Genomic DNA, 230686 nt, shown 5'->3' with positions numbered 1-230686 from the left:
GCCCATGTGCTTTGGCAGATTGCCAGCGATGACAGGCGCGACTCATGCTGCGTCGATCCCAAGAGTTTTGCCGACACCGCACTCTCGGGCCTGATTGACAGGATCGAGGCGGCCGGGCTTGTCGTGAAACTTTTCGACATCACGAGCGATATCGGTATTCCCTGCTATACCGCGCTCGTTGCCCCATCAACGGCCAACGGTAAGGCGCCGCTCCGGTTCGTTGAGGTCACCGGAGGAAGCGGCGCTCATCCGTGGGCCGTGCGGGCGGCAATCCGGGCCGTGACGGAAGCGCTTCAGTCGAGACTAACCTATATCAGCGGCGCCCGCGACGATGTCTGGCCTGAACTGTTCACGACGCCTCTTCCGGCACAGACCCGCAGCGCCTTTCTTGCCGTCCCTGCGCCGGTATCTGCCGCCACCATCGCGAAACCGGTCGGAACTGTATCGAACCTCTTGCATGAACTGCTGGCCAGACTTCGCGCTTGCGGCATCGGTTCGGTCATCGCCCTGCCTCTCATGCCTGAGGACCGGTCATTTTCGGTGGTGAAGATTTTCATTCCCGATCTCGAGAATCCCGAGGGCAACAGGCTCCATCGTTTCGGCCAACGTGCCCTTGCAAGGGCGATGCGCTGGTGAAGGTCGTTTTCATCGGTCCAAGCTTGCCGGATGCGGCAAGCCACGCCTCAGGCGACATCGTTCTCCGGCCACCCGCCGTTCAGGGCGATGTGTTAAGAGCGGTGGAAGATGGCGCCAACGTCATAGGCTTGGTGGACGGTGGCTTTGAAAATACCGCGCCGGTTTGGCATAAGGAAATCCTCTTTGCGCTCTCGCTCGATGTCACGGTGCTGGGCGCCGCCAGCATGGGCGCCTTGCGTGCCGCCGAATGCCAAGCGTTTGGAATGATCGGCGTTGGACGGATTTTCAACGACTATGTCAGTGGAACCATCGTCGACGACGCCGATGTCGCGCTTTTACACGAGCCGATGGAGCTGGGTGGCAGAGCGTTGACCGTACCCATGGTCAATGTCAGAAGCACTTTGGACGAGATGGAAAGGCAGCAGCTCTTCGATAAAGCCTTTCGCCTGGCTCTCGAACAAACCGCTGCAAACCTCTTCTTCAAGAAGAGAAGCTGGGCTCTCATCGTTCGCGCATGTGCGGCAATACCGGCGTCCCAAAAGCAGTATTGGCTGGACATGCTGAAGACCCACACGGTCGATCAGAAACGGATCGATACCCTGGCGCTTCTCGAAGCTGTTGGCGGCGCAGCTGATCAGCGCGTGCCCAGAAATCGCCATTGGGAATTCAGGAAAACGACGCTTTGGTCAGAACAACTAGCCCGCTCAAAGGTTTAGACCACATTGCACCCATAAAGTGTTTCACGCGTTTTTCACGCACTTTAGTACCGAACTGTCCCTATGGTCATCGACGCAATCTGGAGAATTGATATGACGGTCATAGGGTCGGGAAAGCTTCAGCACGCAGCGGCGGCAGATATGGATAATCTTGACGAGCTGGTAGCTTTGGCTCGAATGATCACCTATGCAAGGGCGCTAGCGGAAGATTTGAAGATCGAACTGGGCGCTCAGTCTCTCGAGCTGGCATTGACGGCGGTTACACGGGAGCTGCGCAGGGCGACGGATGCAGATCTTCCCGGTCTGGAACCGCTGCTCGCGGACGTGAGTATCGAGCTGCACTGATCGGTGCTGCGGCTGGTGTCTCAGTCGTTGTTCGATGCAGCAAGATGTCGGCAAGCAGACGCGATCAGCCAAAAGGCTGCACCTGAAGAATTCCGGAAGGCGCTCAGCAGGCGCCAACGAGGCGGGCACTCCAATGCCCGCCGTAGTTCCTTTCAAGACAGGAAACGATTATCCCGCTGTAATGACCTCCGGCTTGTTCATCGCCTCGATCCGATAGGATTTACCTCCCAGACCTATATTTCCGGCTATTGTCAGAGCAACAGGCCGTCCCCATCAAAGGGAGCGTTGGGCGCATGCAAGTCGATCTGCTGCAAGGCCACGTCAGGGATCTGGTGGTGGGAATGCTCGACGTTGTTGACGCCAGCATCGAGACCTGAGGGATTGAAGGCCATGTGCGGGCCGCCATGATTGACATGGGTTGAGTTCGGGCCACGTGCATCGGAATCGTCGCTAGCAAAGTGCTGGAAGTCAAAGACGTCGTGGCTCATCTTGTCGGCGGCAAGACCCTTGTGATCTCCGTCGGCCTTGTCGGGCGACATCTTCGCGTTTTCATGGGAGGAGGCAGCCGTGGGGTCCGTGGAAGCGTGGGCTGCATCAGCGGTAAGGGCACTATCGAGAGATGCAAGCTGGGTTTGGGTCGCATTAAACGTCTGGTTATCGCTGACGGAAAATGTGCCTGCGGCCACGATCGTCGGAGAAATGTAGGTCGGCGTCACATCGCTTGCGATAAGATTGTCATGGAAAGAGCCTGATGCGGGCCTGTCAACCTTCAGCGCCGCGTTCGACAGATGATCGAAGGTGTTCCCGTAAATATCGATCCCTTCGCGGATATAGGGCAGTGTGGTGGCAGCGCTGATCGAAACCCCCCAGCCACCATCATGGATATGGTTGTCCGATATTGTGTAGTCCCTCGCATCCCCCTGATCGCCGAGACCGATAGCATAGGACCAGCTATAGCCGCCATAACCAGAGATATCATTGCCGTGGATATCTATATTCGTGCCGGCCTGCGCGCTGATCCCAAAGCCGCCACCGAGCAGCGTATTGTTCTCGACGACGGCATTTTGAACCGTGCCGAGCACAAGGACGCCCTTTGGACTGGCGGCATTTGTTTGATCGAGGGTGTTGCCGCTGATGAGGACATTGCTGCTGTTGTCCAGCTGAATGGCATCAGCCGTCTTTCCGTGGCTATTGGTGACGGTATTGTTGATGAGATTGACGCCGGTGACCTTTTCGATCCACATGCCGTCACTGTTGACGTCGCTGATCCTGCTGTTTTCGATCGTGATATTCTGGCCGGTCCTGAAGGTGATCGAGCCGGAACCGGACAGTCCAGTATGTTCGACGTCGACATTGTTGACCGTCCAGTTCGAAACATTGCTGGCCCAGATAGCTGCGCCTGCGGTATCGGCGATCTTGATGTTCTCGATAACGATGTTCGACGTATATTGGCTGGCAATGCCATTACCGGCACTGCTGTGGATAACAGGCGCTTCGCCTTCCCCGTAGCTGCCGATCGTGATCGGAGCGGTAGTGCTGCCGGAATATTTGAGATCGAATTGTTCGTTGAAGACGCTTCCGGCAGCAAGAAGCACGCTGTCGCCGGGCTGCAGTCTCAGGGACTCTACCTTGGACAATGTGGCAAAAGCCGAATTCTCGCCTGTTCCAGTGTTGCTATTGGATCCTGTTGCTGAATTCACGTAGTAAACCGCCATAGTGCCTTCGCCTTTCACGCAGCCCCTTGGGCCAGACTGCGATTGAATGGATTAGTTACGACGGGAAGAATGCCACACTAATGCGGCGTTTTCGTGTTCTGATTGCACTTCAATCAATAAAGGCGAAATTTTCTCTCTATAGTTGCACCAATTAAGGACGAGCGTCACTGGATGGAAATTATTGGTCTCGCATGACGGTTGCCTTTATTTCAGCCGAAATCCCGTCGCGTGTGGTGGTCGGGATGCGTCTGGGTATCGAATAAAATCATGTCGCAAACTTTGAGTTCACTCCGATACTTTCACGGCGAATGAACCGGCTCGGAATCACAACGCGCAGCTCTCGCATCTCATCCGACTTTTCCATCCTGGCAATCAGGAATTCTGTCGCGGTCTCTCCGAGAGCCTCCATCGGCTGCTCGATCGTCGAGAGCGGAGGCGCGCAATATTCACAGACAGGTGAGCCGTCGAACGATACGACCGACAAGTCTTCCGGCACGCGCCAGCCCATCTTCTGAACCTTGCTCATGAAGGAAATCGCCATATCGTCGCTCGCTGCCACGACCGCGGTAGGTTTTTCATCGAGCCTTGCAAAGTCCTCGGCAGCCTGTAGGCCGGTTTCGAAACCGAACTGGAAGGTGAGATCTCCGCCGGAACGCGTGATGTGACCTTCGGAGAGGCCGACCTCCTGCAAGGCCTCGACCAGACCGGCATAGCGCTCGAGCTCGTGGTAGTTTCCGCTCGGGCCTGCTATATAAAAGAAACGGCGATGGCCAAGCGCCAGGAGCTCTATTGCCGCTTCTTTTACAGCCATTCTGTCATTGGTGATGATGCTTGGAACGGACGTGCCGCTCACGTCGAGCAGAAGCGATACGATCGGCAATCCTGCTTCGGCCAGCGACCGGTTGTCGACGACCGGCAGCTGCGAGGACAGGATCAAAGCGCCCCTGACTGTCCCTCCGAATGCAAGGTCGAGAATATGCCGTTCTGAACTTTCGTCGCGGTCAAGGTTGGCAATCATCAAATTATAGCCGTTGCGGATGACGGTGCGGTTCACGGCTTCTAGCACCTGGGGGATGATCTGTGAGGCGCCGTAATGAGGCGAACCCGGCAAGATGATCATGATAACATTCGACCTCCCGACCCGTAGGTTGCGAGCAGCAGCATTCGGCGTATAGCCGAGCTGTTTTGCCGCAGCGGCAATCCTTGCCCTTGTCTTCTCGTTGACGCGCCCGGGATTGGCGAGCGCGCGACTGACTGTGGAAGTCGCCACTCCCGCTAGCCGTGCTACGTCCGCCATCAGAGTGGACGCTCCCTCGGTGGGCAGGCTGTCTTCGGTTTTCTTCATCAATCCATCCACCTAGCCCAAGGCAACCAAGTCCCAGGTCACTGCGTGATTCTCGTTATAACAAACGATTGCCAAAAATTCGAAGAAAAGACTTGCATAATTTATCAGCCTGCCTAATATCGCGTCATGGCAATCGATTGCCTAATTGCAACGCATTGAAATTATTTAATAAAGCTCGACGCCGGAAAGCGTTTCCGCGATTGGCTGATTGTGCTCAATTCAAGGAATGAAAAATGGCTGCGCATGATAACCTGCGTTTTGGTGTGGACTTGGTTACCTTCTTCCATCCGGGCTTCTGGGGCGTCGACAGCTATGACGCAATCGTCGAACATGCGAAGGATCAGCCGCGGCAGTTCTGGGACAAGATCCTCGACAGCGTACAAGCCTCGGGCGTGACCGGCGTCGAGCTCACCTTCTCCCCCTTCAACTGGCAGGACGCGATCAGGACCTACGGGTCTGTGGAGGCATTCAGCGCCGAGCTTTTTGCTCGCGGACTTCAACTGGCTTCCGGCTTCTTCGCGGAATTGGAGGCTTCCGGCGATTTTACCGCGGCTGCCGCACAGGCAGCCATCATCGCCAAGGCCGAACAATATGCCGATTTCATCAAGGCCTGCGGCGGCGACGTCATGGTCATTGGTGTGCCAATGCGCCAGACACCAGGTGAAGAGCCAGTGCATTTTCGCGATTTCGACCAAGCCAAGGTGATCGCCGATTTCCTGAATCGGCTAGGTGCCATCCTTTACAAGAAGGGCGTCAAGCTCGCCGTGCATACGGAAGCACATTCCATCTTTGCCGCTGCCCGCGACGTCGACCTTCTGATGCTGCTGACGGACCCGTCTTACGTACATATGTGCCCGGACACGGCCCATATCATTCTCGAGGGCTCCGATCCGATCCAGCTCGTCGATCGACACCATGAGCGCGTCATCATCGCCCACTGGAAGGATGCGATCGGCAAAATGCCGGCCGACACGCCTGTTGGCGCAGACATCCACGAGCGCCACCGTCCCTTCTTTTGTGGTTTCGGCCTTGGCCGCGTCGACTGGCCGGCCTGGATCCGCCTGCTTCGCGATCGCCAGTTCAGCGGCTGGGCAATCCTGGAACTCGACGCCGCCGCAGATCCTGTCGGCGATATCGCCAATGGCCTGACACTCGTACGGCAGGCGCTTCTGCCGATCTATCGCTAACCGATCCCTGCAACCAAACGGCTCCACAAAGAGGGCCTATTCAAGAGGTGGAACAATGAAGAGAATGACGATGCTGCTTGCCGGCACAATCCTGCTTGGTGCTGCCGGCCTTGCCAATGCTGACGACAAGCTGAAGGCCGAGGTCTTCACCTCCTGGACATCGGGTGGCGAAGGCCGCGCCGTCGATGCCATCAAGAAGGAATTCGAAAAGCGCGGCGGCGTGTGGGAGAGCTCCACGATTGCCGGCTTCGAAAATGCCAATGCCGCCTTCCAGAACCGGCTTGTCGCAGGCGACCCGCCGACTGCCAAGCAGGTGGTCGTTGGCAAGGATCCGGCGGAGTTGATCGAACAGGGCCTGTTCAACCCGATCGACGACATTGCCGCTGCCGGCAAATGGAAGGATGCGCTTCCGAAGGCGCTCTACGACTACATCAGCTATGACGGAAAGGTCTACCTGACCCCGACGGGCATCCACGGCGAGAGCTGGATGTTCTATTCCAAGGACGCCTTCAACAAGGCCGGCATCACGGAAGAGCCGAAGGATTGGGATGCGTTCTTTGCCGATATGGACAAGTTGAAAGCTGCAGGCGTGACGCCGATCGCCTGGGGTGGCCAGGCTTGGCAGGAGCTCAAGGTCTTCAACATGATCCTGCTTTCGCAGGTCGGCATGGACGGCTTCATGAAGATCTACGTCGACAAGGACCAGACGGTCCTTGCCTCGGATGGCGTCAAGAAGACCCTCGAGATCCTGGGTAGGATGCGGGGCTATGTCGACGAGGGCGCCTCCGGTCGCAACTGGAACGACGCAACCGCCATGGTGATCACCGGCAAGGCCGGCGTGCAGTTCATGGGCGATTGGGCCAAGGGCGAATTTACGGCGGCAGGCAAAGTTGCCGAAAAGGACTTCGGCTGCGCGATCTCCCCCGCCTCCCCCGGCCTGATCTATATCTCGGACGCCTTCGGCTATCTCAAGACCAACGATCCGAACCAGGACGCTGCGCAGAAGCTCTTGGCCGAAGTGGTGATGGATCCCGCTGTCCAGGTCCAATTCTCCCTGAATAAGGGCTCCATCCCCGCGCGCATCGATGTCGACAAGTCCAAGTTCGACGCCTGCACCCAGAAGGGCATGAGCTTCCTCTCCGAAGGCAAGATCGTTCCTGAGCACGCGATCACCATCACGCCAGAGCGGGCTGGCGCGCTCACCGACTTCGTCGGCGAGTTCTGGGCCAATCCTTCGGCCGACATCGATGCATCGGCAGCGCAACTCGCCACCGTCTTCGAATAATCGCGACGAGCCAATCCGCGCATGTGCTCCTGCCATGCGCGGATTCTCTGAGGCCAATTCGGAGGCGACCCGATGAAACGGAAGCATACCCGCTCGAAAGCGGCGCTCATTGCGCTTGCCCCCACATGGGCTGCCGTGATCGTCGTCTATCTCGGCACCATGGTCTGGTCGGTGACCCTGTCCTTCACGAATTCGCGGCTGTTCCCATCGTGGAATTTCGTTGGGTTCGAGCAATATTCCAAGCTGTTTCAGACCGCCAAATGGCTGGTCTCCTTCCAGAACCTGATCATCTTCGGCGTGCTTTACGTCTTCGGCTGCCTGTTTGTCGGCTTCCTGCTTGCCGCCGCTCTCGATCGCAGGGTACGCTTTGAAAGCGCCTTCCGGACGATCTTCCTCTATCCCTATGCCATGTCCTTCGTCGTCACCGGCCTGATCTGGCAATGGATGATGAACCCGACGCTCGGCGTTCAGGCAAGCGTGCGTGCGCTTGGCTGGCAGAGTTTCACCTTCGACTGGATCATCAACCGCGATCTTGCAATCTATGCGGTGGTGATCGCGGCCCTCTGGCAGGGTGCCGGCCTCGTCATGATCCTTGTACTGGCCGGTATGCGCGGCATCGATGGCGAGCAGTGGCGCGCCGCCCGCATCGACGGCATTCCTGTCTGGCGTACCTATGTGTCGATCATCCTGCCGCAACTGACGCCGGCCTTTGCCGCCGCCGGCACGCTGCTCTCCATGGGCGTGATCAAGACCTACGATATCGTTGTGGCGCTCACCAATGGCGGGCCGGGATCGGCGACCGAGGTGCCGGCGAAATTCATCATGGACAATCTTTTCCAACGCCAGAATCTCGGCCTTGCGACGGCCGCGGCGACGATCCTGCTTCTGACCGTGCTAATCATCGTCGCGCCCTTCCGCTATGCCCAACATATTCGCGCCCGGCGGCGGGCAGGTACGCTATGACCCATCCCCGTGGCCCCAGGCCGACGCAGATCACCGCAGCGCGCATCGGCCTTTATGCCTTTCTCATCTCCGCTGCGCTGTTCTTCGCCGTGCCGCTTTACGTGATGATCGTCACGTCGCTGAAGACCATGGACGAGATCCGGCTGGGGCAGATCTTCGCGCTGCCGATGCACCTGGATTTTACCGCCTGGCAAACGGCCTGGGCCGGCGCCTGTGCCGGCAGCGAATGCACCGGCGTGCGCATGGGCTTCCTGAATTCGGTGAAGATCACCGTGCCGGCTGTCGTGATCTCCGTACTGATCGGCGCCGTCAACGGTTATGCGCTGTCCTTCTGGCGGCCGAAGGCGGGGCGCCTGATGTTCGGCCTGCTGATGGCTGGCGCGCTCGTGCCCTACCAGATTTTTCTCTATCCGCTGGTGCGGGCCATGGCGGTGATGGGCTTCTACAACAGCCTTGGCGGCATCATTCTCGTGCATGTGCTGTTTGGCCTGCCGCTGGTGACGCTGCTCTTCCGCAACTACTTCGTCACGATCCCGGAAGAGCTCTTCAAGGCAGCGCGCGTCGACGGCGCCGGCTTCTGGCGGATCTTCGTCGAGATCATGCTGCCGATGGCGCTGCCGATGATCGTCGTCGCCTCGATGTTCCAGTTCACGGGTATCTGGAACGACTTCCTGCTCGGCGTCGTCTTTGCCGGACGCGACAACCTGCCGATGACCGTACAGCTCAACAACATCGTCAACACGACGATGGGCGAGCGTAACTACAACGTCAACATGGCGGCCACCATCCTCACCGCCATCATCCCGCTCGCCATCTATTTCCTGTCCGGACGCTGGTTCGTCCGCGGGATCGCGGCCGGCGCCGTCAAGGGGTAAGCCTGAATGAACTCTGCTGTTTCCATCAAAGACCTGAAGATCAGCTACGGCGATCACACGGTGATCGAGCAGATGTCACTCGATATCGCGCCGAAGGAATTTCTGGTCCTGCTCGGCCCGTCCGGCTGCGGCAAGTCGACCCTGCTGAACGCGATCGCCGGCCTTTCCGACATCACCGACGGAGAAATCTGGATCTCGGGGGAAAACGTTACCTGGGAGGAACCGAAGGACCGCGGCATCGGCATGGTGTTTCAGTCCTATGCGCTCTATCCCCGCATGTCGGTGCGCAAGAACCTCTCCTTCGGCCTCAGGGTCGCGGGCCTGCCGAAGCCTGAGATCGACAGCCGGGTCGAGCGGGCGGCATCGCTTCTCCATCTGGAAAAGCTGCTCGATCGCCGCCCGGCCGAGCTTTCGGGCGGCCAGCGCCAGCGTGTCGCGATCGGCCGCGCGTTGGTGCGCGAAGTCGATGTCTTCCTGTTCGACGAGCCGCTGTCGAACCTCGACGCCAAATTGCGTAACGAGTTGCGCGTCGAGATCAAGAAGCTGCACCAGCAGCTCGGCAATACGATGATCTACGTCACCCATGACCAGGTGGAGGCGCTGACCCTTGCCGATCGCATTGCCATCATGAAGGACGGCGTGATCCAGCAGCTGGGCACACCGGCGGAGATCTACCACCGGCCTGCCAACCTTTTCGTCGCAGGCTTCATCGGCGCTCCCTCGATGAATTTCATTCAAGGCAGCATCGAACCTGGCGGCGGTAAGGTGCTGTTCAAGGCTGGCGATCTCACCCTCGACATGTCTGGTTATGCTTTTGCCGCAAGGCCGCAGGCCTGCCCGGTAACGCTTGGCGTGCGTCCGGAACACCTGAGCATCCGACCGGATGTCGCAGACCCCGCGCTTCCGGCAACCGTCTCAGTCCTGGAGCCGATGGGTTCCGATACGGTTGTCTGGCTCACCTGGAAAGACGCGCCCCTGTCACTACGGGTGATGGGCGATCTCACGCTCCAGCCGGGCGATGTCATCGGCATCGGTCTCGATCTCTCCAAAGCATCTCTTTTCGGAGAGGACGGCAATCGCCTCTGAGCCCTGCTCTCCCGGCAGCAGAGAGATCGCGCTGCCGCCCCATTCCATTGATGAAGTCAGGTTTTGAACGACATGTCTGAGAAAGTGTATGATGCGCTGGTGATCGGCTCCGGCGCGGCCGGCTCCTTTGCCGCCATGGAACTGACGGCCAATGGTCTATCCGTCCTGCTTCTCGAAGCCGGGCCTGAGATCGGCAAGAAAGACTTCGATCCCACGCGTAAGAAACCGCCGGCAAGCGCCATCAACATCTGGGAGCGGGCGCGGGCAACCCTCAAGGGTCAGCCGGTTCAGGCGCGTGCCGCCTTCTTCACCGAGCGTTTCAGCCGCTTCTTCGTCAACGACCGGAAGAACCCCTATACCACGCCGCGCGGCGAACCCTTCCTGTGGATCCGCGGCCGGCAGTCGGGCGGACGCCTGCACAGTTTCGGCCGCGTGCTGCTGCGCTGGAGCGACGACGATTTCAGGATCGAGAGCCGAAGCGGCCGCGGCGTGGACTGGCCTGTTTCCTACGACGAACTCGCTCCCTTCTATGCCGAAGCCGAAAGCCATCTTGGCCTCTATGGCAATCAGGACCATGTCTCGACTTTGCCGGACGGCGTCTATTCCCGCCCCGCCAAGCTGACGCCGGCCGAAGAGCTCTTCAAGAAGACCGTCGAGAGCCAGGCGCCGGAACGGCATGTCGTGTCCTGGCGTTATATCGCACCGGACGCCGAGCGTATGCCGCGCCCGCTGCGCGAGGCGCTTGCAAGCGGCAATCTGACAATCCGTCACGATGCGATCGTGCGCCGCATTACTACGGATGCGAAGACGGGTCGGGCGACTGGCGCAGAATATATCGATCGCAATTCCGGCGCCGTTCACGCTGTGCGTGCCGAAAACGTCGTCCTCTGCGCCTCGCCGATCGAAAGCGTTCGACTGCTCTTGAATTCTGCCTCGGAGAAGCACCCGAACGGGCTTGGCAACAGCTCGGGCACGCTCGGCCGCTACTTCATGGATCAGTTGCCCTGCCTGGCCTTCGGCACCTTCCCGCCGGCCCGGGGTTGGTCGCATGACGATTCGGCACCGCAGGACCCATTCTACAATCCGTCAGGCGGGATCTTCGTGCCGCGTTTCGACAATATCGAGGGAAAGACGCCGCGCGGCGACTTCGCCTATCAGGGCAGCGTCGGCCGCGCGCCGGTCGGCGACAACGAGCCGTCGAGCCTTGCCTTCTTCGGCTTCGGCCTGATGCTGCCGCATGCCGACAATCGCATTACCCTTGATGCCAACCGCAGGGACGCCTGGGGCATTCCGGTGCCGCACATCCGCTGCGTCATGCATAAGCCGGAGCAGGCGCTGATCCGCAGACAGGAAAAGACCCTGATCGACATGGTGAAAGGTGCCGGCGGGGAGCTCGACTTCATCGGATCGCCGCTTGGCCTGACGGAAATGGGCCGTGGGGCCTTCCCGGATGCCGACCCCTTAAGCCGTTTCCTGTTCCGCAAATGGTTCCGAAAGACGATGTGCATGGGTGCCGCAATCCATGAAAGCGGCGGCGCACGCATGGGCACCTCGCCTGAAAATTCCGTCCTCAACGGCTGGAACCAGAGCTGGGACGTGCCCAATCTTCTCGTGACCGATGCCAGCGCCTTTCCCGGTGGCGGCACGGCGGGTACGACCTTGACCGTCATGGCCCTGACCCTGCGCGCCTGCCGGAAGCTCGCGGCGCAGTACCGCGGATCTGCTGACGTCTCCAAACACGATGAAGTGCTGGAATAACTGGAGCGGCACCAAAGACTAGGCCGGGCTGGCGGCCAGCGCAATCGAGTCGGCCACGTCGTTTACCCGATCGGACAATATGGCCGTCGCCACGCGAAGATGTGCGCTTGGAAGGATGGAGAATTTTGCGCCCGGATGAACCGCAATACCTCGCGCCGCCAGCGTGACCATCGCGAAGGGTTCGGATGCGACCGGCACCCAGGCACACAGGCCGCTGCCATGCTGCACGTCGATCCCACGCTCTCCCAGCGCATCGACCAGATCGGCCCGACGCTGGAAATAGATATCGCGAGAGCGTTGCAGCAAGGTTTGTGTGGCGGGATCCCGCAGAAGCCATGCGGTGGCCGCCTGAAGAATGCGGCTTGTCCAGCCGGCGCTGAAGCTGCGGTAGGACTGGATCTGTTCGACGATCGTCCGCGAGCTCGAGAGTACGGCAAGCCTCAGATCCGGACCATGCGTCTTTGAATAGGAGAGAATGTGAATTGTCCGGTCGGCAAACCGACCGCCGAGCGAATGACGCGGAGCCGTGGAAATATCGGCGACACCGTCATCCTCGACGATCAAGGTGTCGGTGCCGTCGAGAATGTCTCCAAGCCTTTGCAACCGCTCGCCGCTGACAGTCTGACCGGTCACAGAATGAAGCCGCGGCTGGAAAATGAAGGCGACGGGCCGCAGCTTCATTGCAGCTTCGAGAGATGCAGGCAGCGGCCCTTCGCGATCGCACTGGACCGGAAGGATCCGCACGCCGCGATCCTCCAGAATATCGAGAAGCCGCATGGCGGTCGGATCCTCGATCGCAACGGACGCACCGGGCATGACGAGTGCCTGGATGAGCGTGTAGACTGCGTTATAGCCCCCGTTCGTTGCCAAGAATGCCTCCGGCTCGTATGGCCAGGTCTTTCGGACACCCTCTTCGAGTTCCGGAAGGATGCGGCTTCGCTCGTAGCTGTTGAGATTTTCCGCCGACGCCCCGTAAGCCATGGCTTCCTCAAGCTTCGGCAAAAGCCTGATATCCGGCACGGCGGCGGTCAGGTCGAGGACGTCGGCTCCGTAACGACCGGAGCTGCCGAGCCGTTCGGGCTTTGCCACGAAACGGTCGCCGCTCACCCAGGTGCCGTTCCGTCCCCTGCCGGTAATGATCTTCTGGCGTCTCAGCTCGCTCCAGGCCTCGGAGATCGTCGCCGGACTGATCCCAAGCGCAAAGGCAAGATCGCGGATCGGCGGCAGCTTCGTTCCGACGGGAAGTGCCCCGGCCCGGATCAAGGCACTGGTTTCAATTGCGATTCCTCGAATTGTCCGATCGGTCAATTTTTGGGCAAACCAAGCCGCATCGACAACATCGCTCATTTAATGGCCACTTTTAATGTTCAATAACGTAATAACATTTGATCAGGAAAATTTGAACATTTAATTGTTCTGAAAACAAGGTCCTTGCGAGTGAATGCCGATGCCCCTTAGCCTCCGACTTGCCCTGCGTGACTGGGACTACATGACGCCCCTGGTTCTCGGCGATGTCTCCTCCCCCAAGCTCGACATCAAGGTCGATCGTGTCGGCACATTGCTCTCGCATCTCGGCAAGAGCGACGACTATGACGTCGCGGAAATGTCCTTCAGCCGCTATACGCAGCTGCGCATTGATGGCGACGAGAGCATCGTCGGCATCCCGAACTTCATCATGCGCGGCTTCCGTCACCGCTGCGTCATCACCCGCAAGGACGGCCCTATCACCGAATTCGGCGAGCTCGCCGGAAAGCGTATCGGCGTCACCGGGTGGCGCGACTCCGGAAACACCTGGACCAGAGCGGCGCTGCGCCGCGAGGGTGTCGGCGTTGAGGATGCCATGTGGTATGCGGGCCGCCTGACGCAAGCGCATCCGGTCGTCGATCGCCTCGACGGGTTCGGCCGGCCCGGCCGCATCGAAGCGGCTCCCGGCGAGCGGCCCATGGTCGACCTGCTCGAGGAAGGTTTCCTGGACGCGATCTTCACGCCTTTCATGCCCGATGGCTATTTCGGTGGAGGATCGCCGTTCCGGCAGGTCGTTTCCGATTTCAGAGGCGCCGAACGTCGATATTTCGCTGATGTGGGCTATGTTCCCGGCATGCATCTGATCGGCATCAAAGCGGGCATCGTCGCGCAGAACCCGTGGGTGATCGAAGAGCTCAGCAAGCTGATCGATGAATCGCAGCGGATGTGGCTGAGCAAGCGCCGCAAATACGCCGACACCTCGCCTTTCATGATGGACGAGCTTTTGAAGTCGGCGGCCGAGCTTCCGGTCGGCTGGGACGCCAGCGGCTTTGCGGTCAACCGCAAGATGATCGCTGATTTCGCCAGCGAGCTTCACGTCCAGGGCATCCTGCCGCAGCTGATGACGCCGGAAGAGCTCTTCTCCTTCGATGTCGACGGTAGCCGCGTCGGGTGAGCGCAACACGAAACGCATGAATTCGAACCAAACAGGGGAAATAACAATGTCGATCATGAAAATTGCATGCCTTGCTCTGACGAGCGTGGTGATCTCGGGAACGGCCTTCGCTGAAGACGCGGCCCTGCCCAAGCTTTCGGTCAACGACGCGCTTCATGCGCAGTTGCCCGAAGCGATCCGCACGTCCGGCAAGATGATCTCCGTCAACAATGGCTCGTTTCCTCCCTATGAAATCGTCACGGGTACCGAGATGAGCGGCGCCAGTGCCGATCTGACCGACGCGCTCGGTCAGGTTCTCGGCGTCAAGATCGAGCATGAGACTGTCGGTGGCCTGCCGGCGTTGCTCGCCGGCGTCAATTCCGGTCGTTACCAGTTTGCCTTTGGTCCGGTCGGCGACTTCAAGAGCCGCGAAGAGTCCAACGACTTTGTCGACTGGGTGCAGGAATTCGTGGTCTTCTCGGTGCAGAAGGGCAATCCGAAGGGCATCACCTCGCTCGATACCGCCTGCGGTAACCGCATCGCCGTCATGGCTGGCGGCTCGGCTGAGAAGGTCATCCAGGTGCAGGCCGAAAAGTGCAAGACCGATGGCAAGGGCGCGATCGAAGTGCAGTCCTTCACCGACCAGCCGAGCTCGATCCTTGCCGTCCGCTCCAAGCGTTCGGATGCCTTCTTCTCCTCCCAGGCGCCGCTCACCTATTTCGTGTCGCAGGCCAACGGCCAGTTGGAGCTGACCGGCGTCGGACAGAAGAACGGCTTCGAAAACCTCTATCAGGGCGCGGTTGTCGCAAAGGGCTCGCCACTCGGCCCGGTCTTGCGTGATGCGGTCAAGGTGCTGATGGACAATGGCACCTATGCCGCGATCATGAAGAAGTGGGGCCTCGAGAACAACATGATCAAGGAGCCAGGCATCAACCTCGGCGGGACGCTTCCGAAATGAGCACACAACGACAAACACTCGCATCGCCCTCCGGCGATGCGAGAAGCTGGGACGTGGCCCATGCCCACAAGCCCTTCCCCAAAGGCCGCGTCGCGGCCTGGCTGATTACGCTTGCGATCGCCGCCTACTGCGCCTGGTCGGTCGCGCATAACGAGAACTTCGGCTGGCCGGTCGTCGCCCAATATTTCTTCGATCCGACCGTCATCAGCGGCCTTTACGTCTCGCTTGGCCTGACAGTCGTCGCGATGATCATCGGCATCGCTCTCGGCCTGGTGCTGGCCGTCGCGAGAATGTCCAGCGACCGGCTGGCAAGTTCGCTTGCCTCGCTGTTCATCTGGTTTTTCCGCGGAACACCGCTCCTGGTGCAGCTGATCTTCTGGTACAATCTTTCGACGCTCTTTCCGACGCTTTCGATCGGCATTCCCTTCGGCCCGACTTTCATGAGTTGGGATACGAATTCGGTGATCAGTCCGATGACGGCTGCGATCGCAGGTCTCGCCCTCAATGAGTCCGCCTATATGGCCGAGATCATCCGCGGCGGATTGCTTTCGGTGGACAAGGGCCAGTACGAGACGGCGGAAGCCTTCGGCATGACGCGCATCCGCGCCCTTCGCCGCATCATCATCCCACAGGCTATGCGCTCGATTGTTCCGCCGACCGGCAACCAGCTGATCAGCATGATCAAGGCGACCTCGCTCGTCAGCGTCATCGCCATGGCCGATCTCCTCTATTCGGTACAGTCGATCTACAACCGCACTTTCGAGATCGTGCCGATGCTGCTCGTCGCCGTCCTCTGGTACCTGCTCATCACCTCGGTCCTGAATGTCGGCCAGGCCTATATCGAGCGCTATTACAGCCGCGGCGATCGCCGCACGGGCGCCGCCAAGCCGGCAAAGGAAACGGCCGTCATGACACAGGCAACGGAGGCAGGTGCATGAACGAGATCGCCACTATCGAGCCTCTCGTCAAGGCACGCAATGTCCACAAATCCTTCGCGGATCTGGAAGTGCTGAAGGGAATCGACCTGGACGTGGCACCCGGTGAGGTCGTCGTCGTCCTTGGCCCCTCCGGTTCCGGTAAGTCGACGTTCCTTCGCTGTATCAACCACCTCGAATCCATCAACCAGGGTTCGATCGAGGTAGACGGCGAACAGATCGGTTATCGCCTGCACAAGGATCGGCTGCTGCAGCTGTCAAACCACGCCATTGCCCTGCAGCGGCGAAAGATCGGCATGGTGTTCCAGCAGTTCAATCTCTACCCGCATATGACGGCACTGCAGAACATCATCGAGGCACCTGTCGGCATACACGGCGAAAGCCGAAAGGTCGCGACCGACAATGCACTGAGGCTGCTCGAGCGAGTGGGGCTTTCGGCCAAGGCCGACAGCTACCCGCGCCAGCTTTCCGGCGGCCAGCAGCAGCGCGTGGCGATTGCCCGCGCGCTGGCCATCAAGCCGAAGCTGATGCTCTTCGACGAGCCGACCTCGGCACTCGACCCCGAACTGGTCGGCGAGGTTCTCGCCACCATGCGGGATCTTGCAAACCAGGGTCTGACGATGATCGTCGTCACCCACGAGATCGGTTTCGCGCGGGAAGCGGCCGACCGCGTGGTCTTCATGGATGGCGGCAAGGTCGTGGAACAGGGCAAGCCGGAGAATGTAATCGGCAACCCGCAGCACCCCCGCACCAGAAGCTTCCTGTCGCGCTTCATCTAGCGCGGCAGCTCCCCATGCTCTTGCCCTGCGGGCTGGCTCTACCGTGAGCCGGCCGGCGATACCACGCCCATGAAACTGGAACTGCCATGTCCCTCGACAATGATTTTGCCCGCCTCTCCGATCTCGAACCGATGGAAGCGGAGCTGACGGCCATCCGCCGGCATCTCCACGCCCATCCCGAGCTCTCATTCGAGGAGGCCGAGACCGCGCGTTTCGTTGCCGAAAAGCTGGAAACCTGGGGTTATGAGGTGACCCGGAACGTCGGCGGCCATGGCGTGGTTGCGCGTATGACGGTCGGCGCCGGGAAGAAGAGCATCGCCATCCGCGCCGACATGGACGCCCTGCCGATCACCGAGGAAACCAGTCGCCCCTATGCCAGCACGGTTGCAGGCAAGATGCATGCCTGTGGACATGACGGCCACACGACGATCCTTCTCGGTGCGGCCGAATATCTGGCGCGCACGCGCCGCTTCAACGGCACCGTCAATCTGATTTTCCAGCCGGCCGAGGAGGCCGGTGCGCTGAGTGGCGCGCCTGCAATGATCGCCGACGGGCTGTTCGAACGCTTTCCCTTCGACGTTATCTTCGGCCTGCACAATCATCCCGGCGCGCCGGAGGGCACCTGGCTGATGCGGTCGGGACCGCTGATGGCGGCTGCCGACAGCGCCGAGATCATCATCAGGGGCAAGGGTGGCCATGCCTCGCGGCCGCATCTCACCGTCGATCCGGTGGTCGTTGCCTGCAACCTCGTCGTCAGCCTGCAGTCGGTCGTCTCCCGCAGCATCGATCCGACACAGACCGCTGTCGTCACGGTCGGGGCGATCCATGCCGGCGAGGCCGCGAACGTCATCCCCGAAAGCGCAAAACTGCTGCTCAGCATCCGCTCCTTCGACCCGAAGGTGCGCGACACGCTGGAGACCAGGATCCGCAGGCTCGCTGAAACAATTGCCGATGGTTATGGCGCAACGGCGGAGATCGAATACACGCGCGGGCACCCCGTGGTCGTCAATTCAGAGGCCGAAACCGAATTCGCCCGCAAGGTCGCAGAAGAGCTCGTCGGTGCGGAGAAGGTATCCGTTTGCAATCTGATCCCCGGCAGCGAAGACTTCTCGCACTTCCTCGAGCACAAGCCCGGCAGCTTCCTGCGGCTCGGCAACGGTGTGGACTCGGCGATCCTGCACAGCGCGAAATACGACTTTGCCGACAAATCCCTGACGGTCGGTGCCGCGATGTGGGCACGCTTGACCGAACGCTATCTCGACGAATGAGAGCTTTCGGCAGCACGAAGTAAACTCCCGCCTTGGTGCGTTCGTGGCGCAAACCTTGCGCCCCCCGCGCTACCAGGCCGGGAACGGATCTTCGAGAGCTGACCAGTCGCGTGGGTCCGCACTGGCGAGGCAGTCGTCCAACGCGGCTCGCACACCTGTCTCGTCCATGCCAACGCCGATGAACACCAGTTCCTGCCGGCGGTCGCCCCAGGCGCCGTCCCATCGGCTCTGCAGGTGCTGATGAAACTGGTGATGGCTCGGCCAGTCTTGTCGCGGAACGGCCGCCCACCAGAGCCCCATGGGCTCGCAGCGCCGTTGTACCCCGGCAGCCGACATCAGACCCACATGACGCGGGCGCGTGGCAAGCCAGAAATGGCCCTTGGCGCGCAGCACTCCTGGCCAGGGCTCGTCCAGGAATGCGCGAAACCGCTTGGGGTCGAAGGGACGCCTCGTGCGATAGACAAAGCTCGAGACCCCGTATTCCTCCGTCTCCGGAACATGCTCGCCTGGACTATACAGTTCCTTGTGCCACAAGGGATGCGCGGCCGCCTTTTCTTCGTCGAAAAGACCGGTATCGAGGACCGTTGCCAGAGAAACCCTGCCAAGATCCGCCTCCACCTGGCGCGCATCGGGATTGAGGGACGCAACGATCTTGCGGACCTCCGCGCGGACCTCTTCGGTCGCGTCCGAGATCTTGTTGATCACGACAACATCGGCAAACTCGATCTGGTCGACCAGCAGATCGATGAGGGTGCGCCGGTCTTCACCGTCGCGCTGCAGGCCACGATCGGCAAGTAGATCGGCGCTACTGTAGTCGGCTAATAGGTTTAAGGCGTCGACCACAGTGACCATCGTGTCCAGTCTGGCAAAATCGGAGAGCGAAACGCCCTTTTCATCGCGGAAGGAAAATGTTGCCGCGATCGGGCGCGGCTCGGCAATGCCGGTGCCCTCGATCAACAGGTAGTCATATCGTTCTTCCTCTGCCAGCCGTCGTACTTCCGTCAGCAGGTCGTTGCGCAGGGTGCAGCAGATGCAGCCATTGCTGAGCTCGACCAGAGTCTCCGTCGTGTGCGACAGGTTGCAGCCGCCATCTCGAATGAGACTTGCGTCGATATTCACTTCGCTCATATCGTTGACGATGACGGCGACCCGCAGACCCTCGCGATTGTTCAGGATGTGGCTGAGAAGCGTCGTCTTGCCGGCTCCCAGAAAGCCGGCGAGCACTCCCCGTGCCGATCGGCAGTCTTTCGCGACCTTACCTTTCCACCGACAGTCAGCCACTGGGGAACCCACGAATCCACTAGAAGTGAGTGCAAAGCCCACCGGCGCGCGTTGCGATACATGGCTTGCCCTTTCGAGAAGTTGCCAGGATCAAATCTATGGGGATCGTTGATATGCAGCTTTAAATTATAGTCGAAAAATGAGAGGGTATATCTTAACTATTTCGGTTTACGGGCGGCATCCTTTTAGGCAACCAGGTTTTTCCGCAGAGACGCGACTTGCTTTTCGCGAGTCAAAATGTGGTACAATTGTGGGATCTACTTCGAATCCAGGGATGGCTGCTGCGCGTGCCTTCCTAACGAACAGGCGATTACCGTGCGGTTCGTGCCTCAAAACTGTGGGTCTTGCCACACCAGGGTTTTGTCTAATCCGAAATAGCTAGCTTTTGGCGCAATCTTCGCCCGTTCGGAGTATTGATGCTGCGCCGTAACGATATAGGCTCTGCGCCGCCGTGACAGCATGCCGAATCGAAAGATATCGGCTGCAAGGGAGGGAGCCCTAGCGCGGTCAAAATCTGGAAAAAGCGAGACACTGACATGAGACAATCCATGGAGAGGATCATGGAGCGGCGATTGAGTGCCATCCTCGCTGCCGATGTCGTCGGTTACAGCCGGCTCATGGGCATGGACGAGACAGGCACGCTGCAGGCTTTGAACCGGCATCGCTGCGAACTGGTCGACATCCGCATTTCCGATTACAAGGGCCGCATCGTCAAACTCACCGGCGATGGCATCCTTGTGGAATTTCAGAGCGTCGTGAACGCCGTTGCCTGCGCCGCAGACATCCAGCGCAGCATGGCGCTGCGCAATGAAAACGTTTTGAAGGAAGAGCGCGTCGAATTCCGCATCGGCATCAATCTCGGCGATGTCGTCGTGGAAAATGACGATATTTTCGGAGACGGCGTCAACGTTGCCGCGCGTCTGGAAGGCATCGCTCCGGCCGGCGGCATTGCCGTCTCGTCGATCGTGCGCGATCAGGTCGGTTCCCGCCTTAATCTCGGCTTCGAGTTTTTGGGTGAACACGTGTTCAAAAATATCCGTCAGCCGGTGCAGGTCTACACGGTTTCCTTCGAGAAGCCGAGTTCCGCTCGCCTCGTCGCGCAGAACCGAAACACCTGTTTCATCGCCGTCTTGCCCTTTACCAACATGAGCGGCGATGCAGATCAGGATTATTTCTCCGACGGCATCACTGAAGATATCATTACCGATCTTTCCAAGATCTCCAGCCTGCATGTGGTGCCGCGCAACACCGTCTTCACCTATAAGGGCACATCTGTGAAGGTGAAGCAGGTCGCCCAGGAGCTCGGCGTGCGTTATATGCTGGAAGGCAGTGTGCGCATCGTCGGGTCGCGGGTACGCATTTCCGGCCAGCTGATCGATACGATGAACGGCGATCACCTGTGGGCCGAACGCTATGACCGAGACCTCACCGATATCTTTGCCATCCAGGACGAGATCACCCACGCGATCGTCAGCCAGTTGAAGGTGCGACTGCTGCCGGAGGAGCGCAAGGCGATCGCCGTCGAGCCGACGGCCAATGTCGAGGCCTACACCTATTATCTGAGAGGCCGGCAGCTCTCCCACACCTGGACCAAGTCCTACCTGCAGCTTGCCCAGCGCATGTTCTACAAGGCCGTCGAACTCGATCCGGATTATAGTCGCGCCTATGCAGGCATTGCCGATTGCGATGCGGCGATCCGTGACTGGGCGCCTGACGACGTGCCTCTGGAGCGTATCCTCGCCATGAGCGCCAAAGCCCTGGAACTCGATCCCGACCTTGCCGAGGCGCATGCCTCCCGTGGCCTGGCGCTGCATCAGAACGGCGATGACGACGAGGCAACAGCGTGCTTCGAACGCGCGCTGTCGCTCGATCCCAACCTCTATGAAGCAAATTTCCACTATGCCCGCATCTTCTTCATGCGCGGGAATTTCGCCGAGGCGGTGCACTACTTTACCCGTGCCGCCGAAATCCGCCCCGACGACTATGTTTCGCCGATCCATCTGATGTCCTCATACCATTCTCTCGGTCGGACGGCAGACCGGGAAAGCTGGGCGCGAAAAGGCATTGAAAGAGCCGAGCGGGCACTCAATCAGAACCCGGAAAATTCCGGTCCCGCCCATCGCGGCGCGCTTGCCCTTGCCCATCTCGGCGAAGCAGCGCGGGCCTGCGACTGGGCCGCACGGGCGAGCGCCATCGATCCCGATGATATCGTCGCCCAATATAATCTCGCCTGTGTCCACTCCGTGCTCGGCCATGTGGAACGTGCGATCAATATCCTGGAGGGCTTGCTGCCCCGCAGCTCGGTCTACCACATCAAATGGTTCATCCATGATTCAGACCTGGACAACCTGCGCCAGGATCCGCGCTTCATGAAACTTATCGCGGAAGCGATGAAGGGGCGGGAACGGATCGAGGCATAAGTCGCGGTAAAAGGACGCCAAAGGAGAGAGCCGAGCGGGCCCATGCGCTCGGCTGGCAGGCCGCCGCGTGGGATTCAGGCAAGCGGGCTTTTCGCGGCCAGCCCCTATACCAAGGTACAGTTGGGTGTCTGCGCCACTTTGATAATTCTCCGGGTTGAGAAGCGCAGAGCGAAACCTAGCTTCCTTTTACCGTCCACCTGAAACCCAAAGCCCGGAGCCGTTCGATGAAATCCAAGGTAGCTGATGTCCTGACACAGGTGCTGCATTCGGCCGGGGTCAAGCGGATATATGGGGTGGTCGGCGACAGCCTTAACGGGCTCACGGAAGCGTTGCGAAAGAGAGGCGACATCGAGTGGGTCCATACCCGCCATGAAGAGACAGCCGCCTTCGCGGCAGGGGCCGAAGCCCATCTCAGCGGCGATCTGGCCGTGTGCGCCGGAAGCTGCGGCCCGGGCAATCTCCACCTTATCAACGGCCTGTTCGACTGCCATCGCTCGCGGGTCCCGGTGCTGGCCATTGCCGCGCAGATACCTTCGGCCGAAATCGGCCGAGGCTATTTTCAGGAAACGCACCCTGACCAGCTTTTCCGGGAATGCAGCCACTATTGTGAGCTTGTCAGCCATCCAGAGCAATTGCCTGGTGTCATCGAAACGGCCATTCGCACCGCTATCGGAAAGCGCGGCGTTGCCGTCGTGGTCATTTCCGGCGACGTGGCATTGACCGATTTTGCAGCCAAGATTTCAACACCTGCTGCACTCACGCTGTCCCAGCCGAACATCGTGCCGACAAACGATCAGATCGATCGACTATCAGCGCTGCTCAACGAGAGTTCGAAAGTCACCCTTCTGTGCGGACGCGGCTGCGAAGGAGCGCATGACGAATTGATCGCCTTCGCGGATCGGCTGAAGGCGCCTGTTGTCCACGCGCTCGGTGGCAAGGAACATGTCGAGTGGGACAATCCGTTCGATGTCGGCATGACCGGTCTGATCGGCTTCTCTTCGGGTTACAAGGCCATGCTGGAATGCGACACGCTTCTTATGCTCGGCACCGATTTCCCATACCGGCAGTTCTACCCAACCGACGCAAAGATCGTGCAGGTGGATATTCGGCCGGAAAATCTTGGCCGCCGGGCTTCGCTCGATCTCGCAATCGTCGGCGACGTCAAATCGACACTGGCAGCAGCGCTGCCGAAGCTTAAGGAGCGAGCCGACAGGGATCACCTGGATGCGTGTCTTGCCGCCTACAGGAAGGCGCGTGAGGGTCTCGACGATCTCGCCACAGGCCGAGAGGGCGGCAAGATCCATCCGCAATATGTGGCACGCCTTCTGAGCGAGCACGCGTCCGACGATGCCGTTTTCACCTTCGATGTCGGAACCCCGACGATCTGGGCGGCACGCTACTTGAAAATGAACGGAAAGCGTCGCCTGATCGGGTCCCTGGTTCACGGATCGATGGCCAATGCACTTCCTCAGGCGATAGGGGCACAGGCGACATACAAGGGGCGCCAGATCATCAGCATGTCCGGCGATGGCGGCTTTGCCATGCTGATGGGCGACTTCCTGACGCTCGTTCAGCAGAACCTGCCGGTCAAGGTTGTCGTCTTCAACAATTCTGTTCTCGGTTTCGTGGCGATGGAAATGAAGGCTTCAGGCTTCCTTGAGACGGGAACCGAACTCAAGAATCCGGATTTTGCGGCGGTTGCTCGGGCAGCCGGCGTGCATGGCATTCGCGTGGAAGATCCCGGCGAACTCGACGGTGCCATCCGGGAAATTCTGACGCATCCCGGCCCGGCACTACTCGACGTCGTCACGAATACGCAGGAACTATCGATGCCGCCTAGGATCGAAGCAGCGCAAGTGAAGGGTTTCGGTCTTTGGGCCATTCGCGCGGTGATGAACGGCCGCGGAGACGAGCTCGTCGACCTGACGGTCTCGAATTTCCTGTCTCGCTGACGTCGGACGCTGTGTCTCAAACCGGTGGGCGCCACGACAACAGCCTGTGGGAAGAGCCCCATCGGCGGCTGTGACCAAGCCGATTTAGGCAGACGACCGGCTTAGCCGCGACAGCGCCGTGGCGCATGCCACTGCGCCCGCTTCATAAAAACATCATGCACATTTGTAATGGGAATGGCAGAACTGCCCCTCTCCTCCAGTCATCACACGGATTGTCTTCATGAAATTGTCTTCGACCGCCGCGCGCCTGTCGCCAGCAGCCTCGCCCCGCCTTCTCGTGCTCGCCGAAACCGCCCTTAAGGCAGGCGAAACGGCGCGCAAGGCACTCAGACGACGCACGGCGACGGAGATGGTCCACAAGGCTCCGCGCGACTACCAGACGGAAATCGACGTCGCGGTCGAACGGATCATCGTCGAGGAGATGATGAGCGCATTCCCGACCTATGCGATCAAGGGCGAGGAAGAAGTCGGCAATAGGCAGGGCGGCACGGATGCGCCAGTCATCTATATCGACCCGATCGATGGAACGACCAATTTCGCCTGGGGCATCCCGCATTTCGGCATGACGATCTCGGTCGCCGAGGCCGGCCGCGTCGTCACAGGCGTCGTCTATGATGCCATGCAGGACGAGCTCTTCAGCGCCGAGGCTGGCGGCGGTGCCTGGCTGAACGGCGAGCGGATCCATTGCGCCGAGGTGGCCGATATCCAGAACGTGCTGGTGGGCGCCGGCCTGCCGATCCCCGGCCAGGTCAAGGCGATCCCGGAAGAGCTTTATTTTGATGCCGTCAAACGTCTTATGGCCAATACCGCCGGTGTGCGTCGGCTCGGTTCGGCCGCGCTTTCGATCGCCTATGTCGCCTGCGGCCGGCTGGACGGCTTCTTTGAGGACGGCCTCGCGGTTCATGACTTCGGCGCATCGGCGCTGATGGTCGAGGAAGCGGGCGGCATCGTCACGCGCTTCTCCGGCGCCGATGTGAAGGGCAAAGGCGATATCCTCGCGGCAAGCAAGACACTTTATCCCTGGCTCCAGGAAGGCTTTCAGTCGAAAGCCTGAGGCATGTCAGGCCGTGAAGAGCGGCTGCACGGTTGCAGCCGCTTCGGCAGATCCTGACTGGTGGATCAGGGCATTGTCGCGGAAGGCGAAAAAGGCGGAGCAGCTCGGAGTGATGTGCATGCCGGCCCTGATCATGTCGCTCGGCGCAACCATCGCCTTCAGCCTGACACCACCGGCAAGGTCGATATCGACGATCTTGTGCGTGCCGAAATCGGTGACGCGGTGGACCGTCGCCTCTGCCGGCCGGTTGGAGGAACGAACCGTCAATGCTTCCGGACGCATCGCCAGTGTCACCTTCCCGTCTGCAACGGGGACGGGGAAGCTGAAAAGCGGATGCGTGCAGACCCCGTTGCGGACCTCGGTCTGAACGAAATTCATCGAGCCGATAAAGCCCGCGACAAAAGCCGTCTGCGGCGCGCGATAGATAACGCTCGGCGGAGCCACCTGCTCGGTGCGGCCGTCGCGCATGACGACGATGCGGTCGGCAAGTGCGAGGGCTTCGTCCTGGCCGTGGGTAACGAATAGCGTGGTGATGCCGAGCCGCTGCTGGATATCGCGCACTTCCTCGCGCAGCCGCTCGCGCAGATGTTGGTCGAGACTGGCAAAGGGTTCGTCGAGCAGCAGGATCTTCGGTTCGAGGACGAGCGAGCGGGCAAGCGCCACGCGCTGCTGCTGGCCGCCCGATAGCTGTGTCACGGCACGCGGTCCATAATTGGCAAGGCCAACAAGAACGAGGGCATCCTCGACACGCTGACGGATCTCTGCCGTCGGCAGGCGCCGCAACTTCAGACCGAAGGCGATATTGTTGAAGACATCCATATGGGTCCAGAGAGCATGGCTCTGGAACACCATGCCGGTCGGGCGCCGCTCCGGCGGCAGGGTGGTCACATCCTTGGCATCGATGCGAATGCTGCCGCCCGTCGGCCGTTCGAAGCCGCCGATCATCCGCAGCAACGTCGATTTGCCGGAACCCGATGGGCCGAGCAGGCAGACGAGTTCGCCATCGCCCACCTCGAGCGAGAAATCGCGGACGGCAAAGGTGTGGCCGAAGCTCTTCGAAACGCCTTCGATCGCCAGATGTGCCATTGTTAAATCCTTTCTATCGGCGCTAGGCGCCGAAGCCCCGCGCAAAGGCGCCAGTCCCGATAGCGCGCCGCGCAAACATCAATGCCGCAAAGGACGGCACCCACAGCATGACGGAAAGGACCGCGCCGTATTGCACGACAATCTGGCTATTGATGAAGCTGATCATCAGCACCGGCATGGTGCGGATCTCGGGCGCGCCGATCAGCCAGGCACCCTCGGTCTCATAGAAAGTGCCGACGAATGTCAGGAGCACGGCGGCTGAGATCGTCGGTGCAGCCTGCGGCAATGTGATCGACCAGAAGACGCGAAGCGGCGTCGCGCCGGCGTCACGCGCGGCCTCCTCCATGCGCCGGTCGACATTCTGGAAGGCGGCGACCGGGATCCAGATCATCAGCATCAGCGTACCAACGAGCTGGATCAGCACTACGCCCCAGAAGGTACTGATCAGCCCCAGCTGCAGGAAGATGCCGGCAATCGCCACCAGCAACCCGAACTTGGGAAAGGCATGCGAGGCGAGAAACGAGAGGAAGAGGACGTTGCGCCCGGGAAAGCGCATACGCGCAAAGGCATAGGCCGCAGGCAGGCAGATGATCGCCGACAACACCGTTACCGTCGCCGTCAGCCACAGGCTGAGGAAAAGCGCATCCCAGACATCCTTGCGGGCCAGCGTCTGCGACCAGAAACGCAGGCCGAATTGCTGGGGAATGACGGAAGGGTAGCGCCAGATCTCGGTGAAGGCCCAGGTGGCAACGACCAGCAGCGGCAACGCGATGAAGAGCGTCAGCAGCAGCGAGAAGGCAAGGCCAATCCAATCGAATTTCAAGGCGGTCGACTGGCGCATCATCGGCCCTCGCGGTTGCGGGCGATCGACCAGACATAGAAGACGCCGAAGAGGAGGCAGAAGCAGAAGCTGATGACGGCCTGCGTCAGCGCATTCAACGGGTCGTTCATATCGGCGAACGTGCGCTGCATGAAGGGCCCCATCATCTCCGGCGAGGCGGGGCCGAGCACGTAGGGCAAGGTGAAGGCCGAGAATATGCCGAGCACTGCGAAAGAAGCCGTCACCAGCAGCGAATTGCCCATGCGCGGCAAAATGATCGAGATGAAGACCCTTGGAGGCGTCGCTCCGACATCGCGGGCCGCTTCGATGGAGCTGTTGGAAACGGAAGAGAGGCCAGCCGTCAGCATCAGGACGGTCAAAGGCAGATTGTCCCAGACGAGGCCGATGACCGGTCCCCAGGGCGTCAGATAGGGGCTCGGCAGTTTCGGCAGGCCGACGGCATTGAGCAGGATGTCGACCGTGCCGTTCGGTCCGATCGTGCGGATGAGCGCATAGGAGAGAATAATCGAGGGCACGAACATCGGAAAGATCGCGAGACCTTGCACATAGCCGGCAAGGCGGCTTCCGGAAAAGCGGAGATAAAGCGCAATCGGAAGGCCGATCGCAAGCAGGAGCAGACCGCAGACAAGGGTCGTCCAGAGCGTCAGCCAGAGATTGTTCAGGCTGTACCCATCCGTGAAGAAGAAACGGTAGGAGGCGAGCGAAAATGCGGTCGTCCCGTCCGGTTGGCGCACGAAAATGGTTGTCGCGACCGCCGAGAAGATCGGAAAGATGATCAGCCAGCCGACCAGAAAGACCGGCATGCCGACGAGGAGGAGCCCGTAAAGGCTCCCCCTGCTGAGAGATTGAGCGCGGTCGACGACCGCAGGCTGTGTCGTTTCGACCACCATCAGGTGCGGCTGATGCCGGGAGCGACGTTGCGGTACCAGCCGTCGTTGATCGCCTTTTCCCAATCGCCGCCCGGGAAGGTCGGGATGGTCGCCGGGATGACATCGGCATATTTCTTGCGGAGGTCCTCGGAAATGTGATCCCAGGAAACACCCGGGAAGCCGCCGATTTCGGTGATGATGGCTTCCTGCATCTCGCTCGTCAACATGAAGGCGGCGAGCTTGAGGGCGGCGTCCTTGTTCGCGCCGTTGGTGAAGATCGTCATGGCCGAAAAACCGCCGCAGAGCGCGAGATCGGAGAGCTGCACGAGGCCGGTCGTCTCAGGCAGGACGCCCTGCGAGATCGCCTGCAGAACCTGGTCGGACCAGACCGGAGCCATGGTGACGACGCCCTGGGCGAGCAGCTGGATCGACTGTGTATTGCCCGCAGTATAGGCGCCCTTCTGATAGAGCGACGGCGCGAGATCGTTGAGGATCTTCCAGGTGGGCGCCAGCGACTGTTCGGCAAACTCGGCGGTGAAGTTGTCGATCTTGAACTTCTTGGGATCACGGCCATTGGCTTCGTGGATCGCGCGGCGAACGAAATTGAGGCCCGAACCGCCCTTGTCCGGACGGTTGTAGATGAACTGGCCGGGATTGGCCTTGATCCAGGCGGTCAGCTGTTCCCAGGTCTTCGGCGCATCCTTCGGGTCAAGCTTGGTCTTGTCATAGGCAAGCAGAACCTGCGAGCCCCGATAGGGCAGCGCGTAGGGCGTGTCGATCGCGAGCGGATTGACGTTCTCGAAGCCGGGCACATTCTCAGCCGAGAACTTCACCCAGAGACCCGCATCGATGCCGCCGGCCGGAAGGCGCGGATCGAAGGATTCGAAGAGGTCGGCCTGCGGATCGGTCTTGGTCTTCAACGCAGCGAGCGCGCGGTCGCCGATGGCCCGAAGGCCGTTGTTATCGCCGGCATCGGTAACCTTCAGCGCGACGTCCGGATGCGCCTTTTCGAAGGCTGGACGGATGATGTTGTTCCAGAGGTCGATAATATTGGCATCAGAGCCGCTGTAGAGGTCGATCGTGCCCGCGGCGGCTGAGGCAAAACGCGGAAGGGCGAAAAGACCCGCAGCCGCCGATGAGGTGATCAGAAATTCGCGCCTATTCATACCTGTCTCCCTTCGTTATCGAGGCTGCGCCTCAGATGAGCTCTGAGACTTGCTAGCTCCGGCGCGTAACATCGGAATGACAAAAGCGGATAAAATGCACACGTGTGCCAAGTCCGATAAATGAGCCCCGAGACTCGATTCGGCACAGCATCATCGGCTCGGAAAAAACTCGTCAGACAAGTTCGTTTTTTTACTGAGTGGAAACAGCCCGGCCAAAACGCCTGGCTACAGGAATTTATCAATTTGGCGATGCGCTACTTGATCGCGCAGTTAAGCCGATGCCAGGCCTGCAGCCGGCTTCCTTGGCTTCGCTCCAGCGGTTTGCGCATCAGACCAAAGAGATTGGAGGCGACTCGGTTAAGTCGCCTCTATCGTTTCTACTCAGCAGCCTGCCGCAGTGGGGTGAAACCGATCTGTCGTCGCTGCGGGCTTTCTTGCCTCAGCGTCCGCAGCATCTCCTCGTATTCCTGCTCCATTTCCGGGGTGACGGACGGGCGGACTTCGTGGAGAGCCTTGGAGAAATCCTCCTTGGTCACAGTGGAGGCGTCGAGCGATCGGCGCAGCGCAATGAGACCTGCGCGACGCGTCAAGTCCTCAAGGTCGGCTCCTGTAAAGCGTACGGTCTGTTCGGCGAGTTCATCCAAATCGATATTTTTTGCCAACGGCATCTTCTTCGTGTGGATACCGAGAATTTTTAGCCGTGCTTTCGCATCAGGGACCGGAACGTAGACCAGTTCGTCAAAACGGCCCGGTCTCAGAAGCGCAGGATCGAGAAGGTTTGGCCGGTTGGTTGCCGCCATGACAACGACACCCTGCATGTCTTCCAGGCCATCCATTTCTGCCAGAAGCGTGTTGACCACACGTTCCGTCACCGCCGGCTCACCCAAGCCTCCGCCGCGGACCGGAGCAAGCGAGTCGATCTCATCGATAAAGATAACCGTCGGGGCGACCTGCCTGGCGCGCTCGAAGAGCCGCGAAACCTGCTGTTCGGATTCGCCATACCATTTCGACAAAAGATCGGATGACTTCGTCGCCACGAAATTGGCTTCAGCCTCGCGCGCCACGGCTTTCGCCAGCAGTGTCTTGCCTGTTCCCGGAGGCCCGAAGAGCAAGAAACCCTTGGCCGGACGAATGCCCATGCGCTTGAAGGACTGCGGCGCACGCAGCGGCAGCTCCACACCCTCTTTCAGCTTCATCTGTGCTTCGTCCAGCCCGCCGACGTCATCCCAGCGCACGTTGGGTGCCTGGATCATGATTTCACGCAAAGCTGATGGCTGAATACGCTTCATCGCCGACATGAAGTCATCCTGTGAAACCGTCAGCTTCTCCAGAACGTCGCTTGGGATCCCTTCCCGAAGATTGATGTCGGGCAGCACGCGCCGCAACGCATCCATGGCGGCTTCCCGAACGAGCGCCCCCAGATCCGCGCCGACGAAACCGTAGGTCGTTCTGGCGATTTCGTCGAGATCTGTATCTTCCGCAAGCGGCATACCACGTGTGTGAATGGCCAGGACTTCGCGCCGTCCATTCTGGTCTGGAACACCGATAACGATCTCGCGATCGAAACGTCCTGGACGCCTCAGCGCTTCGTCGATCGCATCGCGCCTATTGGTCGCGCCGATGACGACAATATTCTGCCGGGGCTCCAGCCCGTCCATCAAGGTCAGGAGCTGGGCAACGATGCGCCGCTCGACCTCGCCGGTGACCTGTTCACGCTTCGGCGCGATGGAATCGATCTCATCGATGAAGATAATGGAGGGAGCGTTCTGCGAGGCTTCCTGGAAGACCTGCCTCAACCGTTCCTCCGACTCGCCGTAGCGGCTTCCCATGATTTCCGGTCCGGCGATATGGTAGAAGTTGGCCTCCGTCTCGTTCGCCACCGCCCGGGCAAGAAGGGTCTTGCCGGTTCCCGGAGGCCCGTAGAGCAAAACACCCTTCGGCGGATCGATGCCGAGGCGCTGAAAGAGCTCCGGATGGCGCAAGGGAAGCTCCACCATCTCGCGGACCTGTTCGACAGACGAGCCGAGACCACCAATATCGTCATAGGTGACATCCGCGCGGCGGGCTTCCTTCGGCTCCTCGAACTGCGGACGCAGCTCGACTGTGGTCTGCTCCGTCATCTGGACGATGCCGCGAGGCTGCGTCGAGACGACAACGAGCCTGATTTCCTGAAGACCGTAGGCCGGAAGACTGAACCGCGGGTCCCTTATCCGCTGCTGCACCGAAGTCGACACGACGTCCCCCGCAACCATCGGCATCTGAAGGAAAGTTCGCTGCAGAGCCTCACCGGATCCCTGCAACACCAAATTCTTCTGCGCTGGCGCCAGAACGACCTTTGTCGCCGGGCGCGCCTCGGCTTTGCGGATTTCGATATGGTCTCCGCTCGTCACTCCGGCATTTACACGTTGCAGGCCGTCGAGGCGCACAATGTTTAGCCCTTCGTCGTCGGGATAAGGGCGCATGGCGACCGCAGCCGTATGGCGCTTGCCGACGAGTTCGATAAGGTCACCCTCTCGAATACCAAGCTTGCCCATTGCTGCCGAAGACAGCCGCGCAATGCTTGTTCCCGCATCCTGCGGCCTCATATTTGCCACTTGCAGCGTAAGTATCTGGTCATCTGAGACGGACATGAAGCCTCCATAAAAGTCGAGAACTGAAACGCTTAAGCATTGCTACCGGAAGATTATTACGTCCGATCGCAAGTTGGAAAGTGGATCAAAGTATAGGGCATTGATGCCGGTTTTCGAGCCGGGGGCATGGACGAGGTTTATGTCCGAGGTCGCGCCGATCATAAACGACACAGCGTGGCGGCGACGCCAGTGGGTGGCCCTCGAACGAGGACCACTGGTTCGACGTCGTCAGCGTACCGATTTGAAAGCGGCTCTCACTTCCTCGGCGAAGAGCTGTGGTTGCTCCCAGGCGGCAAAATGTCCGCCTTTTTCGACCTCATGGTAGTAGGTGAGCGAGGGATAGGCCTGCTTGGCCCAACTTTCCGGCGCCTGGTAGATCTCCTTTGGAAAGACCGTGATGCCGACAGGGATCTTGATGTCCTTTGTCTTCTGGGCCTCGGCACTGAAGTTGTTATTGTTGTTTTCCCAATAGAACCGCGAAGACGATGCGCCGGTGTTCGTCAGCCAATAGAGCGTGATGTCATCAAGCATTTCGTCCTTGGAGAAAATGCGTTCAGGAACGCCGCCGCTGTCGCTCCACTGCGCAAACTTCTCGTAGATCCAGGACGCCAGGCCAGCCGGCGAGTCGGAAAGCGAGTAGCCGATCGTCTGCGGCCGGGTCACCATTATGGCGCCATAGGCAGCGTTTCGGCCGAAGAAGGTGCTCAAGGAATTATAGGCCTCTCGCTCCGGCGGCGACAGGCCCGCGGGTGACGGGTCTCCGCTGTTGATGGCTTTCATGAGGTTGCCTGGAACCGTCGCGGGCATATTGAGATGGATTGCCAGCAGACCCTTCGGCGCCTGGCGTGCCAACGCGTCGGAGATCACCGAACCATGATCGCCACCCTGAGAAACATAGTGGTCATAGCCGAGCCGTTTCATCAGGACATCCCAGGCCCGGGCGACCCGGTCCGGCCCCCAGCCCTGATCGGTCGGCTTTCCGGAAAATCCGTAGCCTGGTATCGAGGGGATGACGACGTCGAAGGCATCTTCCGGCCGGCCGCCATATGCAGTCGGGTCCGTGAGAGGACCGATGGTCTTGATGAACTCAAATATCGATCCTGGCCAACCATGGGTCAGGATGATCGGGAGAGCGTTGGGATTGCGCGAACGAACATGGATGAACTGGATGTCGACACCGTCGATCGTCGTGACGAATTCCGGCAATGCATTGAGTCGCGCCTCGGTCTTGCGCCAATCGTACTCAGTACCCCAATAACGAACCAGATCCTGAACGCGTGATAATTGAATACCCTGGGAGTCGTCGCCGACTGTCTCCTTGTCGGGCCATCGGGTGTCGGCGATGCGTCTGCGCAGGTCTTCGAGTTGCGACTGCGGAACGTGGATCTGGAACGGCCGGACGCTTTCGTCCGCGCTCGCCGCCATCGTGGCAACATTCGACGCAAGATCGGCAGCATGGACCGGCAGTGCATAGATCACCGGAACCAGCAACAGCGAGCCAAAAGCCACGGCGATCGCTCGATCGGAAACACTACGCCGAATTGAAACATTGTCGGCCTTGCTCATGAAACACTCTCCTTCAATTGCTGCGACATTCGCGGCGCCCGTTAACGAAGAATGGTTTCAAGGATCGACGTGTCCTGCATATTTCGAAAATCGGCTGAAATGTATCAGCGTGTATCGGCGGCGCGCTGATACACACAATCAGCAAATTGTCGGCAGTTCTCGGCAGGCGTATCCTTCGAACAATCCGCGATCGAGCTCACCATTGCGGCACCGAGAATGACTGCCGCAAACGTTGGAGATCCCATTGAAAGATCGAACGGTGCAGAAGAGATTGGAGCGCCATTGGCAGGCTTCGGACGCGAGCGATTTCGACGCCGAACACGAAATCTATCACGAAGACGCCTTGCTGGATTATCCACAATCAGGAGAGCGGATTAGCGGTCGGCACAACATTCAGCAAAGCCGGGTCGTCCAACCAAGCAAGAAGCGGTTCTCCGTCCGACGAATTGTCGGCAGCGGCGATCTTTGGATCACCGAATTTACACTCGCCTATGACGACGTACCGTCATACGCCGTCAGCATCATGGAATTTCGCGACGGGCTGGTGGCCCATGAAACGCAATATTTTGCAGATGGATTTGAGCCATCGCCGTCGAGGGTACATCTTACAGAGCGGATGACGAAATAGTCTTATCCCGATAGTGCCGAAGCGCTTGCACCATGAGCAGTTGGAGACCGCATGCCGTCCGCAAACGCCCATCACTTACCGTCGGCGAAGACCCAGTGCTCCTTGCGCTGCTTTAACAACGGCGTCGGTGGTGATGTCGAATTTCCTGTAGACGTCGTTGATCTTGCCGGACGCGCCGAAGCTGTGCATGCCGACGAACCGGCCGTCGAGCCCGAGATATCGGTCCCAGCTATCCTGGACTGCTGCTTCCACCGCAACGCGCGCAGTTCCGTCTCCCAGAACCTCACGCTTGTAGTCCGCCGCCTGCGCCTCAAACAGCAGGCGGCACGGCATGGAAACGACCGCGGTCGGAACGCCTTCCGCCTGAAGCCTCGCCCTTGCCTCTACGGCAAGGTGCAACTCCGATCCCGTTGACATGATCGTCAGCTCGCGCGCGCCACCTTCAGCCTCAAGCAGCACATATCCGCCCTTTGCCGACAGGTTGAGAGAGCCTGGCTGCTTTCTCAGAAGCGGCATGGGCTGGCGGGACAGAGCGATCAGCGCGGCCTGCCGCGGGGCATCGAGAATGGCCTGCCAGCATTCCGCCGTCTCGATCGGGTCGCCCGGACGGAACACGGCAAGGCCCGGAATGGCGCGCAGCGCCGTCAGATGTTCGACAGGCTGATGCGTCGGTCCATCTTCGCCCAGACCGATCGAATCGTGCGTCATCACGAAGATCGACCGCACCGCCATCATCGCTGCTAGCCGAATGGACGGACGCGCGTAATCGGAAAAGGTCAGGAAGGTGCCGCCATAAGGGATCAGCCCGCCATGAAGGGCAATGCCGTTGATTGCAGCCGCCATCCCATGTTCGCGCACGCCGTAATGGACATAGGATCCATTATACTGGCCCGGCGCAATCTCGATCATGGATTTGGCTTTTGTGTTGTTCGACGGTGTGAGGTCCGCCGATCCGCCGATAAGCTCGGGCAGGGCTTCGGCGAGGTGGTTGAGAACAACCCCGCTCGCTTGCCTGGTGGCGAGGTCCTTGTCGCTCGACAGAAGCTCCTGTTTTGCTGTCTCGATCGCTGCGGTCCAGTCCGAGGGTAGGTCTCCCTTCATCCGACGTTCGAAATCCTGGCGGATGTCCGCCTTCGCCGTCTGGACCCGGACCGCCCAGGCCATCCGGGCGTTGCGTCCCTTGGCGCCGATCTTCCTCCAGGCTTCCAGCAGGTCGGACGGGATCTCGAAGGGAGGCGCGGTCCAGCCCAAAATCTTGCGGGCGCCGGCAATCTCCTCTTCGCCGGGCGCGTCACTATGGGCCTTCTGCGTTCCGGCGCGCGTCGGAAAGCCGAAACCGATAATGGTCTTGCAGGCAATCAATGAGGGGCGATCAGTGACCCGCTGAGCTTCGACGATTGCGTTGCGTATCGCGTCGGTATCATGTCCATCGATCTCCTGCACATGCCAACTCGATGCACGGAACCGCGCCGGCTGATCGTCGGATTCCGCCAGACTTGTCGCCCCGTCGATCGATATCGAATTGTTGTCCCAGAATGCGATCAGCTTACCGAGCTTCAAGTGTCCCGCGAGCGATATGGCCTCCTGGCTGATGCCCTCCATCAGGCATCCGTCGCCGAGGAAGACGTAAGTATAATGGTTCGAAAGACTATCGCCGAATTTGGCGTTCATGATGCGCTCGGCGAGCGCAAAACCGACCGAATTGGCAATGCCCTGGCCGAGCGGACCGGTGGTCGTCTCGATACCCGTGGCATGACGATATTCGGGATGACCTGCCGTCCTGCTGTCGACTTGACGAAAGTTCTTGATCTGGTCAATCGTCATATCCCGGTAGCCGGTCAGGTAGAGCAGGCTATAGAGCAGCATTGAACCGTGCCCGTTGGAGATCAGGAAACGGTCCCGATCGAACCAGTAGGGGTCTTCGGCATCGAATTTCAGGAAGTCGGAAAAGAGCACGACGGCAATGTCGGCCATGCCCATCGGCATGCCGGGGTGCCCGCTCTTGGCCTTCTCGACGGCATCCATCGAGAGGAACCGGATGCAATTGGCCATGTCGCGAAGGTGTTGATCGCGGGGCGCCGGTACGGACTTCACGGATTCCGTCATGATCGTTTCCTCGGGTCTGGTGAAAGGACAGACCCGAAGATAGTGCCCGATGCGAGCTGGGCTACTGCGACATGTTGAAATCCGACCAAGAACATCATCATCCGGTCGTCATGTGGCCGCCGCGGCTTCTTTTCCGCATCCTCTCGATACAAGCGCTGCGCATCGCGATCAGCTTTGTTGCAGCCGCCAGGTCCGGATTTCAAACGGCATGATGTCGGCAGGTCCCGCACGTTCGATCGGCTCTTCGAGGATGTTCAGCGGTCCAGAAGCCTGCCAGCCCGAGGGCAAAGCGAGCGAAAGCCTGCCGCGCCGACCCGCCGGCTCGTAAAGCCGCAAGATAAGGCCGTCTCCTTCCTCTGCCGGCTTCAGCCCCGAAAAAGCAACCGGTATACCCTTCACGCCGAGCGGCGAGAGCGTGCCCGCCGAGAGCCCGCTAGCCTCGAGGGTGACGAGCGGCTGATTGAGATCGATCGCTTCCTGCAGAACGTCGCCTTCATGCCAGGCGCCTTCATGCGGCATCAGCGCATAGGTGAAGCTCTGTTCGCCCTCATCGGCGAGCGGATCGGGATAGATCGGCGAGCGCACGAGGCTCATGCCTATGACATTGCCGCGCGCGCTGTGCCCGTATTTGGCGTTGTTGAGCAGCGCGACACCGAAGCCCGGCTCGCTGAGATCGACGAAACGGTGCGCAGCAGCTTCGAACATCGCCTGTTCCCAGGAGGTATTCGTATGCGTCTGGCGCTCGACGATACCGAAGGCGCATTCGAAACTGGCGGTGCGGGAACGCACGGCGACAGGGTTCAGCGTCCTGAGCAGGGTACGCCGGTCATGCCAGTCGATCGTTGTTTCGATATCGAGCCTGCGGGCATTGGCGGTCAGCACGTAAAGCTGGGTGACCGTCGAGTTCCGGTATCGGTAAACGACACGGATGGCCGCACGATGTGACCCCTGTTCGGCAAGCGTAATGCTCTCAGGCTTGTCGAGACGGATAGCCTTTTCGGCATAGTCGGCATCGACATCCCAGGCATCCCAGTTGCGCGGCTTGTCGGCAGGGTAGACCCAGAGCTGATTTGCCGAACCCTCGATAGCCTCCCTACCGGTTGCCTTGTGAATAAGGCTCGAAACGGCGCCGTCCGCGCCGATGACGACGGACAGATGTTCGTTTTCGAGACTGCGCGCATCGGCTTTCAGCATGCCGGCCGGCTTCAATGCCTTGCGATCAAAGACCAAGACGGAAAGCGGAGCGACAATATCGGCAGATGACAAGACCGTTCCATCAGAAAGCGTGGCGGTCAGGGGCCGTGGCGCGAGCGACGGATTAACGGCAATCAGCGCATCCGCCACCCCGCCCGCCGGAAGCTGGGCCGATAGCGCCTTCAGTGCCTTGTCCTGTTCCGCCTTGGCATTGCCGATGGCGCCATCGAGCTCCCGTTCGGCATCGATATAGACTTCGCGGATGCTCGAGCCCGGCAGGATGTCATGGAATTCGTTCTTCAGGACGACGCGCCAGTCCGCTTCCAGGCTTTGCGGTTTGGCAGCACCCAGCAGATGCGCGAGCGAAGCGATCGTCTCGGCGGTAATCAGCGCCCGTTCGGCCTGCCGGTGCTTGCGCTTGACGCCGCTTTGCGACGTCAGCGTCGCGCGGTGCAGTTCGAGATAGATTTCCCCATCCCAGACGGGGAGCTCCTTTTCCGCCGCTGTCCGATGAGCCTTTTCGTAAAAGCCCTTCACCGTACCCCAGCGCGCCTTGGGGATCGCCGGGAAGTCACGCAGTTGCATTTCTCGTTCGACCATCTCGGGTGTCACGCCGCCGCCGCCATCGCCGTAGCCGACTGCCAAGAGCGACGTGTCGTGCTGCGTCTTGCCGCGGAAATTCTTCCAGGTCGGCACGAAGCAATCCGGTCGCACGAAACCATTGTAGCCCTGCATGGGATTGTCGAAAGTATGGGTCAGTACCTTGCTTCCATCCAACCCTCTCCACCAGAAAAGGTCAGACGGAATGTGATTGGTCTCGCTCCAGTTCACCTTGATCGTGAAGAAACTGTCGATCCCGCCGAGCCGCAGGATCTGCGGCAAGGCCCCCGAAAAGCCGAAGCAGTCCGGCAGCCAGCAGACCGTATGACGCAAGCCGAAATGCTTCTCGAAATAGCGCTGCCCGTAAAGCACCTGTCGGGCAAGACTTTCGCCCGTCGGCATATTGGTATCGGGTTCGACCCACATGCCGCCGACGGTTTCCCACTTGCCCTCGGCGACCTTCTTCTTGATCCGTTCGAGAAGCTCGGGATCATCCTCTTCCATCTGTGCATAATAATGGGCAGTCGATTGATTGAAGCGGAAGTCGTCCGATCGCTCCATCAGCGACAGCGCGGTATTGAAGGTGCGCCGCATCTTCCGGCGCGTCTCGCCATAGGGCCAGAGCCAGGCAAGATCGATATGGGCGTGGCCGGTCAAAAGCAGTTCGCCGTTCGGCGGAAAACGCTTTTGAAGCTCTTTCAGTCGTGCGATCAGCACATCATAGGCGGCACCTGCCGAAGCACTCTGCGCTTCAGTCAGTCCTGCCGGATCTGCCTGAAGCTCCGGCAGTTCCCAGATCTTTTGCTGCATGACCGCACCGGATATACGCGAAATATAGGCTGGCGTGTCCGAGGGCCAGTCGAGGCTGCGCAGCGCACGTTCGGCCGCCTCGATCAAGTGCGGCACCACTTCATGGCTTTCGAGCACGACGGCGGCCTCGCCGATCTGCCGCAAAAGGAGGTGCAGTTTGTGAACCGGTTCATCCAGCCAGATCAGCCTCGCCTTGTTGAGCCGCGGTGCCCTATTCGGCTCACCAAAGGGAAACCGCGCGACGCTGTCAGTGGCAATCGAGAATTCCCTGCCCTTGATCGGGAACTCCTGATGGTAGGGATCAAGCCCGAATGTCTCGGCCTGACCGCCCGGATAATGCAATGTAATCAGGCTCTCGCCACCGAGATCGAGCTGCAAGCGAACCTCATCGATCGGCCAGTCGCGCGGCACTGTGGCGGATGCCGCGAAATGAACCATCCCCTTGCGGTGCGGCCAATCCTGATGATGGGCGATCGGTTCGCCGTCGAAGGTCCAGCCGTCGATCACGACGCTTTGCCTGTCGCGCCAGTGAGCAAGCTCGGCTGTACGAACCTTCAAACGATCGAGGCGTTGGGCGATAGTGAGAGACATGGCGGGTCCTATTGGAAAATAAGCAACTGACGGACGGGGAGAAAATCTGGTCGCGCGAATAGGCCGCAGGCGCCGCGTCCCGTCTCCTCCAACCGAGACGCGTGGCCGCTCTTAGATTAAGTAACTTTGTTTTCACGTCAAGCACCCAAGAAATAAGTTGCGAGAGTTTTGGCTGTGATACACAAGCATTCAGGTGCTTAGGGAAGACGGTCATGCGGTATCTTCGATCCGGGCCGCGGCGACGTCAGGCAGAGGAAACGGCCGTTACGCGGAGTAAAACAATCGGTCTGCGATCGGGAGAAATCGCCGACAGAAATATCCGCGTCATCCTGGAGGCGATCCGCCGGCACGGTCCCTTGACCCGCATGGAACTCGGCCAGCATTCCGGTCTTACCGGGCCTGGAATCACCAACATTCTGCGCCGTCTCAGCGACGGAGGGTTGGTGACGTCGCATCGCCGCACTGGCGCAGGCAACAGCGCAACCGCTACCGAATTCGCCTTGCGGCCCGAAGGCGCGTTTTCGATCGGTCTCAGGGTTCGCCAAAACCGGGGCGAGGCCGTCCTGATCGATCTCAGTGGTCAGGTCCATGATCGCGAGTACTTTCCCCTCGCCCCGACAACGCGCGTGCCGTCAATCCTTTCGGTGACCAAGAACATCATCGGGCGGCATGCCGACCTGCCGATCATCGGCCTGGGAATCGGGTCAAATGACTGGAGCGCAGAGGAAAGCGATGAACTCGACGCAACGTCGACGCTTCTGCGCAGCCACGTCGAGAACGAGTGCACCGCAAGCCTGCTCGCTGAGCGCACCATCGGCGCGCCTGCCCCGGAAGGCGGACTGGCGATGATCATCATTGACCAGGATGTGCAGGCTGGCTTCCTTGTCCGCGGCATTCCGTATTCCGGCGTGCATGGACGCGCAGGCAGCATTGGCGACATGCTGACCGGCCCCGACAACGTCAGGCTGAACACCGTGGTCGGCTTCGGCGCCCTGCGTGCGCTGGTCGGCGATGAGGAATTCAAACGGCTCATCGCGGGCGAGGAGCCGTCTTCCCCTCAAATGACGCAGTGGATCCGTGATGCCGCAAGCCACCTGCTCGACCCGATCATCGCGATGGCCGGCTTCATTGCGCCAGGTGTCATCATGATCGGCGGCGACCTGCCGCGAAGCGTCATCGAAGCACTGATTCACCAGCTTTCCGTCGAACGCCGCGACACATCCAAACGACCATTCCTGACGCCCTGGATTTCGCCGATGAAGCCGGCAAGCTTCAGCGGCGGCGGCGTGGCGCTGGGGGCGGCATTGCTGCCCTTCCTCAACACCCTGCTGCCGCCGGTTTCCGCCTGACCCCGGCTTAGCGGATCAGGCAAGCGCCTCGTCTGTGTGGCTGGCATCCGAGGCAAGCGCCTTGTCGAGCACTTTCTGGATATTCGCCGCTCTGCGGAACGAAGGTTCCTGCGTTCTGCCTGCCCTGACGGCCTGCACGAAGCGCTGATAGTTCGTTTCGACCGGATCGAAGGGGATGTCGCGCCATGTTGCGGTGTGAACATCTTCGCCGAGGCAGGCGCGAAGCGTCGACTTCCCGGTGTCGTAGATCATCTCGATCGAACCGGTCTCGCCATAGACCCTGAGACGCAGCTGATCCAGCTGGCCGGCGGCCGTTCGCGTCGCCTGGATGGTGCCGATCGCGCCGTTTGTGAAATCGACATTCATCGTGAAGCTGTCATTCGCATCGAGATCATATTCGCCGATCTTGTCTCCCGGAGCCTTGTTGAAGGTTTTCAGCCGCGCGAAGACGTGGGCGACATCGAGCCCCGAACCATAGGACGCAAAATCGACGATATGGATGCCGATATCGCCGAGCGCGCCGTTCGAGCCGTGCTTCTTGCTGAGGCGCCACAGCCATTTGCTCTCGCTCTTCCAGTCGCCCCAATGACGCCCGACGAGCCAGCTCTGCAGATGCGATGCCTCGACATGTCGCACCTCGCCGATCTCGCCGGCAAGGACCATTTGCCGGCCCTTCTGCAGCGCAGGCGAATTGCGATAGGTGAAGTTGACCATGCCGACCTTGCCCGCTTTTTCGACGGCATCGGTCATTTCCATTGCCTTGACGGCATCCGTCGCCAGCGGCTTTTCGCAAAAGACATGCTTGCCCGCCGCAATCGCCTGAAGCGTCGTCGGGTGGTGAATGCGGTCGGGAGTGACATTGGCAACGGCATCGAACTCGCCCCAGGCCAGCGCCTCCTCCAGAGTGCCGAAATGGTTGGGAATGCCGTGCTCCGAGCAAAAGGCCGCCAGCCGTTCGGGAACGACATCGACCCCGCCCACCACGCTGACGCCTTCGATCGCCTTGAAATTTGCAGCATGCTGGTTGGCCATACCGCCAGTGCCGAGAATGAGTAAGCGCATCGGATCCTCCATAGATGTCAGGTTCGGCCACCTCACGTAGCCGAGGCAAAACCTCTCCACGCCATCGCGGATGCCCGGAGTGGTTGGATTTTTTGTGATCTGGACGTGCGGCGGCGGTCCGCTAACTTGTGTTGAATGTCGCCGGCATCTCAATCCTCCCAAGCTGCGGCTTGACATCAAATCAAAGTAACTTAATCTAATTAATGCAGCATGGAAATGAGGAGAGGTCAATCGACCACCAGGCTGTATCCGTTGAAAATGGGGAGGAGACCCATCATGAAGAGAGCGTTCGTCAGCGCATTAGCGCTGAGCACAATGTTATTTTCAGTGCCTGCCGCATTTGCCCAAGAGCTGGCGACAAAGGACAGGATCGGCGCTGCAGATGCGCCAAAAACCCTTGTGGTTCGGCTCACGAACGACAGTCCGAACAATTCCGACCCCAACATCGCAGAGGGTTACCAGAAGCTCTTTGTCGACTTCATAAAGAAACACCCGGACTGGAAATTGCAGATGCAGTTCATGTCCTCCGACATCGGCACGGAACAGGCCAAGATGCTGGAGCAGGCCAAGGCCGGCAATGCGCCGGATTGTGCCGCCGTCGACTCCTTCGTGCTCTCGCAGTTCATGGTCAATAAAGTGCTGGCGGATTTCACGCCCTATTTCTCCAAGGAAGAAGTCGACGATCTCTTCCCCTTCATCCGCAGCGGCATCACCGACAAGGATCAGACGATCCGCGCCTGGTGGTGGGATACGGACCTTCGCGTCCTCTACCGCAACAAGTCTGTTGTAGCCGACGCGCCGCAGACCTGGGACGATCTGAAGAAGGCCGCTATAGCCTCCACCAAGGAAGGCATGGAAGGCGTCCTCTTCAACGGCGGGCGCTGGGAAGGCACCACCTTCGACTGGCTGGCGAACTATTGGGCGCTCGGCGGCAAGCTCGTCGACGATTCCGGCAAGCCGGTCTTCGGCGAGGGCGAAAACAAGGAGAAATTCCTAAAAGCGCTGAACTACTTCAAGGATCTCGTCGATTCCGGCGCGGCGCCGAAGCGCGTTACCACCATCGCCAACTACGATGACATGAACGCGGCGGCAGCAGCGGCGACGACGGCGCTCTTCATAGGCGGCAACTGGCAATATGCGCAGCTGAAGGCGACCCTCGACGAAGAGGAATTCAAGAACTGGACCTTCTCGCCGATCCCCGGCCCGACCGCCGATCAGCGTTCCACAGGCACCGGCGGATGGACGATCGCGTCCTTCAGCAAGGACAAGGACAAGGTGGAAATGTGCGCCAATCTTGCCCGCGACGTCTATATGGGTCCGGCAAACGCGCTGCAACAGCAGCTGCCGACCCGCAAGTCGCTCTTCGACAAGTATGAGGTCTTCTCGACGGAAGCCAACAAGACCTTCGCCAATGCGCTGGTCGACGGCCAGGCGCGTCCCGGCGTGCCGATCTATCCGGAAATCTCGAACCAGATCCAGATCATGATGGGCGACGTGCTCTCGGGAACGAAGAAACCGGAAGAAGCCCTGGACGCCGCCTTCAGCGCGGCGATGGAGGCTTACAAGCGTCTCTGATCCCGGGCGTTTTCAACGCTTCCGACCGCGGCGGCGCCTGGTCCCAGGCGCCGTCGACAGTGCCAAACCCGGACAGAGAAGCCAATGAGCCCTATTGCCATCGAGGCTGACAGCCCGCCTCAAAGCAGAACGTTCATGCGTCGGTTCGCCGGTGCGCCCCTGCCCTGGATCATGCCCGTGATCGTCGTCATCGGCATATTCTACCTGTATCCTGTCATCGACGTTTTTCGGCTTTCCTTCACCAATGCGACGCTGATCGGCGAGAACCAGGACTATACGCTGGGGTCGATCGCCAATGCGCTCAGCTCGCCGCAACTGCCCGACATTCTCTGGGCGACGCTGATCTTCGTCGGCGGCAGCGTCATCGGCCAGCAGATTCTCGGTCTGGCGGTCGCTGTCACTGTCATCCGCGGCGAAAAGCGCGGCCTGTTCGGCACCACGATCCTGAGGACGACGGCGCTGGTCGCCTGGGTCGTTCCGGGTATAGCAGGTGGCATCATCTGGCAGATGCTGTTTTCCGAAGCGCCTTATGGCGCGCTGAACAGCATTTTGAGGCTCATGCACATGCCGACTGTTGCCTGGCTTTCGGACCCGGCGATGGCGCCGTGGTCGACGCTGATCTCGAACATCTGGCGCGGTACGGCCTTTTCCATGGTCGTCATGTATGCGGCGCTGAAATCGATCGATCCCTCGCTCTACGAAGCCGCCGAGGTCGACGGCGCCAGCGCCTCGCAGCAGTTCTTCTTCGTGACACTTCCGCAGCTGCGCGCCGCCATCCTCGTCAACATGATCCTGATCACCATCCAGACGGTCAACACCTTCGACGCGATCATCACGCTGACAGGCGGCGGACCGGGACGCGCGACCGAGGTGATCTCGCTCTACGTCTTCAACATCGTGTTCCGAAACTACGATCTCTCCGGCGGCAGCGTGCTCTCCGTGCTGATGCTGATCATCAGCCTGGGGCTCGCCTTCGTCTACGCATCGTTCCTGCCGAAGGAGGAAGAGCAATGAGCGGACGCACCGGAACACGGCTCGGCGATGCCATGAGCTATCTCTTCATGCTGGTGATGTTCATCTTCTTCGCCGGTCCCCTCACCTATCTCCTGTCGATGGCGCTGCGTGACAAGCGCGAGGTCTATCGCGGCGCGGCGCGTTATATTCCCGACAATCCCACCATCCAGAATTTCATCACCGTACTCAACAACAGCTACTTCCCGATCTATCTCTGGAACGGCCTGAAGCTCGCAGCACTCAGCGGGCTCGGCGTGCTGATCGTCGCCTTGCCCGCCGCTTACGCTTTCTCTCGCTTCCAGTTCCGCGGCAAGGGCCTCTCGATGATGGGGCTGCTGCTCTTCCAGATGATCTCGCCGCTCGTCATCATGGTGCCGCTCTACCGCTACATGAACCGCCTCGGCCTGCTCGACACGCATTTCGCCGTCGTCATGGTCTATATCGCACTCGGCGTTCCCCTGGCGACCTGGCTGTTGAAGAGCACCGTCGACGGCATTCCGCGCAGCCTCGACGAAGCCGCCATGATCGACGGCTGCAACCGCTTCTCGGTCTTCTGGCGCATCATCCTGCCCTTGTCGGCGCCGGGGATCGCCTCGGTCTTCATCATCACCGTCATTGCCGGCTGGTCGCAATTTCTGGTGCCTTTCCTGCTGCTGACCAAAAATGACCTGATGCCGATCGGCGTCGGAATCTTTAACTTCCGCGGCATGCAGACCGACTCGTCCATCCAGCTGCTTGCGGCCGCCTGCCTGATTTCCGTCGTGCCGGCGATCGTGGCGTTCCTGTCGCTCCAGCGGCTGATCCTCGGCGCCATGACCAGTGGCGCGGTGAAAGGGTAAGGTCGGTTTGCGTGTCCGTGGCAGATAGAGGATCCCGACCATGAACCAGATGACCGGCGCCAGATTGTCTCCTGATCTGACGGGGGCCAATGTCGAGGATGCAGGCGAGCATAACAGAGCCGTCGTGCTGCGTTGTGTCCATCGGCAGGCGCCGATTTCGCGTGCCGAAATCGCCAGACAGACCGGCTTCACCAAGCCGGCGATCGCCCGGATCGTCGATCGTCTGCTGGACGAAGGCCTGATCATCGAGGCGCGCCGACGGCACGGGCTGAGGGGGCAGCCGGCCATCGAGCTTGAGATCAACCCCGACGCGTTTTTCGCGATCGGCATCAATATCGATCGCGATCATCTGACGATCGTCGCCGTCGATGCCGTCGGCAACGTGCGTGCCCGCGTGCACCACGAAAAGCGCTACGTCCGTCCGGCCGAATTCATGCAGCTGACGGCCGATGCCATATCGCATTTTCAGCGAAGCCGGCTGATCGACGACGCGCATCTGGCCGGCATCGGGCTTGCGATGCCGGATTGGCTTGGCGAGATTCCTTTCCTCGGCATGCCTGACGACTATTCCGAATGGACGGAATTCGATGTGCGCGCAGCACTCGAAAACCTGACGCAGCATCCGGTCTTCATTGAAAATGAGACCAATGCCGCAGCGCTTGCCGAGCTTGACTATGGCCTCGGCGCGGAAAGCCGCAGCTTCTTTTATATCGCCATTAATGCCTGTCTGGGCGGTGGCTTGGTGCTCGACGGCAATGGACATCGCGGCGCCATGGCGCTGAGCGGCGAAATCGGCTGGCTGCCGATCGCCGACAACCGGGACAAGACCGCCCCCAAGGTCGATCTTCTTGGCGAGATGGTGACGATATTTTTCCTCTACAAGTTCCTTGCAGAGCACGGCGTCGATGCGAGCGTGCCGCAGGACCTCCTGACGCTCGACGCCCGCGGCAAAGCCCTTGTGTCAAAGTGGCTGAAGGAAATGAGCGCTCCCCTTGCCGTTGCGGTCAAGCATATCGGCATGATCGTCGATCCCGACGCCATCATCATCGGCGGCCGACTGCCGATCCGTATGATCGACGAGTTGCTGCGCTACGTTCACGAACATCTGACGGCCGGAGACAACACTCTGCCTTCGCTGCATCGTGCTTCGATCGGCGAGGACGCTTCAGCACTCGGTGCTGCGGCGATGCCAATGGCGGCGGCCCTGATGCTGGCATCCGCCGACGCCGTGCAACGCACCCGCTCGCCTCTCAAATTCATGGATCGCTTGAACAATTAAAACAGCCGGCAGGACCGCTGGGAGGATATTGATGAGAATTGGTTTTTATACATCGACATTCAACGACCGGCCGCTTGAGGAGGTGGTGGATTTCGCTGCCTCTGCCGGTTTCGATGCGATCGAAATCGATGTCGGCGGCCATATCAAGACGCCGGACAGGGTGCGGGCTGCTGTGGCACTTGCCCGCGACCATAACCTCTTCGTTTCCTCGATCACCTACTTCGGCAACCAGCTTGATGCCAATAGCGGCCAGCGCGGCGAGCTTCGCACCCGCACGGAGGAATTTGCTGAGGCGATCGGCGAAGCGGGCGTGCCGATCTTCGTGATCTTTCCCGGACGTGATGATAGTGCCGACGACGAAGCCAATTACGATGATTTTGCCGAATTCGCCAATCGGCTGATCAGCAGGACGACGTCAAGCGGCCTCGTCTTCGCGATCGAAAACTGGCCGGGGCCTCAGGACAACTTCATCGCAACCACGCCGAGGGGCTGGCAGGAACTCTTCAGGCGGATTCCCGACCGGCGCTTCGGTCTTGAATTCGACCCGTCGCACCTCATCCGCATCGGCGTAGACCCCTATGCCGCGATGGACGCGGTCAAGGATCGCATTGCCATTCTCCATGCCAAGGATACCGCAATCGATGCGGCCGTGCAGCAGGCAGTCGGCTATCACGGCAAGGGCTGGTGGCAGTATACGCTGCCGGGCCAGGGCCTTCTCGACTGGCAGCGTTTCCTGCGCCAGGCGCGGACCAACGGCTTCGACGGCACACTTTCGATCGAGCACGAGGACGCCGCCTACGGATGGCCGGGCAAGGATCTCGAGGCCAGAAAGGAGGGCGAACGCCTCGGCCTCGCTTACCTGAGAAACGTCTTGAACACGCTTTGAGCGCGACCCGGGAGGACAAAGATGGCTCATGTTAGAGTGAACAATGCACGCAAGGACTATGGCGCTTTCAAAGCCATCAAAGGCGTATCGGTCGATATCCGCGACGGCGAGTTCGTGGTCCTCGTCGGTCCCTCGGGCTGCGGCAAATCCACCCTTCTCAGAATGATCGCCGGACTGGAAGGCATCAGCTCGGGCGAGATCCAGATCGGCAAGCATATCGTCAATGAGCTGGCGCCAAAGGATCGCGACATCGCCATGGTGTTCCAGAACTACGCCCTTTATCCGCATATGACGGTCGCCAAGAATATGGGCTTCTCGTTGCGGCTGAAGCGCATGCCGAAGACGGAGATCGATCAACGTGTCGGCAATGCCGCCAAGATCCTCGGCCTGGAGGCGCTTCTCGAACGCTATCCGAAGCAACTGTCAGGCGGCCAGCGGCAGCGTGTTGCGATGGGTCGCGCCATCGTTCGGGATCCTGCCGTCTTCCTCTTCGACGAGCCCCTGTCGAACCTCGACGCCAAGCTGCGCGTCCAGATGCGATCCGAAATCAAGGAACTGCATCAGCGGCTGAAGACCACGACGATCTATGTCACGCACGATCAGATCGAGGCGATGACGATGGCCGACAAGATCGTCGTGATGAAGGACGGCGTGATCGAACAGTCGGGCTCGCCGCTCGAACTCTACGACCGCCCGAACAACCTCTTCGTCGCCGGCTTCATCGGCTCTCCGGCCATGAACTTCATCAAGGGGAACATGACGAATGAAGGTTTCCGGACGGCAGACGGTTTTATCCTGCCGAGCGAGCGGCACCCTTCCGGCGCCGTCACCTACGGCATTCGCCCCGAGCACATCACGCTCGACCCCAACGGCATCGAGGTGACAACAGCCGTCGTCGAGCCGACAGGATCCGAGACATTGGTGATTGCGCGTCTTGGCACGCAGACGATCAGCTGCGTCTTTCGGGAGCGGATCAGGGCGGCCCCTGGCGATGTGCTGCGGATCGCTCCGCTCCATGATGCCGTTCACCTGTTTGACGAAGGTGAGCAGCGCATCACCGCTGGCGAACCGGTGCTGAACTAGTTATGCGTGACGGAGCATCGGTGACCCGCCCGACCTGGTCTGCCTCCACGACGTCATTGGGGATCAATGAGGGCGGCAAGCCGGGCTTCGATCAACCCTGCTTGCCGGGCCAAATCGGCCCCGAAAATATCGACCAGTTGTGACGGTGGCCGATGGATCGGCCGCACGATGTTGACGGAAAACGGGATCGAGAACGACAACCGGCGAAGACGAACACGGTGACCCGCATAATCCAGGGCCGTTAGGGGATTGACGATGGCCAGTCCAATTCCCTCGCGTACCATGGAGCAGACGGATGCTGCGCTATGGGTCTCAATGACCATATGCCGCGTGATGCCGGCGTTTCGAAAAATCTGATCGATCTGCTGCCGGTAGCTATCCGTCGCCGACAGACTGACAAAGGATTGCCCGTCGAAATCGCCTGGTGAGAGAACGGCCTTTTCAAGAAGCGGATGACCGTCCGGCAGCACGCAGATCTCGTCGAGCTTCATGAGTGGGGTTATATCCGTGCCTTGGGGGGCATGGTCGACCTCCGTCAGTCCGAAGTCGTAGCGTTGCGCCGACAGCCATTCCTCCAGCAGAGGCGACTCCTGCGGAACGATACTGATGCCCACGTTCGGGAACCGCTTGATGAACCATCGGCAAGTCTGCGGCAGGAGCGATTGAGAAAAAACCGGCAGGCATACGATGGAGAGCTGTCCCTGTTCGAACTGGCGCAGCGACGTCGCCGCGCTGATGATCCTGTCCAGCCCGAAATAAGCGCGCTGCACCTCCTCGAACAATTGCAGAGCATGTGCCGTCGGGCGGAGCCGGCCGCGCACACGCTCAAAGAGCTTCACCTGGATAAGATGTTCGAACCGCGCCAGCTCCCGGCTGATCGTCGGTTGGGAGGTATTCAACATCGCGGCCGCATCCGTGACGCTGCCTGCCGTCATCACAGCCCTGAAGACCTCGATATGCCGGAGGGTAACAGCCATGCCTGCCTCATATCAGAACTGAATACAGTTTAGAAATATTGATATTTTTCATATGCCCGGCTTCGTGGTCAACCCGTGTGTGAAAACCGCATTGCCCAACTTGAAACGATCCTTCGGTTCGAAGGGCCGCCATATGGACAACCAACGCCATGCCCATCATCTCTGCCAATGACCTCACTGCTCTCGCTCACGAGCACGGGACGCCCTTATGGGTTTACGACGCTCCGACGATCCGCGATCGGATAAGACAGCTTCAGGCATTTGATGTGATCCGCTATGCGCAGAAGGCGTGCTCCAACATCCACATCCTCTCACTCATGCGCCAGGCGGGTGTGCTTGTGGATTCTGTGTCCCTCGGCGAAATCGATCGCGCACAGCGGGCCGGTTTTTCCGCCAGCCCGACCGTCTCAGGTGCGGCGGGCATCGTCTACACCGCCGATATTTTCGACCGCCCGACTTTGCGCCGCGTCATCAACGACAAGGTAGAGGTGAATATCGGCTCCATCGACATGCTGCACCAGCTCGGGGAGCTGTCGCCCGGCCACCGCGTCTGGCTTCGCGTCAATCCGGGTTTCGGCCACGGCCACAGCAACAAGACAAATACGGGTGGCGAAAACAGCAAGCATGGCATCTGGCATGCTGAGCTTAGCCAAGCTGTTGAACTGGTTCGCCGCTATCACCTGCATCTCGTCGGGCTTCATCTCCATATCGGCTCCGGCGTCGATTACGGCCATCTCGAACGGGTCTGTCACGCGATGGCCGACCTGCTGAGCGAACTGGATCACGATGTCGAGGCAATTTCGGCCGGCGGCGGCCTGTCAATTCCCTATCGCGACGGGGACAGGGCGATCGATACCGAACATTATTTCAGTTTGTGGGACAGCGTGCGCAGGCAAGCAGAAAGCAGGCTCGGCCACACGGTGCGCCTTGAGATCGAGCCGGGGCGCTTCCTCGTGGCTGAAGCCGGCCTGCTGCTGGCCGAAGTCCGCGCCACCAAGCAGGTTGGCCGAAATCACTTCACCCTCGTTGACGCAGGTTTCAACGACTTGATGCGCCCTGCCCTCTATGGCAGCTATCATGAGATCTCGGTACTGCCGCGCGATGGCCGAAGCCTCAGCCCATCTGAGCTGCGCCCTACTGTCGTCGCCGGCCCGCTCTGCGAATCGGGAGACGTATTCACGCAAGGGGCGGATGGCGTGGTCGAGACACGGTCGCTCCCTCCTGCTGAGGTCGGCGATTTACTCGTTTTCCATGGAACAGGTGCCTATGGCGCGTCCATGTCGTCGAACTACAATAGCCGGCTTCACGCTGCCGAATATCTCATCGACGGGACGAATTCCCGGCTTATCCGTCGGCGCCAGACTATCGATGAACTTTGCAACATGGAATCGGTCGCAGGTCCTACCGCGGAAGCGGCGTGAGCCCAGAAAAATCCAGGGAGGATCAAAAAACGCCGACGCCCTTCGGGACCGATGTTTGACGTCTATCGTCAGAGGTCGAGTAGCAAATCGCCAGCGCTTTGATCGTGACCCTGATTGCTGATTTCGAGCTGTTTGGGGCTTGTTACCTCTTTGCGCTTCCTAGAACCCGTCTTTCTGCCTTTCGCAGGGAGCTCCCCTGACAACTCAAGCAGTTGCGCGGCAGGCTCCGCAGGCCCTGATATCGTCGTGGCAGCCTGCCCTTCTATCCTGTCGGTCCCGCTCTTTGCGGCAGTAGTGGAAATGTCCGATAGCTCAATGTCGGATGGTCTTTTGACGTTCGACTTTGCAATTTCGATTGCCGGAGCAACGTCCTGCTGTATCTTCGGCGCGAAACGTATCATGAGTACTCACCTTCCAATTCGTTCGCTTTATGTTCTCATCGAAAAGCGCAATTCTGTCAACCTACTCACAGTCGAACAGCCAATATACCAATTGCCCTTGTGCCACGTTCTGAACACGGCGTGGTTTGCCGGATAGCATTACGCGCCCGAAATTAGTCCAATGGCCTGGAAGCAAAACGACAATTGCGCCGCACCCTGCGCCGGGCGGAGCTCGCATCACACGATGGTCGCAAGCAAGTCGCAAATCGGCGCAGGCTCCGGCTCGTCGCCATTGCCAGTGATGACCGTCAGGGCCGAGCAGCTTTGCATATCCTCAATCACGCTCGCAGAACTGTACTACGACGCCGAGAAATCCGCTCGTCGCATTGAGAATTTGACAGCCATTGAACATTTCGCGGCGCGCTTGGAAGTTCTCCCGTTCGGAGAAAAGGCGGCCTCGCACTATGGACAGGTCCGGGCAGAGCTGGAGCGCGCCGGCACTCCTTGTGGCCCCCACGACATGAAAATTGGTGGTCATGCCCGTGCCGAAGGGCTGATCGTCGTCACCAACAACATGCGTGAGTTCGTTCGCATGCCCGGCGTTAGAACTGAGAACTGGGTGTAGCAACCACCAACCGAACAAGCACGTCTCGAAGGCGGCTTCCGGAATCACCGGAATCATCCTTGCAATTGCGGAGTAATTCTCCATAAATGCAAGGATGATTGGGCGTCGAATAACAGCCGAATTAAACGAACTGATCGATACCAACCCGCTGTTGCGCTGATTGGCCCGCGCCAGGTCGGCAAGACGGTCGAAGCGCTGTCCCTCGCCTTACTCGGCAGAACACTGCTGGATCTCGCGTAGGAGAAAATCGGCCGGCAGATCTGACGCGATGCTGATCTTCTCAGCTCGCAGATCTTCGATATCGATCTCGGCCCTCAAGGGATGCGGGCTGTCTCTGGGGACGGCGAGCAGATAACCTCCTGGGCGATCGACTGGAACAACGCTCACGCCGCGTCATCCTTGAGCGTCGCAGCTTCCGAGAGGTCGAACTGCAGTTCAGCAAGCTTGGAATATGCGCCGCCCTTGCGGATCAACGTGGCGTGCGTCCCCTCCTCGATCACGCGGCCGCCGTCGATCACCAGAATTCGATCCGCCTTGAGCACCGTGGCAAGCCGATGCGCAATCACGATCGTCGTGCGGTTGCACATCAATTCGTCGAGCCCCCTCTGCACAAGCATTTCGTTTTCCGCGTCGAGAGATGCCGTGGCCTCGTCCAGCAGAAGGATCGGCGCGTTCTTCAGGACAGCACGGGCGATGGCAAGTCTTTGCCGTTGGCCGCCAGACAGGGTGAGCCCACGCTCGCCGACCACGGTGCGATAGCTCTCCGACAGTTTGGAAATGAACCCGTGCGCTCTCGCCGTCGTGGCCGCCGCCGCGATCTCGTCCTGCGAGGCATCGGGTCGTCCGAGACTGATATTTTCTGCGATACTCGCCGCGAAGATGGTCACGTCCTGCGGCACGATGGCAATCTCCCCTCGAACTGCAGCGGTGGGGATCGTGCGCACATCGCAGCCATCGAGCGAAATGTCGCCGGAATAATCCTTGTAGAAACCGAGCAGGAGCGAAAAGATCGTGCTCTTGCCCGAGCCGGAAGCACCCACAAGCGCGACTGTCTCGCCGGGCCGCACGCTCATCGACAGGCCCGTGAGAACTTGCCTGTCCGGAGCGCCCGGATAGCCGAAATGCAGGTTCCGGATTTCGATCGCGCCTTTTGCGGGCTGGTCGAGCGAAGCACCCGATGCCGGCTCGCTCTCGCCGGCATCTTCATCGAGCAGTTCGAAAAGGCGTTCGGCTGAGCCTGCCGCTTGCGCCAGTTCGCCCCAGACCTCCGAGAGCGAGCCCAGCGACCCTGCCGCAATGACGGAATAGAGCAGGAACTGGCTCAGACTCCCCGCCGACAGCGTCCCGGAAAGCAGGTTATGCGCGCCGATCCAGAGAACCCCGACGACGCTTCCGAAAATCAGGGCAATGGCAACAGCGGTCAAGAGCGCACGCGAGCGGGCGGCAAAGACGGCGCTGCGATAGGACGCCTCGACGTCACGAGCATATCTTTCGCTCGCCGCTGCCTCCCCGTTGAAGGCCTGCACCGTCCGGCTTCCGGCGATCATTTTGCTCGCGAAAGCGGATGCGGTCGCAAGAGCGTCCTGTGCTGCCCGCGATTTTCTGCGGACCGAGCGACCGAAAAGGACGAGCGGCGCGATCACGAGCGGAATGGCACCCAATGTGATGGCGGAAAGTCCAGGGCTGGTGACGAACATCATCACCAGCGCGCCCAGGCACAGCAGCGAATTGCGCAGGGCCACCGATGCGGCGAGGTTCAATGCGGACTTGATCTGTGCGGCATCCGCGGACAGTCGCGATGCGATGTCGCCGGATCTGTTGGCGTCAAAAAAGCTTGCCGGCAGCCGCGTCACATTTCGGAAGGTCTTCACACGCAGATCGCTGACGATGCGCTCGCCAAGCGTCGTGACGAAATAATAGCGGCAGGCGCTTGCTATGGCGAGCGCGATAGCAAGCGCAAGAAGCATCAGGAAATAGCTATTGATGAAGCCACCGTCGGACTGTCCAAAACCATGATCGATCATCCGGCGGACCGCCATCGGCAGCGCAAGCGAGATCAGCGCAGCGGCCGCGAGCGAGATCACTGCCAAGAGCACCAAGCCCCGGTGAGGCCGCAGCAGGGGCAGCAACCGGACGAGGCCGGAGACATCAGGCTTCTTTTTCCGCGGCTGCGGTGTGGAGCCCGCAGTCACGTCGGCGGGCGGAGCGGCGGATCGGTCGTGTGCGGCAATCATCAAGGTGAGGGTCTCCTGGACTGGAATGTCTCCCTTTTGGCATTTGCGCGGCAATCGTCTTTGACCGCGATCAATTATCAGCCGGTTCCGCCGAAGCGTGCCGCGTCAGAAGGCCTCGACAATATGTCGCGCTGAGCCTGCTGACCCGCGGCCGAGGCTCAGACTGTGATAGCAGGAAAGCGAAATGAGAGACGCACGACCGCATGAATGGTCGCAGTTTGATCCCGGTCAATTAATCTGACGGCATTGGGCGCTAGAGCGGGCCATGACCTATGTCGAAAGCGTCAAAGATGACATCGCCAAGCTTGCGCAGCCCACCAGATTCCTGGAACTGGCCGATCGGGTCCTGCCTGGACTCTCGATCGTCACTGCCCTCTGTTTTGCTATTGGACTTTATCTGAGTTTTGTTTCCGATGTCGATTATCAGCAGGGTGAGACTGTCAGGATCATGTATGTCCATGTCCCGGCAGCATGGATGGCAATGCTCTGTTATACGGTGATGACCGCAAACGCTGTCGGCTCTCTGGTCTGGCGCCACCCGCTTGCCGATGTCGCCGCGCGCGCTGCTGCGCCAATCGGCGCCGCCTTTACCTTCGTGGCGCTCGTCACCGGCGCATTCTGGGGCAAGCCGATGTGGGGAACCTGGTGGGTGTGGGACGCGCGCCTGACCTCGATGTTCGTGCTTTTCCTGATGTATCTCGGCCTACTGGCGATCAACCGCGCGATCGACGAACCAACGCGCGCCGCCCGTGTCACGGCGGTTCTCATTGTCGTGGGCTTCGTCAACATTCCGATCATCAAGTTCTCCGTCGACTGGTGGAACACCCTGCATCAGCCGGCAAGCGTGCTCAGGCTGAATGGGCCCGTTCTGGACGTCGAATTTTTTCGCCCGCTCCTGACCATGGGGCTGGCCTTCACGACACTCTTCTTCACCCTCCACGTGGCTTCGATCAGGAACGAGATCTGGCGGCGGAGACTCATGTCGCATCATCGCTTGGCCGCACGGGCCGCAATGCAAAGGGAGAATTGAAATGACCCATCAGGACTATGTGCTGGCAGCCCATACGGTCGCATTCGCCGTCATGATCGCCATGAGCGCGATGACCTGGTTTCGCGGCCGCACCTATCGCCGGCAGGTCGAGGTGGTGGCGAAGACCAGGCATCGCGCGCGTCACGAGGTCCGCTAGGTGCGCCGCTATGTTCTGGCCGCCGTGCCGCTGCTCGTCTTTGTGGCAGTTGCCGGAGCTGCCGGGCGCATTCTTTATCGGGAGGCGGCGGAAGGATATTCGTCCTCCGCCCTGCCCTCCGCACTCATCGGTCAGGCACATCCGGCAATCGATCTGCCGCCGCTTGCCGGTCTGCAGTCTCCCGGACTTCAGGATAGTGGGCTCTCCGGCCAGGTCGCGATCGTCAACGTGTTCGCGTCCTGGTGTATTCCCTGCCGGCAGGAACATAGCGCGCTCATGCGGCTGTCGAAGGACCCGCGGATCAAGCTGATAGGCATCAATTACAAGGATGACAGCAGCAACGCTCTCGCCTTCTTGCGCGACAACGGAAACCCCTATGCTGCCGTCGGCGTCGATCCGACCGGCAGGGAGGCGATCGATTGGGGCGTCTACGGCGTACCGGAAACCTTCGTCATCGGCCGCAATGGCCGCATCCTCTTCAAGCAGGTCGGCCCTCTCGACGAAAAGACCCTGTCGACCGACCTTGGTCCCGCTCTCGACAGGGCATTGGCTACCGGCAGCTGACCGGTAGCCCGCATCTCCAGCTGGCCCGCATCTACAGCTGGCTTGACGACTTGACCTCAAGCCGGTTGCGACCGCTTTTCCGGATCCGAATCCGCGACAAGCTGCAACCGATCAAGACAACCTCCTGACCCGAGATTTTCGACGAGCGCCAGCACGGCACGGCGTTGCAGTTCAGTTTCCACATTCCCGTCGAGCGTGATCTGCCCATTGCGAACAGAAACGCGGATCTTCTGTGGCGTCAGCCCGAGATCGTATTTGAGGCGTGTTTGAACCGCGAGCAGGATCGCGTCATCCTCGCGTGGCAACCTGAGCGTCGGCGCATCGGTTATTAGAGCGAGGATATCGCGCCGGCTGACGATCCCGACGAGCCGTCCGTCGTCGACGATCGGAATGCGCTTGATACGATGGACCTCAAGGCTTTCCGCGATGTCGGAGACCTCGCTGTCAGGGCTGGCGACGATGACGTCGCGTGACATGATATCTCTGACGGACCAGCCATTGCCGCGGATGTAGCGGTCCAGATCGACATCGGAGGTGACTTCCGCGTTGCGCGTAGCGCGCGGGGCAAGCCGTATCTCGCGACGCAGCAGCAGGTCGCCCTCGGTCAAGATCCCGCAGATCCGCCCTTCGTCATCAACCACGGGCAGCCCGCTAATGTTGTTTTGCATCATCACCGCGATGGCGTGGCGAACCCCCGCCTCAGGGCTGATCGAAACCACATTGCTCGTCATAATGTCCTTGGCCTGCATGCTCGCACCTTCCTTTTCGGAAACATCTGGTGCGGTAAGAGTAAGACGGCGCTGGCGGATCGACCTTGACCTCCATCAAAGTCGCGGTATCGGATCGAGCAACTCGGCGAGCTTCTCCTGCTCTTCGGCGGTGAGCCTGCTGCCGGTGGGTTTGCCGGCTCGCTTGCGGGCAAAGACGACGAGCGAAGCTCCGCCGGCGAGGATCAGCAGCACGGGAGCACCCCAGAGCAGCAGCGTGCGCACACTGAAGCGCGGCTTCAGCAGCACGAACTCCCCATAGCGCGAGACGATATAGTTCAGCACCTCTTCGTCGCTGTCGCCATCGGTGATGCGCTCGCGCACGAGCAGGCGCAGGTCACGGGCGAGATCGGCATTGGAATCGTCGATCGACTGGTTCTGGCAGACCATGCAGCGCAGTTGCGCCGACAATGTTCGCGCCCGCGCTTCGAGGGCGGGGTCGGCGAGCATCTCGTCCGGATTGACGGCGAAGGCCGGGGCGGCCGCCAACATCAGGGCCAGAGCAAGCAGGAGACGCTCGATCATTCCGCCGGCTCCATGACCGGTGCTGCCGGCTTAGTTGCCTTGGCCTTCGCCTTACGGCTCGGAGCCCCGACACGCAGACGCCGGTCGGTCAGCGAGACGCAGCCGCCTGCCGCCATGATCAGCGCCCCGCCCCAGATGCACAGGATGAACGGCTTCCACCAGATGCGCACGACGATGCCGCCGTCCTTCGTCGCGTCACCGAGCGACACATAGAGCTGGCTGAGGCCGAAGGTCAGGATGCCGGCTTCCGTCGTCGGCATCTGCCTTGCGGTATAAAGCCGCTTGGCCGACCAGACATCGGCAATCTCGGCGCCGCCGCGGCGGATCGAGAAATGGCCGCGATCCTCGGTATAGTTCGGGCCGGTCGCCGGCTGCATGCCGTCGAAGACGATGCCGTAGCCGCCGGCCTCCGTCGACTGGCCCTGCTTCATCTCGACCACATGCTCGGTCTCAAAGGTCGTGACCGCGACGATGCCGAGCACGGTGACGCCAAGACCGGCATGGGCAAGCGCCGTGCCAAAGGCCGAGCGCGGCAGGCCGGAAAACCTTCGCCAGGCGATACCCGCCTTCACCTTGCCGATGCCGGCGCGATACCAGAGGTCGGCCACCGCGCCCAGGATCAGGAACAGGCCGGCGGCCAGGCCGAGCACCGCCATGACCGGGCCGCCATGTTCGAGATAGAAGAAGACGAGGGCGGCGGCGAAAGCGAGACCGACGACGACATAGAGCCGCTGCAGGGCGCCGAGCAGATCGCCGCGCTTCCAGGAAAGCAGCGGCCCGAAGGGCACGACGATCAGAAGCGGCGCCATCAGCAGGCCGAAGGTCAGGTTAAAGAAGGGCGCGCCGACGGAGATCTTGTCGCCGGTCAGCGTTTCCAGCACCAGCGGATAGAGCGTGCCGGTCAGCACCGTGCCGCAGGCAACCGTCAGGATCAGGTTGTTGACGACGAGCGCCCCCTCCCGCGAGATCGGCGCAAACAGCCCGCCTGCCGACAGAAGCGGCGCGCGGAAGGCAAACAGCGACAAGGCCCCGCCGATGAAGATCAGGAGGATGCAGAGGATGAAGACGCCGCGGCTCGGGTCGCTGGCGAAGGCATGCACCGAGGTCAGAACGCCGGAGCGCACCAGGAAGGTGCCGATCAGCGACAGCGAGAAGGTGAGGATGGCGAGCAGCACCGTCCAGATCTTCAAGGCCTCGCGTTTTTCCATGACGAGGGCCGAATGCAAGAGTGCGGTGCCGGCAAGCCAGGGCATGAAGGAGGCATTCTCCACCGGGTCCCAGAACCACCAGCCGCCCCAGCCGAGTTCGTAATAGGCCCAGTAGGAGCCCATGGCGATGCCAAGCGTCAGGAAGGTCCAAGCCGCCAGCGTCCAGGGCCGCACCCAGCGCGCCCAGGCGGCATCGATACGGCCGTCGAGAAGGGCGGCGACGGCAAAGGAGAAGCAGACGGAGAAGCCGACATACCCGAGGTAGAGCAGCGGCGGATGGATGGCGAGCCCGATATCCTGCAGCACCGGGTTGAGGTCGCGGCCCTCGGCAGGGGCCGGATCGAGGCGGACGAAGGGATTGGAGGTGAGCAGGATGAAGAGGATGAAGGCGACCGAGATCCAGGCCTGGACCGAGAGAACGTTGGCCTTCAGCGTATCGGGCAGATTGCGGCCGAAGATCGCGACCAAGGCGCTGAACAGCGACAGGATCAAGAGCCAGAGCATCATCGATCCCTCGTGATTGCCCCAGACGCCGGAATATTTGTAGATCAGCGGCACCAGCGAATGCGAATTCTCCCAGACGTTCTCGACCGAGAAGTCGGAGACGACATGGGCATAGGTCAAGACGCCGAAGGAGAAGGCGACGAGGGCAAAGAGCAGGACGGAGCCCAAGGGCGCGACATCCATCATCGCCTGATCGCCGCGCCTGGCACCGATGACCGGCACGAGCGACAGGACGATGGCGGTTGCGAGCGCCAGCACCAGCGCATAGTGACCGATCTCGATGATCATGGCGTCGCCTTCGTTTGCTGGGCCTTTGTCTGTTGCGCCTGGGCCTCCTGGCCTTCAACTACCGCCGCCTTGCCCTTTGCCTGCTCGCCCTTGGTCGCCTCGCCTTGTCCGGCTCCCTTGCCCTCTTCCCACAGGCCCTGCGCCTTCAGCCTGTCGGCCACGTCCTTGGGCATGTAGGTCTCGTCATGCTTGGCCAGCACGGTATCGGCGGTGAAGACATTGCTGCCGGTCTCGAACCTGCCCTCGGTCACCACCCCCTGCCCCTCGCGAAACAGGTCCGGCAATATGCCCTGGTAGCGGACAGTGACGATCTGACCGCTCGGGTCGGTCACCGCAAAGCGCACCACCGAACCCTCGCCGCGCACGACGCTGCCCGCTCCGACAAGGCCGCCGAGGCGGATGCGGGTGCCTGGTGCCACCGGGTTGTTGGCGAGATCGCCCGGCATGTAGAAATAGGCGACCGACTGGCTGAAGGCGAACATGACGAGCAGCACGGCGACGAGGATGAAGCTCATGCCGCCGGCAATCACCGCCAGGCGTTTCTGCTTGCGCGTCATTCAACCGATCCTTCCGTGGCCACCGAGCCTTCCGTGGCGATGCCGAATTCCCTGGCCAGCGCCAGCAATTGCCTGCCCTGATCGCCCGAGGCCGGGAAGGCGGCAAGCCCGCGCTTCAGGGCATCCGCGGCGCGATCCTTGTCGTTCAAGACGGCGTAAGAGCGGACGAGACGCATCCAGCCCTCGAAATTGTCGGGATCGGCGCTCAGTTTGGCGTCCAGGCTTTCCACCATGGTGCGGATCATCTGCTGACGGTCACTGGTGCTCAACGTCTCAGCCGCCGCCACATCCTGCTCCGTCGGGCCGCCCGGAACGGGCGGCTGGGCAACAGGCCGGGCTTCTGCCTCGGCTGCAGAGGCGACCGCCGCGCCGCCATTCTTGGCGATATGCTCGTTGACCAGCGGCAGCCAGGGTGCATCGACCGGCGACTGCTTCGCCAGCGCCTCGAAGGCGGTGCGCGCCGCATCCGGCTGGCCGGCCTGCTCCAGGCTCAAAGCAATATAGAAACGCGCTCGCGGGTTGTTCGGCTCAAGCGTGAGGATCTGCTTGAGTTCATAGAGCACCTCTTCCGTCACTATGCCATTTGAGGTGGCCATGAGCGTTTCCGACAGCCCTTCCAGGCGGGGCACATCGGCTCCGTCCAGCCGAATGGCGGTTCGATACGCCTTTGCCGCATCATCGACCCGGCCCATCCTAAGGTAAACGGGGGCAATAACGTCCCATGCCCGCCCGTCCTCGGGACCGGCCAGGTGATCCTCCATCTTCTTCACGAGGATTGCGAGATCCTCGCCTGGCTCCGCAAGCCTTGCCGCCAAGGGACGAGAGGGGAGATCGGGGGAACCGAGCGAGATGTAAAGAGCGATACTGAGCAAGGGCAAGAACGCGACTATCCCGTGCTTCAGCCATCTGCCGGAGCGTTGCGCGCTCTGCGTCGGCCGGCGGTTATCCACAGCCTTGAACAGACGCCGCGCCGTTTCTGCTTTAGCCAATTCGTATTCGTCCGGCGAGATGCGTCCGGAGGCGATATCCTCGTCGAGTTCGAAAAGCTGGTCGCGGTAGACCTTTCCGGCATCCGCTTTGGCGCTCACCGCCTTGCGGCCCCAGATCGAAAGCGGATGAAGCAGGATGGCAGTCGCTGCGGTCGTCATCACCGCGAAAAGAACCCAGATCGTCATTGTTGCAGCCATAATGGCTCAACACATAGCCGCAGCAGCGGACCGGACATTGACGAGGATCAATTATTTCGGTGTTCGTTCCGGTCGCCCAGTGAAGACATAACCGACGCCGCGCACCGACTGGATGAGATCCGGGCTCTTTGGATCATCCTCGATCTTCTTGCGCAAACGGACGATCTGGGCGTCGATTGCGCGATCGAAGGCTTCGAGATTGCGGTTTCTCGTCAGATCCATGAGGGTGTCGCGCGAAAGAACTCTTCCGGGATTGCGCACGAACACGAGCAGCATGTCGAACTCGCCCGTCGTCAAGGCAACGTCGTCGCCCTGGGGTGAGGTCAATCGTCTCCGAGACACATCGAGGCACCAGCCTTCGAAGGCGAGCGTTTCGTCTTCTCCATTGGAGGCGCGGGTGGCGTCCGAGGACGTGCGACGTCGCAGAATTGTCCTGAGACGGGCCAGCAGCTCCCTCAGGTGAAAGGGCTTGGCGATGTAATCATCGGCGCCGATCTCAAGGCCGACGACCTTGTCCGTGACATCGTCCTGACCGGTCAGCATGAGAACCGGCACGTCGGATGTGCTTCGAAGCTCCCGAAGCAACTCGAGACCATTCTCGCCGTTCGGGAGCACCAGATCGAGAAAAATTGCCGCGTATGAGTTCTTGGCAAGTTCGGAACGCATCGCCGCGCCGTTCGCGACCGCGTTCACCTTAAATCCGTTGTCTTCGAAGTAACGCACCAGCATCTGCCTGATCCGCACGTCGTCATCGACCACCAGAATACGGTCCGGTTCCATTGTTCTCATTGAGCTCGGTTTCGACCTGCAATGAGATAGCGCAGGAATTCGGCCAGCGCCACCGCTCTCAGCGCCTTATACGATAGTTCCCAAAGAAACCTTATGATGACCGGCTCGCCTGGCGAGCTTCACCACGATAGCGTCCGTCAGCATAGCTTCGGAAGGCCGCGTGATCGTCGCTAACAGACCTCGTGCAGCAGAATGACATTTTTGATGCTGACCGTTGAGCCCTTCGCGCAGACCCCGCACCGTGCGACGGCGGCAAGTCATCCTGCAGCATCCTCGCTCAGCCCATGAGACATGGTATGACCGTAAACGCCCTTCATTGTGGAAGAACATCTTTTTCCCGGCTGACGTGATCACGTCGCGGTCGGATCGGAATCATCGTCGGCAATCACCCGCCAGGAAGCGCCCTCCAGATCATCATACTGACCGCTTTTCAGGGACCAGAGGAATGCCGCCAGCCCGAGGCCGCCCATGAAAAGCGCGATCGGGATCAGATAGATGAGCATGTTCATGCGGCTTCGACCTCCTGATTACGGATCGGTCTCTGCGAAGCCGTCAGGAGAGTCCTTCGCGCTGTAAAGGCGTTCAGACGCAGGGCGTTGGTGACGACGATGATCGAAGAGGTCGACATCGCCACGGCGGCGATCAGCGGGGTCGCAAGGCCGGCGATCGCTATCGGCACGGCAAGGATGTTGTAGCCGATCGCCAGCGCGAAATTCTGCCGGATGAGAGCAGCCGAGCGCCGGGCGATCTGGATTGCGTCGGGTACTGCATCGAGCCTCTCGTTGAAGAAGACGAGGTCGGCCGCCTGGCGCCCGATGTCGGAAGCGCTGGATGGCGCCATCGAGACATGGGCTGCGGCCAGCGCAGGGGCATCATTGATGCCGTCGCCGACCATCAGAACGCGGCGCCCCTCTTCCTGCAAAGCTTCGCAGGCTTCCACCTTCTGTTTCGGGGTCAGTGCGCCAAGGGCGCGATCGACGCCGAGGCTGCGTGCCGTACTGTCGACGACAGATTGGCGATCCCCCGAAAAAATCAGCGTCTGGAGACCGGCCGACTCCAGATCGGCGACCGCTTCGCCAGCTCCCGGACGAAGCGTATCATCGAAGAAGAAGCGTGCCAGCGCCACCCCGTTTGCCGAAAGCACGACTTCGGAAAGCGGACTGTCTGATGTCGCGGTCTCGGCCTTGCCGCAGGCGAAGGATGCGTTTCCGAGCCTGTAGACGAGATCCCCACGCGCGGCTTCAAGACCGCCGCCAGCGACCTCCACCACACGCTCGAATTGCTCGGCTAGATCAGCATGGCGGGAAAGCGACTGCGAGAGCGGATGCCTGGAATGCTGTGCAAGTGCCGCGGCGATCGCAATGCTCCCGATATTGTCGGCCTCGGTCCGTACGAGCCTCGGTTGTCCAAGCGTCAGCGTCCCCGTCTTGTCGAAGGCGACGGCATCGATCTCGGCAAGCCGCTCGAGCGCAGAACCGTCCTTGACCATGACGCCCCTGCGAAAGAGCTCGCCGGCTGCCACGACCTGTACGACCGGAACGGCGAGCCCAAGAGCGCATGGGCAAGTAATGATGAGCACGGCAACGCCGACGAGCATCGCTTGCTTCCAGTCTCCGCCGATGATCCCCCAAGCCAGAAACGACACCAGCGCAAGCAGGTGCACGGCGGGCGAATAGAGTGCCGCAGCCCTGTCGGCGATCCGCCGGTAGCGCGCCCGTCCGCCTTCGGCGGCCTCCATGAGGCCGATGATCTCGGCAAGCAGAGAGTTGCGCGCGAGCTTGGTTGCGCGCACGGTGAGCGAGCCTGTCAGGTTCATTGCCCCAGAATGGATTTCCGTGCCGGGATTGACGGCGACCGGACGGCTCTCACCGGTCACGATCGACAGGTCGAGATCGCTCTCGCCGCTGGCGACGATACCGTCGACGGGAATGCGGTCGCCGGCCGCCACAGCAATCTCGTCCCCGACGACAATTTCCTCTATTGCCACGTAACGTCTCGATCCGTCGGCCGCTACCACCAGCGCTCCTCGCGGGGCAAGCCGCGCCAGCCCGTTGATCGCTGCGCGCGCCTTCTCACGCATGATGTGGTCGAGGGTGCGGCCGATCAGCAGGAAGAACAGCAGCGATACGGTCGCGTCGAACCAGGCGTGCTCGCCGTGATGCATCGTCTCCCAGAGCGAAACGGCATAAGAGAGCGTCACAGCAAGTGAGATCGGCACATCCATGTTCGTGCGTCCGCTTTTCAACGCGTTCCAGGCCGACCGAAAGAAGAACCGGCCCGAATAGATAAGGGCAGGCGCGGCGATCATTGCCGAGATCCAATGGAACATGTCACGCGTCGCGGCATCCGCACCGGACCAGACGGATACCGACAGCAGCATGATGTTTGCAGCGGCAAAACCCGCAACCCCGACCGCAAGGAGAAGCTGGTTTTTTGTCTTGTCGTTTTCCGGTGCAAGCGGCGCGAAGAGATGAACCCTGTATCCGGTCGCGCTGATTGCGGTGGTAATGCCCGTAGGATCAACCGCTTTGTTGTCCATCTCCTCGGCATAGACGCAGCTCACGCGCCTCGAGGTGAGGTTCACTCTGGCCTTTCGCACGTAGGGCAAAGCCGACAAGGCCCGCTCAATGGTCGATATGCAGGCGCCGCAATGGACATCAGGCACGCTGAGATCGAGCTGACGAAGGCCACCGCCGAGCGCGTGGCTGGCAAGGCCGATCTCCTCGGCGCTGAAGGAGGTCGTACTCATTGCCAGCACGCCGTCCGCATTCATGGTGCAGCAGGTCATTGGCCAAACTCCGCAGTGTCGATGCGCACGGCCTCGTGCATGACGATTTCGCCGCTGCGGCGCGAGGTCACCTCGACGATCCAGTCCCCTGCCGCGATCGCATGACCTGCCTCGAACCGCCCCTCAGAGAGTTTGGTCAGGGCAACGCGAAAATCCTCGTGATCGCCGACCGGCCGTTTGAAATTGGCCACGATGTCGTCGACAGCGGCCGGCGAACCGTCTCTGTTGGTGATATCGTAGTGGATTTCATCGCTCTTCAGCGAGAGCTTGCCGGTGATCCCGGAGGCAGCCATCGCCTTCATGGCGGCGGCCTTCTCATTGAATTCCTGGCTGGCGACATAGGTGTTTTCGACCACGAGCCCGCTCCAGCTCGACGAAGCGTACCAGGCCATCGTAAAGTTGACGGCAATAATGACGCCGAAAAAGGCACACGTCGCCAGCAGCATATGCGTGCCGGTAAATCCTTGCGTACGGGTGCTCATCTGACATCTCCTGGGGCGTTGAATGCAGCTCGATAGGTCGCGCGATCGGCATGGTCGGCATCTTCGATCGAAAAGAGGAACTCGTTGACGGCATCGCCCGTCGGCTTGCGGGTGACGAATACCTTGAGGGTCGTGGCAGCGTCAGGCGCGGCGTCGATCATAAACCGACGTCCTTCCTCCTTGCCGAGTTCAGGAATCCGCATCGTCGCGCCGTCGATGCCCGACAGGGTCAGTTCGATCGTGCGCGGTTTGGGAACCATGTTGAGGACGCGCAGCGTGTATCCGTTGCGGATCGATCCGTCGCTTTCCAGCACATATTGCGGATTGCGGTCATGGATGACATTGAGCTCCAGCCGTTCGCGGATCGACAGGTGCACGAGCATGGCAATGCCGATGCAGGTCCAGATAGTTGCATAGAAGACGAGGCGCGGCCGGAAGATGATGCGCCAGTCGAAATGCCGAATGCCGTCGATAAAGGAACCGTCCGGATTTCTGACGCGTGCCGGCTGGACGGATGTCTTACCCCCGTCCGTGGCGATGTTCATATTGCTCGCATATTCGCTGAGCGTCGCATAGGCGATCAGGCCGCGCGGCTTGCCGATCTTGTCCATGACGTTGTCGCACGCATCGATGCAGAGCGCGCAGGTGATGCACTCCAACTGCTGGCCATCGCGGATATCGATGCCCATCGGACAGACCGCAACGCAGGCATTGCAGTCGACACAGTCGCCAACGGCCTGTCCCTCCGCCTGCGTCTTCTTGGCATGGCGCGAGCGCTGTTCTCCGCGCCAGTCATTATAGGTCACGACCAGCGAGTTCTCGTCGAGCATGGCGCCCTGGATGCGCGGCCAGGGGCACATATAGGTGCAGACCTGTTCGCGCAGGAGCCCGCCGAAAACGTAGGTGGTCGCTGTCAGAATAGCCACTGTGGCATAAGCGACAGCCGGAGCCTGGCCGGTGAAGAGCCCTTTGATGAGGGTCGGCGCATCGGCGAAATAGAACACCCAGGCACCGCCGGTGAAGACGCCGATAACAAGCCAGATCGCATGCTTGAGCAGGCGCTTGCGGAGCTTGTCGAACGTCCACGGTCCGGCGTCGAGCTTCATTCTCGCATTGCGATCGCCTTCGATGGCACGCTCGACGACGAGAAAGAGATCGACCCAGACCGTCTGTGGACAGGCATAACCGCACCATGCGCGGCCAACGGCCGAGGTGACCAGAAACAGCCCGAAGCCCGCCATGACCAGCAATCCGGCAACATAGTAGAATTCCTGCGGCCAGATCTCGATGAAGAAGAAGAAGAAACGACGCGACGACAGGTCGATCAGGATCGCCTGGTCGGGCGCATAGGGTCCGCGATCCCAGCGGATCCAGGGTGCAAGATAGTAAATCGCCAGCGTGATCAGCATCACGATCCATTTGAAGCGTCGGAAACGTCCTTCGGCCCGTTTGGGGAAGACCTTCTTGCGCGCTGCATAAAGCGGCTGACGGTTGCGGCGGGCGTTGACCGGTTCCGCGTTGACGCGTTCCACTGATTCGGGATCGGGTGCTGTGTAGAGGTTCATGGGCCTGTTCCGGTTTGTGACTGCCCTTCTCCTCCGTTTCCGACACGCGATCCTTGATTCATGTCAAGAACGTGGGTCCGCGGGGAGAAGGCCTTGCCCGGGCAGGAGATGCAGCCCTGAAGGAGCCGGGCAACCGATAGGCATAGGCAATTGCGTTCAGTCGTTCTTTGCGTTTGAGCAAGGAGAAAAGGCCGCGCCCGGGAGAGGGGCACGGCCGTAGAGGACAACGGGGAGAAGCCGCTGGGACGTCCTCGTTTGCAGATCTAGCGGCTCGTCGGGTTGTGATCTTTGAGGCAGATCAAGCTTACGATCGAACTGCCGATCCTTGCGGGATCTTCCTGCTCACAGGCCGGTGGGGCGGCCCTTGCCCGTATCGATACACGCGAGTGGATCACCGCGCGTGGCGTGCCGTAAAGCTCAAGGAGGGCATTATGGTCATGGTTCGTCATCGTGCCCGCCCCTCATTTGCCGCCGCCAAGCGCATGGACGAAGACGGTGAGCTCCTTGACGGTGGTGTCTCCGAGGCGCACGGACCAGGCCGGCATGACACCATGCTTCGGAGCCGCGACCTGGCGAGCGATGGCGTCCTCGCCCCTGCCCTTAAGCCAGATGGCATCGGCAAGATCAGGCGCGCCCATATCCGGCTTGCCCTTGGCATCCTCGCCGTGACAAGCTGCACAATTGTCGATGAACAGCTGCTTGCCGGGTTCCACGAGGGCTTCGTTTGATGGCTTGTTCGTCAGGCTCCAGACATAGGCTGCGACCTGCCGTATCTGATCCTTGTCGAGCATGTCGACGAAGGCCGGCATTTCGGAGACATGTGTGTCTGTGTCACCGTCGAAGCGGATGCCGTGGGCAATCGTCGTCTGGATGGAATCAAGGTCGCCGCCCCAGAGCCAGTCGTCGTCGTTGAGGTTGGGAAAACCCGGTCCGCCACTTGCACCCGAACCGTGGCACGGAGCACAGTTGACCTTAAAGGCGGAGGCGCCGCCGGCGATCGCGAATTCGCGAAGGCCGGGATCGGCATCGATTTCCTGCACGGTCTTGGCGGCGATCATGTCGTGGAACTTCGTCTGCGACGCCTTGGCCAGGTCAAGATCCTGCTGCAGCTCGGCACGGCTGGAAAAGCCGAAATAGCCCTTCGTAGCCGATGTGATCATCGGTATGGCCGGATAGGCGATGGCATAGCCCATCGCCCACAGAATCGTCGCGTAGAAAGTCCAGACCCACCACCGGGGCATTGGATTGTTCAGTTCACGGATGCCATCCCATTCATGGCCGGTCGTCTCGACGCCGCTGATTTCATCGATGTGTTTTTCCGACATCTCAATCATCCTTCAGGGGAATGTTGGCCGCGTCCTTGGCAGCCTGCTTGCCGCCGGGACGGAGCGTAAAAATCACTGCTCCGACGAAGAAGGCCGTCATTGCCAGGAGACCCCAGCTGTCGGCGAAGTGCCGCATTGCGGTGTAGGTTTCCATGTTTCCCCTCATCGGTAGCCGGTGGCGTCGTCATAGGTCGAGAAGTCGACGAGCGTGCCGAGCATCTGCAGATAGGCCACCAGGGCGTCCATCTCGGTGAGCTTCGAAGGATCACCGTCGAAGTCGCCAACCTTGGCCTTGGGATAGCGCGCGAGAAGCGCGGTCGTATCGGCATTCGGGTCGGCCTGCACCTTCATGTCCGCCTCGGCATTGGCGATCATGTCGTCGCTGTAGGGCACGCCGACATCCACATTTGCTTTAAGGTCCATGCCGACATCCTTGACGGTGACCTCGCGCGCGCTAAGGAAGGCATAGCTCGGCATGATCGATTCCGGCACGACGGCCCGCGGGTTCGACAGGTGCTGGACATGCCACTCGTTGGAATAGCGGCCGCCCACGCGTGCCAGATCCGGACCGGTGCGTTTGGAACCCCATTGGAAGGGATGGTCGTACATGGATTCGGCAGCCAGCGAGTAGTGGCCGTAGCGCTCCACCTCGTCGCGGAACGGCCTGATCATCTGGCTGTGGCAGAGATAGCAGCCCTCGCGGATGTAGACGTTGCGGCCTGCCAGCTCGAGCGGCGTATAGGGACGCATTCCCTCCACCTTCTCGATCGTGTTCTGAAGATAGAACAGCGGCGCGATCTCGACGATACCGCCGATGCTGACCACGAGCAGCGAGCCAACCAGAAGAAGGGTCGCGTTTTTCTCGAGGATCTGATGTTTGTCCAGGATTGATGCCATGTGTCACCTCACTCGGCAGCCTGTGCCTGCGGCACATAGGCAGAAGGAATTTCGGCTTCGTCGCGCAGATGACCGCGGATGGTCATGAAAACGTTCCAGGCCATCACGAGGCCGCCGGCCAGGTAGAGGCCACCGCCAAGCGTGCGCAGCACGTAATAGGGGAACATCGCAGCCACGGTTTCGGCGAAGGAATAGACGAGGAAGCCCTGGGAATTATATTCGCGCCACATCAGGCCCTGCTGGATGCCGGCGACCCACAGGACCGCGGCATAGACGACGATGCCGAGCGTTGCGAGCCAGAAGTGCCAGTTGATCATGCGCAGGCTGTAGAGGCGTTGGCGGCCCCACAGCTTCGGCGTCATGTAGTAGATCGCCCCGAAGGTGATCATGCCGACCCAGCCGAGCGCGCCCGAATGGACGTGACCGATGGTCCATTCGGTGTAGTGACTGAGCGAGTTCACGGCCTTGACCGACATCATCGGGCCTTCGAAGGTCGACATGCCGTAAAAGGCGATGGCGACGACCATCATGCGGATGATGGGATCGGTTCGGATCTTGTCCCAGGCGCCAGACAGCGTCATCAGACCGTTGATCATACCGCCCCAGGAGGGCATCCAGAGCATGACCGAGAAGACCATGCCCAGCGTCTGCGCCCAATCGGGTAGGGCGGTATAGTGCAGATGATGCGGCCCAGCCCAGATATACATGAAGATCAGAGCCCAGAAGTGGATGATCGACAGCCGGTAGGAATAGATGGGACGATTGGCCTGCTTGGGCACGAAATAATACATCATCCCCAGGAAGCCGGCAGTCAGGAAGAAGCCGACGGCGTTATGGCCATACCACCACTGTGTCAGCGCGTCCTGAACGCCTGAAAACAGAGAATAGCTCTTCGAGCCGAGGAAGGAGGCCGGTACGGCGAGATTGTTGACGACGTGCAGCATGGCGATCGTCACGATGAAGGCGAGGTAAAACCAGTTCGCCACATAGATATGTGGTTCCTTGCGCTTCAGGATGGTGCCGAGGAAGACGGCGAGATAGGCGACCCATACGATGGTCAACCACAGGTCTACGTACCATTCAGGCTCGGCATATTCGCGCGCCTGGTTGATGCCGAGGACATAGCCGGTCGCCGCCATGACGATGAACAGCTGGTAGCCCCAGAAGACGAACCAGGCGAGACTTCCGCCGAACAGGCGCGCGTGACAGGTGCGCTGGACGACGTAGAAGGACGTCATGATCAGCGCGTTGCCGCCAAAGGCGAAGATGACCGCCGAGGTATGGACGGGCCGGAGCCTGCCGAAATTCAGATAAGGAGCGAAATTGAGATCCGGGAAGGCCAACTGCGCCGCAACGACAACGCCGACGAGGAAGCCGACGACGCCCCAAAACACGGTGGCAATCAAGCCATAGCGAATCACCTCGTCGAAATAGCCCGAGGGATCGCCCTTCGGCAGGCGCCCCGCCGGCGAGAAATCCACCTTTCTGACGAGAAGCAGCGTTCCCGCAAAAAGGCAAAAGCTCAATATCCCCATGTGGATTGAAAAGAGTTGGTCGTGAGCGAAAGCAGCGCCAAGCAGTGCCAGGAATGCTGCCACGGCGACCACCATGGTTTCCGTAGTATAGTTCATGATGACGTCCCCAGTGCGCAGACGACCACAGAGCGATCGCCTTTCTCGTACTTTGAGAAACGACTGTCATGGAGAGCTCACCCATTCCTTGATCCAGGTCAACGAGGACGGGGCTTTGCCCGTTGTTACAGACTGTTACAGTTTCTTACCCTTTGGCACCGTCCGCTCATTCCGCTGTGACCGAACGCCTTTTCTATTGGCTTCACACTCAATCAAGGCACGGGGATCATTGGGATGTTGATGCAAGGCCACCAGGCATTCGAGAACGTCGATCTTGGCGCGAATGCGGTTCAGGGCAATTGCCTGTCGTCGCTTTTCCAGATGTCGGCGACCGAAGCGATCGAGGCGGGAAAGGCGATCTGTTGGGAGGGGAATGCCGCACGGCATCTGTTCCAGATCACCGAAGGCGTCGTGCGTCTTCATCGCATCATTGGCGACGGACGCCGGGTCATAACCGCCTTTCACTTCCCCGGCGACGTCGTCGGCTCGTTCCTGCAAGGCGACTTCCTGTTTACCGCCGAAGCCGTGACGGATTGCAGGATTCGCCGCCTCTCGCGCAAGCAGTTCCAGGAAGAGGTCGAGCGATCCGAGCTTCTGCGACCGGCCTATATCAACCTGCTCTGCAGGGAGACCGCGTCGGCTCACGATCAGTTGGTGCTTCTGTCCAGGAAAAATGCCGAGGAACGTCTCTGCACCTTTCTCATGAAGCTTGCGACCCGTGACAGCGGCTCACTCCGCCAGGGCCTGCTCGAGGTGCCAATGAGCCGGCAGGATATCGCCGATTATCTCGGCCTGACCATTGAGACCGTATCGCGTTCGATCAGCAAGCTCGCTCAGCGGAAAATCGTCGCGCCGGACGGACGACACAATCTGCGCATCGTCAATCTTGCCCGGCTCGCCCAACTATCGGGCAATGTGGATGATTTTTCGGATAGAACCTGCCATAGGAGTAGCGTCCACTGAATACGGAACGAGTGTCTATGCCTCATCGTCTGATCTCGCCGCGCATCGCATCGCCCCAGGAACTGGACGCCATCGTGCATGTTCTCGACGGGGCCGACATCATCGTACACCGGCTTGACGGCACGATCACCCATTGGTCGATCGGCAGCGAGAACATGTACGGCTGGTCTCGTGAGGAGGCTGTGGGCGAGACCGTCTACGCCTTGCTCGATACCCGCTTTCCTGAGCCGATGGAGGCCGTACGCGCACATTTAACGACGCGAGGCTTCTGGCAGGGCGAGGTCGTGCATCGCCACAAGAACGGTCACGACATATACGTGGCAACCCGCTGCGTGCTCGTCAATCTGCCCGACGGCGATCCCGTGATCATCGAGGCAAACAGCGACGTCAGTGCCTTACGCAGGGCGGAAGAGGCCGTACGGGCGCGTGAGGCGCATCTGTCTTCCATCCTCGAGACCGTACCCGATGCCATGGTCGTCATCGACCAGAACGGCAATGTCATGTCGTTCAGCAAGGCAGCCGAGGCGCTCTTCGGCTTCACTTCCGACGAGATCTGCGGCCAGAACGTCAAGAAGCTGATGCCCGAACCCTATCGCGCGGCCCATGACGGATATATCGACCACTATCTGCAGACGGGCGAGAAGCGGATCATCGGTTACGGACGCGTGGTAACCGGCCGGCGCGCTGACGGCACCCAGTTTCCGATGGAGCTTCATGTCGGCGAGGCGACGGCAAACGGCGAACGGATTTTCACCGGCTTCGTTCGCGATCTGACCAGCAGGTTCAAGATCGAAGAGGATCTTCGCCAGGCCCAGAAGATGGAAGCCGTGGGTCAGTTGACCGGTGGGCTGGCGCACGATTTCAACAATCTGCTGACCGTGATCAGCGGCAATCTGGAAATGATCGAGGACAGGCTCCCGGCAGGTCCGCTGCGCGACATGCTGCGGGAGGCGCAGGATGCCGCCGCAGACGGGGCAAAGCTCACGGGCCAGTTGCTGGCCTTCGGAAGACGCCAGCCACTGAACCCGAAGCAGGCCGATCTCGGCCAGCTCGTCATAGGCTTTTCGGACCTGTTGCGAAGGACGCTCGGGGAAAACATCAAATTATCGACCGTTCTTTCGGGGTCCGATTTCAACGTGCTGGTCGATAGTTCCCAGCTGCAGAACGCGATCCTCAACATTGCCCTGAATGCACGCGACGCCATGCCGAAAGGCGGTGCTCTAACCACAGAGGTCTCACGCGTGCAGCTCGATGCGGACTACGCGAAAATGTATCCGGAAGTTCGCAGTGGCAACTTCGTCCTCGTCTCCATGAGCGATACGGGGGGCGGCATGAGCGAGGAGGTCAAGAAGCGCGCGATCGAGCCCTTCTTCACCACCAAGGAAGTCGGATCCGGGACCGGGCTGGGCCTCAGCATGGTCTACGGCTTCGTCAAGCAATCGGGCGGCCACCTGCAGATCTATAGCGAGGTCGGCCGCGGTTCAACGATCCGCATCTACCTGCCGGCGCTCTCAAGCGCCGGCACCAGGGACGAAGCCGCTGTTGGCGAAAGAAGCGAATCACCTTTGCCGGGCGGCGACGAACGCGTTCTCGTGGTCGAGGACGACGCACGCGTCCGCAGGGTTGCGGTCGCCAGGCTCGCTGCGATGGGATATTCAGTGCTTGAGGCCGACAACGGCCGAAGGGCACTTGAACTGCTCAAAGACCAGCCCGACATCGCGCTTCTGTTCACCGACATCGTTATGCCCGGGGGCATGACCGGCGACGAGCTGGCAAGGGCCGCCCGCGTTGAACGGCCTGACCTCGCCGTGCTCTTCACGTCGGGATATTCGGAGCCCGCGCTGGCGGCAAACGAGGTCATCGCCGGCGCGCAATGGCTCCGTAAGCCCTATACGGCCCGCGACCTCGCCCTGAAAATGCGCGAGCTCATCGACGCCCGGTGACGCGAGGGCGCTGGCCTTCTCAATGAATCCAGAAATCCGATTGTCCGTCGGAGCCTGTCAGGGTTGCGTGTGCGCAAATCCGCATCCTCTGCTGCCCCGCCCGTTTCGCTGCACGTCGTCGAAGCCGCATCGGGAGAGCGACCAATCGGTTGAATTGGTGCCGCCAATTTGACGGGCATCAAAGAGTGGGTCGCGTGCATGCCCTAGAACCGCAGTCGAGGCCAAGATCGGCCCCGAACGATAGGAGAAATGCAATGCGTCTGAAATTTGGCCTGATCGCTGCCGCGGCGGTTCTGATGGCATCGGCAGCGCCGCTCATGGCCGCCGACCATCAGATCCAGATGCTCAACAAGGGCGCTGACGGCGCGATGGTCTTCGAGCCGGGATTCGTCAAGATCGCGCCTGGCGACACCGTTACCTTCGTGCCCACCGACAAGAGCCACAATGCCGAGACCTACAAGGGCCTTATTCCGGATGGGGCTGGGGAATTCAAATCCAAGCCGAGTGAGCAATACCAGGCCAAATTCGACGTTCCCGGCGCCTATGTCATCAAGTGCACACCGCACGCAGCCATGGGCATGGTGGCGCTGATCCAGGTCGGCGACAACCCCGCCAACCTCGAAGCCATCAAGACCGCCAAGCTCCCGAACATGGTGCGCAAGCGCCTTGATGCCGACCTCGCACAGGTCGCCCAAGTCACCCAATAACGCAAGACCCTCACAGGCGGTGGCGCCATGCGCCCCCGCCTGTACCTCCCTTTTGCTTTGACGCTATTGTCGGCGTCGATGGAAACAGCCGCACGATCTGGCATGGTGGTGGACAACAGGAACTTTCCCCAAGAGCAATCCATCGAATGACGCCAGCATCTGTTGTCGGTCAATGGGAGAATTCACCGCTTTGGACAACGAAGGGAAGACAGCCGAACTCACGGCTTTCAAACGCACCGAACTGTTTTTGCTGATCCTGAACGGCCAGTTGCAACATGTATCGCCCACGATCTGGGTATCTGGCCACCAGTTCAGCCTCTATCGCGTTAAGCTGAGCGCGATAACCGTTCCACTGCTTGCCACTACCTTCTCTGCGGAAAAAGGATCGCACTTCAGGAATGTACTTATGGAGGATTTGACGATTTTGCTGATGCCGTCAATTAGCAGCCTTTCACGTGAAATCGGCGTGATCTGTGAAATTAATGATTGTATCGACGACGAATTGCGTCCTGCCTTGGACAGCCAGCGCCATATCGACACCGCCGCCCGCTGCGCTCCATCCTTCCAGTCAGACTTGGACGTAGGTTCTTCGGAGACTGGGTCCGTACCGGCCTGGTTTGATGTTCCTGACGGCCCATCATCGCCATTAGAACTTCTTTACGGTCCGCTTTCGATAGCGATCTTCGGTACGAGCCAATATCCCGGTGAGCTGGCGTTCGCGGAAACGTTCATCCAGACGCTCATCGCTCAGATACTTCGGTATAATCTCGCGAAAGCCAAGCGCTTCGTCGAATAGGACATCTGATGGCTTGCCGATATGCATGTCCCGAAGGATGAATTCCATCTCGTTTAAAGCGGTTGTCGCCATTTGGTGCCCTACGGTATCGCCGTTCGTGAGCGCATTATCGATAAAGCAATCCAGGATACGAACACTAGCGACCGCTTGATTAAGCGAATGTTGGTCGCGGCGATTAAGGCGATTGATGTTCGATAGCCTGCTTCTAACGCAGTCGAGGGGGTGCATCAAAGTCACCGAAACCCCCTCATCCCCATACGTAAACTTTACTGAATTCTTCTTGAGAGATTTGTCCTCGACCCCGCTCACGCTAGTAAGGAAATCGATCTGGACCGTTCTGTCACCGAGTTTTCCGACGACCACAGATGAACTTGGTCCGTGGTCGTCAAAAGAAGCAATGTAGAGCTTCCCGTCTTGGAGGTTCTCGGCAAGAGCCCTTTCGGCCTCTTTATTGTGAAAGAAGTCAAGGTCTTTGCTGGTTAAGGTGCCCAAGCTGTCCAGCTCTTCGTCGCGCCCTTGGAGAAGCTCAGACCAGATATTGACCGATTGGCCACCGACAATGATTGGGTCGCAGTGTGAACTTCGTTGAGAGTTAGATGATCTTGCTCGACAACGTCCGACACGAACTACATTTTTCGCGCGATAGGCTTGCCGCCTATTGCCACCATTCTGAATTTGGACTTGTCTAGGGAGCCGAAGAAGGAGTTCTCACGCTTCAGATCGGGGTCGCTGATTTCGCCGGATGCAACACGACGAACGTCCTCGTCGCGGCTAGCCTGCTTGGCGGCCGCTCTCTTATGACCATCAAGTTTTAAAACTTCATATGCCATCAATGTCATCCTTCTCTTTGATTTATAGGCGTTTTGGATGATATTTTCAAGTCGTCGACGCAAGGGGAATACTCGGTCTGGCAATCTTGTGCGGAGCGAAACCCAATGGGATACGCCCTTGCAGTCCTCTCATTTATAACCGCAGCAACGACTGTCTTCGGTGAAACGCGTAATTCGAAGCTCCGTGGGTTCCGTAGCGTGACTGCTTTCGGTTGGATCGCTTTTGTTGCCGCAATAATGCTCTTCGTTGCGGCTGTGTATCAAGAATTCCGGGACAATAAGAACAGAGGAGCCCGAGTTCATGTCGGATCATCTTCTCGACATGCTCTGGCAGCCCACCGGGATAGCGATTAGGAATGCATTCGCGAACATAATGCTCCAGCGATTGCTGGGCATCCGTTCCCGGGACGATAGCTTCTTCGGGATAGTGGTAGCTCAACTCTACCAGGCTGAAGTGACAGCGAATGACGATCTCCATTGTCCTGGCGGGCGCCTCCGGGTATTGCCGGAAAACGCGTTCCATTTCCTCCGGCGGTTTAAGGAACCGGTCGGCGTGGCGCTCGCGCTCGAAGACGACGTCATCGATTGTCGTTTTGGTTCTGACGCAGGTGACGATGTCTTGGAGCTGACGGCGGCCCGGCTCGTGGAACAGAGTATCGTTTGTGACGACCGTCTTCACCCGGTGGCGAGCAGCTATGCTCGAAATTTCGTGCAGCCGCAACTGGTCGTTTGGTCGTCGGCGCAGGCACAATGAAACATAAGCACGGTCTTCGAAAACTTCCGCCATCTTCCGAAGCTGGATTGCGCAGGTCTATGAGGGTCGCTTCGCCCTTGAAGGCAGGCGCAAGGCCGTCACGGAAGCACGCACGAAAGGACAGGCGGTCTTTGCCGTGACAGTCGAGCAGCGCCGGCGACTACCTGCCGGCGATCTTCGGCAGATCCGATTTTGCCTCGTGTCGAACATCTCGAAATTGCCGAGCGCGCTGCCGGCCATCTATAGGAGCTTGACAGCATAGCAGCGAAAGACCGAGCCCCCTTTCTGCAGTCGAAAACCAGGCGGAATTGTTTCCGGCCTGGTTTTTCGTTCTATTGGGGGTGAGGAGTAAACGGCAGGAGTATCACCATTGGTCCCTGCCGCTTGTGTCAGCGGTCAGCCGGAGGTCATGCCGCCTTGCTGTGCGTCCGGCCGAACGAGCCGAAATAGGCATCGAAGGCCGCCGCGACGGCGCGGACCATGAAGCGATGTTCCTTCGATACCGTGACGCAGCCATTCTCCAGCGTCACTACGCCATCCGACAGGAGACTGTCCAATCGGTCGTTCCGCTCGATGAGGAAGCCGACATCATAGCCGTCTTCCGCGCCGAGCTTTGCGAGATCGACCTTGAAGTCGCACATCAGACGCTCGATCACTCTGGCGCGAAATTTGTCCTCATCTGTCAGCCCATACCCTTTGGCCGTTGCGAGGATTCCCGAGGCTATCCGCTCGGCATAGCGTCCAAGAGCGACATGGTTCTGGACGTAACCATCAGGCAGCCGGCCGATTGCCGAGGCGCCGAGGCCGATCAGGGTTTCGCATTCATCGGTCGTGTAGCCCTGGAAGTTCCTTCGCAGGGTACCCGAGAAGGAGGCAATGGCGAGCTGATCGTCGGGCAATGCGAAATGGTCGAGGCCGACACGCACATATCCGGCGCTCTCCAGCTCCCGCGCAATCGCCTCGGCCTGCTCGTTGCGTTGCGTTGCATCGGGCAGTGCGGCTTCGTCGATCAGCCGCTGATGCTTCTTGAATGCCGGCACATGGGCGTATCCGAAAACGGCGAAACGCTCCGGTCGCAGCTCGACAGCTGTCCTCACCGTTTCGATACAGGATTGGATGGTCTGATATGGAAGTCCGTAGATAAGATCGAAATTGATGCTCGTCACACCATAGCCTCGTAGGCCCGTCACGGCGGCATGAGTCTGCTCGAAGCTCTGTATCCGGTTGATCGCTTTTTGAACCACCGGGTCGAAGCTCTGGACGCCGAGACTTGCGCGGTCGACGCCGTTCTCGCCGAGAGCGGCAATCATTGCGCCCGACAGCGTCCGCGGATCGATCTCCACCGCAACGCTGCAGTCGTTCGTAAACTGGAACGCACTCTTGAGCTTGTTCATCAGGCTCGAAAATTCGTCCGGCTTCATGATCGTCGGCGTGCCGCCACCGAAATGAACGTTCCTGACCGGAACCTCGTTTCGGGCTGCTTGCGATACGAGTTCGATCTCCTGGCTCAAGACGTCGAGATATTCAAGAACAGGCGCATCCTGACGCGTGATCGTCGTGTGACAGCCGCAATACCAGCACATGGAACGACAGAAGGGAACATGCAGATAGACGGAAACGGGGCCGGCGGCTGCGACGTCGGAAAGACCATGCGCATATTGTTCCGGCCCGACGACCGGCGAAAACGCAGGCGCGGTCGGATAGCTCGTGTAACGTGGCAGACGGGCCTCGCCATACTTGGCGACCAGAGTATCGGACATTTCGGCTTCCTTCATGAGAGTGTCATGACGTGCATATGCCGACGAAGGGGCAGGCTTCCTTGTCCTGGATCAATAATGATCCGCGTGACGCTGACGAACAGCAAGCCAGACGGTGGCCAGCGCCGAGGACAACCGACAATCGCCGGGCTGTTTGCTCACTGTCAAAGTTGGCCGGTCTGCCCCCGGCTATCTTCGGCCCTGACACAGGATGCGTCGCGGTCCGGTCATCAGTCATCCCGCGGCAGAAGGAAACAGCGATAATGACAGACGCGCCAGCCACACAGACCGCGATTGCGCATATCGACGTGCGGATCCTGCCACCCGTCGAGCGCCATCCCCGGATCTTCGGCACGCTGAATTCACTGACGCCGGGCCAGAGCCTCCATGTCACCAGCGATCACGAGCCCCGCCCCCTGCAATACCAGCTCGATACCGCCCTGCCCGGAAAATTCTCCTGGGAATATCTGGAACAGGGACCGGACGTCTGGCGCGTGGAGATCATCCGCCTTAATGCGGGTTGCGACTGCTGCTGTGGCAGCCACTAACGCCGGAGACGTGCCATGATGCCCGTTGGCACGAGCCTGTCGCGGTGGACAATGTCGTATTTCGGCGCGGCGCTGTCTTACCTGCTGCTAGCGGAGTGCCTGCTGGCAGCAGGCGTCTGGACGCCCTCCCTTGACGTCGCCGAGCCTGGAGCGCTCGCCATCGTACATGCCGTGACGCTTGGATGGCTTTTGCTTCTGATGATCGGATCGCTGCTTCAGTTCGCGCCGGTCCTGACAGGCAGTGACAGACCGGCCGGCCGTTTCGATCTGATTACATTTGTGTGCATGGTTGCCGGTCCGGCGCTTCTCATGCTAGGCTTTCACCTGATCAGCCTCGGCTCCCTTGCTGCCGGCCCGGTCATGATTGCGGCGTCCACCTCGATTTCGGTCTCCATCGCTGCTTCCTCGCTACCGTTGTCTGCCCTGCTCTGGCGGGGAAGACACGTGCATGCCGCCTCCCTCATCGTTCTCGTCGGTATCGGATGCCTGCTTGTCACGACGGCCCTCGGCGCCCTGTTGGCGTTGACGATCTCCGGCCAGGTGGAAGCACCCGAAATCGTCGCCTATGGCATGGAAGCCGTAGCCTTCCATGCGAGTTTCGGCCTCGGCGGCTGGATGACCTTTGCGGCGATTGGCGTCAGCTACAAGTTGCTTCCGATGTTCCTGCTGTCCAACGATATGCGCGGGGCGCAGCTCATTCGCCGATCGAGCACGATGGCGGTTCTTCTCCTGTCGACCGCAGCGATCACTGCTGCCGTCGCAGCCGGTTTTGCACGTGCCGTTTTACTTTCGGCAGCGCTTCTGTTTGCGCTGGTCGTTGCGGCCTACCTCTTCGAAATTTGCAGGACATATCGCGCCCGGCGCCGTCCTGCGCTCGAGCTCAATACGTTGGGATCATTGCCGGCCTTCGCGATGCTTGGCCTTTCCGTCTCCCTTCTTGCGTTGTCCCAGTTCCTGCATGCCGAAACGCGTAACGTGTCGGCGATCGTCTATCTCTTCGTGTTCGGCTGGCTCACCGGCTTCGGTCTCGCCCAACTCCTGAAAATTGTTCCGTTTCTCACCTGGATCGAGGCCTTCGGACCGGTTCTTGGCCGCAGGCCGACGCCGAAGCTCGGCGAACTCATCAACGGGCGCCGGGCCGGCCACTGGCTTGGCCTCTTCCACCTTTCGGTCGTCGGCGCTGCGACCACACTCTGCCTTGGATCGGACATGGGTTTTCGCGTGTTCGCGGTCGTTCAAACCGCATCGACCCTTGCTCTTATCGTCGAGCTGGTGCTCGTGCGCACGCTCGCGAACGTAGAACCAGAGATCAAGACCGCACCATTTCACAAGCCGGCGCTGTTTGTCGCCGCAAACCACAGAGGTAACGCCAATGGTTCAGTTCCGTGAACTCGACGTCCGACGGATCCTGCGTGACGGCGGCATGCCGTTCCAACTCATCATGGACGCTTTCGCGGGTCTCGATCCCGATGAAGGTCTGAAACTGCGTGCAATATTCGAGCCCGCCCCCTTGATCCGCCAGCTCGAAAGGCGCGGCTATTCGCATGTCACAAAACGTCTGGCCGATGATGATTGGGAAATCGATTTCATCCCGAACAAGCCCATCCAGCGATCTGAACCGACAGTCGCGGTGACCGAGGCGGTCTGGCCCGAGCCGGTCTGGAACCTCGACCTGACCGACCTTGCGCCACCCGAGCCGATGGAGCGCATTCTGTCCCGGCTGGAGACGATGGAGGACGGCGAGGTTCTGTTTGCCCTTCTCAATCGAGAACCCGTCTTCCTGTTCAACGAATTGAAGGCACGGGGCCACGAGTGGATCGGCAATTTCGATTCGTCGGGCAAGACCTATCGGATCATGATCAGGACAACCGCGGGAGGCCAGAACGATGCCGGGGTCTGAGGTCACCGAACAGGATGTTCGCAATGCGTTACGCGAGATAGAAGACCCCGAAATGGGAACGAGTATCGTCGACCTTGGTTTGGTCTACGAAATCAATGTCACCGAGCCTGCTGTCGTGAAGATCAAGATGACGACGACCACCCGTTTCTGTCCGGCCTCCGGCTATATTGCCGAGGCCGCACGTCAGCGTGTCGAGCATATTGCCGGCGTAAGACAGGCCGTTGTCGACCTCGTCTACGAGCCGGCCTGGTCGCCGGACATGGTGGCGCTCTTCGGCCTGCCGAAGACATGATCCTTTGCCAGGGGTGGTCAGTCAGTCCTCCCTCGGGGCTACCCGAGCGGATGCTGCAATCGGCTCGCGGAAGAATAGCGGTAAGAGCACCATGAATAGAAACGTCCTGTTCGGCGCCCATAGGAAACCGACCTGCTTTACGACCCCATCCGGCCGACTATATGTGACGCTGTGGATCCCCACGATGTACGACAAAAATCCGAGGGCAGAGGCGCCAGCGAATGTGGACGCTGGGGGGGTCAAGGGAGATCCGCTGCTAAAATGCGACTCCGATTGTTCGCCTCTTGCGCCATGACCCGATAGATGATCATGACGTCGTCATCAAACCCATTGTAGCTAATGACATCGGCTGTGCCCTGCTCCAATCATTCGGTAATGTGTCGCGGCCAGGATGTCGTCACCGCTCAATAACGGGCTATCGGCCCCACCGACGTTTCGTCAAACTCGGCGGTTGTTCAGCGAGGCCGCCGTCGTTCTATCATTTCGTGTGCGAGGAGGCTTGCCTGACCTTCTGGCGTCCACCCGCGCAGCGGTTGATCGGAGAACTCGGGGGTACTGTCGGAATCTCTGCAAAATATCCGCTAAGGGTTTTGGTTGAGGTGACGGAAATCAAGGGTGGCGTCGCCTTGAGATTTGCGACAGTTTTGCGGGCATGAGCTCGAAATTACGACGCCCGGCCAGGATTGTCATCGTTCCAGACGGTTGCGGAACGGAACGCCAAGTTCCGGTCGAGACTGTGTCCGTTCAACACATGTCGCCTTGGCTTCAGCTATTAAGCTGGCGCGAAGACCGAAGGCTGTAGTACACTTACCTTGCCAACAAGAAGAGATAGGTAACGCGACAGAGCCGGAGGGAGGCTACTGTGCAACGGTTCATTCTCCGGCAGAATATCGACCTGTTTCGCAAGCGGCTGCTGGAGCAGCGGAGCGAGCACGATACCCACTTACTCAAGGTCATGCTCGCGCAGGCTCGTAGAGATCTGGCGATCCTCGAAGTTACTGATGGCTTCGATGTGGAGGTTGATCCGTTGCACGCGCAGGTGCAGCGGAGAATCTTTCGCGACTCATTCGAGCACTCTTCAATGCCCCACTTGCTGCTGGATCTCCGCAAGGGACTGCACATCGTCGACATTAACCCTGCGTATGAAAGGGCCACTCTGACGTCTGCCGCCAAGGTGGCAGGGAGTTGCATGTTCGACGTCTTCCCCGACAATCCATCGGACGAAGAGGCAGACGGAGTGAGCAATCTCTATGCATCGTTTAAACATGCCGCCGAAAAAGGCGTTCCAAACGCCATGCACATCCAACGGTACGATGTTCGGGACGCCAGCGGCCTCTTCGTGACTAAATTCTGGAAGCCGATGAACACTCCCATCTTCGATGCCGAGGGTCGCCTTGTCTACCTGCTTCATCAGGTGGACGATGTCACCGAAGCCATTCAGAAAAGTATGACCGAGGCAGTCGGCAGGTCGTAAAAATCCAACGGTTTGATCCAGCGCAACGACTGTCTCGATACGAGCCATTATCCGTTTGTTCCGCCGCCAACCATGTCACGCGTCCGCGGCACCCAACGACATCAACGAGAAGAGCATAGCGAAGAGATTACTGCACCAGAAGATCCAAGGAGCATCCGATGCAACGTGCGACGACAGAAGCCACCCCGCAAGCCACGACGAAACTGTCTTCAGGGAGTTCTAGCATCACGGATGGCAAGGTTCCTGACTTCCGGCTGCAGAAGCAAGACGAAGGCGGCTGGCAGGTGCGGGTAGTGAGCACCCGTGGATCGTACTGGTTGCGCGCCAACCACCTGGAACTTTGCGACCAGGGAAAACGGATTGATCTATCAGCGGCGAATGCGTTTCTGCGCGCGGCCCGAAAGGATGGGTTCAAGACCGAGTATGTCGGCCCGAACGGCAGCGCCGTCATTTAGCTGCTTTGATGGCTATGAACGGACAGGGCCACCGGTCGACGACCATTCCTCCTGCTGGTCGAGATAGGCGCTCTGCCATGTATGGTTGGTGCGTCCATGTAAGCCTTGCCATCCTTGGTGGAGCATCGCGACAATCCTGATCTGCGCGGAAAATCTGTCGCCGTCGGCCGGTCGGGGCAGGTGGCGGACCCGATCCCCAACCGACTTGCCCTGCCCCGGCAAATGACCGATTTGATGCTCCACCATAGTCGCGAAGTGAGCTTTTCACGACGGTCTTCCACTCGGCTCGTATCCGGAACGTTTTCGACCGATGCGCGTTGATTGTTGTTGGCCCAAGCCACTCGGCGTGGGTAGCGCGAGGGAGGTTATCATGAAAATCAGCGATTGCATGACGACGGACGTCCAGATCACCGATCCGGAGCATACATTGCAGGATGTCGCCTTAATGATGGCACGTCTCGACACCGGAGTTCTGCCGGTGGGTGAGAATGACCGGTTGGTCGGCATGATCACCGATCGTGACATCGCCATCCGCGGCGTGGCAGAGGGAAGAGGCCCGAAGACGAAGGTACGGGACGTGATGAGTACCGATGTCAAATACTGCTTCGAGGACGAAGACGTGGAAGACGTTCTTCATAACATGGGCGATCTTCGAGTCCGGCGATTGCCGGTGCTGAACCGAAAAAAGCGGCTCATCGGCATCATCTCGCTTGGTGATCTCGCCATGAAAGGCAGTGCCAAGGAAACAGGCAAGGCGCTGGGTGGCATCTCACAGCGCGGCGGGGCGCATTCGCAGACAGCCCACTGACGGTCCGCGCAGCTCCATAGCAAAACTGTCGGCCTGCTGGCCGCCATCCCTAATTCGGTCGCTCGCGCCACAGTCGTGGCGCGAGCGCTTTATAGGCGCACACGACCATTTGGGCATGGCTGACATTTTCCCATGTGCACAGGATGATCGATCACGCTCTCAATGCCGGTGGGTTACGGGGCGGGTCGTCACAATTGCCAAAGCGCTCTCGCCTCCGAGCTGCCGGCGTGAGCGCTTTGGGCATAATCACCCTCCCTTCATCATCAATGGCTTGCGTCCCGACCATAGGAGCGGCGCATGTTCCACCACGAACAATCCGAAAGCCGCCGTCCAGCCGATCGCTGCCACGGCCAGGATCTCGGTGCTCAGCGCAGGAACGAGTTCGGCAAGCGGCCGGACGAGTGCAACGCAGCCAAGCAGGGCGTAGGAAATATTGGTCATCCGGCTCGATTTCAGTTTCCGCCCGGTATGGCCACGCGTTGCCCGCGTCATCACTGCGAGCATCATCATCGAAATCGTGCCGATCGCGAATATGTGCAACACACCCACTTCGGGCAGCCATCCGGATGCTTGAAGTGCGATGGCGGCAAAACCGAAAGGCACGAACATGAAGGTCGCATGCAGGACGAACAAAATGGGCTCCGGCCAGGTGGTCCAGCCGCGCCAACGGACCAGCCTGATCGTGTTCAGGATCGCAGCGACGCCCGCCGTCCCGCAGGTTGCCGTGGAATCCGGAACGCTCGCCCACAGGACAAGCGCGACCGCACCGATGATGATGGTAGCCGCATCGAAGCTGTTATATGGTATCGGAAAGTCCGTGCGGCCGAACTGATTGATCCAGTTGCGGGTGAAGCTGGGCAGGATCCGCCCCCCGACGATCGTCACGAGCAGCACGTAGGCACCGACCCCGAGACGGATCGCGAGTTCCGGGCCTGCTGCCTCGATGACCTGGATGTGAAAGACCAGGTTTGCGAGCGAAAGGATAAAGAGCCCCGCGATGACTTTTAAATCCTTCCATTTCCTGCCAGCCACGACCTCACGCGCGCAGATAACGAGCATGACAGGCAGGAACAGGCTGTCGACGGCGCTCGCAAGGACAATCCCGATCGAGCCGCTGAGCAGCATGGCGATGCGGCCGGCACACCAGATCGCAAACAGGATCGCCAGTGGCCTGCCGGCGATCGGCAGGCGGCCGGTCCAGTTCGGGATCGCCGTCAGCAAGAAGCCAGCCAGCACCGCCGGTGCGAAACCGAACAGCATCTCATGCGCATGCCAGTACACTGTCCCGTAGTCCGATGCGACAGGCAGGCCGAAGCTCAGATGGGCCACCCAGAGGTCGAGGCTTGCGATAGCCCAGAGCGCCGATGCCAGAAAGAATGGCCGGAAGCCATAGGAGAAGAGGACAGGTCCGGTTCGCGACATGCCGCGCGGGAAATCTCGCCTGGCATCCGAATTGTTTTTCATTTCCGTGTCTCCAAATTGACGACACAGCAATGCTGGAGATTTTCGGGGTAGTCGTTGAGATTACGCAAAGAGCGGCGACAGAACTTTGCGCTGACACAAATAGTCAGTTTGCTCCAAATCAAACAGTCCAGCGGTGTTTCTACTACTCTCCTTCTCGACAGGGCGACTCACGCTCGCGCATCGACTACAGGAGATTAGAAATGACGAATACTCTGCAAATGACCCGTCGCACGATGCTTACGGGCGCTGCTGTCGCAGGAGCCCTGACCCCCATCATCATCATCGCGAACAACGCTGCCCATGCCGACGAGGTGGCGGCAGTGAACGTGCCCAGGAAAGCGCCGACAGTCGACTTCACCAAGCTTCGGCGCGAGAAGGTCGAACTGGTCAAGCCGCCCTTCGTCCACCCACACAGCCAGAAAGCCGAGGGTGGCCCGAAGATCAAGGAATTCACGCTGACCATCCAGGAAAAGAAGATGGTGCTCGACAAGGACGGGACCGAGGTGAACGCGATGACGTTCGACGGTTCGGTGCCCGGCCCGCTGATGGTCGTTCACCAGGACGATTATGTGGAACTGACGCTGGTCAATCCTGAAACGAACACGATGCAGCACAATATCGACTTCCACGCCGCAACCGGCGGGCTTGGCGGCGGTGCATTGACGGTCGTCGGCCCCGGCGAAAGCACCGTCCTGCGCTTCAAGGCGACGAAGGCAGGCGTCTTCGTCTATCACTGCGCACCTCCCGGCATGGTACCCTGGCACGTCACGTCGGGGATGAACGGCGCAATCATGGTTCTTCCGCGCGAAGGTCTCACCGACGGCCACGGAAAGCCCCTCGTCTACGACAAGATCTACTATGTCGGCGAGCAGGATTTCTACATCCCGCGCGACGAGAACGGCAGGTTCAAGAAATATGACAGCCCCGGCGAGGCCTATGAAGATACGCTTGCCGTGATGAAGACGCTGACCCCGACCCATATCGTTTTCAACGGCGCCGTCGGCGCGCTGACGGGCGACAATGCGATGACCGCCAAGGTTGGCGAAACCGTGCTCATCGTGCATTCGCAGGCAAACCGCGACACACGACCCCATCTCATCGGCGCCCACGGCGAATATGTCTGGGCGACCGGCAAGTTTGCGAACGTGCCTGACATAGACCAGGAGACCTGGTTCATCCCGGGCGGCACGGCGGGTGCTGCGCTCTGCACCTTCGCGCAGCCGGGCATCTACGCCTATGTCAACCACAACCTCATCGAGGCGTTCGAACTCGGTGCGGCTGCCCACTTCAAGGTCACCGGGGACTGGAACGACGATCTGATGACTTCGGTGAAGTCGCCGTCGGCCAGCTGACCTGGGGTGGGGCTGTGCAGGCCGTGGGGGCGGCCTGCACAGTATCTTTTCTTAAAAGGGGGCGCATGCTGCGACAAGGATATGGCACCGCACGCCGAGACTGCACGAGTTTCCGGCATTTCGATCGCACTTCCGCTTGCGCTTCTTGCGGTCCTTTCCGCAGCGCTTGCGGTCGAGACCGGCTTCATGAACATCGGGCAGCGCGATGCCGCATTTGCCGCTCCCGAGGTCATAACCATCGCACCCCATGAATTCCAGTATCGCGATGCGACCGAATATTTCCGCAGGGGTCTGGCGGTCGATGCGCCGAAGCGCGCGGCTCACGTCCGGATGCCCCTGACGATTATGAAATATCAGACCAGCCTTTCCGAATATGCCCGTTGCGTCGCCGATCGCATCTGCACAGAGCCGGAAGGGCGAAGCGCGACCTCCGGCGACGACACCCCGGTTATCGGCGTCAGCTACGAGGACGCGCTGCGCTACGCGGACTGGCTGTCGCAAAAGACGGGCAAACATTGGCGGCTTCCGACCGATTTCGAACTCGCCTACGCCGCTGCCGACCGATTTCCCGACGATGCGCTCGGCATCGACGCAGACAGCAACAATCCTGCGCTGCGCTGGCTTGCAGACTATGAACGCGAGGCACGGCGCACCGCCTCGATCGAGCCAGCGCCGCAACCGAGGGGATGGTTCGGCGTGAGCCAGACCGGCCTTGCCGATTTCGGCGGAAACGTCTGGGAATGGACATCGACCTGCAACAAGCGCATCGACCTCGACAAGCAAGCCGGTGTCGACGAGCCCGACCCGACCAGCTGCGGCATCATGATCGCCGCCGGCAGGCACCGCGCCCCGATGAGTACCTTTGTGAGAAATCCCAAGGGCGGCGGATGCTCGGTCGGCAGCCCGCCCGACAATCTCGGTTTCCGGCTCGTCCGGCAGCCAAGCTTCATCGACAGCATCGAAGACTTCACGCGCCGTGCTGCAGCCGATATGCTCGCCGGTGCCATTTCCAAGGGAGTTCAGCGGGACGACGATGAAGGTTGACCGCACAGTTTTGAAGTCACTGGCGCTTTTCGAGCGCATGACCGATGCCGACCTCGACGCCATGCTCGAGCATGCCACACCGCGCCGCATCACCCAGGGCGATGCTGTTTTCGAGCAGGGAGCACCCGCGAAATCGTTCTTCCTGCTGCTGCACGGCAGGCTCAAGGTCACGCAGGTCACGCATGACGGCCAGCAGATCATCGTCAGGATGGTGCATCCGGGCGACCTGTTCGGCTTCGCCATGGCGTTGCGCCGACAGGACTATCCGGGCACTGCCACTGCCGCAGCGGAAAGCCTCATCCTCGGATGGCCGACCGACATGTGGTCGCGGTTCGTCGAGCAAAATCCTCGCCTGGCAATGAGTGCGATGCAGACGATCGGCCAGCGGCTCGAGGAGGCGCACACCCGCATCCGCGAAATGTCGACCGAAGAGGTGGAAAAGCGGGTCGCTCACGCCGTGCTGCGCCTGTCCAAACAGGCCGGCAAGGCGGTGGGAACCGCGATCAAAATCGATTTCCCGATTTCGCGGCAGGATATTGCTGAAATGACGGGCACGACACTGCACACGGTGTCGCGAATCCTGAGCGCCTGGGAAGGCAAGGGCATTGTCGAGGGCGGCAGGCAGAAGCTGACGGTCACCGATCCGCAGCGTCTTCTTAGACTTGCTGAAGGCGAAGCCGATTAGTCGCCGAACTCTGCACGGTCAAATCTCAAGGAAGCCGACGCCGCCACGGCGGCGTGTCGAATGCGGCCACAGGGCCGGATAACTGCCATTGTCTCAAGGAGCCAATATCGACGACGGCCGGTATTGGTGCGCATCTGCCTGGAAGGACATCAAGCCGAGCCCTCCATATCGCAGCTCAGCTTTTGTCCTAGTGGAGCGTATCGTGCGACGCCTTCCACGCCTCGACGTCGTCCCTCGATATCCGTATCCGGGAAAACGACGACTGCGGCTGCAGAAGTATCTTGGAGGCGGCGATTTCGCATATCGTTCCCACATGCTCCTGCAGCCTTGTCTCATCGGCGCGCGGCGGATTGCTGATCTCCCGCAGGACGTCGCGATCGATGATGACCACGCGCTGTGCGCCCTCGTGCTCCATCAGCACGACACCTGTTTCTCCGGAAGATTTCAGGAATGCTGTGATGAACCTCGGCAACATGCGGGCTCCTCCTCTCTCGTCCATGATGGACCGGAGCATAGCGGGTAGCATTTCGACGTCTTTGACCTCCATCAAAGAGAACGAAAGCCCCAAGCCATAAGAATCTTCCTGTCGTTCGCGGCAAGTGACCGCGGACACAAGGAAAGGAATGCCGATGCGCATATCACAAAAGCCCGTCATCGTCGAAATCAAAAGACGCCGACGACGCCGTCCGGCTCGTCTCGTCGACCTCCCCAAAAGCCGGGCGGACAAGGCGTCCGATACCGACAAGCCCGTCAATTTCGCCTCGCTCCGTTCAGATACCCCCGGTCTGGCATCGTGAACGGTGCACCACTTCAACTCAGAAAGGCGGCAATCCAGGCGATCGAGAAAGACGTAATTGGAACGGCCGTGATGAGGCGTTCAAGGAGTGATTGGAATGGGAAGTTTTAGCGCTTGGCATTGGCTGATCGTCCTTACCATCGTCCTCATCCTGTTTGGACGCGGCAAGGTTCCCGAGCTGTTGGGCGAGGTCGCGCAGGGCATCCGGGCCTTCAGGAAGGGTATCGATGGCGAGCGGGTCGGCAAGAGCGACAGGGACGGCGATGCAGATCGACATTGATCAGATCGATGCGCATTCAGCCACGGCTGAACGCCCGGAGGGGAACAAAATGGAGTACTCGATCATCTCGGCGCGGTTCGACGACGCGGAAAAATGCGGTCGCGTCGGTCTTCAGCTGGCTGGTCAAACGAGGACCGTGATCGTCACCAGGCGATCGCTATTGAGTGTGGCATCGCCCCCGCGTGCGAATGAGGCGCGGCTTTTCCAGTTTCTGCATGGTTTTTGCGAGATCGCGCTCGCCTATGGCAAACGAGATCCGAGACATGCGGAGACCTTGGTGGTCACTGCAACCGACGTAAGACGCTGGCGTCGCGGTCATACACAATCAGAACCGCTCTGGACGTGGCAGGGTATCGGCGGCACCATGACATCGGCTCCCCACCCGGCTGTTCTAAGCCAATTTAAGCCATTGATATAACTTAATTTTTTCTCGCTTAACGCGCAGAAAGCCGGCCCACGGGCCGTCAAAATCTTACGGCTTTGGTCTTAAAGGAAAAATTGCACAAAGAATATTTTGCGCGGTTTCGGTAGCTATCGAGGCCGATCGAATCTCAAAGCTGATTTTCGGCTGCTTGACGTCGCTCCAGCGCCCACTGAAAAGTACCGTCATTCTCTATAGTAGATTTCATACGCCCGATCGACAGTTCGTGCCTGCGGTTCTTGGTGGCTAGCGGAACCGGGAAGTTCCCACAGCCGGTAAACACCGGGATCGACTCCAGTCGGGCGCTAGAAAAATTGTAATCTTCGTGCTACATATTCAGCCAATCTGTAGTGCGGAGGTGGCAAATGCCTACACCACATACCCCTCCAGCGGCCGTGCGCCGCGCCCTGCGGAAGCTCGGCGCTGATATCCACGACGCCCGCCGCCGTCGCAAGCTGCCTATGGCGGTCGTGGCGGAGCGTGCCTTCACATCCCGGTCGACCCTACAAAGGGTCGAAGCCGGCGACACCAATGTCAGCATAGGCATCTATGCCGGCGTGCTGCAGGCCCTCGGCCTGCTCGACGGCCTGAGCCAGGTCGCCGACATCAGCAACGACAGGGTCGGACAGGCGTTGGCCAGCGCCGATCTGCCCAAGCACATCCATCTCAAGCGGTCATCCGGATCGTCCCGCGATGGCTGACTTCGAGGTCCATATCGATCTGGACGGCCGAACGGGCCAAAGTATTAAACCGCGCCTGGGCTCTGCATCATATGGCGGCGCTGCACGGCAACGCTTGAACTGATACTGATCAAAACCGTCCGTCCTGGTTCGTGAGAAGGGTGGCAGACAATCGCAAAGATCGGATCTGATGAACCTGCCGACCTTCCTTATCGCCGTCTTCTCGCTGCTGATCCTTCCAGGCCCGACCAATGCGGTTTTGGCATTGGCGTCAAGGGCGCTGACCGTCAGGCGGTCCCTGTCGCTCGTCGCCACCGTCGTACTCGGCTATCTCGCAATCATCATTCCGGTGTCGAGCATCGCCGCGCCGCCGCTTGAAGGCCAGCCGGTGATCGGCGCCGCCGTCAAGCTGATTTCGGCGATCTGGGTTCTTTATCTTGCGCTGAAACTATGGGGGCCGGTCCCGGTGGGCGGCCAGAGCACGCTCGGCGTCGGTCAGCTCTTCGTCACCACGCTGCTCAATCCCAAGGCCATTATCATCGGCCTTACCCTTGTACCCTCTGTCCAGACGGGTGTGCCGGTAGCGGTCGCAGCGTTCGTCTGCTGTGCGACGGTGACGTCGGCAATCTGGCTTGGCCTTGGCGGTCTGCTGGTCGGACGCCATGCGCAAATGCCACCTCTTGTGCGGCATTGCGGCTGCGCCGTGCTGGTCGCCTTTTCCCTGACCCTTGCCATCAGCGCCCTTTGGACCTGAGACTTGTGTCGATTTTCACGAGACTGGCTCGGCTGACTTCCTCGATGGCATGCATGGCTGCCCTCGCAAACCGCCTTATGCCATTGCGCTAAGTCCGAGCCGGCAAGATCGATGTCGGCCCTCGAAACGGTGACCGGAAGATTTGGTGCCGCCTGCCGCAGCCGCCTTGTCCTGCTTCGGCATCGTAACATTAATTGGCGGTCGACCTTGGTCTGCGATAATGGCGCATGACCCTCAATTTTCGTGACCCACTCTACCGCCGCCATCGTTTTCCGCTGAAGTGATCGCCCGTGCTGTGTGGCTTTACTTCCGCTTCCGGTGCGACGCAGGCCGAACTCGCCGAGGCATTAGCCTGGGCCAACAATGACGAAGCCCTGATCGGTGAGGGGCACCCTCTGCCGACGGACAAGACTGCGGCCCTGGTTGACCTGTTGGTTTTGGAGGAGGAGTTGGAATAAGGTGGGGTGGCACTGGGCGACGTTGATCGTAGCCGCGGCTTCATGCAAGGATTGGCCCGCGGCTCCCAGCTTCATTCTCGGCGCGGATCAGGACAAGCAGCGCTGTGGCTTGAGATGGTCTGCTGCGCCGCGGAACTGATCGCGTCAAAAGATTCAAGCGCTGCCGACAGCAACTACGCGTGATCCCGTATTCCCTTACTATACAGTTTTGCAACCGAGGTGGTCAGCTTCCCAATCGCGAACGCGTCGCGAGCAACGCCCCTGGATGCCGCAATTTCCTTGATGACGGCTGCGCAAAGGCGTGCGTCTTCTTTCGATGGCAAGCTCATAGATACCCCGTAAGTGGCTCGCCCCAGATGTTGGGGCGAGCCTGGCTTGATAGCTTAGAAGTCCATTCCGGCGCCAGCCGGCAGGGCCGGCGCGGCGTCTTTCTTGGGCTTTTCGGCAATCATGGCTTCCGTCGTTACCAGCAGGCCGGCAACCGAAGCAGCATCCTGGAGCGCCGTGCGCACGACCTTGGCCGGATCGATGACGCCTTGGGCATAGAGATCGCCATATTCATTGGTCTGCGCATTCCAGCCATAAGAGAAGTCAGTTTTCTCGCGCAGCTTGCCGACGATGATCGAACCTTCGGCGCCGGCGTTCTCGGCGATCTGACGGACCGGAGCCTCGATCGCCCGGCGAACGATCTCGATGCCGACCTTCTGGTCCTGGTTGGCGGCATCGAGATTGTCGAGGGCCTTGACGGCCCGCAACAGCGCAACGCCACCGCCCGGCAGGATGCCTTCCTCGACGGCCGCACGGGTTGCATGCAGTGCATCGTCGACGCGGTCCTTCTTCTCCTTCACTTCGACTTCGGTCGATCCGCCGACGCGGATAACGGCAACGCCGCCGGCGAGCTTTGCCAGGCGCTCCTGCAGCTTCTCGCGGTCGTAATCGGAGGTCGTCTCCTCGATCTGGGCCTTGATCTGGGCGACGCGGCCATCGATTTCCGCTTTGGAGCCGACGCCATCGATAATGGTGGTGTTCTCCTTCTCGATCGCCACCTTCTTGGCCCGGCCGAGCATGTTGAGGGTGACGTTCTCGAGCTTGATGCCGAGGTCTTCGGAGATCACGGTGCCGCCTGTCAGGATGGCGATGTCCTCCAGCATCGCCTTGCGGCGATCGCCGAAGCCCGGAGCCTTGACGGCCGCAATCTTCAGGCCGCCGCGCAGCTTGTTGACGACGAGGGTCGCAAGAGCTTCGCCTTCAACGTCTTCAGCGATGATGACCAACGGCTTGCCGGACTGGACGACGGCCTCGAGAACCGGAAGCATGGACTGCAGGTTCGAGAGCTTCTTCTCGTGAATGAGGATATAGGGATCCTCGAACTCCACGCGCATCTTGTCGGCATTGGTCACGAAGTAAGGCGACAGGTAGCCGCGATCGAACTGCATGCCTTCGACGACCTCGAGTTCGGTCTCGGCGGTCTTGGCTTCTTCAACCGTGATGACGCCTTCGTTGCCGACCTTCTCCATCGCTTCGGCGAGATAGCGGCCGATCTCGGCATCGCCATTGGCGGAGATGGTGCCGACCTGCGCGATTTCGGAATTGCTGGTGATCTTGCGGGCGTTGGTCTTCAGTTCCTTGACGACGGCGTCGACGGCGATGTCGATGCCGCGCTTCAGGTCCATTGGGTTCATGCCGGAGGCGACGGCCTTGGCACCCTCCTTGACGATCGCCTGAGCAAGCACCGTGGCAGTCGTGGTGCCGTCACCGGCAAGATCGTTGGTTTTGGAGGCGACTTCGCGCAGCATCTGGGCGCCCATGTTTTCGAACTTGTCTTCCAGTTCGATTTCCTTGGCGACCGAAACACCGTCCTTGGTAATACGCGGGGCGCCGAAGGACTTGTCGATGACGACATTGCGGCCCTTCGGGCCGAGCGTCACCTTCACCGCGTTGGCGAGCACGTCGACCCCACGCAGCATGCGTTCACGGGCATCGGTGTGAAACTTGACTTCTTTCGCAGCCATTTCCTTAACTCCTCAATAGGCAGCTATCTGACTGATGGGTTGGATTGACGGGGTTATCGCCTCAGGCGGCCTTTTTCTGCTCGGCCTGGGCTTCGATGATACCCATGACATCGCTTTCCTTCATGATCAGCAGGTCCTCGCCATTGATCTTGATCTCGGTGCCGGACCATTTGCCGAACAGGATGCGATCGCCCGCCTTGACGTCGAGCGCCTGGATCTGACCGGCCTCGTTGCGGGCGCCAGGACCGACGGCGATAACCTCGCCTTCCTGCGGCTTTTCCTTGGCGGTGTCGGGAATGATGATGCCCCCCTTGGTCTTTTCTTCGGATTCGACCCGGCGGACGAGAATGCGATCATGAAGCGGTCGGAACGACATGTTTTCCTCCGTTGAGCAAAAATGATGACGTTGATCCCCTGGCCGGACCGGATGACCAGTCCGGGCGGGTGCAAAATCTCGATCGAGCCTTTTGCGCGAAATGATCTGGTTTTGCGATTTTTCGATTTCAAGAGGGAGAAACAAAAAAATTAGCACTCATATTTCTGTGCTGCTAACGCACTGGAAAGGAACAACAAACTGGCGTGCGGCGTTAAAAATCCCGTTGATGGCCACAAAATTTTGCGCCACCTTCTCAGTGTCTTGAAACGGAGATGAAGCATGCTATTCTCATCGGATCTGGAACGTCAGCTCAACGGCTACGGGCTGACAACCGCGCACATCCTCTACCGCATTCCTGATTTTGAATCCGTGCTGCAAACCTATGTCTGGCAGGACTACGATCTGGCTCCCGATTTCCCTGAAATGCACAGGTTCCTCGATTTCTGGCAAACCACCCTCGAAGGGCCGCTCCATTCCGTCAGGTATACCCATCAGCGTCTGATCGGACCCAATGAATGGCGTCGTGTCGAAGGTGAATTCAAGCTTCACTGAGGTCTTGAAACAGAAATTTTCTGTTCCTAGGTGTTTCGCGGCCGAGGCTTGATGAGCTCGGTCAGCAGCGCACGTCTGTTCAGAGTGAGACCGAAATGGAAGAGAAGATCAAAATCATTAAAGACCTCAGCATCGAGGAGCGGGAAGAAGTCTTTGTCGATGTCGCGCGCGTTCTGGAGGGGACCGCACACGAGGCCTATGTCGAAGGCAACCGGCACTTTGCCGCACTCTCGGCGAACATGGCTCAGGCAATCCGCGTCAATGCCGATGAACTGGCCCGCGACGATGTCCAAAACGCCGAGCGCGTATTGCTGCAGGCCGCGGCCATGATCTCGCAGTTCAATGCCGTTCATCCCTATCGGATGGTGAGCAAGGCAGTGCACTGACGATCACGGCGCCCTCCTTTCCTCGCATAATCGTCGCACTATGGCGATTGCGCTTTGGAAAACCCGACCAGCGTGGCATTCAGGCGTTGCCTCACCCCTGTATCCTGCCTGCCGACAGCGAGGACCAGATCCAGGTGACCCGCGGATGATCAAGCGATTGAGGGCGTGAGCGATAATCTCCAAGAAATGACTGCACATGACTGTCGAAGTTTTTTCTGCTGGGCGCTCTTGAATCCGAAAACCCCGAAAACCAAATCGATTGCCGCCAGCCGCTTAAGACAGGGCTGGCCGTGCTGGGAGCGCCGCTTTCGGCGCTCTCATACCCATGTTGCTTCAAGGAGGATATGGCTATGGCAACATCTTACGATTATGCACCCCTCTACCGTTCGAGCGTCGGCTTCGACCGAGTTTTCAATCTTCTCGAAAACGCCCAGCGCGCCCGTTCGATCAGCGACTGGCCACCCTACGACATCGTCAAGACCGGTGACGACAGCTACCGGATCTCGATTGCGGTGGCGGGCTTCGAACAGGCCGATCTCGACATCATCTTCCAGTCCAACCTTCTGACCGTCACCGGCAAGAAGCAGGAGACGGCGTCGGAAGGCTACCTGCATCGCGGCATCGCCGGCCGGCCGTTCGAACACCGGTTCGAGCTCGCTGATCATGTCCGGGTGAACGGAGCTGACCTAAGGAATGGTCTCCTCTCCATCGATCTGGTTCAAGAGGTCCCTGAAGCGCTGAAGCCGCGAAAGATCGACATCCAGGCCAACCCGGCCCAACGGGCTTCGGCGGTGCAGATCGAAGCGCAGAAGGCGGCTTGATCAGAACTGAGGAGAAAAAGGGCGCCGTCGTGACGGCGCCCGTCGACATTCCGGGTTGGGAAGGAGAGAGACATGAAACCCGACATGTTCAAACAACCTGTGTGCATCCTTGTCGGCCTCGGCTTTCCGGCTAAGGTCCGCAGCGTTATGGATGCCTACACATACCTTTGCGAATGGCCTGCATCGCTCAGGGATACCGCCCACTCGGTGGCACTGAAGGCTTGTGGCGCGGCACTGCGCGGCGAGATCGAAGCGGAGACCGCGCGTGGCTTGTTTGCCGCCTTCGCCGAGAAACACGATCTGCTGGCGCCGGAGATCGATGCTATCGCCGCGTCTCACCTTCGGCGCGACAGAGATCCGCACGTGCGCTAAGGAGGCCCGATATGCACGATATGCTGCAGCAGGTCGCAAGCAATGCCATGACGATGGGTCCGGCGATCTTGTTCCAGGGCATGCAGCTTCAGCGTCCAATAGACGTGGTGAAAGCGGCAGCCCTGCCTGCCGATGACAAAAGGACGATCCTCGCGGCATGGGCTTCGGACTTCTACGCGGTCGATTCGAAGCCGGCGTTCCGTCATATTCCCGGAACGCCGGAGCCGGTTTCGATCGATGAGATCCGGTTCGCACTCAGAGAACTTGACCGGCGTTACGGCCCCTGAACTTCAGGCCTGTTTCACCGACTTGGTAAGCCGCTTTATGGCCTGATCCAGCGAACGTTGCCCGTCGCAATAATTTCGAGGAGCGCCGGCACGGTGCGAATGGTGAAGCGCTTCGGATCGAGATCGGTCTTCACCTGTGTCCAGGTCAGCGACCGTGGCGACAAACACTGGCTCTGGCGCGCTGTCGATCAAGATGGTTTCGTGCTCGACGTTCTCGTGCAGAATCGGCGCAACACGAAAGCTGCCCGGCGGCTGATGCGCAAACTGCTGAAGGCTCAGCGCCATGCGCCTCGGGTCATAATCACTGATAAGCTGCGGTCCTACGATGCCGCAAAGACATAGACCATGCCTCGCGTCGAGCATCGTTCGCACAAGGCGCTCAACCACCGAACCGAAAACTCCCACCAACCAACGCGAAGGCGTGAGCGGACTGTGAAGCGCGTCAAGTCACGCAGGCAGCTCCAGCGCTTCGTCTCGATCCACGACCCGATCGCCAATCTCTTTCACATTCCTCCGCATGACATTGCCTCAAACGATCATCGCGACCTGCGGACCGCGGCAATGCAGATGTGGAACGAGATCGCTCATTGCGCTCGCTTGACAGTGGGGGCGTCCATACCGAGCTCACCCAGTCGCCGTTAACTTTACAATGCCCCTGCGTCAAATGTGATGCAGGCCGTTTCTTGATGTCGGTCAATGTCTGGTCCACGCGGGAGGCTAGAATCGCATAACGATCTAGCGGGCAAGGGTAGTGATCCGATATGTACCGAACGATAGTCTGCGCTATAGGCAACGGCCCTCGCGAAACGGCCGAGCGCATCCTGAACAAAGCAGCCGGCCTCCTCGACAAGGATGGTTCGATCTTCGTCATCCACGCCGTCGAAACCATGCCACACTACATGACCACGAGCCTACCGGAGGACTTCGAGACCGCCGCCATAAAGGATGCCGAGGAGAAGCTCACCTTGCTCTGCCGGCAGATGAAGATACCCGCTGTAGTCGAGGTCCATACCGGTAGCGCAGCCAGGGTGCTTTTGGCCGTCGCGCGGGAGAAGCAGGCGGACCTCATCATCCTGTCGACCCATGTCGCAGATATTACCGACTATATTTTCGGGGCCGTGGTCGACCGCGTGGTGCGTCACGCCAAATGCTCGGTCCTCGTCGATCGCAAGCAAAGTCCGGCGCATAAGCCGAGCCGCGCGGTGGAGACGGCGGCGCGCTGATCACCGTGCGCCCTTGGCAATGGCGCGGCGTGTTTTTTGCGTTCGTTCAGACCTTCTCCCCGTACATGACGCAAAGGGATTGCCAGGTATGGGCAGCCTGCGCACGACGTCGCGGCATCGCCATCATCCCTACCGCGCATTCGCCAGCGCCCGGCGGAACCGCATGAGCGCGCCGCAAAAGAAAAGCACGCCGATCACCGTGAGCGCCGCCATCTCCTGCCAGACCGCATCGAAGCCGGCGCCGCGGTAGAGGATCGCCTGCGACAGCGACACGAAATGTGGCGCGGGGGAAACCACCATCGCATATTGCAGCCAGAGCGGCATGCTGTCCATCGGCGTCGTGCTGCCGGAAAGCAGGTTCATCGCAATCAGGATAGGCATCGAAATCAGCCCGAATTGCGCCATCGAACTTGAGGCAGTCGCGATCAGGATGCCGAGCGACGTGACGGAGAACTGGTAGAGTACCGCGCAGAAGACGAAAAGCCAGATCGAACCGGCGATCGGCACCGAAAGCAGCCCTTCGACCACCACAACGAGCGACAGCACCGCCGCCACGATGATGACCAGCCCGTTCGCCCAGACCTTCGACATCATGATCTCCGCCGGCGTGACCGGCATGACGAGAAGATGCTCGATCGTGCCATGCTCCCGCTCTCGGACCAGCGCTGCGCCGGTCAGGATGACCGAAAGCATCGTCACATTGTTGATGACCTGCATGACCGCGGTGAACCAGGTCGATTGCAGATTGGAATTGAATCGTGCGCTGACGACGAGATTGACCGGTGACGCGGCGGCGCTGTTCGGCAAGGCTGCCGCCATCTCCTGCAGAATAATGCTCTGGATATAGGTGGCTCCGTTGCCGGCCTGCGCCATGGCCGTCGCGTCGATATCGAGCTGCAGCGAAGGCTTGCGACCGGCAATCGCATCCTCCTCGAATTTGGGCGGGATCTCCAGCACGAAGACGAATCGACCGGCATCCATTGCCGCATCGACCTCATCGGCGCCGATCAACACCGGCGCCTTGAAGAAGGGCTGCAGCATCGCATCCCGTAGCCGTGTCGAGAGCATCGAACGGTCCTCGTCGACGACGGCGACCGAGGCGTTCTCGACCTCGAGCTTGGCACCGGTCGAAACCGTATAGACGGCGATGGTGAAAGTGTAGACGATGAGGACCATCATCACAGGATCGGCCTTCAAGCTGTAGAGTTCCTTGACGCCGAGGCGGAAAATACGGTTGAGCTTGCCCCACATGTCAGGCACTCCGCTTTCTGAGTGCCACGAGGGCGGCGCCAACGAAAACGACACCGAAACCGGCAAGAACGATGAGGTTGGGCCAGAGTTCGGCAAGGCCGAGACCCTTTGTGATGACGCCGACGCTCAGGGGCTGGTACCAGGCCGAGGGAAAGAGCAGCCCCATGAACCGCCCGCCCCCGGAGAGCGACGAGACCGGCACCAGCAGGCCGGAAAAATTCACGGCCGGGACGATCGCAACGATCGCGGTCGCGAAGATCGCCGCCACCTGGCTGCGCACGAAGCTCGAGACGAAGAGACCGAAGGCCGTCGTTGCGAGGATATAGAGGATCGAGCCCGCCGCAAGCAGGCCGATTGAGCCCTTGATCGGTACGTCGAACACGAGGCGCATCATCAGCACCAGCATCAGGAAACTGACGAAGGCGATCGCCACATAGGGAAGCTGCTTGCCGAGCAGGAATTCGATACGGGTGACCGGCGTCGCCTGGAAATTGGCGATCGAGCCGGTTTCCTTCTCCTTGACGATGCCGAGCGCGGTCATGATCGCCGGAATCAATACGAGCATCAGCATGATGACGCTCGGCACGATCGCATTGGCGCTCTTGAAATCCTGATTATAGCGGAAGCGGCTTTCGATATTGACGGGATAGGGCTGTTCGAAGCGGCCCGAATGCCGCGCCGAGACATCGGCGAGATAGGAGGAGACGAGACCCGAAACGTAACCGCGCGCTGTCTCGGCACGGAACGGCATCGCGCCGTCGAGCCATACGGAGACCTCGGGCGCCTCCTGGCGCATGAGGTCGCGGCCGAAATCGGGCGGGATCTCGATGCCCATCATCAGTTCACCATCCTGCAGCCGATGCTGCAGTTCCTCGCTCGAGGCAATCGGCGGCTGCTCCTGGAAATAACGCGAACTCTGCAGGCTCTCCACCAGCTGCCGGCTTTCTGAAGACTGATCCTGATCGTAGACGGCGAAAGGCAGATGCTCGACATCGAAGGAGATGCCGTATCCGAACGTGAGCATCAACAGGACCGGCCCGAGAAGGGCGAAGACGAGCCGTGCCCGGTCGCGCAGGATTTCGATCGTCTCGCGCCGCGCATAGGCAAAGAGCCGGCGGGGGTCGAAGAGCCGCATGGGTAGGGCGGTCTCGCCGGCGAGCGCGGTGCCCCCGGCATCCGCGTCGGCGCCCTCACCCATACCCGCCTCTGTCAGCACCGCGATGAAGGTTTCCTCCAGCGTTGCCTCGCCCCGCTCGGCACAGAGTTCGGCCGGGCTGCCGATCGCCAGCACCTTGCCGGCATGCATCAGTGAGATGCGGTCACAGCGCTCGGCCTCGTTCATGAAATGCGTCGACAGGAAAATGGTGACGCCGTCGCGCCGCGACAGCCTTATCAGTGATCGCCAGAAGGCGTCGCGCGCCACCGGATCGACACCGGACGTGGGCTCGTCGAGGATCAGCATTTCCGGCTTGTGGATGACGGCCGCCGCAAGCTGGAGACGCTGGCGAATGCCGAGCGGCAGGTCTTCCGGCCGCTGGTCGGCGAATTCGCCGAGATCATATTCGGCGAGCATCTCGCCGACGCGCCGATCGATATCTGCCGCCGGCAAACCGAAAAGACGTGCATGCAGCCTGAGGTTCTGGCGAACGGTCAGCTCGCCATAGAGAGAGAATGCCTGCGACATGTAGCCGACGCGCTTGCGGGTCTCGATATCGCCGGCCTTCACCGGCTGGCCGAAGAGCCTTGCGACACCCTCGCTTGCCGGCAACAGTCCCGTCAGCATCTTCATCGTCGTGCTCTTGCCACTGCCGTTCGAACCGAGGAAGCCGAAAATCTCGCCCCTCGCAATACGGAAGCTGACATGATCGACCGCGACGAAATCGCCGAAGCGGCACGTCAGGTCTTCCGCCTCGATTGCCGGCGGTCCGTCGACGATCGCGCGCGGCGTGACGATCAGTGGACCGCGATCCAGCTCGCCGGTATTCGGCATCAGCGCCGTGAAGGCCGCCTCCAGGGTCTGCTGCCGGGCCTGCCGCATGATATCGCCGGGGCTGCCGGTCGCGATCAGCCTGCCCGCGTGCAACGCGGCAAGCCAGTCGAAGCGTTCGGCCTCCTCCATATAGGCGGTGGCGACGATCACGCTCATCTGCGGCCGCCGCTCGCGAATGTGATCGACGAGCTCCCAGAACTGCCGACGCGAGAGCGGATCGATGCCGGTCGTCGGTTCGTCGAGAATCAGCAGATCGGGATCATGCAGGAGCGAGGCACAGATACCGAGCTTCTGCTTCATGCCGCCCGAAAGCTTGCCGGCGGGCCGATCACGAAAGGGCAGCAAGCCGGTCATTCGCAATAGTTCGTCCATGCGCGCACGGCGCTGCAGACCGACCTGCCCGAAGAGGCGACCGAAGAAATCGAGGTTTTCCGCGACGCTCAACGTCGGATAGAGATTGCGTCCGAGGCCCTGCGGCATGAAGGCAAGGCGGCCACGAGTGTCACGACGATGGCGCCGATCGGACATGTCGCAGCCAAGCACCTCGACATGTCCGTGCTGGATGCGGGTAATACCCGCCGCAAGACCGAGCAGCGTCGATTTGCCGACGCCATCGGGGCCGATCAGTCCGGCCATGCAGCCGGCGGGAACGGCAAGCCCGACACCATCGAGTGCGGCAATCCGGCCGTAACGATGCGTCACGGCCGTGAAGCGAACGGCCGGTTCGCTCATTGCGGCAGCTTCACTTGCAGCTCCGCGGGCCAGGCCGACTTGGGATCGGTGCGGACATAGCCGATCCCCCTCACGCCCGTCTTGACGCGCGTTTCATAATCCTTGAGCAGATCGGGGGCGATCTTCAGCTTCACCCGGAAAACCAGCTTCTCGCGCTCATCCTGTGTCTCGACGGTCTTCGGCGTGAACTGTGCCTGCGAGGAGACGAAGGATACCGTCGCCGGCACGACATATTGCGGCGCCGGATCGAGAATGATGCGCGCCTCGTCGCCGATTGCCAAGGTGCCGGCCGCGCGGGCCGGCAGGAAGATCGTCATCGACACGTCGGAAAGATCGAGCAGCGTCGCGACCGGCGCACCGGCGGCAACGACTTCGCCGGTCTGTGCGAGCTTGTATTCGACACGGCCCCGGCGCGGCGCCTTCAGCACGGCATCGTCGAGCAGAGTTTGAATGCGCACCACTTCCGCCTGCGCCGCTTCCGTTGCCGCTTCCGCCTCGTCACGGCTTGCGAGCGCGGCCTTTTGTGCCGCCTCTGCAACGCTCAGCTGGCTGCGGCGCAGTTCGAGCTGCTGCATCGTGCCACTGCCGGTGCTGCTCATCGATTGCGCGCGCTCGAATTCCTGCCTGGCGAGTATCAGCTCGCTTTTGCGCTGGGCAATTGAGGCCTCGGCTTCGACCTGGCTCGTCTCGCTGCGGCGAACCTGGGCCTTGGCGCCAGCAAGCTGAGCATCGAGATCGGCCGTATCGATCCGGGCGATCGGCGCGCCGGCATCGACGATCTGGCCTTCGTCGACGAGTACATCGGCAAGCCGACCAGCGAATTTCGCCGAAATCAGCACCTGCTGGGCCTCGATGCGGCCATTGGACATGGAGACATTTTCGGGCAGTCCTCGACCGGTCATCTTGTTCCAGAGGGCCTCGAACCGAGCGGAGAAGACCGAGGAGCGATCCTGCGCGAGAACCGGCTGACCGAGGCCAAGGAGAAAAGCTAAGGAAACCAGGATACAAAGCTGATGCTTTCTCAATGACGGAGCCTCCAATCGAGCCTGTGCGGACGTTGCCGATGGTCGTCCTTCTATTGGCAATCCCGTCCACCATCCTTGACATATGTCATGAAGGACAGGGCCAGCATCTGAAGCGGTCGTGCCTGATCGAGGAGATGCCGCAGGCCTATCGCCAGTCCAGAGGCGGCATAGAGTTTTTTCAGGCAGCATCCGAACGGGCGCGCCCCGACCTGCGATGCCGGACGCCCCGTGTCTTGCGATGGATCAATGCGCCCGTGGGCGTGCCCTTCATCATCACGCCGGACAATCATTGTAAAAGGATGAAGATCATGACGGGCAAGACGATGAAGGCTGCGGTGGTGCGTGAATTCGGCACGCCGCTTGTAATCGAATGCGTGCCGGTGCCAGTTCCCGGACCGGGCGAAATCCTGGTGAAGGTGGTCGCCTGTGGCGTCTGCCATACCGACCTGCATGCAGCCGACGGCGACTGGCCCGTCAAGCCGAGGCCGCCCTTCATTCCCGGCCACGAAGCGGCAGGCGTCGTTGCCGCCCTCGGCCCCGGCGTCACAGAATTCAAGGAAGGCGATGCCGTCGGCGTCGCCTGGCTACACGACGCTTGCCTGCGCTGCGAATATTGCGAGACCGGCTGGGAAACGCTTTGCGAACACCAGCACAATTCCGGCTACAGCTGCGATGGCGGCTTTGCCGAATATGTCATCGCCTCGGCAGCCTTTGCCGCACGCCTTCCCGATGACGTCAATTTTGCCGAAATCGCGCCGATCCTCTGCGCCGGGGTTACGACCTACAAGGGTATCAGGGAAACCGAAGCCCGGCCCGGCGAATGGGTAGCGATCTCCGGCATCGGCGGCCTTGGTCATGTTGCGATCCAATATGCCAAGGCGATGGGCCTCAAGGTGGTCGCCCTTGATATCGCCGCCGCCAAGCTCGATCTTGCTCGTGAGGTTGGCGCCGATCTTGCGCTCAACGCGCTTTCCGAAGACGTGGTCGAAAAGGTGTTGAAGGCGACGAGCGGCGGCGCACATGGCGTGCTCGTCACCGCCGTCTCCCCGCCGGCTTTCTCGCAGGCGCTCTCGATGGTGCGCCGGAAGGGCACCGTCAGCCTTGTCGGGCTGCCGCCGGGCAACTTCCAGACGCCGATCTTCGACGTGGTGCTGAAGCGCATAACCGTGCGCGGCTCGATCGTCGGCACGCGCCGCGATCTCGACGAAGCGCTGGCGTTTGCCGCCGACGGTCGCGTCCGGGCTGAGATCACAAAGGCGCCGCTCGACGATATCAATGATATCTTTGCCGGCCTGAAAGCGGGAACCATCGAAGGCCGGATGGTACTGGATATCGCCGAAGAGAAACCGGCGGGGGCGGCATGAGATGTAGCCGCAGGCGTGTCAACTTTGGCGTTGATCAAAATATCCGGTGTCCCGGCCGTTAACCTTGCTTCATTCTGGCGGATGGAGACGCTGTGCTTTGGAAACAAATGGCGATCGCCACATGGTTGCCTGCACGGTGCTGCTCTTGGTACCTCCCGCCTGGACTGCATGCCGGAAGGGGAACGGGCGGTGCCGGCGCCCCCGCCCACCCTACGTGCTGGTGCCGTCCCTTCTGGTCAGGATGAATGACAGGAAGGTACCCTCCTCCCCTCCCCGACACCGGACCGGCAACCTATATCAAGGCGGATTCCAGTCCGCAGTATTCGCTGCCCTTACACGGAGACATGTATGAGCCAAGATCCATACGAGCTTCTGGGCGTGAAACGGGATGCAACCCAGAAGGACATTCAGGGGGCATTCCGCAAGCTTGCCAAGAAGCTTCACCCCGACCTGAACCCCGGCGACAAAAAGGCCGAGGCAAAGTTCAAGGAGATTTCTGCCGCCTATGAAATCCTGAGCGACGAAGAAAAGCGCGGTCGCTTCGATCGTGGCGAGATCGACATCACCGGAGCCGAACAGGCGCCCCGCAGCTATTACCGCGACTATGCCTCCTCCGGCGGGCCGGGCGGCGCCTATCACAACGACGCCGGCTTTGCCGATTTTGGAGACGCCGACGATCTCTTCGCAAGCTTCTTCTCGCGCCGCGCTGGCGGCGGAAGCGGCGGCGGCCAGTTCCGCGCGAAGGGCCAGGACCGACGCTTCTCGATGGAGGTGGATTTCCTCGATGCGGTCAACGGCACGCAGAGCCAGGTGAGGCTGTCGGACGGGCCGGCGCTCGACGTCAAGATCCCGCCCGGCACGCGCGACGGCCAGACGCTGCGCCTGCGCGGCAAGGGAGAACCCGGTTTCGGCGGCGGGCCGGCCGGCGATGCGCTGATCGACGTCCATGTGCGCCCACACCGTTTCTTCACCCGCGACGGCGACGACATCCGCCTCGATCTGCCCGTCACGTTGAGAGAAGCGGTACTCGGCGGAAAGGTGCGCGTGCCGACACCATCAGGACCGGTCAACCTGACGCTGCCGGCAAATTCCAGCAGCGGCAAGGTGCTGCGCCTCAAAGGCAAGGGTGTTGTGAAGCGTGGCGGCGACGCCGGTGATGTCTATGTGATGCTTAAGGTCATGCTGCCCGAACAGCCGGACGAACAGCTGACCGCCTTCGTCAAGGACTGGGCGGCAGCCGACACACAGGATCCGAGAAAGAACATGGAGACCTGACCATGGACGATCGCGAATTCAGACTCTACCTCAAAATCGACGTGACCGAGCTCGATTTATGGGTCGAGCAGGGCTGGCTGGCCCCTGAAGTTTCCGAAGGCCGGCGCCGGTTCCGGGATGCAGATCTTGCCCGCGCCCGCCTGATCCTCGACCTCACGCGCCAAATGGGCGTCAACGAGGCCGGTGTCGACGTCGTCATGGAGCTCGTCGACCAGCTCCACGGCATGCGCGGCACAATGCGCAGACTTGTCGCGGCCGTGAACCGGCAGGATGCCGAGATCCAGCAACGGTTGCTCCGCACGCTCGAAGAGCTTGACGATAGCGGCCGCTGACAGCTTCGTTCCAGACTTTCACGGCGATCGAGATCAGGCTTTGTACGGCATGGAGGATGGCGGGACGGGCTAGCCGGCCCGCCTGTTCTGACGGAGCTCGCTCTTTCCCCTGCCAGGAAACAGCGTTGCGCGGACTTCTGTTGATTATCCTCATTCTCATGAATGCGAGCGTATTCAGCCAGCACCGGCCACTGTAAAAGATGACTATATCACTCTTGTTTTTCCTTGGGTAAGCAGGTTATACCGCGCGCGCCCTTAGAATCCCCATGTCGGGGTATCGAAGAACAGGAAGTTCTTATGAGAGTTTTCAAGTCCCTCGCAGTTCCAGGTTTCGCCGCCGTACTTGGCCTGATCGCAACACCCGCATTGTCCTCACCGACCACCTATCCGCTGACGCTCGACAATTGCGGCGCGAAGGTCACCATCGCCAAGGCTCCAGCACGAGCCATCGGACTTGGCCAGAACAGCGCGGAGATCATGCTGCTTCTCGGTCTGGAAGACAAAATGGCCGGTACCGCATTCTGGCCGAGCAAGGTTCTGCCTGAGCTCGCCGAAGCCAATGCGAAGGTCAAGCTTCTGTCTGTCGAGTTTCCGACCTTCGAGTCGATTCTGGCACAGAACCCGGATTTCGTAGCAGCGGCCTTGCCAAGCCTGATCGGGCCGACGAGCAAGGTCGCCAAGCGCGAGGACTTCGACAAGGTCGGCATACCAAGCTACATTTCGCCCAGCACCTGCCTCAACACCGAAAAGGTCAAGGATCAGTACGGCAGCCGCGACCGGCTCTGGAACATGGATCTGCTGTACAAGGAGATCGACGAGCTTTCGCAGATTTTTGACGTCGCCGATCGTGGCCAGGCGCTGATTGCCGACTTCAAGAAGCGCGAGGCGGCTTTGCGCGCCAGCGTGCCCAAGGATGGCAAGCAGCTTTCCTACGTCTTTTGGTTCTCCAGCCAATCGCCTTCCGCAGACGCCTATCTCGGCGGCAAGAACGGGGCATCCGGCTTTATCGCCGATCTCCTCGGCGGCAAGAATGCCGTCACCGCCGAAGCCGAATGGCCGACGCTCGGGTGGGAAAGCATCATCGCCGCCAATCCGGATGTCATCGTCGTGGCCAATCTCGACCGCAACCGCTGGGAGCTCGACAAGCCGGAGGCCAAGATCAAGTTCTTAAACAGCGATCCGGCCGTCAGCCAGATGCCGGCGGTGAAGAACAAGGCAATCGTCGTCATGGACGGACAGGCCATGAACCCGACGATCCGCACGATCTACGGCGCGGAACAGGTAGCCGAGCAACTGAAAGCACTTGGCCTGATCAAGTGACCGTCTCCAACCGCTCTCTGCGGCAGGCTGCCCCCTTCGGCCTCCTCCTGTCGGCCTCGCTTGCGGCGGTCGGTCTGGTCGTCGGCATCAGTGTCGGGATCGGCGACCTGCCGATCCCGCTGACCACGACGTTTGCCGCCGTCACGAACAGGCTGGGATGGACGGCGGTGGAACTCAACCGCATCCACGAAACCGTGATCTGGGATTATCGTCTCAGCCGCGCGCTCGTGGCCGCCTTCTGCGGCGCGGGACTGGCACTGTCGGGTGCGATCATGCAATCGCTGCTTCGCAACCCGCTGGCCGAACCCTATGTGCTTGGTATCTCCGCCGGCGCGTCCACTGGCGCCGTCACCATCATCATTCTCGGCGTTGGTGCAGGTGCGGTTTCGTTGTCGGCCGGGGCTTTTGCCGGCGCATTTGCCGCCTTTCTTTTCGTGGCGCTCTTATCCAACGGCACGCGCGGCGGCGCCGACCGGACGATCCTCGCCGGCGTTGCCGCTTCGCAGCTCTTCAACGCCGCCACATCCTACGTGGTCACGACATCAGGCAACGCGCAACAGGCTCGCGACGTCATGTTCTGGCTGCTCGGCAGCTTCGGCGGCGTGCGCTGGCCGGAGTTTATGCTGGTTTCCGGCATCGTCGGCTTCGGGCTTGTCGCCTGCCTTGCCTATGCCAGGGTTCTGGATGCTTTTGCCTTCGGGGACGAAGCAGCCGCATCCCTTGGTGTCAACGTCGGCAGGGTCCGCATCGCCCTGTTTTCGGTTACCGCGATGATGACGGCCACGATCGTCAGCATGGTCGGCTCGATCGGTTTCGTCGGACTTGTCGTGCCGCATGCGGCGCGCTTCGTCGTCGGGCCGCTCCATATCCGACTTCTCCCAGCCTGCGCCATTGTTGGCGCAATCTTCATGGTGCTTGCCGACATCGCCTCACGCGCACTCATCCCGCAGCAGGTCCTGCCGATCGGCGTCGTCACGGCACTGGTCGGCGTTCCCTTCTTCTCCGTCATCCTCTACCGGTTCCAGCGCGCGTCATGAGCATCAAAGCCGAAAACCTCGTCTGGAAAATTGGCAAAAAGACCATACTTGATGGCGTCTCCTTCGAAGCGACACCGGGAAAGATGCTCGGCCTTCTTGGCCCGAACGGTTCCGGCAAGACGTCGCTGCTGCGGCTTCTCGCCGGCCTGAAGCGACCCAATTCCGGGCGCATCTCGCTCGACCGGAAGGATATAAGGACCATCGGACGCCGCACGATCGCGCAGCGCGTCGCCTTCGTCGAACAGCATGCGACGACCAACGCCAATCTCAGGGTCGTGGATGTCGTCGAACTCGGACGCTTTCCGCACCGTTCGATGTTTTCCGGCTGGACGTCCGCCGACGATCAGGCTGTTGAAGACGCGTTGAAACGGGCCGGCATGACCGCCAAGCGGCATGATCGCTGGCAGAGCCTGTCCGGTGGGGAAAAGCAGCGCGCCCAGATCGCAAGAGCCTTGGCGCAATCGCCGAAAGAACTGATCCTCGATGAACCGACCAACCATCTCGATATTCAGCACCAGATCAGCCTCATGCGGCTCGTCTCCAGTCTGCCGGTCACCAGCATCATTGCGCTGCACGACCTCAACCATGCGGCCATGTTCTGCGACGAGCTGATCGTCATGCAAAGCGGGAAGATCGTTGCGTCCGGCACACCGGCCGAGGTATTGACCGAAGAGGTCCTCAGGGATGTTTTCTCGGTGGATGCGCGCGTCGAAGCCTCGCCCTATCACGCCCGGCCGCACATTCACTATCTCCGTTGACGATGCCGTGTCGATGAGGCCCAGACGCGCGTGGGCAGCAGCCAGCCTGCAGATCGATCACCGTTCAATTATCCGCTCCAATTTCAGCTCGCGCAGAGTTTCTTCAGTGCCTTCTCCACGCCCTTGCGAAGGGCGGCCGAAATCTCAGGTTCGAGTGCAGTGACAACGTCACCGAACTCACCGCCGGCCTCAACGATCTCGATCGAACTTTCGCTCATGACACAGGTGAGGAGATTGGTCTGCAGGTGCATTCGAGCCTTTGCCGAAAAACCACCCTGAAGAGGGGCATCGTCCGACGTCCTGCAAGCGAGCGTGCCGAGTGCGCTTGCCTCGGCCAGATCTCCGTTAACGCGGATTTCAAGCGTATCGATTTTAACGAAGTCGAGCTTGTCGATCCCCAATTCGACCTTCACACCCAAAACCGACTGCCTGACCTTCAATGGCTTGCAGGGCTGCGCGGCCTCGATCGCTCGTTCGAGAACATTGGCGGCGGATGCCGGTGTGCTCAAAGATGATGTGGCAATGATGATCGCGCCGAACGCCACCCACCTCAGATGGTACCAACCGTTCCGGCGTGTCGTGACCTGACGCTTCATGTCGCCCAGCGAACCCGCCAGGCCAGATCCCGTCTGCGAACGAATTTCAAGATGGTCCACACGCATGCTCTTCCTCAAGCCGAAATGTGTCTGGCGACATCAGAATACAGCGTCCCCATGCAAAGGGAAGAATGTTGCATCAGATCGTTCTCTGCGACGTCTTCCTGGAGTGGATCGAGGACGTGTCGACGGAGGAAAGGCGCCGTTCGCCGAGATTGTCAGGCCCTGACACTCCCTACCGGCGAAGGGCAAGGCGGGCAGAGGAATGCCGCGGGGTTCCGGCACCGTCTCCGCCCATCCTCGACCGGCAAAACCGGTCGATGTCTTTGACGCCTGTTCCATGTCTTCGCAGAGCGGCTGGACGCCGCCTGGGCTGGCCCTTCCGTCAACGCGTCATTGCAGGCTTCGGCTTCTTTTCCGTCCATTGCGGCGGAGCGCCATACTTCGAAGCGAGCGCACCAAGCAGCCCGGGTGCACGGCCGAACGCGTCGCAGGCAGCATATTTCGGCTTTCCGCCGAGCCAGGAGCGGGCGCGTTGCTTCGACGGAAGCGAAAGGTTCAGTCCCTTCGGTTCCTTTCCGGCGATCAGCACCTGTGAGAAGTCGGCGGCAAATTTCGTTGCAAGACCATAGGCGTCCCCGACCTCAGAAACGCGGGGCTTGTCCTGAATGGAGTTTGCGCCCCGCGCCCACAGCATTGCGGCATTTTGCACTCCCGCGGCATCGAGCGCTTCGGCTTCGATTGCCAAGCCGCCAAGGCCGAAGGGGAGGCGCGGTACGCTCACAGGCAGGGCAAAACCCGAACCGACGCTGAGGACGGTCGCGACCCCGGCAGCTGCCTTGTTGGTCAAAACGATGTCGGCCACCACCGAACGCACGGTCAGATCCGCCGGCTGGCCGGCCGGGACCATCTGGTATTTGTCGCTCAGCGCCACACACAGCGCCCGGTCGAGAGCATTGGAAACCAGAGACCGATCCACCTCGTACCTGATTTTGGACGCGGCGCTGAAAGAAAAGACGGTCGGGACGATGGCGACGGTCCTTACCCGCGCCAGCTGCTGCCCGTCGACATAGAGCCGTTTCTTGGCGAGCGTCCCCTTCGACGGACCGAGATTGCTGTAGGAGGCAAGCGTTCCCGCCTCCTTGAGCGGCACGGCAGCACACCCGGAAACGGTTGCCGTTATCAGTAAGGCAATAAACGCCAGAAACGCCCTGGATGGCTGGTTGAAAAGCGGCTGGTTGAAAAATCGACGACGTGAATACGAATTATTGGGCATGTCTCTCGTTGGCCTCTGGTCATGACGATGACCGGACCCTCGGAGCGAACAATTGCTACACCATTACATAGCCCACCGCTTGCTGAATTCTGGAGGTGGATCTGTTCCTGACAAACTGCTTTCGATGTCGCAACGGTTTTCGATGATCTGCTTTGTAAGACTGCGCCTCAGCTATGCCCTGGCTCCCTGGCGCTCAATCACGACATTTGGAGAGGGTGGGATGAAGTCGAGGTCTTCGCCGGCAGGCAAGCGCCGACCCAAAAAAATGACGTCATAGTCATTCTGAAAGGTCACTTCGCGGGCATCGGCAACGGCTCTTGTGATCGTCAGGATGCTTGCTCAACGCGGCTTCGAGCGCGTCTGTGTCCCCGGTTCGTCCTTGATCAATAAAAAGTGTCATGGCTTGTCCGTGCGCTCCATGCGACGCCGCTGTTTCGCTCCCATTGCAACCGCATTGCACATACAAAAGAAAATTCGGTCATGTTTCCGCAATTGTCGGAGCCCAAATGGAAAGCCATGCAACTTGAAAACGGCGGGCATGACTTCGTCCGCCCCCAACTTTTGGAGAGAGCATGGCTTCAAAACGGACAATAGGGCCAGCTGCGGCCCTGGTGGTTATCGGCTCCATTCAAATTGCCGTCGTGATCCTCGATGCCACTTGCGGCACGCCCGGTACCAAGCAATGGCTGATCATCCTCATCTTCAGAGGGGACGGGAGGATCGTTCATGTCTGGACAAGCAAGGTGCCGATGGTCGGGATGAAACTGGGTCCCATGCAGTTTGAATCTGCAAGATGGTTCGGCGTGCAGCCATGACGCGCAAGACCATGCTTCGCCTGCTCGGAAACCTGTTCTTCGCGACGATCCTGTTCGGTGCGCTTCTCGGCGGTCCGATCGTGATGCTCATTTTGCTTTCGGAGCGGCTTGCGCTGTGACGATGCCGAAGCGACGGGGTAGGATGATCCGGTGCGCGTCGACCGTGCCAACGCGCTGTCGCACCGATTCATATTGCCTTCCGCTCACAAAACGAACGTCGGCACCCGAGAAGCGTCAATTTCGCGGTTCAATGGCTGGCCTACACGCTCCCTGTCAACGCTTCACGGCCAGCCTCTCGGCTGACCGCGCACGACTCGGGGTCAATGTGGATCGCTACTCCTTCGTTGCAATGGACTTTCACCATCTACTCCTTGCCGGTTTCTACCGGTGCACCTTGTCCTGACCCCTATCTCAGACTCGAGCGGCGCACGGCCACGGTGGCCGGACGTGCGCAACGAAAACGGCCCGCCGCTCGCTCGGAGAGGTTAGTGTTCGCACGCGTGGTAGGGCTGCTCAGGGAATTCCAACCGACAACGTTCTTGCCGACCATCCCGCGAACCGATTTGACCATCTTTGTTCCAGGTTCCGTAGACTTCCTTGCCGCCATCCAATCCTTTCAGCTGCGCCAGAACTCCAGCCCATTCCTCTCTTCTGGAGGGCCTGTCTGGAGATCCGAGCAAGGCTCACACAAATTGGAAATCCGCCGACTGCAGACTCGACACGGCCACGTTCTTCAGCGTTATGGTGTTGTCAGCATCGGCTGTGATGATCGTGTCGTTGCCTGACAGGATGGATACGGCGAGCAGCGATGCCCAGTCGGCAAAGATCGTGTGATCGATCCTGATCGTATCATGTGCCCCAGCCACCTCGAAATTCATGATCGTGTCGTGCCCCCAATTCGGCTCGTAGACGAAAAAGTCCGCTGCTATTCCACCAATAAGGACGTCGTCTCCGGCGCCACCTGTCAGCGTATTCGAGCCCGCGACATTGCCCACAATCCGATTATTGAGCGCATTGCCTGTTCCGATAAAGGCGTCAAAGCCGGTGGCACCCGAGCTCAAGTTCTCGATGTTTTCTCCCAACGTATAGTTGGCGAGGGACGTTTGCACCTGGTCGATCCCTTCGCCGGCATTTTCGATGACGGCGTCTCCGGCGCTGTCGACGAAGTAAAAGTCGTTGCCCTTCCCGCCGATCAGCGTATCGCTACCGTCTCCGCCGTTCAGCGTATCGTTGCCGCCCCCCCCGGTGATCGTATTGGAGAGCGCATTGCCGATACCAGTAAAGTCGCCGGTGCCGGCGTAGGCGAGGTTTTCGACATTGGCAGCAAGTGTCAGGCGGTCGAGCCCGGTCTTCACCGTGTCGGTGCCTGCACTTGCAGCTTCAGTGACCACGTCGCCCTCGAGATCCACGATGTAGGTGTCGTTGCCGGCGCCGCCGATCAAGATATCGGCACCAATGCCGCCGTTCAAAGTGTCGTTGCCGGCACCGCCGGTGATGGTGTTGGCCAGGGCATTGCCCGTCCCGGCAAAATCGCCGATGCCGGTGAAGGCCAGGTCCTCGACATTGGCGCTCAGCGCATAGGCAGAAAGCGCAGTCTTGACCAGATCCGTGCCGTCATTGGCAGCCTCGGTCACGACGTCGGCCAGATTATCGACAAGATAGGTGTCGTTGCCGGCGCCGCCGATCAGGATGTCGGCCCCAGCCCCGCCAATCAGCGTATCGGCGCCTGCTCCCCCGTTCAGCGTGTCGTTGCCGGCGCCCCCGGTGATCACGTTCGCTGCAGCATTGCCGGTGCCGGTGAAGGCTGCCGACCCGGTGTAGGTCAGGTTCTCGATATTGTCGGCAAGCGTATAGGCCGACGACGCAGCCTTCACCGTGTCGATTCCCGCACCGGTACTTTCGGTGACGATGTCACCGACGCTGTCCACGATATAGGTGTCATCGCCGATGCCGCCGATCAGCGTGTCGGTACCCGCCCCACCGTCCAGCGTGTCGTTGCCGGCGCCCCCGGTGATGATGTTGGAAAGGGCATTGCCCGTCCCGGCAAAATTGACGCTGCCGGTGAAGGTCAGGTTCTCGACATTGGCAATATTGGTCAGTGCATAGGCAGAAAGCGCCGTCTTGACGAGATCCGTGCCTTCGTTGGCAGCCTCGGTCACGACATCACCGGCGACATCCACGATGTAGGTGTCGTTGCCCGCACCGCCGATCAGCGTATCGGCGCCCGCCTTGCCGTCCAGCGTGTCGGCACCTGCCGCACCCCTGATCGTGTTGGCAAGGCTGTTGCCCGTTCCGGCAAAGGCCACCGTGCCCACATAGGCCAGGTTCTCGACATCGGCGCCGATCGTATAGGCCGCAAGCGCGGTCTTGACCGTATCGGTGCCTGCATTTGCAGCCTCGGTGACGACGTCGCCCGCGATATCCACGATATAGGTGTCGTCACCGGCTCCCCCGATCAGCGTGTCGGCGCCTGCTCCCCCGTTCAGCGTGTCGTTGCCGACACCCCCGGTGATCACGTTCGCCGCAGCATTGCCGGTGCCGGTGAAGGCTGCCGACCCGGTGTAGGTCAGGTTCTCGATATTGGCGAGGGCAGCAATCGAATAGGTCGCAAGCGACGTCCGGATCTCGTCCGTACCCGCACCTGCTGCCTCCGTGACCACGTCACTTGCGGCATCCACGATATAGATGTCGTTGCCGGCACCACCAATCAGCGTGTCGGCGCCTGCCCCGCCATCCAGCGTGTCGTTGCCGGCGCCCCCGGTGATGATGTTGGAAAGGGCATTGCCCGTCCCGGCAAAATTGACGCTGCCGGTGAAGGTCAGGTTCTCGACATTGGCAATATTGGTCAGTGCATAGGTAGAAAGCGCCGTCTTGACGAGATCCGTGCCTTCGTTGGCAGCCTCGGTCACGACATCACCGGCGACATCCACGATGTAGGTGTCGTTGCCCGCACCGCCGATCAGCGTATCGGCGCCCGCCTTGCCGTCCAGCGTGTCGGCACCTGCCGCACCCCTGATCGTGTTGGCAAGGCTGTTGCCCGTTCCGGCAAAGGCCACCGTGCCCACATAGGTCAGGTTCTCGACATCGGCGCCGATCGTATAGGCCGCAAGCGCGGTCTTGACCGTATCGGTGCCTGCATTTGCAGCCTCGGTGACGACGTCGCCGGCGACATCCACGATGTAGATGTCGTCACCGGCTCCCCCGATCAGCGTATCCGCACCGGCTCCGCCGTTCAGCGTGTCGTCACCGTCGCCACCCGACAGCCGGTCGGCCGCAGCCCCCCCGGTGATCGCGTTGGCAAGATCGTTGCCCGTACCGGCAAAGGCCACCGTGCCCGTATAGGTCAGATTCTCGACATTGTCGGCAAGCGTATAGGCCGCCGACCCAGCCTTCACCGTATCGATCCCCGCATCGACACTTTCGGTGACGACGTCACCGGCATTGTCAACGATGTAGGTGTCGTTACCGGCTCCGCCAATCAGCGTATCTGCCCCGGCTCCCCCGTTCAGCGTGTCGTTGCCGACACCCCCGGTGATCACGTTCGCCGCAGCATTGCCGGTGCCGGTGAAGGCTGCCGACCCGGTGTAGGTCAGGTTCTCGATATTGGCGAGGGCAGCAATCGAATAGGTCGCAAGCGACGTCCGGATCTCGTCCGTACCCGCACCTGCTGCTTCCGTGACCACGTCGCTTGCGGCATCCACGATATAAGTGTCATCGCCGATGCCGCCGATCAGCGTGTCGGCGCCTGCCCCACCGTCCAGCACGTCGTTGCCGGCACCGCCGGCCAGCTTATCGGCGGCCGCTCCGCCCTTGATGATATTGTCCAGCTCATTGCCGGTACCGGTGAAGGCGGCTGACCCGGTATAGGTCAGGTTCTCCACATTGGCACTCAGTGTATAAGCCGCAAGGCCCGTCTTTACGGTATCGATGCCCTCGCCGACATTTTCGACGACGATATCCCCGGTGCCGATGACATAGGTGTCATCGCCTGCCGCACCCTTCAGCGTGTCGATCCCTGCCCCGCCCGTCAGGATATTGTTCAGCGCATTGCCGATCCCGGTGAAAGTCGTCGTGCCGGAGACGGTCAGGTTCTCGACATTGCTGCCGAGCGTATAGCTCGCGAAGTAGACCGACTGCACGTACACCGTATCGCTGCCCTCGTCGGCAGCCTCGGTGACCGTATCCCCGCCATTGTCAACCCAATAGATGTCGTTGCCGGTACCGCCGGAAAGTGCATCAGCGCCCACGCCGCCATCCAGCCAGTCGTCGCCGGCGCCGCCAATCAGCGTGTCGGCGCCGGCCCCGCCGATCAACCTGTCATTACCCGCACCACCGTCCAGCACGTCGTTGCCGACGCCTCCGGTGATCGTGTTGGCCAAGGCATTGCCCGTCCCGGCAAAATTGCCGATACCGATGTAAGTTAGGTCCTCGACATTGCCGGCAAGCGTATAGGCCGTCGACCCAGCCTTCACCGTATCGATCCCCGCATCGACACTTTCGGTGACGACGTCACCGGCATTGTCAACGATGTAGGTGTCGTTACCGGCTCCGCCGATCAGCATGTCGGCCCCGGCTCCGCCGTTCAGCGTGTCGTTGCCTGCACCGCCGGCGATCACGTTCGCCGCAGCATTGCCGGTGCCGGTGAAGGCTGCCGACCCGGTGTAGGCCAGGTTCTCGACATTGGCGCCGATCGTATAGGCCGCCAGCGCGGTCTTGACCGTGTCGATTCCAGCGTCCGCATCTTCAGTCACCACGTCACCGGCGACATCCACGATGTAGATGTCGTTGCCGGCGCCGCCGATCAGCGTATCCGCACCGGCTCCGCCGTTCAGCGTGTCGTCACCGTCGCCACCCGACAGCCGGTCGGCCGCAGCCCCTCCGGTGATCGTGTTGGCAAGGTCGTTGCCCGTACCGGCAAAGGCCACCGTGCCCGTATAGGTCAGGTTCTCGACATTGTCGGCAAGCGTATAGGCTGCCAGCGCGGTCTTGACCGTATCGGTGCCTGCATTTGCAGCCTCGGTGACGACGTCGCCCGCGATATCCACGATATAGGTGTCGTCACCGGCTCCCCCGATCAGCGTGTCGGCGCCTGCTCCCCCGTTCAGCGTGTCGTTGCCGACACCCCCGGTGATCACGTTCGCCGCAGCATTGCCGGTGCCGGTGAAGGCTGCCGACCCGGTGTAGGTCAGGTTCTCGATATTGGCGAGGGCAGCAATCGAATAGGTCGCAAGCGACGTCCGGATCTCGTCCGTACCCGCACCTGCTGCCTCCGTGACCACGTCACTTGCGGCATCCACGATATAGATGTCGTTGCCGGCACCACCAATCAGCGTGTCGGCGCCTGCCCCGCCATCCAGCGTGTCGTTGCCGGCGCCCCCGGTGATGATGTTGGAAAGGGCATTGCCCGTCCCGGCAAAATTGACGCTGCCGGTGAAGGTCAGGTTCTCGACATTGGCAATATTGGTCAGTGCATAGGCAGAAAGCGCCGTCTTGACGAGATCCGTGCCTTCGTTGGCAGCCTCCGTCACGACATCGGCCAGATCATCGACAACATAGGTGTCGTTGCCCGCACCGCCGATCAGCGTATCGGCGCCCGCCTTGCCGTCCAGCGTGTCGGCACCTGCCGCACCCCTGATCGTGTTGGCAAGGCTGTTGCCCGTTCCGGCAAAGGCCACCGTGCCCACATAGGTCAGGTTCTCGACATCGGCGCCGATCGTATAGGCCGCAAGCGCGGTCTTGACCGTATCGGTGCCTGCATTTGCAGCCTCGGTGACGACGTCGCCGGCGACATCCACGATGTAGATGTCGTCACCGGCTCCCCCGATCAGCGTATCCGCACCGGCTCCGCCGTTCAGCGTGTCGTCACCGTCGCCACCCGACAGCCGGTCGGCCGCAGCCCCCCCGGTGATCGCGTTGGCAAGATCGTTGCCCGTACCGGCAAAGGCCACCGTGCCCGTATAGGTCAGATTCTCGACATTGTCGGCAAGCGTATAGGCCGCCGACCCAGCCTTCACCGTATCGATCCCCGCATCGACACTTTCGGTGACGACGTCACCGGCATTGTCAACGATGTAGGTGTCGTTACCGGCTCCGCCAATCAGCGTATCTGCCCCGGCTCCCCCGTTCAGCGTGTCGTTGCCGACACCCCCGGTGATCACGTTCGCCGCAGCATTGCCGGTGCCGGTGAAGGCTGCCGACCCGGTGTAGGTCAGGTTCTCGATATTGGCGAGGGCAGCAATCGAATAGGTCGCAAGCGACGTCCGGATCTCGTCCGTACCCGCACCTGCTGCCTCCGTGACCACGTCACTTGCGGCATCCACGATATAGATGTCGTTGCCGGCACCACCAATCAGCGTGTCGGCGCCTGCCCCGCCATCCAGCGTGTCGTTGCCGGCGCCCCCGGTGATGATGTTGGAAAGGGCATTGCCCGTCCCGGCAAAATTGACGCTGCCGGTGAAGGTCAGGTTCTCGACATTGGCAATATTGGTCAGTGCATAGGCAGAAAGCGCCGTCTTGACGAGATCCGTGCCTTCGTTGGCAGCCTCGGTCACGACATCACCGGCGACATCCACGATGTAGGTGTCGTTGCCCGCACCGCCGATCAGCGTATCGGCGCCCGCCTTGCCGTCCAGCGTGTCGGCACCTGCCGCACCCCTGATCGTGTTGGCAAGGCTGTTGCCCGTTCCGGCAAAGGCCACCGTGCCCACATAGGCCAGGTTCTCGACATCGGCGCCGATCGTATAGGCCGCAAGCGCGGTCTTGACCGTATCGGTGCCTGCATTTGCAGCCTCGGTGACGACGTCGCCCGCGATATCCACGATATAGGTGTCGTCACCGGCTCCCCCGATCAGCGTGTCGGCGCCTGCTCCCCCGTTCAGCGTGTCGTTGCCGACACCCCCGGTGATCACGTTCGCCGCAGCATTGCCGGTGCCGGTGAAGGCTGCCGACCCGGTGTAGGTCAGGTTCTCGATATTGGCGAGGGCAGCAATCGAATAGGTCGCAAGCGACGTCCGGATCTCGTCCGTACCCGCACCTGCTGCCTCCGTGACCACGTCACTTGCGGCATCCACGATATAGATGTCGTTGCCGGCACCACCAATCAGCGTGTCGGCGCCTGCCCCGCCATCCAGCGTGTCGTTGCCGGCGCCCCCGGTGATGATGTTGGAAAGGGCATTGCCCGTCCCGGCAAAATTGACGCTGCCGGTGAAGGTCAGGTTCTCGACATTGGCAATATTGGTCAGTGCATAGGTAGAAAGCGCCGTCTTGACGAGATCCGTGCCTTCGTTGGCAGCCTCGGTCACGACATCACCGGCGACATCCACGATGTAGGTGTCGTTGCCCGCACCGCCGATCAGCGTATCGGCGCCCGCCTTGCCGTCCAGCGTGTCGGCACCTGCCGCACCCCTGATCGTGTTGGCAAGGCTGTTGCCCGTTCCGGCAAAGGCCACCGTGCCCACATAGGTCAGGTTCTCGACATCGGCGCCGATCGTATAGGCCGCAAGCGCGGTCTTGACCGTATCGGTGCCTGCATTTGCAGCCTCGGTGACGACGTCGCCGGCGACATCCACGATGTAGATGTCGTCACCGGCTCCCCCGATCAGCGTATCCGCACCGGCTCCGCCGTTCAGCGTGTCGTCACCGTCGCCACCCGACAGCCGGTCGGCCGCAGCCCCCCCGGTGATCGCGTTGGCAAGATCGTTGCCCGTACCGGCAAAGGCCACCGTGCCCGTATAGGTCAGATTCTCGACATTGTCGGCAAGCGTATAGGCCGCCGACCCAGCCTTCACCGTATCGATCCCCGCATCGACACTTTCGGTGACGACGTCACCGGCATTGTCAACGATGTAGGTGTCGTTACCGGCTCCGCCAATCAGCGTATCTGCCCCGGCTCCCCCGTTCAGCGTGTCGTTGCCGACACCCCCGGTGATCACGTTCGCCGCAGCATTGCCGGTGCCGGTGAAGGCTGCCGACCCGGTGTAGGTCAGGTTCTCGATATTGGCGAGGGCAGCAATCGAATAGGTCGCAAGCGACGTCCGGATCTCGTCCGTACCCGCACCTGCTGCTTCCGTGACCACGTCGCTTGCGGCATCCACGATATAAGTGTCATCGCCGATGCCGCCGATCAGCGTGTCGGCGCCTGCCCCACCGTCCAGCACGTCGTTGCCGGCACCGCCGGCCAGCTTATCGGCGGCCGCTCCGCCCTTGATGATATTGTCCAGCTCATTGCCGGTACCGGTGAAGGCGGCTGACCCGGTATAGGTCAGGTTCTCCACATTGGCACTCAGTGTATAAGCCGCAAGGCCCGTCTTTACGGTATCGATGCCCTCGCCGACATTTTCGACGACGATATCCCCGGTGCCGATGACATAGGTGTCATCGCCTGCCGCACCCTTCAGCGTGTCGATCCCTGCCCCGCCCGTCAGGATATTGTTCAGCGCATTGCCGATCCCGGTGAAAGTCGTCGTGCCGGAGACGGTCAGGTTCTCGACATTGCTGCCGAGCGTATAGCTCGCGAAGTAGACCGACTGCACGTACACCGTATCGCTGCCCTCGTCGGCAGCCTCGGTGACCGTATCCCCGCCATTGTCAACCCAATAGATGTCGTTGCCGGTACCGCCGGAAAGTGCATCAGCGCCCACGCCGCCATCCAGCCAGTCGTCGCCGGCGCCGCCAATCAGCGTGTCGGCGCCGGCCCCGCCGATCAACCTGTCATTACCCGCACCACCGTCCAGCACGTCGTTGCCGACGCCTCCGGTGATCGTGTTGGCCAAGGCATTGCCCGTCCCGGCAAAATTGCCGATACCGATGTAAGTTAGGTCCTCGACATTGGCAATATTGGTCAGCGCATAGGCAGAAAGCGTTGTCTTGATCAGATCCGTTCCGGCATTAGCAGCCTCGGTCACGACATCGGCCAAGTCATCGACAACGTAGGTGTCGTTGCCCGCACCACCAATCAGGATATCGGCGCCCGCCTTGCCGTCCAGCCAATCGGACCATGCTCCGCCAGTGATCACATTTACCGCGGCGTTGCCGGTACCCATGAACGACGTCGTCCCCGTATAAGTCAGGTTCTCGACGTTAACGCTGAGCGTATAACTCGAAAGCGCCGTCCTGACCGTGTCGGTTCCCTCGTCCGTGTTCTCGGTTACGACGTCGTTTGCAACATCGACGATGTAGGTGTCGTCACCCACCCCACCCGACATCCGGTCCAGTCCGGCACCGCCGTTCAATGTGTCGTCGCCGGCGCCGCCGGTAAGCGTATCATTTCCCGCATTGCCCCAAAGGGCGTTGTTCACCTCATTGCCAACAATCGTATCGCTACCGGAGCCTGCCTGAACATTCTCGATCAGCGACGCCAGGTTGTCATGATAGAGAAGCGCATTGAAGATGTTCCCGCGAGCATCGCCGCCATTCGAGCCACCTCCCAAGTAGGCCAACTGGAGTTGCGAAAAGACTGAGTACCCCCCTGGTCGCAGGTCGATTTGAAGGCTGGTGGCGTAGGCACTTAGATCATAGGTGTCGATACCGCCGCCGTCCCAGATTGTTGCAAAGATCCTATTCGCGTCTGGAGTAATGGCCGCGACTCCATTCACATAGGTCACGCCTTCGTTCGGCTTCCACTTGTAGACGGTATTGTCGCTGTTTGTCGTGTAATCCGCCCCGTACATTTCCTGCAGGGCGGCGATATCGAGCATCATGAAGGTCTGTGGCGCGCCATTCTGCTCGTATTTGTAACCACTCGCACTGTCTCCCACATATGTGCGGTAGGTCATGATCGTATATTCGATGGAATCGTAGGCATCGGGCACGACCAGCGAATTGCCTAGGTACGGTTCGTGACCGTGTTTCAAACCGAGAGCGTGACCCAACTCATGTGCCAGCGTGTGGCCTGCGTAGTTGCCGAACTCCGGATAGCGATAATCATCTGCCGTACCGGCATATGTTGTCCCGAACCATATATCGCCAGCGGCACTATCAGGACTTGGGGTATACGCCCATGCAGTCGATGGAAGCCAAGATTGTGCAAATCGCACCGACGCGGTGTCCGCGCTGCCGGCCACAAAATCGGCATTGGTAAATCCCTCTACGGAGAAGCCGTCATTTGCCGTGTTTCCGTAGGTCTGCTCCATAAAGAACAAGGCAACAGAGCGCTGTTGCGAGGAAATCGCGGAGAAGCCGTAATCCTTTTCGCCACTATAGGAGTACGAAATCGAGCTTGTGGGAAACGCATAGGTGATCGTACCGTCCCAGGCGTAGCCGCTGAGAAGCCCGTCAATTTTCTGATCCCCCGTCAAGCTGACGTTCTTCGTAGGAGTAACAATGCCCGTCATGAAATCACCGCTTGCTTATAACGCCTTACCGTGTCCTGGGTCGGCTCATCTCCCGACGCGCAGGACACTCGGCTGAAAATTGAAGTTAAGTCCGGATACGCAGTAACGCGGCAGCCCTGGAAATTGGCTTCTTGCGCTGAGTCAAAAGGCAAATCACTTCAAGAACATATTTTGCAGAAAACACGCCTTCCAGCCCCTCAAATTCAAGATAACTTCTATAATTATTCAAAAAATGAGCAGATCTACTGCAGTCAAAAGACTTCGTAGCCACTACCTTTATCGCTCATGGAGCGCCTCGTCAGCTATCCCAACCAACGGGGAAAACACATACTCCAATATTCTGCGCTGGCCCGTGCGCACCTCGGCGACAGCCGCCATCCCTGGAGATAAGTTGACGTCCGCACCGTCAGCTTGAATGTGATCGCTTGCAAGGCGCAGAGTGACCGGAAAGACCAAATTCTGCATTCGCTCCGCGCTACCAAAGGCTGTACCTGACTGCCTTGCGATAGGGTCACCCTCACGGCGGGCTGCGTCTGGCTCCGGAATGGCATCCGCTGCGACCTTCACGACGACGGCGGAAACGGTCCCGTAGCGGGTGAAGGGAAAAGCCTCTAGTTTTACGACCGCCTCCTGGCCTACTCTGATGAAGCCAATGTCCTTGTTCGGCATATAGACTTCAAGCTCGAGCGTGCTGTCTTGCGGTACGATCCGCATCAGGTCCTGGCCAACAGTGACCACCTGCCCGAGGCCGGCGACAGACGAGGATTGCACCGTTCCATCAATCGGACTGCGCAACGTCATCTGATCGAGAGAATTCTGTGCCTTCGCCAGACGCTGCTCCAATTCGTCCGCGCGGCGCTCGGCATCGCCAAGCCTGTCAAGCTGATCACTCAGAAACGCGCCTTCTGCTTTCCGTTTCTCTTTTGCGAAGACATCAATTGCGGCCTCGGCGTCGGCAAGCTGCCCCTGCTGTATCGCCAACTGCGTCACCTGTTCCTTCATTGTTTCGGTTGCATCGATGACGCTTGCCATTGTGCCGGCATCCTTCAAAGCAAGCATGCTGCGCATAGCAACACGTTCCTTGAGGGTCTCAACGAGGGATTCCTGCGCGGCCACTGTCACTTTGAGCCGTTCACGCTCCACTTCCTTCTGATGCTGCTGCGCGCCGAGTGAGGCGATGGTCGCATGATATTTCTCGATGTCGCCGCGCAGAATGCCGTTCTCGCGCTGCTGCAGCTCGGGACCCGTATCCTTGTCCCAGCTGACTTCCGCAACCGATCCCACCGCCGGTTGCGAGCGCACGAACCGGATAGCAGCCCTGCGCCGCTGAACCTCCGCCTTAACCGAGGCAAGGCCCTTTGCCGCATCTCTCTCGTCTGCGAGAGCATCCGTAGGATCAAGTTCGAGCAGAATATCGGCGCGGCGCACGTGGTCGCCGTTTTGTGGCGGCAGTGTCTTCACCTTGCCCGTCAGCAACGGCTGCACGACCTTGACGCGGCCGGTCGGCTGGATCTTGCCTTGCGCTGCCGCGACAATGTCGATGCGGCCGAGATACGACCAGACCAGTGCAACCGTGGTGAACAAACAGATGATCAGGATCAGCGCCATGCGTATGGGCGATGGTGGCGTTTCCAGTACCTCAAGGGCAGGCGCCAGAAATTCGTGATCTGCGCGCGTTGCCGGCCGTCGCGGAAGACCCAAATAGCGAGAGGCATTAGCCGTTGCGCTCATGCCGCTCCCCTGTCGTTCTGCAAGGCCCAAAGACGCGAATAGAGCCCATCTGGACGCCCCAGCAATTCGTCATGGCTGCCAACCTCGGCGATCCGGCCGTCCTTTATGCCGACAATCCTGCTGCATGGCCGGATTGCGGCAAGCCGGTGCGCGATGATGATCACCGTCCGACCGCTGGCGATCTGCCCCATGTTCGCCTGAATGACCCTCTCGCTTTCGTAGTCAAGCGCACTGGTTGCCTCATCTAAGATCAATATCGGCGGATTGGTCGCAAGAGCCCGGGCAATAGCGATCCTCTGGCGCTGGCCGCCGGAGAGGTTTGCGCCGCGCTCCTCGATCATCGTGTCATAGCCCTGTGGTAGCCTTGTGATGAACTCATCGGCGCCGGCGAGCTTGGCGACGGCAATGACTTGAGCCCGTTGCATTGCCGGGTTTGAGAAAGCGATATTGTCGTGAATCGTACGGTTGAACAGAAGGTTCTCTTGGAGAACTACTCCGATATGGCTTCGAAGCCAGGCGGGATCGAGTTGCGAAAGGTCTGCCCCGTCGAGAAGGATCTGCCCCTCTTCCGGAAGATAGAGCCGTTGGACGAGTTTGGTCAGCGTCGATTTTCCAGAACCGGAGGCCCCGACGATGCCAATCACCTCTCCGGGTCGGAGCTCGAGCGAGACGTTCTTCAGGACTTCCGGAGAGCCAGGCCGATAGCGGAAGGTGACATTACGAAATTCGATATGCCCTCTTGGTGTCGGCAACGACAAGCGGATACCGGGCGGACGCTCCATCGGGGTGTTCAGAATGTCGCCGAGCCGATCGACGGAGATCTGCACCTGCTGAAAATCCTGCCAAAGCTGGGAAAGCCTCAAGACCGGCTGAGCGACCTGGCCGGCTATCATGTTGAAGGCGACCAGCGAGCCAACCGATAGATCGCCATCGATGACAGCCTTCGCGCCGAAGAGAAGAAGAGCTGCCGTCGAGAGCTTGCTGACATATTGGATGGCATTTTGTCCGCCGGCGCTAAGCAGCGTCGTATCAAAAGCTGTCCGCACATAGGCTGCAAGTTTCTCCTCCCACTGTGCCTGCATTACCGGCTCCACTGCAGAAGATTTGACTGTGTGGATGCCGACGATCGCTTCGACGAGAAACTGCTGGCTCGCAGCACCCCGATTGAATTTCTCCTTGACGAATTCGCGAAGCGGCGGCCTGACGGTCATACCGATCAGGATGTAGATCGGGATCGCAGCAATGACGATCAGCGTCAGGCTCCACGAATAAGCGAAGAGAACCACGATGAACACAAAAGTGAAAATGACATCAAGCGCCGAGAAAAGCCCCTGGCCCGTCAGAAACGCGCGGATCGTTTCAAGCTCGCGTACCCTGGCAACGGTCTGACCTGCCGAGCGGGTCTCGAAATAGCCAAGAGGCAGCCGCAGCAGGTGATGGAAAAGCCGTTGCCCAAGTTCGACGTCTATTCGGTTTGTCGTGTGCGCCAACGCATAGGTTCTGAGATATTGAAGCACGACATCAAAGAGGCCAATGATCGCGATGCCTGCGACCAACACAAAAAGCGTCGAATAACCTTTATGTGTCAGAACCTTGTCGACCACGACCTGAAAGAACAGGGGTGTGACGAGCGCAAATATCTGCACAAACAGCGATGCAAGCAGAACATGCGCCAGCGGCTTCCGGTATCGCCAGATGGATGGCACGAACCATTTGAAGCCGAACTCCCTGGGATCGGATCCTTCCCCTCCGATCCTCCGGCCGACGAGGATTACACGCGAGCCGATTTCCGCCAATATATCTGAGGGAGCAATTTCGCGATCAACACGCGTTATCGGATCGACGAGCCTGTACTTTCCGGATGGATTCAAACCGCCGAGCACTTGAAAGGAACCGCCGCGCGTTTTGACAATTGCCGGGACCGGCATTGATCGAAGGCGTTGCTCCGAGACTCTCTCCACGACACGCGCCTTGAGACCGATGATCCCGGCTGCTCGCTGGATATCGATGGCTTCGGAAGCACGTCCCTTCAGCGCCAGATCGTGCTGAAGGCGGATTGGATCAGCGGCAATCCGATAGAACGCAGCGATACCGCAAAGCGCACGAAGACCGGAGTCGTGATGCTGCGGACCGATACCATCCATACGCGAAGTTATTCTCCCCTGAGCTGCAGATAGACGCACCTGCCGCAGCAAACCATTTACTTTGAACCTTCACCCACGATGTAGCTTAGTCAGAGCTACATCGCTATCGGGATATTCGCGCGCGCAAGTTTTCGGGATGGTTGTGGCTGAGAAATCACGAAAGATGACTAACAGAAGCTATCCTCAAACAGTATCACGGCCTAAATGGCATCGTGGAGGATTACTGAAGTGCTCCCCGATTTTGGGCCAGCGGGAGCTGGAATTTTCCGGGTTAAGGCTCAGCTCGGCGGGGTGCCGATGAGCCGTTCATAAGCGAAATCGGCACCTTGTTGCCGATCGCGGGCACGTCACGGCCTCCGCAAAAAATGCGGCGGAGTAGGCAACCTCTATAGTTGCCATCTCCGTTCCCAGACCCGCTGACCTGCCAGACTTCGTTAGAAGCTTACTTCACAGACAAGGCGTCGCTCACTCGCAACAAACTGACCCTGCAATATCAATTCCAAGCTGGGCAACGGCTCCGCGTACTGACGATACACGAAGGTGTCATCCTTTGAGCGCTGGTCCTCCGAAAGGTAGTTGACCATCGGACGATATGCATCAAATTGACAACCCTCCTTGCCGATCACTCCCCGCCTGAACGCAACGGTGTTACCGAAGTAGACGCGATCCGACCTGTGCGCGTAAAGACGCTTCCCATCCTCTGAGAATATCGGAAGGATTTGCTCCATACCGTCTTTGGTCTTCCTCGTTATGGTAAACCAGTTCTCAGCCATTCGAAGGTCAGTCTGATTGAATACGTCAATTGGGTTGACGCCATAGATACCAGCACCGCTCGTCGGAGAGCTAACCAGCGTCTGGATTTTCTTCAGCGCCAGCGGAGGATTTTCCGTCAAATGCGGAAATGGCAACGCAACGAAAAAACACACTAGAAGAACTATCGTGTGTACAAAAACGACAGATATGGGATCGCCCGGAACGATGTTGTCGTTGATGACCTGGCCGCCCCGCAAGATCGCATATTCCGGCTTCGCGGTCGGTATTTGGCAAACGCCAAACAATCTTGTCCGGCGATCAGCCACGAACCTGTACACTGCAGGTCCGCCAAGATAACGGCCGATTAAAAGCAACGGATGGATCGGTAGCAAAAGCAAAACGTGCCTGGATAAAAGGACGTAAAATTCATAGCCTTTGACAGCCTTGTCGCTGTTGGAGTCTACCGCATACAGGTCCTTTTGCGCATCATCGGGATCAATGCCCATTTGGAGAAGCCACGGGGTATTTTTGGACAGCGGTTTGAGATCGACTCTCCTGAACAAGTCGACCGCTTTTACGAACGTGACTGTGTTGTCGCAGAGGTTGCACCGGTCATCGTAGGCTACCTGAAGCGTTTTCGCCCCATGGATAAACCTCTTGCTCCAAAATAAGCCTGCAAAGAATAGAAACTCGAATTGGGCCAACCATTGGAGCTGCAGAACGAATAGACTGACTCCGAAGAACAACAGTCCCCAAATGATCACATATTGACGAAACCAACCGCCAATAAGCACAAATGGCAACATCAGAAGGTACCACGGCAACATCGCCCAAAGAGATACTCGCGCCAAGAAGACGGGGATCCAGCCTTGAGAAAACAGCCACGCAAATTCACTAGAATACCGGGACATAAAGTTATTTGTGAGCAACAAAGGTCCTGCCGAACCTGACATCCAAGCAGATTCCCCAAGGTGCATCGCAAGCGAATACAGACATACGCACCAGTAACATGCGAACGTCATCAACTTTGCAAGTTGAAGCCCTGCCTCACTGGGCAACCCAGCTTCATAATAGAATGCTGAGATCGCTTTCCGCGCGGAAGTCCCTCTTCGCATCAGTATGCGATCTAGCGAAAAGTTAGCGCCAGCATTTGCAAAAATCAGCAACAATGACAGCATGGCTGCGATCCAATTGCCTAGCGTAGACGTGCGAAGCAATATGTCTCCAGCCTGCCACTGAACGAGGATCAGATATACGAGCGCATATTGAGTAAAGAGGCCCATCGCGACCAAGGCGCCAGCGACTAGACCGAGCAGCGCAAATAGCCATATCGATGGATTTCCCCAGTCCGATGGCTCAAGATATGCCAGTATCCAGAACGCCCTCTCAATCATGAAGAGGCCAAACAATATACGGATGAGTGCAAACTTCGGCGCTTCTTCCTCTGGGTTCGATACAAAGGCTCCGCGCCTTGTAAGCCAGTGAGCAAGGCGAGTCAGTTGTACTGCTGTTGCCACCTTGACGGGGGAATGCCTCCCGACCAAGAAGAAAACGATCAATAATGGGAAGAAACCAAACATTCGCTTGCTGAACCAATCCCATGTCCCCGTAAGGGCAATTAGGGAAAGCGCAAGAACAAAGATCACGCTAGTTACAATAGCCCCTTTGTTTTTTTCGAATAGCTCTTTCAAGAGATAATTTTCTCGCCCTGGCTTCTCCACCGCCTCAACCATGCTTCTCTTACCTTCAATGTCCTGCCTATCGCCGTAGCGACTACGCCACCAGTGCCAACGTGTACTGGGGATTTAAAGGAACCTCAAGGCCACACAACGCGTCGACCGCTACTCGCGCGTCCGGGATTGTTTCAGATCAACGATGTGAGGTTTAGGTCACGCATAGTCGTCAGGCTAAACGAAATTCGAACAGGTAGTCATGCTGCGTCATCTTCTCGCGCTTCAGCTTCCGAAAACCCAGATGCGAAAGGCAAAAATCTATCTGCGGTTGCGCTTTCGGCAATAATCGCGTAAAAATTACACGTGCGAAACATTGGGTGAGCCGTTACCATGGATACGATTCCTACCGAAGACTTTGACGCGGCTTTGACCTTGACCGATACTCTCGACCATCTGCCGGCAGCCAAGCGGCGCGAGCTTGCCCGTGCGCTTGAAATCATCTTTTCAGAGGTCGAGCAGTTCCGTGCCACCAAGCAGTCGTCGAAGAAGGCCAATAGCAAGATCCTCAAGGTTATTCTCTACGGATCCTATGCACGCGGCGACTGGGTGGAAGATCACTTGAGCGGCTACCGCTCCGATTACGATATCCTGATCGTCGTCAATTCCGAGGCCTTCGCGCAAGAGCAGGAACTGTGGCTTTCGCTCGACGAGCGCCTGCTGCAGGAGCAGATCGCCCACCGGATCGAAACGCCGGTCATCCCGATTGTCCACAGTTTGCATGATGTCAACGACCAACTGTCGCGCGGCCGGCCCTTCTTCGTCGATATCAAAAGAGACGGAAAGGTTCTCTACGAAGAGGAAGGTCATCCCCTCGCCCAGCCGAGGCCGCTCACCAAGGAAGAGGCGAAAGCTGAGGCACAGAAAAATTTCGAGCAGTGGTTCCAGCTATCGCAAGAGGCCCTCGTTGGAGCCCAACTGATGCTCGAACAAAACATCTGGCGAGACGGCGCATTCATGCTTCATCAGGCAACCGAGCGCGCCTATCATTGCCTCCTCCTTACGCTAACCCTCTACAGCCCCAAATCGCATCGCATAAAAGTGCTGCGTTCGAAGGCCGAAGATCTCGACAAAAGATTGATCGACGCCTGGCCGCGGGACAACCGTATGGCCCGTCGCCGTTTCGAGCTTCTCTCCCGAGCCTACGTTGAGGCACGCTATTCGCCGAACTATGCGATCACTACCGAGGAGCTTAGATGGTTGGTGGAACGAGTGCAGGCACTGCAGGCATCAGTCGCATCAATCTGTGAGGAACGCTTGCTCGGACTTCCGTCAGGCGAAGGTGGTGGGGCACTGCCGAAGAATTAACGATCAAGCGTTCGAGCCGACCGCTCAACCGATGCCCTCACCAAACGGGTGCCGAGCCCGACCGGCATAGCCGCAGCGGCATTGCATGTGTTCGACCGATTGCCCACGCGATGATCTCAAGAGATTGCCGCCGACATCAACTTCTGTACTTAAGAGCCCCGAAAATCTAGGTGATTGTTGATCTCGGGAGCATCTATCCGATAAGGGAAGCGATCAAACACGAATTCGGTTGCTTTGCCACGGCAAGAGACCCGAGAAAAAGGTAGAAATGCGCTACTTCATTACGGGAACGGCAGGCTTCATCGGCTTCCATCTGGCACGCCGGCTGTTGCAGGATGGACATGAGGTAACCGGCTTCGACGGACTGACACCCTATTACAACGTCAGGCTGAAGGAGATGCGTCATGCTGCGCTGGCGCAATATTCCGCCTTCCGCCCTGTCATCGCCTTGCTCGAAGACAAGGCAGCGCTGGAGGCCGCCATTTCAGCTGCAAAGCCGGATGTTCTCATTCACCTGGCCGCACAGGCCGGCGTGCGTTACAGCAACGAAAATCCGCACGCCTATCTGCGTTCGAATATCGAGGGCTCCTGGAACATTCTGGAGCTCGCCAGCCGCATCGAGCTGCGCCATCTCATGCTTGCTTCGACCTCATCGATCTACGGCGCCAATACGACTGTCCCCTTCCGCGAAACCGACCGCGCCGACGAGCCTCTGAGCTTCTATGCCGCCAGCAAGAAGTCGATGGAGGTGATGGCGCACAGCTATTCGCATCTCCACAAGATTCCCACCACAGCCTTCCGTTTCTTTACCGTCTACGGCCCCTGGGGCCGGCCCGATATGGCGCTCTTCAAGTTCGTCAAGAACATGATCGAGAAAAAACCGATCGAGATATACGGCAACGGCAATATGAGCCGTGATTTCACCTATATCGACGATCTGGTCGAGGCCGTGGTCAGGCTGTCCGATATCATTCCCTCGGAAACCAATCGCGTCGCCGATGCGGGAATTGAAACCCTTTCGCATCAGGCCCCCTTCCGCATCGTCAATATCGGCGGCGGACAGCCGGTCAGCCTGATGGACTTCGTCGAAAACGTGGAAAACGCGATGGGGCATGAAGCAAAACGTGTCATGCTTCCCATGCAGAAGGGCGACGTGCCGCGCACCTTTGCAAGCCCAGATCTCCTCCACGCCCTGACGGGCTATCGACCGGAAACCTCTTTAGAAACGGGCACCAAGGCTTTCGTCGAGTGGTATCTGGAAGCCAGGCGGGAACTCGGCACGATCGACACCTAAGCTTCTGACGGCCATTATGGTGCCCCGATGCGCTTGAGGCAGTAGGAAAAATGCGCGTCAGGCTCGAGCGTCAGAAACTCGAAACGCCAGCGATGCTCGACGCAGAACTTGTTGACCGCCTCCACGACCCCGTAGACCACCGGTTTGACAGTGTTCCCCGTGCAGAAATCGTGCCCGGCAATCCGGCCGTCCTGCTTCACTTTGCGATCTGCGAGCAGAAGCTCCTCCCATGTCAGCGCAAAGGAATGATCGGTATCGATATAGATCCAATCGAAGGTCTCGTCATCGAATTGTGACAGCATGTCGAGCGACGTGCCCTGTCGAATCACAACACGGCCTTCAGCGATTTCCGACGCGAATTTGCCATTGATGATCTCGAGGCCCTCTGAGTATCGATCCATATTCCAGGGATCGATGAGGTGGAGCTGCTTCGGCTGGTTTCGTGCCAGTATCTCCTCGCTGAAGGCACCCTCCGCAACACCTAACTCGGCAACGACCCCACCCTTCGGCAGATTGTCGAGAAGCGTGCCACGATCGGGCAGCAATCTCGCATGCTCCGTGTGGACGTATGCTAAAAAGGTCCGGGGGGTGCTTTGCCGAAGGGCGGCTCGCTGCTCTCGCGTCGTCATTTTCGCTCCGAATTTTTTCAGCCGCACCTCTACAGAGAATGACAGCGGTGGGGAAGTGCGGCGCCCACAAGCAAATTGCACAGAAACTCAAAAAGAGGCTTGCGGTTCTTTCCCAATATCGTTAGAGACGCTGCACCGAACGATGACACAGAGCATCGAGGGCGATTAGCTCAGTTGGTAGAGCGCCTCGTTTACACCGAGGATGTCGGGAGTTCGAGTCTCTCATCGCCCACCATGATTTCTCCTTTTCTTTCAAAAAGCTAAGCGATATCAGTGTCTACGTGAGACCCGAGTCATGTACACGGGTGACGTACATGGTGCATTTAATGACGAATCCTACCAAGGGTCCAAACGGCGTCTACTACTACGTGAAGCGCGTTCCCAAAGACCTGATCGATAAGATCGGCAAGGAGCGCTACTCAATTTCTCTCCGAACGAAAGACCCTAGGGACGCGAAACGCCTTTGCGGGGAGACCGACGTTCAGAAAGAAAGGGAGTTTGCAGCGCTTCGCGTCGGCCCACAGCCGATACCTTTCAGGGATAGAGGCCGCGGACGGCAGCCGGGGGAAATGTTAGTTGAGAAATTTCAACTATTGAAGGTAGCGAACTTGTTGCCTATGAAAGCGCGGCAGCATGTGAGGGCGTAAGGCGAGATGCCGGGGATCAAAGACCTTTGAGGTATCGGGCAGACATTGACGGGCTGCGCGCGATTGCCGTGACAGCTGTCACCGTTTTCCATTTAAACCCGAACTGGTTGCCGGGCGGCTTTGTCGGCGTCGATGTTTTCTTTGTGATAAGCGGCTTCCTGATTTCGAGCATGCTAATCGCAGACCTAGAAACCGGCGTGTTCAGGTTTTCAGATTTTTACTGGCGAAGAGCAAAACGGTTGTTGCCGGCTTTGTTCGCCACCCTTCTTGCGACCTTCGTATGCTCGACAATCATGATGTCGCCAGCAGCTCTCGCATCAGCAGGGGCATCGACAGTCTTCTCGGTCCTATCGGTTTCAAATATCTATTTTTGGATGCAGACCGGGTACTTTGATGCGGCATCAATCACAAAGCCGTTGCTTCACACTTGGTCTCTAGGGGTTGAAGAACAGTTCTATTTTGTTTGGCCCGCCATGCTTTATCTGCTCTTTCGGAAGACGAAAGCGCGGTCTAGCCTGGCGTTTTTCATCGCGGTGGTTTCGGTTGCCAGTCTTGCCGCCAGCTACCTTTTCAGCGACCTGGCGGCAAATGCGACGTTCTTCCTTCTTCCCTTCCGCGTTTTTGAATTCGGCATTGGCGCAATTGCGTCCTTCGCCACTTCCACAAAAACACCCAGCGCCAGGGTCTCCAACTTGGGAGCGTTGGCGGGAGCTGGTCTTATACTGTTGTCACTAGCGGCCTATGATGAGCAAACGCCGTTCCCGTCCTGGTATGCACTTGCGCCAACGATCGGGACCGCGCTCATCATTTTCTTTGGACCTGGCACAATCGCAGCGTCTGCTCTTTCTCAGCGCCCGCTCGTTGAAATCGGCCGCAGAAGCTATTCACTGTATCTCGTCCATTGGCCAATCATCGTGTTCTTCACGATGAGAAAACATGGCGATTTGACCAACACCGACAGATTGCTTGCTGCGGTAGTGATCTTGTTTGCGGCCGCTGCGCTGTATCATTTTGTGGAAGTCAAATTTCGGTACGGACTATCCACGGAACAGAAGACGAGGCGCTTCGCGATTGGATTCGTTGCGTGTTCGCTGGCGCTCGTTGGAACGGCCACCAATGCAAATCTGACCAACGGCTGGCCCTGGCGCCTACCAGCAGACATGGCGCGGCAGCTGCAACCGTTCGACACAAAGAAAAACTACCTCCTCAACAACACCATCGGCCGAGAGCCCTTCTCCCGCGAGCCCGGAATCAAAATCCTAATTGTGGGAGACTCTCATCAGGCGGACTTTTTCAACGCAGTCTATCTGAACAGGGCGTCTTTTCCTGGCCTTGAATTTCGAAGCATGAGACTTGATGACGCCTGTTTCTTCATGTTCGCACCGACGATCACGCCTGCCCCGCAGATAAGCCATGAAGTCCAAGGTTCTTGCGACAAAGAAGTGCCCGATTTCAAGGCATCGGCCCGAAGTCGAGATGCCGATTACATTTTGATATCGGCTAAATGGGACGATATTGGGATTGAAAACCTTCACTATTTTGCGTCGTGGGTTCGGTCGCAAGGTAACTTCGGTAAGGTCATTGTTCTGGGTAACACCGTACAATTTAGACCTGTGCCGGATTTGATACGAGAGTACGGCCGCGTCGATGATGCGATCGGATTGTCGAAGTATGCGGCTAAAAACCGCGATCATCACACCGACATCACGAATGCAAAACTCGCCGCTATTACCTCGCAACTCGCGTTGCCTTTTTTCAGGAAGGATGGATGGATTTGCGCTGCGGATGGGAGCGCCTGCGATATCATCGATGCAAACGGGAATATGAACATCTATGACTATGGTCACTGGACACTAGCCGGCGCCGAGTTCTACGGGCGCAGAATTGCGTCGAGTGAGCTTGCCGCAATGTTGGAGCAACGACAGTACGTGCTTGCCCACTAGGGCCACAGCGCTGCCGCGGCCCTTACTGCCTCTTCTGTGCTAGCCTCTTCAAATGACGCTTTGGCTTTCAAGCGGATCGCTTCGAGCGTCCTCCTAGTCTCGCGCGGGGCGGCTCACAGTGTCAGCGATCAGCATTAAACGGGTGTCGCGCTTGTCTATGAGGACCTGACCGTGTCCGATCCATGATGACTTCACTGCCCATCCGTCGGTGTGGGGATGTCAAGCGCCCAGACCTCGTTTGTGACTGGGTCAGCATGGCCACCAGCAACAATGATTTTGTCATTGAAGACATAAGTCGAGGCCTCGTGCCTCCCTCGCCAATCTTCGGAGAAATCTGAGCGCGTCCATTTGATACCGTCGTCTGAGTACCAGATGCCCTTAAGGTTTAGCGTCTTCTTGCTCCACCCTCCTATAACCCACATGAGGTCTCGATATACGACCCCCGAGAACCAAATTCGTCCATGCCATGGGGCGTCAGAAACCTTAGTCCAGGTGACGCCGTCATCTGAATTCCAAACATCGTTCAAGGCAATGAAGTCCGGCGCATAAGACCCTCCTCCTATCACCCAAAGCTTGCCTTTGTAGGCGAGCGCCTTATGGTAGGCTCTCGGCTGCCAAGCCGCGTGCTCGGTGACTTTTTCCCAGTTGATTCCGTCACTGGAACTCCATACGTCGTTTTTATAAATCGACTTTCCGTTGGCGACCTCTTTACCGCCAAGAATCCATAGTTTACCGTTCCACTCAATGATTGGAGTGGCTGTTCTCGGGCTCCACGCCGAAGCTTCTTGAACCTTCGTCCACTGGATCCCGTCATCGGAATTCCAAACTGCGTTACTGGTGGGATGCACTGGGTCTGACAGTCGATTGCCGCCCAGTACCCACATCTTATCTTTGAAGACAATCGTCATCGGCAAGTCAGTGTAGTCGAACGGAAGTTTCGGCTGGACGAGGTTCCACTTCACACCATCTGCTGAGTTCCAAACATCTCGAAGCAGCGCAGGCGGATCTGTTTTCCATCCGCCCAGAATCCAAAGCTTACCTTTGTAGACAAACTCGCCGGCGGAGTCGCGTGGTTGCCACTCGGCAACTCCTATTCGCTTTACCTTGGCTTCCGGGAAGACATGCAAGAACCCTAGAAGCCAGGCGAGGCAAAGACAGAGAAGACCAGTGCCAGAAAGAAAGATCAGGAGCGGGCGTTTCATTTTTGAGTGCATGAATGAGACCTTAAGACAAATGAGGAGCGATCAACGGTGGCTGGCCCCCGATCATTCAACCTCACCGACAGAATACAGGCGTAAGGCCTTTGCAAGGCCTCTCCAACACTACCAGCAGATGTCCATTTTGGAACCACTCAATTTTAACTAAAACTGCGCACCATTAGATGATGGGGCGGTGGGGATTACGCCGCTTCCAGCTCGCGCGCTGTCATCCAGTTTCTGGTGATCACAGCCATTGCGTCCGCTATCGCTGGTGCCGGCTGCGTGCCGTCAGCGGTGCCGTTCTGGATCCACTTGTAATACGACGCCTGTCCCATGGCCTGCCCAATGCGCCAAGCGCTGTCGAAGTTGATCAGCGTCTGCGGGCTGTTTGCAGTGCCGATCTTCGCAGCTAGCGTATCCAATGAAGAGATCGACGTCGCCGGCATCCCACATTGGACCCCAGACGGACTGGTCTGAGCCGTCGGCCAGATTGGGTTCGAAGGCTTCGCCGGTTTCCGGATCGAACTCCTCAATGTTTTCTCGTGCGCGCATCCGCGCATCACGCGCCACGCCCTTGATCGCGTCGAGGTAGGTGTCCACCACCATGTCGAACTGCTGGTCGGCAGTAGGCCCGGCGTCCTGCTTGAGCTTGCGATTGAATGCGGCCCGAAGCGCCTTGCTGTCATAGCCAGCGTGCTTGGCTTCGGAGAACAGCTCCTTAAGGTCGTCGCTGATTGCCTTCTTCTCGCCTTCGAGGCGTTTCCAGCGCTGGAAGTAGGATTTGATCTGGGTGTCGGCGCTCATGCTGCGGTGGATAAAGTTGTCAATCCATTCCGTAAGGCGTGCGGCCGGTAGAAGGTCCCAGATAACTCATCATTGACCCCGCGCAGAGTAAAGGCTCTGCGCCGATAACGCCGCCCCAGCAAGGAAGAAGAGTGTATAATTGAGAGCGATCCCGCCGGAGAAAAACGCGGCACCGAATATCAGCAGGTACATCCCGGCGATCGCCAACGAACTCGCCGAAGTTTCCCATTCACTGAGGATGCGCCAGAAAGGGAACACAAGGACCACCCCAAGTAGCAACACCGCGATCGCGCCGCCCTCGTAACCGGCCTCCAAGATCCAATTGTGCGGATAGATCTCACCGCTATGTTGCGCGGGCAGCCAGCCGGGATAGACACCAGCGAGGTCGAGCGAATAAGATCCCAGACCCCGACCGAAAACAGCAGAGGCCGGGTTTGATAACCAGCCCTTTAACGCAAACTCAAACAAAGTACGCCTTGACCAGGTACGGTGATCACCGCCGTCTCCGGTGTCAAACGCACCTGCTGCGTCATAGGGATTATGTGCATCTGTCTTGGGCCGAAATATAGCACCTTGCTCATACCGCTCCGCCTCGCCTTCCGTTCGCTGCACGACCGAAAGATCTTTTGCGATCGGCGCATAGAACACGCCGGCAACCAGGATGGCGGACAATCCTATAAAGATCGCTGCCTGTCCGACCCCCTTCATGCGGAATACAAGGGCTGCGAGCACGATCGGCAAAAGCAGAAACATCGTGCGAGAACCTAGTTCCGCCAGCAGTAGCGTGACGCCGAGACCAACAACATACGCGATGGGAAGCCGCATTCGGCCGAGAAGCCATATGAACGAAGGAATTGCGCTAAGAGCAATTCCATAAGCGACCAACTGGTAATAAGTGTAGTAGGGTGCCCTGCCCGGCAGCTGCGGGATCGCCAGAATATCGCGAAAGTCGTCACCTTCCCACAATGAACCATATTGGATCCAGGCAACCGGCAAGGCGAGCAACAAAGCTATGCCAGCGAACATCACGACGACAATCAGGCTGCCGGGCCGCCATCCCGCAAGGATCCCAGCGCCGAAGAAGGGCAGCACCGTCAATATGAATTGACAAAGGTAGCGGATATCGAAAGCCATTGTGCGAAAAACGAAGTAACTCAACACCATGTAAACGACATAGGCAAGAATGATCGCCCCCGGTACCGCAAACTTCCGCCAGTCGCGAAAAGCAAGAACAGCGAATGGTGCCGAGATTGCGATCGGAACAACAACCCACAGCCGGCTTCCTGTAGGCTGCCACCATTTCAGAAAATACAAATAGTTGAAGAAAACCAAAATAGTGAACGATAGCGAGAATAGTAAACCCGCTCTTGATCCCAAGCTACGCATTTATCAGCTCCAGTTGCCGGACTAATCGCGCAACTGGGAATATTTGTCATCCAAAAAATGACAGATATGTCGGCATATCCAAAGACCAGTATCGAACGATCGGCTGCTTCTCCGTACGAAGCATCAGCTAGCGCGAACTTGGAATAATCGGGCGCGCATGCGGGACGCCGCTCGCGCGAACGCAAGACGGGCGAACGGAGGAACGGCGGTACTGATCATTCTTGTCTTCCGACAAGCCGAGTGTGAGGGGCGAAACCGCGCCAGACAGCTTCAATACAGAATAGTTCACCAATCACTTCGAGCCTTCTTCCGCACTCCGCCAACAATAGCCAGCCCCATCGCAAAACTGAACTTCCAGATCAACCCACGTCGATCCTGTAGCCATATGGGCGAGGCTGGAACTCGCGATAACCTAACTGTCGCGATGGCTCTGCCTTGCGACGTATGAGATCGACTGCTATGCGTTCCCTCAACAAAGAGACGAGCTAGGGAAGACGTTATCGTCGGTATAATATGAGAGTTTTGGTGACCGGTGGAGCGGGATTTATAGGCTCCGCTATCGTGAGGCATATGGTTCTGGAAAAGCAATGGACGGTCAGCAACGTTGACTGTCTGACCTATTCTGGGAACGAGAGGTCACTCGATTTGGTCAATGGACTGGCGGAATATAGCTTCCACCGCCATGACATCTGCGACACTGGCCAGATGAGGGCACTCGTTTTTGAGTTTAGGCCCGACGTTATCATGCACCTAGCCGCGGAAAGCCACGTCGATCGATCAATTGACGCACCTGATGTCTTCATGCAGACGAACATTATGGGCACTTATAGCCTATTGGTATCGGCGCGAGCGTACTATGCTCAGCTTCCGCCGGAGAGAAAGACGAAATTTCGTTTTCATCACGTCAGTACCGATGAAGTTTTCGGTGAACTTCACGAAGGTGACCCCGCCTTCACCGAAACCCATCGCTATCGGCCGAATTCACCTTATTCAGCGAGTAAGGCGGCGAGTGACCACTTGGTTGTCGCTTGGCACCGGACATATGGGCTTCCGACCATTATTACGAACTGCTCTAACAATTATGGACCCTATCACTTCCCAGAGAAGCTTATTCCACACATGATTGTAAGCGCTCTTAATGGAGCCGATCTTCCAGTTTATGGAAACGGGCACCAGATCAGAGATTGGCTATTCGTCGAAGACCATGCTCGCGCCTTAGCGCTTGTCGCGGAAAGGGGCAAGGTTGGCGAAACCTACAATATCGGTGGCTTGGCGGAGCGTCGAAACATCGACGTTGTCTGTGAAATTTGTTCGATATTGGATGAACTTCGGCCATTGCCTGATGGCAAGAGTTACAAGAGCCAAATAGTTCATGTCGTAGATCGTCCCGGGCACGACTATCGCTATGCGATGGATATCAATAAAATCAAGAGCGAACTAGGTTGGGAACCGTGGGAAAACTTCGAAACCGGACTTCGCAAAACCGTCCAATGGTATCTGGATAATGCGCATTGGTGGCGAGCAATTCTCGACGGAAGGTATCGGTTGCACCGTGTAGGGGCCGGCGTATGAAAAAGGTCGCCATTGTTCAGTCAAATTACCTTCCTTGGAAAGGTTACTTTGACATGATTGGTGCGGTAGACGAGTTTATCCTTTACGACGACGTGCAATATACACGGCGAGACTGGCGTAACCGCAATAAACTCAAGACGCCACAGGGGCTGCAGTGGTTGACGGTGCCCGTAAAGGTAAAAGGCCGGTACCTTCAAACTATCAAAGAGACTGAGATCGATGGCGACGCTTGGCGTGACGCTCATTGGAAAAGCCTAGCCCACAACTATGGCAAGGCGAAATATTATTATGATATCGCTACATTGATCGAACCGATCCTGCTGCATGGGAAGCAAACGCTCCTTTCCGATTTAAACTCGGACCTGCTTAAGGCGATTTGCGGCTATTTGGGAATTACAACCAGCATTCGACAGGCTTCTGAATTTGTCCTTCAGGAAGGAAAAAGCGAACGCCTCCTAGGCGTGTGTCTTGCCACCGGCGCCACCACCTACGTGTCCGGACCCGCCGCACAGGATTATCTCGACCAATCTCTTTTCGCAGACGCTGGTGTTGCCGTCGAATGGTTTGAATATAGTGGCTACCCGGTCTACCCTCAGCTCTGGGGTGAATTTGAGCACAGTGTCTCCATTTTGGACTTGCTCTTCAACTGCGGTCACGAGAGCCCCCTTTATATGCAGCATCTGAACAAACCCACTATAGCTACCCCTAAACAAGACCTCGAATAGCCCCAGTTGGGCGTTTATCGGTCGGACCGTTACAATGTGCTGAATTCAAGGTGACAGAATGACTGGTGAAACGAACGAGCTCCTGAACGAAGTTGCCGTTTATTATTCGAATCGGCTTGCGCAACATGGCCAGACTGCTGCGGGAGTCGACTGGAGAGACGCGGGCAGTCAGATTCTTCGTTTTGATCAATTGCTGACGCTTGTCGCAGCAAATGGCCCGTATACCCTATGCGATGTCGGTTGCGGCTATGGCGCCCTCCTGGACCACATTTCGAAGCTTAGGCATTCGGTCCGGTACGTCGGCCTGGACGTTTCATCGGCGATGGTCGACGCCGCTCGGCAACGTTTCGTTCACAACCCAAATGCTCGATTTGAGATATCAAGCCGTCCCGACACCCTTGTCGATTACAGTGTCGCGTCGGGGATTTTCAACGTTAAACTCGGACGATCTGAGCAGGAGTGGGAAGAATATCTGCTGGAGACACTGGACATGATGAACGAGGTAAGTACACGCGGGTTTGCGTTTAACTGTCTGACGTCTTACTCCGACACACATAAAATGCGTCCCGACTTATTTTATGCGGATCCACTTCAACTATTCCAGATTTGTAAAAGCCGCTACTCGCGCCATGTAGCACTCTTGCACGACTATGGCCTCTACGAATTCACAATGATCGTTCGGAGATAAAGATGAGCAAAATTGTAATATTCGGTACCGGCGATATTGCACAACTCGCTCACTATTACTTCACTACTGATAGCCCCTACGAGGTCGTTGCCTTCACAGTCGATAAGGCTTTTTTGACCCAAGATAGTTTTTGCGGCCTCCCGGTAATCGGTTTTGAGGAGGTAACCAGCCGATATCCGCCCACCGAACATTCAATGTTCGTGGCGCTCAGTTACGCAAAGCTCAATCAGATCCGCAAACAGAAGTTTGAGGCAGCGATTGAAGTGGGCTATGAGCTATGCAGCTACATTAGTTCCAGGGCGACAGCGCTGAACGGCAATGCGTTCGGACGGAACTGCTTCATTCTGGAGGACAACACGATCCAGCCCTTCGCAAAAATCGGCGACAATGTAACGCTCTGGAGCGGAAATCACATCGGTCATCACTCTACGATCAATGACCACACGTTCATTTCATCTCATGTTGTTGTTTCCGGTGGTGTAACCATAGGAGAAAGCTGCTTCATTGGCGTAAATTCGACGTTGAGAGATCATGTCAATGTTGGCAACTTCTGCGTGTTAGGAGCTGGAACTATACTCCTTTCCGATGCCGCGGAATACGGTGTCTACAGCACCCCGGAGACGGAACGGTCCCGCGTTCCAAGCAATCGGTTAAGAAATATATGACAGCGAATTGGGTCTGGAAAAAACGGGGCAGGCTATTTGTCGCAACCGGAGAGCGGCATCCTAAGTTACTTACCCACCAAGCCAATCCTCTCGCAGTTCACTTGGAGAATGATATTTTCCGTATCTTCTATAGCGGCAGGGATTGTGAAAATCGATCCTCGGTCGGCGCTGTCGATATCGAGATTCCGACAGGAATCGTGGTTTGCGATCACATAGAGCCATTCGTTGTGCATGGCCCGGCGGGGAGCTTTTACGAAGCTGGCATTAGCATCGGCAATGACTATCGGACTGATGGCGATCGCTTTATTCTTTTCATGGGCTGGCAAAACAAACCAGGTGATCATTGGCGGGGAGACATTGGACGCCTTAAAGTGACCCCTGAGATCAATCTGGAAATTTTCGATAGACATCCCTATCTTGCGAGCGATCCTGAGGACAGGGTTAGCTTGTCCTATCCGTGGGTGCGTCAGCATAACCACGATTACCAAATGTGGTATGGATCAACGGAGACTTGGGATGGCGGAAACGGTGAAATGGTCCATGTGATCAAAGGCGCCGTATCTTCAGATGGACGAAGCTGGCGGAAGACCGGTCTCGCCGTACCTTATATTCTAGGCGTCGCACAGGCATTTTCTCGCCCAACTGTTATCCGCTTGAATGATGGCATCGATCATATGTGGTTTTCGTACCGAGCAGGAGACGGCTCCACGTATCGGATAGGCCATGCGCAAAGTGCTGATGACGGCCTTACCTGGACGTTGGCACTTGATGCACTTTCCATTCAGGCATCTGAGAGCGGCTGGGATAGTGAAATGATCGAATACCCGTTCGTTTTCGGACACAAGGGAGCGGTTTATATGCTCTATAATGGCAATGGATTTGGTAAAAGCGGCTTCGGTCTTGCCGCACTAGAGGGCCATTGATGCTTCGCCTGCTTGACTACGGCTACATTGCAGCAACAATTGGTTTTACGGTTTACGGTCAGATGATGCTCAAATGGAGGATAGGTCAGTTTGGCGCTCTTCCCTCCGACCCACTCAGTAAGCTGAGATTCCTTATTCTACTTCTTTTTGATCCTGCGATTTTTTCAGGTTTCGCGGCAGGATTTCTTGCATCGCTCGCATGGATGGCGGCAATGACCAAGTTCCCTCTGAACCATGCGTACCCATTCATGAGCTTGAATTTCGTCGTGGTCGGAGTGCTGAGCTACTGGATGCTAGCCGAACCCGTATCCGCACAAAAATGCGCAGGACTGGGCCTAATCGTATTGGGGACGATACTAGCTGCGCGGGGGTAAATAACAAGACCGTTAGGTGCGTGATTCCGAAGCATTAATATGCTGCCGGGACGTCCGGGCTCTCAACGAGGGCGATATAAGATTGCCCGCCCATGTACAGAGGGAATTGGAATTTCTGTGACCGGCACATAATGCCCCGGGAAATCGATGCCCAAATCGGACAGAAGATCCAATGGAATGCCTGGATGTGTGCTGTCCGGTACCAGAAGCCATGCAGACTTTCGATCAGCCTCCGAGAGCCTCGACACGAAGTACCGAAAAAAGTCAGAGCTTCCGCTATACCCCGCTAGAGTCCACGCTGTTCCAGGAATTTGTGCGCCGAGCTGATAAGCAGCCATCGGCGCCCTGCCAGTCATGTCAAGAAGAACCGGTTCGTCACCACGACCGAAATATCGGCTCCTGACATTCTCGAGATTGCGATAAAACGGTGCAAAAGCGGGATTGACCTTGAAAGGTTCGTTGTTTGGGCCGATTTCAACGACTTCGGTTAGGGCGGAGAATGTCGAGTTCATCCGATAAGGACTTCGTTCTATCGAGATCGCCGTAATTTGAGCCGATCCGCCAATCAGTGCCAGTGCAAAGATAACATTTGATCGCGCCAAGGCTCCAAAGAACACCGCTGCGGGGACTAGCGCCAAAAGTGTCGCTAACGAGAGCAAATTGGACCATGGAGAATTTGTCCCGAAGCAATAAGCCACCTGCCCATAGGCCGTGATCCCCACGACAAACAGCGCACGTCCACGAATGTCAGCTTTGAACTGGCCCGTTCCAATCGAGTAGACCGCGGCAAGCTGCGCGAGCAGTCCGATTAATGTCAGTCGGATTTGTGGCGATGCGCCATCGAATGAAAGGATTACAATAGCAGCGATGAACATTGCAGCCTGACAGCCGCTCACCCATGGACGAACAGTAGAGATTATTCCCGTCCGCGGCACTGCCGCGGCGGAAAGAACGCCAAGCACCATAAAGGATATAAGAAGGTAGCGGTTCCCCTCAATGACACTTTGAATATTCGTCGCGTACATCCTCAAAGACTCTAGGACATTGAAATGAGGGTCTGTAATCATCTGGGCGACATAAAAGCCCTCGAGGAGAACATTTACCGCTTTCGCAGGGTAAAGGCCGACCGACATCAACAGGAGTACTGGGACAACCATCCCAGCGAGCGCGCCACCGACGGATGTAATCCAGACCCTTGGTGCGGTTACGTGGCGCGCAGTCAAGAGTAGGGAAATAACGAGTAGTGGCGCAAGTAAAGCGGCGGTCGTTACTTTCACCAACGCTAGGCTAAGCCCGGCTGCGCCCAAAATCGCTATCGGCAGCACGACACCGCATGCCGTTGGCGTTTTTCCATTGCGGAAAAAATCAATAAGTTGAAAAAAGGAACCTAAAACCGTGCTTACGAGAACCAGGTTTATTAAGTCATACGAGGGGTCCGGCAGCCAAAAATTGTAGAATGCAAGCGCTGCCGTAGCGCATAAGGGTCCCACGAGCAGGATTGACTGCAAGCCCTTAGCTGACGTCAAATATTTCGTTGCGCCCCATGAGAGATATAAACTTGAGGCCACAATCAAAAGAAGAGCGAGAACGCGGTTCCAGTAGATTGACGCAAAAGGCGAAATACTATCCCACAACGCGCCAAACAAGGTCACTTGCGCAATAATCTGCGCGTGGCGTGAAACGCTGATGAGGTAAAACGCTGTATCGGTTATATCAACGCCGGCATTGAGCCGCGTTAAAATAAAAAAGAGGAGTGCCGCAAAGATCGTCCAAGAAATAGCGACCGGTAGCGGGAGGCGTTGAAATGAGCGTTCAATGAGACCGCCAAATTGCAAAACGCCTGATCTGAAAAAGGTGCGATTCAATTTTCAAGACTTCCAAGTGCAGAAGCTGCTTGAGACACAATATAGTCAATATCTTCGGGCGTCAGATCGTAAAAGAGTGGAAGACGGACGAGGCGAGCAGCCGCATCTTCTGTAACTGGGCATCCGCGAGGCGCCACTCCAAAGCGGAGGCCGGCCGGAGCCGAGTGCAAAGGCACGTAGTGAAACGTACAGTTGACGCCTCGAGCCTTCATCTCCGCGAGAAATGCTGGACGACATCCAGAATCCGGCAACAGAATATGAAATATGTGGCCGTTTACCGGTTGATCAGCGGTTTCCTGATCCGGCAGGGTCACGCTGAATCTCTTCGTCAAGCGTTCGAACCCTTCCCGGTACCTTTTCCAATGATCTCTGCGCACATCCGTAATCGTATCTGAACACTCGAGCTGGGCCAGCAGAAATGCCGCAGTCAATTCCGATGGGAGGTAGGACGAGCCTAAATCGATCCAGGTATACTTGTCTGTTTGGCCCTGAAGGAATTGTTGTCTGTTCGTGCCCTTTTCACGCAACACTGCCGCTCGGTCGATAAATCGAGGATCATTGATCACCAGGGCTCCACCCTCTCCAGCGGTAATATTCTTCGTGTCGTGAAAACTTATAGTCGACAGTGCAGAGTGCGTTCCCGATGGAGACCCTTTGTAGAAGGAACCATAGGATTGAGCCGCATCTTCGATAACGACAAGTCCACGCTCGCGCGCGAATTCGTTAACTCGATCCATGTCAGGGACACGGCCCGCATAGTGAACCACAAGAATTGCCTTTGTGGCGGGGGTTAGCAGCGCTTCGATTTCATCTAAATCGATGTTCATCGATCCGATTGAAACATCCGCAAAAACTGGCTTCGCACCTCTGAGGGCGACAGCATTCGCCGTGGAGGTAAAGGTGAATGACGGCATGATGACCTCATCACCTGGACCAAGGTCAATAAGCAGCGCCGCCATCTCAAGCGCAGCTGTGCAGGAATGCGTGAGGTAGACCTCGGCTGCACCCAATCGTTGCTTGACATGTTCAGAAACCGCCTTTGTATAGAAACCATCACCACTCAGGCGACGGCGTCCGATAGCGTCTTCAACGTATTCTTTTTCTCTGCCAAGGAGTGGAGACCGATTAAAAGGAATTTCAGCCATGATGCGATCCAGTTTCCTGCTGCACAATTGCTTGCAGAGATTGCCCGTATGAAGATTGTTTGAGGTCGCTGGCAAGTCTCGACAATTGATCCAACGAGATCAATTTCATCCGGTAGGCTATTTCCTCAGGTGAGCAAACCAGCAAGCCTTGCCGATCTTGCAGAGTTTTAACGAAATCCGACGCCTGCTGCAGACTTTCGTGAGTGCCGGCGTCGAGCCATGCAAAACCGCGATGCAACATCTCGGTACTCAATTCATCCTCGGCTAAATATCGCTCAAGGATGGACACAATTTCAATTTCACCGCGCGCTGAGGGCTTTACGTCTACAGCAAAATCGGGTGCCCTTTCGTCCATGAAGTAAAGCCCCGTTATTGCCCATCGTGACAACGGTTTTGACGGTTTTTCGACGACCGAAAGAGCCTTACCCCTTTCGTCGACTTGCACTACACCGAAGCGCTCCGGATCTTTCACCAAACTAGCAAATATTGACGCGCCCTTTCGGGCGTAAGCTCTGGCAAGGTGAGTCTGGAAGTCATGCCCAAAGAAAATATTGTCACCAAGGATCAGTACGCTCGGTGAGCCGTTTAGGAATTTTCGCCCAATCTTATAAGCGTCAGCTAGGCCACGTGGCTCCGTCTGCACGGCATATTCAAACGACATCCCGAGTCGCGAGCCATCGCCTAGCAAATTCCGAAAAGACTCTGCCGAATCCGGCGTTGTGATAAATAGGACCTCTTGAATGCCCGCTAATATCAAGACAGAAAGCGGATAATAAATCAGCGGCTTATCAAAGATTGGCAACAGCTGTTTCGAAACACTTAGTGTGAGAGGGAATAGTCGACTACCTGTGCCTCCCGCAAGTACTATGCCTTTTCGCTTCAACAATTTCGGCTCCTCAAGAACTCCGGATGTTAATCGGTCGATAAGACTCGCGAACTCTCGGACGTTTTTTTATGCGAGTAGATCTCCTGAACGATCGAACGAGGCCGATCTTTCACCTCTTCCAGGATCTGCTTCACATAAAGGCCAATCAATCCAGTAAAGACCGCATTCAAGCTGAAGAAAAACACCACCACGGCCATCAGCGATGACCACCCATCTTGTACCGGCCCAGTTAGCGCGCTCAGCACAACATAACTGCCGTAAAGGATCCCAAGGGCGGCCATGAGGAGGCTGAAGAGTAGCATCAACATGAGCGGTCGCGCGGAAAATGTTGTGATTGCGAGAAGCATAAGAGCAATCCTTCGGCCGATCGAGTACGTCGTTTCCGAGGTGCTGGATTTGACAAATTCGAAAGGCGCCTGAGGATAGCCCGTGAGAATACTTAGAGGAACGAAGACGGGATTCTTATCTCGAAAGCGAAGCAGTGAATCGACATAGCGACGAGTCATCAGCCTCATCGTCGACACGTTTTCTGGGATACCAACATCGCTTAAAGTGCGGAAAAGCCAGTAGAATAGTCGCCCAGACATCCTCTCGACGTATCCGCCCCTGCGTTTTTGCTGCAACCCGTAAACGCAGTCGACGGATTTTTCTCGCAAAACATCAGCCATTTCCGGAAGCAGTTCCGGTGGCTCCTCAAGGTCACTGTCAATCAAAAAGACAAGATCGCCGCGAGCATGGTCCAACCCAGCGAGCATCGCGTGATGATGACCAAAGTTTCTGCTCAGCTCCACCAAGGAGATACGTGGATCAGCATCAACGCTTTTACGAACGATTGCCGCGGAATCATCCGGACTGCCGTCGTTGACGATCACTACTTCGATGTCGTCAGTGACCGCTTCGGCCGCGGCTATTGCGCGTTGAATGAATTCCTCAATTGTCTCTCGGGATCGGTACAGTGTCGTGACTATCGAAAGCTTGCACGTCATTGGTCATATGGCTTTCGTCTGTCTGGACCTAAGCCAGTCGTCGACAGAGCGAAACTCTTCCAGTCCATAGCCTAGAATCTTTTTCTGCTGGTCGGAGAATCCCGAAGCGTCGGCAACTACAGATGAAATGTGAAATTGTTGCCGAAACATGGGGATCGTAAATACATGATTGATCGCTCGGCGATTTCTGGCAGTCATATTGGTGCTACCTGCATGATACACCATGCAGTCCAAAACGACGAAAGTACCCCGTTTAACGATGACTTGCTTTTCCAAACGCCGAACAACTTCGTCGGGCGGAAATGCTTCACGATGATGGCTGCCAGGGATGACGCGAGTCGCGCCATTCTCGATCGTGAAGTCATCTAATGCGAACAGCGCGTTGATCGCGAGGGGACGTGAACTCGTGAAGTGCTGATACGGCAAATCTCTATGGTATTGAGCCTGATGATACTTGCTTTGATTACCGCGGTTAATAAGGCCATTTACCTGATTGAGAATATAATAGGCTCCCAGTAGCCTTGATAACAATTGATGGAGTCGTTCGTTAAAGACGATTTCCCAAAAAAGCGGGCTTATCGTCGGAAGAAGGCGAATTGCATCGCGCTCGTTAATTTCCTCAAGATTGTAACCCCTTGCGGAAGCGTCAGCACCATACTGTAGCTCCGCTTCATCAAAATGTTTCGAGTAATTGTCGAGTTCGCTTTCGGACAAGGCGGCTTCTAGCGCGCTGTACCCCAGGAGCCTGACTTCTTCCGCCAGAACGTCGTAAACGTCCCTTGCGCCCGTAGTTTCAAGGACTCCGTAGCGTGAGATCTCTGTCATCGTAGTGCATCCTGACTTACAACTTCAAAGGGATGAATGATCGGCACGCTCGCTGACTTAAACCGGTCATGAATTACTCGCCAATTTCGCTCGTGAACAGCAGCGATCAAGGAGATCGGCGCTGATTTTAGGAACTCTTCAGTAGAAATCACCGGCTTGTCATACAACTGTTTCTCAAGCGGGCGGTCGGCTACTAAAAACATGGCGCCCTCGATGATCGCAGGGGTATAGGCGTGGAGTAGGTCGCAGTATTCTCCGGCTCCGAACACACCATATTTCTGACCAACTAGCGTCTGGTCCACTGCCGCGGCAATTTTGCTCCAAGTCCGCAGATAATCGATACGCTGATCGGCTAAAGACTGGAAGTCGCCACAATTCGACCTAACCACCGTCGCCAAAAGCCGGAAAAGGTAAATTCTGAAACCCTGCAAGACACCGGTCAAAGGGGCGTCCGCAATCGCTGTCAATCGAGCTCTTGCTGCAATCGTAGCCAGAGATCTCGATGTGAAGCTGGAGATATGATCGTAGAAAAGCAATTCCGATCCGGCGGCCTCTCCATCCGGACATACAATAAGAATTCTTCCCGTTTCATCGATTGTTCGGGCACAAGCCTGCAGGAAGGCGAGTGGATTGCTTGCATGTTCTATGACGTTCACAGATAGGCACAGCGTATCTCTCTGCGCGGTATCAGCAAATTGCTCCGCAAAACCCTGCTGGATGGAAACGCGCTCACCAGCTATAGAACTCGCATATGCCGCGACCTTCGCGCTGGGCTCAACGCCAATCCCAAATTCTGCTTCGAGATTGGTTGTCAAATGATTTAGAAGCGTACCACTACCGCATCCGAATTCAATAATCTTCGTAAAATGCGTCTCACTCACCAGGTCCGCCAGAAATCCCCTTACCTGTCGGTCATATTCAAGGGATCTCTCAACCTCTGCCGCTGTGTCCCTCAGACCGATAGAATAGTTGTCGCCGTAGATTTCTCTTACGTCACGTTCGGATAAGCTTTCAAAATGAAAGCCATGCCCGCAGTTCGTGCAACTCGAACGCTTTAATGGCTTGCCTGTAACAACGCCATCGCTGATCATTGAGCGCGTTGGATGCGGAACGGGCAATGCACGACAGTCAGCTGAACCGCATGCAGGGCATATATGATTGTATTCTGTCAAGCCAAATCTCCCGGACCGCCGCTGCGCGAAGCCCATATCGTACCTTGCCGGCAACTTGCAAGCCGTAAAGCTGTAGCTACAACCCTGAGGGAGCCGTTCCAAGTTGCACCCTGTGTCCAGAGCTGCGGCGCTTGCGCTGCTGCATGATGAATAAGACGGGCTATCGGATTTTTTGACGACGGCAGCAGGCTTTTGTGCGGAACTCATCTCTACCGAGGAGTCGCAACCCGACTCAGGCTAATATTTCCTTGCGGCTCTAAAGACGCTGGCAGCAACCAGGCAAATTCCAGTGGAAATCACAGATCATGTCGAAGGTCGGGAATTGGAAATCCACGAATTGCTCGAACTACCGAAGGCGGCCATCTTTGCGCAGCCCAGCTTCAAATTATGAACCTTAAGATGCAAGCGGCCGACCGATTGACATTTCGGACCGGAACAATCAAGGAAAGCGACATTGGCTGCACGCCTAAGATCGACGCTGTCGTAGTTGCAAATTTGGTAGGCGTAACGCCTCGATGACCAATAGATGGATGGGCACACGATGATCCGGCCTCCCAGGATATTTGTTGCAGGACACAGAGGAATGGTCGGCTCGGCTATCGTACGGCGACTATCGGCTGCGGGCCATCCGGCCGATCAGATCGTCACGGCGAGTCACCAAGAACTCGATCTCATCGAGCAGGCCGACGTTCGACGTTTTTTTGAGCAAGAACGGCCCGATGAGGTCTACCTTGCCGCCGCAAAGGTCGGCGGCATTTATGCGAACGACGCCTATCCGGCTGACTTTATATACGACAACTTAATGATGGAACTTAATATCGTCGACGCAGCATTTAGAACCGGCGTTAAAAAGCTGTTGTTCCTTGGCTCGAGTTGTATTTATCCAAAGCTTGCCGATCAGCCAATCAAAGAAAGCGCACTTCTAACGGGGTCCCTAGAGCCGACCAACGAGCCCTATGCCATTGCTAAGATCGCCGGTATCAAATTGTGCGAGAGCTACAACCGGCAATATTGCGACAGCCACGGGGTCGATTACCGAGCAGTCATGCCGAGCAACCTCTATGGTGTCGGCGACTCCTATCACCCTCAGAATTCTCACGTTATCCCCGCGCTCATAAGACGCTTCCACGAGGCGAAGGTGGGCGGAGCTTCAACTGTAACGCTCTGGGGTAGCGGTACGCCTTTGCGAGAGTTTCTGTACGTCGACGATATGGCGGCCGCGAGCGTTCACATCATGAATCTGCCTCATGAAGACTATAAGAGGCTGATGCCGGAGGGGCAGTCCCATATCAATGTCGGGTATGGAAGCGATGTCACCATCCTTGAAGTTGCGATCATCATCAGCAAGATCGTTGGCTTCAACGGCAGTATCGACTTCGATACAACCAAACCGGACGGTACCCCCCGAAAATTGATGGACAGCGAAGTCGCAAGAAACCTCGGCTGGTCGCCAATCGTTGACCTGCAGCAAGGCCTCAAGCTGGCCTACGAAGATTTCTTATCCCGAGAGAAAGTCGCATAAATGAGCAAAGTCGCACTAATAACCGGCATAACCGGGCAGGACGGTTCTTATCTTGCGGAACTCCTTCTTTCGAAGGGATATGAGGTTCACGGGATCAAGCGGCGCATGAGTTCGTTCAATACGCAGCGTATTGATCACATCTACGAGGATCCGCACAGCGAGAACATGCGGTTCAAGCTGCATTATGGCGATCTGACGGATACCAGCAACCTGATACGCATCATTCAGGACACCCAGCCCGACGAGATTTACAATCTTGGCGCCCAGAGCCATGTGGCCGTCAGCTTCGAAAGCCCTGAATATACAGGCGATACCGACGCCCTGGGCACATTGCGGCTTCTGGAAGCCATTAGGATCCTGGGCCTCGAAAAAAAGACGCGTTTCTATCAGGCCAGCACCAGCGAACTTTATGGGTTGGTCCAGGAGACGCCGCAGAAAGAGACAACCCCCTTCTATCCCCGCAGTCCTTATGCAGTCGCAAAGCTATACGCTTACTGGATAACCGTGAATTACCGCGAATCCTATGGGATGTATGCGTGCAACGGCATCTTGTTCAATCACGAGAGCCCTCGCCGTGGCGAGACATTCGTGACGAGGAAGGTTACACGCGGAATGGCGAATATTGCACAGGGGCTCGAAAAGTGCCTTTACATGGGCAATCTTGATGCATTGCGGGATTGGGGACATGCCAAAGATTATGTCCGCATGCAGTGGATGATGCTTCAACAGGATAATCCACAGGATTTTGTCATCGCCACCGGAAAGCAATATAGCGTGCGCCAATTCATCGAATGGGCAGCGGAGGATCTGGGCATTAAACTCCGCTTTGAGGGAAGCGGATTGGCGGAGCAAGGCATTGTGGAATCCGTCTCCGGAGATAAAGCGCCGGCGCTTAAGCCAGGCGATATCATCCTCAGGATCGATCCGCGATACTTCCGCCCGGCGGAGGTCGAGACCCTGCTTGGTGATCCCAGCAAGGCCCGCGAGTTGTTGGGATGGGTTCCGGAGATTTCGGCAAGAGAAATGTGCATTGAAATGGTCTCGCACGATCTCGTGGAAGCCAAACGACACGCTCTGCTCAAGCGCCATGGGTTTGACGTAAGGGTCAGCACCGAATAACAACTGACCGAAAATCACCAGGGAAGAGATCGTGATAAATTTCGCTATAGTTGGTTGCGGGCGCATCGCAAAAAGACATTCGGAGCTGCTTGGCCTTGAGCAGATCGAAGGCGCAAGATTGGCAGCGGTTTGCGATGTTGTTCTCGAAAAGGCAAAGGAATTCGGCGAACGTTTCGGCGTGCCTTATTACCAGTCGTTTGACGAGATGATGCAAAACGAGCGGATTGACGTCGTCTCGGTGTTAACGCCGAGCGGCATGCATGCAGAGCACGTAATCGCATTGGCCAAGTACAAGCGCCATATCGTCGTCGAGAAGCCGATGGCACTGACGCTCACGGATGCGGAGGCCATGATTAACGCGTGTGATGACAATGGCGTACATCTGTTCGTCGTTAAGCAGAACCGTTTCAACGTTCCCGTCGTCAAGGCACGCGAGGCATTGGATAGCGGCCGTTTCGGTAAACTCGTCCTTGGCACCGTCCGGGTCCGCTGGTGCCGCGACCAGAGTTACTACGATCAGGACAGCTGGCGCGGGACCTGGGCGTATGACGGAGGCGTTCTTGCCAACCAGGCAAGCCATCACATCGATATGTTGACCTGGTTTATGGGCGAAGTGGAGAGCGTACATGCACGCGCCACCACAGCGCTTGTCAACATCGAAGCCGAGGATACGGCCGTTGCCACGCTGAAATTCCGCAATGGTGCACTGGGGATTATCGAAGCGACCTCCGCGACACGGCCCAAAGATATCGAGGGCTCGATCTCGATCCTTGGCGCCGGAGGGTCAGTGGAAATCGCAGGTTTTGCGGTCAACAAGATCAGGACCTGGCAATTCGGCGACAATCATGTGGCCGATGCCGAGGTTATGGAAAAGTATTCAGTCAATCCGCCGAATGTCTATGGTTTCGGCCATCAGGCATATTATGAGCATGTCGTTGATTGCCTGACGAATAACACCAAGGCTCTTGTCGACGGTCACGAAGGCCGTCAGAGCCTGGAGCTCATCATGGCGCTCTATGAATCGATTGCATCCCAACAGGAAGTCAGCCTCCCCCTGGAGGTCAAGCATTCCAAATTAGGAAGCCGATCCTCGTGATGGGTCGTTCGCCAACACTCTGGAAGGCGCAGGTCCGGGACGTAACCTGCGGCGATCGCGTGAAGATCGTGGAACCCGCCAATGTCTATGAATGTACCCTGTCGGATGATTGTTTCGTGGGGCCTTTCGTCGAGATCCAGAAGGGTGTCCTGATCGGTGCTCGGACCAAGGTACAGTCACATAGCTTCATTTGTGAGCTCGTTGAGATCGGTGAAGATTGCTTCATCGGCCATGGCGTGATGTTCATCAACGATCTGTTTTCCAACGGCGGACCGGCAAGAGGAAACCGGACACTCTGGAAGGAGACACGCATCGGAAATCGAGTGTCCATCGGATCGAATGCCACAATCCTGCCGGTAAACATTTGTGACGATGTGGTCATCGGCGCCGGAGCGGTCGTGACCCGTGATATCGAAGTCTCGGGCATCTACGCAGGCAATCCAGCGCGGTTCATACGCAACGCGGGCTCGGCGTCTATCGAGAATTGAACTAGAGCGGACGCATCAACATCAATCGACATATCGAGAGCGACATCATGAAAGTCCCCTTCGCCGATCTTCACCTGCAATATCTGTCGATAAAGGACGAGATCGATGCTGCTATTGCTGCGGTCATCAAATCCTCGGCCTTCATCCGAGGTCCCTTCGTTCAGAAGTTCGAGGAAGAATTCGCTGCTGCTGTTGGCGCAGCACATTGCGTTTCATGCGCAAATGGTACGGATTCGCTTTACATCGCCATGCATGCGCTGGGCGTAAAGCCCGGTGACGAAATCATTACAACAGCACATTCCTGGATTTCGACCAGCGAGACGATTGCGCAAGCTGGCGGCAAGGTGGTCTTTTGTGACACGGATGCCACGACTTTCACGATAGACGCCACAAAGCTGGAGGAGAAGATTACCTCGCGCACCGTCGGTATCATTCCTGTCCACCTGTATGGACAGCCCGCTGACATGAGCGCGATCATGGCGATTGCTCGCAAGCATGGCCTCTGGGTTATCGAAGATTGCGCCCAGGCACATCTGGCGCAAGTCGATGGACAAATGATCGGAAGTTTTGGGGATGCGGCTTCCTATTCGTTCTATCCGGGGAAGAACCTAGGCGCGATGGGCGATGCCGGGGCCATCACCTGCAAGGACAAATCGCTCGCCGACAAAATGGCGATGTTTGCCCGACACGGTGGCCTGACCAAGGGTGAGCACTGGATCGAAGGCATCAACAGCCGGCTCGACGGACTGCAGGCGGCTATTCTGTCGGTCAAGCTTCCTCGCCTCGCCGAATGGACCGCAAAGCGGCAAGAGGTTGCGGCACGATATGCCGCAGCCCTCGGCAAAATCGGCGGGCTGGAGCTGCCGGGAACGGCACCCGGCAGGACGCACGTCTACCACCTTTTCGTCGTCAAGCATGAGCGTCGCGACGCCCTCTCCGCTCACCTGAACCAACATGGCGTACAGACAGTCATAAACTATCCCGTCGCGCTGCCCTTTCTCGCTGCCTATGAACATCTGGGCCATCATGCGGAAGACTTTCCTAATGCCTTCCATAATCAATCGCGGATCCTATCGATTCCGATATTCCCCGAGATGACCGAAGATCAGCTCGCTTACGTGGCCGACACCATCAGGGGATTTGCTGCGTGAGCAAGCCGCAATCCGGCGACCGGGGAGAAGCGCGCTCAAGCCTCCTCGGTAACTCCAGCTGGAATCTGGCTGCTTTCGTTTTCACGCTTATTGCGAATTTGGCCACGGTGCCTTTTGTCGTTCGCTGGATCGGACTGCATGATTTCGGCAATGCAGGCATTGTCATTGCAGTCACCGCGCCCCTCACGCTCATCGGCACCGTCCTTGGCCAGGCAACAGTCCGCGAGACATCGACGAGAACAGGACGCGGGGAATATAGCGCCGCATTTCATGTCGCAGCCGTTGCGTTGAAGATCTGTCTGATCGCTTCGGCGATCGGGTGTATAGCCCTGGTGCTGACCGGACCATGGATCATGAGAAGCCTCGTAAACAACGCGGCCCCTGGCTCCCAGAACTTCACGGTTCCATTCTTGATCGCTGCAGCGGGCATTTTCGCCCAGCAGTTTTCACTGGTACTGCAGGCCATTTCCGTGGGGCGACAAAATTTCAAGAATGTTGCCAAGGCTTCCGCCTGGAGTTCTTTTGTCACGGTTTTCGTCACGTTGGGATTTACCTGGTTTATCCCAACGCTGAATGGCTATCTGTCCGGTTTCGCCGGAAGCCTCATCCTGTCTGCGGCAGGATGGCTCCTTGTCACCCGCCATATCCTGCGCCGCGACGAACACGCGGGTCCAAAAGTCGGAGACGAATTAAACGCCCTGCTGCATTTCGGAAAATGGCAAGGGCTATCACAACTTGCAGGTATTTTTGGCAATCAGATGGATAGGTACGTGCTTGCGTCTCTGGCCCCTGCCGCAGTGGTCGGACAATACAATATCTGCAACCGCGTACAGGAGGCCGGCTATATCGCGACAATCCGTGCATGCGAGGTGCTTTTTCCGCGCTTCGGCAGCATGTCCGCCAGTAGCGAGTCCGAACGGTTTGATTTTTTCCTCAGTTCGTCATGGGTCAATGCTGCATTCGGCGCAATCATGTTATCGCCGATCGCAATTCTCTCAAGACCCCTGCTCACGCTTTGGGTCGGGACGGAAACGGCCGAGGCGGCCGGCCATTTGTTACAGGTTCTCATCCTTGGAGGCTTGATAGGCTGCAGCTACAACGTATTTTTCTACTATGCTGCGAGCATGGGGAAAAACGCGATCGTGACGATGGTCTCGCTGGCATATTCTATAATGACAGTCATCTTCTCGATTGTTTTCATAGGATATTTCGGCCCCGTCGCTGCTGGCAGTGGCCTGTTGGCTGCGACCATCATCCGGTTCGGCCTCACGCTCGTTGTGATCCGCCGCCGCTTCTTTGCGGCGTTCAGCGGTGAGCAGATGTTTGCGAGCTTCATTGGCCCGACTGTTGTTGGTTCCGTGCTCTCGCTCGTTTTCTATCAAGTCCAATTCCAGTGGATCGACAACTGGTTCCTGCTCGGTCTCGCCTACATCCTGTTTTCCGGCATTGTCGGAATGGCGATGGCCCTCACCGCCATGTCGTCAAAAACCGGACGTATTATCTTGTCCAAGATTTATAGCTCCGTTAGAAGCACAATCGTAGATCGGTATTTCGGCCGGTTGCATGGCCTGACGAAACATAAGAGAGGGCTTTGAGTGATCACTGTAGTGGACTACGGTGTCGGTAATATTGGTGCGATCATCAATATGGCGGACTATCTGGGGATCGATGCCGAAACCAGCAGTGATCCGGACAAGATCAGGAACGCCTCCAAGCTCATTCTTCCAGGCGTCGGCGCGTTCGACAAAGCCATGCTGACCCTGCAAACCAAGGGACTGATTGACCCGCTCAACGAAGCGGCATTGAAGCGGCAAATTCCCGTTCTTGGCATTTGCCTTGGCATGCAGTTGCTGGCGCGCAGAAGCGACGAAGGTGTTCAGGCCGGCTTGGGCTGGGTCGCGGCGGATGTACTTAGGATCACCTTGCCGCCTGAATCCCCTCTTAAGGTGCCGCATATCGGCTGGCTTGAGGTGAAGCCGGCACGCATAAGCGCCCTTTTCGATTCGGAAGTACATGGCGAACGCTTTTATTTCGATCATGGCTATTATGTGCAATGCGACAACCCTCAGGACGTGGCGGCGACAATCGATTACGGTAGCGAAATCTGCTGCGCCGTGAACTCCGGAAATGTAAGCGGCGTGCAGTTCCACCCCGAGAAGAGCCACCGCTTCGGGATGCGCGTGCTTGAGGCCTTCGGGAAGATTTGATGAGAAAAAGGCTTATCCCTGTTCTGCTGGTCGACGAAAAACATAGGCTCGTCAAAACTGTTGAGTTCGGCGAGCGCACCTATATCGGCGATCCCTTCAATGTCGTGCGGCTTTTCAACGAGAAGGAAGTCGATGAGATATGTATCCTCGATATCGATGCCGCCAGGAAGGGTCGCGGGCCTGATATCGGCTTCATGCGTGAACTGGCAACCGAATGTTTCATGCCGCTGGCTTATGGCGGTGGAATAAGCCGGCTGCAGGAGTGCGAAGACCTTAATCGTTTCGGCGTCGAAAAATTCGTCCTCGGAAGCCGTGCCGGCGACCCGCAGTTGCTGAAGGCGATTGCCGCGGACATGGGAAGTCAGGCGCTTGTTGCATGCGTCGACGTCAAAGGACGAGGTTCTGCGGCAAGATGTGTCCAGCCGAATTCCGATCTGCCGCAGGACCCGGTGGAGTTTTGCCTCCGGCTTCAGGATCTGGGTGTCGGTGAAATCATCCTTCAGTCCGTAACGCTCGACGGAAAACGATCGGGTTATGACCTCGAACTTATAAAGTCCGTGACGAGCAGATTAAGCGTACCCGTCGTCGCACTCGGCGGCGCAGGAAACTATGATCACTTGACCGAAGGATTGCGCGCGGGCGCCTCGGCGGCAGCATCAGGCAGCACCTTCACCTTTGTCGGCCGATTGCGCGCGGTTCTGGTCAACTATCCGGATCCGGAAATGCTTGAAGGAATGGAGCGCGACGCCCATGCGTGAAACGCAACGGATATGTTCCTTCTGCATTATGGACGATTCCAATCCGGCAATTGAGTTCGACGCCAGCGGACAGTGCAATTGCTGCCGCGATGCGCTCACCAGAAAATCGCATGAATGGTGGCCCGGGTCCGAGGGTGATCTCAGAATGCAACGACTTGTCGCCATGCTGAAGCAGGAGGGCAAGAATAAGCCCTACGACGCGATGGTGGGGCTCAGCGGCGGTATCGACAGCGCCTTCCTCGCCCATCTCGCCGGTCGCAAGCATGGCCTTCGCTTGCTTGCTGTCCACATCGATGGCGGCTGGAATTCCGAGCCTGCAGTCCACAACATCGAAAGACTGGTGCGGAAGCTCGACCTCGACCTTCATACCTATGTTGTCGAGTGGCAGGAAATGCGCGATCTTCAGGTCTCGTTCCTGAAAGCATCGGTACTCAATCAGGATATTCCGCAGGATCACGCGTTTTTTTCGACCCTATACAGGACCGCGGCAAAGTTCGATATTCGGCACTTTCTAAGCGGCGTCAACTTCGCGTCCGAATCCGTCGTTCCTCCCGGTTTCGGCTACCCTTCCATCGACGGGACACATGCCCGCGCCATTCAACGTCGCTTCGGCTCCATGACGCTCGCCACCTATCCCTTTATGAGCTTTCCGGAATATATCTGGATGACGCGGGTACGGAAGCAACTGACAATTCATCGCCCGCTAAACTATTTCGATTACGACAAGGAGAAGGCACAGGAAGAGTTACGCCGGGAATACGGCTGGCGCGACTACGGCAGCAAGCACAGCGAGTCTCGTTTCACGAAGTTTTATCAGGACATATATCTGCCGGCGAAGTTCCACTTCGATAAGAGAAGGCTGCATCTGTCGAGCCTGATCGTAGCGGGACAGTTGACACGCGATGACGCCCTGGCAGAGATTTCAAAGCCGATCATACTTGAAAGAGACGCGCGCAGGGAAACCAGGTTCGTCGCCAAAAAGCTGGGATTGACCGAACAACAACTCCAGTCCTACATCCTGGCGCCGCCTGTTCCTCATACCGATTATCCCAACGGTATGATGCTGCACAAGGTACTCATGCAGTCGCGTCGCTTGGTTCGAAAACTGGTGCCAACCCGTCGTCACGTGACCGCAAAGTCAGCAAATGTGGACTAGCCTGGTCTTCTCGATCGCGGTCCTTCTGGCGGCGGGGTTCTATATCCGACGCATTGGAGTCAACTTTACCCTCTCCTCGCTGCTGCTTGGATTGATGCTTGTTCTGCATGGTCCACTTTATCTCTATTACACACGCGTCTGGGGACCGAAGACGTTATTTTTCCAAAAGATCCTCTCTGCCGCACCTGGTGGAGAGGTCATTCCCACCCTAGATCTCGCTTTAGCTCTATCGTTTTGTTCCGTATGTATTGGAATAGCTCTCTCCGATAAAGTTTTGGAGATCAGCCGTCAGCAAATGCGCGACGCCATTAGCAATTGGAACCTGCAAGCTGTACGGGTTTCTAAGGGCTTCTCCGAGAGGCTTGAGATTATAGCTACCATCGGCGTGCTGGTTCTCGGATTTTTTATCCTCAGCGAGAACAGCGTTACGCATGTGCTAACCTATTTTCACACAGATGCGAGCGAACTCGAAAAGATAGCGATGCGCCGTGAATTCGGGGGCAGCCGCTTTTATCTATTGAACCTCTTTAACTCCAACCTGTTCCCGTTTCTGGCATTTTGCTGTTTCGCCGCCTTGAGGGAGAGGTCCATCTGGCTCCGACCGTTGGCCTGGGCGTTTATTGCCGTCGTGCTTTTCGAAAAGGCAGCGACGTTGAGCAAGGCACCGCTGGCGATTTTCATCTTGCAATTGATGGTGATCGAATATCTCCGGCGATCACTCCAGATCCGCCTCGCCGCGGCTCTCGGTTTTATCGCCGTTTGTGTTGTGCTGTTCGGAGCGATGACGGCGATCGCCATTCGAGAAGTCAGCGGTGTCGGAGAAACGCTCGATTTCCTCTTCTACCGTGTCTTCATGATCGTCAATGAAAGCCTGTTGGAATATTTCGCAGCAATTCCAAGCGTGCTTCCGCATAGTTGGGGTCGTCAGTTCAGCTGGTTGGCCAATATCCTGCAATCAGAGTCAACTCCGCCCACCTATCTGCTTGTTGGCGCAGTGCATCGCGGAGTGATGGGCTCGACGACAACCGCGATGTTCATTGCCGATGCCTGGGCAGATTTTTCCTGGGCTGGCGTCCTTGCTCTCTCACTTATGGCGGGCTTTTTCGTGAGGTGGCTCGATACCGAGCTGATCGTAAAGCGAGGCAAGACGGCAGCGACCATTTCCGGGCTGGCGCTCGGCCATTCGGGCGTCTTCATCATGCTATCCACCGCATTGCAGACGGCAATGGTCACGGGCGGATTGATCTTGGTTGTACCATTGACCATAGCAATGTCTTGCGCTTTCAAATGGCGCCCGATCAACCGGTATCCAGGCAGTGTCGACAACATGGCCAGCCTGAAGCAGGCATAAACGAAATGCGTATTTTCCAGAACTCAGGCGTATATGCATCCTATTTGCCGCGCCTCAATCGCCTTGCAAACCAGGAAATGGAGTTCCGGAAGCGATTGCAGGTCTTTCTGGACGACTCTTATGGGGCATGTCACATCCTCAAACCTCCAATCGAGTTGGCGCCTGACGTCTTTTTCACAAATGGCGACGATGAAAAGCTTCAGAAATACTGGGCGGCAGAAAATGGCCTCCCAAGCTCGAGCAGCATGGAAGAAATCCTGCTCAATCAGATAGAGCATCACCGAACCGAGATCTTCTACAACATGGATCCGATGCGTTACGGCAGCGAGTTTTTACGAAAACTGCCGGGCAGTGTTCGCAAATCCATCATGTGGAGGGCTGCTCCGTCAGGTAGTGTCGATTTCGGAGCGTATGATCTTATTGTTTGCAACTTTCCACTTATTTTAGAAAGTTACCGCAAGCATGGATGGCATGCGGAGTATTTTGCGCCGGCACATGACCCAGCGATGGATAACTATGCCGCCAACGCCAACCGGCCGATAGATGTTTTATTTGTTGGAGGTTACAGCCGCCACCATCGCAAGCGCGCCGAAATTCTGGAGGCGGTCTCTGAGCTCAGCAAGGAATTTCGCGTTGTATACCACCTCGACCGATCTCGCCTCACCCGCCTCGCTGAAAGCCCGGTAGGCTGGCTCCTGCCTCTGCGTGAGCACAAACGGCCCAACAGCATCCGAGCAGTGTCTCGACGAGCTGTTTTTGGACGCGACCTGTATAGCGCCATCTCACAAGCAAAAATCGTGTTGAACGGCGCCGTCGACATGGCCGGCCCAGACCGGGGTAATATGCGCTGCTGGGAAGCACTTGGTTGTGGTGCAGCCATGGTATCCGACGCAGGAAATTATCCACAGGGCATGATGGATGGCGAAAACATGTTAACTTACGATAGCGCTGAAGCTGCCGTATCGATCATACGCGACCTACTTGATGACAGACGCCAGCTACAGGCAATTGCCGCCAAGGGCCATAACATGATCAGGACGCTCTATAATAAAGATGCTCAGTGGCAGCAGTTCAATCGACTGGTCGAGATCGCATGAAGCTCAACCCATCGGCAATAGCTAATATGCTAGCTGGCATTCTGGTGCGGAACAGAAGTCGGTTCGTTGTGGGGCCGCGGAGCAGAATTCGCTGGCTGGCCTTGCGCTCCATACGAGGTGGTAACACTCAAATTGGTCGAGACTGCATTATAAACTGCATTATCAGTTTCGACGACCCGAACGGGCGCGTTTCGATTGGCGATCGATGTTACGTGGGATCAAGCCATCTGGTTTGCCATTCAGGCATCGAAATCGGAAATGATGTCATCATCTCCTGGGGCGTGACGATCGTAGACCACGACTCTCATTCGCTGGATTGGGACCTGCGAAAAAACGATGTTCGAGACTGGGGTATAGGTCGGAAGGACTGGTCCGGAGTCGCAATTAGGCCGGTTGTGATCGAAGATAAAGTGTGGATCGGCTTTGGCGTCAGTATCTTGAAGGGCGTGACAGTCGGCGAAGGTGCGGTTATTGGTGCGCAGGCCGTCGTAACGCGCGATGTAGCACCCTACACGGTTGTTGCAGGTAACCCGGCTCGGATCATTCGCCACATAACGCCGGCGGCGGCCTTAACTCAGGATTGACGATGACATCGCAGCATCTGGATACGTGGGAGCAGGCTGTACAATGGCTCCGGGAACAACCCGACCAGCAGAAGCTTGTTATCGATGCCTATTACGACGACCCTCTTTCGAAAGCAGCCGAACGCTACTGGCGGAGCGACGAGTGGAAAGCTATCCGCAAATTTCTCCCTGATCGGCGAGGCAGCGCCGTCGATATCGGCGCAGGGCGAGGAATCGCGAGCTATGCTCTGGCCAAGGAAGGCTTCGATGTAACTGCCCTTGAACCCGACAAAAGCGACCTCGTAGGTTCCGGAGCGATCAAACATCTCGCGGAGGAAACAAAGCTGCCGATCCAAGTGGTGGAAGAGTTCTCTGAAAAATTACCGTTTCCCGATCAGACGTTTGATGTCGTCTTTGCAAGAGCCGTCTTACACCACACATCGGATTTGGCAGCTGCGTGCCGGGAGTTCTTTCGTGTCCTGAAGCCCGGCGGCCGTCTGATCGCCGTCAGAGAACACGTTATTTCTTCGAAAAGCGATCTTCCGGTATTTCTGGACCAGCATCCTCTTCATAAGTTGTATGGTGGAGAGAACGCTTTCCTTCTGGCGGACTACGAAAAGGCTATTGTTTCCGCCGGGTTTGGTATGGACAAAGTCTTGGCACCTCTCGAAAGCGAAATAAATTTCGCTCCGTACACCAGGAATGAACTAAAAAGAGAACTAGGCGCGCGTATCGGAGCCAAACTGCCACTCTTCGGCAGTGTTGCTTCCGCAATCTTGCGTCTCGACCCGGTGTGGACTGTTCTGTCACGTATTGCACAGGCGTTCGACAACCGACCCGGACGGCTGTACTCCTTCATTGCCACGAGGCCCAGATAGAGAAGAATGGCTCGAATCCTCATCACTGGCGCTCACGGTTTTATCGGCAGATATCTGGCGCGGCATCTCTCGGAAAACGGGCATGTCGTGCTTGGCCTTGGTCATGGTATTTGGCCTCCTCTCCACGCGGAACGGTGGGGGCTGACGCTTTGGCACAATGGAGAAATTGATGGCCTCAATCTTCGGCTGATACAACGACAGTCTGGCACACCGGACGTGGTGTACCATCTTGCTGGTGGCTCTTCTGTTGGTGTCGCGATTGCAAATCCCCGCGAGGATTTTCACCGCACGGTCAATTCGACATCCGAACTCCTTGAGTGGCTGCGACTGGAAGCGCCTGACTGTCGACTGGTGGCTATTTCAAGCGCTGCGGTTTACGGCGCCGATCACGAAGGTCCGATTGCGGAAACAACGGCTACAAACCCGTTTTCTCCCTACGGCCATCACAAAAGTATAATGGAATCTCTATGTCAGTCCTATTGCGATACATATGGATTGAAGGTCGCGATCGCTCGTCTCTTTTCAGTTTATGGACAAGGGCTGCGTAAGCAACTGCTGTGGGACGTGTGTTCTCAACTTGAGAGAAATCCGGATCGCCTCGGTCTCGGCGGTGGCGGTGCTGAACTTCGAGACTGGATCGACGTCGGGGATGTCGTGCGTGCGCTATCGCTGATTGAGGGACAAGCCGACCAATCTCGCAGGGTCATCAATGTCGGTACGGGTACCGGCACAAGCGTTCGTTCCATTGTCGAGATGGTTGTGGACGCATGGTTCGAGAAAGAGGCTTCCCGTCCGGATATCATTTTTTCCGGTGAGGCGAGAAAAGGCGATCCCCAAAGCCTGGTCGCGGATTCGAGCAGACTCAGATCCCTCGGCTTTGAGCCGCGCGGGGATTTGAAGGATAGGCTTTCCGCATATGTCGGCTGGTTCCGGTCCGAGGCTGGCACAGCAAGATGATAAAAATCGGCTTTACCATGATCGGCGGTCGTAACTGGACCGGCGGTTACAATTATTTGCTGAACCTCGTCACGCTTTTAACCCGTTACCGGAAGGACGAGATTTGTCCCGTCATTTTCTTCGGAACCGATGTTGGGGAAGACGAAGTAGCGCCATTTGCGAGCCTGGACGGCGTAACGGTTATCCGCCATCCCTTGTTCAACAGATCTCGAAGCCTTCGGTCGCTAATACTCAGTCTTGCAACCGGTACGGATAGAGGCATCCGGGCGGTGTTCAACAAACACCAGATAGATGTGGTCTTTGAAGTGGCGCAATTTTTTGGCTTCAGGCTCGGCCTACCTGCCATTGCATGGTTTCCGGATTTCCAGCATCGTTATCTGCCACATCTCTTCAGCAGGTTTGGCTACTGGAAACGTGACATCGGATTTCGGCTCCAGATTATGGCTCATCGGTCGATCATGCTGAGCAGCGAAGATTCCAAACGTTCTTGTGAACACTTCTATCCCACAGCTCGAGGTCGTACGCATGTCGTTCGCTTTGCCGTGCCGCCAAAAGGCAAGATTGACTATAGCGTGGCGCGGGCAATTGCCGACAAGTACCGGCTACCGGAGCACTACGTCTTCCTGCCCAATCAATTCTGGAAGCATAAGAACCATCTTCTCGTACTTGAGGCGCTGAAAATCCTTCGCGAGCGGGGCCTCGAACTAACAATCGCGGCCAGCGGCAATCAATCCGATCCACGCGATCCGACATATTTTCCAAGTGTGAAAGCAGCCATCGCGGAAGCTGGTCTTGACCAGAGTTTTCGCCTGCTCGGACTGATCCCCTATCAAGACCTTGCACCACTCGGCACCGCGAGTATGGGACTGCTAAATCCGTCACTGTTCGAGGGATGGAGCACGACGGTGGAAGAGGCTCTGTCGTGGGGCGTGCCTTTGATCCTATCGGATCTGGATGTGAATAGAGAGCAAGCTGGCGAAGCAGCAACCTATTTCAACCGATACGACGCACATTCACTCGCAGATACCTTGGCTTCTGTTCGCCCGCGTACGGCTTCAACGATCGCAACCAGCGGGGATCTGGCACAGGCCATGTCCAACGAACGAGTTCTGCGCTTCGTTTCTGACTTCACCTCGCTTGTTCGCCGCGCCCGCAGTCAAGTGCTATAACAGAGCAACGACCGGGGTACGTACGTGTCATGTTCGGTCGACCACCAGAGAGAATTAATGAGTGAGCCGAAGATTTCTGTCATTACTGTCGTCTTCAACAATGAAGACACAATTGCCGATACCATCGAGTCTGTTGCCGCCCAGGATTACGCCAATCTGGAATATATCGTTATAGACGGCCTCTCGAAGGACCGGACGCTTGATAGGATCAAAGAACGCAAGGAGATCATCAGCAAACTGATCTCGGAAAAGGACGCCGGCATCTATGATGCGATGAATAAAGGTATCGCATTGGCGACAGGCGATATCATCGGCTTTATCAACGGAGACGATTTCTACCTGCCGGGCACGTTGGCCAAGGTGGCCGAGACATTTAAAGACGATCCCCAGCTTGAAGCATGTTACGGTGACCTCTGCTACGTCAAACAAGACGATCCCGGGACTGTCGTCCGCCACTGGCGTTCGTCACCTTTCGTGCCAACCGCCTTCGAAAAAGGATGGGCTCCTCCTCATCCGACTTTTTTCGTACGCCGCAATGTTTATGAGCGATTTGGCTCATTCGATCTCGGTTACCGTATCGCCGCCGATGTCGAGTTGATGATGCGGTTCCTGGAGCATCACCGAATTCGTGTCCGGTACATACCTGGGGTGATGGTCAAGATGCGTATGGGAGGCACAACCAACCGCAACCTTGCAAATATCGTGAACCAAAATAGGGAAATTCTTCGTGCGCTTCGCAGCCACGGCCTGAACGCACGTCTATTTCAGTTTATAAGCGGAAAGTTTCTTTCACGTGGTCTGCAGTTCGCTCGTGGGAAGTTCCACGTTTCAACGGCGCCAAGGGTCAAATAGCTCAACGAACAAAGTGCTGCGCTCGATTGGTTCAGGGTTAGCAATGATTCGAGCTTAATTTGTGCGTCGGAAGCTGTACCATGTCTTTGCAATTGCTGCGAAGACACCAACCGCAAAACCGCCGATCAACCCGACGAGAAGTCGCTTCAGGCTATTTGACGACACAGGCGACGGCGATGCATAGACTGGTGATAAAAGCTTCGCAGGTTCATTTAGCTGCAGCCGCGAGTTTAGGGTCATAATTTTCTCGCGAAGAAAATTGGAATCATCCCGCGTGGCCAAATAGATCGCTTTCTGCCAGTCCGATCCCTGGGAGGACTCGATCAGTTTCAAATTGTCTGCGAGTTGATTTTCGCTGGCAGCAATTTCTGCCTTGATGCCGTCATCGCTCTGCGAGGCCAAGAGCGACTGCTGCTCTTGAATTAGCTGCACAACGGACGTTACACATCGCTCCGCGAATTCCGACGTAGATGCGCTGAAAGATATCGAGATCACATCATCAGGCGTTGTGGGGGCAACGATTCTCACGCTTCGCGCCAATTGCTCGCGTGTGGCAGTACCTCCTTCAGAACAGCTGGGAGCGAGCTTCAAGTCGAAAGCAGCCGGCGAACGCATCCGAAACAGAAAGCGATCCCGCGGCTCCAACGGAGCTATCAATACGGTTCCATCAGGCCCAGGCCTGCCGATTTTCGCAAGAACGAGTTGTGCGGATGCTTCGAAAACCGCCGGCGCCTTGGTTGTAAGAACACTTGCCACGGCGAGACCGATAACCGTGCATGCACCGATCACGAGAGCATTTTTCTTGAGGAAGGAAGCCAAAACGAAGAGATTTATTTCTTCATCGAACCGCTTCTCGGACATGATCGCTCCCGACGTTCACAAACCGACACCCGAACGCTGTGCCACTCGTTCGCAGCTTGTCATCATCAACCGCTTCAAGCCTATCCTCGCCCTTAAGTCAATGTTCAAAACATCTCGTCGCGACATCGGTGGAGCCCGCCCTGAACATCGCGCACAACGAGAATTCAAGATCAGACCGTAAAGGCGGAACTGTCGCTCCTAAGTCAGTTCAGGCAGAACTAAGCAAACACCACCATCTGCGGCGGCACCACCGCCAAGATGCCGGCGCGGCGAGCCGCCACGTATTTTAGGAGCTGGTCGACAACCTGAGGCATGACAGGTTTTGCCACCACGCCGAGCGCGCCGCGCACGCCATCCGCCACGACTTCCGGATTAGCGGTCATGAAGACGACGGAAATGCCATGGTCTTCTGCGAGCTGACGGCCGATCTCAGGGCCGGTCGCGCCATCTGAGAGATTGACATCGACGAAGGCAATGTCGGCGAGCGGTGCGAGCCTGAAGGCCCCCTCGCGATCCGATGCGAGGCCTGCGACATGCACGCCCATCTCCTCGATCGTCATTTCGAGATCAAGGGCGATCAAGAGTTCGTCTTCGACAATCAGCACTCGCTGTTCCATGAGATGTTCCCGTTGCCAGCTACGCATGACATTCGTGGCCATGACAGATCCCCTTTACGCTTTACATTAGGAGACGCCGCTTCGTTGAAGACAGACAGCTTCGACGAGGCTCGCAGCTTGAACGGGCGATGCGACGATATGTTCCGGCTTGAAACGCAGTATTTCTCAATTAACATTTTGTTAATATTGATAAATTCTTAAAATTCTGTCAGGTCGTAAAAAGGCGACTACTTTAACCGCCTTCTGAAATTTGTTTTTGGAGGCTGCTCAGCCCTTGGCCTTCAGCACCAGAACCGGATCCTTGCGGTAGTCAGCCGGGAAGATTTGCTTCAGGTTTTCGATCTTCGGCAGGTCGTTATAGACGATATAGGGATAAGTCGGGTTCAGCGTCAGGAAATCCTGGTGATACTGCTCGGCCGGGTAGAAACCGGTATAGTCGGTAACCTTGGTGACGATCGGCTGTTTGAAGACATGCGCCTTTTCGAGCTGGGCGATGTAAGCCTCAGCGACCTTGCGCTGTTGCGGGTCGGAGATGAACAGCGCCGAGCGATATTGGGTGCCCTGGTCCGGTCCCTGGAAATTGAGCTGCGTCGGGTTGTGGGCGACGGAGAAGAAGACCTGCAGGAGCTTGCCGTAGCTGACCTCTCTCGGATCGAAGGTCACCTTAACGGATTCGGCATGGCCCGTCGTGCCGATGCTGACCGTTTCGTACTGGGCGGTTGCGGCTTCGCCGCCGGCATAACCTGAAACGGCACTTTTGACACCCTTCACATGCTGGAAGACGCCCTGGACGCCCCAGAAGCAGCCGCCGGCGAAGACGGCAGTCTCCGTGCCGGACCTGCCCGCCTCGTCGACCGCAGGGGCTGGAATAACGACCGCATCTTCCGCCGCTTGGCTGGCGATGGAACCGAGGCCGATCGATAGGGCTGCGGTTGCGAAAAGCGCGACAAGGAACTTGCCTGATGTGGATATGGGCATGGGGCTACCTCCGGGAACTAGATTGCCAAATCCTTGCCGAACGACGAAAAAGCCGCAAATCACAAGCTGTTCACTCACGCCGATGTGACGATTACGCGAAAGCGAATGTGCGAAACCGGAACAGGCGGCAAGGTGAGTTGACAATTCCCTGAGGAGTGGGGACAGTGCCGCCCGGTTCAGAGCCAGCACCCGGGGGGATCCAATGTCTGCGCGCTCGTTCTTCGCCTTTTCCGTCCTTGCCGTATCCATGATTTTTGCAGGGCCGCCGGCTTTTGCCGCCGACGCCAAGCGCGATATCGTCACCGTCAAGGACGCGGATTATTTCGGCTTCGACCTGCGCACCGAGCAGAACATTTCGCTCGATCAGTGCAAGGCGGCCTGCATCGGCGACAAGAGCTGCAAGGCCTTCACCTATAATCCCAAGGTGAAGTGGTGCTTCCTGAAATCCGATTTCAAGACGATGAACGCCGCCCCCGGCGCGATTGCCGGCCGGATCGTTGAAACGACCGCTGCCGCCACGCCGAAAGAGCCGGATATCGGTGCGGCCCCTCGCCTGCCCTTCCTGTCCGACGATCTGGTCCAGCAGGCCCGCGATTTCCGCAATGATCTGACGCTGACGGACGACCAGCAAGGCCAGGGTGTGGACAGCCTGACCGCTGGCGCGCGCCTCGACTTGACCGGCGGCAATCTTGCCGATGCGCTGAAGGCCTTCCATGGTGCCCTGTCGATTACCCCCGACGACGGCGATCTCTGGATCGAGACGGCGCGTGCCGCCACCTCGCTCGGCGCACCTGACAGCGGCATCTTCGGCCAGGCGGTGATCGATGCGCTGAATGGCTACCAGCTGACACGCACGACCAATAAGCGCGCCGACGCGCTGGCAGTGCTTGCCAAGGCCCTGGAAAAGAATGCCAACTACCGCGATGCGCTGAATACCTATAAGGCGAGCCTGGCGCTCGTCAGCGCCAGGGACGTGCAAGCGGACTACCTGCAGCTCAAGCAGACGCAGGGCTTCCGCATCACCGAACATACAGTCGATGCCGATAGCGCCACACCGCGCGCCTGCGTCACCTTCTCCGAGGCACTGGTCAAGACGGTCGACTATACGCCCTTCGTGACGCTGAACGGGGCTGCACCCAAAGCGCTCGAAGCCAAGGACAAGCAGATCTGCGTCGAGGGCCTGACCCATGGCGAGACCTACAAGATCGGTTTGCGCACCGGCCTGCCCTCCTCGGTCGACGAGGTTCTGGAAGCGCCTGTCACGATCGACGTCTATATCAAGGACCGCAGCCAGGTGGTGCGCTTTACCGGCGATAGCTTCGTGCTGCCGTCGACGGCGCGCCGCGGCGTGCCGATCGTCTCCGTCAATATGGCGTCTGCCAATCTGAAACTCTACCGGATCGGCGATCGCGGCATCGCGCCGCTTCTGACGAGCTCGCAGTTCCTGACGCAGCTTGACGGCTACAGCGCCCAGAACATCCAGGACCAGAGCGGCGAGCTCGTCTGGCAAGGGTCGATCGAGATCGCCAACGAACTCAACAAGGATGTCGTCACCTCCTTCCCGGTCGACGAGGCGCTGCCCGAGCGCAAGCCCGGCATCTATGTGCTCGTCGCCACTCCGCCGACCGGTCCGGTGCAGGACTGGGATTCGCAGGCCACACAATGGTTCCTCGTTTCCGATATCGGCATCTCCACCTATGCCGGCACCGATGGTTTGAACGTCTTTGCCCGCTCACTTGCGTCTGCCAAGCCGATGGCCGGCGTCGAGCTGCAGTTGCTTGCCAAAAACAATGAAGTGCTCGGCTCGGCGACGACCGATCAGAATGGCCGCGCCACCTTCACCGCCGGCCTGATGCGCGGCACCGCCGCACTCACGCCCGCCGTCATCACCGCCAAGAACGGCGCATCCGACTATGTCTTCCTCGACATGACGCGGGCGGGCTTCGATCTCTCCGACCGTGGTGTCACCGGCCGCGCCGCGCCGGGTGCGATCGACGTGCTGCCCTGGACCGAGCGCGGCATCTATCGCGCCGGCGAAATCGTCCATGCGGCAGCCCTTGCCCGCGACACGGACGGCAAGGCGATCGAGAACCTGCCGCTCACCTTCATCTTCTCACGGCCCGACGGTGTGGAAGACCGGCGCATCGTCAGCCAGACGAGCAATCTCGGCGGCTATCAGGTGGACCTGCAGACGCAGGAAAACGCCATGCGCGGCACCTGGACGATGAACGTCTATACCGATCCGAAGGGCTCGGCGATCGCCACCAAGACCTTCCTCGTCGACGATTTCGTGCCAGATCGCACCGACATGGAGATCAAGACCGTGTCCAAGGAAATCGGCACGGATACGGCCGCCACCATCACGATTTCCGGCAAATATCTCTATGGCGCCCCGGCGGCCGGCCTGACGATTGAGGGCGATGTCGTCGTCAAGCCGACGCGCGAAAATGCCGCCTATCCCGGCTATCAATTCGGCCTTGCCGATGAAGAGGCGAGCGAGGATTCGCGCCAGCCGATCGACGGGTTGCCGGAGCTCGACGAGAATGGCGAGGCCTCGACCGATCTGACGATCGGCGAACTGCCGGCAACGACACAACTCCTCAACGCTACCGTCTATCTGCGCATGCAGGAGCCCGGCGGCCGTGCCATCGAGCGCTCGCTGGACATCCCGGTCAAGGCCGATCAGGCCGCAATCGGCATCAAGCCGGAATTCGATGGCGACCTGCCGGAGAATGCGCTCGCAAATTTCACGGTGATCGGCCTCGACACCCAGGGCCAGAAGCAGGAGATGAAGGGCCTGCGCTGGAAATTCTACAAGCTGCGCCGTGACTATCAGTGGTATCGCGAAGGCACTGCCTGGAAATATGAGCCGACCTATACGCCCCAAGAAGTCGCCTCCGGCTCGGTGGATGCGACGGCTGAAGACGGCGGCAAGATCCAGGCACCGGTCGAGTGGGGCCGTTACAGGCTCGAAGTGGAAAGCACCGATCCCGACGGCCCGACCTCCAGCGTCGAATTCGATGCCGGCTGGTTCGTTGCCTCGACCTCGACGGAAACGCCTGATGGCCTGGAGATTGCTCTCGATAAGGATAGCTACAAAGCCGGCGAGACGGCCAAGCTGAAGGTCACGTCGCGTTACGGTGGCGAGTTGATGATCACGGCCGGCACGGAAAACCTGATTGCGGTCCAGAACGCAACGATGGGTCAGACCGGCGGCGAGGTCGATATTCCCGTTACCGCCGACTGGGGTGCCGGCGCCTATGTGACCGCCACCCTCTTCCGGCCGGGCGATTCGCTCGACACCCATATGCCGGCGCGCTCGATCGGCATCAAATGGCTGAAGGTCGATCCGGGTGAGCGCGCGCTGCAGGTCAAGATCGATACGCCTGAGAAGATGCTGCCGCGCGGGCCGCTCGACATCGGCCTGCAGGTTGCCGGCGCTGGTGCGAATGAGGAAGCCTACGTCACGGTTGCCGCCGTCGATGTCGGTATTCTCAATCTCACGCGCTACGAGCCGCCGAACCCGGAAGACTGGTATTTCGGCCAGCGCCAGCTCGGCCTCGAGATCCGCGACCTCTATGGTCGGCTGATCGACGGCTCGCTGGGCGCGACCGGCAAGCTGCGTACCGGCGGCGACGGCGGCGCGATCGCATTGCAGGCAAGTCCGCCAACGCAGAAGCTCGTCGCCTTCTTCTCCGGTCCGGTCAAACTCGATGCCGAAGGCAAGGCGAAGGTCAGCTTCGATATTCCGCAGTTCAACGGAACGGCGCGTGTCATGGCGGTTGCCTGGACGAAGACCGGCGTCGGCCACAGCGCCAGGGACGTCATCATCCGCGACCCTGTCGTCGTCACAGCAAGCCTGCCGAAATTCCTCGCACCTGGGGATAAGGCCAATTTGCGTCTCGACATTGCCAATACCGATGCACCGGCCGGTGACTACAAGCTGACGCTGAGCGGCAACAGCGCGCTCACCATCGACGGGCCAGCCGAACAGATACTGAAGCTTCAAGCCGGCGCCAAGTCCGACCTGACGCTGACGCTTGTCGGCGGCGCGCCGGGCGATGGCAGTGTGGCAATCAACCTGTCGAACGATCAGGGCCTGTCGCTCGATCAGGTAGTCGATGTGCCGGTGCGGCCGTCGTCGCTGCCGGTCACCGAACGGCGCGTCATCGCGCTCAAACCCGGCAAGAGCCTGACCGTCGACAAGAACCTGTTGGCCGACAGCGTGCTTCCGGGCGCTTCGGTCGCCGTCAACGTGACCCGCTCGGCCGCCTTCGACATTCCGGCTCTGCTGATGACGCTCGATCGCTATCCGTTCGGCTGCGCCGAACAGACGACGAGCCGCGCGCTACCGCTGCTCTATCTGGCCGAAGTCGCCAAGCAGGCTGGTATGGATGAGACCGATGACGACATCCACAAGCGCGTGCAGGATGCCATCTACAAACTACTCTCCTATCAGGCCTATGCCGGAAGCTTCGGTCTCTGGGGACCGGATTCCGGCGATCTCTGGCTCGATTCCTACGTCACCGACTTCCTGACGCGGGCACGCGAGCAGAAATACGACGTGCCGGATCGCGCCCTGGTGCAGGCGCTGGAAAACCTCCAGAATTCGCTCTCCTATACGACGGACGTGAAGGGCAAGGGCGACGAAATCGCCTACGCCCTCTACGTGCTCGCCCGCAACAAGAAGGCGGCCGTCAGCGACCTGCGCTATTATGCCGACACGATGATCAACGACTTCCCCACACCGCTTGCCAAGGCGCATATCGCTGCGGCACTGGCGCTCTATGGCGATGCGACCCGCTCGAAGAACATCTTTGTCGATGCCCTGCAGATGTCGAAACAGTCGATGGTGACCCGTGTGAACTTCTCGCGCACCGATTACGGCTCGGTGCTGCGCGATGGCGCAGCGATCCTGGCGCTTGCCGCCGAAAGCCGGCCGGTTCCGCCCGTCATTCCGGAACTTGCCAAGGCGGTCGCTCGGGAATGGGATCGCAGCAAATATACGAGCACCCAGGAACAGGCCTGGATGCTCCTGGCAGCGCGTGCCCTGCAAAACGGCGACGACGATCTGAAGGTCAACGTCAACGGCGCTGAGCGAACCGGCGTCTATATGGCAAAGATGACGGGTGACGCGCTGATCGACCATCCGCTGACATTGACGAGTGCGACGAGCGATACGGTCTCGGCCGTCGTCACGACGGTCGCCTCCCCCGTCAAGCCGCTGCCGGCCGGTGGCAACGGCTTTACCATCGAGCGGAGCTATTACACGCTCGACGGCGAGGAGGCCAATGTCAGCGAGGCACAGCAGAACGAGCGTTATGTCGTCGTGCTGCATGTAACCGAGCAGAACGACTGGGCCTCGCGTATCGTCATCACCGACCTGCTGCCGGCCGGCTTCGAGATCGATAATCCGAGCCTCGTCGACAGCGCCCAGATGACGAATTTCGACTGGGTCGGCGAAATGTCCGCCGCCCATACAGAATTCCGCTACGACCGTTTCGTCGCCGCCTTCACCCGCGATCAGAATTCGGCGCGGGATTTCAACGTCGCCTACGTGGTGCGCGCCGTCACGCCCGGCGTCTACGATCATCCGGCAGCGACGGTCGAGGACATGTATCGTCCAGACATGTCCGCCCGCACGGCGACCGGCAAGATGGAGGTCGTTGTGGCGCAACAATGAGGCGGTGGCAGAAATTTGCGATCGGGACTGCGGCCGGCATTTTCATTGCCGGCGCAGGTCTTCTTGCGCTCGATGCCGCCGACCGGGCCTTTCCGCCGCCACTTAAACAGGCCGAAGCCGTCTCGCCCGAAGTACTTGATGCCGATGGGCAATTGCTGCGCGCTTTTGCAACGCCGGAGGGGCGCTGGCGGCTGAAGACACGCGTTTTTGACGTTGACCCGCAATTCATCCGCATGCTGATTGCTTATGAAGATCAGCGCTTCTACGACCATTCCGGCATCGATGTCTGGGCGCTTGGGCGCGCGGCGCTGCAATTCGTCAGCAACGGCCGCATCGTATCCGGTGCCTCGACGCTCTCCATGCAGGTGGCAAGGCTGATCGAGCCGCGCGAGGGCCGGTCGCTTTCGGCAAAACTCCTGCAGGTCGTGCGCGCCGTGCAGATCGAGCGGCGGCTTTCGAAGGAAGAGATCCTCGATCTCTATCTCACCCATGCGCCCTATGGTGGCAATCTGGAAGGCGTGCGCGCCGCAAGCCTTGCCTATTTCGGCAAGGAGCCGAAGCGGCTGACGGTGGCGGAAGCTGCCCTCTTGGTCGCGCTGCCGCAATTGCCCGAAAGGCGTCGGCCGGACCGAAACCTGAAGGCCGCCGAAGCGGCGCGCAAGCGCGTGCTCGACCGTATTGCCGTGGCCGAAGTGGTGGGCGACGGCGAGGCAGAACGCGCCGAAGGGGTTGCAATCCCAGCCCGCCGGCTGCAGCTTCCAGCCCTTGCCGCCCATGTTGCGGAAGCCGCGCTCCGCAAGGACCCGAAGGTGGTCCAGCATCAGACGACCCTGAAGAAGCAGGTCCAGGCCGGTCTTGAATCCGTCGCGCGCGCCGCGACGCTGAAGCTCGGGCCGAAGCTGTCGCTCGCCATGGTGATGGCGGATGCCGAAACCGGCGACATCGTCGGCGAGGTGGGATCGGCCGATTATTTCGATGCCAGCCGCTCCGGCTGGATCGACATGACGCGTATCAACCGCTCACCCGGCTCGACACTCAAACCCTTCATCTACGGCCTTGCCTTCGAACAGGGGCTCGTCAGCCAGGAAACGATCATCGAGGATCGGCCGGCGGATTTCTTCGGCTACCGGCCGCGCAATTTCGATATGAGCTATCAGGGTGACGTGACCGTGCGCGAGGCCCTGCAGCTCTCCCTCAACGTGCCGGCCGTCAAGCTGCTCGATGCGGTCGGCCCGTCGCGGCTTATGGTACGTTTCCGCCGCGCCGAAGTGCGCCCGGTCCTGCCGCCGAACGAGACGCCGGGCCTGGCGATTGGCCTTGGCGGCGTCGGCATCACGCTGAAGGATCTGGTTCAGCTTTATACGGCTCTTGCCAATCGCGGCCAGCCGGTCAGGATCGGCGATGGCGTGACGAACATGCCCGGCAAGCTCAATGGAGAGCCCTTGCTGGAGCCGGTCGCTGTCTGGAATATCGCCGACATACTCTCGGGCGTCATACCGCCGGCGGGTGCGCCGCAGCGCGGCATCGCCTACAAGACCGGTACGAGCTATGGCTATCGCGATGCCTGGTCGGTCGGTTATGACGGACGCTATGTGCTTGGTGTCTGGGTCGGACGGCCGGACAATAGCGCCGTACCCGGTTTGACGGGTTATGGCACGGCTGCACCCATCCTCTTCGAGGCGCTTGCGAAATCCGGCATCGCCACGACACCGCTGCCGCGCCCGCCGGCAGGCGCCGTGCGCATCGCCCAGACCGATCTGCCGATCAGCCAGCGCCGTTTTGCCGTCAATGCCAACGGGCTGCTGGTCACGTCCGGCCGCGAGCCGTCACCCCAGATCGTCTATCCGCCGGAGGGCGCTCATGTCGATCTTGGAGCAAAGGTAGGTGATCTTTCGCCGCTGATGCTCAAACTGCAGGGCGGCCGCGCGCCTTTCCGCTGGCTTGCCAACGGCAAGCCGCTGCCCGAACTTTCCCGCCGGCGCACGCAAAGCTGGATGCCTGATGGCGGCGGGTATTCCAAGCTGACGGTGATCGATTCCATGGGCCGGGCGGCAAGCGTCGGCGTCTTCGTCGACTGACGGGAACAAAAACCCTTCACAACCGTTGGAAGATGTCCCATCCAAACGGCAAAAACGAACCCCATGACGCTTCCCTCCGCGACCTACCGGGTCCAGTTCCGCAACGGTATGACCTTCGATCGTGCCTGCGGACTTGTCCCCTATTTGAAGTCGCTCGGCATCAGTCACCTCTACGCCTCGCCGGTCTTCACCGCCACGACGGGATCGACGCACGGTTACGACGTGACCGACGCCAACGAGATCGATCCTGGCCTTGGAGGAAGGGCGGGCTTCGATCGCCTGAGTGAAGCGCTGTCAGAAGCGGGCATGGGCCTGATCCTCGACATCGTGCCGAACCATATGGCTGCTTCGCTGGAGAATGCCTGGTGGCGGAGCGTCCTGGAATTCGGCAAACACAGCCCGTTTGCAGGCCATTTCGATATAGACTGGAGCGAACGGCTGACCCTGCCCCAGCTGGGGAAGAGTTTCGATGAAAGTGTCGCTGCGGGTGAACTGACGATCACGGTCGATGAGGCGCATGGCAATCTGGCGATCGGCTATTACGACGCCCTCTTTCCGCTGAGCATGGAAAGCTACGCAGCGCTCTCGACGGAGCTGGATGATCCTGTTCTCGCCGGGATGGCTGAACTGGCGGGCTCCATCGGTGGCGATGACCTGCATCGAGGGCTGCGCGACATGATCTTCGAGGCCGGCGACCTCACAGGCCTGAGCAGAAAGCTTGCGGAGCTTTCAAAGGATCATGCCTTTATGGCGCGGCTGCATGCGGCGCAGCACTGGCAGCTCCAGCGCTGGCAGGAGGCTTCGGAGCATCTGAGCTATCGGCGGTTTTTCGAGGTGACGGGGCTGATCGGCCTGCGGGTCGAGGATAACAGGGTCTTCGAAGAGAGCCACCGGCTGGTTCTCGATCTCGTTCTTCAGGGCCAGGTGCAGGGCCTGCGCATCGACCATATCGACGGGCTGGCGGAACCGAGAGCCTATCTCGACCGCCTGCGGCAAGCGGTCGGCGCAGACATCTATATCGTCGTCGAAAAAATTCTTGGCCCCGGCGAAGAACTGCCGGCCGACTGGCCGGTACAGGGAACAACGGGCTACGAGTTCATTGCCGCCTTGAGCGGGCTTTTCGTGGAGAGCAACGGCTTAGCGAAGCTCGACGAAGCCTATCGCCGGCTGGCAGGTGGCAATGGCGATTTCGAAGCCGGGCGGCGGACGGCCAAGCGGTTGATGGTCGAGCGGAATTTCGCCGGAGAGGCGGCTCGCCTTGCGCACATTGCAGCCGGCCTCTTGCCCGAACTGTCGAACAGGGAGATCACTGAGGCGATCCGCGAGCTGCTGATCGCCTTTCCCGTCTACCGCACCTACGGGACCGACGGCCCTCTCGATGCTCGGGATGCGGATCTGCTGAAAAAAGCCGAGCTGGCGGCTGCCGGATATCTGGACCATGCGCAGCCGCTGCAGAGCATCGCGGTCATCCTTGAGGGCAAGGTCGACAATGAGGCGGCTCGTGAATTCCGCCACCGATTCCAGCAGCTCTCCGGCCCCGTCATGGCCAAGGCAATGGAGGATACGCTGTTCTATCGCTACAACCGGCTGCTGGCGGCAAACGAGGTCGGCGGCGAGCCGGATCATGTGCCCGGCGGCATCGAAGCGTTTCACCAACTCATGCAGGGTCGAGCGCGCTCCCAGCCCTCGGGTCTTTCGGCAACATCGACGCATGACACAAAGCGCGGCGAGGATGCGCGGGCGCGGCTTTTCACTGTGAGCGAAGGCGCCGACGTCTTTGCCAACGCCGTCGAACATTGGCGCAGACTGAATGGAGGTCACCGTATCGAGATGCCGGATGGTGCAGCACCCGAGTCCGATCTGGAATGGATGCTCTATCAGGCGCTTGCCGGCGCCTGGCCCGAGGATTTCGACCGCCGCCATGCCGATGGGCTGCGCGAGCGTTTCGTGGCCTATGCGGAAAAGGCTGTTCGCGAAGCCAAGCTGCGCACGGATTGGACGGCGCCGAACAATGACTATGAGGAGGCGGTCCGCGCCTATGCGGCAGCACTCGTCTCACCCGACAATGACGACTTCACCGAGGATTTCGCCCATGTTCTGCAGCCCTTCATCGAGACCGGTTACGTCAACAGCCTGTCGCAGACATTGATCAAGCTGACGGCACCGGGCATTCCGGATATCTATCAGGGGGCCGAAGGTTTCGATTTCAGTTTCGTCGACCCCGACAACAGGCGGCAGCCAGATTTCGAGACACTCGCAGGCTGGCTTGCCGAGGGTGGTCCGCTGCCAAGATTGCAGGCGGAGGCGCTGAAACAGCGCGTCATCCAGATCGGCCTGGAACTCCGGCTCGAGCGCGGCCAGCTTTTCACTAAGGGCGAATATCTGCCGCTTGCCGTCACCGGCATCAGAAGCGACCATGTCGTCGCCTTTGCTCGCCTGCACCATAACGACTTTGCTATCACCGTCGTGCCAAGACTGATGTTCGGCTGGCTCGATCCCGGCGTGCTCTTTGCCGGGCCGGAATTCTGGGAGGATACGATAATATCCGTGCCTTCGCCGCTTCACGGCCTCAAGGCCGATCTCCTGACCGGCAAGATGCTGGAGCCGGGAACGAAGATCGCGCTTGCCACCCTTCTCGGAGACCAGCCGGCGGCCTTGATCGTGCCGGCCTGACGTTAACCTTGAAAAATCCACGCCGATGAAAAAAGCTGTTGACCTTCCAGTTGCTGGAAGGTTCATAAAACTGTCCGGATGCCAGAAGGGCATGAAAGGCGAAAGCATTATGGATACCAAGCACGATCATCACCACGACCACGATCATCATGGACATGGCCACGGCCATCACTATCATGGCGACGGCACGCAATGCGGCTGCGGCCACGACGAAAAGGTTGAAGAGCTGGTGGTGCGCGATCCCGTCTGCGGCATGACGGTCGATCCGAATGCCGGCAAGCCTTCCCTGGAATATGACGGTCACACCTATCACTTCTGCAGCGATGGCTGCCGAAAGAAATTCGAGGCGGCACCGCACGATTATCTGACAGCCAAGGATCCGGTCTGCGGCATGACGGTCGATCGCGCCAGCGCCAGGCATTTCCTCAAGCACGAGGGCGAAAAATTCTATTTCTGCTCGGCAGGCTGCAAGGCGAAGTTCGAGGCCGATCCCGAAACCTATCGCGATGACAGGAAACCCGCGGCGGCCGCCATGCCGAAGGGAACGCTCTATACCTGCCCCATGCATCCTGAGATCGTCAGCGACCATCCCGGCGACTGCCCGAAATGCGGCATGGCACTGGAGCCGATGGGCGTTCCGCCCGAGGATGAAGGCCCGAACCCGGAACTCGTCGATTTTATCCGGCGGCTCTGGGTCAGTGCCGTTCTTTCTGTTCCGCTCCTGATCCTCACCATGGGTCCGATGCTTGGCCTGTCGTGGCCGCGCCAAGCGCTCGGTGAACCGCTGGCGAGTTATGTCGAACTGTCGCTGGCGACACCGGTCGTCCTCTGGGCAGCCCTTCCCTTCTTTCGCAGGGCATGGGCATCCTTCATCAACCGCAGTCCGAACATGTGGACATTGATCGGCCTCGGCGTCGGCACGGCCTATGTCTACAGCGTCGTGGCGACCTTGGCGCCCGATCTCTTTCCGCATAGTTTCCGCGGCCATGGCGGCTCTGTTCCCGTCTATTTCGAGGCTGCCGCCGTCATCGTTGCGCTAGTCTTCGTCGGGCAGGTGCTGGAATTGAAGGCGCGCGAACGCACCGGCTCTGCAATCCGCGCGCTGCTCGACCTGGCGCCGAAAACCGCGCGCCGCATCCATGCCGACGGCAGCGAAAGCGACGTGCCTGTCGATGAGATTGAGGCCGGTGACCGGTTGCGGGTACGCCCTGGTGAACGCGTACCGGTCGACGGTTTGGTGACCGAGGGCCAGTCGACCATCGACGAATCGATGATCACGGGCGAACCGCTGCCGGTGGAAAAGGCTGTGGGCGACACACTGACCGGCGGCACCATGAACAAGAACGGCGCGCTGATCATGACCGCCGAGAAGGTCGGTGCCGACACGACACTGTCGCGCATCGTCGACATGGTAGCGAAGGCGCAGCGCTCGCGCGCACCGATCCAGGGGGCTGTCGACCGCGTTTCGGCGATCTTCGTTCCCGCCGTCGTCGCCGCCGCGATCGTGGCCTTCCTCATCTGGTCCTTCGTCGGGCCGGAGCCGCGTCTGGCCAATGCCCTGCTTGCCGCCGTCGCCGTGCTGATCATCGCCTGCCCCTGTGCACTCGGCCTTGCAACACCGATGTCTATCATGATCGCCACCGGCCGTGGCGCGCAGGAGGGTGTCTTGATCAAGGATGCGGAAGCGCTGGAGCGTTTTTCGAAGGTCGATACCTTGATCGTCGACAAGACCGGCACCCTGACCGAAGGTAAGCCAAAGCTGACCGAGGTTGTAGCTTTGGGCAGCATTGATGAAAACCGTCTGCTGGCGCTTGCTGCAAGCCTGGAACGCGGTTCGGAACATCCCCTCGCCGAGGCTATCGTCTCCGGTGCGGAAGAACGCGGCCTCACCTTCAGCGACGTGACAGGCTTCGAGGCAAGGACCGGCAAGGGCGTGGAAGGCAAGGCGGGCGGCGCATCCGTCGCGCTCGGCAATGCCGCCATGCTTGCCGATCTCGGCATCGATCCCTTGCGGCTGTCTGAGAAGACCGAGGCGCTGCGCGGTGAAGGCAAGACCGTCATGTTCGTCGTCGTTGACGGCGCGCTGGCCGGCCTTGTCGCCGTTGCCGACCGCGTCAAGCCGACAACGGCTGCCGCCATCAAGGCGTTGCACGACAGCGGCCTGAAGATCATCATGGCGACCGGCGACAATGAGCGGACGGCCCGTGCCGTGGCAAGAAGCCTTGGGATCGACGAGGTTCGCGCCGATGTTCTGCCTGAGGACAAGAAGGCGCTGGTCGATGAACTCCGGGCGAAAGGCGCTGTCATCGCCATGGCCGGCGACGGAGTCAATGATGCGCCGGCGCTCGCCGCCGCCGATGTCGGCATCGCCATGGGCACGGGGGCCGACGTTGCGATGGAAAGTGCGGGCATTACATTGGTGAAGGGCGACCTCAACGGCATTGTCCGCGCAAGGAGGCTCGCAGAAGCGACGATGCGCAACATCCGCCAGAACCTCGGCTTTGCCTTCGGCTACAATGCGCTCGGCATACCCGTGGCCGCCGGCGTGCTTTACCCGATCTTCGGCCTGCTGCTCTCGCCGATGATTGCGGCCGCTGCCATGAGCCTCTCTTCCGTCTCGGTCATCGGCAATGCGCTGAGGCTCAGGGTCGAAAAGCTGTAAAGGAATCAAGCGATGAATATTGGGGAAGCCTCGGAACGGTCCGGCCTGCCTTCGAAGACCATCCGCTACTATGAAGATATCGGCCTCATCCGCCCCGACCGGGGCGGAAACGGCTACCGTGATTATGCGGCCTCGGACGTGCACAAGCTGCGTTTTTTGCAGCGCTCGCGCGGCCTCGGCTTTTCGGTGGAGGAATGCCGCCAGTTGCTTGCGCTCTACGAGGACAAGAGCCGGGCGAGCGCCGACGTCAAGGGGATCGCCGAGGCCAAGCTTTCGGAAATCGACCGGAAGATCCGCGAGCTGACGGAGCTGCGGCATACACTGGAACATCTCGTCCATGCCTGCCACGGCAATGATCGTCCGGACTGTCCGATCCTGGAAGAACTTTCGGACACCGCCACCTGATAGTGCCAGCACTCCTCCGAAAAGCGCTCCTCCGGAAATTGAAGGGCATTTTCACCTCGCAGTCACGAAAGCGGCGGGCGGTCCAAGGCGACAAGGTCGGAGGGCTTCTGCTCCTCCTCGGTTTCTTCTTCCTGTTCGTCCTCGATAGTGATCCCGTCCAGCCGGTGCTCGATCGCCAGCGCATAGATGACATCGAGGATATTGCGGTCTTTGAGATGAGGATCGCTCAGCGCCAGCAGCGAGGCGCGAACGATCTTCTTGCTGGAGGCTTTCGGACAGCGCCTGCGGACGAAATCGTAAAGCGCATCGCCCACCAGCCCTTCCATGGCGCCGTCCACGAGAGCCTCGTAGACCCGCTTCTTTTCTTTCATGCATGTATTCCCCTGCAAATCAGCGGGGCACATACTCTGTCATGAAATCGTCATATACAACCGCCGGAAACCAAGCGTCGACGATTGAACAGCTGTGCAACCGTGGAAAACGGTATTTTGGCGGAGCCAATTCCTTTCAACTCCGCGCACGTCCGGGCTCTTCGACGTGACACCAGACCGCCAACAGCGGTGTCGTGGTACAACGCATGGCGAAGGACTGTCCCGCTTCAGCCGCGAAGACGCCGCCTGTTCCGGTCGAAAACCAGCTCTCTCCGGCAATCGAAAGTTCGCAGGGTGAGAGCAACAAAAAAGCCCGTGAGAACCGCTGCACATGATCGGGGAACCGGCTGTAGGGCTCCATATAGGTGAGGCCAATGCGGATATCCGTCCGGTCTTCCAGTCCACCTGGTCCGACGATCACGGCGTGCGCATGAGCTGTCTCGAAGTTCAGGCTGGCAAATGGTCCGCTTCTGCCTTTGATCCACACGAGCGAGTGAGCGAGGCGCCGAACGCACTGCGCTACCTCGGCACAAATGCCTCTGGTCGCGATTGCGTTTTGGAGGGCGGCCTCGAGGCCCGTCGGGATACCGGTGTCCTGAAGCTGCTTGTGGTTTAGCGTTCCCGTGCGTTCAAGCTTTTGGAAAACCTTCCCGGCGACAAAACTCGCCATCGTCGAGGCCGAGGGATGCAGCATCGCACGAGCCAGCAGATTCAGGAAGTTTTCGAGCTCTGGAGGACGCTCCGCGGCGCTACGCTCGCGAAGCCTGCGTTTTACCGGTTCTTTCTCGTCGGTGATGAGGAGATCTGCTTCTTGTTTGGTGGTTCTGCTCATGACCTTCTCCATGCAGGCTCTTCCCTACAGTGCCCGCACCAGCGACGGCAAGGTTTCTGATTGATCAGATGTCAAGAAAGTCGTCCTGACCGGCGAGTTCCTCGGCCCACCGCGCCAGATGCGGGAAATGGAAAAGCGGCCAGAGACCGTCGTTGCCTGGTCATTCGGCATGCCGCTGCTGCGAGAACTGAGCGGAGGACCCACGCGCAATGCCGAGCATTCATCTGGATTGAAGATGGCAGGACCGGTCATCCGCACGCATCCGAGGGGTTTCGGCTCTTTGCACTTTGCCGGCTTCCCAGGTGCTACCCGCGAAGCCGGCTTTCAGCTTCAGTTCGCCGGATTCAGTCAGCGAGCTGCAGCTTCAGCGCCGCCACACCGACGGCCAGGTTGACACCGACATCGCCCTCAAGCGAAACCGGCTGCAGCGAGACAGTCTTGTTCGTTCCGCCGACCAGCACATTGGCACCACCGCCAATGCCGACGCTGGCATCGGCGGTTACACCGGCATAATTGCCCTCAAGACCGGCAATCGGTTCACGCGTGGCGTTAAAGACCAGCCAGACCATCCGGCCCTTTTCGACGGTACCGACGTCAAGACCGAAATCGGTGATTGTGCCGACATAATGCTGACTGGCATCCCCGGCAGCGCTCGGCGTATAGGTGCAGTCGACGTCCTGCTTGGAGCCGACAATGACACCGATGCCCTTGGAAACGTCGCAATCCAGCTTGCCGACATCGGCCTGGGCGGCGTTTGCAACGACAGGGGCGGCAAAGATGCCGGCTGCGAAGAGGGAAAGAAGAATGGTTTTCATGATAGATCCTGTTCGGAGTTGAAGGTCGCTGTCGGCGGCATAGCTCGTCTGAGGGAACCGCGGATGCTACTCGACATCGTCGACGAGGGCTCGCCGATCGACGAAAAGAATAGGGAAGCCGCCCAACCGGATGAAATCGCGCGCTGGTCTAGGCAGGCCGATACCTAAGTTTAGTTCCGCCTGCTTCGGGATGGGCGTATCTTGCACTCCATCGCCTGAAGCCTCCTCCTGACAGGCGATAGAAATCTCGGTTAGGGCTTCCCGGTGTCCCTCCCCTCCGCCCGAAGTCACGGATTGCCCGAGGATCCGCAAATGGCCGCCTTTCCGTTTTGGGAGGCGGCCTCTTTTTTGTGAGTATTGCCCGATTATCCGTCACGACCGAAGCAGCATGCGAGCATGACAACACATGTCTGGACCTGCCCGGAGGCAGCCTAGACGTAGGTATGATTCAGCAACGCGGCATGCGCGACTAACGTTTTTTGCATCCGGGACGAAGCCCGGTTCGATCACCAGAGAGACGAGGTGCCGTCATGTATCAGGATTCGATTGATCACTTTGCCCAGTCCGGCGAAGAGAAAGCCGAAGCAGTCCGTAGCCACTTTCCTGCCTTCCTGATTGGGGCTGCCATGGCCGGCGCCTATATCGGTTTCGGCGATATCATCATGTTTACCGCCGGCGCGCATGCCGATCCGGCCTGGGCACATCTCGTCATGGGGATCGTCTTCTCGTCCGCGCTCACAATCGTCGTCTTTGCCGGCAGCGAACTCTTCACGGGAACGGCAATGTATATGCCGCTTGCGGTACTGACCCGGCGCAGCCGTATTTCCGATATGCTGCTCGTCTGGGCCAGCGCCTGGATCGGCAACCTGATCGGCGCGGTCGTTCTCGCCGGCCTCTTCCACCTGGCCGGCGGCGGCGTGCTTCTGGGCGATGGAAGCCAGGCGTTCTTTTCCGCAGTTTCCGCCAAGATGTCGGCTGGATCGCTCGAGCTCCTTGCCCGCGGCATTCTCTGCAACTGGCTTGTTTGCCTTGCCATCTGGATGGCTGGACGCACGGAAAATGCCGCTGCCAAGATCATGCTGATCTTCTGGCCGATCACCATTTTCGTGGCAGCCGGTTACGAACACAGCGTCGCCAACATGTTCACCTTCTCGATGGCGCTGATGGGCGAGCATCCAGCCAACATCACGCTTGCTGCAGCAATCCACAATCTCATCTGGGTGACGGTCGGCAACCTCATCGGCGGGGCGGTTTTCATGGCGCTTGGCTACTGGCTGCAGTTTTACGGCAGCGGCCACGTCTCCTTCTCGCCGGCCCCGGTTCGCGTCCGCGCAAAGATTTCCACCGACCGAAACGAGAAATGAGGCGTCTCATGGCCGATCCGATCACCATCACCAGCCTTAGCCCGTTACAGCCGTCCCCTTTGCCGGACAGTCCGGCCGCGCCGGTCGGATCTCCGCCGGCGACGGTGATCTCGCTGAGACGCCTTGCCATTCCGCTTCTCGCCATTGCCCTAGTCAGTGGCGGGGTGGCCGTGGCAACCGTCGACTGGAACCGGTGGGTGGCGGGTGCGGCATCGCAATCGACCGACGACGCCGTCGTCAGCGCCGACGTGTCCACCTTGAGCGCCCAGATCAGCGGCATCGTCCGCAGCACGCCGGTTACCGATTATCAGAAGGTGACGAAAGGCCAGCTGCTCGCCGAGATCGACCCGCGTGAATATGATGCGGCGGTCGAGGGCGCCAAAGCCAATCTTGCCGCGGCAAACGCCTCGCTTGCCAATCTGTCGAACCAGATCGAACTACAAAGGGCTGCCGTACAGGTGGCCGAGGCACAGAACGCGTCGGCCGAGGCGCAGCAGACGCAAACGGAACAGGAGTTCCACCGCCAGACAAGCCTTGGCGGCGCGACCTCGCAACAGCTGTTGCAGCAGGCGCAAGCCGCCTATCTGCAAGCCCAGGCCTCTGTGAAATCGACAGCCGCTTCGATCGAGCAGCAGAAGGCGCAGCTTGATGTGTTGAACGGGCAATATCCGCTGCTGCGCTCGCAGGTCGACGCCGCGCAGGCCTCGCTCGACACGGCTCTCATTCATCAGGGCTATGCGCGAATCTACGCGCCTTTCGATGGCGTCATCGGCCGCAGGCTCGTCCACGAGGGTGACCTGGTGGCCGCCGGAACGAGCGTCATTTCGGTGGTTCCCCTCCCGAGTGTCTATGTAACCGCGAATTTCAAGGAGACGCAGCTTTCCCGCATGACCCCAGGCAGGACGGCAGACGTTACCATCGACACCTTCCCCGGCCAGATACTTCACGGCACCGTCAGCGGCCTGTCTCCGGCCAGCGGCTCAATCTTTGCGCTGCTGCCGCCCGACAACGCGACCGGAAACTATACGAAGGTCGTCCAGCGCATCCCGGTCAAGATCGTCTTCGATCCCGGCCAGCCGCTGCTGGATCGGCTCAAGCCCGGAATGTCGGCCGTCGTCACGGTCGATACGAAGTCGGACCAAGAGCAATGAGCGCGGCACCGCGCGCCTTTGGTCCGCTGACCAGCGGCACGACGACCAGCCACCCTGTTCTCATCGTTGCGGCACTTCTGCTCGCCTCCTTCGTGGTCGGCTTCGACACCCGCGTTTTCGCCGTCGGACTACCGGATATCCGCGGCGCCTATTCGCTTGGTTTCGATGAAGCCTCATGGCTCAGCACCGTCGCCAACGCACCGCAGATCTTGATCTCGTCTGCTGTGGCCTGGCTTGCGACCGTCTTCGGCGTGCGGCGGGTCATGATCCCGACGACATTGATCTACGCCTGCATTTCGTTTGCCATTCCGATCGTCCACGACAGTGCGCCGCTGTTTGTGCTGCATGCGGCAAGAGCCCTGCTGCTCGGCGTCTTCATACCCGCCACGATCATGGTAATCTTCCGCAATCTGGATATGAAATACTGGCTGATCGGCCTTTCGATCTACGCGCTTCGCGTGCCGCTGTCGCAGAATCTGGGGTTCGTACTGGTCGGCCTCTACGACGATTATCTCGGCTGGCAGTGGGTCTATTGGCAGGATGTGATCGTCACGCCGATCATCGCGTTGCTCCTCATCATCGGCGCCCCGAGGGAAGAGATCAATCTCAGCCTGCTCCAAGGCGCCGATTGGGGCGGCATGATGCTGCTTGGATGCTCGATGACCATGATTTACGTCGGTCTCGATCAGGGCAACCGGCTGGACTGGTTCAACTCCGGCATCGTCACCTCGCTGCTGGCAGGCGGCGCGATCCTCTTCATCGGCTTCCTCATCAACGAGAGCGTCGTTGCCAATCCCTGGGCGCATGCGAGCGTGATCCTGTCGCGCAACATCGGCATCGGCTACGCGATCATCATCGCCTTCACGTTTTCCAGTTCCGGCGCCGCGATTTCCATTCCGGGTTTCCTGCAGACGGTTGTCGGTTTACGGCCGATCGCCATCTCCGAACTCTATATCTTCGGCGCGGTCATCCCGGTCTTTCTGTTCATCGCCTTTGCGATCTTCCTGCTGCGCCGGATCGATGCGCGCCTTTGCATCATGATTGGATTGGCAGCGATGGCGCTCGGCTCTCTCTGGGGATCAAACCTCTCCATTACATGGGCGCCCTTTAATTTCCTGCCGGTCGTGCTCCTCCATACGGCGGGGCAATCCTTCGCCTTCTTCGCGACGGTCGTCTATCTGATCGCCAACTCCGATCCCAAGCGCTCGACAGCGGTCTCCGCCTATATCCAGGTTATCCGGCTCGGCAGTGTCGAACTAGCTCTGAGCCTCTTGAACACCTGGCTGCGGCAACGCGAGCAGTATCATTCCAATATCCTGACCGGGCCGATTTCGTCATCCTCGGATGGTCTTCGGGCCGTGTTGGCGAAGCTTGAGACGCTGTTCGGCACAGACCATCACGGAAATCTTGAGGCTCTCTCCACCGTCGCGACAGCTGTCCACGCGCAGGCGAGCGTGCTCGCCTATGCCGACGTCTTCATCCTTTCCTTCTGCTTCGCGATCGCCGGCATTGCCCTTGTCGCCTGCATGGGTGCCATGCCATTCGGACCGCTGCATCCTGATTTCCGGAAGGACCCATCGGCGCCCAAAGCGCAGCCGGCCACACCCGATCTCCTTTGAATAGGCGCAAAGAGCCGGTGCGAATGCTCTTCGCGCCGGTCCTACTTCGTGGCGCCAGACACCCGGATGCGGGGCTTATACCTATGGGGAACGGCAACTAGACCTGCGTATAGATGCGCCAATGCCCGCCCGGACGTAGCCTTCTCGCGGTGAATTGATCCGGCAGGACACAGAAGCGCCGGTCGGCGTGCCGATAATCGGCAGACTGACCCCTGGCCCAGGTACTCGCCCTTCAATTCAGGGAGGCCGCCCGACGCCGGTGGCCGTTGCAGTGTAGTTCGCCCTTTAGCCCATGGAGCCGGCAGTGACATCCATCCGAATCGTGACCGAACCCCGTCGTCGTCGCAAACCGGCGATCCTTGCTGCCATCGCCGTTCTCGCCGTTGCGGGCGGAACGGCCGCAGCCTTCTGGTTTGCAGGGACGGAGCCGACCAATGCCGCCCCGGAGCCCGGCACGCAGGCCGTGCCGGTCGAGGTTACATCCCCTACCGTTACCGACGTGCCTGTCTATCTCGACGGTCTCGGCACGGTGCAGGCGAACTATACCGTCAACATCACGACGCGGGTCGACGGAGAGCTCCAGAGCGTGATGTTTGTCGAGGGACAGGCCGTCAAGAAGGGCGATGTGCTCGCCATCATCGACCCTCGCCCTTTCCAGGCAGCCGACGATCAGGCTGCCGCAAAGATCAAACAGGACCAGGCCGATCTCGCCAACGCCCAATATCTGCTCGCCAAAGATCAGAAACTGGGCCAGCAGCAGATCGTCACGCAGGAAACCGTCGAGCAGCAGCAAAGCATGGTGGCAAGTGCACAGGCGCAGCTTGCGCAGGATCAGGCCGCCAAGGAGGCTGCTGACGTCTCGCTCTCCTATACGCAAATACGCTCGCCGATTGACGGGCGCACGGGTATCCGCCGGATCGATGCCGGCAACGAGGTCCACACGACCGATACGACGCCGATCGTCACCATCACCCAGACACATCCGATCACGGTCGTCTCAACGCTGCGCGAAGACGATCTCGATGCAGTGCGCGACGCGCTAAAAGCTGGCCCGGTCGAGGTGACGGCGATGTCGATGGATCAGTCGAAAGAACTCGCATCAGGCACGCTCTCGCTTATCGACAACGTCATCGATCAGGCAAGCGGCACGATCCGTATCAAATCGATTTTTGAGAACAAGGACGATACGCTCTGGCCCGGTCAATTCGTGACGCTTAGGGTCAGGCAGCAGACGCTCCGGAAGGCTGTGACCATTCCTTCCGCAGCACTCGAGCGGGGTGAAGACGGCTTCTTCGTTTACGTTATCGATGCTGCCGGCACGGCTGCCGTGCGCAAGGTCACTCCCGGGCCGATCGAGAGCGGCCATGCCGTCATCGAAAAGGGCCTTTCCGGCAACGAACAGGTCGTCACGTCGGGCCAGTATCGGCTCGATGTCGGCACTCATGTCAGCATTCAACAGGCGGCCGCTACGCAAACCGCAAGCAAGGAATAGGTCATGTCGATCTCCTCCTGGTTTATCGAGCGGCCGATCGCCGCCTCGCTGCTGATGGCAGGCCTCTTCGGCATCGGTATCGTCGCCTACCCTCTCCTGCCTGTGGCACCCCTGCCGCAGGTCGATTTTCCGACGATCCAGGTCTCGACACAGCTCCCCGGTGCGGATCCGAAGACCATGGCATCGGCGGTTACCCAGCCGCTGGAGCGGCAGTTCGGCCAGATCCCCGGCGTCACCCAGATGACCTCGACGAGCACGCTCGGCTCGAGCGCGATCACTCTGCAATTCGATCTGTCGCGCGACGTCGATAGCGCCGCTCAGGACGTGCAGACCGCCATCAACGCCGCCGGCGGTCAATTGCCGACAGACCTTCCTTCGCCGCCAACCTATCGCAAGGTCAATCCCGCCGCTCCGCCGGTCATGGTTCTTGCGCTCACTTCGGATACCCTGCCGCTGACACAAGTCGACGATTTTGCAGAAAGCGTGCTCGCCCAGCATGTCAGCCAGATCGACGGCGTTTCGCAGGTTCTGATCTTCGGACAGCAGAAGCCGGCCGTGCGCCTGCAGATCGATCCCGGCAAGATCGCCGAGATGGGGCTTTCGCTTGAGGATATCCGCAGCGCCGTGACGGCCATCACCAGCAACGCACCAAAGGGCAGCGTGCAGGGCGGACAGCATACCTATACGATCTATGACAATGACCAGCTCCTGAAGGCCGCCCCCTGGAACGATTCGATCGTCGCTTATCACGACGGCGCTCCGGTGCGCATCAGCGATATCGGTCAGGCGATCGACGGGCCGGAGAACGATCAGCTGGCAGCCTGGGCCGATGGCAAGAGGGCGATCCTCCTGCCGATCTTCAAGCTTCCGGGCGCCAATATCATCGATACGGTCGGTGCGATCCGCGCTGCCCTGCCACAGCTGCAAGCGATCGCACCAGCCGCCATCCACCTCTCCATCCTCAGCGACCGGACGACCACGATCCGCGCCTCGGTAGCGGATGTCGAAACGACGCTTGTCATTACCATCGCCCTCGTCGTCATGGTGATCTTTGTCTTCCTGCGCAATGTCTGGGTGACGGTGATCCCGAGCGTCACGGTGCCGCTGGCGCTCCTGGCCACGCTGGCGCTGATGTATGTCGCTGGCTTCAGCCTCGATAATCTTTCGCTGATGGGCTTGAGTATCGCCGTCGGTTTCGTCGTCGACGATGCGATCGTGATGGTCGAGAACATCCATCGCCACATGGAGATGGATAAAACGCCGAAACAGGCGGCAATCGATGGCGCGCGCGAAATCGGCTTCACCATCATTTCGATCAGCATCTCGCTCGTCGCCGTCTTCATTCCCCTGCTCCTGATGGGCGGCATTGTCGGCCGGCTGTTCCGGGAGTTCGCAATTACAGTGACGATGACGATCGTCGTCTCGGCAATCGTCTCGCTGACCATCACACCGATGATGAGCTCACGCTTCCTGAAGCCGGAAAAAGACGCCCACCACGGCAGGCTTTATGCAATGAGCGAGAAGGCGTTCGACGGGCTTCTTGCCGGCTACCGCTACACGCTCGATATAGCGCTGCGCCATCACCGGCTGACCATGGCAGTCTTCATCGCTTCGCTTGCGGCAACCGGCTTCCTGTTCGTCAATATTCCGAAGGGCTTTTTCCCAATCCAGGACACCGGCCTGATCACCGGTACACTCGAAGCCGCGCAGGATATTTCCTTCGCCGAAATGTCGCGCCATCAGCTCGAGGCAGGCAATATCGTTGCCAGCGATCCCGGTGTTGCGACCGTAGGCATGGCCGTCGGCAGCGGGGCGGGCCAGACCGTCAATAACGGCCGCATGTTCATCACGCTGAAGCCTGAAGACCAGCGCGATGCCTCGGCAAGCGAGATCATCAACCGGCTTCGTCCGAAACTTGCGCAGATGCAGGGTGCAGAGCTCTTCTTGCAGCCAGCGCAAGATGTCAATGTCGGCGGACGGGCCTCGGCCACGCAGTTCCAATATACGCTGCAGGACGGCAATGCCGAGGAGTTGGACGACTGGGCAGCCAAGCTGCTCGCCACATTCAAGACGCTGCCGGAGCTGACCGATGTCGCCACCGACCAGCAGAATAGCGGCGCTACTGTCACGCTTACGATCGACCGTGACCAGGCATCGCGCTTCGGCATTGCGCCGCAAATGATCGACGATACGCTTAACGATGCTTTCGGCCAGCGCCAGGTCACCCAGTATTTCACCGACCTGAACAGCTACCATGTGGTTCTCGAACTCGCACCGCAGTTCCAGAAGTCGCCGCTTGCGATCAACGGCCTCTACATCAAATCGCCGCTGACCGGCGAGCAGGTTCCCTTGAACGAGCTCGTCAAGCAGACGACGGAGCCGACGGCCGTGCTTGCCGTCAACCACCAGAGTCAGTTCCCGGCAGTCACACTCTCGTTCAACCTGGCAAAGGGGATAGCACTCAGCCAGGCTGTTGCCGCCATCAGCAAGGCTGAAGCCGATCTCGGCAAGCCGGCAACCGTCATCGGCACATTCCAGGGCAATGCACAGGCCTATCAGAGCTCGCTCTCAAGTGAACCGCTGCTGGTGCTTGCAGCGATCGCCGTGATCTATCTGATCCTCGGCGTGCTCTACGAGAGCTATTTCCACCCGTTGACGATCCTGTCAACGCTTCCCTCCGCGGGCCTCGGTGCTCTCGCCATGCTCTGGGCCTTCGGCTTTGACTTTACCGTGATCGCACTCATCGGCGTGATTCTCCTTATCGGCATCGTCAAGAAGAACGGCATCATGATCGTCGACTTCGCGATCGCCGCCCAGCGCGATCAGGGACTGTCGCCGGAAGAGGCAATCCGTCAGGCCTGTCTCCTGCGTTTCCGCCCGATCATCATGACGACAGCGGCAGCACTTCTTGCCGGCCTGCCGCTGATGCTCGGCCACGGCACCGGCTCGGAACTGCGCCAGCCGCTCGGCTACGCGATGGTCGGCGGCCTGCTCATCAGCCAGGCAATGACGCTCTACACCACCCCGGTCGTCTACCTCTACCTGGAAAAGCTGAGCGAATTCGTCAGCCGCAGACGGCACGCCACCACCGGCGCCCCAACTCAAGCCCCGGCGGAATAAACCTCCCAATCGACACGAAAGGATAAAAACCATGGAACCTCTTTCTAGACGCACGGTCCTAGCGCTTGGAGCGATGGGCGGAACGGCACTTGCGGCGGGTGCAGCGCACGCAGCGACCTTCGGCAATCCCGATCAGCCGGCAGAAGGGGCGATCAACGCCAATCCTGCCGGGCTCTCCGACCCCGGTCCGAAGAACCCCGCCCTTAATGACCAGTTCCCCTCGTTCGGCAATCCGCCGGCAACCGATGTCGGCGATATGCAGCTTTTCTGGGGGTCGTTTAACAATGCGCCCAAGCGCATCCAGAACGGCGGCTGGGCACGGCAAGTGACGCAATCCGATTTTGCAATTTCCGATGCGGTCTCCGGCGTCAACATGCGCCTTGGCCCCGGCGGCATCCGTGAGATGCATTGGCACCGGGCTGCCGAGTGGGCGATCATGACAAACGGCCGCTGCCGGGTGACTGTGCTTGATCCGCAGGGCCGCGCCTATGTGCAGGACGTCGAGGCTGGCGATCTCTGGTATTTTCCGGCAGGTTACCCGCACTCGCTGCAGGGCCTCGGGCCTGAAGGCGCCGAGTTCGTCCTAGTCTTCGATGAGGGCGAGCAGTCCGAATATGGCACCCTGCTCCTGACCGACTGGCTGGCGCATACCTCGCCGGAACTGCTCGCCAAGAATTTCGGAGTCCCGCAGGACACGTTCAAGAACATCCCGTTGCAGGATCTCTGGATCTTCCAGGGCAAGGAGCCGGGTCCGCTTTCGGCCGACCAGGAGGCCGTTGCTTCCGCGGGCCTGCCGCCCTACCCCTTTACCTATCGGCTGACGGCATCGGCGCCGCTGAAGCAGAATGCAGCGGGCACGATTCAGCTTGCTGACAGCAGCATGTTCAAAGTTTCCAAGACGATTGCCGCAGCGATCGAGACGATCAAGCCGGGCGGGGTGCGCGAAATGCACTGGCATCCGAATGCCGACGAATGGCAGTACTGGATGAAGGGCGAAGGCCGCATGACGGTGTTCGATGCCGGCCCCCGCAGCCAGACCGCCGATTTCCGGCCCGGCGATATCGGCTATGTCAAAAGGAGCCAGGGCCATATCATCGAAAATACCGGCAAGACGGACCTTCAGTTCGTCGCCGTCTTCAAGGTCGCTGAATATCAGGAAGTCGGCCTCTCGTCGTGGCTCACCCATACGCCGGCCGCCCTCGTTGCTCAGCATCTCAATGTCAGCGTGCAGGAGATCGCGAAATTCCCTGCCGACCAGCCGGGGATCATGCCCAAGGGCTGATGCCTTGTATTACGGCTGCAGACACCACCTCCGCCGTGACAAATGGCGGAGGCTTTTGGCGTCCTAAAGCGACACGCCCTTTCCGGCCGACTTAAAAAATCTGCATCACCACGGAATAAAATCCGCGATGCTTTCGTATACTCAATCATGGAACGGAAAGAACGCCCCTTCGATGTCATCGGTCAGCTCGCAGCGCTTCGACGCTACGCACGCTCGCTGGTGCGCAATTCGGACGAGGCGGAGGATCTGGTGCACGATGCACTGGTGCGGGCCTTCGAAAAACGCAAGAGCTTCCGCAGCGGCGGAAACCTTCGCACCTGGCTGCTTTCCATTCTGCACAACGCGCATATCGACCGGATGCGGCAGACCCGCTCGCTGACGCGGCGCCATGATGAAGCGGCGATCGAGGCGGAACAGTCTCTGCCAGCCGGGCAGGAACATGCTGTTCGCCTACAACAGGTGCGCAACGCCTTTTTCGATCTGCCGGAAGAGCAGCGCGAGGCACTGCATCTCGTGGCGATTGAGGACCTGTCCTATCAGGAAGCGGCCGACGCGCTCGGCATTCCGGTCGGCACGTTGATGTCGCGCATTTCGCGTGCCCGCGCCCAGCTGCGCGAGTTCGAGGAAAAGACGCCGCGCATCGCGCAGCTGAGATTAATTGGAGGGAACGGCAATGAAGGCGATTGATCCAATCATCGATGCCGATCTCGACGCCTATGTGGACGGCGAGCTCGATGTTGCGCGGCGCATTCAGGTGGAATCCTATCTGTCCGAGAACCCGGCGATTGCCGCAAAGGTCATGGCCGATCTCAGCGTGAAGGGCGAATTGCGCCTGGCGCTCGCCGGCGAAAGCGCCTTCGGCCGTCCCGAGACGCGCGATGCCGCCCGCAGGCTGGAACGCGGCCTTTCCTATGGCCGTATCCTGCATTCGGTGCAGCGTATCGCTGCTGTCGGTGTTCTGCTGGCCGCCGGCTGGGTGGCACATAATTCCTTCGGCGCCTTCACGGCAACGGAAGTCGCCGCTTCGGTTCCTACGCCAGCCTATGTCGAGGATGCGGTGCGCGCCTATCGCACTGCAGCACTTCGTGAAACCATTCCGTCGCAGACGGCACCGGCCTACAGCGCCGAGGAAATCCGCGCTGCGACCGCAATCGTGATGCCCGAGTTGCCGAAGGGTTGGAAGGTCGCCGATGTGCAGATCTTCCCGTCGGATTTTGGCCCGAGCGTCGAAATGGCAATCGAGGAGATCGACGGCAAGCGCCTGTCGCTCTTCGCCGTCAGGCCGGGTGCCTTCGAGGTAAAGCCGGTCAGTCATATCGCACTTGAAAAAACAGAAGCCGCCTACTGGCAAATCGGTGAAGTCGCTTACGCGCTGATCGCCGACAACAGCGGCGCCAATCTCGATCAGGCAGCCGAAAGGCTTGCCCGATCGCTCTATTAGTTCAACCGAGGAGATCAGTCATGAACCCGATCAATCCCCGCTATGGTTACGGCTCCGGCGCCCAAACACAGGCCCTTTTCGATGAAGGCCTGCGCCAGCACATGCTGCGCGTCTACAATTACATGGCGCTCGGCCTCGTCATCACCGGCATCGTCGCCTTCATCGTCGGCTCGACGCCGGCGCTCTACGTGCCGATTTTCCAAACGCCGCTCAAGTGGGTGGTGATGCTGGCGCCGCTTGCCTTCGTCTTCTTCTTCTCGTTCCGCATCCAGTCGATGTCGTCTAGCACAGCGCAGATGACCTTTTGGGCCTTCTGCGCCGTGATGGGCCTGTCGCTTGCCTCCGTCTTCCTGGTCTTCACCAAGACGAGCATTGCGCAGACCTTCTTCATTACCGCTGCTATGTTCGGCGCGATCAGCCTCTACGGCTACACGACGAAGCGCGATCTTTCGAAGATGGGTTCGTTTCTGATGATGGGCCTGTTCGGCATCATCATTGCCGGCATCGTCAACATCTTCCTCGGCTCGTCCGCGCTGCAGTTCGCGATCTCGGTGATCGGCATCGTCGTCTTCGTCGGCCTCACCGCCTACGACACGCAGAACATCAAGGAACAGTATTCGGAAAACTACGATCAGGAATCGAACCAGAAGCTGGCCGTCTTCGGCGCTCTCTCGCTCTACCTGAACTTCGTCAACATCTTCCAGCTTCTGCTCAACTTCACGGGCGAGCGGGAATAAGGACCGCGCTTCTGGGGGCAATGGAAGCGCAAGAGCGCCCGGTCTGAAATCTGTGACAGGATGGCAGATCGGGTGCTCACCCTAAACGAAGACGGCCGGGCTGGATGCCCGGCCGTTTTTGTTTGTCTCCTGACTTCGGCGCGCGAATCGACTATTTCTCGGGCGCGGTCTTTGCCGCTCTCCCACGCGACCATGCACCTGATCGATCTCATGCAAAAACGCATCCAGGTTGAAATCGAAGACGAGAATGTCATCCAGATCCAGGTGATGGCTGATCGGGCTGCGACACAGGTCAAGATCCAGCGGCGGCAGAAGGCTTCTCTATTATCGCCTTCAGCTATCATCTTCTGAGCCTGTTCAAAGTCGCCTTCGAGACCGCCGATCATGCAGGTTATCACATCAGCCCCTTGGTGATGCTTGTGTCGATCCCGCTCGCTATCGTAGCAGTTGCCATTGCCGTCCTGCGTGTGAAGCATGCGCTCTCAGCACGCATCTGATTTGGCACTACAGGAAGCTCAGGTACAAAATCACGATTTAGATTCAGCTACGGTGCGCCATCCGTCAGGCCGACGCCTGAGCTCCTTTCAGTTGATGGAGGGATTTTGACGACGTTGTCCCTACTGACGGGTATCGAAGGCGCTGCTCGATGGCGCGGGCGACGAGCGAGGCAGGCCAGGCGAGCAGAAAGTAGAGAACTGCCGTCAGCGTAAAGACTTGTAGAGGCAGGAAGGTTTCCGACATGATTTCCCGTGATACCAACGTCAGTTCGGGAACGGCGATCAATGCGGCAATCGAACTGTCCTTTAACAGCGACACCAGGTTGATCACGAGCGGCGATTTTGTCGGAGCACAGTGCAACGGAGCGGAGGCAAAATTGGAGGGGCCGCGCGACCTTGACGCGGCACGAGCCCCTCATGGCAAACTTGGATATCTGAGCAGACAGTCCTTGGTCTCGTGTGGCACCAGAAGAATGACGGCGGGCTCGAAGCCCGCCATCATTCTGGTGCGATCAGACTTTGTCGCAGAAGTATCGCCGCACCATTTCCAGCAGCACCTTACCGTGGCAAGGTAGGGGCTCGCACCAGCATACGTGGTTCTTGCCAGCCAGCTCCGGCAACGCAGCCACGATGTGCGGTTGGGTCGACGCCCACCCTGCGTATTTGGTGATCACTTCGGCTCGTGTGCCATCGCGTCCGATAGCGAATGGATTTCCGAAAATATCGGGTCTACCGATATAGCGTCGGTCCGGTCCGGATTGACGCCCGACGACGCGCGCATCGAGAAGTTTTGCCATGAACAGATCCTCTTCTCGATGGGAGCGGCCCCGATCACTCGGGGCCGTTCGCTTGCTGTTCAGTTCGGGTTGTTCCAGAGGATCACCTTCTTGTTCGGATCGCCGCCGGGCGCCTGGGCCAGATTGCCGAAGATCACGCCGATTTCAGGCGCCTCCAGCTTGACCGAGAGATATTCCTCGCCAGTCTGGCGTGCGATGCGGTTCCAGGCTGCGCCGATTTCGAAACCGGTCTTGCGGTGGATGACGCGATAATCCGGGGCATCCTCGCTCGCCTTGTTGGTGTTCGGGATGATGGCGATCGGGGCGTTTACCCGGATGGTGGCGAAGACGCCTTCGAGGATTCCGTCGGTCTTCTGCGTCAGGGTTGCGATCGTGGTGGCCATGGTTCTGTCTCCTTCGGTTGCTCGGGACCATTCCCGATGGCGCACGAAGAGACGGCCGACCTGCTGCGGTCAGCTCGGCTGAAATTTTTCGCGAAATTCTATTTTCCGCCAGAAGCAAACAACCGAAATCGAATTTCGCAAAAATTTCGGTCGTGTCTTACCCCGTGAGGGGTTGGCCGCGAAAGCAGGCGGTCGTCTATACGAGCGACATAAAACGGGAATGGTTCGGGGCAACTGAAGGGCGCGACAAACCCTCATGGCTGCCCGGCGCAGCGCTGCGGAATATCGGCCACGCATCTGCGACCGCTTCGCCGCCATCCGGGTCGACGTCATGCCCTCGCCTGGTCGCAGCTGCTGCATGCGAATAAGCACTCCCCTGCCGACATCACACTTTCGGAGGCCCGCGAAGTCTTACGGCAACTGCATCGCCGTCCGCAGATCGTGAGGCAATATCGGATGAAGCTGTCCACGTGTGGTGTCAATATCGGCTTTCGCCAATCGCCTGCCAGTGCCCGGCCGTCTGAGCCTTCGGTATCCGCCAGGCAAACAACAACCACCGGCAAGCGTGCATGCGAGCGATCCGGCCGGCTTCGTCGGCGCAACCAAACCCGTCGCAGATCACAGGGCGACAGGATCCGAGCAGGTTACGAACGGAATACCGTAGAGCGCGACATTCTGATCCTGCGAAACGAAATGTGCTCCCTCCGCCACGGCCTGAGCCATGAGGAGATGATCGAAGGGATCGCGGTGATGAAGCGGAAGAACAGCAAGAGCGATAAGATGCGCATCTGTGATATCCAGCCGATCGAATCCCTGATCGGGCAAGATCGCAAGAATCTCTTCTATGTCGGCATCAAGTTTGCCGATCCGCAGCTTCACGGTGATTTCCCAAAGAGAAACCGCGCTGACGAGGACGTCGTTCCCATCATCACCGATCAGGCGACGCGCATGGTTCCCCAGCTTCTCGTCGTCGTTCAGCCACCACAACAAAGCATGCGTATCCAGCAGCAGCCTCACGTCCCGTCTTCCATGGACGTCAGAACATCCGCCGGCAAGCTGTCGAAGTCTTCGGCGACTTTGATCTTCCCGCGCAACGCGCCGGGCTTGCGAACGACAGTCTCTTTTGATGGCGGCCCGATTTCCGCGACAACCTTGTGATGGGATGTCAGGACGAACCTCTGCCCGTCCTCGACCTGCTTGAGGAAGGACGTCAGGTTGCCGCGAAACTCCCGCACGCCGACACGGCGGGGGGATGTTGTCTGTTGTCGCGATTGAGGCATGGCGAGGCTCCGTTTCAGTGAGAAATGTGTACACAATTTCCCAGAAATGCAAGTGTTGCCTTAGTGGAAAGAGAGTTGGCGCTTGATCAGCGCCGACCTACTCCGCTCGATTGACACGGCGGCCCGCTTTGCGCGAGGCCTCGCCGAAAGCTGTGGCAATCCTTATCATGAAGGCTTTGCTGAAGCGGCCGAGTGCTTTTCCGTCCGGTTCTATTTACCAAGGCTTTCGGCGACATAATCGTCAACGACGATCCAGCAGCGCTTGAGGTCGCTGAGGCCAGCCCGTCGGCACTCGATATCGGAAACTTCCAAGGCGATACAATCGGCCTGCGGCGGCTGGGTCGTGATGGCCTCTCGTGCGAGATGGGGAAGGCCGTGATTCGCTCCACGGACAGCGACGACGACGCAAGTCGGCCGGAGCTTCTGGCCTTCGGTCTCGCCGGCTCGGGCTGCCGTGCCCAGAGATAGGGGTAGTCGATCGCCTGACCAGGCAGGAACTCACGGCTCATCGTCGTAGCCCTGGCCGCGTGCCAGCCGGTCGATCTCGACCAGGAAAAGCCCGCGGTGCTCCTCCGACATCTCGGAAACGTGATGGGCTTGGCGCGGGTCACCACCGGTGCGCATGCGTTCGTAGTGTTCATAGCTCATCAAGACAAAACGGGGTTTCCGATGCTTGGTGAGCACGACGGGTTCGCGTGCAGCAGCGTCGGTGACATCGCCTACCTGCTTGTTCAGATTGCCTGTTGTGAACTGCCGCATAATCTTGCTCCTTCATCGATTTCCGTAATATCCAGATTTGCAAGAAAACGGCGCTCACGCGCCGTCTCCTTTCAGTTCCCAGACATTGATGCCCAACCGACGGGCCTTGTCGCGAAGGTTATCGGTGATGCCGGAACCAGGGAAGACGATGACGCCGGTGGGCATGACCGAAAGCATCTCGTCGTTGCGGCGGAATGGAGCGGCCTTGGCGTGCTTGTTCCAGTCGGGCTTGAAGGCGATCTGGGTGACCTTCCGGGCCTCTGCCCAGCAGGCAGCGATGCGTTCTGCACCCTTCGGCGAGCCGCCGTGCAGCAGGATCATGTCAGCGTGCTTGGCATGGGCCTTGTCGAGCGCGGCCCAGATCCGGTCGTGATCGTTATAGTCCACGCCGCCGCCAAAGGCTATCTTCGTGCCGGCCGGGATCAGGACTGTGTTTTCGGCGTGCCGGCGGGCAGAGAGGAAATCTCTGCTATCGATCATCGCCGCGGTCATGTTGGCGTGGTTGACCTTGGAGCCGGCGCGCGGCCGCCATGCCGAGCCGGTCCCAGCCTCGAAGAGATCGGCTGCATAATCGCGCATAAACTCGAAGGCGTTGCGGCGTTCGAGAAGCGTGATGCCCTCGGCGACATGGCGTTCAAGCTCGACGCTTTTCACCTCCGAGCCGTCCTGCTCGCCTTGGCCAGTCCGCTGGATATCCTCGTTGCGCTGAAGCTCGCGCTGGATGCGCTCGCCGGCGCGGTGGAAAAGGTTGACCGTCGACCAAAGAAGGTCTTCGAGATCGGGCTCCAGCCGCGTATCGCCGAGCATCTCGAACAGGGCGTCGAAGATCGTCGTAAGCGCCAACTGGACCATCGGCTCCTCGGGCAACGGACGGGGATCCGGCTCGTCCTGGAAGGGGCGGTAGCCAAAGACTTGCATCTCGTAGATGAAGCGGTCGGTCGGGGAAGACGCGTGGTCGGGCTCGAAGGCGTCGTCGATGGGAAGCGTCGGGTTCATGATGGTCTCCGTCGGTTTGGGCCGCGCCTCTCGCGGCCTGACGGCGATCCCTGTGCAGGCTGCGGGCGGGCAGGAACCGCGAGCGTAGCGAAGCGGCCTAGCGTGAGCGCCGGGCGGCTGAGGGAGGGTTTCTTGGGGCGCGAGGAGCGCCGGCTCCCGCATCGGCGCGAAAGGCGGGAACCGGTTTTCGCAGCGGCCGATGCGGAATAGAAGGCCGGCGGGGGGAAGAAACCTGACCGACCCGCTGAAGGCCGGACAGCCGCCTGGTAAGGGTCGCCTCTCGGCAGGTTCGCGGGCGCGTGCCTCACCGGAACCGAGATCGTCACGGCATCGGCGCTCCGACCACGCCGCTGCACCCGTCTTCTATTTACACGCACCTCACGGGGATAGAAGGGCCTGCGCGTCTTCCGGGGCGAGCTGGGTGCAGAGATTTGCAAGAAGGCGGTCAGGTCCAAGCCAGCGCAGATCCTCGTTGAAATCGCCGAGTTCCGGGGTCAAAACGAGAGGAAGGATCCCAAGCACCTGCGCCCGGCGGCTCAATCCCTCGACCCCGCGCCGCCCAGCTGCATCAGCATCGGCGGCGATATAGAGGCGCAGGCAGCCGGTTGGCGGCCGGAAGGCGGCAAGGTGATTAGCCGCCAGCGCCGAGACCATCGGCATGCCGGGTATTACGTGCGAGAGAGATAGGATGCTTTCGAGCCCCTCGCCGGCGGCCATCACCGGAACGGAAGCATGGGCGGGAAAGTGAAAGCGCACGGCATTTCCCAGCAGTCCGCCGAGCGCGCGGCGGGGATCGTCGACCTTCGCCTTTCCCTCACCGCCGGGGTCGAGCCAGGTCCGATGTACGCCGGTGATCATGCCGGCGCTGTCGGTCACGGCAGCGATCAGCGCCGGGTAGCTGCTGGTCCTGCCGCTGACGAGATCTCGGTAGTAGCAAGAGGGGTGGAAGCGAAGCGCGGGATGCAGCGGCGCGCGCAGAATGCCACGCTGACGCAGATAGCTGTCGGCGAGCGTATGGACAAGCGGTTGCGTCATACGGAAGAGGCGTCTTGCGCGTTCCGCAGCCGGTCTGTCGATGGGCTGGCTGGTACCGGTATCGCCCTTCTCGGGCGACGCCGGATTGGGTTCTCGCAAGAAGCGGCGCGCTTCCTGCGCGACGTCTTGGAAATCGACCAATCCACAGGTCTCGCGCACCAGATCGAGCAGGTCACCATATTGAGCCGTCGCCGCGTCCGTCCATCTGCCTCTGCGCGGGCCGGTGAGATGGACGTAAAGCGACTTGCCCTTGCTATTGGCGACGTCGCCGACGATCCAGTAATTGCCGGCCCTGCGGCCGGCGGAGAGGTAATGACGGCAGACCGCCTCCGCATGATGCGCGAGACGATCCGCTAGCTCCGACGCGGACAACATCGCCGTCAGCCCCGGCCGGCGACATCGACGATGCGATGCCGTTCGATGCGGCGCGACAGCGCCGCCTGCCCTTCATCCGAGGCCGCATTGAGGAACCGGACCTTCCAGACGATCATCTCGGAGAACAGGCCGAGGGATCGCAGCCTATCGCGCATCCCATCGGTGAAGCCGCTGAGTTCGACGCGGCAGTCGTTCACGACCCGCACTCGGCGCAGCGTCATATTGCCGGCAAGCGTGGCCACCGATGTAGCGCCGAGAAGCGATTGCCAGACCTCTGCGGCACTGCTCGCCACCTTCGTCAGCATCGAGAGCGTCGCCTGCGCTGCTTTCGCGCGGGCGGCGATTGCAGCACCGAACTTGCGCAGGAACAAGACTTGCGCCACTTCGGTCGCCTCGTAGGCGTCTTTCCAGGACCAAAAACCCTCCGCATCCGAATCGCCAGAGGCATTCATCGGGATGGTGCGGAGATCGGCCGCGCCGAGGGGCTCGCCACGTTGGGGAGACGGCAGAAGATCGTGGCCGGCGGTGGGAATCTTTTCTGCGCGACCGATGCGATCCGCTGGTGCGAGCGCGGCGACGGCCGTGTCACGAGGGCGGGAAGACATGATGTTCATGGGAGTTCCTGTCGAGAGCGGGAGAGGACAGACCTGCCCGGACGCTCTCCAATCCCCGGCAGGTTGCCCCTTTCCAGCCCCTCTTTTCCTCTCCCTTGGCAGCGTACAATTGCTGGAACGCCCGGCGGCCTGCTGGGCAAAACCGCCTTCATTCAACTACCGGCTCCCAGGATTCATGCCCGTGAGTTCCAATCAACAAATGGTTGGCTTCCAATTACCATGCTCGATAGTTCCAATTTTCAAGGAATAGGAAATGGGTATGTACACCCGGTTTGCGGAACGCCGGGCAGAAGAAGCACTTTCGGATAGGCGGTGGTCCTAATCGTCGGGCCGCGCCGGGCGGGCAAGACCACGCTGGTACAGAAGACGGATGAGGCAGGCCGCCCGCAGATGCCGTCGTTCCACCGCAAGGAGCTGCGACGTCTGGTGTTCCACTACAGCGAAACCCCTCCGGTCCGCTGACGTCAAACGTGCGCGGCAGGCTGCGTCTCGGCAAGAGGAGATCGACCAACCTGCCTTGGAAGATGGATACCTACAGATAAAGCAGCCCTTCCTCTGCCGACCGAACTCCCTTCTCCGCGACGCCGCTCCATCGTCTTCCTTTCGCAGTCTCGCGCGCGGAACGGAAACCTCCCGCCGTGCAGGCCGCAACGGCATTCTGGCGTTTTACTGACTAGTTTGCGATAGTAAAATAGTCAGTCGCCGTATAGATTCGATGGCGGACAGGGGAGAACAAGGATGCGGAAATTCACGATCGGTGACAGGGTGCTTGACGAATCCACGCCTGAATTGCAGGGATTTCTCGCTCAGGCCTACGAGCAACGGCTGCGGCCGATGTGCATGTGCAGGGAGCCGAGGGCGCCGATGTATATCGCACGGGTCGAAGACCAGTATCTCATCAAGCGGATGCCGTTATCGGGTCGGGATCACGATCCTGCCTGCCCCTCCTATGAGCCTCCCTACGAGCTCTCCGGCCTTGGGCCGCTGATCGGCAGCGCGATCCAGATCGATGCGAACGGCAAGGCTGATCTGAAGCTTGACTTCTCGCTGACGAAGCGCGGAGCTCGCGCAGCAGCCGGCCAGCCGGCAGAACTGTCCGAACACGGCATCCGCAGCGAACCACGTAAATTGTCGCTTCGGGCGATGCTGCATTATCTCTGGGAGGCAGGCGAATTGACAGAATGGCGTTCGACCTGGTCAGGCAAGCGCGGCTGGGGTCGCGTGCGCGCAAGCCTTCTTAATGCGGCCGCGCAGATGACGGCAAGAGGCGTTAGCCTGGGCGACATGCTCTTCGTGCCGGAGGTGTTTCATCCCGAGGACAAGGATGCGATCGCTGCCCGACGTGCGGCGGCGCTCAAGGGCGTGCAGGCGACGGGCTCGGGTCCGCGCAAACTGATGATGATCGTGGCTGACGTGAAGGAGTTTTCTGCCGCGCGCGAAGGACAGAGGATCGTCCTCCGGCACATGCCCTTTCCGCTGATGATCGAGGAAGGCGCATGGCGGCGGCTTGCCGTCCGCTACCAGTCAGAGCTCGAACTATGGCGATCGAACGAGGCATTCCATTTGATTGTCATTGCCACCTTTGGCATTTCAGCTACCGGCATTGCAGCCGTCGACGAGGTCGCGCTGATGGTGGTCAACGAGCACTGGCTACCGTTCGAGGACATTCATGAGCTGCGGCTTCTGGAAAAGCTCAGCCACCTCAAGCGAAAGAGCGTCAAAGGCTTGCGTTTCAACCTGCCGCGCGAAGCGCCGATCGTGTCGGTGACATTACCGGAACAGAAGCCGGCACCCGTGGCGATGTTCATCGTGCCGGCGAGCGCCGGAGAGGATTATGAACAGGCGCTTTCAGACATGATCGAGACGAGGCCCGAGATCACTCCCTGGGTCTGGCGATTAGCAGACGGCGAAATCCCGCGACTGCCTTGATCTGGTTCTGGTCTCGAGAGCGGCCACGATGTTTCCTGCCTATGCACTCCAAGGCCCGGCTCGACGGCCGGGCCTTGGAGATGGCGAAGGGTTGGTTGGGTGCAGTCAGGCGGCACTTTCGAGCAGCCTCTTCGCCTTGCCTTCCAGTTCGAGCCGCGTGTCTTGATGCGACTTTCCCCGCGCCAGCGCAGTTATACCCTGAACAAAGTCAAATATGCTCTCAGGCGGCCTCCCTTCCTCGCTGAGAACGGTCTCGATGATCCTGCCGGTTTCGGCTTTAGAGAAACCGCGCTTGCGCAGGAACTCCAGGCGATCGTCTTCGTTTCGCGCGACGATGCGTTCACGGGCGACACGAATGCCGGCGACGAACGGCGCGGGCGATGAATTGGCGAAATTCATCAACGCCGGTAGAGCGTCGTCGTATCCTTTGTGATGTCGACGAAGGGATTGTGCGTCATCGTCGACCAGTCGAGCAGACCGGGAACTTTCCAAATCGTATCGCCTGTGCCGTTCCCGGCGATGTTCATGATGGCGGCGATCAAATCTCTATCCCAGATCCGGCCGTATTCAGGGCCGGTGACAGCGCGCAACTCGACGCGACCATCGTCCATCTCCAGGGTTTTGACCATTTCTGCGTGGTGATCGAGAAGCCCGTGCTGGAGATTGATCGCCGCCAGCGGGGCGGGCAATTGGCGCATGTAAGTCGCCGGTGCGCCGACCAAACTGCATAGTTGACCGTAGCTCCAGTGTGTCGGCGCCAACTGTTCACGCCCGCCGCGAACGATCAGGGATAGACGTTCGGCGTTGTCGCGGGTCGCCTCGACGCGGATATCGGCGGTCTCGACCGTCCGGACCCGAGCGCGCTCGGTTCTCGCGCTGACTGCGCGATGGAGATCGGAGAGCGACAGATTGCGCTCGTCATCGGGGCGCGAGAACCATTCGGACGAAACGCCACCAATACGTTCGCCGCGGGAAATATCGACCTTGAATCCCGACGATGCCGGTCGTGGGCTGGAAATCATGGTGTTCACGATGAAGTCTCCTAAAACGAAAGAACCCGGTTGATCGCCCTTGCGCCAAACCAGTGTTGAGATGAACGATGAGTTGCGGCCGCCCGGGCGACGACGGGCGATACGGCAGTCACAGACAAGCGAGCCACCCGGGGCGGGCCAGGCAACCGGTCAATCGATCGCCTGAAAAATCTCAGCGGCTTCAGGATGGTCGGCCGAATAAGCGTAGAGACGGCCATATCCTTTCGAGAGATGTTCCGACTGATACTGGAAGGAGAGATGCGAGAAGGCAAAAAGCGTGGCAATAATCCCGGCAGCATCCGCCGAGACCTCGCCCTGAAATCCGGTGATCTCTCCGATGATCCGGAAACGCGATTTGGATCTCGGAGCCAGAAACAGCGGGTTGCCCTCATGTTCATAAAAAGCCCAAAAGCCGCCGCCATAATCGAGAGGGCTGAGACGCTCCATAAAACTGTAGACGGCGTTCTCACCGATGAGCAGAAGCGAACGCCCGAACAGGGCAGGCAGGAATTCCAGGCGACGTTCGTCAGGGACGACGGTGGCGGCTTGGGGAGCGGGTTCAGATATCGACATCGATCTTTCTCCAGAGAGGCGACAGGGTTGAGCCCGGGCAACCCTCTCTTGACCGCCCGGTTCGCCCCCCTCCCCGCCCCACTCCCACTTTCCGGGTGATCGCAGCCGCAGCCTTTTTCCGGCGGCACAAGCGAAATGGTTTCGAAACGTCAGAGCGCGCCCACTGAAAGGTCCATCGTCGTTACGACGGTTTCAAAAGCCGATTGGATCTCCATGTCGCTCACCTTATCGGGTGCAAGCGGTCGTCGACATCGAGCACCATAGCTATCGCACTGCGGACATGTTCTTCCTGCAAACGTGCAGGGACATAGCTTGGCTTTGGTGGATCGACCGATGCGTCAGGATCGGGAGAACCGGCCAGGATTGCCTCACCTCACGCAATCGCCCAGGCGGATTTGGCAAGCCAGTCGAGCGACGGGATCATCTTCAAAAGACCGAGAAGGATTTCGAAGTGGTGGGCGCGGCGCTGGATCGGGTCGTCGAACTGCGACGGTGCAGAGATTGGTGATCCGGCATAGGCGGCGTTCTCACCTTCCCAAATGCCGGTGAGATGGATCTCGCCTGAGGAATCGTAGTCTTTCCGTGGAGATTCCCAGTTCTCGTCCGCCAGCGCCGCTTTGCAGGCGGCTTCGCGCGTACCGACGATATAGATACCGTGCCGAAATATCGGCAGGGTGTGGGTCGTTTCAATTGTATAGGCAGGCATGACGGTGCTCCTGAAATGGAGAAGCCCGGCACGCCGGCCGGGCTTTCGTAAGCGAAGGGCTGGGGTGCTATTCGGCGACGTCGAGATGTTCACCGTGATCGGCGGCTGGATCGGCGGACATTTTCTCGGCATCTTCACCGTCCAACAGGAGGGCCGGCAGATCGACGTTGGCAACGTCCTGGATGACGGCGTCCGTAGCCACATCACCCGTGGCCGCCGCGATGGTTTCGTCGACCGGAAGCCGCAGCACTTCGGGAAGCCATCCGCTGCCGTCCAGCAGCCGGGCGGCTTCTCGTGCCATGTCGGGCTTCTTCAGATGATCGATTTGCTGCGCAGCCTGCTCGCCCTTCGCTTCGCGAACGGCCTGCAGGATATGGTTCTTGGTGACGCGGCCGAGATAGTTATCGACCGTCGGTGTCCAGCCTGCCGCGACCATGTCGAAACCGATCGAACGGGCAAGCTGCCTGGCGTGAGCATTTTCCTTCGCCCGCCGGTTCCACGCGTGGATGGTGGTGTTCAACGACAACGAGACGCAATGGGCAAAGAGAGCCATGCGGCTCGCCTCGTCCAGCGCGATCAGATAGTCCCAGACCTCATCGACATTTCCGGGAAGATCACAGCCCCAGGACTCCTGCCGCTGTTCGATCTCCTTTGCCCAGACGGTTTCGCCGAGACCATGCATCTGACCAAACCTGGCGTCTACGGTGTGTCGCACAGCGATCTCCAGGCACGATCCCGAACCGTACCGATAGAAGGTCATCAGAACGAAGACGTGTAAGGCGGCGATGAAGGCGATCACCGGATCATTCGCCAGCGCGTTGCGGAGCGCGACGGTGTGGGTGGCGGTCAGATCCTCGATGAGACGATCGGAGAGTGGATGGATCCTCTCGTCGTCTTCTTCCGGTTCCTCGATGCCAATGGGCTTGCCGTTGATCGAGGCCCCACCATTGGCTGAAGCCGCGACGGTACCATCGTCGCCGTGACTATCACTGTCGCTATCATCGGCAAAACTATCATACGTCTCGATGACAGCTTCGTCTTCTGGCCGCATGAAGCCGCGTTCGATCTTCAACTCGCCATTGGCGGCGAGCGAGATGAAGGCGCCGCCGCGGGCGATATCCTCCGGATCGAATAGGTAGGGCCGGTCGTTCAGAGTATCCAGCTCACTACCGAATTCCTCCAGCAGCACCTCGGTTTCCTCGCAATACCCCTCCGCCTCGGCGTATTCAGCGTCGAGCTTATCGTATTCCGCCTTCAACGCGTCATGCCGCGCGAGCTCTTCCTCGGTGTATCCGGCACGCTCGCCGTAGAAGCGGCGAAGACCAGAGGTGTAGCCGTAGGGGAAGTCGAAAGCGGCCTCGACCCACTTCCAACCCTCTTGCGCCTTGAGCGCTTCGGCGTCGGCGGTCAGCTTTTCGAGCACCAACTGTTCGAGCAGCGCCGGATCCTGCAGCCATCCGCCGTTATCTTGCTCGAATAGATCACGTATCACGACACCGCCGGCAGCTTCATAGACATCCATGCCCACATAGGCAGCGCGGCGATCGGATGCCCGGATCGCTGTTTCGGTCAGCATGCGGCGGATGTAATAGGCATCCTGATTATGTGACCGCGAGACCGCGTCCCAGACCTGCTCCTGCCGGACATGGTCATTGGTGATCGAGAATGCCATGACCTGACCGAGCTTCATCTCGTCATCGGCATAGAGTTCAAGCAGCCGCGGCGCGACCGAGGCCAGCCGCAGACGTTGCTTGACTGTTGCGACCGGAATGTGGAAGCGGGCGGCGATCTGTTCCTCGTCGAGCCCCTGTTCGCGAAGGGTCATGATTGCCCGAAACTCGTCCAGTGGATGAAGGTCGACGCGCTTTACGTTCTCGGCAAGCGAATCCTCGATTTCGGAGGTGTCGCCCTTGCTGACGATGCATGGAATGGCCGCGGTCTTCGCCAGCCTCTTCTGGCTGACCAACAGCTCCAGGGCACGATAGCGACGACCGCCGGCAAGAATGCGATAGATGCCGGTCTCGTTGCCGTCGCTATCGAGCTCGGCGCGGACATTGAGGCTGGTCATCAGCCCACGATGGGCAATGTCTTGTGCAAGTTCCTCAATGGAAACGCCCGCCTTGGTCTTGCGCACGTTCTGCTGGCTTAGCACCAGCTTGTTGAAGGGAATATCGCGCCCGGCATTGAGCGTGATTTTCTGGATGGCCTCTGCCATGTCATTTCTCCGTGGCGGGCTGGCCAGAGCCTCTCTCCGACCACTACAACCCGCGGCGAACACCCCTTCCCCCTCTCCCTCCAGCCGGATCGACCACCCTCACCGTTGCTGACCGCAACACGTCGTCGCCGGCTGTGGTAGAGATCTGGCTTGCCAGGCGGTTATCTGTTTGCGCATGGCGCGAACGAGCCACAGACCTCGGTAACGAGCGTGCTACGCTCCCAAAACCGTCCTTACGGAGCAGCTCCATGAAGCGGCTTTCACATCGCCGGTGAGCTGCCAGTTCTCACCCTTGATATCGTGGACGATGGCCGAGCCCGGCCAGGTCAGCAGCGGCGGCAGGAACAGGCGCGACGCCCTTACCACAGCGTGTCGGCGCCAAACGCAGCACATGCTCCGGCCCGTCATAGCGCAGATAATCACGATCGATTTTGCCGAGCACCAGGCCATCGGGGTCGAGGGGTCCGGAGGCCGTCACTTCTTGCCGCTCAGTCCAACGTGCGGAGCCATAGGTTTCGACCTTCTTGGCCTCACGCGCCCGCCAGACCGACATGCCGATGGCGAAGGCTGCGGCGAAGAAGCCTCACGATGCAGCGAGATCGACTTTGCGTGACGATATCCGGCGCGTAGGCGTCGTAGAAAATGTTCACTGCTGATTGACACGGCATCTCGCCGGGAGTCCACGACCGGTAGATAACCTTCCCGCATCGACCGAATCGAACCCAGGCATCGTTGCCTTTTCGGCAATCGATAGTGCTCATAATTGATCTTTATTAGAACACGGAATTCCCCCATCATCCCGTCATTGGTGGATAACGAGACAAAAGTCCGATCGCCCAATCAACAGGGGAACTGTCTAAATGTCGCAATTCATAATGAATCGCCGCCGCTTCCTATCCAACGCTGCTTTAATCGGCGGCCTTGCCGCAACCCAGAGTTTCATCAACATTCGCGCCGGCAAGGCGACCGACGTTGCGGAAGTGCGCATGCAGCTCGGCTGGCTTGCTTCCAACGGACTCATCGGCGAAGTTGCAGCGCAGAAAAAGGGCTTCTTTACCGAGCAAGGCATCAATCTCACCATCGTCCCCGGCGGCCCGAACGTCGATGGGGTCGCCGGCGTTGCAGCAGGCCAATCGACCATTGGGCAGATTTCGTCCAGCCCGTCCGTCATGCTCGCGCGCTCGGCCGGGATGCCGGTCAAGGCGTTTCTGGCCGGATACCGTAAGCATCCCTTTACATATTTCTCACTGAAAAAGGCACCGATTCGCGAGCCGAAAGACATGATCGGCAAGACGATCGCCACCCAACCGACCGCCTTCATCCTGCTGCGCGCGCTGCTGGCCAAAAACGGCATTCCGGAAGACAAGGTGAAGATGGTCAACATGGGCTCCGACATGAACCAGCTGATGACCGGCCAGGCCGATGCCGTTACCGGCTGGGTCACGAACACCAATGCGCTGAAGGTGCTCGGCGACGAACGTGTCGACATGATGCTCTGGGATGCCGGCCTGCAGCTCTACGCTAACGTCTATTATACGACCGACGAACAGCTCGACAAACATTCGGACGTGCTGGTGCGCTTCACCACGGCCGCCGCCAAAGGCTGGGGTTACGTCCGCGATCATCCGGAAGAAGCGGTCGACATGCTGGTCGACGCCTATCCCAACCTCGACAAGGCGAGCGAGCTCGAGGCCGTCCACCCTGTCATCGATTTCTCCTTCGGCGACAGCACCAAACAGACCGGCTGGGGTGCGATGAACAAGGACAATTGGGCCGCCCAGATCAAGGCCTATGCCGATCTCAAGCAGTTCACAGGCACCACACCGAGCGTCGACGACGTCGCTACCATGGCGATCCTCGACGCGACGACCGAGATCCGCAAGCAGGTCGGGTGAATGCCATGACGAGCGTCGCCACCATCAAGCAGCCGCAACCGCTCACAGAAACGGCAAGGCTTGCCGTTTCCATTCGCGATCTCGACATCCGCTTCGGCGACAAGGGTAACGAGTTCACCGCCCTCTCCAAGGTGTCCGTCGATATTCCCGAGGGGTCGTTCGTCACCATGCTCGGACCATCCGGCTGCGGTAAGTCGACCTTGCTGCGCTGTATTGCCGATCTCGTTGACATCAGCGACGGTTCGGTTTTGGTTTTCGGCCGACCGCCACGAGAGGCACGTCAGGGTCGCGATTTTGCCTTCGTCTTCCAGGAGGCGACGCTTTTGCCATGGCGGAACGTCATCGACAATGTCCGCCTGCCGCTGGAAGTCGGCAGGCACGACAAAAGCTCCTACGCCGATCCCATGGAGCTGCTCGCCCTCGTCGGCCTCAAAGGACGCGAAAATGCCCTGCCGCACGAATTGTCCGGCGGCATGCGCCAGCGCGTCGCCATCGCCCGCGCCCTGGTGACCAAGCCGCGTATCCTGCTGATGGACGAGCCCTTCGGCGCTCTCGACGAAATCACCCGCGACAAGCTCAATGAGGAGCTGCTTCGCATCTGGCGCGAAACGGGCACGACCATCGTTTTCGTCACCCATTCCATTCCGGAGGCGGTCTTCCTCGGTCAGCGCGTGCTGATGCTGCAAGCCCACCCCGGCCGCGTAAAAGAATTCATGACGGTCGATCTTCCCAATGCCCGCGCCCTTGCGATGCGTGACACAGTCGACTTCATCAAGGTGACCGCGCATCTGCGCGCGCTGCTGGAGGAATGCATATGAGCAACACCGTGCACTCTGACGTCGGCCACATCGCAAAGGCGCCGCGCAAGGTCGCCATCCTCGACGCAACCGTCGGCATTCTCTCCTCGCACATGCCGGCGATCCTTGCGGCACTCGGCTGCATCGTGCTCTGGCAGGCGCTCATCTGGATCTTCAAGATCCCGACCTTCATGGCGCCAAGCCCACTCGATGTTCTCTACGCATTTCGCGACAATGCCGCGACACTGACCCGAAACTTCCTACCGACCGTGCTCGAGGCCGTTCTCGGTTTCGTCTTCGGCAATCTCGTCGCCGTACTGCTGGCGATCTGGTTCGTCCACAGCGCGACGGCCGAGAAGGCCTTCTATCCGATCGCCGTCTTCGTCAAGGCGATCCCGATCATCGCGCTTGCGCCGATTTTGGTCCTGATCTTCGGCAATGGCGTTGCCCCGAAAATCATCATCGCCGGCCTCATCTGCTTCTTCCCGACGCTGGTCAACATGGTGCAGGGACTTCGCTCCGCCAACCCAGCAATGCTCGACCTGATGCGGGTGCTTTCGGCCAGCAATTCGGAGATCCTCTGGAAGGTCCGTCTGCCGAGCTCGCTGCCATTCCTGTTCGCCGCGCTGAAAATCGCCGCGACGAGCAGTGTCATGGGCGCGATCGTCGCGGAATGGATCGGCTCCAGCTTCGGGCTCGGCGCGCTCATCATCGAGGCGACCTACAATTTCCGCTCGCCGCTGCTTTACGCGACAGTTGTCATTGCCGCGCTGCTGGCTGTGGTCCTCTTCTTCGTCGTCTCGGTCGCCGAGGCGAAGATGATCCGCTGGAAGCCGGCCGGCCAGCACTAAAAGCCTTAAAACACCGAGGGAACACCAATGGAACAGGTTATTCACCAGCCTGCACGGGATATCCGTGTCGTCGATCGCTCCGATGTGGTTGTCGTCGGCGGTGGCCCGGCAGGGATTGCCGCGGCCGTCTCGGCCGCACGCAACGGCGCCAGCGTCACACTTCTCGAACGCTATCCTTATGTTGGCGGGCTTGCCGCCGGCGGCATGGTGCTCGTGCTCGACGATATGATCAACGAGCTCGAAATCACCGTGCGCGGCATCTGCATGGAGATGATCGAGCGCATGAAGCGCTGGGGACTCTGCGTGACCCCGACCGATCGGGATCGCCTGATCGAATTCCGCGATACGCCGGAGGCCTGGCAGCGCTGGGCGCGCTGGGGTCTCTTCGACTTCCACACCCAGTCGATGCCGCATCCGATCTGCTTTTCGGCCGCCTTCGATCCCGACGCCTTCAAGCGCGCCGCCTATGACATGATCGCCGAAGCGAAGATCAAGCTCAGAACCCATAGCTGGTTCTCCTCGGCGATCGTCGATGGTGGCGCAATCAAGGGCGTGATCTGCCAGACCAAGGAAGGCATGCAGGCGATCCTCGGCAATGTCGTCATCGACACGACCGGCGATCTCGATGTCGCCGCAAGCGCGGGTGCTTCCCACGTCGAATCCAACTTCATCCTGACGACAGTCTCGCGCTGGGGCGGCGTCGATACGGAGGCGGCGGAACGTTTCGAACAACAGGAGCCGGAAGCCTTCAAGGTGCTCGATCACGAAGCCAAGCGGCTGATCGGCGGTTGCTGGTCCTTCTGGTGGCTGAAGACGCCCCTGCCCGGCGTCGTCTGGCTGAACTGCCCGCATATGCCGACGCTGAGCGGTCTGAAGGTCGACGACCTGACCAAAGCGGAGATGGAAGGCCGCTCGCGGATCGCAAAGCTGCTCGATTTCGCACGCGAAAAAATGCCCGGCTTCGAGAATGCCTATGTCGTCGATTTCGCTCCGCAGACCGGCGTGCGTCAGACACGGCTGCTGCAGGGGGACTATGTCGTGACGAAGGAAGACGTCATGACCCGGCGGCATTTTGCCGACACGGTCTGCCGCGGCCGCGACTACTACACGCCCTACCGCGCCATGCTGCCCAGGGAGGTTGATCAGCTGATCGTTGCCGGCCGGCATTATTCGGCAACGCCGCAGGCGCAGAAGTCGAGCCGCGAAATCCCGCCCTGCATGGCGATGGGCGAAGCGGCGGGTGTCGCAGCAACGGTTGCCCTCAATGCCGGCACGACCGTTCGCAAGGCCGATATCAGGGCAATTCAGAAACAGATGCGGGCTCAGGGAGCCGATCCAGGTGACATTCCCTCGGAGAACGCGACATATTTGGAGGCTGCAGAATGACGACTTTGCCACTTGACGGAATCCGCGTGATCGACTTCACGCAAGTCATGCTCGGACCGTGCTGCACGCAGGTTCTGGCCGATTACGGCGCCGACGTCCTCAAGATCGAAAAGGTCAAGATCGGCGATCTTTCGCGCTGGTCGTTGGGCTCCGATCCGGACGGGCTCAACAATCCGGTCTTCTGCTCGCTCAACCGCAACAAGAAAAGCCTGGCGCTCGATCTGAAGGATGCCAGCGCCCGCAAGACCGTCCAGGCGCTGCTCGAAACGGCGGATGTTGTCGTCAACAACTTCCGGCCCGGCGTCATGGAACGCATGGGGTTCGGCTATGAAGACCTGAAGAAAATCAATCCCCGCCTGATCTACGCGCTCGGCACCGGCTTCGGGCTGACCGGCCCCTATCAGCACAAGGGCGGTCAGGATGTGCTGGCGCAGGCCGTCTCCGGCGTCATGCGCCGCAAGTCGGACAACAGCCACCCGACCTCTATCTATGCCACACCGCTTGCCGACTATTCGGCCGGCATGCATCTCGTCCAGGGCATCCTGCTCGCCCTGCTGCAACGCGACAAGACCGGCGAAGGTCAACAGGTCGCCGTCAGCCTCTACAATTCCATGATCGCCATGCAGATGCAGGAAGGCACGACGCATCTCATGCGGCAGAAGGATCTGAACTGGGGTGCCTTCCCGCTGACGGGTGTTTTCGAGACAACGGACAGCGCGATCGTAATGGTCGGTGCCTTCAAGCCGAACCCCTTGCGCGACATCTGTGAAGCGCTTGAGATCGAGGATCTCTCGCAATATCCACAGTACAAGGATTTCGACGCGCAGATGGCCCGGCGGCCGGAGCTGCAGGCGATCTTCCATGAGAATTTCGCAAAGAACAGCACCGCGCACTGGATCGCCCGGCTGGAAGCCGTCGATATCCTCTGCGCGCCGGTGCGTTCACTCCCCGAAGCGCTGAAGGACGAGCAGACGATCATCAACAAGATGATCCTCGATGCCGGCGAAACCGCCACCGGTCCGATCCGCCTGATCGGCTCGCCGATCGACATGTCGGCCGCACCGGTGACCGTGCGGATCGCGCCGCCGCAGCTCGGCCAGCACAATGAGGAAATTCTGGCCTCGCTTTCGAAGGTGCAGGGAGACGCCGCATGAGCGTTTCCTTCACCGTAGAGGACCGCGTCGCTCGCGTGACGCTTGACCGGCCCGACCGGATGAATGCGGTCGACGCGGAGACCGAGGCAAGGCTGGAGTCGATCTGGACTGAGATCGAGAGGCGCGACGAGATCAGCTGTGTCGTCCTGACAGGCACAGGCGAAAAGGCTTTTTGTGCAGGCGCGGACCTCAAGGGCGGCAGTGGCAGTTCCGGCGTCGATTATTGGACCGTCGGCCGAGAGAATGGGTTTGGCGGCCTCGCCTTCCGTCGCTCGCTCGACGTTCCTGTGATTGCTCGCGTCAACGGCTATGCGCTGGGCGGCGGTTTCGAGATGGTGCTCGGCTGCGACATCGTCATTGCGGTGGAAACGGCACGCTTCGGCCTGCCGGAAGCACGCGTCGGCCGAATGCCGCTCGATGGCGGTATGGTACTCCTGCAGCGCAAGATTCCGTTCAACCGTGCCATGGCCGTGATGCTGACAGGGCGGCAGTTCGGCGCGCAGGAAATGGCGAGTTTTGGTGTCGTCAACGAAGTCGTATCGGCTGGCGAACTCGATGCGGCTGTCGATCGCTGGGTCGCTGACATCGTCGGCTGCGCGCCGCTGTCGCTGCGGGCGATCAAGCAGACGGTCAATCGCACCGCGCATTTGAGCCCGGCGGAGGCACAGGCGCTGCGGACGCCAGCCCTCATCAAGGCGTTGAAAAGCGAGGATGCCATGGAGGGTGTGGCGGCCTTCCGCGAGAAGCGTGCGCCCGTTTGGCGTGGCAGGTAGGCATGCTATAGCTCCGAGATTGCCGAGGGCTTTCTATGCATGCCAGCATCCTGAAATATTTCACCGAGGTCGCGCGCTCGGGATCGATCCGCAAGGCGTCCGAAGAGCTGCATGTGGCAACCTCTGCCGTCAGCCGGCAGATCAAGAAGCTGGAAGACGAGCTTGGGACACCGTTGTTCGAGCGCTTTTCCGACGGTTTGCGCCTAACGTCTGCCGGCGAAATCGTCCTGCGCCATGCCAAGGAGACGCTGCAGGACTTCGAGGTAATGAAGTCCAATCTCGGTGACCTTCAGGGAAAGAATACGGGCCGCGTCCATATCGCCGCCCTCGACAGCCTGCTCATCACGTTTCTTCCTGATTTCATTAAGAGGTTTCATAAGCTGCATCCTGCGGTCGACTTTCGCGTGCGAGCAGGAGCGTATAACAATATCTTCCATTTCATGGCGGCTGGCGACATTGATATCGGCATCAGCTTTGACCTTGCGACCCCACATGACCTGAAGCTTGTGGGCTCGATCCGTACAGCCTTTATGGCCATGGTCGCTTCATCGCATCCATTGGCGCGGGCGAAATCGGTGACGTTGCCAGAATGCGCCCAATATAAGCTGCTTCTGGCGCTCGACAGTGAAGTCGTCAGTTCAGCGATAGCAGTCGAACTTGCGGGCCTTAATCGTGTGGGGCGAACGTTGGTCGCATCCAACAATCCGATCCTCCTCAAACCGTTAATCATGTCGGGGGACGGCATTGGTTTTTTTACCCCGGTTGGACTCTGGCCGGAAATCCAGACGGGTGAAATCGTTGCCATCCCGATTCGGGACTTCAAGCTCAGCACTGTCGATATCGCTATTTTCGTGCCGCGCGATCGGCATCTAACTCATGCTAGCCAAGCAGTCATCGAGCTCCTCAATACCGAGCTGCGCAGGTTCGGTGAGGATTTGAGAGCCATCGTCAGCAGATGAGAAAAGCATGAAACAGATCCGCCTGCTTAAATGTCCTGGCTATGGCCCGGCCACGCGCGTCGACAGATTGACAGACCTACCATTGCAATTCGACGCTACGACTGCGCTGCCCGGCGATCTGATCATGCCGTCACCTGTCAATGCTCACGATCATGGCTATGGCATCCGTACCCTTGATTTCGGAGCGGCCGACGACGCACTGGAAGCCTGGATACCGAGCCTCAGGTTGCGGCCGCGAACGGATCCCTATCTCGAAGCGCTCGTCGCCTTCGGCCGCCTTGCAAAAACTGGCGTCGGCGCGACGATGCATTGCCACAACTCCCTCAACGTTGATCGTCTGGTCGATGAGGCGAGCGCGGTTATGCGGGCCGCAGGCGATGTCGGCATTCGACTTGGCCTCTCCTGTCCACTACTCGACCATGATGCCTGGGCCTATGATGGCGGCCCGCAGCGATTGCGCCCGTTTCTCTCCGAGGGCGATTGGGATGCGCTCGCCGGCACGATTCCGAACTATGCTCCCGTTCGCACACAGCTTGACGCCGTCCAGGCTGTCGCCGCCGCAAATACCAATCCGTTGATCGATGTGCAATATGGCCCGATCGGGCCGCAATGGTGTTCGAACGCACTTCTGGAAACGGTTGCCGAGGCTTCCGCGCTCCATGACCGGCGCATCCACATGCACCTGCTCGAAAGCCCACGCCAGCGCTTCTGGCTCGATCGACGTTTTCCCGAGGGCATCGTGACCTATCTCGACAAAATCGGCTTCCTGTCGCCGCGGCTTGCCATTGCCCATGGCGTCCAGTTGCGCCCCGATGAACTCGAATTGCTGGCCGAGCGCGGCGTGCAGCTCGTCAGCAATCCCTCAGCCAATCTCCGCCTCCGTTCAGGCGTCGCTCCGATCGCCTCCGCGCAAGAAATCGGCGGCCCAGCCTTCGCCATTGGTCTTGATGGCACCGGATTGGACGACGATCAGGATCTCTGGCGGGAGATGCGGCTCCTCTATCTCCTGCAGAGCGGTCGCAGCCTGACGCGACGGTTGACGGCGCAGAATGTGTTCGATGCCGCCATCCGCGTGGGCGGCCAAGTGATCAATGCAGACGAAGCCGCAGATTTCACCATCATCGACTATCAGGCCTTGATCGCCGACGCGCTGTTCGACGACCACGACGAGTCCGAAATCCTGTTGACCCGCATGAGCGCCAGACATGCCAAGGGGCTTGTCATTGCGGGCCGGGAGGTGATGCGCCAGGGAGAACTGGCAGGAATCGACTTTGACGCGGCCTTGTTGGAGCTCTTGGCGCAGGCCAGAGCCGATCTGCCAAGGCTTAAGAAGCAACGCCCTCGTGTTCGAGCTTTGTCCGAAGCCACGCGTGCGTATTATGCGACCTGGCCCGGGATCTCATGATTTCGAGCCAGGCGGAGATCATGTGCCGACCAGCGCGACGGGCCGCAATGCATCGAGGCCTTCGAGCCTTTTTCTTGTCGATGATCGGCAATTGCGGCGGCAACCCTGTTCCAATACATTTCCGGTGCACTTGCCAACGCGGTACCTGAGCGCCGGAATGAGGGATGAGTGGCGATGGCCTGCCGCAGACCTGTCGCCCGAGATGCAGCCCGCATAGCCATCGCGACCGGCATCGGCAAGCGCCGCCTCGCTGCTCGGCAGGACGCCGAAGGCGGCGATCTTGGTAAGGTCCCGTTCATAGGCAGATTGCCGCAAGTATTCTTCGCCCCAAGAATCCGCTTTGGAAAACCCTGCGAATACCGCGCCGGCAAGGCGGACGAAAACTCGATGCCGGTCAATTACGGGAAGGTATAGAGGTAGATCGCAATCGGCGATCGTCTTCGTTCTCACGAGCTCGGCCCCAAGCAAGCCCTCTTCCTCAACAGGCTTGTAGTAATAGGGCAGCAGCAAGAGCGCTGGCGCAAAACCAAGATCGAAGGCACGGCGGGTCGATGCAACCGTCGTTCCAGATCCAGCGTGCCGGTCCCGACCGTCAGCGCACTACCACCCAATTCCCGCGCCGCAGTCATCCTTAGAGCGCTGCGCTGGGTGGGGAAAGAGAGTTGGCCTCACCCATCGTGCCCGGCACATTCAAGAGATCGCAGCCATTATTAAAGCACCAGCGGGCGTGTTCGATGAGGCATCATCGATGTCGTCATGATCGTCGAAAGGCCTGGGCGATCACGCCGGACATGCGGGTCTACGTCACGAAAAGGCTGCTCCCCATTCAATCAGATGCTGCTTTCAATCGGGCTGCGATAGGCTGCCACGAAAGGATGATCGAGGCTGGTGACGCGGCTCTTGTCCCAACCACCGGGGGTGCCCCATCCGGTAACGTCATCGGCAAAGAAATCGCGATTGACGTCGCGCAGGAACAGCCGCTCCGTTGGCATTTCCTCGTCCCACAGGATAGCGTCGACCGGGCAAACAGAAAGGCAGAGCCCACAATTGATGCACTCCTCCGGCTGAATGTAGAACATCCTTCCGCCCTCATAGATACAATCGACCGGACAGGCGACGGTGCAGGCTCCATCCTTCGTATCGATGCAGGGTTCGGTAATTACGTAAGCCATGTCCGCCTCAGAGCGCTCTCAGCGGCGCGTTTAGCAAACTATGACAAACTAGAGCATTCTTAAGAAGCGCCGATTTTCGGCTCTTTCCTTGCCGAAACGGCAATGCTCGGGCCGAGGGAACAGGTTCAAAAGGCAGATGGTGTAGGTCTTTCAACCGGCATGCAATAGCCGCTTGTTGGTCTACTCATCCGCTGCAATATCACCCGACAATCGCCTTTTCATTCGCAACAAAAGATGGGGAGCGGGAAATAGCCGTGAAGCAGCAAGTGGGCGATGTCACGTTGTTTCATGGACGCCTGAATACGGTGCTTGTTTCTGATGTCAGAGTTGCGCCGGTTACGGTTCTCCGCTGCGCCATTGCGAACGTCATACTGGTAACCGGAGAACCCAACGCGGCGGTGATCGAGTTGTGGAACGGCAACCATCCCATATCGCGGTAGGGATGCCCATTACTGGGCACGCGGCACAGATCCGGACGAGCGGAATCCCCGCATCCGGCTCCTACCTTCGGGTGTTTGACGGCGAAGCGTATACGCGGCCAAGGATTAAGGATCCGAGGGCGCGGGAGCCGATCATTGGCAAGCCGTATCATTCTCTCCCAGATCAATCGATGTCTCTGGCTCCGCCATCGACCGTCGGTGTTGACGCCAGGAAATGCTAAACCCGCAACTGCGGCGTACTTGCCCTGCTCGCGGGAGCCGACGGAAGACCCCTTGCGGCCCCCGAAGCGAACGTCCAAGCCGACGCCTTCTGTCGGCGACAGGACCGAAGGTGTTCTCGCGGGAAATGCGCATCTGATTGGTCGCCCCGGTAAACAGCGTCGGCTGCAGGTAGAAGCCGGCGCGTCGCGCTTGTTCAGCTCGCCGCCGAAGGCGAGCTTTGCGCCTTGCTATTTATGTTGACGCGCCGTCGGTGGCGGCGATCATTCGCCGCCAATCGGATTATGCAAAATATCCGCGCTCTTAGGCAGCAACAGCTGGTTTGGCATAGGCCGAAATGACCTTGGCAATCGCGGCCGCGATCTGCTGCAGATGGATTTCCTCCATGCGGTCGGTCCACCACATGCAGATCGTTCCCTTGCAGGCGAGCTCAGCCTGAGGACAAAGGCTGCTGTCGTAGTCGGTCTTGCGCACGCCTTCGAGCGTGAACGGCCAGCCGGAGGTGCCGAAAGTCTGGTGCTCGCGGATGACCGGGTAGCGGTAAAGCGGGATCTGGCCGGGATAGCCGATGAAGCCATCGATGCCCTCGGCGGCAAGGGCCTTCATCACCTCGGTCACGGGTGCCGAAAGCTTGGCCGGATCGAGACGGAACGAATAGAAAAAATAGACGCCAGTCGTGCCTTCCATCGGCAGAACTGGCTGTACATCGACGCCGGCCAAAAGCTCGGTCAGTCGGTCGGCGGAAGCGACACGGGCACCGACGAACTGTTCCAGCTTCTTCAGCTGTTCGATACCAACGGCAGCCTGGAGTTCGGTCATATGATAGTTCGGCGCCAGGAACAGGTGGTCGCGTCCGCCGCGCTCGCGCGGCCAGCCCTTGTCGGAGCAGTGGCGCAGGCCACGGCCGAACTTGCCGTCCTCATTGGTGATGACCATGCCGCCGTCACCCGTCGTCATGTGCTTGGACTGTTGGAAGGAGAAACAGGCGACATCGCCGAAGGTACCGCAGAGCTTGCCCTTGTAATAGGCGAGATGGGCCTGGGCGCAATCCTCGATGACGACGAGGTTGTGCTTCCTGGCAATCGCCATGATCGCGTCCATGTCGGCCGGATGGCCGTAGACATGGGTGACCATTATGGCGCGGGTGCGCGGCGTGATATTGGCCTCAATCGAGGCCGGATCGATATTCTGGGTGACGGGATCGACATCAGCAAAGACCGGGATCGCCAGCTGGGCGATGACCGGAATGACCGTGCCGACATCGGTGATCGGCGACAGGATGATCTCGTCGCCCGGCTCCGGATTGACGTAGATGACGGCGGTGTGCAGCGCGGCCGTGCCATTGGCGACAGCGACGGCATGTTTGACGCCGTATTTCTCGGCAAAAGCGCGCTCGAATTCGGCCGTCTTCGTGCCCGTCAGGAACGACAGGCGCCCCGACTTGATGACTTCGGTCAGCGCTTCCAGCTCTTCCGGCCCGAAGGTGCGGCCGGACGCATCGCGAAAGCTCGGCAGCGTGCCGTCGATTGCGCGCGGTCCGCCATTGATTGCCAGATCCTGCATATTGATTTCTCCCAACATGATAAAAATGCGGCCACGGGGGTGTGGCCGGGGTGGTTCAGAGACCGAGGAAATTGGCCATCAGCTGAAGCTGATAATCGAGCATGTGGCGGCCGAGATGGATGTGGCATCCCGCATCAAGGGCGGCCTTGAGAAGCGGCGTGATTTCCGGCTCCATGATGACTTCGGCGACGATCATGCCGGCTTCGAGCCGCGATACTTCGAAGGGCAGCGGGTCGGTCGCGTTCATACCGAGGGTCGTGCCGTTGACCAGCAGGTCGTGGCCGCCCGGATCGGCCGTGCCGATGGCGATATCGAGAGACGGATAGGTTTCCTTCAGCTTGGCGGCGAGGGCTTCGATCTTCTCGACAGTGCGGTTGGCGAGCGTCAGCTTCGCGATTCCAGCTTCGGCAAGCGCGAAGGCGACCGCATTGGCAGCACCGCCGGCACCGACCAGATAGGCGCTGCGACCCGCGACGTCGATGCCCTGCCCGCGCAGCCCCTCGACGAAGCCGATACCATCGAGCTGGTGGCCGACAAGCCTGCCGTCCGCCTCGCGGCGCAGCACATTGGCGGCACCGACGGCAAGTGCCTGCGGGCTCACCTCGTCGCAGAGGCGCAGGATCGCCTGCTTGTGCGGCACGGTGACGATGGCGCCATCAAAACTCTTCAGTACCCGCAGGCTGGCAACGAAAGTCTCGAGATCGGCCGGTGCGACATTGAAGGGCACCATGACGGCATCCTTGCCGCGCGTCATGGCGATGCGGTTGATGCCAGGCGGCGCTTTCACATGATCGGTCGGATGGGCGAGAATACCGAGGACGCGGGTGCAGCCGGTGATTTCCGCGATCTTGGGGTCCTGAATGATCGACATGCGTCGTCCTCACTTGCCCCAGGAGAGTGCCAGCGGATTGACACCGCGGGCAAGCTCCAGGAGGCCGGCCCGCGTTGCCGGATGCAGCGGCTCCAGCGGATGGCGGACGTGGTCGGACTTGACGACGCCGCCTTCCATCATGACGGTCTTGGCGGCTCTGAGACCGCACTGGCGATTCTCGTAATTGATGAGCGGCAGGATGTGCTCATAGGCTTTTGCCGCCTGCTGGCGGTCGCCGGCGCGATGATGTTCGATCACCGGACGGATGAGATCGGGCAACATGGCGCTCGACATGACGCCGGTCGCCCCGGCATCGAGATCGGCCATCAGCGTGATCGCCTCCTCGCCATCAAACGGGCCTTCGATCGCTTCGCCGCCGAGCTCGATCAGCTTGCGCAGCTTGCCCGCCGTCCCGGCGACCTCGATCTTGAAATAACGCACGAGCGGCAACTCACGGGCGATGCGCACCATGAAATCTGCCGAGAGGGTGACGCCGCTCAAGGGCGCGTCCTGGATCATGATCGGAATGCCGGCGGCATCGGCCACACGGGCGAAATGCTCGCGGACCGATGTCTCGTCGAGCTTGATGCCGGCGCCATGATAGGGCGGCATCAGCATGATGAGCTTTGCGCCATGTTCGGCAGCGTGATGCGCGCGGGCGGCGGCAATCTGCGTGCTGAAATGGCTGCAGGTGACCATGACCGGCACGCGGCCGGCGACATGGGCAAGGCTCAGCTCCGTCAGCTGTCGGCGCTCCTCATCCGACAGCAGGAACTGCTCGGAATAATTTGCGAGAATACAGATGCCATCCACACCCTGGTCGATCATGCAATCGAGCACGCGGCGCTGGCCGTCAAAATCGATCTCGCCTGTTTCGGTGAAAGGCGTCGGTGCCACCGGGACGAGCCCGGAATAGGGTCGATCAATCGCCATCTTGAAAAAATGCCCCGCAAAAATTTCGTGTAACGCAAGTCTTCACTTGACTTCTGAAGGCGTATCACGAATGATTTTTGCACGCAATGGTCATTTTTAGGAGATATCGATGCCTGTGCATCAATCCGGTCCCTCTGTGATCCGCCTGCACGAGACGGACAATGTGGTCGTCGCGACGCGCCCGATTGCCGAAGGTGAAAATGTCGGAGAGGTGGTGACGCTGAGCGCTGTTCCGAGCGGCCACAAGATTGCCGTACGGCCGATCGCGGAAGGAAACATGGTGCTGAAATACGGCCAGGTCATCGGTCGTGCGAGCCGTGACATCGCCGCCGGCTCGCATGTGCACCTGCAGAACCTCGCCATGCTCGACAGCGCCGTCTCGCACGAATTTGCCGTCGAGGGCGGCCCGACGCCGCTCTTGCCCGAAGGCGAGCGGCGCACCTTCAAGGGATATCTGCGGCCATCAGGCCTCGTCGGCACGCGCAACTATGTCGGCATCATCACCTCGGTGAACTGTTCGGCAACAGTCGCCAAGGCTGTCGCCGATTATTTCAAGAGCAACGGCTTCGGCAATTACGCCAATGTCGATGGCGTCGTGGCGCTGACACATGGCACGGGCTGCGCGATTCCCACCAATACCGAGGGTTACACGTATCTGCGCCGCACGCTGAGCGGCTATGCCCGCAACCCGAACTTCGCGGCGATCCTGATGATCGGGCTCGGCTGCGAGACCAACCAGATCAGCCATCTCGTCAAGGCCTTCGAACTTGAGGAGGGCCCGCTGCTGCGCACCATGACCATCCAGAAGATGGGCGGCACGCGCAAGACGATCGAGGAAGCCGTCTCCATCATCCAGGAACTGCTGCCGGAAATCGATGCCGTGAAGCGCACCGAGCAGCCGCTGTCGGGCCTCAAGGTGGCGCTGCAATGCGGCGGTTCGGACGGCTATTCCGGCATCACTGCCAACCCGGCGCTTGGTTATGCCGCCGACCTCGTCGTCAAGAACGGCGGCACGGCGGTCCTGAGCGAGACTCCGGAGATCTACGGCGCAGAACATTTGCTCACCCGGCGCGCTGCCACACCTGCCATTGCCGAAAAGCTGATGGCCCGTATCAACTGGTGGCGCGACTATACCGTCAAGAACGGCGCCGAACTCAACAACAATCCTTCGCACGGCAACAAGGAAGGCGGGCTTACCACCATCCTCGAAAAGTCGCTCGGCGCGGTTGCCAAGGGCGGCTCCATGCCGCTGATGGAAGTCTATGAATATGCCGAGCAGATCGACGCCTCCGGCTTCGTCTTCATGGATACGCCCGGCTATGACCCCGTCGCCGTGACCGGCCAGGTTGCCGGCGGCTGCAATCTCATCGTCTTTACGACCGGCCGCGGCTCGGTCTCCGGCTTCAAGCCGGCGCCCTGCATCAAGGTTGCCACCAATAGCGAAATGTACGAGCACATGAGCGAGGACATGGACATCAATTGCGGCGGCATCATCGACGGCAGCGACAGCATCCAGGCGGCCGGCGAGCGCATCTTCGAACACATCATCGCCATCGCATCCGGCGAGCGCACGCTGAGCGAAGGTTATAATTATGGTGACTTCGAATTCGTGCCTTGGCAAATAGGCGCGGTGACCTGAGCCCGGAAAAGGATCTGATGGCGCACCGAACCCTCGCCTACGAAGCCATCGCCAACGCGCTACGCAAGGCCGTGATATCGAAGACCATTCCGGAGGGCACCGTGCTTCTGGAAGGGCCGATCGCGACCCTCTTCGATTCCAGCCGCTCGCCGGTCAAGCAGGCGCTCGCGACCCTCGAAATCGAAGGCCTCGTCAGGCGCTTCGACGGGCGCGGCCTGCTGGCTGGACGAGAGGGCGATCCCCTACGCCTGAAGATCTCGCCCGACATGCTGGATCTGGAGGAGGAGGCGAGCGCCAGCCCGAAGACCTTCGCTTGGCAGAGCTTCTATTACGATTTCGAAAATACCGTAATCCTGCGTGCAGTCTTCGGCAGCTTCCGTATCAACGAACTGGCGCTGGCGCGCCACTATAATGTCGGGCGCACCGTCGCCGGCGATATCCTCAACCATGCCGCCAAGAATGGCATCGTCGTGCGTGACGACAAATCGCGCTGGTGGATCAACCCGCTCGACGAAGACCGTTTCCGCGATCTCTACGAGGTGCGCCTGCTGCTGGAGCCGGCAGCACTGAAGACCGCCATGCGCAATATTCCCGGCACCACGCTGGAGACCATGCGGCAGCGGCTGATCGCCGTGTCGGAGAAGTTTCCCGATATTGCCAGCGCCGAGCTCGATGCGCTCGAAGAAGACCTGCATGTCGCCGCCCTGCAATACAGCGCCAATGGCGAGATACTGGAAGCACTGAAGCGCACGCGCTGCGTGCTCGTCGCTGGCAAGCATATCCAGCGCGCCGTGCGCGGCACGCTGCCGATCGACGCCTTCATGGACGAACATCTCGACATCATGGATGCGATTGCCGCACACGATTATCCGCTGGCCGAAAAAGCGCTGACCGACCATCTCGAAGCCTCCGGCAACAAGGCCAGGGAGCGCCTGCAGGCCTATCTCGCCATCTCCGACGTGACGCCGATATCCTATGTCCTCGACTGACCAGAGGGCGCTAGTTCGTTTCCCCCTTGGCCTGCTGCTCGGAGATGATCTGCTCCTTGATCACCTCGCGAAGTGTCTGGGCAAGGTTCGGCGTCGCGCTGGAACAGCAGACCATGATGGAACTGCTCGGGGCCTGCAGCGACATATAGCCATGCTTCATCGTGCTATCGAGATAGACGCTGTCGCCCTCTTCCAGATCGGTCGGCTCGTAATATTCGCTGAAGAGCCGGATCTTGCCGCTGAGCACCAGGATGAATTCCTCACCGACATGCGAGGTCAGCGGCCCCATCTGCTCGGGCGTCAGCGCCCGTACTTCGATATGGATCGGTATGATGCGCTTATGGGCGACGTCGGAGGAGAGATAGCTGTAGCTATAGTACTGCCGGTCGAGCTGCTGGCCCTCGAGATTGCGGTTGATGCTGCGGCGCGCGACGACGAGCGGCGGCGTCGGCTCGTTCGGCGACGAGTTCAGGAGATCGCCGATTTCGACGCCGAGCCCGTGCGAGAGCTTCAGGATCGTGTCGAAATTCGGCGAGATGTGGCCGTTCTCCACCTTGGACAGGGTGGAGGTGGCAATTCCCGTCATCGAGCTGACCTCCGCAAGCGTCCAACCGTGATAGGAGCGCCGGTCCTTCAGTAGCTTTCCGAGGTTTTTCACTTTTTCATTCATATCGTGCCGTGTTTTCCAATCTGGCCAGCGCCTTTCGTCGAGGTCATGATTTCCGCTCAATGCTCTTGCGCAGCGACATGGCGCCGAGAGCCGCAAACAACAGCGTCACGCAAAGCACAACCGAAACAAGCGCATTGATTTCGGGGGTGAAGCCGGTCCGCATCATTGCCCACAGCCGCATGGGGAGCGTGGTTTCCCCTCCGACGAGAAAAAACGTTACCAATGTTTCGTCGAACGAGAGTGCAAATGCAAGTAGGGAACTGGTGACGAGCGCTGAGCGCAACTGCGGAAAGACAACATATACAAAGGTTTCCCAGGCATTTGCGCCGAGATCGAGCGAAGCTTCGATCTGCGAATTTTCAAGTGTATCGAGCCTGATCGTGACCATGCGGTAGATGACAGCCAGAATCAGCACGACATGACCTGCCGTGACCGTGATCAGGCTGCGCTCGATGCCGATCTGGCGAAAGGCGATCAGAAGCGAGATACCGGTAATGATCGCCGGCAGCACGAAGGGCAGGAAGATCACGAACTCGACATAGGAGCGGCCGGCCCGGGCGCCAGTCTTCATATAATATGCAAGGCCGACCGAAATCGCGCTGGCGATGACGACGGCGCAGACGCCGACGATGAGGGAATTGGAGAGCGCGTCGATCAGCTGGCTGTTGGTGGCAAACTTGCCGTACCATTGCAGGGAAAAATCCGACCAGTCGACTTTGCGGCCCTTCATGCCGACGAAGGAGAGCAGGATGACGATGGCGGCCGGCGCATAGAGTACGACGAAGGTAATGATGCCGACGATCCAGAGCAGGGTGATGGTGATACGTTCGAGCAAGGTCATCTGATCCTCGCAGTGCGTGAGATGAGGGAAGCGAGCGCGATCAGCGCGATGACCGCGATCAGGAGCATGACAGCAAGTGCGGCACCGAACGGCCAGTTGAAGGCCATGCCGAACTGGCTCCAGACGGCGCGGCCGAAAGTGAAGCCTTCGCTGCCGCCGACCATCTGCGGCGTCAGGTAATCGCCCAGCGCAATCACCATGACGAAGAGGGCGGCCGCAATCGAGCCTGGCAGGCTGAGCGGCAGCACCACCGTCAGGAAGATCTGTCCGGGCTTGGCGCCGAGATCGGCAGCGGCCGAGATCAGCGACTGCGGGATCCGCTCCAGCGCCAGGAAGATCGGCAATATGCCGAAGGGCAGATAGATCACCGCCATGGTCAGCATCACCGCCGTCTGGTTGAAGATGAAGAGCTTGCTCGGCACATCGATGATGCCGAGCGACAGCAGCACGGAATTGAGGAAGCCGTTGAAGCCGAGGATGCTGCGCATCGCATAGATCTTCACGACATAATTCATGACCAGCGGCAGCGCGCTCAGAAGCAGAAGCAGGTAGCGCAGCGAGCCCTCGATGCGCCAGATCAGGTAGGAGAGGATATAGCCGACGACCAGCGAGATCAGCGCCACGATGAAGGCGAGCTTCAGCGTACCGAAGAACACGTAGAGATAGCTGCCGCTGGTGAAGAAGGCGGCGTAATTGGCAAGTGTCAGCCGGCCGGTGAGCTTGCCGTTACCCTGTTCGAGAAAGCTCGATGCCAGGAAGGAGACGAGCGGAAGCAAGACGATCAGCGTCGGCAGACCGTAGACCAAGAGCTTGGCGATCAGCTTACCGATGCCGCGTCTCGGCTTCGTGTCCGCTTCGTCGATCCAGATACCGGTGGGTGTAGTGGCTATGCTCATGGCCTCACCCTTTCGCCAGGAAGCTGACATCGGCTTCCGACCAGCGCAGCATGACATCGTTGCCGACTACGAGATTGCGGATCGACAGCGAAGTCGGCATCCGGACCTTGACGCGATGTTCGCCCGATGTGCCGACCGACAGCGAAAGTTGGGTCGTGGCACCGAGGAAGGTGATGGCGTCAAGCCGCGCCTTTGCCATGCGCTCGTCGGCGCGCATCTCGGCTCCGTCATGCAGATGGAAGCTTTCCGGACGGATCGCCAGCAGCAGCTCGCCCTGATGATCCGACGATGCCGAATGCCGGCCGAGCGGGCTTTCGATGCCGGATGCCTGGTCCTTGGCTGCGGCCGGCAGGATATTGTTTTCGCCGAAGAACTTGGCCACGAACTCGCTTTTCGGCTTGTAATAGATCTCTTCCGGTGTGCCGACCTGGACCAGATTGCCGTGATCCATGACCGCGATGCGATCGGACATGGAGATCGCCTCTTCCTGGTCATGGGTGATGAAGACGAAGGTGGTGCGGATGCGCCGCTGCAGATCCTTCAGGAATTCCTGCATCGAGCGGCGAAGCTCGGCATCGAGGGCTGCCAGCGGCTCATCGAGCAGGATCACCTGCGGCTCGCAGACGATGGCGCGCGCCAGCGCCACGCGCTGGCGCTGGCCGCCGGAAAGCTCGGCCGGATAACGTCCCGCCTTGTCGGCGAGGTTGACCGTTTCGAGCACCGCCTGGACGCGCTTCTTGATCTCGGCCTGCGGCGTCTTGCGGATGCGCAACCCATAGCCGACATTGCGGGCGACAGTCATATGCGGAAACAGCGCATAATCCTGGAAGACCGTGTTGAAGGGCCGCTTGAAGATCGGCACCTGCGCGATATCGGTGCCACGCAGCAATATCCTACCGCACGAAGGCGGCGTGAAGCCGCCGATCATCCTGAGGATGGTCGTTTTGCCGGAACCGGAGGGACCGAGGATGGTGAGAAACTCACCATCCCGGATGTCGAGATCGACGGGCTTCAGCACGTCGACGCTCTTATAGGATTTGGTCACGCCGACGAGCTGGATGACGTTCTGCCGGTCGGCGGCCAGATCCGCTCTATCTGAAAGCAATGCTGTCATTACTGTACCGGGGTTGCCTTGATCTCGTTCCAGAGCTCGATGCGCTTGGCGAAGTCCTCGGGCGCTTCCAGGAAGACCAGCTTGTCGGCATAGGTCAGGCCCGCATCGATATTGACGGCCTGGTTGGTGGTGTTGCCGTAGCCGGTCTTGGTGCTGATATAGGTGCCGACGGCCTGGTCGAGCATCGCATCGATCCAGGCATGAGCCAGATCGACGTCGCGGGCCTTGGCGCTGACCGCCCAGCAGTCGATCCAGCCGATCGCGCCTTCCTGCGGAATGACGAGGCCGACATTGGCGCCCTGCTTCTTCAGCATCGGCGCCTGCGGTTCGCCCATCGACATCATCAGGTCAATGCCGCCCTGGGCGAAGATGCTGACGCCATCATCGAAACCGGCATAGTAGCTGGCAATATTGGCCTTCTGCTTGAGCAGCTTCTGCTTCACCTGGTCGAACTGTTCGTCGGTGAGGTTGAAGGGATCGCGGATGCCGAGGGTGAGTGCCGCCGTGACGATGGCGTTGTTGGCATCGTCCATGACGATGATACGGCCCTTGTACTTCTCATCCCACAGCACTTCCCAGCTAGTCGGCGGGGTCTGGAACGTATCGGCATTATAGATCAGCGGGATCGAGCCCCAGGCGAAAGGTGCCGCGTAGGTCTTGCCGTCGAAGACGATGGCCGAGACATGCTTGAAGGCGCCGGCTAGGTTCTTGGCATTGGGCAGCTTCGAACTGTCGAGCGGCTGGATCAGGTTTTCCTGCGTCAGGCGCTTGTAGGAGGAGGTCTCGATGGCGATCACGTCGAAATCGGCGCCTTCGGAGGCCGTCATCTTGGCGAAGATCTCATCGACGCTGCCGGTATAGCTCACGCTGACGCTGGCGCCGGTCTTCTCTTCGAAGGCCTTGACCCATTGGTCGTCGGCATAGCCTTCCCAGGTCAGCATGCGCAGCTCCTTGCCGGCGGCAAAGGCCGGGCGGATGAGCGCGGGTGCTGCAAGCGCGCCGACTGCGAGAGAGGCGGTGGTCGTCAGAAATTCACGTCTTTTCATGTGCGTTCCCCTTCGAACGAAGTTGTTTTGATTGAATAGTCGACCGGTGTCTGATGCCATCCGGCCTTGTGTCTTTCCCAGTAGGACGATTTGAGCTTGAGGCTGAGTTCACCCGGCCTGCCATTGCCCATGATGTGATCGCCGATCCGCGAGACGGGCATCACGCCGCCTGCCGTCGTCGTGCAGAACATCTCGTCCGCCGATAACAGATCCTCCTTCTTCAAAGCCGCGATGCGGGCGGCAATGCCGAGCATTCCGCAGAGTTCCAGCACGGAGCGGCGGGTAATGCCTTCGAGCACCCCGCGATCCGGCGTCAGCACCTCGCCATTCCTGACGATGAAAACGTTGAAGCCCGGCCCCTCGGTGACGAACCCCCCGGCATCCAGCAGTACGGCCGTGTCGGCGCCCGCATCATGGGCCTCGAAGAGGCCGCGGGTCAGGTCGCCCCAATGGTAATTCTTGATGGTCGGATCGATGGAGGCGGGCGCGATGCGCGGCACGGAGGCGATATGCAGATGCGCGCCCCTCTCCTGCACGTCGAGCGGGATCACGTCGATCCACGGGATCGCATAGACGATCAGCCTGTTGTCGCAATCCTCCGGCCGGCGCGAGCCGAAGATG

The 230686-nt window shown here is 59.2% G+C and carries 202 protein-coding genes, 1 tRNA gene and 9 pseudogenes (2 of these 212 only partly in view); 121 read left to right on the top strand and 91 right to left on the bottom strand.

Annotated features, from left to right (window positions below):
* From ACK9YZ_RS23960 to ACK9YZ_RS23950, 3 genes are all read left to right on the top strand, one after another.
* Nucleotides 1-636, top strand: the 3' portion of a protein-coding gene (locus tag ACK9YZ_RS23960; RefSeq protein ID WP_416068492.1) for a YcaO-like family protein. The gene continues 522 nt to the left of window position 1, outside the view; the window shows 636 of its 1158 coding nt (coding positions 523-1158); the start codon falls outside the window, past its left edge; the stop codon is at nucleotides 634-636.
* Complete coding sequence (locus ACK9YZ_RS23955) at nucleotides 633-1352, top strand: TfuA-like protein (RefSeq protein WP_416067848.1); 720 nt, start codon at nucleotides 633-635, stop codon at nucleotides 1350-1352. Before ACK9YZ_RS23960 ends, ACK9YZ_RS23955 begins: the two co-directional genes overlap by 4 nt.
* A gap of 63 nt (nucleotides 1353-1415) precedes the next feature.
* Complete coding sequence (locus ACK9YZ_RS23950) at nucleotides 1416-1697, top strand: hypothetical protein (RefSeq protein WP_416067847.1); 282 nt, start codon at nucleotides 1416-1418, stop codon at nucleotides 1695-1697.
* A 251-nt stretch (nucleotides 1698-1948) separates the two neighbouring features.
* On the opposite strand, the gene ACK9YZ_RS23945 is transcribed toward ACK9YZ_RS23950, so the two are convergent.
* Together ACK9YZ_RS23945 and ACK9YZ_RS23940 are read right to left on the bottom strand one after the other, a co-directional pair.
* Nucleotides 1949-3412, bottom strand: a complete 1464-nt coding sequence (locus ACK9YZ_RS23945; protein WP_416067846.1) for a right-handed parallel beta-helix repeat-containing protein — start codon at nucleotides 3410-3412, stop codon at nucleotides 1949-1951.
* Between the two features lie 265 nt (nucleotides 3413-3677).
* Entirely contained in the window at nucleotides 3678-4757 is a 1080-nt protein-coding gene (locus tag ACK9YZ_RS23940; protein WP_416067845.1) for a LacI family DNA-binding transcriptional regulator, read from the bottom strand.
* Between the two features lie 233 nt (nucleotides 4758-4990).
* Between ACK9YZ_RS23940 and ACK9YZ_RS23935 the strand changes: the two genes are divergently transcribed.
* The 6 genes from ACK9YZ_RS23935 to ACK9YZ_RS23910 all read left to right on the top strand — a co-directional run bounded on the left by ACK9YZ_RS23935 (nucleotide 4991) and on the right by ACK9YZ_RS23910 (nucleotide 11911).
* Nucleotides 4991-5944: a sugar phosphate isomerase/epimerase family protein gene (locus ACK9YZ_RS23935; protein WP_216759375.1), complete on the top strand. Its 954-nt coding sequence runs from the start codon at nucleotides 4991-4993 to the stop codon at nucleotides 5942-5944.
* A 55-nt stretch (nucleotides 5945-5999) separates the two neighbouring features.
* Nucleotides 6000-7229 (top strand): ABC transporter substrate-binding protein, encoded by a 1230-nt coding sequence (locus ACK9YZ_RS23930; RefSeq protein WP_416067844.1) that lies wholly within the window; start codon nucleotides 6000-6002, stop codon nucleotides 7227-7229.
* Nucleotides 7230-7301: 72 nt separating this feature from the next.
* A complete protein-coding gene (locus ACK9YZ_RS23925; RefSeq protein WP_416067843.1) occupies nucleotides 7302-8192 on the top strand; it encodes a carbohydrate ABC transporter permease in 891 nt (296 codons plus the stop codon).
* The gene (locus tag ACK9YZ_RS23920) at nucleotides 8189-9067 is read left to right on the top strand and encodes a carbohydrate ABC transporter permease (protein ID WP_416067842.1); all 879 of its coding nucleotides are present in this window, start codon (nucleotides 8189-8191) and stop codon (nucleotides 9065-9067) included. Before ACK9YZ_RS23925 ends, ACK9YZ_RS23920 begins: the two co-directional genes overlap by 4 nt.
* Before the next feature lie 6 nt (nucleotides 9068-9073).
* Nucleotides 9074-10153: an ABC transporter ATP-binding protein gene (locus ACK9YZ_RS23915; RefSeq protein WP_416067841.1), complete on the top strand. Its 1080-nt coding sequence runs from the start codon at nucleotides 9074-9076 to the stop codon at nucleotides 10151-10153.
* Nucleotides 10154-10225: 72 nt separating this feature from the next.
* Complete coding sequence (locus ACK9YZ_RS23910) at nucleotides 10226-11911, top strand: GMC oxidoreductase (RefSeq protein ID WP_416067840.1); 1686 nt, start codon at nucleotides 10226-10228, stop codon at nucleotides 11909-11911.
* A gap of 18 nt (nucleotides 11912-11929) precedes the next feature.
* Here the strand turns inward: ACK9YZ_RS23910 and ACK9YZ_RS23905 are convergent, their stop codons facing one another.
* The gene (locus tag ACK9YZ_RS23905) at nucleotides 11930-13258 is read right to left on the bottom strand and encodes a PLP-dependent aminotransferase family protein (RefSeq protein ID WP_416067839.1); all 1329 of its coding nucleotides are present in this window, start codon (nucleotides 13256-13258) and stop codon (nucleotides 11930-11932) included.
* 100 nt (nucleotides 13259-13358) lie between these two features.
* On the opposite strand from ACK9YZ_RS23905, the gene ACK9YZ_RS23900 reads away from it, so the two are divergent.
* The 5 genes from ACK9YZ_RS23900 to ACK9YZ_RS23880 all read left to right on the top strand — a co-directional run bounded on the left by ACK9YZ_RS23900 (nucleotide 13359) and on the right by ACK9YZ_RS23880 (nucleotide 18249).
* Nucleotides 13359-14330: a nitrate ABC transporter substrate-binding protein gene (locus ACK9YZ_RS23900; protein ID WP_416067838.1), complete on the top strand. Its 972-nt coding sequence runs from the start codon at nucleotides 13359-13361 to the stop codon at nucleotides 14328-14330.
* Nucleotides 14331-14376: 46 nt separating this feature from the next.
* Nucleotides 14377-15267, top strand: coding sequence for an ABC transporter substrate-binding protein (locus ACK9YZ_RS23895; protein WP_416067837.1), 891 nt, complete (start codon nucleotides 14377-14379; stop codon nucleotides 15265-15267).
* Nucleotides 15264-16205, top strand: a complete 942-nt coding sequence (locus ACK9YZ_RS23890; protein WP_416067836.1) for an amino acid ABC transporter permease — start codon at nucleotides 15264-15266, stop codon at nucleotides 16203-16205. Before ACK9YZ_RS23895 ends, ACK9YZ_RS23890 begins: the two co-directional genes overlap by 4 nt.
* Entirely contained in the window at nucleotides 16202-16981 is a 780-nt protein-coding gene (locus tag ACK9YZ_RS23885) for an amino acid ABC transporter ATP-binding protein (RefSeq protein WP_216759385.1), read from the top strand. Before ACK9YZ_RS23890 ends, ACK9YZ_RS23885 begins: the two co-directional genes overlap by 4 nt.
* A gap of 86 nt (nucleotides 16982-17067) precedes the next feature.
* Nucleotides 17068-18249 (top strand): M20 aminoacylase family protein, encoded by a 1182-nt coding sequence (locus ACK9YZ_RS23880; protein ID WP_416067835.1) that lies wholly within the window; start codon nucleotides 17068-17070, stop codon nucleotides 18247-18249.
* 69 nt (nucleotides 18250-18318) lie between these two features.
* Here ACK9YZ_RS23880 and ACK9YZ_RS23875 read toward each other — a convergent pair whose 3' ends face one another.
* Nucleotides 18319-19473 carry a GTP-binding protein gene (locus ACK9YZ_RS23875; protein WP_416067834.1) on the bottom strand — a complete coding sequence of 385 codons (1155 nt, stop codon included), beginning with the start codon at nucleotides 19471-19473 and terminating at the stop codon, nucleotides 18319-18321.
* A gap of 617 nt (nucleotides 19474-20090) precedes the next feature.
* On the opposite strand from ACK9YZ_RS23875, the gene ACK9YZ_RS23870 reads away from it, so the two are divergent.
* The 3 genes from ACK9YZ_RS23870 to ACK9YZ_RS23860 all read left to right on the top strand — a co-directional run bounded on the left by ACK9YZ_RS23870 (nucleotide 20091) and on the right by ACK9YZ_RS23860 (nucleotide 24956).
* Complete coding sequence (locus ACK9YZ_RS23870; RefSeq protein ID WP_416068491.1) at nucleotides 20091-21950, top strand: TPR end-of-group domain-containing protein; 1860 nt, start codon at nucleotides 20091-20093, stop codon at nucleotides 21948-21950.
* Nucleotides 21951-22174: 224 nt separating this feature from the next.
* Nucleotides 22175-23902, top strand: a complete 1728-nt coding sequence (gene poxB, locus ACK9YZ_RS23865) for a ubiquinone-dependent pyruvate dehydrogenase (RefSeq protein ID WP_416067833.1) — start codon at nucleotides 22175-22177, stop codon at nucleotides 23900-23902.
* A 220-nt stretch (nucleotides 23903-24122) separates the two neighbouring features.
* A complete protein-coding gene (locus tag ACK9YZ_RS23860) occupies nucleotides 24123-24956 on the top strand; it encodes an inositol monophosphatase family protein (RefSeq protein ID WP_416067832.1) in 834 nt (277 codons plus the stop codon).
* Nucleotides 24957-24962: 6 nt separating this feature from the next.
* Here ACK9YZ_RS23860 and ACK9YZ_RS23855 read toward each other — a convergent pair whose 3' ends face one another.
* From ACK9YZ_RS23855 to ACK9YZ_RS23830, 6 genes are all read right to left on the bottom strand, one after another.
* The gene (locus ACK9YZ_RS23855; protein WP_416067831.1) at nucleotides 24963-26042 is read right to left on the bottom strand and encodes an ABC transporter ATP-binding protein; all 1080 of its coding nucleotides are present in this window, start codon (nucleotides 26040-26042) and stop codon (nucleotides 24963-24965) included.
* A gap of 22 nt (nucleotides 26043-26064) precedes the next feature.
* A complete protein-coding gene (locus tag ACK9YZ_RS23850) occupies nucleotides 26065-26886 on the bottom strand; it encodes an ABC transporter permease (protein ID WP_416067830.1) in 822 nt (273 codons plus the stop codon).
* Nucleotides 26883-27773, bottom strand: coding sequence for an ABC transporter permease (locus ACK9YZ_RS23845; protein WP_416067829.1), 891 nt, complete (start codon nucleotides 27771-27773; stop codon nucleotides 26883-26885). The genes ACK9YZ_RS23850 and ACK9YZ_RS23845 overlap by 4 nt, the downstream gene beginning before the upstream one ends.
* Nucleotides 27773-28918 (bottom strand): extracellular solute-binding protein, encoded by a 1146-nt coding sequence (locus ACK9YZ_RS23840; RefSeq protein WP_216759391.1) that lies wholly within the window; start codon nucleotides 28916-28918, stop codon nucleotides 27773-27775. The genes ACK9YZ_RS23845 and ACK9YZ_RS23840 overlap by 1 nt, the downstream gene beginning before the upstream one ends.
* A 377-nt stretch (nucleotides 28919-29295) precedes the next feature.
* The gene (locus ACK9YZ_RS23835) at nucleotides 29296-31548 is read right to left on the bottom strand and encodes a CDC48 family AAA ATPase (RefSeq protein ID WP_416067828.1); all 2253 of its coding nucleotides are present in this window, start codon (nucleotides 31546-31548) and stop codon (nucleotides 29296-29298) included.
* A gap of 228 nt (nucleotides 31549-31776) precedes the next feature.
* Nucleotides 31777-33114, bottom strand: coding sequence for an epoxide hydrolase family protein (locus ACK9YZ_RS23830; RefSeq protein WP_416067827.1), 1338 nt, complete (start codon nucleotides 33112-33114; stop codon nucleotides 31777-31779).
* A gap of 244 nt (nucleotides 33115-33358) precedes the next feature.
* On the opposite strand from ACK9YZ_RS23830, the gene ACK9YZ_RS23825 reads away from it, so the two are divergent.
* Nucleotides 33359-33742 (top strand): nuclear transport factor 2 family protein, encoded by a 384-nt coding sequence (locus ACK9YZ_RS23825; protein WP_416067826.1) that lies wholly within the window; start codon nucleotides 33359-33361, stop codon nucleotides 33740-33742.
* A gap of 75 nt (nucleotides 33743-33817) precedes the next feature.
* Here ACK9YZ_RS23825 and tkt read toward each other — a convergent pair whose 3' ends face one another.
* Nucleotides 33818-35848, bottom strand: coding sequence for a transketolase (gene tkt, locus ACK9YZ_RS23820; protein ID WP_416067825.1), 2031 nt, complete (start codon nucleotides 35846-35848; stop codon nucleotides 33818-33820).
* Between the two features lie 168 nt (nucleotides 35849-36016).
* Nucleotides 36017-39043, bottom strand: a complete 3027-nt coding sequence (locus ACK9YZ_RS23815) for an alpha-mannosidase (RefSeq protein ID WP_416067824.1) — start codon at nucleotides 39041-39043, stop codon at nucleotides 36017-36019.
* Between the two features lie 212 nt (nucleotides 39044-39255).
* Between ACK9YZ_RS23815 and ACK9YZ_RS23810 the strand changes: the two genes are divergently transcribed.
* On the top strand, nucleotides 39256-40392 hold the full coding sequence (locus tag ACK9YZ_RS23810) for an ROK family transcriptional regulator (RefSeq protein ID WP_416067823.1): 1137 nt from the start codon (nucleotides 39256-39258) through the stop codon (nucleotides 40390-40392).
* A 15-nt stretch (nucleotides 40393-40407) separates the two neighbouring features.
* On the opposite strand, the gene ACK9YZ_RS23805 is transcribed toward ACK9YZ_RS23810, so the two are convergent.
* Nucleotides 40408-41454, bottom strand: a complete 1047-nt coding sequence (locus tag ACK9YZ_RS23805) for a Gfo/Idh/MocA family protein (protein ID WP_416067822.1) — start codon at nucleotides 41452-41454, stop codon at nucleotides 40408-40410.
* A 276-nt stretch (nucleotides 41455-41730) separates the two neighbouring features.
* On the opposite strand from ACK9YZ_RS23805, the gene ACK9YZ_RS23800 reads away from it, so the two are divergent.
* The 6 genes from ACK9YZ_RS23800 (at nucleotide 41731) to ACK9YZ_RS23775 (ending at nucleotide 48130) form a co-directional block, all read left to right on the top strand.
* Nucleotides 41731-43029 (top strand): ABC transporter substrate-binding protein, encoded by a 1299-nt coding sequence (locus ACK9YZ_RS23800; protein ID WP_216759397.1) that lies wholly within the window; start codon nucleotides 41731-41733, stop codon nucleotides 43027-43029.
* Between the two features lie 84 nt (nucleotides 43030-43113).
* Nucleotides 43114-44043 carry a carbohydrate ABC transporter permease gene (locus ACK9YZ_RS23795; RefSeq protein ID WP_183748017.1) on the top strand — a complete coding sequence of 310 codons (930 nt, stop codon included), beginning with the start codon at nucleotides 43114-43116 and terminating at the stop codon, nucleotides 44041-44043.
* Nucleotides 44040-44882 (top strand): carbohydrate ABC transporter permease, encoded by an 843-nt coding sequence (locus tag ACK9YZ_RS23790; RefSeq protein WP_216759399.1) that lies wholly within the window; start codon nucleotides 44040-44042, stop codon nucleotides 44880-44882. The genes ACK9YZ_RS23795 and ACK9YZ_RS23790 overlap by 4 nt, the downstream gene beginning before the upstream one ends.
* Nucleotides 44883-44922: 40 nt before the next feature.
* Complete coding sequence (locus tag ACK9YZ_RS23785) at nucleotides 44923-46161, top strand: ROK family transcriptional regulator (RefSeq protein WP_416067821.1); 1239 nt, start codon at nucleotides 44923-44925, stop codon at nucleotides 46159-46161.
* Between the two features lie 31 nt (nucleotides 46162-46192).
* The gene (locus tag ACK9YZ_RS23780; protein ID WP_416067820.1) at nucleotides 46193-47047 is read left to right on the top strand and encodes a sugar phosphate isomerase/epimerase family protein; all 855 of its coding nucleotides are present in this window, start codon (nucleotides 46193-46195) and stop codon (nucleotides 47045-47047) included.
* A 21-nt stretch (nucleotides 47048-47068) separates the two neighbouring features.
* Entirely contained in the window at nucleotides 47069-48130 is a 1062-nt protein-coding gene (locus ACK9YZ_RS23775) for an ABC transporter ATP-binding protein (protein ID WP_216759402.1), read from the top strand.
* A 53-nt stretch (nucleotides 48131-48183) separates the two neighbouring features.
* Here ACK9YZ_RS23775 and ACK9YZ_RS23770 read toward each other — a convergent pair whose 3' ends face one another.
* Complete coding sequence (locus tag ACK9YZ_RS23770) at nucleotides 48184-49065, bottom strand: LysR family transcriptional regulator (protein ID WP_416067819.1); 882 nt, start codon at nucleotides 49063-49065, stop codon at nucleotides 48184-48186.
* A gap of 191 nt (nucleotides 49066-49256) precedes the next feature.
* On the opposite strand from ACK9YZ_RS23770, the gene lysA reads away from it, so the two are divergent.
* Nucleotides 49257-50528: a diaminopimelate decarboxylase gene (gene lysA, locus ACK9YZ_RS23765; protein WP_416067818.1), complete on the top strand. Its 1272-nt coding sequence runs from the start codon at nucleotides 49257-49259 to the stop codon at nucleotides 50526-50528.
* 68 nt (nucleotides 50529-50596) lie between these two features.
* On the opposite strand, the gene ACK9YZ_RS23760 is transcribed toward lysA, so the two are convergent.
* Nucleotides 50597-50929: a hypothetical protein gene (locus ACK9YZ_RS23760; protein WP_416067817.1), complete on the bottom strand. Its 333-nt coding sequence runs from the start codon at nucleotides 50927-50929 to the stop codon at nucleotides 50597-50599.
* Between the two features lie 223 nt (nucleotides 50930-51152).
* Between ACK9YZ_RS23760 and ACK9YZ_RS23755 the strand changes: the two genes are divergently transcribed.
* Nucleotides 51153-51533, top strand: a complete 381-nt coding sequence (locus ACK9YZ_RS23755; protein WP_416067816.1) for a type II toxin-antitoxin system VapC family toxin — start codon at nucleotides 51153-51155, stop codon at nucleotides 51531-51533.
* 207 nt (nucleotides 51534-51740) lie between these two features.
* On the opposite strand, the gene ACK9YZ_RS23750 is transcribed toward ACK9YZ_RS23755, so the two are convergent.
* Both ACK9YZ_RS23750 and ACK9YZ_RS23745 read right to left on the bottom strand, forming a co-directional pair.
* A complete protein-coding gene (locus ACK9YZ_RS23750; RefSeq protein WP_416067815.1) occupies nucleotides 51741-51920 on the bottom strand; it encodes a hypothetical protein in 180 nt (59 codons plus the stop codon).
* Nucleotides 51917-53767 (bottom strand): ABC transporter transmembrane domain-containing protein, encoded by a 1851-nt coding sequence (locus ACK9YZ_RS23745; RefSeq protein WP_416068490.1) that lies wholly within the window; start codon nucleotides 53765-53767, stop codon nucleotides 51917-51919. The genes ACK9YZ_RS23750 and ACK9YZ_RS23745 overlap by 4 nt, the downstream gene beginning before the upstream one ends.
* 265 nt (nucleotides 53768-54032) lie before the next feature.
* On the opposite strand from ACK9YZ_RS23745, the gene ACK9YZ_RS23740 reads away from it, so the two are divergent.
* The 3 genes from ACK9YZ_RS23740 to ACK9YZ_RS23730 are packed head-to-tail and all read left to right on the top strand — an operon-like array spanning nucleotide 54033 to nucleotide 55518.
* Nucleotides 54033-54797 (top strand): heme ABC transporter permease, encoded by a 765-nt coding sequence (locus tag ACK9YZ_RS23740; protein WP_416067814.1) that lies wholly within the window; start codon nucleotides 54033-54035, stop codon nucleotides 54795-54797.
* A gap of 1 nt (nucleotide 54798) precedes the next feature.
* Nucleotides 54799-54954: a heme exporter protein CcmD gene (locus tag ACK9YZ_RS23735; RefSeq protein ID WP_416067813.1), complete on the top strand. Its 156-nt coding sequence runs from the start codon at nucleotides 54799-54801 to the stop codon at nucleotides 54952-54954.
* Nucleotides 54955-55518: a DsbE family thiol:disulfide interchange protein gene (locus ACK9YZ_RS23730; RefSeq protein WP_416067812.1), complete on the top strand. Its 564-nt coding sequence runs from the start codon at nucleotides 54955-54957 to the stop codon at nucleotides 55516-55518.
* Between the two features lie 56 nt (nucleotides 55519-55574).
* Here ACK9YZ_RS23730 and ACK9YZ_RS23725 read toward each other — a convergent pair whose 3' ends face one another.
* From ACK9YZ_RS23725 to ccoN, 15 genes are all read right to left on the bottom strand, one after another.
* On the bottom strand, nucleotides 55575-56267 hold the full coding sequence (locus tag ACK9YZ_RS23725; RefSeq protein ID WP_216759407.1) for a CBS domain-containing protein: 693 nt from the start codon (nucleotides 56265-56267) through the stop codon (nucleotides 55575-55577).
* Nucleotides 56268-56342: 75 nt separating this feature from the next.
* On the bottom strand, nucleotides 56343-56810 hold the full coding sequence (locus tag ACK9YZ_RS23720) for a cytochrome c-type biogenesis protein CcmH (RefSeq protein ID WP_416067811.1): 468 nt from the start codon (nucleotides 56808-56810) through the stop codon (nucleotides 56343-56345).
* Nucleotides 56807-58810 carry a heme lyase CcmF/NrfE family subunit gene (locus ACK9YZ_RS23715; protein WP_416067810.1) on the bottom strand — a complete coding sequence of 668 codons (2004 nt, stop codon included), beginning with the start codon at nucleotides 58808-58810 and terminating at the stop codon, nucleotides 56807-56809. The genes ACK9YZ_RS23720 and ACK9YZ_RS23715 overlap by 4 nt, the downstream gene beginning before the upstream one ends.
* The gene (ccmE, locus tag ACK9YZ_RS23710; protein ID WP_416067809.1) at nucleotides 58807-59367 is read right to left on the bottom strand and encodes a cytochrome c maturation protein CcmE; all 561 of its coding nucleotides are present in this window, start codon (nucleotides 59365-59367) and stop codon (nucleotides 58807-58809) included. Before ccmE ends, ACK9YZ_RS23715 begins: the two co-directional genes overlap by 4 nt.
* Nucleotides 59364-60542 carry a c-type cytochrome biogenesis protein CcmI gene (gene ccmI / locus ACK9YZ_RS23705; protein WP_416067808.1) on the bottom strand — a complete coding sequence of 393 codons (1179 nt, stop codon included), beginning with the start codon at nucleotides 60540-60542 and terminating at the stop codon, nucleotides 59364-59366. Before ccmI ends, ccmE begins: the two co-directional genes overlap by 4 nt.
* Before the next feature lie 63 nt (nucleotides 60543-60605).
* Nucleotides 60606-61334, bottom strand: a complete 729-nt coding sequence (locus tag ACK9YZ_RS23700; RefSeq protein WP_416068489.1) for a response regulator — start codon at nucleotides 61332-61334, stop codon at nucleotides 60606-60608.
* A gap of 359 nt (nucleotides 61335-61693) precedes the next feature.
* Nucleotides 61694-61852 (bottom strand): cbb3-type cytochrome oxidase assembly protein CcoS, encoded by a 159-nt coding sequence (gene ccoS, locus ACK9YZ_RS23695; RefSeq protein WP_007823792.1) that lies wholly within the window; start codon nucleotides 61850-61852, stop codon nucleotides 61694-61696.
* Complete coding sequence (locus ACK9YZ_RS23690; protein ID WP_416067807.1) at nucleotides 61849-64131, bottom strand: cation-translocating P-type ATPase; 2283 nt, start codon at nucleotides 64129-64131, stop codon at nucleotides 61849-61851. Before ACK9YZ_RS23690 ends, ccoS begins: the two co-directional genes overlap by 4 nt.
* Nucleotides 64128-64613: a FixH family protein gene (locus ACK9YZ_RS23685; RefSeq protein WP_416067806.1), complete on the bottom strand. Its 486-nt coding sequence runs from the start codon at nucleotides 64611-64613 to the stop codon at nucleotides 64128-64130. The genes ACK9YZ_RS23690 and ACK9YZ_RS23685 overlap by 4 nt, the downstream gene beginning before the upstream one ends.
* A complete protein-coding gene (gene ccoG, locus ACK9YZ_RS23680) occupies nucleotides 64610-66178 on the bottom strand; it encodes a cytochrome c oxidase accessory protein CcoG (protein ID WP_416067805.1) in 1569 nt (522 codons plus the stop codon). The genes ACK9YZ_RS23685 and ccoG overlap by 4 nt, the downstream gene beginning before the upstream one ends.
* A gap of 263 nt (nucleotides 66179-66441) precedes the next feature.
* Nucleotides 66442-66627 (bottom strand): hypothetical protein, encoded by a 186-nt coding sequence (locus ACK9YZ_RS23675; RefSeq protein WP_416067804.1) that lies wholly within the window; start codon nucleotides 66625-66627, stop codon nucleotides 66442-66444.
* A gap of 12 nt (nucleotides 66628-66639) precedes the next feature.
* Nucleotides 66640-67503 (bottom strand): cytochrome-c oxidase, cbb3-type subunit III, encoded by an 864-nt coding sequence (gene ccoP / locus ACK9YZ_RS23670; RefSeq protein ID WP_216759414.1) that lies wholly within the window; start codon nucleotides 67501-67503, stop codon nucleotides 66640-66642.
* A gap of 1 nt (nucleotide 67504) precedes the next feature.
* Nucleotides 67505-67657 carry a cbb3-type cytochrome c oxidase subunit 3 gene (locus ACK9YZ_RS23665; RefSeq protein WP_216759415.1) on the bottom strand — a complete coding sequence of 51 codons (153 nt, stop codon included), beginning with the start codon at nucleotides 67655-67657 and terminating at the stop codon, nucleotides 67505-67507.
* Between the two features lie 8 nt (nucleotides 67658-67665).
* The gene (gene ccoO / locus ACK9YZ_RS23660) at nucleotides 67666-68400 is read right to left on the bottom strand and encodes a cytochrome-c oxidase, cbb3-type subunit II (RefSeq protein WP_216759416.1); all 735 of its coding nucleotides are present in this window, start codon (nucleotides 68398-68400) and stop codon (nucleotides 67666-67668) included.
* Between the two features lie 8 nt (nucleotides 68401-68408).
* Nucleotides 68409-70031, bottom strand: coding sequence for a cytochrome-c oxidase, cbb3-type subunit I (gene ccoN / locus ACK9YZ_RS23655; protein ID WP_216759417.1), 1623 nt, complete (start codon nucleotides 70029-70031; stop codon nucleotides 68409-68411).
* 234 nt (nucleotides 70032-70265) lie between these two features.
* Here ccoN and ACK9YZ_RS23650 point away from each other — a divergent pair, with 234 nt between their 5' ends.
* The 4 genes from ACK9YZ_RS23650 (at nucleotide 70266) to ACK9YZ_RS23635 (ending at nucleotide 74440) form a co-directional block, all read left to right on the top strand.
* Nucleotides 70266-70994 (top strand): Crp/Fnr family transcriptional regulator, encoded by a 729-nt coding sequence (locus ACK9YZ_RS23650; protein ID WP_416067803.1) that lies wholly within the window; start codon nucleotides 70266-70268, stop codon nucleotides 70992-70994.
* Between the two features lie 17 nt (nucleotides 70995-71011).
* Nucleotides 71012-72937, top strand: a complete 1926-nt coding sequence (locus tag ACK9YZ_RS23645; RefSeq protein ID WP_416067802.1) for a PAS domain S-box protein — start codon at nucleotides 71012-71014, stop codon at nucleotides 72935-72937.
* A gap of 254 nt (nucleotides 72938-73191) precedes the next feature.
* Nucleotides 73192-73644, top strand: a complete 453-nt coding sequence (locus tag ACK9YZ_RS23640; RefSeq protein WP_216759420.1) for a pseudoazurin — start codon at nucleotides 73192-73194, stop codon at nucleotides 73642-73644.
* Between the two features lie 172 nt (nucleotides 73645-73816).
* Nucleotides 73817-74440, top strand: a complete 624-nt coding sequence (locus tag ACK9YZ_RS23635; protein WP_416067801.1) for a hypothetical protein — start codon at nucleotides 73817-73819, stop codon at nucleotides 74438-74440.
* Nucleotides 74441-75066: 626 nt separating this feature from the next.
* On the opposite strand, the gene ACK9YZ_RS23630 is transcribed toward ACK9YZ_RS23635, so the two are convergent.
* Nucleotides 75067-75270 carry a hypothetical protein gene (locus ACK9YZ_RS23630; protein WP_416067800.1) on the bottom strand — a complete coding sequence of 68 codons (204 nt, stop codon included), beginning with the start codon at nucleotides 75268-75270 and terminating at the stop codon, nucleotides 75067-75069.
* Between the two features lie 262 nt (nucleotides 75271-75532).
* Nucleotides 75533-76081: pseudogene (locus tag ACK9YZ_RS23625) on the bottom strand (hypothetical protein); the annotation flags it as partial.
* 1 nt (nucleotide 76082) lies between these two features.
* On the opposite strand from ACK9YZ_RS23625, the pseudogene ACK9YZ_RS23620 reads away from it, so the two are divergent.
* Nucleotides 76083-76286, top strand: a pseudogene (locus tag ACK9YZ_RS23620) (protein norD); the annotation flags it as partial.
* A 145-nt stretch (nucleotides 76287-76431) separates the two neighbouring features.
* On the opposite strand, the gene hemN reads toward ACK9YZ_RS23620, so the two are convergent.
* On the bottom strand, nucleotides 76432-77784 hold the full coding sequence (hemN, locus tag ACK9YZ_RS23615) for an oxygen-independent coproporphyrinogen III oxidase (RefSeq protein ID WP_416067799.1): 1353 nt from the start codon (nucleotides 77782-77784) through the stop codon (nucleotides 76432-76434).
* A 260-nt stretch (nucleotides 77785-78044) separates the two neighbouring features.
* Here hemN and ACK9YZ_RS23610 point away from each other — a divergent pair, with 260 nt between their 5' ends.
* From ACK9YZ_RS23610 to ACK9YZ_RS23595, 4 genes are read left to right on the top strand one after another with little or no spacing between them, the layout of a single operon-like run.
* Nucleotides 78045-78329, top strand: a complete 285-nt coding sequence (locus tag ACK9YZ_RS23610) for a DUF2249 domain-containing protein (RefSeq protein WP_416067798.1) — start codon at nucleotides 78045-78047, stop codon at nucleotides 78327-78329.
* Between the two features lie 15 nt (nucleotides 78330-78344).
* A complete protein-coding gene (locus tag ACK9YZ_RS23605) occupies nucleotides 78345-79718 on the top strand; it encodes a hypothetical protein (protein ID WP_416067797.1) in 1374 nt (457 codons plus the stop codon).
* Nucleotides 79702-80229, top strand: coding sequence for a DUF2249 domain-containing protein (locus ACK9YZ_RS23600; RefSeq protein ID WP_416067796.1), 528 nt, complete (start codon nucleotides 79702-79704; stop codon nucleotides 80227-80229). Before ACK9YZ_RS23605 ends, ACK9YZ_RS23600 begins: the two co-directional genes overlap by 17 nt.
* Entirely contained in the window at nucleotides 80216-80521 is a 306-nt protein-coding gene (locus ACK9YZ_RS23595; protein ID WP_416067795.1) for a metal-sulfur cluster assembly factor, read from the top strand. Before ACK9YZ_RS23600 ends, ACK9YZ_RS23595 begins: the two co-directional genes overlap by 14 nt.
* A 69-nt stretch (nucleotides 80522-80590) precedes the next feature.
* Here ACK9YZ_RS23595 and ACK9YZ_RS23590 read toward each other — a convergent pair.
* Nucleotides 80591-80797 (bottom strand): annotated as a pseudogene (locus tag ACK9YZ_RS23590) (hypothetical protein); the annotation flags it as partial.
* Between the two features lie 586 nt (nucleotides 80798-81383).
* Between ACK9YZ_RS23590 and ACK9YZ_RS23585 the strand changes: the two are divergent.
* The 3 genes from ACK9YZ_RS23585 (at nucleotide 81384) to ACK9YZ_RS23575 (ending at nucleotide 83258) form a co-directional block, all read left to right on the top strand.
* Nucleotides 81384-81995: a diguanylate cyclase gene (locus ACK9YZ_RS23585; protein WP_416067794.1), complete on the top strand. Its 612-nt coding sequence runs from the start codon at nucleotides 81384-81386 to the stop codon at nucleotides 81993-81995.
* 158 nt (nucleotides 81996-82153) lie between these two features.
* Nucleotides 82154-82450 carry a hypothetical protein gene (locus ACK9YZ_RS23580; protein WP_416067793.1) on the top strand — a complete coding sequence of 99 codons (297 nt, stop codon included), beginning with the start codon at nucleotides 82154-82156 and terminating at the stop codon, nucleotides 82448-82450.
* A 370-nt stretch (nucleotides 82451-82820) separates the two neighbouring features.
* On the top strand, nucleotides 82821-83258 hold the full coding sequence (locus ACK9YZ_RS23575; RefSeq protein ID WP_416067792.1) for a CBS domain-containing protein: 438 nt from the start codon (nucleotides 82821-82823) through the stop codon (nucleotides 83256-83258).
* 246 nt (nucleotides 83259-83504) lie between these two features.
* Here ACK9YZ_RS23575 and ACK9YZ_RS23570 read toward each other — a convergent pair whose 3' ends face one another.
* A complete protein-coding gene (locus tag ACK9YZ_RS23570) occupies nucleotides 83505-84722 on the bottom strand; it encodes an NnrS family protein (protein WP_416067791.1) in 1218 nt (405 codons plus the stop codon).
* A 200-nt stretch (nucleotides 84723-84922) separates the two neighbouring features.
* Between ACK9YZ_RS23570 and nirK the strand changes: the two genes are divergently transcribed.
* The 3 genes from nirK to ACK9YZ_RS23555 all read left to right on the top strand — a co-directional run bounded on the left by nirK (nucleotide 84923) and on the right by ACK9YZ_RS23555 (nucleotide 87803).
* Nucleotides 84923-86074, top strand: coding sequence for a copper-containing nitrite reductase (gene nirK / locus ACK9YZ_RS23565; RefSeq protein ID WP_416067790.1), 1152 nt, complete (start codon nucleotides 84923-84925; stop codon nucleotides 86072-86074).
* Between the two features lie 81 nt (nucleotides 86075-86155).
* Nucleotides 86156-87118, top strand: coding sequence for an SUMF1/EgtB/PvdO family nonheme iron enzyme (locus tag ACK9YZ_RS23560; RefSeq protein WP_416067789.1), 963 nt, complete (start codon nucleotides 86156-86158; stop codon nucleotides 87116-87118).
* Nucleotides 87108-87803, top strand: coding sequence for a Crp/Fnr family transcriptional regulator (locus tag ACK9YZ_RS23555; RefSeq protein WP_416067788.1), 696 nt, complete (start codon nucleotides 87108-87110; stop codon nucleotides 87801-87803). The genes ACK9YZ_RS23560 and ACK9YZ_RS23555 overlap by 11 nt, the downstream gene beginning before the upstream one ends.
* Nucleotides 87804-87990: 187 nt before the next feature.
* Here ACK9YZ_RS23555 and ACK9YZ_RS23550 read toward each other — a convergent pair whose 3' ends face one another.
* Nucleotides 87991-88278, bottom strand: a complete 288-nt coding sequence (locus ACK9YZ_RS23550; RefSeq protein ID WP_416067787.1) for a hypothetical protein — start codon at nucleotides 88276-88278, stop codon at nucleotides 87991-87993.
* A 154-nt stretch (nucleotides 88279-88432) separates the two neighbouring features.
* On the opposite strand from ACK9YZ_RS23550, the gene ACK9YZ_RS23545 reads away from it, so the two are divergent.
* The 5 genes from ACK9YZ_RS23545 to ACK9YZ_RS23525 all read left to right on the top strand — a co-directional run bounded on the left by ACK9YZ_RS23545 (nucleotide 88433) and on the right by ACK9YZ_RS23525 (nucleotide 90734).
* A complete protein-coding gene (locus tag ACK9YZ_RS23545; RefSeq protein WP_416067786.1) occupies nucleotides 88433-88600 on the top strand; it encodes a hypothetical protein in 168 nt (55 codons plus the stop codon).
* Nucleotides 88601-88696: 96 nt separating this feature from the next.
* Nucleotides 88697-88879 (top strand): twin-arginine translocase TatA/TatE family subunit, encoded by a 183-nt coding sequence (locus tag ACK9YZ_RS23540; protein WP_416067785.1) that lies wholly within the window; start codon nucleotides 88697-88699, stop codon nucleotides 88877-88879.
* Nucleotides 88863-89297, top strand: a complete 435-nt coding sequence (locus tag ACK9YZ_RS23535; RefSeq protein WP_416067784.1) for a hypothetical protein — start codon at nucleotides 88863-88865, stop codon at nucleotides 89295-89297. Before ACK9YZ_RS23540 ends, ACK9YZ_RS23535 begins: the two co-directional genes overlap by 17 nt.
* Nucleotides 89298-89665: 368 nt before the next feature.
* Nucleotides 89666-90001, top strand: coding sequence for a helix-turn-helix domain-containing protein (locus tag ACK9YZ_RS23530; protein ID WP_416067783.1), 336 nt, complete (start codon nucleotides 89666-89668; stop codon nucleotides 89999-90001).
* Nucleotides 90002-90170: 169 nt separating this feature from the next.
* Nucleotides 90171-90734: a threonine transporter RhtB gene (locus ACK9YZ_RS23525; RefSeq protein WP_416067782.1), complete on the top strand. Its 564-nt coding sequence runs from the start codon at nucleotides 90171-90173 to the stop codon at nucleotides 90732-90734.
* An 841-nt stretch (nucleotides 90735-91575) separates the two neighbouring features.
* Here ACK9YZ_RS23525 and groL read toward each other — a convergent pair.
* Complete coding sequence (gene groL, locus ACK9YZ_RS23520; protein ID WP_216759426.1) at nucleotides 91576-93204, bottom strand: chaperonin GroEL; 1629 nt, start codon at nucleotides 93202-93204, stop codon at nucleotides 91576-91578.
* A gap of 61 nt (nucleotides 93205-93265) precedes the next feature.
* On the bottom strand, nucleotides 93266-93580 hold the full coding sequence (gene groES, locus ACK9YZ_RS23515) for a co-chaperone GroES (RefSeq protein WP_113433912.1): 315 nt from the start codon (nucleotides 93578-93580) through the stop codon (nucleotides 93266-93268).
* A gap of 279 nt (nucleotides 93581-93859) precedes the next feature.
* Between groES and ACK9YZ_RS23510 the strand changes: the two genes are divergently transcribed.
* The 7 genes and pseudogenes from ACK9YZ_RS23510 (at nucleotide 93860) to ACK9YZ_RS23480 (ending at nucleotide 97221) form a co-directional block, all read left to right on the top strand.
* A complete protein-coding gene (locus ACK9YZ_RS23510) occupies nucleotides 93860-94132 on the top strand; it encodes an usg protein (protein WP_416067781.1) in 273 nt (90 codons plus the stop codon).
* Between the two features lie 95 nt (nucleotides 94133-94227).
* A complete protein-coding gene (locus ACK9YZ_RS23505; RefSeq protein ID WP_216759428.1) occupies nucleotides 94228-94518 on the top strand; it encodes a hypothetical protein in 291 nt (96 codons plus the stop codon).
* Nucleotides 94519-94868: 350 nt separating this feature from the next.
* Entirely contained in the window at nucleotides 94869-95339 is a 471-nt protein-coding gene (locus tag ACK9YZ_RS23500; protein WP_416067780.1) for an Hsp20 family protein, read from the top strand.
* 72 nt (nucleotides 95340-95411) lie between these two features.
* Nucleotides 95412-95711, top strand: a complete 300-nt coding sequence (locus ACK9YZ_RS23495) for a DUF982 domain-containing protein (RefSeq protein ID WP_216759430.1) — start codon at nucleotides 95412-95414, stop codon at nucleotides 95709-95711.
* 11 nt (nucleotides 95712-95722) lie between these two features.
* A complete protein-coding gene (locus tag ACK9YZ_RS23490; RefSeq protein WP_416067779.1) occupies nucleotides 95723-95998 on the top strand; it encodes a hypothetical protein in 276 nt (91 codons plus the stop codon).
* 138 nt (nucleotides 95999-96136) lie between these two features.
* Nucleotides 96137-96640, top strand: a pseudogene (locus ACK9YZ_RS23485) (IS6 family transposase); the annotation flags it as partial.
* 119 nt (nucleotides 96641-96759) lie between these two features.
* Nucleotides 96760-97221 carry a universal stress protein gene (locus ACK9YZ_RS23480; protein WP_416067778.1) on the top strand — a complete coding sequence of 154 codons (462 nt, stop codon included), beginning with the start codon at nucleotides 96760-96762 and terminating at the stop codon, nucleotides 97219-97221.
* A gap of 129 nt (nucleotides 97222-97350) precedes the next feature.
* Here the strand turns inward: ACK9YZ_RS23480 and ACK9YZ_RS23475 are convergent, their stop codons facing one another.
* The 3 genes from ACK9YZ_RS23475 to ACK9YZ_RS23465 are packed head-to-tail and all read right to left on the bottom strand — an operon-like array spanning nucleotide 97351 to nucleotide 102219.
* Nucleotides 97351-98472, bottom strand: coding sequence for an ABC transporter permease (locus ACK9YZ_RS23475; protein ID WP_216760861.1), 1122 nt, complete (start codon nucleotides 98470-98472; stop codon nucleotides 97351-97353).
* Between the two features lies 1 nt (nucleotide 98473).
* Nucleotides 98474-101194, bottom strand: coding sequence for a ribosome-associated ATPase/putative transporter RbbA (gene rbbA / locus ACK9YZ_RS23470; protein ID WP_416067777.1), 2721 nt, complete (start codon nucleotides 101192-101194; stop codon nucleotides 98474-98476).
* Nucleotides 101191-102219 carry an HlyD family secretion protein gene (locus ACK9YZ_RS23465; protein WP_416067776.1) on the bottom strand — a complete coding sequence of 343 codons (1029 nt, stop codon included), beginning with the start codon at nucleotides 102217-102219 and terminating at the stop codon, nucleotides 101191-101193. Before ACK9YZ_RS23465 ends, rbbA begins: the two co-directional genes overlap by 4 nt.
* Nucleotides 102220-102527: 308 nt before the next feature.
* Here ACK9YZ_RS23465 and adhP point away from each other — a divergent pair, with 308 nt between their 5' ends.
* The 6 genes from adhP (at nucleotide 102528) to ACK9YZ_RS23435 (ending at nucleotide 108305) form a co-directional block, all read left to right on the top strand.
* A complete protein-coding gene (adhP, locus tag ACK9YZ_RS23460; protein ID WP_416068488.1) occupies nucleotides 102528-103583 on the top strand; it encodes an alcohol dehydrogenase AdhP in 1056 nt (351 codons plus the stop codon).
* Nucleotides 103584-103931: 348 nt separating this feature from the next.
* Nucleotides 103932-104858, top strand: coding sequence for a DnaJ C-terminal domain-containing protein (locus tag ACK9YZ_RS23455; protein WP_416067775.1), 927 nt, complete (start codon nucleotides 103932-103934; stop codon nucleotides 104856-104858).
* Nucleotides 104859-104860: 2 nt separating this feature from the next.
* Nucleotides 104861-105190 carry a chaperone modulator CbpM gene (locus tag ACK9YZ_RS23450; RefSeq protein WP_416067774.1) on the top strand — a complete coding sequence of 110 codons (330 nt, stop codon included), beginning with the start codon at nucleotides 104861-104863 and terminating at the stop codon, nucleotides 105188-105190.
* Nucleotides 105191-105487: 297 nt separating this feature from the next.
* Nucleotides 105488-106510: an ABC transporter substrate-binding protein gene (locus tag ACK9YZ_RS23445; RefSeq protein ID WP_416067773.1), complete on the top strand. Its 1023-nt coding sequence runs from the start codon at nucleotides 105488-105490 to the stop codon at nucleotides 106508-106510.
* 47 nt (nucleotides 106511-106557) lie between these two features.
* The gene (locus tag ACK9YZ_RS23440; protein ID WP_416068487.1) at nucleotides 106558-107547 is read left to right on the top strand and encodes a FecCD family ABC transporter permease; all 990 of its coding nucleotides are present in this window, start codon (nucleotides 106558-106560) and stop codon (nucleotides 107545-107547) included.
* Nucleotides 107544-108305 (top strand): ABC transporter ATP-binding protein, encoded by a 762-nt coding sequence (locus ACK9YZ_RS23435; protein ID WP_416067772.1) that lies wholly within the window; start codon nucleotides 107544-107546, stop codon nucleotides 108303-108305. Before ACK9YZ_RS23440 ends, ACK9YZ_RS23435 begins: the two co-directional genes overlap by 4 nt.
* Before the next feature lie 83 nt (nucleotides 108306-108388).
* On the opposite strand, the gene ACK9YZ_RS23430 is transcribed toward ACK9YZ_RS23435, so the two are convergent.
* Together ACK9YZ_RS23430 and ACK9YZ_RS23425 are read right to left on the bottom strand one after the other, a co-directional pair.
* Nucleotides 108389-108967 carry a hypothetical protein gene (locus ACK9YZ_RS23430; RefSeq protein WP_416067771.1) on the bottom strand — a complete coding sequence of 193 codons (579 nt, stop codon included), beginning with the start codon at nucleotides 108965-108967 and terminating at the stop codon, nucleotides 108389-108391.
* 319 nt (nucleotides 108968-109286) lie between these two features.
* Nucleotides 109287-110177 (bottom strand): DUF3313 domain-containing protein, encoded by an 891-nt coding sequence (locus ACK9YZ_RS23425; RefSeq protein ID WP_416067770.1) that lies wholly within the window; start codon nucleotides 110175-110177, stop codon nucleotides 109287-109289.
* A 572-nt stretch (nucleotides 110178-110749) separates the two neighbouring features.
* Here ACK9YZ_RS23425 and ACK9YZ_RS23420 point away from each other — a divergent pair.
* Nucleotides 110750-110992, top strand: coding sequence for a hypothetical protein (locus ACK9YZ_RS23420; protein ID WP_216759443.1), 243 nt, complete (start codon nucleotides 110750-110752; stop codon nucleotides 110990-110992).
* Nucleotides 110989-111111: a hypothetical protein gene (locus ACK9YZ_RS23415; protein WP_301925081.1), complete on the top strand. Its 123-nt coding sequence runs from the start codon at nucleotides 110989-110991 to the stop codon at nucleotides 111109-111111. Before ACK9YZ_RS23420 ends, ACK9YZ_RS23415 begins: the two co-directional genes overlap by 4 nt.
* 564 nt (nucleotides 111112-111675) lie before the next feature.
* Here ACK9YZ_RS23415 and ACK9YZ_RS23410 read toward each other — a convergent pair.
* The 4 genes from ACK9YZ_RS23410 to ACK9YZ_RS23395 all read right to left on the bottom strand — a co-directional run bounded on the left by ACK9YZ_RS23410 (nucleotide 111676) and on the right by ACK9YZ_RS23395 (nucleotide 127684).
* Entirely contained in the window at nucleotides 111676-121323 is a 9648-nt protein-coding gene (locus ACK9YZ_RS23410; RefSeq protein WP_416067769.1) for a M10 family metallopeptidase C-terminal domain-containing protein, read from the bottom strand.
* Nucleotides 121324-121599: 276 nt separating this feature from the next.
* Nucleotides 121600-123054, bottom strand: coding sequence for an HlyD family type I secretion periplasmic adaptor subunit (locus ACK9YZ_RS23405; protein WP_416067768.1), 1455 nt, complete (start codon nucleotides 123052-123054; stop codon nucleotides 121600-121602).
* Nucleotides 123051-125198, bottom strand: coding sequence for a type I secretion system permease/ATPase (locus tag ACK9YZ_RS23400; RefSeq protein ID WP_416067767.1), 2148 nt, complete (start codon nucleotides 125196-125198; stop codon nucleotides 123051-123053). The genes ACK9YZ_RS23405 and ACK9YZ_RS23400 overlap by 4 nt, the downstream gene beginning before the upstream one ends.
* A gap of 434 nt (nucleotides 125199-125632) precedes the next feature.
* Nucleotides 125633-127684, bottom strand: coding sequence for a thiol-disulfide oxidoreductase DCC family protein (locus tag ACK9YZ_RS23395; protein WP_416067766.1), 2052 nt, complete (start codon nucleotides 127682-127684; stop codon nucleotides 125633-125635).
* Nucleotides 127685-128014: 330 nt separating this feature from the next.
* On the opposite strand from ACK9YZ_RS23395, the gene ACK9YZ_RS23390 reads away from it, so the two are divergent.
* Together ACK9YZ_RS23390 and ACK9YZ_RS23385 are read left to right on the top strand one after the other, a co-directional pair.
* Nucleotides 128015-128989, top strand: a complete 975-nt coding sequence (locus tag ACK9YZ_RS23390; RefSeq protein WP_416067765.1) for a HEPN domain-containing protein — start codon at nucleotides 128015-128017, stop codon at nucleotides 128987-128989.
* Between the two features lie 268 nt (nucleotides 128990-129257).
* A complete protein-coding gene (locus ACK9YZ_RS23385) occupies nucleotides 129258-130283 on the top strand; it encodes an NAD-dependent epimerase/dehydratase family protein (protein ID WP_416067764.1) in 1026 nt (341 codons plus the stop codon).
* Between the two features lie 14 nt (nucleotides 130284-130297).
* On the opposite strand, the gene ACK9YZ_RS23380 is transcribed toward ACK9YZ_RS23385, so the two are convergent.
* Nucleotides 130298-130912: a class I SAM-dependent methyltransferase gene (locus ACK9YZ_RS23380; RefSeq protein WP_416067763.1), complete on the bottom strand. Its 615-nt coding sequence runs from the start codon at nucleotides 130910-130912 to the stop codon at nucleotides 130298-130300.
* A gap of 159 nt (nucleotides 130913-131071) precedes the next feature.
* On the opposite strand from ACK9YZ_RS23380, the gene ACK9YZ_RS23375 reads away from it, so the two are divergent.
* The 3 genes from ACK9YZ_RS23375 to ACK9YZ_RS23365 all read left to right on the top strand — a co-directional run bounded on the left by ACK9YZ_RS23375 (nucleotide 131072) and on the right by ACK9YZ_RS23365 (nucleotide 133502).
* Nucleotides 131072-131147 (top strand) — tRNA-Val (locus ACK9YZ_RS23375).
* A gap of 79 nt (nucleotides 131148-131226) precedes the next feature.
* Entirely contained in the window at nucleotides 131227-131559 is a 333-nt protein-coding gene (locus ACK9YZ_RS23370) for a DUF6538 domain-containing protein (RefSeq protein WP_416067762.1), read from the top strand.
* Between the two features lie 26 nt (nucleotides 131560-131585).
* Nucleotides 131586-133502, top strand: coding sequence for an acyltransferase family protein (locus ACK9YZ_RS23365; protein WP_416067761.1), 1917 nt, complete (start codon nucleotides 131586-131588; stop codon nucleotides 133500-133502).
* A gap of 191 nt (nucleotides 133503-133693) precedes the next feature.
* On the opposite strand, the gene ACK9YZ_RS23360 is transcribed toward ACK9YZ_RS23365, so the two are convergent.
* From ACK9YZ_RS23360 to ACK9YZ_RS23350, 3 genes are all read right to left on the bottom strand, one after another.
* Nucleotides 133694-134704, bottom strand: a complete 1011-nt coding sequence (locus ACK9YZ_RS23360; RefSeq protein WP_416067760.1) for a hypothetical protein — start codon at nucleotides 134702-134704, stop codon at nucleotides 133694-133696.
* A gap of 285 nt (nucleotides 134705-134989) precedes the next feature.
* On the bottom strand, nucleotides 134990-135505 hold the full coding sequence (locus ACK9YZ_RS23355; RefSeq protein ID WP_416067759.1) for a GapR family DNA-binding domain-containing protein: 516 nt from the start codon (nucleotides 135503-135505) through the stop codon (nucleotides 134990-134992).
* 69 nt (nucleotides 135506-135574) lie between these two features.
* Nucleotides 135575-136891: a hypothetical protein gene (locus ACK9YZ_RS23350; RefSeq protein WP_416067758.1), complete on the bottom strand. Its 1317-nt coding sequence runs from the start codon at nucleotides 136889-136891 to the stop codon at nucleotides 135575-135577.
* Nucleotides 136892-137404: 513 nt separating this feature from the next.
* On the opposite strand from ACK9YZ_RS23350, the gene rfbB reads away from it, so the two are divergent.
* From rfbB to ACK9YZ_RS23320, 6 genes are read left to right on the top strand one after another with little or no spacing between them, the layout of a single operon-like run.
* On the top strand, nucleotides 137405-138463 hold the full coding sequence (rfbB, locus tag ACK9YZ_RS23345) for a dTDP-glucose 4,6-dehydratase (protein WP_416067757.1): 1059 nt from the start codon (nucleotides 137405-137407) through the stop codon (nucleotides 138461-138463).
* Nucleotides 138460-139188: a WbqC family protein gene (locus tag ACK9YZ_RS23340; protein WP_416067756.1), complete on the top strand. Its 729-nt coding sequence runs from the start codon at nucleotides 138460-138462 to the stop codon at nucleotides 139186-139188. Before rfbB ends, ACK9YZ_RS23340 begins: the two co-directional genes overlap by 4 nt.
* 58 nt (nucleotides 139189-139246) lie before the next feature.
* The gene (locus tag ACK9YZ_RS23335; RefSeq protein WP_416067755.1) at nucleotides 139247-139876 is read left to right on the top strand and encodes a class I SAM-dependent methyltransferase; all 630 of its coding nucleotides are present in this window, start codon (nucleotides 139247-139249) and stop codon (nucleotides 139874-139876) included.
* A 2-nt stretch (nucleotides 139877-139878) separates the two neighbouring features.
* Nucleotides 139879-140541 carry an acetyltransferase gene (locus ACK9YZ_RS23330; protein ID WP_416067754.1) on the top strand — a complete coding sequence of 221 codons (663 nt, stop codon included), beginning with the start codon at nucleotides 139879-139881 and terminating at the stop codon, nucleotides 140539-140541.
* On the top strand, nucleotides 140538-141464 hold the full coding sequence (locus ACK9YZ_RS23325; RefSeq protein WP_416067753.1) for a hypothetical protein: 927 nt from the start codon (nucleotides 140538-140540) through the stop codon (nucleotides 141462-141464). Before ACK9YZ_RS23330 ends, ACK9YZ_RS23325 begins: the two co-directional genes overlap by 4 nt.
* Complete coding sequence (locus ACK9YZ_RS23320) at nucleotides 141464-141838, top strand: EamA family transporter (RefSeq protein WP_416067752.1); 375 nt, start codon at nucleotides 141464-141466, stop codon at nucleotides 141836-141838. The genes ACK9YZ_RS23325 and ACK9YZ_RS23320 overlap by 1 nt, the downstream gene beginning before the upstream one ends.
* A 62-nt stretch (nucleotides 141839-141900) precedes the next feature.
* Here ACK9YZ_RS23320 and ACK9YZ_RS23315 read toward each other — a convergent pair whose 3' ends face one another.
* Genes ACK9YZ_RS23315 through ACK9YZ_RS23290 form a run of 6 tightly spaced genes read right to left on the bottom strand, consistent with a single transcriptional unit; the run spans nucleotide 141901 to nucleotide 148717 of the window.
* Nucleotides 141901-143703: a hypothetical protein gene (locus ACK9YZ_RS23315; RefSeq protein WP_416067751.1), complete on the bottom strand. Its 1803-nt coding sequence runs from the start codon at nucleotides 143701-143703 to the stop codon at nucleotides 141901-141903.
* Complete coding sequence (gene rffA / locus ACK9YZ_RS23310) at nucleotides 143700-144848, bottom strand: dTDP-4-amino-4,6-dideoxygalactose transaminase (RefSeq protein ID WP_416067750.1); 1149 nt, start codon at nucleotides 144846-144848, stop codon at nucleotides 143700-143702. Before rffA ends, ACK9YZ_RS23315 begins: the two co-directional genes overlap by 4 nt.
* Nucleotides 144841-145731 carry a glucose-1-phosphate thymidylyltransferase RfbA gene (gene rfbA / locus ACK9YZ_RS23305; protein WP_416068486.1) on the bottom strand — a complete coding sequence of 297 codons (891 nt, stop codon included), beginning with the start codon at nucleotides 145729-145731 and terminating at the stop codon, nucleotides 144841-144843. Before rfbA ends, rffA begins: the two co-directional genes overlap by 8 nt.
* Nucleotides 145732-145760: 29 nt before the next feature.
* Nucleotides 145761-146720 carry a glycosyltransferase family 2 protein gene (locus tag ACK9YZ_RS23300; RefSeq protein WP_416067749.1) on the bottom strand — a complete coding sequence of 320 codons (960 nt, stop codon included), beginning with the start codon at nucleotides 146718-146720 and terminating at the stop codon, nucleotides 145761-145763.
* Nucleotides 146721-146723: 3 nt separating this feature from the next.
* Nucleotides 146724-147545 (bottom strand): phytanoyl-CoA dioxygenase family protein, encoded by an 822-nt coding sequence (locus tag ACK9YZ_RS23295; protein WP_416067748.1) that lies wholly within the window; start codon nucleotides 147543-147545, stop codon nucleotides 146724-146726.
* Entirely contained in the window at nucleotides 147542-148717 is a 1176-nt protein-coding gene (locus ACK9YZ_RS23290; RefSeq protein ID WP_416067747.1) for a class I SAM-dependent methyltransferase, read from the bottom strand. The genes ACK9YZ_RS23295 and ACK9YZ_RS23290 overlap by 4 nt, the downstream gene beginning before the upstream one ends.
* Nucleotides 148718-149243: 526 nt before the next feature.
* Here ACK9YZ_RS23290 and ACK9YZ_RS23285 point away from each other — a divergent pair.
* From ACK9YZ_RS23285 to ACK9YZ_RS23210, 16 genes are read left to right on the top strand one after another with little or no spacing between them, the layout of a single operon-like run.
* Entirely contained in the window at nucleotides 149244-150239 is a 996-nt protein-coding gene (locus tag ACK9YZ_RS23285; RefSeq protein ID WP_416067746.1) for a GDP-L-fucose synthase family protein, read from the top strand.
* Nucleotides 150240-151358, top strand: coding sequence for a GDP-mannose 4,6-dehydratase (gmd, locus tag ACK9YZ_RS23280; protein WP_416067745.1), 1119 nt, complete (start codon nucleotides 150240-150242; stop codon nucleotides 151356-151358).
* Nucleotides 151359-151389: 31 nt separating this feature from the next.
* The gene (locus ACK9YZ_RS23275) at nucleotides 151390-152454 is read left to right on the top strand and encodes a Gfo/Idh/MocA family protein (RefSeq protein WP_416067744.1); all 1065 of its coding nucleotides are present in this window, start codon (nucleotides 151390-151392) and stop codon (nucleotides 152452-152454) included.
* Nucleotides 152454-152942 (top strand): acyltransferase, encoded by a 489-nt coding sequence (locus tag ACK9YZ_RS23270; protein WP_416068485.1) that lies wholly within the window; start codon nucleotides 152454-152456, stop codon nucleotides 152940-152942. Before ACK9YZ_RS23275 ends, ACK9YZ_RS23270 begins: the two co-directional genes overlap by 1 nt.
* Nucleotides 152943-152989: 47 nt before the next feature.
* Nucleotides 152990-154093: a DegT/DnrJ/EryC1/StrS family aminotransferase gene (locus ACK9YZ_RS23265; protein ID WP_416067743.1), complete on the top strand. Its 1104-nt coding sequence runs from the start codon at nucleotides 152990-152992 to the stop codon at nucleotides 154091-154093.
* The gene (locus tag ACK9YZ_RS23260; protein WP_416067742.1) at nucleotides 154090-155688 is read left to right on the top strand and encodes a lipopolysaccharide biosynthesis protein; all 1599 of its coding nucleotides are present in this window, start codon (nucleotides 154090-154092) and stop codon (nucleotides 155686-155688) included. Before ACK9YZ_RS23265 ends, ACK9YZ_RS23260 begins: the two co-directional genes overlap by 4 nt.
* Entirely contained in the window at nucleotides 155689-156300 is a 612-nt protein-coding gene (hisH, locus tag ACK9YZ_RS23255; protein ID WP_416067741.1) for an imidazole glycerol phosphate synthase subunit HisH, read from the top strand. It abuts the gene before it with no gap.
* Nucleotides 156300-157058 carry a HisA/HisF-related TIM barrel protein gene (locus ACK9YZ_RS23250; protein WP_416067740.1) on the top strand — a complete coding sequence of 253 codons (759 nt, stop codon included), beginning with the start codon at nucleotides 156300-156302 and terminating at the stop codon, nucleotides 157056-157058. Before hisH ends, ACK9YZ_RS23250 begins: the two co-directional genes overlap by 1 nt.
* A complete protein-coding gene (locus ACK9YZ_RS23245; RefSeq protein WP_416067739.1) occupies nucleotides 157051-158214 on the top strand; it encodes an N-acetyl sugar amidotransferase in 1164 nt (387 codons plus the stop codon). Before ACK9YZ_RS23250 ends, ACK9YZ_RS23245 begins: the two co-directional genes overlap by 8 nt.
* Nucleotides 158204-159565 (top strand): oligosaccharide repeat unit polymerase, encoded by a 1362-nt coding sequence (locus ACK9YZ_RS23240; RefSeq protein ID WP_416067738.1) that lies wholly within the window; start codon nucleotides 158204-158206, stop codon nucleotides 159563-159565. Before ACK9YZ_RS23245 ends, ACK9YZ_RS23240 begins: the two co-directional genes overlap by 11 nt.
* Before the next feature lie 5 nt (nucleotides 159566-159570).
* On the top strand, nucleotides 159571-160662 hold the full coding sequence (locus tag ACK9YZ_RS23235; RefSeq protein WP_416067737.1) for a glycosyltransferase: 1092 nt from the start codon (nucleotides 159571-159573) through the stop codon (nucleotides 160660-160662).
* Nucleotides 160659-161246 (top strand): acyltransferase, encoded by a 588-nt coding sequence (locus tag ACK9YZ_RS23230; protein WP_416067736.1) that lies wholly within the window; start codon nucleotides 160659-160661, stop codon nucleotides 161244-161246. Before ACK9YZ_RS23235 ends, ACK9YZ_RS23230 begins: the two co-directional genes overlap by 4 nt.
* 2 nt (nucleotides 161247-161248) lie before the next feature.
* Nucleotides 161249-162103, top strand: a complete 855-nt coding sequence (locus ACK9YZ_RS23225; protein WP_416067735.1) for a methyltransferase domain-containing protein — start codon at nucleotides 161249-161251, stop codon at nucleotides 162101-162103.
* Between the two features lie 6 nt (nucleotides 162104-162109).
* Entirely contained in the window at nucleotides 162110-163060 is a 951-nt protein-coding gene (locus tag ACK9YZ_RS23220) for an NAD-dependent epimerase/dehydratase family protein (RefSeq protein WP_416067734.1), read from the top strand.
* On the top strand, nucleotides 163057-164229 hold the full coding sequence (locus ACK9YZ_RS23215; protein ID WP_416067733.1) for a glycosyltransferase family 4 protein: 1173 nt from the start codon (nucleotides 163057-163059) through the stop codon (nucleotides 164227-164229). The genes ACK9YZ_RS23220 and ACK9YZ_RS23215 overlap by 4 nt, the downstream gene beginning before the upstream one ends.
* Before the next feature lie 57 nt (nucleotides 164230-164286).
* Complete coding sequence (locus tag ACK9YZ_RS23210) at nucleotides 164287-165081, top strand: glycosyltransferase family 2 protein (protein ID WP_416067732.1); 795 nt, start codon at nucleotides 164287-164289, stop codon at nucleotides 165079-165081.
* A gap of 54 nt (nucleotides 165082-165135) precedes the next feature.
* On the opposite strand, the gene ACK9YZ_RS23205 is transcribed toward ACK9YZ_RS23210, so the two are convergent.
* From ACK9YZ_RS23205 to msrA, 3 genes are all read right to left on the bottom strand, one after another.
* The gene (locus tag ACK9YZ_RS23205) at nucleotides 165136-165942 is read right to left on the bottom strand and encodes a Wzz/FepE/Etk N-terminal domain-containing protein (protein ID WP_416067731.1); all 807 of its coding nucleotides are present in this window, start codon (nucleotides 165940-165942) and stop codon (nucleotides 165136-165138) included.
* Nucleotides 165943-166160: 218 nt separating this feature from the next.
* Entirely contained in the window at nucleotides 166161-166601 is a 441-nt protein-coding gene (locus ACK9YZ_RS23200; RefSeq protein WP_416067730.1) for a response regulator, read from the bottom strand.
* Between the two features lie 225 nt (nucleotides 166602-166826).
* Nucleotides 166827-167537 carry a peptide-methionine (S)-S-oxide reductase MsrA gene (gene msrA, locus ACK9YZ_RS23195; RefSeq protein WP_416067729.1) on the bottom strand — a complete coding sequence of 237 codons (711 nt, stop codon included), beginning with the start codon at nucleotides 167535-167537 and terminating at the stop codon, nucleotides 166827-166829.
* Between the two features lie 202 nt (nucleotides 167538-167739).
* Between msrA and ACK9YZ_RS23190 the strand changes: the two genes are divergently transcribed.
* The 5 genes from ACK9YZ_RS23190 to cueR all read left to right on the top strand — a co-directional run bounded on the left by ACK9YZ_RS23190 (nucleotide 167740) and on the right by cueR (nucleotide 181038).
* The gene (locus ACK9YZ_RS23190; protein ID WP_416067728.1) at nucleotides 167740-173220 is read left to right on the top strand and encodes an MG2 domain-containing protein; all 5481 of its coding nucleotides are present in this window, start codon (nucleotides 167740-167742) and stop codon (nucleotides 173218-173220) included.
* Nucleotides 173217-175298 (top strand): penicillin-binding protein 1C, encoded by a 2082-nt coding sequence (gene pbpC / locus ACK9YZ_RS23185; RefSeq protein ID WP_416067727.1) that lies wholly within the window; start codon nucleotides 173217-173219, stop codon nucleotides 175296-175298. Before ACK9YZ_RS23190 ends, pbpC begins: the two co-directional genes overlap by 4 nt.
* A gap of 63 nt (nucleotides 175299-175361) precedes the next feature.
* Entirely contained in the window at nucleotides 175362-177971 is a 2610-nt protein-coding gene (gene treY, locus ACK9YZ_RS23180) for a malto-oligosyltrehalose synthase (protein WP_416067726.1), read from the top strand.
* 109 nt (nucleotides 177972-178080) lie between these two features.
* Complete coding sequence (locus ACK9YZ_RS23175; RefSeq protein ID WP_416067725.1) at nucleotides 178081-180633, top strand: heavy metal translocating P-type ATPase; 2553 nt, start codon at nucleotides 178081-178083, stop codon at nucleotides 180631-180633.
* A gap of 12 nt (nucleotides 180634-180645) precedes the next feature.
* Nucleotides 180646-181038, top strand: coding sequence for a Cu(I)-responsive transcriptional regulator (cueR, locus tag ACK9YZ_RS23170; protein ID WP_216759479.1), 393 nt, complete (start codon nucleotides 180646-180648; stop codon nucleotides 181036-181038).
* Between the two features lie 62 nt (nucleotides 181039-181100).
* Here the strand turns inward: cueR and ACK9YZ_RS23165 are convergent, their stop codons facing one another.
* From ACK9YZ_RS23165 to ACK9YZ_RS23155, 3 genes are all read right to left on the bottom strand, one after another.
* The gene (locus ACK9YZ_RS23165) at nucleotides 181101-181409 is read right to left on the bottom strand and encodes a hypothetical protein (protein ID WP_416067724.1); all 309 of its coding nucleotides are present in this window, start codon (nucleotides 181407-181409) and stop codon (nucleotides 181101-181103) included.
* 136 nt (nucleotides 181410-181545) lie between these two features.
* Nucleotides 181546-182241, bottom strand: a complete 696-nt coding sequence (locus ACK9YZ_RS23160; protein ID WP_416067723.1) for a dimethylsulfonioproprionate lyase family protein — start codon at nucleotides 182239-182241, stop codon at nucleotides 181546-181548.
* Nucleotides 182242-182585: 344 nt separating this feature from the next.
* Nucleotides 182586-183056 carry a DUF992 domain-containing protein gene (locus ACK9YZ_RS23155; protein ID WP_416067722.1) on the bottom strand — a complete coding sequence of 157 codons (471 nt, stop codon included), beginning with the start codon at nucleotides 183054-183056 and terminating at the stop codon, nucleotides 182586-182588.
* 530 nt (nucleotides 183057-183586) lie between these two features.
* Between ACK9YZ_RS23155 and ACK9YZ_RS23150 the strand changes: the two genes are divergently transcribed.
* The 10 genes and pseudogenes from ACK9YZ_RS23150 to ACK9YZ_RS23105 all read left to right on the top strand — a co-directional run.
* Complete coding sequence (locus ACK9YZ_RS23150; RefSeq protein ID WP_416067721.1) at nucleotides 183587-184420, top strand: formate/nitrite transporter family protein; 834 nt, start codon at nucleotides 183587-183589, stop codon at nucleotides 184418-184420.
* A gap of 8 nt (nucleotides 184421-184428) precedes the next feature.
* Nucleotides 184429-185571 carry an HlyD family secretion protein gene (locus tag ACK9YZ_RS23145; RefSeq protein WP_416067720.1) on the top strand — a complete coding sequence of 381 codons (1143 nt, stop codon included), beginning with the start codon at nucleotides 184429-184431 and terminating at the stop codon, nucleotides 185569-185571.
* Nucleotides 185568-187190 (top strand): MFS transporter, encoded by a 1623-nt coding sequence (locus tag ACK9YZ_RS23140; protein WP_416067719.1) that lies wholly within the window; start codon nucleotides 185568-185570, stop codon nucleotides 187188-187190. Before ACK9YZ_RS23145 ends, ACK9YZ_RS23140 begins: the two co-directional genes overlap by 4 nt.
* Nucleotides 187191-187494: 304 nt before the next feature.
* Nucleotides 187495-188682, top strand: coding sequence for an efflux RND transporter periplasmic adaptor subunit (locus tag ACK9YZ_RS23135; protein ID WP_416067718.1), 1188 nt, complete (start codon nucleotides 187495-187497; stop codon nucleotides 188680-188682).
* A 3-nt stretch (nucleotides 188683-188685) separates the two neighbouring features.
* Nucleotides 188686-191802: an efflux RND transporter permease subunit gene (locus ACK9YZ_RS23130; RefSeq protein WP_416067717.1), complete on the top strand. Its 3117-nt coding sequence runs from the start codon at nucleotides 188686-188688 to the stop codon at nucleotides 191800-191802.
* Between the two features lie 31 nt (nucleotides 191803-191833).
* A complete protein-coding gene (locus ACK9YZ_RS23125; protein WP_416067716.1) occupies nucleotides 191834-193084 on the top strand; it encodes an oxalate decarboxylase family bicupin in 1251 nt (416 codons plus the stop codon).
* Between the two features lie 147 nt (nucleotides 193085-193231).
* Complete coding sequence (locus ACK9YZ_RS23120) at nucleotides 193232-193771, top strand: sigma-70 family RNA polymerase sigma factor (RefSeq protein WP_216759489.1); 540 nt, start codon at nucleotides 193232-193234, stop codon at nucleotides 193769-193771.
* The gene (locus ACK9YZ_RS23115; protein WP_416067715.1) at nucleotides 193758-194525 is read left to right on the top strand and encodes an anti-sigma factor family protein; all 768 of its coding nucleotides are present in this window, start codon (nucleotides 193758-193760) and stop codon (nucleotides 194523-194525) included. The genes ACK9YZ_RS23120 and ACK9YZ_RS23115 overlap by 14 nt, the downstream gene beginning before the upstream one ends.
* 20 nt (nucleotides 194526-194545) lie before the next feature.
* A complete protein-coding gene (locus ACK9YZ_RS23110; RefSeq protein WP_184400939.1) occupies nucleotides 194546-195262 on the top strand; it encodes a Bax inhibitor-1/YccA family protein in 717 nt (238 codons plus the stop codon).
* 108 nt (nucleotides 195263-195370) lie between these two features.
* Nucleotides 195371-195759, top strand: a pseudogene (locus ACK9YZ_RS23105) (DUF3422 family protein); the annotation flags it as partial.
* A 64-nt stretch (nucleotides 195760-195823) separates the two neighbouring features.
* On the opposite strand, the gene ACK9YZ_RS23100 reads toward ACK9YZ_RS23105, so the two are convergent.
* The 5 genes from ACK9YZ_RS23100 to ACK9YZ_RS23080 all read right to left on the bottom strand — a co-directional run bounded on the left by ACK9YZ_RS23100 (nucleotide 195824) and on the right by ACK9YZ_RS23080 (nucleotide 198219).
* A complete protein-coding gene (locus ACK9YZ_RS23100) occupies nucleotides 195824-196090 on the bottom strand; it encodes a hypothetical protein (protein WP_416067714.1) in 267 nt (88 codons plus the stop codon).
* 181 nt (nucleotides 196091-196271) lie between these two features.
* Entirely contained in the window at nucleotides 196272-196556 is a 285-nt protein-coding gene (locus ACK9YZ_RS23095) for a DUF4326 domain-containing protein (protein ID WP_416067713.1), read from the bottom strand.
* A gap of 59 nt (nucleotides 196557-196615) precedes the next feature.
* Nucleotides 196616-196939: a DUF736 domain-containing protein gene (locus ACK9YZ_RS23090; protein WP_416067712.1), complete on the bottom strand. Its 324-nt coding sequence runs from the start codon at nucleotides 196937-196939 to the stop codon at nucleotides 196616-196618.
* Nucleotides 196940-197557: 618 nt separating this feature from the next.
* On the bottom strand, nucleotides 197558-197956 hold the full coding sequence (locus ACK9YZ_RS23085; RefSeq protein ID WP_416067711.1) for a type II toxin-antitoxin system VapC family toxin: 399 nt from the start codon (nucleotides 197954-197956) through the stop codon (nucleotides 197558-197560).
* Nucleotides 197953-198219 carry a type II toxin-antitoxin system Phd/YefM family antitoxin gene (locus ACK9YZ_RS23080; protein WP_416067710.1) on the bottom strand — a complete coding sequence of 89 codons (267 nt, stop codon included), beginning with the start codon at nucleotides 198217-198219 and terminating at the stop codon, nucleotides 197953-197955. The genes ACK9YZ_RS23085 and ACK9YZ_RS23080 overlap by 4 nt, the downstream gene beginning before the upstream one ends.
* A gap of 192 nt (nucleotides 198220-198411) precedes the next feature.
* On the opposite strand from ACK9YZ_RS23080, the gene ACK9YZ_RS23075 reads away from it, so the two are divergent.
* On the top strand, nucleotides 198412-198687 hold the full coding sequence (locus ACK9YZ_RS23075) for a hypothetical protein (protein WP_416067709.1): 276 nt from the start codon (nucleotides 198412-198414) through the stop codon (nucleotides 198685-198687).
* Between the two features lie 30 nt (nucleotides 198688-198717).
* Here ACK9YZ_RS23075 and ACK9YZ_RS23070 read toward each other — a convergent pair whose 3' ends face one another.
* The 4 genes from ACK9YZ_RS23070 to ACK9YZ_RS23055 form a co-directional block, all read right to left on the bottom strand.
* Nucleotides 198718-198978, bottom strand: a complete 261-nt coding sequence (locus ACK9YZ_RS23070) for a type II toxin-antitoxin system prevent-host-death family antitoxin (RefSeq protein WP_416067708.1) — start codon at nucleotides 198976-198978, stop codon at nucleotides 198718-198720.
* A 54-nt stretch (nucleotides 198979-199032) separates the two neighbouring features.
* Nucleotides 199033-199974, bottom strand: coding sequence for a DUF2493 domain-containing protein (locus ACK9YZ_RS23065; RefSeq protein WP_416067707.1), 942 nt, complete (start codon nucleotides 199972-199974; stop codon nucleotides 199033-199035).
* A gap of 378 nt (nucleotides 199975-200352) precedes the next feature.
* Entirely contained in the window at nucleotides 200353-201384 is a 1032-nt protein-coding gene (locus ACK9YZ_RS23060; protein ID WP_416067706.1) for a toprim domain-containing protein, read from the bottom strand.
* A 5-nt stretch (nucleotides 201385-201389) separates the two neighbouring features.
* Nucleotides 201390-201998: a hypothetical protein gene (locus ACK9YZ_RS23055; RefSeq protein WP_416067705.1), complete on the bottom strand. Its 609-nt coding sequence runs from the start codon at nucleotides 201996-201998 to the stop codon at nucleotides 201390-201392.
* A 259-nt stretch (nucleotides 201999-202257) separates the two neighbouring features.
* On the opposite strand from ACK9YZ_RS23055, the pseudogene ACK9YZ_RS23050 reads away from it, so the two are divergent.
* Nucleotides 202258-202382: pseudogene (locus ACK9YZ_RS23050) on the top strand (AAA family ATPase); the annotation flags it as partial.
* Nucleotides 202383-202736: 354 nt separating this feature from the next.
* On the top strand, nucleotides 202737-203927 hold the full coding sequence (locus ACK9YZ_RS23045; RefSeq protein WP_416067704.1) for a DUF1173 domain-containing protein: 1191 nt from the start codon (nucleotides 202737-202739) through the stop codon (nucleotides 203925-203927).
* 105 nt (nucleotides 203928-204032) lie between these two features.
* Here ACK9YZ_RS23045 and ACK9YZ_RS23040 read toward each other — a convergent pair.
* The 5 genes and pseudogenes from ACK9YZ_RS23040 to ACK9YZ_RS23020 form a co-directional block, all read right to left on the bottom strand.
* Nucleotides 204033-204958: pseudogene (locus ACK9YZ_RS23040) on the bottom strand (hypothetical protein).
* 150 nt (nucleotides 204959-205108) lie between these two features.
* Complete coding sequence (locus ACK9YZ_RS23035; protein ID WP_416067703.1) at nucleotides 205109-205531, bottom strand: antirestriction protein; 423 nt, start codon at nucleotides 205529-205531, stop codon at nucleotides 205109-205111.
* Between the two features lie 373 nt (nucleotides 205532-205904).
* Nucleotides 205905-206237 carry a hypothetical protein gene (locus ACK9YZ_RS23030; protein ID WP_416067702.1) on the bottom strand — a complete coding sequence of 111 codons (333 nt, stop codon included), beginning with the start codon at nucleotides 206235-206237 and terminating at the stop codon, nucleotides 205905-205907.
* 67 nt (nucleotides 206238-206304) lie between these two features.
* Nucleotides 206305-208452, bottom strand: coding sequence for a ParB/RepB/Spo0J family partition protein (locus ACK9YZ_RS23025; RefSeq protein WP_416067701.1), 2148 nt, complete (start codon nucleotides 208450-208452; stop codon nucleotides 206305-206307).
* A 255-nt stretch (nucleotides 208453-208707) separates the two neighbouring features.
* A pseudogene (locus ACK9YZ_RS23020) lies at nucleotides 208708-209093 on the bottom strand (type IV secretory system conjugative DNA transfer family protein); the annotation flags it as partial.
* 219 nt (nucleotides 209094-209312) lie between these two features.
* Between ACK9YZ_RS23020 and ACK9YZ_RS23015 the strand changes: the two are divergent.
* Genes ACK9YZ_RS23015 through ACK9YZ_RS22980 form a run of 8 tightly spaced genes read left to right on the top strand, consistent with a single transcriptional unit; the run spans nucleotide 209313 to nucleotide 217672 of the window.
* Nucleotides 209313-210347 (top strand): ABC transporter substrate-binding protein, encoded by a 1035-nt coding sequence (locus ACK9YZ_RS23015; protein WP_416067700.1) that lies wholly within the window; start codon nucleotides 209313-209315, stop codon nucleotides 210345-210347.
* A gap of 5 nt (nucleotides 210348-210352) precedes the next feature.
* Nucleotides 210353-211165, top strand: coding sequence for an ABC transporter ATP-binding protein (locus ACK9YZ_RS23010; protein WP_416067699.1), 813 nt, complete (start codon nucleotides 210353-210355; stop codon nucleotides 211163-211165).
* Nucleotides 211162-211995: an ABC transporter permease gene (locus ACK9YZ_RS23005; protein ID WP_416067698.1), complete on the top strand. Its 834-nt coding sequence runs from the start codon at nucleotides 211162-211164 to the stop codon at nucleotides 211993-211995. Before ACK9YZ_RS23010 ends, ACK9YZ_RS23005 begins: the two co-directional genes overlap by 4 nt.
* A gap of 27 nt (nucleotides 211996-212022) precedes the next feature.
* Nucleotides 212023-213381 (top strand): FAD-dependent oxidoreductase, encoded by a 1359-nt coding sequence (locus ACK9YZ_RS23000; protein WP_416067697.1) that lies wholly within the window; start codon nucleotides 212023-212025, stop codon nucleotides 213379-213381.
* Nucleotides 213378-214535: a CaiB/BaiF CoA transferase family protein gene (locus tag ACK9YZ_RS22995; RefSeq protein WP_416067696.1), complete on the top strand. Its 1158-nt coding sequence runs from the start codon at nucleotides 213378-213380 to the stop codon at nucleotides 214533-214535. The genes ACK9YZ_RS23000 and ACK9YZ_RS22995 overlap by 4 nt, the downstream gene beginning before the upstream one ends.
* The gene (locus ACK9YZ_RS22990; protein ID WP_416067695.1) at nucleotides 214532-215308 is read left to right on the top strand and encodes an enoyl-CoA hydratase-related protein; all 777 of its coding nucleotides are present in this window, start codon (nucleotides 214532-214534) and stop codon (nucleotides 215306-215308) included. The genes ACK9YZ_RS22995 and ACK9YZ_RS22990 overlap by 4 nt, the downstream gene beginning before the upstream one ends.
* 35 nt (nucleotides 215309-215343) lie before the next feature.
* Nucleotides 215344-216267, top strand: a complete 924-nt coding sequence (locus ACK9YZ_RS22985; protein ID WP_416067694.1) for a LysR family transcriptional regulator — start codon at nucleotides 215344-215346, stop codon at nucleotides 216265-216267.
* Nucleotides 216268-216274: 7 nt separating this feature from the next.
* Nucleotides 216275-217672 (top strand): amidohydrolase family protein, encoded by a 1398-nt coding sequence (locus ACK9YZ_RS22980; protein ID WP_416067693.1) that lies wholly within the window; start codon nucleotides 216275-216277, stop codon nucleotides 217670-217672.
* 18 nt (nucleotides 217673-217690) lie between these two features.
* Here the strand turns inward: ACK9YZ_RS22980 and ACK9YZ_RS22975 are convergent, their stop codons facing one another.
* The gene (locus ACK9YZ_RS22975) at nucleotides 217691-217987 is read right to left on the bottom strand and encodes a hypothetical protein (protein ID WP_416067692.1); all 297 of its coding nucleotides are present in this window, start codon (nucleotides 217985-217987) and stop codon (nucleotides 217691-217693) included.
* A 515-nt stretch (nucleotides 217988-218502) separates the two neighbouring features.
* A complete protein-coding gene (gene fdxA / locus ACK9YZ_RS22970) occupies nucleotides 218503-218844 on the bottom strand; it encodes a ferredoxin (protein WP_416067691.1) in 342 nt (113 codons plus the stop codon).
* Between the two features lie 254 nt (nucleotides 218845-219098).
* Between fdxA and ACK9YZ_RS22965 the strand changes: the two genes are divergently transcribed.
* A complete protein-coding gene (locus tag ACK9YZ_RS22965) occupies nucleotides 219099-219284 on the top strand; it encodes a hypothetical protein (protein ID WP_416067690.1) in 186 nt (61 codons plus the stop codon).
* A 230-nt stretch (nucleotides 219285-219514) separates the two neighbouring features.
* Here ACK9YZ_RS22965 and ACK9YZ_RS22960 read toward each other — a convergent pair.
* The 4 genes and pseudogenes from ACK9YZ_RS22960 to ACK9YZ_RS22945 all read right to left on the bottom strand — a co-directional run.
* A pseudogene (locus ACK9YZ_RS22960) lies at nucleotides 219515-219733 on the bottom strand (aldehyde dehydrogenase family protein); the annotation flags it as partial.
* Between the two features lie 73 nt (nucleotides 219734-219806).
* Nucleotides 219807-221066: a DegT/DnrJ/EryC1/StrS family aminotransferase gene (locus ACK9YZ_RS22955; protein ID WP_416067689.1), complete on the bottom strand. Its 1260-nt coding sequence runs from the start codon at nucleotides 221064-221066 to the stop codon at nucleotides 219807-219809.
* A 55-nt stretch (nucleotides 221067-221121) separates the two neighbouring features.
* Nucleotides 221122-221937 (bottom strand): shikimate dehydrogenase family protein, encoded by an 816-nt coding sequence (locus ACK9YZ_RS22950; protein ID WP_416067688.1) that lies wholly within the window; start codon nucleotides 221935-221937, stop codon nucleotides 221122-221124.
* A 9-nt stretch (nucleotides 221938-221946) separates the two neighbouring features.
* Nucleotides 221947-222870 carry a dihydrodipicolinate synthase family protein gene (locus tag ACK9YZ_RS22945; RefSeq protein WP_416067687.1) on the bottom strand — a complete coding sequence of 308 codons (924 nt, stop codon included), beginning with the start codon at nucleotides 222868-222870 and terminating at the stop codon, nucleotides 221947-221949.
* A gap of 109 nt (nucleotides 222871-222979) precedes the next feature.
* Between ACK9YZ_RS22945 and ACK9YZ_RS22940 the strand changes: the two genes are divergently transcribed.
* Together ACK9YZ_RS22940 and ACK9YZ_RS22935 are read left to right on the top strand one after the other, a co-directional pair.
* Nucleotides 222980-224509 carry a UxaA family hydrolase gene (locus ACK9YZ_RS22940; protein ID WP_416067686.1) on the top strand — a complete coding sequence of 510 codons (1530 nt, stop codon included), beginning with the start codon at nucleotides 222980-222982 and terminating at the stop codon, nucleotides 224507-224509.
* Between the two features lie 17 nt (nucleotides 224510-224526).
* Entirely contained in the window at nucleotides 224527-225498 is a 972-nt protein-coding gene (locus tag ACK9YZ_RS22935) for an FCD domain-containing protein (protein WP_416067685.1), read from the top strand.
* A 10-nt stretch (nucleotides 225499-225508) separates the two neighbouring features.
* Here ACK9YZ_RS22935 and ACK9YZ_RS22930 read toward each other — a convergent pair whose 3' ends face one another.
* The 6 genes in view from ACK9YZ_RS22930 to ACK9YZ_RS22905 are tightly spaced (at most 55 nt apart) and all read right to left on the bottom strand, a layout consistent with a single transcriptional unit that may run on beyond the window.
* A complete protein-coding gene (locus ACK9YZ_RS22930; RefSeq protein WP_416067684.1) occupies nucleotides 225509-226156 on the bottom strand; it encodes a helix-turn-helix domain-containing protein in 648 nt (215 codons plus the stop codon).
* Nucleotides 226157-226211: 55 nt separating this feature from the next.
* The gene (locus ACK9YZ_RS22925; RefSeq protein ID WP_416067683.1) at nucleotides 226212-227009 is read right to left on the bottom strand and encodes an ABC transporter permease; all 798 of its coding nucleotides are present in this window, start codon (nucleotides 227007-227009) and stop codon (nucleotides 226212-226214) included.
* Nucleotides 227006-227905: an ABC transporter permease gene (locus tag ACK9YZ_RS22920; RefSeq protein ID WP_416067682.1), complete on the bottom strand. Its 900-nt coding sequence runs from the start codon at nucleotides 227903-227905 to the stop codon at nucleotides 227006-227008. Before ACK9YZ_RS22920 ends, ACK9YZ_RS22925 begins: the two co-directional genes overlap by 4 nt.
* Nucleotides 227906-227909: 4 nt before the next feature.
* Entirely contained in the window at nucleotides 227910-229019 is a 1110-nt protein-coding gene (locus ACK9YZ_RS22915; RefSeq protein WP_416067681.1) for an ABC transporter ATP-binding protein, read from the bottom strand.
* Nucleotides 229019-230065 (bottom strand): ABC transporter substrate-binding protein, encoded by a 1047-nt coding sequence (locus tag ACK9YZ_RS22910; protein WP_416067680.1) that lies wholly within the window; start codon nucleotides 230063-230065, stop codon nucleotides 229019-229021. The genes ACK9YZ_RS22915 and ACK9YZ_RS22910 overlap by 1 nt, the downstream gene beginning before the upstream one ends.
* A protein-coding gene (locus ACK9YZ_RS22905) for an aminotransferase class IV (RefSeq protein WP_416067679.1) crosses the window boundary here: on the bottom strand, nucleotides 230062-230686 show its 3' portion. The gene runs 311 nt beyond the window's last position; 625 of the gene's 936 nt are visible here — the last part of the coding sequence; the start codon falls outside the window, past its right edge — the gene reads right to left on this strand; its stop codon occupies nucleotides 230062-230064. The genes ACK9YZ_RS22910 and ACK9YZ_RS22905 overlap by 4 nt, the downstream gene beginning before the upstream one ends.

The organism is Rhizobium sp. ZK1 (assembly GCF_047782645.1).
Classification (GTDB): Bacteria; Pseudomonadota; Alphaproteobacteria; order Rhizobiales; family Rhizobiaceae; genus Rhizobium.
This window is presented reverse-complemented; position numbering and strand designations above follow the sequence as displayed.

Coding starts and splice junctions, on each gene's coding strand:
- ACK9YZ_RS23950 (WP_416067847.1), top strand. CDS start 1,416: ATGGTCATCGACGCAATCTGGAGAATTGATATGACGGTCATAGGGTCG.
- ACK9YZ_RS23945 (WP_416067846.1), bottom strand. CDS start 3,412: ATGGCGGTTTACTACGTGAATTCAGCAACAGGATCCAATAGCAACACT.
- ACK9YZ_RS23940 (WP_416067845.1), bottom strand. CDS start 4,757: ATGAAGAAAACCGAAGACAGCCTGCCCACCGAGGGAGCGTCCACTCTG.
- ACK9YZ_RS23935 (WP_216759375.1), top strand. CDS start 4,991: ATGGCTGCGCATGATAACCTGCGTTTTGGTGTGGACTTGGTTACCTTC.
- ACK9YZ_RS23930 (WP_416067844.1), top strand. CDS start 6,000: ATGAAGAGAATGACGATGCTGCTTGCCGGCACAATCCTGCTTGGTGCT.
- ACK9YZ_RS23925 (WP_416067843.1), top strand. CDS start 7,302: ATGAAACGGAAGCATACCCGCTCGAAAGCGGCGCTCATTGCGCTTGCC.
- ACK9YZ_RS23920 (WP_416067842.1), top strand. CDS start 8,189: ATGACCCATCCCCGTGGCCCCAGGCCGACGCAGATCACCGCAGCGCGC.
- ACK9YZ_RS23915 (WP_416067841.1), top strand. CDS start 9,074: ATGAACTCTGCTGTTTCCATCAAAGACCTGAAGATCAGCTACGGCGAT.
- ACK9YZ_RS23910 (WP_416067840.1), top strand. CDS start 10,226: ATGTCTGAGAAAGTGTATGATGCGCTGGTGATCGGCTCCGGCGCGGCC.
- ACK9YZ_RS23905 (WP_416067839.1), bottom strand. CDS start 13,258: ATGAGCGATGTTGTCGATGCGGCTTGGTTTGCCCAAAAATTGACCGAT.
- ACK9YZ_RS23900 (WP_416067838.1), top strand. CDS start 13,359: ATGCCCCTTAGCCTCCGACTTGCCCTGCGTGACTGGGACTACATGACG.
- ACK9YZ_RS23895 (WP_416067837.1), top strand. CDS start 14,377: ATGTCGATCATGAAAATTGCATGCCTTGCTCTGACGAGCGTGGTGATC.
- ACK9YZ_RS23890 (WP_416067836.1), top strand. CDS start 15,264: ATGAGCACACAACGACAAACACTCGCATCGCCCTCCGGCGATGCGAGA.
- ACK9YZ_RS23885 (WP_216759385.1), top strand. CDS start 16,202: ATGAACGAGATCGCCACTATCGAGCCTCTCGTCAAGGCACGCAATGTC.
- ACK9YZ_RS23880 (WP_416067835.1), top strand. CDS start 17,068: ATGTCCCTCGACAATGATTTTGCCCGCCTCTCCGATCTCGAACCGATG.
- ACK9YZ_RS23870 (WP_416068491.1), top strand. CDS start 20,091: ATGGAGCGGCGATTGAGTGCCATCCTCGCTGCCGATGTCGTCGGTTAC.
- poxB (WP_416067833.1), top strand. CDS start 22,175: ATGAAATCCAAGGTAGCTGATGTCCTGACACAGGTGCTGCATTCGGCC.
- ACK9YZ_RS23860 (WP_416067832.1), top strand. CDS start 24,123: ATGAAATTGTCTTCGACCGCCGCGCGCCTGTCGCCAGCAGCCTCGCCC.
- ACK9YZ_RS23855 (WP_416067831.1), bottom strand. CDS start 26,042: ATGGCACATCTGGCGATCGAAGGCGTTTCGAAGAGCTTCGGCCACACC.
- ACK9YZ_RS23850 (WP_416067830.1), bottom strand. CDS start 26,886: ATGATGCGCCAGTCGACCGCCTTGAAATTCGATTGGATTGGCCTTGCC.
- ACK9YZ_RS23845 (WP_416067829.1), bottom strand. CDS start 27,773: ATGGTGGTCGAAACGACACAGCCTGCGGTCGTCGACCGCGCTCAATCT.
- ACK9YZ_RS23840 (WP_216759391.1), bottom strand. CDS start 28,918: ATGAATAGGCGCGAATTTCTGATCACCTCATCGGCGGCTGCGGGTCTT.
- ACK9YZ_RS23835 (WP_416067828.1), bottom strand. CDS start 31,548: ATGTCCGTCTCAGATGACCAGATACTTACGCTGCAAGTGGCAAATATG.
- ACK9YZ_RS23830 (WP_416067827.1), bottom strand. CDS start 33,114: ATGAGCAAGGCCGACAATGTTTCAATTCGGCGTAGTGTTTCCGATCGA.
- tkt (WP_416067825.1), bottom strand. CDS start 35,848: ATGACGGAATCCGTGAAGTCCGTACCGGCGCCCCGCGATCAACACCTT.
- ACK9YZ_RS23815 (WP_416067824.1), bottom strand. CDS start 39,043: ATGTCTCTCACTATCGCCCAACGCCTCGATCGTTTGAAGGTTCGTACA.
- ACK9YZ_RS23810 (WP_416067823.1), top strand. CDS start 39,256: ATGCGGTATCTTCGATCCGGGCCGCGGCGACGTCAGGCAGAGGAAACG.
- ACK9YZ_RS23805 (WP_416067822.1), bottom strand. CDS start 41,454: ATGCGCTTACTCATTCTCGGCACTGGCGGTATGGCCAACCAGCATGCT.
- ACK9YZ_RS23800 (WP_216759397.1), top strand. CDS start 41,731: ATGAAGAGAGCGTTCGTCAGCGCATTAGCGCTGAGCACAATGTTATTT.
- ACK9YZ_RS23795 (WP_183748017.1), top strand. CDS start 43,114: ATGAGCCCTATTGCCATCGAGGCTGACAGCCCGCCTCAAAGCAGAACG.
- ACK9YZ_RS23790 (WP_216759399.1), top strand. CDS start 44,040: ATGAGCGGACGCACCGGAACACGGCTCGGCGATGCCATGAGCTATCTC.
- ACK9YZ_RS23785 (WP_416067821.1), top strand. CDS start 44,923: ATGAACCAGATGACCGGCGCCAGATTGTCTCCTGATCTGACGGGGGCC.
- ACK9YZ_RS23780 (WP_416067820.1), top strand. CDS start 46,193: ATGAGAATTGGTTTTTATACATCGACATTCAACGACCGGCCGCTTGAG.
- ACK9YZ_RS23775 (WP_216759402.1), top strand. CDS start 47,069: ATGGCTCATGTTAGAGTGAACAATGCACGCAAGGACTATGGCGCTTTC.
- ACK9YZ_RS23770 (WP_416067819.1), bottom strand. CDS start 49,065: ATGACGGCAGGCAGCGTCACGGATGCGGCCGCGATGTTGAATACCTCC.
- lysA (WP_416067818.1), top strand. CDS start 49,257: ATGCCCATCATCTCTGCCAATGACCTCACTGCTCTCGCTCACGAGCAC.
- ACK9YZ_RS23760 (WP_416067817.1), bottom strand. CDS start 50,929: ATGATACGTTTCGCGCCGAAGATACAGCAGGACGTTGCTCCGGCAATC.
- ACK9YZ_RS23755 (WP_416067816.1), top strand. CDS start 51,153: ATGGTCGCAAGCAAGTCGCAAATCGGCGCAGGCTCCGGCTCGTCGCCA.
- ACK9YZ_RS23745 (WP_416068490.1), bottom strand. CDS start 53,767: ATGATTGCCGCACACGACCGATCCGCCGCTCCGCCCGCCGACGTGACT.
- ACK9YZ_RS23740 (WP_416067814.1), top strand. CDS start 54,033: ATGACCTATGTCGAAAGCGTCAAAGATGACATCGCCAAGCTTGCGCAG.
- ACK9YZ_RS23735 (WP_416067813.1), top strand. CDS start 54,799: ATGACCCATCAGGACTATGTGCTGGCAGCCCATACGGTCGCATTCGCC.
- ACK9YZ_RS23725 (WP_216759407.1), bottom strand. CDS start 56,267: ATGCAGGCCAAGGACATTATGACGAGCAATGTGGTTTCGATCAGCCCT.
- ACK9YZ_RS23720 (WP_416067811.1), bottom strand. CDS start 56,810: ATGATCGAGCGTCTCCTGCTTGCTCTGGCCCTGATGTTGGCGGCCGCC.
- ACK9YZ_RS23715 (WP_416067810.1), bottom strand. CDS start 58,810: ATGATCATCGAGATCGGTCACTATGCGCTGGTGCTGGCGCTCGCAACC.
- ccmE (WP_416067809.1), bottom strand. CDS start 59,367: ATGACGCGCAAGCAGAAACGCCTGGCGGTGATTGCCGGCGGCATGAGC.
- ccmI (WP_416067808.1), bottom strand. CDS start 60,542: ATGACGATCTGGGTTCTTTTCGCGGTGATGACGACCGCAGCGACTGCC.
- ACK9YZ_RS23700 (WP_416068489.1), bottom strand. CDS start 61,334: ATGGAACCGGACCGTATTCTGGTGGTCGATGACGACGTGCGGATCAGG.
- ccoS (WP_007823792.1), bottom strand. CDS start 61,852: ATGAACATGCTCATCTATCTGATCCCGATCGCGCTTTTCATGGGCGGC.
- ACK9YZ_RS23690 (WP_416067807.1), bottom strand. CDS start 64,131: ATGACCTGCTGCACCATGAATGCGGACGGCGTGCTGGCAATGAGTACG.
- ACK9YZ_RS23685 (WP_416067806.1), bottom strand. CDS start 64,613: ATGAGCACCCGTACGCAAGGATTTACCGGCACGCATATGCTGCTGGCG.
- ccoG (WP_416067805.1), bottom strand. CDS start 66,178: ATGAACCTCTACACAGCACCCGATCCCGAATCAGTGGAACGCGTCAAC.
- ACK9YZ_RS23675 (WP_416067804.1), bottom strand. CDS start 66,627: ATGACGAACCATGACCATAATGCCCTCCTTGAGCTTTACGGCACGCCA.
- ccoP (WP_216759414.1), bottom strand. CDS start 67,503: ATGTCGGAAAAACACATCGATGAAATCAGCGGCGTCGAGACGACCGGC.
- ACK9YZ_RS23665 (WP_216759415.1), bottom strand. CDS start 67,657: ATGGAAACCTACACCGCAATGCGGCACTTCGCCGACAGCTGGGGTCTC.
- ccoO (WP_216759416.1), bottom strand. CDS start 68,400: ATGGCATCAATCCTGGACAAACATCAGATCCTCGAGAAAAACGCGACC.
- ccoN (WP_216759417.1), bottom strand. CDS start 70,031: ATGAACTATACTACGGAAACCATGGTGGTCGCCGTGGCAGCATTCCTG.
- ACK9YZ_RS23650 (WP_416067803.1), top strand. CDS start 70,266: ATGTTGATGCAAGGCCACCAGGCATTCGAGAACGTCGATCTTGGCGCG.
- ACK9YZ_RS23645 (WP_416067802.1), top strand. CDS start 71,012: ATGCCTCATCGTCTGATCTCGCCGCGCATCGCATCGCCCCAGGAACTG.
- ACK9YZ_RS23640 (WP_216759420.1), top strand. CDS start 73,192: ATGCGTCTGAAATTTGGCCTGATCGCTGCCGCGGCGGTTCTGATGGCA.
- ACK9YZ_RS23635 (WP_416067801.1), top strand. CDS start 73,817: ATGGGAGAATTCACCGCTTTGGACAACGAAGGGAAGACAGCCGAACTC.
- ACK9YZ_RS23630 (WP_416067800.1), bottom strand. CDS start 75,270: ATGGCATATGAAGTTTTAAAACTTGATGGTCATAAGAGAGCGGCCGCC.
- hemN (WP_416067799.1), bottom strand. CDS start 77,784: ATGTCCGATACTCTGGTCGCCAAGTATGGCGAGGCCCGTCTGCCACGT.
- ACK9YZ_RS23610 (WP_416067798.1), top strand. CDS start 78,045: ATGACAGACGCGCCAGCCACACAGACCGCGATTGCGCATATCGACGTG.
- ACK9YZ_RS23605 (WP_416067797.1), top strand. CDS start 78,345: ATGATGCCCGTTGGCACGAGCCTGTCGCGGTGGACAATGTCGTATTTC.
- ACK9YZ_RS23600 (WP_416067796.1), top strand. CDS start 79,702: ATGGTTCAGTTCCGTGAACTCGACGTCCGACGGATCCTGCGTGACGGC.
- ACK9YZ_RS23595 (WP_416067795.1), top strand. CDS start 80,216: ATGCCGGGGTCTGAGGTCACCGAACAGGATGTTCGCAATGCGTTACGC.
- ACK9YZ_RS23580 (WP_416067793.1), top strand. CDS start 82,154: ATGCAACGTGCGACGACAGAAGCCACCCCGCAAGCCACGACGAAACTG.
- ACK9YZ_RS23575 (WP_416067792.1), top strand. CDS start 82,821: ATGAAAATCAGCGATTGCATGACGACGGACGTCCAGATCACCGATCCG.
- ACK9YZ_RS23570 (WP_416067791.1), bottom strand. CDS start 84,722: ATGAAAAACAATTCGGATGCCAGGCGAGATTTCCCGCGCGGCATGTCG.
- nirK (WP_416067790.1), top strand. CDS start 84,923: ATGACGAATACTCTGCAAATGACCCGTCGCACGATGCTTACGGGCGCT.
- ACK9YZ_RS23560 (WP_416067789.1), top strand. CDS start 86,156: ATGGCACCGCACGCCGAGACTGCACGAGTTTCCGGCATTTCGATCGCA.
- ACK9YZ_RS23555 (WP_416067788.1), top strand. CDS start 87,108: ATGAAGGTTGACCGCACAGTTTTGAAGTCACTGGCGCTTTTCGAGCGC.
- ACK9YZ_RS23550 (WP_416067787.1), bottom strand. CDS start 88,278: ATGTTGCCGAGGTTCATCACAGCATTCCTGAAATCTTCCGGAGAAACA.
- ACK9YZ_RS23545 (WP_416067786.1), top strand. CDS start 88,433: ATGCGCATATCACAAAAGCCCGTCATCGTCGAAATCAAAAGACGCCGA.
- ACK9YZ_RS23540 (WP_416067785.1), top strand. CDS start 88,697: ATGGGAAGTTTTAGCGCTTGGCATTGGCTGATCGTCCTTACCATCGTC.
- ACK9YZ_RS23535 (WP_416067784.1), top strand. CDS start 88,863: ATGCAGATCGACATTGATCAGATCGATGCGCATTCAGCCACGGCTGAA.
- ACK9YZ_RS23530 (WP_416067783.1), top strand. CDS start 89,666: ATGCCTACACCACATACCCCTCCAGCGGCCGTGCGCCGCGCCCTGCGG.
- ACK9YZ_RS23525 (WP_416067782.1), top strand. CDS start 90,171: ATGAACCTGCCGACCTTCCTTATCGCCGTCTTCTCGCTGCTGATCCTT.
- groL (WP_216759426.1), bottom strand. CDS start 93,204: ATGGCTGCGAAAGAAGTCAAGTTTCACACCGATGCCCGTGAACGCATG.
- groES (WP_113433912.1), bottom strand. CDS start 93,580: ATGTCGTTCCGACCGCTTCATGATCGCATTCTCGTCCGCCGGGTCGAA.
- ACK9YZ_RS23510 (WP_416067781.1), top strand. CDS start 93,860: ATGCTATTCTCATCGGATCTGGAACGTCAGCTCAACGGCTACGGGCTG.
- ACK9YZ_RS23505 (WP_216759428.1), top strand. CDS start 94,228: ATGGAAGAGAAGATCAAAATCATTAAAGACCTCAGCATCGAGGAGCGG.
- ACK9YZ_RS23500 (WP_416067780.1), top strand. CDS start 94,869: ATGGCAACATCTTACGATTATGCACCCCTCTACCGTTCGAGCGTCGGC.
- ACK9YZ_RS23495 (WP_216759430.1), top strand. CDS start 95,412: ATGAAACCCGACATGTTCAAACAACCTGTGTGCATCCTTGTCGGCCTC.
- ACK9YZ_RS23490 (WP_416067779.1), top strand. CDS start 95,723: ATGCACGATATGCTGCAGCAGGTCGCAAGCAATGCCATGACGATGGGT.
- ACK9YZ_RS23480 (WP_416067778.1), top strand. CDS start 96,760: ATGTACCGAACGATAGTCTGCGCTATAGGCAACGGCCCTCGCGAAACG.
- ACK9YZ_RS23475 (WP_216760861.1), bottom strand. CDS start 98,472: ATGTGGGGCAAGCTCAACCGTATTTTCCGCCTCGGCGTCAAGGAACTC.
- rbbA (WP_416067777.1), bottom strand. CDS start 101,194: ATGAGCGAACCGGCCGTTCGCTTCACGGCCGTGACGCATCGTTACGGC.
- adhP (WP_416068488.1), top strand. CDS start 102,528: ATGACGGGCAAGACGATGAAGGCTGCGGTGGTGCGTGAATTCGGCACG.
- ACK9YZ_RS23455 (WP_416067775.1), top strand. CDS start 103,932: ATGAGCCAAGATCCATACGAGCTTCTGGGCGTGAAACGGGATGCAACC.
- ACK9YZ_RS23450 (WP_416067774.1), top strand. CDS start 104,861: ATGGACGATCGCGAATTCAGACTCTACCTCAAAATCGACGTGACCGAG.
- ACK9YZ_RS23445 (WP_416067773.1), top strand. CDS start 105,488: ATGAGAGTTTTCAAGTCCCTCGCAGTTCCAGGTTTCGCCGCCGTACTT.
- ACK9YZ_RS23435 (WP_416067772.1), top strand. CDS start 107,544: ATGAGCATCAAAGCCGAAAACCTCGTCTGGAAAATTGGCAAAAAGACC.
- ACK9YZ_RS23430 (WP_416067771.1), bottom strand. CDS start 108,967: ATGCGTGTGGACCATCTTGAAATTCGTTCGCAGACGGGATCTGGCCTG.
- ACK9YZ_RS23425 (WP_416067770.1), bottom strand. CDS start 110,177: ATGCCCAATAATTCGTATTCACGTCGTCGATTTTTCAACCAGCCGCTT.
- ACK9YZ_RS23420 (WP_216759443.1), top strand. CDS start 110,750: ATGGCTTCAAAACGGACAATAGGGCCAGCTGCGGCCCTGGTGGTTATC.
- ACK9YZ_RS23415 (WP_301925081.1), top strand. CDS start 110,989: ATGACGCGCAAGACCATGCTTCGCCTGCTCGGAAACCTGTTCTTCGCG.
- ACK9YZ_RS23410 (WP_416067769.1), bottom strand. CDS start 121,323: ATGACGGGCATTGTTACTCCTACGAAGAACGTCAGCTTGACGGGGGAT.
- ACK9YZ_RS23405 (WP_416067768.1), bottom strand. CDS start 123,054: ATGAGCGCAACGGCTAATGCCTCTCGCTATTTGGGTCTTCCGCGACGG.
- ACK9YZ_RS23400 (WP_416067767.1), bottom strand. CDS start 125,198: ATGGATGGTATCGGTCCGCAGCATCACGACTCCGGTCTTCGTGCGCTT.
- ACK9YZ_RS23395 (WP_416067766.1), bottom strand. CDS start 127,684: ATGGTTGAGGCGGTGGAGAAGCCAGGGCGAGAAAATTATCTCTTGAAA.
- ACK9YZ_RS23390 (WP_416067765.1), top strand. CDS start 128,015: ATGGATACGATTCCTACCGAAGACTTTGACGCGGCTTTGACCTTGACC.
- ACK9YZ_RS23385 (WP_416067764.1), top strand. CDS start 129,258: ATGCGCTACTTCATTACGGGAACGGCAGGCTTCATCGGCTTCCATCTG.
- ACK9YZ_RS23380 (WP_416067763.1), bottom strand. CDS start 130,912: ATGACGACGCGAGAGCAGCGAGCCGCCCTTCGGCAAAGCACCCCCCGG.
- ACK9YZ_RS23370 (WP_416067762.1), top strand. CDS start 131,227: ATGGTGCATTTAATGACGAATCCTACCAAGGGTCCAAACGGCGTCTAC.
- ACK9YZ_RS23360 (WP_416067760.1), bottom strand. CDS start 134,704: ATGAAACGCCCGCTCCTGATCTTTCTTTCTGGCACTGGTCTTCTCTGT.
- ACK9YZ_RS23355 (WP_416067759.1), bottom strand. CDS start 135,505: ATGAGCGCCGACACCCAGATCAAATCCTACTTCCAGCGCTGGAAACGC.
- ACK9YZ_RS23350 (WP_416067758.1), bottom strand. CDS start 136,891: ATGCGTAGCTTGGGATCAAGAGCGGGTTTACTATTCTCGCTATCGTTC.
- rfbB (WP_416067757.1), top strand. CDS start 137,405: ATGAGAGTTTTGGTGACCGGTGGAGCGGGATTTATAGGCTCCGCTATC.
- ACK9YZ_RS23340 (WP_416067756.1), top strand. CDS start 138,460: ATGAAAAAGGTCGCCATTGTTCAGTCAAATTACCTTCCTTGGAAAGGT.
- ACK9YZ_RS23335 (WP_416067755.1), top strand. CDS start 139,247: ATGACTGGTGAAACGAACGAGCTCCTGAACGAAGTTGCCGTTTATTAT.
- ACK9YZ_RS23330 (WP_416067754.1), top strand. CDS start 139,879: ATGAGCAAAATTGTAATATTCGGTACCGGCGATATTGCACAACTCGCT.
- ACK9YZ_RS23325 (WP_416067753.1), top strand. CDS start 140,538: ATGACAGCGAATTGGGTCTGGAAAAAACGGGGCAGGCTATTTGTCGCA.
- ACK9YZ_RS23320 (WP_416067752.1), top strand. CDS start 141,464: ATGCTTCGCCTGCTTGACTACGGCTACATTGCAGCAACAATTGGTTTT.
- rffA (WP_416067750.1), bottom strand. CDS start 144,848: ATGGCTGAAATTCCTTTTAATCGGTCTCCACTCCTTGGCAGAGAAAAA.
- ACK9YZ_RS23300 (WP_416067749.1), bottom strand. CDS start 146,720: ATGACGTGCAAGCTTTCGATAGTCACGACACTGTACCGATCCCGAGAG.
- ACK9YZ_RS23295 (WP_416067748.1), bottom strand. CDS start 147,545: ATGACAGAGATCTCACGCTACGGAGTCCTTGAAACTACGGGCGCAAGG.
- ACK9YZ_RS23285 (WP_416067746.1), top strand. CDS start 149,244: ATGGATGGGCACACGATGATCCGGCCTCCCAGGATATTTGTTGCAGGA.
- gmd (WP_416067745.1), top strand. CDS start 150,240: ATGAGCAAAGTCGCACTAATAACCGGCATAACCGGGCAGGACGGTTCT.
- ACK9YZ_RS23270 (WP_416068485.1), top strand. CDS start 152,454: ATGGGTCGTTCGCCAACACTCTGGAAGGCGCAGGTCCGGGACGTAACC.
- ACK9YZ_RS23265 (WP_416067743.1), top strand. CDS start 152,990: ATGAAAGTCCCCTTCGCCGATCTTCACCTGCAATATCTGTCGATAAAG.
- ACK9YZ_RS23250 (WP_416067740.1), top strand. CDS start 156,300: ATGAGAAAAAGGCTTATCCCTGTTCTGCTGGTCGACGAAAAACATAGG.
- ACK9YZ_RS23245 (WP_416067739.1), top strand. CDS start 157,051: ATGCGTGAAACGCAACGGATATGTTCCTTCTGCATTATGGACGATTCC.
- ACK9YZ_RS23240 (WP_416067738.1), top strand. CDS start 158,204: ATGTGGACTAGCCTGGTCTTCTCGATCGCGGTCCTTCTGGCGGCGGGG.
- ACK9YZ_RS23235 (WP_416067737.1), top strand. CDS start 159,571: ATGCGTATTTTCCAGAACTCAGGCGTATATGCATCCTATTTGCCGCGC.
- ACK9YZ_RS23230 (WP_416067736.1), top strand. CDS start 160,659: ATGAAGCTCAACCCATCGGCAATAGCTAATATGCTAGCTGGCATTCTG.
- ACK9YZ_RS23225 (WP_416067735.1), top strand. CDS start 161,249: ATGACATCGCAGCATCTGGATACGTGGGAGCAGGCTGTACAATGGCTC.
- ACK9YZ_RS23220 (WP_416067734.1), top strand. CDS start 162,110: ATGGCTCGAATCCTCATCACTGGCGCTCACGGTTTTATCGGCAGATAT.
- ACK9YZ_RS23215 (WP_416067733.1), top strand. CDS start 163,057: ATGATAAAAATCGGCTTTACCATGATCGGCGGTCGTAACTGGACCGGC.
- ACK9YZ_RS23210 (WP_416067732.1), top strand. CDS start 164,287: ATGAGTGAGCCGAAGATTTCTGTCATTACTGTCGTCTTCAACAATGAA.
- ACK9YZ_RS23205 (WP_416067731.1), bottom strand. CDS start 165,942: ATGTCCGAGAAGCGGTTCGATGAAGAAATAAATCTCTTCGTTTTGGCT.
- ACK9YZ_RS23200 (WP_416067730.1), bottom strand. CDS start 166,601: ATGGCCACGAATGTCATGCGTAGCTGGCAACGGGAACATCTCATGGAA.
- msrA (WP_416067729.1), bottom strand. CDS start 167,537: ATGCCCATATCCACATCAGGCAAGTTCCTTGTCGCGCTTTTCGCAACC.
- ACK9YZ_RS23190 (WP_416067728.1), top strand. CDS start 167,740: ATGTCTGCGCGCTCGTTCTTCGCCTTTTCCGTCCTTGCCGTATCCATG.
- pbpC (WP_416067727.1), top strand. CDS start 173,217: ATGAGGCGGTGGCAGAAATTTGCGATCGGGACTGCGGCCGGCATTTTC.
- treY (WP_416067726.1), top strand. CDS start 175,362: ATGACGCTTCCCTCCGCGACCTACCGGGTCCAGTTCCGCAACGGTATG.
- ACK9YZ_RS23175 (WP_416067725.1), top strand. CDS start 178,081: ATGGATACCAAGCACGATCATCACCACGACCACGATCATCATGGACAT.
- cueR (WP_216759479.1), top strand. CDS start 180,646: ATGAATATTGGGGAAGCCTCGGAACGGTCCGGCCTGCCTTCGAAGACC.
- ACK9YZ_RS23165 (WP_416067724.1), bottom strand. CDS start 181,409: ATGAAAGAAAAGAAGCGGGTCTACGAGGCTCTCGTGGACGGCGCCATG.
- ACK9YZ_RS23160 (WP_416067723.1), bottom strand. CDS start 182,241: ATGAGCAGAACCACCAAACAAGAAGCAGATCTCCTCATCACCGACGAG.
- ACK9YZ_RS23155 (WP_416067722.1), bottom strand. CDS start 183,056: ATGAAAACCATTCTTCTTTCCCTCTTCGCAGCCGGCATCTTTGCCGCC.
- ACK9YZ_RS23150 (WP_416067721.1), top strand. CDS start 183,587: ATGTATCAGGATTCGATTGATCACTTTGCCCAGTCCGGCGAAGAGAAA.
- ACK9YZ_RS23145 (WP_416067720.1), top strand. CDS start 184,429: ATGGCCGATCCGATCACCATCACCAGCCTTAGCCCGTTACAGCCGTCC.
- ACK9YZ_RS23140 (WP_416067719.1), top strand. CDS start 185,568: ATGAGCGCGGCACCGCGCGCCTTTGGTCCGCTGACCAGCGGCACGACG.
- ACK9YZ_RS23130 (WP_416067717.1), top strand. CDS start 188,686: ATGTCGATCTCCTCCTGGTTTATCGAGCGGCCGATCGCCGCCTCGCTG.
- ACK9YZ_RS23125 (WP_416067716.1), top strand. CDS start 191,834: ATGGAACCTCTTTCTAGACGCACGGTCCTAGCGCTTGGAGCGATGGGC.
- ACK9YZ_RS23120 (WP_216759489.1), top strand. CDS start 193,232: ATGGAACGGAAAGAACGCCCCTTCGATGTCATCGGTCAGCTCGCAGCG.
- ACK9YZ_RS23115 (WP_416067715.1), top strand. CDS start 193,758: ATGAAGGCGATTGATCCAATCATCGATGCCGATCTCGACGCCTATGTG.
- ACK9YZ_RS23110 (WP_184400939.1), top strand. CDS start 194,546: ATGAACCCGATCAATCCCCGCTATGGTTACGGCTCCGGCGCCCAAACA.
- ACK9YZ_RS23095 (WP_416067713.1), bottom strand. CDS start 196,556: ATGGCAAAACTTCTCGATGCGCGCGTCGTCGGGCGTCAATCCGGACCG.
- ACK9YZ_RS23090 (WP_416067712.1), bottom strand. CDS start 196,939: ATGGCCACCACGATCGCAACCCTGACGCAGAAGACCGACGGAATCCTC.
- ACK9YZ_RS23080 (WP_416067710.1), bottom strand. CDS start 198,219: ATGCCTCAATCGCGACAACAGACAACATCCCCCCGCCGTGTCGGCGTG.
- ACK9YZ_RS23070 (WP_416067708.1), bottom strand. CDS start 198,978: ATGCGGCAGTTCACAACAGGCAATCTGAACAAGCAGGTAGGCGATGTC.
- ACK9YZ_RS23065 (WP_416067707.1), bottom strand. CDS start 199,974: ATGAACCCGACGCTTCCCATCGACGACGCCTTCGAGCCCGACCACGCG.
- ACK9YZ_RS23060 (WP_416067706.1), bottom strand. CDS start 201,384: ATGTTGTCCGCGTCGGAGCTAGCGGATCGTCTCGCGCATCATGCGGAG.
- ACK9YZ_RS23055 (WP_416067705.1), bottom strand. CDS start 201,998: ATGAACATCATGTCTTCCCGCCCTCGTGACACGGCCGTCGCCGCGCTC.
- ACK9YZ_RS23045 (WP_416067704.1), top strand. CDS start 202,737: ATGCGGAAATTCACGATCGGTGACAGGGTGCTTGACGAATCCACGCCT.
- ACK9YZ_RS23035 (WP_416067703.1), bottom strand. CDS start 205,531: ATGTCGATATCTGAACCCGCTCCCCAAGCCGCCACCGTCGTCCCTGAC.
- ACK9YZ_RS23030 (WP_416067702.1), bottom strand. CDS start 206,237: ATGCCTGCCTATACAATTGAAACGACCCACACCCTGCCGATATTTCGG.
- ACK9YZ_RS23025 (WP_416067701.1), bottom strand. CDS start 208,452: ATGGCAGAGGCCATCCAGAAAATCACGCTCAATGCCGGGCGCGATATT.
- ACK9YZ_RS23015 (WP_416067700.1), top strand. CDS start 209,313: ATGTCGCAATTCATAATGAATCGCCGCCGCTTCCTATCCAACGCTGCT.
- ACK9YZ_RS23010 (WP_416067699.1), top strand. CDS start 210,353: ATGACGAGCGTCGCCACCATCAAGCAGCCGCAACCGCTCACAGAAACG.
- ACK9YZ_RS23005 (WP_416067698.1), top strand. CDS start 211,162: ATGAGCAACACCGTGCACTCTGACGTCGGCCACATCGCAAAGGCGCCG.
- ACK9YZ_RS23000 (WP_416067697.1), top strand. CDS start 212,023: ATGGAACAGGTTATTCACCAGCCTGCACGGGATATCCGTGTCGTCGAT.
- ACK9YZ_RS22995 (WP_416067696.1), top strand. CDS start 213,378: ATGACGACTTTGCCACTTGACGGAATCCGCGTGATCGACTTCACGCAA.
- ACK9YZ_RS22990 (WP_416067695.1), top strand. CDS start 214,532: ATGAGCGTTTCCTTCACCGTAGAGGACCGCGTCGCTCGCGTGACGCTT.
- ACK9YZ_RS22985 (WP_416067694.1), top strand. CDS start 215,344: ATGCATGCCAGCATCCTGAAATATTTCACCGAGGTCGCGCGCTCGGGA.
- ACK9YZ_RS22980 (WP_416067693.1), top strand. CDS start 216,275: ATGAAACAGATCCGCCTGCTTAAATGTCCTGGCTATGGCCCGGCCACG.
- fdxA (WP_416067691.1), bottom strand. CDS start 218,844: ATGGCTTACGTAATTACCGAACCCTGCATCGATACGAAGGATGGAGCC.
- ACK9YZ_RS22955 (WP_416067689.1), bottom strand. CDS start 221,066: ATGCAGGATCTGGCAATCAATGGCGGACCGCGCGCAATCGACGGCACG.
- ACK9YZ_RS22950 (WP_416067688.1), bottom strand. CDS start 221,937: ATGTCGATCATTCAGGACCCCAAGATCGCGGAAATCACCGGCTGCACC.
- ACK9YZ_RS22945 (WP_416067687.1), bottom strand. CDS start 222,870: ATGGCGATTGATCGACCCTATTCCGGGCTCGTCCCGGTGGCACCGACG.
- ACK9YZ_RS22940 (WP_416067686.1), top strand. CDS start 222,980: ATGCCTGTGCATCAATCCGGTCCCTCTGTGATCCGCCTGCACGAGACG.
- ACK9YZ_RS22935 (WP_416067685.1), top strand. CDS start 224,527: ATGGCGCACCGAACCCTCGCCTACGAAGCCATCGCCAACGCGCTACGC.
- ACK9YZ_RS22925 (WP_416067683.1), bottom strand. CDS start 227,009: ATGACCTTGCTCGAACGTATCACCATCACCCTGCTCTGGATCGTCGGC.
- ACK9YZ_RS22920 (WP_416067682.1), bottom strand. CDS start 227,905: ATGAGCATAGCCACTACACCCACCGGTATCTGGATCGACGAAGCGGAC.
- ACK9YZ_RS22915 (WP_416067681.1), bottom strand. CDS start 229,019: ATGACAGCATTGCTTTCAGATAGAGCGGATCTGGCCGCCGACCGGCAG.
- ACK9YZ_RS22910 (WP_416067680.1), bottom strand. CDS start 230,065: ATGAAAAGACGTGAATTTCTGACGACCACCGCCTCTCTCGCAGTCGGC.